We start from the raw sequence: 230,686 nt of genomic DNA on the forward strand, positions 1-230,686 counted from the left end.
CCCCCCACGACCTGGACCGGGTGCCCCTGCCCCGTCGACGTGAGACGCCGCCCCGCGTCCCCTCCTCGCGCTAGGAGGGGACGCGGGGACGGTGGCCGCTACCCGAGCGGGCCGTAGAGCGCGGGCGAGGTGCGCGCCCGGGTCACCTGCTCGAAGTCGAAGGCCAGGCCCAGCAGCGTGTCCTCGGCGTAGTCACGGCCGAGGAGCTCGAGGTTGACGCCCGCGCCGGGCACCGTGCCGTCCTCGGCGGTGGCCTGCCCCATGGGCACGCTCACCGCGGGCATGCCGGTGTTCGGGCTCAGCCGCAGGTTCGTGCCCTGCGTGCCGTACGGGGTGCCGGTGGGGTAGACCAGGGCGTCGAGCCCGTGCTCCTCGAGCAGCCCGGTGACGAGCTCCTTGCCCTGCGCCAGGGCGAGGGTGTGGCTGCCCTCGGGGCCGGCCCATGCCTCGTAGGTCTCCTCGGACACCGCCGCACGCTGCTCGTAGGTGCGCTGGCGGGAGGTGACGTAGTGCCCCGTCGCGAGGATGTCCTCGATGCTGCGCGCCGTCACCTGCGGCGCGAGGTGGTTCTCGACGTAGCTCTCGAGGTCGTGGCGGAACTCGTTGGTGCTGCCGCTGGGCTCGCCCAGGACGGCGGCGAGGCCCGCGGGCGGCTCGAGCGCGACGACCGTCGCACCCTGCTCCTCGAGCGTGGCGCGCGCCTCGGCGAAGAGGCGGACGGTCGTGGGGTTGGTGCCGACCATCGACGGGAGGTAGCCGATCCGCGCGCCGTCGAGGGCGTCGTCGTCGAGGGAGGCGGCGTAGGAGGCCGGGACCTGGCCGGCCTGGCCGGCGGTCGCCGGGTCGGCCGGGTCGACGCCGACGACGGCGTCCAGGGCCACGGCGGCGTCGGTGACGCTGCGGGTGATCGGGCCGGCGGTGTCCTGGCTGAGGGCGAGCGGGATGATCCCGTCGCGGCTCACGAGCCCGACGGTCGGGCGCACGCCGACGAGCTGGTTGTAGGACGCCGGGACGCGGATCGAGCCGCCGGTGTCCGTGCCGAAGCCGATCGCGGCGAGGTTGGCGGCCAGGGCCGCGCCCGTCCCGCCGCTGGAGCCGCCGGCGGTCTGGCTCGTGCGGTACGGGCTGGCGACGTAGAGCGTGGAGCCGGGCTCGACGCCCGCGGAGAACTCCGAGGCGAAGCCGTAGGCGAACTCGTCGAGGCTCGCCTTGGCGAGGATGACGGCGCCGTCCTCCCGCAGCCCCTCGACCATGAAGGCGTCGGTGCCGGTGAGGTTGTCCTCCCAGCAGCCGCAGCCGCCGGTCGTGGGCATGTCCCGGGTGTTGACGTTGTCCTTGACGGCCACCGGGACCCCGAGGAGCAGGCTCGTCATCCCGTCCGAGGCGCGCTGCGCGTCGGCGGACGCCGCGGCGTCCAGGGCGGCGTCGTTCGTCGTGATGACCGAGTTGAGGGGGCGTCCGCCGTCCTCGACGAGCGTGCGGTCGTAGGCCGCGATGCGCTCGAGGTACTCCTCGGTGAGGGCGACGGAGGTCGTGACGCCCGCGTTCATGGCGGCCTGCATGTCGAGGACGGAGGCCTCGACGATCTCGAAGGGACCGTCGTCGTAGACCATCCGCTGGGAGACGGCGGCGAGGTCGGTGACGGTGAGGGTGCCGTCGCCGTCAGTGTCGGCGACCTCGGCCCAGGGGGCGACGTCGGCCGGGGAGCCGAGGTGCTCGGAAACCAGCTCGAGGTCCTCCGGGGTGACCTGGCCGTCGCCGGTGAGGTCGAGCTCGGAGTGGAAGGGCGGCAGGACCAGCGTCTCGGCCTCGAGGGGCTGGGCCTGGGCGAGGGCGGCGCCGGTGAGGACGAGGGCCCCCACGGCGGGGACGGCGGCGAGGGTGCGGCGGCGGGTGCTCACAGCGCGCCTCCCGTCCGGCGACGGACCAGCAGGGCGGCCCCGCCGATCGCGGCGAGCACGGCCGCGGCCGCGCCGAGCCCGAGGGCGTCGATGCCGGTCGACGGCAGCGAGCCACCGCCCGCGGCCGGCGGCGCGGCGGTGGGCGCGGGCGCGCCGTCGTCGTCGTCCGTGGGCGACGGCGTGGGTGCGGGCTCGGTGGGCGAGGGCTCAGGCTCGGTCGGCTCCGGCTCGGTGGGCGTGGGGGCGGGCGCGGCGACGACGACCTCCGTGCTCGCGACGGCGGGGAGGCTGGTCGTCGTGCCGTCGGCGGCGACGAGCTCGACGGACACCTCGACGGTCGTCGTGCCGGGGCCGACGGCGGTGAGCTCCACGCCTGCGGCGAGGTCACCGGCGAGGGCGGGGGAGCTGCCGAGGCGGCTGTGGACGACGGTCGCGTCCGGTCCGCTGACCTCGGTGCTGTCGAAGCCGCCGCTCGGGCCGGTGGCGCTGTCGGGGACGACGGCGAGGACCTCGGGGTCCACCTCGACGGTGAGGGCGTAGGCGTAGACGTCGGCCGTCTCGCCGAGCTCGAGCCCGAGGCTGACCGTGTCCCCGACGGCCGCGGTGGCGGGCACGGAGAGGCTGAGTCCGGTGGTCTCGGGCGCGGCGAGCGCGGGGGCGGCACTGAGGACGAGCAGGCCGGCGCACAGGGGTGCGGCGATCGCTGCTCGGCGGGGTCTGGGTGGCATGGTCCTGCCTTCCGGGTCGACGTCATCGGCGCAGACGCGCTGCGCTTCAGACGCGACGGTAGGCAGCACGTGTTTCGTCCAGGGATGCGGGATGTTACCCGCGAGTTTCGCGCTCCGGAAGGGTGCGGGCAGTGCCGCCGTCAGGTCACTCGCAGCCCACGCCGTCGCCGTCGCCGTCGAGGTGGCGGCCGTAGCCGGGGTCACCCACGCGGACGGGCGCGGCCCCGGCGGCACGTGCCTCGCGGCAGGAGGCGTAGGGGACGTCGTCGCCGGGCGCGGCAGGGGTGCCGGCCGCGGGAGCCGTCACCTCGGGGGCGGCGCCGGTCGGCAGCGGCTCCTCCGGGCAGTCGGTGAGCACCCGGACCATGGCGTCCTGCTCGGCCTGGGTGACCCACAGGCCGTAGGCGTGCTTGACGCCCACCTGGCGGGCGACGTAGGCGCAGCGGAACGGGCGGTGGGGCGGCAGCCAGGTGGCGGTGTCGCCGTCGCCCTTCTGCCCGTTGAGGGGGCCGTCGACGGCGAGGAGGTTGAGGGGGTCGTTGGCGAAGCGCACGCGCGTCTCGCCGTCCCACTGCTGCGCACCCTTCTGCCAGGCGTCCGACAGGGCGACGACGTGGTCGACCTGGACGGCGGTGCTCGTCTCGTTGCCGCGGACGAAGTCGATCGTCTCCCCGCTGAACGGGTCGGCCAGGGTCCCGGACGTCACGACGCAGGCCCGGGTGCCCGGCCGGTAGGTGAGGTCGGTGAGGTCGCGGGCGAGGATGTCGTTGCGGGTGTCGCAGCCGTTGCGGTCGGTGTCGACCCACCCGCTGCCGAAGAGCTCTCGCTCGTAGCCGGTGCGCGGGGCGCGGCCCTTGACCTCGAGCTCGCGCGCGGCGGCGAGGGCGGTGGCGGCCGCCGGCTCACCCGGCGACGGCGTCGGATCCGCGCTCGCGCTACGCGTCGGGGAGGGCGACCGGCCCGGCTCGGCACCCGGGGACCCGGGCGCCGACTCGGCGGCGGACGGTGCCGGCGGCGCCGCGAGGGGTCCGGCCGAGCCGACCGCACCGCACCCGGCGAGGAGGGTGAGAGCGAGACCGGCCACCCAGGCCGTGAGGCCGCGGGTCGTGCCGGCGGGGCGGGCAGAGGGTCGTGCGTCGTCCACGGGCTCGCTCTCACGCAGGGGCGCTCGACCGACGGGGCGTCAGGTCGGCAGGTGTCGACCCCAGTATCGGCCGGTGCGCCCGCGCCCTGAGGCAACGGCGCGCCGGGGCGCCTCAGGCGGCGGGCAGGAGCGGGAGGAGCTCGTCCCAGACGGCCCGGAGGATGTCGTTGGCCGCACCCTCGTGGTGCGCGGTGACGGTGACGACGGCCCGGTGACGGGGCAGGACGACCGAGAACTGGCCGTACTTGCCGTCGGCCCGCCACACGCCGTCGGGCGTGCACGCCCACACCTGGTAGCCGTACCCGGCCCGGGACTCGGGGTCCTCGGAGAAGCTCGAGCTGTCCGCGAGGTCGGTGTGCATCCGCTCGACGTACGCGGCGGGCACGAGCTGCGTGTCCTCCCAGCGGCCCTCCTGGAGGAGCAGCCGGCCCAGGCGTGCGTACTCGCTCGTGCGCAGGTGCAGGCCGACCCCGCCCTGGCTGAAGCCCTGCGGGCAGCGCATCCACTGCGGGTTGCGGATACCGAGCGGCGCGAACAGCCGGGGCAGGAGGTAGTCGCGCAGGTCCTCGCCGCTCACGGCGTGGACGATGCGGCTGAGCACGTAGCTGCAGCCGTTGGAGTACTCGAAGCGGGTGCCCGGCTCGGCGACGAGCTCGGAGCGGAGGAACCCGCCGAGGAGGTCGTCCTCCTCCGCCTGGCCCGGCCCCCACCAGGTGAAGGTGTTGCCGCTCGTCATCCGCAGCAGGTGGCGCACCGTCATCGCCTCGACGCCGTCCGCGTGCGCCTGCCCGGGGAAGAAGCGGGTGACGGGGTCGTCGAGGTCCAGCAGGCCCTCGGCCTGCGCCATCCCGACGGCGACGGCGGTGAAGGTCTTGGACCCGGACCACAGGTGGACGGGGTCGTCGTTGCGGAACCGGTGCTCGACCGGCTCGTGGCCCTCGCGGTGCAGGTGGATCCCGTAGACCCCGAGGTTCTGCTCGGCGGTGCGCAGGCGGAACCCGGTGAGCAGGGCGGCGTCGGTCGGGGGCATCGGTGTCCTCGTCGGGGTCGGGCGGCGCGTCCCACTCTACGGATCCGCACCGTGCGGGGGCCGGTAGGCTCGGCTGCTGGCGCCGCCCCGGCGCCGTGTCGGAGGCACCCATGGACGAGCTCAAGCCGCGGCTGGCGGCCGCGCTGGCGTCCCACGACCTCACGGCCGCCGCCGCCCACCTTGCCGCCGCCCCGCCCCAGGAGGTCGCTGCCGCCCTCGCGACGCTGGAGCCGGAGAGCTCCGCCGTCGCCTTCCGGCTGCTGCCCCGGCACCGCGCGCTGGCCGTCTTCGAGGGGCTCACCCCGACGGCGCAGCACGAGCTCGTCCAGCTGCTCGGCGAGGACGAGGTCGTCGCGGTGTTCGCCGGGCTCGACCCCGACGACCGGGTCGGGCTCCTCGACGAGCTCCCCGCCGCTGTCGCCACCCGCCTGCTGCGTCAGGTGGACGACGACGCCCGTGCCGCGACCGCCGTCGTCCTCGGCTACCCCCGCGGCTCGGTGGGCCGCCGGATGAGCCCGCAGTTCGTCGACGTGCGCCCCGAGCACACCCTCCGCGAGGCCCTGGACCGCGTCCGGGAGCGGGGGCACCGCTCGGAGACGATCTACACGGTCCCGGTGGTCGACGACTCGCGGCGCCTCGTCGGCGTCGTCAGCCTGCGCGACCTCCTGCTCCACGACCCCGCTGACGCCGTCGCCGACCACCTCGCCCGCCCGATCGTCGCCCACGCCGAGGAGGACGCGGAGCAGGCAGCCCGGCGGTGCGTCGAGCGGCGGGTGCTCGCGCTGCCCGTCGTCGACGGCGAGGACCGCCTCGTCGGGCTCCTCACCGTGGACGACGCCACGCGCATCGTCGCCGCCGCGGGCGACGAGGACGCCGCCCGCGCGGGTGGCGCCGAACCGCTCCACCGCCCCTACCTGCTGTCCTCGGTACGCGCGATCACCCGGACGCGGGTCGTGTGGCTCCTCGTCCTGGGCCTGTCCGCCGTCCTCACCGTCAACGTCCTCGAGCTCTTCGAGGGGACGCTCGCCGAGCACGTCGTCCTCGCCCTGTTCATCCCGCTCCTCACCGGGATCGGTGGCAACACCGGTTCGCAGGCGGCGACGACGGTGACCCGGGCGCTGGCGACGGGGGAGGCGAGCCCGCGGGACCTCGGACGGGTGGCGTTCAAGGAGATGCGGACCGGGCTGCTGCTCGGCGCGGTCCTCGGCTCGCTCGGGTGGGCGGTCGCCTCGCTCGTCTACAGCCCGTCGATCGGCACCGTCGTCGGGCTCACGCTCGTGGCCGTGTGCACGATGGCCGCGACCGTGGGCGGCACGACCCCGCTCGTCGCGCGGGCGGCGGGGGTGGACCCCGCGGTCGTGTCCACCCCGTTCATCACGACCTTCTGCGACGCCACCGGCCTGCTCGTCTACTTCACGATCGCTCGCGCCGTCCTCGGGCTCTGAGGTGTCGGTGCCACCGGCTAGGGTCGTTCCCATGGCAGTCGTCGGAGCACATGTCGACCAGACCGACCCGATCGCCGAGGCTCAGGCCCGCGGCGCGGACGCGGTGCAGCTCTTCCTCGGGGACCCTCAGGGGTGGAAGGGACCGGAGGTCCGCTACGCCGGCGGCGCCCAGGCCCTGCGGGCGGCGGCAGCCGACGCCGGGATCGCCCTGTACGTCCACGCCCCCTACGTCCTCAACGTCGCGACGACGAACAACCGGATCCGCATCCCCAGCCGCAAGCTCCTGCAGAAGCAGGTCGACGCCGCGGCCGAGATCGGGGCTGCCGGCATCATCGTCCACGGCGGGCACGTCCTCGCGTCCGACGACCCCGCGACCGGCTTCGACAACTGGCGCAAGTGCATCGACCAGCTCGACGCCAAGGTGCCGGTCCTCATCGAGAACACTGCCGGAGGCACCCGGGCGATGGCGCGCGGCGTCGAGCGCCTGGAGCAGCTGTGGGCCGCGGTCATGGAGGCCGACGGCGGGGCGGACGTGGGCTTCTGCCTCGACACCTGCCACGCCTACGCCGGGGGCGAGGAGCTGGCCGGGCTGGTCGAGCGGGTGCGCGCCGTCACCGGCCGCATCGACCTCGTCCACGCCAACGACAGTCGTGACGCCTTCGACTCCGGCGCCGACCGGCACGCGAACCTCGGCCAGGGCAGCCTCCCGCTCGAGGACCTCGCCGCCCTGCTGCGCGAGGCGGGCGCACCGGTGGTCGTCGAGACGCCCGGTGGCGCCGAGGAGCACCGCACCGACATCGCGTGGGTGCGCGAGCAGCTCGGCTGACTCGGAGGAGTCCGGCTCTCGGCGGGAGGGATCCCGCTCGCCGGGAGCCGGACGTCTCCGGCCTCAGGCGCGGCGGGCCTGGCGGTAGCGGCGGATGAGGGCGTTGGTCGAGGAGTCGTGCGTGAGCTCGGGCTCCTCGTCGGCGCCGAGCTCGGGCCCGATGGCCTTGGCGAGCACCTTGCCCAGCTCCACGCCCCACTGGTCGAAGGAGTTGATGCCCCACACGACGCCCTGGACGAAGACCTTGTGCTCGTAGAGCGCGACGAGCTGGCCGAGCACCGCGGGCGTGAGCCGCGGCGCGAGGACGAGCGTCGTGGGGGAGTTGCCGGCGAAGGTCTTGTGCGCGACGAGCTCCTCGGCCGCGCCCTCCGCGCGCACCTCCTCAGCCGTCTTGCCGAAGGCCAGCGCCTCGGCCTGGGCGAGGAGGTTGGCGGTGAGCTGGTCGTGGTGGCCGGGGACGTCGTCGGCGGGGTGGACGAATCCGATGAGGTCGGCCGGCACGGTCTGGGTGCCCTGGTGGATGAGCTGGTAGAAGGCGTGCTGGCCGTTGGTGCCCGGCTCGCCCCACACGACCGGTCCCGTCTGCACGGCGACGGGTGCGCCGTCGAGGGTGACGGACTTGCCGTTGGACTCCATGTCGAGCTGCTGGAGGTAGGCGGGGAACCGCGAGAGGTACTCGCTGTAGGGGAGCACCGCGTGGGTCGCGCAGCCGCGGAAGTTGCGGTGCCACACGCCGATGAGGGCGAGCAGGACCGGCAGGTTGCGCTCGAGCGGGGCGGTGCGGAAGTGGGTGTCCATCGCGTGGAACCCGGCGAGCATGTCGCGGTAGTGGTCCGGGCCGATGGACACCATGAGCGAGAGCCCGACGGCGGAGGTCATCGAGTACCGTCCGCCCACCCAGTCCCAGAAGCCGAACATGTTCGCGGTGTCGATGCCGAACTCCGCGACCTTCTCGCCGTTCGTCGACACCGCGACGAAGTGCTTGGCGACGGCGGAGCGGTCGCCGAGGGCGGCGACGAGCCACTCGCGGGCGGTCGTCGCGTTGGTGATCGTCTCGATCGTCGTGAAGGTCTTCGAGGCGACGACGAAGAGCGTCTCCTCCGGGTCCGCGCCGGCGAGGACGGGGGCGATGTCGTCGCCGTCGACGTTGGAGACGAACTCGCAGGTGATGGCCGGGTCGGCGTACGGGGCCAGGGCGATCGTCGCCATCTTCGGGCCGAGGTCGGAACCCCCGATGCCGATGTTGACGACGCGGGTGATGCGCTTGCCGGTGTGGCCGCGCCACTGCCCGCTGCGCACCTGCTCGCTGAAGGCCGCCATCCGGTCCAGGACCTCGTGGACGTCGGCGACGACGTCCTGGCCGTCGACGACGAGCTCGGTGTCCCGCGGCGCGCGCAGCGCCGTGTGGAGCACGGCCCGGTCCTCGGTCGTGTTGATGTGCTCGCCGCGGAACATCGCCTCGGCGCGCTCCGGCACACCGGCCGCGCGGGCGAGGTCGACGAGCAGGCGCAGGGTCTCGTCGCTCACCCCGTTCTTGGAGTAGTCGACGTAGAGGTCGCCGGCCTCCACGGCCAGCCGCTCCCCGCGCTGCGGGTCGGCGGCGAACAGCTCGCGGAGCGTCGTGCCGGCGGTGGCGGCGGCGTGCTCCTCGAGCGCTGCCCACTGCGGTGTGGTCGAGATGTCGTGTGGCTGGGACACAGCTGCTGCTCCAGGGGACTCGGTGGATGGCTGTCCTCATCATGGCGCGTGCGAGCGCCCGGCGCGACGGCCGTTCGGCCCGCGGGTCAGTCGGTGCGCTCGACCCGGGCGAGGGAGTCGACGGCCCGCTCGAGGGAGAGCACGACGCCGTCGTAGAGCACCTGGTCGTCCGTCCGCGGCGCGGCGCTGCGCGCGTCCTGGACGGCGTCCGAGGCGTGGGCGCTCGACAGCGGCGTCTCGTCCGAGGCGACGTGCGGGTCGGCCGTCCCTGCCGGCGTCGTGTTCTCCAGCGCCGCGGAGATCGTCCGCAGCGCCGCGCACACGCGCTCGCCGCTCTCCCCGGCGAGCACCTCCGAGCGGTCCACCCGCCCCGCACCGACGTCGCTGAGCAGCAGGTCGGCGAGGTCGCTGACGACGAGCCCCAGCCGGTCGAGCACCCGCGCCTCCTCCTGCAGCGCGCCGATCGACCCGCTGTACCGGCGGGCGCGCCGGTTGCGGTGCGCCGCCTCGCCGACCTCCGCCACGGCCGTGTGCATCTGCGCGCGCTCCCGCGGCGACGACGCGTGCTCCCGCTCCCAGTCCGCCAGGCTCGGCAGCTCCGTGGACCGGATGAGGTCGGCGAGCTGGCCGAGGTCGGCGGCCAGGGTGTGCCGGAAGCGGGCGACGGCGGCCTGCGCCGGGGCGAGTGGCAGGGGCGGCAGGACCGCGTTGACCGCGATGCCGATGAGCGCGCCGAGGAGGGTGAGACCGGCGTAGGCCCCCACGTAGGTGGCCTCGCCGTGGCCCACGATGAGGGTGAAGAGCGCCGCCGTGGGCACCCAGCTGCCCATCGCGCCCAGGCGGCCCCAGCCCGCGAGCACGACGGCGGGCACGATGACGAGCGCGACGGCGAGCGGCCCCCGCACCGGGAGGAAGTCGACCACCCAGCCCACAGCGCCGCCGACGGCGATCGCGGCGACGGACTGGAGGGACTCGCGCACCGAGCCCGCGAGCGTGAAGGTCGTGGCGATGACGGCACCGAAGGGCGCGTAGTACGGGAAGTCGGCCGCCGGCCCGGGGAGCACCCCGGCGACCGCCCAGGCGAGCGAGGCGGCGACGGCGGCGCGGATGGCGACCGCCCAGCGCGGGTTGCGGCGCCACTGCTCGCGCCACCACCACACACGGGTGACGTCGCGCGGCAGCTGGACCCGCTGGCGCCACTGGAGGGACGCGCCGCGGTTCGGGACACTCATCGGGACTGCAGCCCCCGGGTGGCCGGCCCCTCGAGGAGCTCCCCGTCCGGGGCGAAGCGCGAGCCGTGGAGCGGGCAGTCCCAGCTGCGCTCCTCGTCGTTCCACCGGACGACGCCACCGAGGTGCGGGCACACCGCGGAGACCGAGCGCGTGACGCCGTCGACCGTCGAGACCGCGACCGGGTGCAGGCCCCGCCGGACCACGCAGCCCATGCCCTCGGCAGGGGTGTCGTCGGTGGTCGCCTGCGTCGGGTCCGGCTCGGTCTCCTCCGCCGGGCCGCCGCCCGGCTCGGGGTTGGTGAGGGCGCGGGCGTAACCACCCGCCAGCTGCGCGGCAGCACCGGCGTTGAGCCGCACGGCCTCCGCCAGGCCGGTCATCTCCCGGCGGCGCCAGCTGCGGTAGGCGTCGCCCCACTCGGGCAGGCCCTCGGTGAGGTACCCGGCGAGGACGTGCGCGGCGGCGACCGCGTTCGTCATGCCCCACTTGGCGAAGCCGGTGGCCACGAGGGCGCGGGAGTCGCGGGGCAGGAGCGGGCCGACGTAGGGCAGCTCGTCGACCGGGTGGTAGTCCTGGGCGGACCACCGGGCGACGACGCGCGAGTCGGGGAACCAGCGCCGTGCCCAGGTGAGGAGGTTCTCCACCCGGGCGCGCGGGGAGTCGGCCCGCCCCACGACGTGGGAGGCGCCGCCGACGACGACGATCTCGCCCTCCTCGGCGGGCACGGTGCGGACCGAGCGGGTGGGGGCACCGGCGGTGATGGACATCTGCAGGCCGGTGGGCTCGGGCACGGCCAGGGCGAGGGAGTAGGAGCGCTGCGGCTCGAGGCGGGCGAAGTAGCCGCCGCGGTCGGCGAAGGGGATGCCGGTGGCGAGGACGACGCGCTCGGCGTGGACGGTGCCGCGGGTGGTGACGACCGCGCCGTCCCGGCCGTGCGCGTCGGTGACGCGGGCCGCGGTGCGCACGACCACGCCGGCCGCCTCCGCCTCGTGGACGAGGGCCGCGAGCACGTCCACCGGGTCCACCTGGACCTGCTCGGGCAGCCACGTGCCCTCGAGCGCCGGGAAGGGCGCGTCGAAGGACTGCCGCCACTCGACGGGCAGTCCCGCGGACAGGGCGGCCTCGTGCTCGGCGTGGGCAGCCGGCAGCTGCTGGGGCCCGGCGGCGTAGGTGACAGCGGCGCGCCGCTGGACCGGGACGTCGTGGCGCGCGCACTCCGCGAGCAGCCACTCCTGGCCCAGCCGGTTCCCGGCGACGTACTTGCCGAGCAGCTCGGGACCGTGGAGGCGCTCGATCGCCGACAGCCGGGTCCCCTGGAGGAGGGAGACCTTGGCGGTGGAGTGGCCGGTCGTGCCCGCCCCGACGTAGCGGGCCTCGAGGACGACGACGGACAGGCCCGCGCGGGCGAGCAGCACCGCCGTCGCCAGTCCTGTCAGCCCGGCGCCGACGACGGCGACGTCGTACCGTCCGCCGACCGGCTCGGTCGCCAGCCGCTCACCCCCCGGAACCGTGCGCGACGCCGATGCCAGCCACAGTGAAGTCATGTCCCTCTCCGTCCAGTCCGTGCGTCGTGCGCACCGCCGCGGCGACGACGTCGCTCAGGCTCCCGGTGCGCTCCAGCTCCCGCCGCTGCCGGTCGGCCCCTGTGCCGACCTCTCGCAGACGGGCTACGCCCTCCTCGACGAGGGCGAGGTCGTCGTCCGCCTCCCGCAGTGCCGGGCGGACGTGGTCGACGAGAGCGCCGACCACCTCCGCCGCGGGCAGCGGGCGGCTCGTGCCGGGGTCGAGCAGGTCACCGGACATGCCGAAGCGGCTCGCCTGCCAGGTGGCCAGGCGCAGCATCTGGGTCGGCACCGGTGGGGCCGCCTTCCCGGCCTCCCACTCCTCGGCGGCGGTCTGGACCAGGGCGCGGCACAGGGCGGCGACGACGACGGCGTCGCGCGGGTCCTGGCACACGTCCGCCGCGCGGAACTCCAGGGTGGGGTAGGTGCGTGAGGGCCGGGCGTCGAGGTAGACCATGCCCTCGTCCAGGACGACGCCGCTCGCGAGCATCGCCTCGACGCGCTCGCGGTAGGCGCGGTGCGACCCGAAGAGGTCCGGGGGACCGGCGGCGGGCCAGCGGCCCATGACCTGCGCGCGGTAGCTGGCGTAGCCGGAGTCCTCGCCCTGCCAGTACGGGGAGTTGGCGCTCACGGCGAGGAGCGTGGGCAGCCACACACGCACCCGGTCGAGGACGGCGACGGCCTCCTCGGGGGACTCGACGGCGACGTGGACGTGGCAGCCGCAGACGAGCTGCTCGCTGCCGAGCCGGCCGAAGTGGTCGACGATCCGGCGGTAGCGCTCGGCCGGCGCGGCCAGGGTCTCCACCGGGAAGGGGGAGGTGCCGAGGGCGACGGCGCGGGCCCCCTCGCGGCGGGCGGCCGACTCGGCGTGGGCCCGCCAGGACACGAGCTCCTCCTGGAGGTCGCGGAGGTGGTGGTGGGGCGCGGTCCCCGTCTCGACCTGCTGACGCTGCAGCTCGCCGTCGAGCGAGGAGCCGGCCGCACCGGGCGCACCGGTGGGCCCGGGGCCGTCCGGGGTGGCGTCCCCGATGACGTCCGCCCGCCGCAGCACCTGCTGGGCCACGGACACCGCGTGCCCCGTGCCGCTGCCGACGAGCAGCAGCTCTTCCTCCACACCGACTGTTCTCATCCGGCCAGTGTGTCGCGGGGGCGCCCGGTCGGCACGGCGGGCGGCACACTGGTGGCGTGGCCCTCACCGATCTCTCCGCGCTCCTCGCCGCGCCGCCGCCACTGCCCGTCGCGGAGGGCCTGAAGGAGCTCGTGCGGGCAGTGAGGTCCGGTGGCACCGCCGTCCTGCAGTCCCCGCCGGGCAGCGGGAAGACCACGCTCGTGCCGCCCGCCCTCGCCGTCGCCCTGGGTGGCAGGGTCGTCGTCACCCAGCCGCGGCGCATCGCCGCGCGGGCCGCGGCACGCCGCCTCGCCGGCCTCCTCGGGCAGCCCGTCGGCCGGGTGGCCGGCTTCTCCGTCCGCGGTGAGCGGCAGGTGGGCGAGGAGACCCTCGTCGAGCTCGTCACCGCCGGCACGCTGCTGCGCCGCCTCCAGCGCGACCCGGAGCTGCCGGGCGTGAGCGCCGTCGTCCTCGACGAGGTGCACGAGCGCCAGATCGACTCCGACCTCCTCCTCGCCATGCTCGTCGAGGCCCGCGCGACGCTGCGGGAGGACCTCGCACTCGTCGCCATGTCGGCCACGGTCGAGGCGGACCGGGTCGCGGCGCTCCTCGGCGAGGGCACCGCCGTCGTCACGGTCCCCGGTGCGCTCCACCCGGTGGGGACGGAGTGGTGCCCCCCGCCGCGCACCGCGCCACGGCTCACGCCGCGGGGCACCAGCCCGGAGTTCCTCGCGCACGTCGCCGGCGTCACCCGCCGGGCCCTGGCCGAGCAGGACGGTGACGTCCTCGTCTTCCTCCCCGGCGCGCGCGAGGTCGACGACGTCGTCCGGCGCCTGCGCGGTGGCGACGTCGACGTCCTCGCCCTCCACGGGCGCCTGCCGGCCGCCGAGCAGGACCGGGCGCTGCAGCCCGGCACCCGGCGCAGGGTCGTCGTCTCGACGGCGGTGGCCGAGTCCTCGCTCACCGTGCCGGGGGTGCGGGTGGTCGTGGACGCCGGGCTGGCGCGCGCGCCGCGGACCGACCACCACCGCGGGCTCGCCGGTCTCGTCACCCGCAGCGTGAGCCAGGCGGGGGCGGAGCAGCGCGCCGGCCGTGCCGGGCGGCAGGGGCCGGGCACCGTCTACCGGTGCTGGTCCGCCGCCGAGCACGCCATGCTCGCGCGCCACCCCGAGCCGGAGATCGCCACCGCGGACCTCGCCGGACCGATGCTCGAGCTGGCCCTGTGGGGCGCCCCGGGCGGCGCGGGCCTGGCGCTCCTCGACCCGCCGCCGCCCCAGGCGGCCGCTGCGGCGACCGGGCTGCTCACCGAGCTCGGCGCGCTGGACGCCGCCGGCGCGGTCACCGCGCGCGGGCGGGCGATCGCGGACGTCGGGGCGGACCCGCGGCTGGCCCGCGCCCTGCTCGACGGCGCGGGCGTCGTCGGTGCGCGGACCGCGGCGGAGGTCGTCGCGATGCTCGCCGAGGACGCGGGCGCGGGCGACGCGGACCTCACCGCCGCGCTGCGGCGCCTCCGCGCCGGTGGCCGCAGCGCCTGGCGGCGGGAGGCCGACCGCTGGGAGCGGCTCGCCTCACGGCGCGGCGGCCAGGACGCGCGCCCCGGCGACCGTGTGAACCAGCTCGACCTCGCCGTCGGCCTCGTCACCGCCCTCGCCCACCCCGACCGCGTCGCCCGCCGCCGGGCGGACAGCGAGCACTACCTCCTGGCCGGGGGAGCCGGCGCACGCCTCACCGGCGGGCCGCTGGCCGGCAGCGAGTGGCTCGCCGTCGCGGACGCCACCCGAGCACCGGGCCAGACCGACGCCCTCATCCGCTCGGCGGCCCCGATCGACGAGGCCACCGCCCGGGAGGCCGCCGCCGGCCTGCTGCGGACGGTGGAGGACGTCGCGTGGCGTGACGGCAGGCTCGTGGCGCGCCGGGTGGAGCGGCTGGGCGCGATCGAGCTCGCGAGCGAGCCGCTCCACCGGCCCTCCCCGTCGCTCGTGGCGGCCGCCGTGCAGGACGGGCTGCGCCGCGAGGGCCTGGACCTCGTGCCGTGGCCACCCGGCGCGGTGTCCCTGCGCCGGCGCCTCGCCTTCCTCCACGGCGCCCTCGGTGCACCGTGGCCCGACGTGTCGGACGCCGCGCTGCTCGAGCGGGTGGAGCAGTGGCTCGGACCGGACCTCGCCGGCGTGCGCAGCAACCGGGACCTGGGCCGTGTCGACACGACGACGGCGCTGCGGCGGATGCTCCCGTGGCCCGAGGCGGGCCGGCTGGACGAGCTCGCCCCCGAGCGGGTCACCGTCCCGACGGGTGCGGCACTCCGGGTCGACTACTCCGACCCCTCACGGCCCACGCTCGCGGCCCGCATCCAGGAGGTCTTCGGGTGGCGGGGCGCACCGGCGCTCGCCGGCGGGCGGGTGCCGCTCGTGCTCGAGCTGCTCTCCCCGGCGCGCCGTCCTGCGGCCGTGACGGCGGACCTCGCCGGGTTCTGGCGCACCGGCTACCCGCAGGTGCGGGCCGAGCTGCGGGGGCGCTACCCCCGCCACCCGTGGCCCGAGGACCCGGCCACCGCGGCCCCCACCACCCGCACGACGAAGGGCCGGCGCGCCTAGCCGTCACCGGGCACGCCGAGCGCCGGACGGCCCAGCCCTGCCGGGCACGCCGAGCGCCGGACGGCCCAGCCCTGCCGGGCACGCCGAGCGCCGGACGGCCCAGCCCTGCCGCGCCCGCCGAGCGCCGGACGGCCCAGCCCTGCCGGGCTCCGCCGAGGACCGGACCGCCTAGCCCTCGGCGCGCTCCGCCGAGCCCCGGACGGGGGAGGGGGACATCGACACCCGGTGGAGGGGCAGCGCGTCGGGGTCGTTCTCCCGCAGCCACACGACGAGGTGCTCGCGCACGTCGCAGCGCAGGGTCCAGTCGTCGTCGGTGTTCGCGGCCGTGACGAGCGCGCGCACGGTGACGTGCCCGCCGGTGGAGTCGGTGACGACGAGCGACCTCGCCCGCCCGTCCCAGGCGGGGTGCTGGGCGACGTACCGCTCGAGCTCCGTGCGCATCGCCGCGACGTCCACGCGCCAGTCGAGCTCGAAGTACACGACGCCGGTGACCGTGTCACCGGTCCGGCTCCAGTTGATGAAGGGCTGAGAGGTGAAGTAGGTCGAGGGGAGCACCTTGTGCCGCTCGTCCCAGATGCTCACGACGACGTAGGTCAGCGTGATGTCCTCGACGGTGCTCCACGTGCCGTCGACCTCGACGATGTCCCCGATCCGCACGGCGTCGGTGAAGGCGATCTGCAGCCCGGCGAAGAGGTTGCCGAGGCTGCTCTGCGCCGCGATGCCGACGACGACGCTGAGGAGGCCGGCGGAGGCGAGGATCGTCGCTCCCACCCGCTCGACGCCGGGGAAGGTCATGAGGACCATCGCGACGCCGAGGACGACGAAGGCCGCGTTGACCAGGCGCTGGATGAGCAGCATCTGGGTGCGGGTACGGCGCCGGTCGCGGTCGTCCTCCTTGCGGGCGACGACGCGCCGCTGGGTGTGCTCGAGCCACGCGACGACGATGGTGGCGGCGAACCACACCGCCGAGGCGATGGTGAGCACGAGGAGGACGTGCAGCCCGATGTCGCGCACCGAGCCGCGCTCGGCGGTCGCCGCGAAGGAGATCCGCAGGGAGATCGCCAGGAGCAGCGCCGCGAGCGGCCGGCGCACCCGCCGCCAGCCCTGGCGCAGGCCGGGGACCCGGGCCCGGTACCGGTTGATCACCCGGTCGACGACGAGCATGACGACGATGACGACGGCGGCTGCCGCGGCGACAGCGACGACCCACCTGAGGAACGGCCAGAACTCATCCATGGTCTAGGCCTAACAGACGCGGGGCCCCTACTGCGAGGCGTGCTCGGCGAAGGGGCCCATGATCGGGTTCCACGGCCGCACGGTGCGCTGGGTGATGAGATGGGCCTTGAGGAAGGGGTCGTCGTCCAGCAGGCGCTGGGCGCCCTCGACGTCCTGCGCGACGACGAGGAGCAGCGCGCCGGGGGCGGCGTTGTCCAGCCACGGGCCGGACGCGAGGAGGGACCCCTCGTCCAGCAGTCCCTGGAGGAACTCCCGGTGGGTGGGCCGCACGGCGGCCAGGTCGTCGGTCCGGTTGGTGTCGTAGGTGTACTCGACGGCGAAGACGCTCATGCGACCCCAGGCTAGTCGGCCGGGCGCCGCTCAGCCCCCGGGCCCCTTTCGCGAGCCCCCCTCGCGGAGGCCCCCCCTGCGCCGAGCGCTGAGCTGGTCAGCCGCCGGGGATGGCGCAGGCGTCGGCGACGTCGGTGACCACCTGCGGGCGGGTGGCGGCCGGCGGCCTGGCCCCGGCCTCCCAGTCGGCGCCGGTGAGCACCGGCTGCTCCTCGAGCGCCGTCAGCTCAGCGGGGTTGAAGACCCGTGAGCGCGTGAGGAAACGGACGCCGTGGGGGCCCTCGACGCTGAAGCCGGCGCCGCGGCCGGGCACGACGTCCAGGACGAGCTGGGTGTGCTGCCACACGTCGAACTGCTGCGGGGAGATCCACACGGGCACGCCATCGGGGTCGGACGGCGCGTCGGGCAGCACCTGCCCGGTGAACAGCCGCAGGTCGAGGACACCGAGAAGCACCTCACGGTCGCCCACGAGGAACTCACCCTGCGGGTAGCACATGGGCGAGGAGCCGTCGCAGCAGCCGCCCGACTGGTGCATCATCAGCGGGCCGTGCTCGTCGCGGAGGCGGTCGAGCAGCTCGGCGGCGGCGGGCAGGGCCACCACCCGCGGCACGGTCACGTCCATCGGTGCTCCTTCCCGGTGGGTGGCCGGGGCCGCCGTGCGGCGGCCCCGGCCTGCGGTCTAGAAGAAGCCCTGCGCGCCGGGCGCGTAGGACACGAGCAGGTTCTTCGTCTGCTGGTAGTGCTCGAGCATCATGAGGTGGTTCTCGCGCCCGATGCCCGACTGCTTGTAGCCGCCGAAGGCCGCGTGCGCCGGGTACTGGTGGTAGGTGTTCGTCCACACCCGCCCCGCCTGGATCGCGCGGCCCGCCCGGTACATCGTGTCCGCGTTGCGGCTCCACACCCCGGCGCCCAGGCCGTAGAGGGTGTCGTTGGCGATCTCGATGGCGTCGTCGAAGTCCCTGAACGTCGTCACCGACAGGACGGGCCCGAAGATCTCCTCCTGGAAGACGCGCATCTTGTTGTGGCCCTTGAAGACGGTCGGCTGGATGTAGAAACCGCCGTCCAGGCCCTCGACGGTGTCGACGTCGCCACCGATGAGCACCTCGGCACCCTCCTGGCGGCCGATGTCGAGGTAGCTGCGGATCTTCTCGTACTGGTCGGAGGACGCCTGCGCGCCGACCATCGTCGTCGGGTCCAGCGGGTGGCCGCGCTTGACGGCCTGGACGCGGGGCAGCGCCCGGGCCATGAACTCGTCGTAGATCGACTCGTGGATGAGGGCGCGCGACGGGCAGGTGCACACCTCGCCCTGGTTGAGGGCGAACATCGTGAAGCCCTCGAGCGCCTTGTCGAGGTACTCGTCGTCCGCCGCCATGACGTCGGGGAAGAAGACGTTGGGGGACTTGCCGCCGAGCTCGAGGGTGACCGGGATGATGTTCTGGGTGGCGTACTGCATGATGAGGCGCCCGGTGGTCGTCTCGCCGGTGAAGGCGATCTTCGCGATGCGCGGGTTGGACGCGAGCGGCTTGCCGGCCTCGAGGCCGAAGCCGTTGACGATGTTGAGGACGCCGTCGGGCAGCAGGTCCCCGATGAGGGTCATGAGGTAGAGGATCGAGGCGGGCGTCTGCTCGGCCGGCTTGAGGACGACGGCGTTGCCGGCCGCGAGCGCGGGCGCGAGCTTCCACGTGGCCATGAGGATGGGGAAGTTCCACGGGATGATCTGCCCGACGACGCCGAGCGGCTCGTGGAAGTGGTAGGCGACCGTGTCCTCGTCGAGCTGGGAGATCCCGCCCTGCTGGGCGCGCAAGGCGCCGGCGAAGTAGCGGAAGTGGTCGATCGCGAGGGGGATGTCGGCGTTGAGGGTCTCGCGGACCGGCTTGCCGTTCTCCCACGTCTCGGCGACGGCGAGCTTCTCGAGGTTCTCCTCCATGCGGTCGGCGATGCGGTGGAGGATGAGGGCCCGCTCGGCGACCGAGGTGCGGCCCCAGCCGGGGGCGGCGGCGTGCGCGGCGTCCAGCGCGAGCTCGATGTCCTCGGCGGTGCTGCGGGCCACCTCTGTGAAGGTCCTGCCGTCCACGGGGCTGGGGTTGGCGAAGTACTGGCCCTTGACCGGTGGCACCCACTGGCCGCCGATGAAGTTGTCGTAGCGCTTCTCGTAGCTCATCACCGCGCCGTCGGTGCCGGGTGCGGCGTAGACGGTGGACTGCGGGGCCGCGGTGTCCTGGGGGGTGTCGGTCTCGATGGTCATGAACGAGTACTCCCTCGTGTCTCGATCTGCCGGAGGTAGCCGGAGGCGGCTCCACGTTGAGCCGCCCGCCTCGACGATATGTCGTGGATCACGTCCTGGGAAGAGGCGGGACCATCCGGGCGTTGAGCCTGCTGCCCACCACTCCAGGAGGACACCGCCATGCCCCAGCAGACCGTCACCCACCCCGCCGACCTGCCCACCGTCGTCGCCGGCCCGTCGGCCGCCGCCACCGCCTTCGCCCCCGCCGCGACGCCGGAGGAGGAGCTCGAGCGCCAGGTCCGTGCCTACGTCGAGCTCGGCTTCCCCGCGCTCCTCGGCACCGACGAGGCGGGCCTGCGCGCCCTCGTCGAGCCGCTGCGTGCGCAGCTGCCGCCCGCCGGCGCCCCGACGTCCGTGCCGTCCGAGGACCACGTCCCGCTCGTCCTCGTGCTCGCGCTCCCGCGACCGGGCGACGCTGTCCCTGCCATGCGGCTGGGACGGCGCAGCGGCGTCAGCGTCATCGACGACGACGAGCTCGCCACCTACCGCCCGGTGGTCGACGTGCCTGACCGGCCCGCCTACCTCCTGCACGACGTCGACACCGGTTCCCGCTTCCTCAGCGTGACGCCGGAGGACGCGGTGGCGGCGATCCGTGCGGAGGGCCGGCGCCCGCTCACCGTCGCCGAGGGGCTCGCGCTCGTCGTGCTGCGCCCGGACATGCTGCGCCCGGGCCGCTGCTTCTCCCTCGCCGGCTCCCGCACGGGCACCAACCAGCGCGTGCCGGCCGTGTGGATCTCCGAGCGCCGCCCCAAGCTCGGCTGGTGCTGGGACCGCAACCCCCACACCTGGCTGGGAACCGCCTCGACCCCAGCCTGACCACCCCAGCGCGGGCCCCCACGGGAGCCCACCCCCACCCCCGCCTCGTCGAGTACGCACATCCGGTCCTCAGCAAGCGCTTCCCCGGCGCCGCTGGTGACCGTAGGTGCGTACTCGCGGGGAGGGGGCGGGGAGGCCCGGGGGCCCGGGGGCCCGGGCTGGGGCGCTTAGTCCGGCGGGCGTCGGCGGAGGGCCTTGGTCTGGCTGCGCCGGGTCTTGGCCTCGACGCGGCGGCGCTGGGCGCCGCGGGAGGGCTTCGTGGGCCGGCGCTTCGGCGGCGGGGGAGCGAGCGCCTCGCGGAGCACCTGCGCGAGGCGCTCCGCGGCGGCCTCACGGTTGCGCAGCTGGGAGCGGTGCTCGCTCGCGGACACGGTGAGCCGTCCGTCCACCAGCCGCCCGGCGAGCGCCTCGAGCACCCGCGCGCGCTGGTGCTCGCTCAGCGCGGGCGTCGCGGCGAGGTCGACGCTCAGCTCCGCGCGGGAGTCGGTCGTGTTGACGCTCTGCCCGCCGGGTCCCGAGGAACGGGAGAAGCGCCACTGCAGCTCCTCCTCGCGCAGCGTGACGGAGGACGTCACGCGCAGGTCACCGGCCATGTCCCCAGCCTCTCACCCCCACCCCTCCACCTGCGTCGAGCGCTGACTTGTTCCGGCGGAACAAGTCAGCGCTCGGCGCGAAGGGGGGCGCGCGGCAGGGGCGCGGGGGCGCGCGTGGCGCGGGGGAGCACGGTCGCCGCGTGGCCCCGGCCCGCCCCGGCGTGCTTTGCTCCTCCCCGTGAGCAACCTGACCCGGACCGAGACCCGTCGGCGCGCCGAGCAGCTGACCCTCCACGCCCTCACCGTCGAGCTGGACCTGCGCGCCGCCCGCGACGCGGCCGTCGCGACCTTCCCGACGACGACGACCCTGCGGCTGTCGAGCACGTCGACCACGACGTGGCTGGACTTCCTGGGCCCGCGCGTGCACGCCGTCGTCGTCGACGGGCAGGAGCAGGTGGTGCGGGTGGCCGACGGGCGCGTCGCCGTCGACGGGCTGCGGACGGACGGGGAGTCGACCGTCGTCGTGCGCGGTGAGGCCGCGTACTCCCGCACGGGGGAGGGGATGCACCGCTTCGTCGACCCCGTCGACGGCGAGACCTACCTCTACACGCAGTACGAGCCGGCCGACGCGCGCCGGGTCTTCGCCTGCACCGAGCAGCCCGACCTCAAGGCACCGTCCACCTTCGTCGTCACCGCGCCGGCGGAGTGGCAGGTGCTGTCGAACTCGGTGGCGGAGTCCGTCGTCGACGGCGAGGACGGCTCACGCACGTGGACCTTCGCGCCCACCCCGCCGCTGTCGACGTACATCACCGCCGTCGTCGCAGGGCCCTACCACCACGCGGAGGGGCACTGGTCCCGCGCGCTGGCCGACGGGGGCACCCTCGAGGTCCCGCTCGGCCTGTGGTGCCGCGCGTCGCTGGCGCCCTACCTCGACGCCGAGGAGTTCCTCGAGGTCACCCGCCAGGGCCTGGACCTCTTCCACGACGCCTTCGACTACCCCTACCCGTGGGGCAAGTACGACCAGGTCCTCGTGCCCGAGTACAACCTCGGCGCGATGGAGAACCCCGGCCTGGTGACCTTCACCGAGAAGTACCTCTTCCGCTCCCAGGCCACCGAGGCCCAGCGCGAGGGCCGCGCGACGACGATCCTCCACGAGATGGCGCACATGTGGTTCGGCGACCTCGCGACGATGCGCTGGTGGGACGACCTGTGGCTCAAGGAGTCCTTCGCCGACTACATGGGCACCTACGCGACGGCCACCGCCACCCGCTTCACCGGCGCGTGGACGAGCTTCGCGCTGCGCCGCAAGGCCTGGGCCTACCGGCAGGACCAGCTGCCCACGACGCACCCGGTCGTCGCCGACATCCCCGACCTCGAGGCCGCCAAGCAGAACTTCGACGGCATCACCTACGCCAAGGGTGCCTCGGTGCTCAAGCAGCTCGTCGCCTTCGTCGGTCCCGAGGCGTTCCTCGCCGGGGCACGGACCTACTTCCGGCGGCACGAGTACGGCAGCACGACGCTGCCGGACCTGCTCGCCGCCCTGGAGGAGGCGTCCGGGCGCGACCTGTCCGCGTGGAGCGGGCAGTGGCTCGAGACGACCGGCCCGTCCACGCTCACCGCCGAGCTCGAGACGGCCGACGGCACACTCACCGCCCTGCGCGTGCGCCAGGACGACGACGGCGGGGTGCTGCGCGACCACCGGCTCGTCGTCGGCTGCTACTCGAGCGACGACGACGGCGCGCTCGTCCGCACCCACCGGTTCGTCACCGACGTGACCGGTCCCGTCACGGAGCTGCCCGAGGCGGCCGGCATCCCGGTGCCCGAGCTCGTCCTCGTCAACGACGACGACCTCACCTACGCCAAGGTCCGCCTCGACGAGCGGAGCACCGCGACCGCGCTGCGGGCCGCCGGGACGATCGAGGAGTCGCTGTCCCGGGCGGTGCTGTGGTCGGCGCTGTGGAACGCGACCCGCGACGGCCTGCTGCCGGCTGCGGCCTTCCTCGACGCCGTCGTGTCCCAGCTGCCGGCGGAGCGGGAGGTCGGCATCGCCCGCGACCTGCTCGCCCACGCGGCGGGCGCCGTCGAGCACTACCTGCCCGTCCCGCAGCGCGACGGGGCGCGGGCGCTGCTCGCGGAGGAGGCGTACACCCAGCTCGGGCGGCACGAGGCCGGCTCGGGGCTGCAGCTGGTCTGGGCCCGCGCCTTCGCCGACGCCGCGGCACGCGCGCCGGAGGCCGCCGGCCGGGTGCGCACGGTGCTCGCCGGTGACGTGCCGGGGCTGCAGCTGGACCCGGAGCTGCGGTGGTCGCTGTGGCAGGCGCTCACCGCCGTCGGCGCGGCCGGCCCGGACCAGCTGGACGGCGAGCTCGCCCGCGAGGACACCGCCACGACGCGGCTGGAGCACCGCGCCGCCCTGGTCGGTCGACCGGACGCCGCCGTCAAGGCGGAGGCCTGGGCCTCGCTCGGGCTGCCCGCGCCCGGGCAGTACGCCGTGCTGGGGGAGAGCCCGCTGTCCAACGACGAGGTCGACGCCGTCATCGCCGGCCTCACGCAGCCGCTGCACGCGGACCTGCTCGAGGGCTACGTCGAGCCGTACTTCGCGCTGCTGCCCCAGCTCTGGGCGGGACGTTCGATCGAGATCGCCGAGCGCCTGGTCGAGGGTCTCTACCCCGCCTGGGTGGACGGGCAGGAGGGACAGGTCGAGGACCACCCGGTGGTCGCGCGCACCCGCCGGTGGCTGGGCGAGCACGAGGACGCACCCGCCGGGCTGCGCCGCTGCCTCCTCGAGCAGCTCGACGACCTCGAGCGCGTGCTGCGGGCGCGGAGCACCGCGGCCCGACCGGCCGGCGCCCGGGGCGGGCACGTCTAGAAGGGCGGCCAGGGGATCGCCGGGTAGCCCGCGGGCGGGGCGGGCAGCCGGCCCGTCGTGAGGAGCCGGTCGCAGCGCGCGGCGAGGGCGGCGACCTCCACGTCGGTGAGCAGCTCGGCGAGGGCGGCACCGAGGTCGGCGTCCAGGGCCTCGCGCACCCGCGCGACGCCCGTGGACTCCTCGGCCTCGAGCTCGCCGCCGGCCCACCCCCACAGCACGGTGCGCAGCTTGTGCTCCTCGTGGAAGGTGAGGCCGTGGTCCACGCCGTACCGGTGGCCGCCGGCCATCGCGAGCACGTGCCCGGCCTTGCGGTCGGCGTTGTTGGCGAGGACGTCGAAGACCGCCATGCGCCGCAGCGCGGGGGAGTCCTCGTGGAGGAGGGCGACCTCCCGGTCCTCCTCGTCGACGCCGCTGAGCACGTGGCACCAGCCCTCGCCGGGCAGCTCGTCGGCGGAGACGAGCGTGACGGCGTCGTGCGCGGGGTCCGAGTCGCACCACAGCTGGGCCATCCCGGGGCCGAGCGGTCCGTCGTGCAGCCAGGTCCGGGGCACGACGTCCCAGCCGAGCGCCTCGGACAGCAGGTAGGAGGCGAGCTCACGCTGCGCCAGCGTGCCGTCGGGGAAGTCCCACAGGGGCCGCTCCCCGGCGACCGGCTTGTAGACGACCCCCACCTCCCCGATGTGGCCGAGGAAGGTGGCGTTGGACGCCGTCGTGATCCGCCCGTCCAGGACGATGTCCCCGCCGGCGAGCTCCGGTGTCACTGCGGGCCGTCGGGAAGCCCGCAGACGTGCCCCTCCGGATCCATCGGCTCGCCGCACCGCGGGCACAGCGGCCGGCCCGCGTCGACGATCTCGCGCGTCCGCTGGGCGAAGGCCCGGGCGGCGCCCACCGGGATCCGCACGACGAGCACCTCCTCCGGCTCCGGGCCGACCGGCTCGAGAGTCTCAGGGTCGACCGGCTGGGCCGGCACGGCCTCGATGACGAGCTGCGCCGTCGACGGGTCCCAGCCCAGCCCCATGATGCCGACGCGGAACTGCTCCTCGACCGGCTGGTCGAGGGCGTCGTCGTCGACGAGCTCCACGGGGGCCTCGTCGGGGACGCTGAAGCGATTGCCGTCGGCGGCCATGAGCTCGTCGAGGAGCTCGTCGATCTTCTCGGCGAGGGCGGCGGACTGCTCCTTCTCGAGCGCGACGCTGAGCAGCCGCGCGCCGGCCCGGGCCTGGAGGTAGAAGGTGCGCGCGCCGGGGCGCCCCACCGTGCCGATCACGAGTCGGTCGGGCCAGTCGAAGGTGTGGGCGGTCTGAGGCACGGGCCCCATGCTACGAGGCACCCGCGGGGACCGCCGGTCCGGCGCCGCCGCCGACCTGCGGCGCATCCGGCTGGGCGCCGAGCCACGAGAGGTCCCCGGCGTGGGTGTTGACCGCGAGGACGTGCGGCTGGGCCGGGGTGTAGCGCACGACGGAGACCGAGGCGGGGTCCGCGTGGAGCCGCTGGAAGAGGTCGAGGTGCAGCCCGAGGGCGTCGGCGAGGATCGCCTTGACGAGGTCACCGTGGGTGACGGCCGCCCACACCGCGGCCGGGCCGTGCTCCGCCTCGACCGCCGCGTCGATCCGCCGGACCGCGCTCACCGCGCGGGCGTGCATCGCGACGAGCGACTCCCCGCCCGGGAAGACCGCGGCCGAGGGCTGCCGCTGGACCACCGACCACAGCTGCTCCTTGGCGAGCTCGGCGAGCGAGCCACCCTGCCACGCGCCGTAGTCGCACTCGGTGAGGTCCTCCTCCACGCGGGCGGCGAGGCCGCTGCCCTGGTGGTCGAGGACGGCCTGGGCGGTCTGCCGGCACCGCTCGAGCGGGCTGGAGACGACGGCGACGAGCGGGACCGCGCCGAGACGGGCGCCGGTCCGTGCCGCCTGCTCGCGTCCGGTCCCGTCGAGCTCGACGCCGGGGGTGCGCCCGGCCAGCACGCCGGCGGTGTTCGCGGTGCTCCGGGCGTGCCTGACGAGGATGACGGTGGCCATGGCCACCCACCCTAGGCCCCCGCCCCCGTCGACAGCCGGATGCCGCCCGTCAGCGACCGGGGCAGGCGGGCGGGATCCAGCTCTCGGCGCGGGGGGGGTGGGGCTGGTGGTGAGCGTCGCGGGGGCGGGTCGAGGGGGCTAGTGGGAACGGCGGCGGCGGACGAGGAGTGCGCCGAGGGCGGTCACCGCGCAGGCCGCGGCGAGGAGCGCCCACGCGCCACCCGCACCCGTCGACGGCATCCGGGGGGTGTCCGTCCCGGGTGCGGGGGTGCCGTCGGACCCGGCCGCGGGGGTGCGTGTCGGGGCGGGGGTGGTCGGGTCGTCCGTCGGCTGCTCCGTGGGTGCCCCGGTGGGCTCCTCGGTCGGCTCCTCCGTCGGCTCCTCGGTCGGCTCCTCGGTGGGCTCCTCGGTCGGCTCCTCGGTCGGTTCCTCCTGCGCGGTGGCGACGACCGTGCACTCGACGGAGTCGGCGAGACCGACCGTCAGGGTGCCGTCGGGTGCGCAGGCCCCGGTGTAGGCGACCTCGTAGTCCTCGGGAGCGCCGGCGACCACCGCGTGGGTGCCGGCAGCGAGCTCCAGGGGCACGTCGAACTCCGCCGGCGTCCCGCCCACCGTGAGGCTGAAGCCCTCCGGCACCGCCTGCAGGGCGGCGGCCGCGAGCCGCACCGCGCTCACCACCTGGAGCCGGACGGTGACCTCGGCCGCGACGTCGTCGTGGGTGACGGTGCACCGGGCGTCGTCCCCGGCGGCGAGGGTCACGGTGCCGTCGGCGGCGCACGCGCCCCCGAAGGTCGTCGCGTACCCGGCGGGGCCGTCCTCCAGGGCGAGGGCGTAGCCGCCGGCGGCGAGGGAGTAGGCGGTGCCGCTCGTCGAGCCCGGCGCGCTGCCGACCCCCGCGACGCCGACGACGAAGTCCGCGGCGTCCGCGGTGCCCCCGTGGTCGGTGACGACCTCGGTGACAACGGTGAGGGCGGCGAGCTCGGGCGGCACGTCGTCGTGGACGACCGTGCAGGCGCCGGTCCCGCCGGCGGCGAGGGTGACCGTGCCGTCCGCGGCGCAGTCCCCGGTGACGGTCGTCGTGTACCGGGCCAGTGCGCCGCCGTCGACGACGTAGGCGCCGGCTCCGACGGTGTGGACCGTCCCGACCGCGTCACCGGGGCCGGTGGCCACGACGACGCTCCCGCGGCGCAGCGTCACCGTGAAGTCGGCCGCCGCCGCCGTGCCGCCGTCGTCGTTGACCACCTGCGTCGTCACGGTGAGCGTGGCGGGCTCCGGCGGGACGTCGTCGTGGACGACGGTGCAGGCGCGGCCCGTGCCGGCCGTCAGGGTGACGGTCCCGTCGGCGGAGCAGTCCCCGGTGACCGTGGTCGCGTAGCCGGGCAGGGAGCCGCCGTCGACGGCGTAGGCACCGGCCGGCAGGGTGTGGACCGTCCCGGCCGGGTCACCCGGGGTGCTCGCCACGAGGTCGCCGTCGCGGCGGACCGACACGGTGAAGGCACCGGCGGCCGCGGTGCCGCCGTCGTCGTTGACCACCTGCGTCGTCACGGTGAGCGTCGCGAGCTCCGGCGGGACGTCGTCGTGCGTGACGGTGCAGGCCGCCGTGCCGGCCGCGGCGAGCGTCACCGACCCGTCCGGCGCGCAGTCCCCGCTCACGGTCGTCGTGTAGCCGGCGAGCGTCCCGCCGTCGACGACGTACGCGCCGGCGGGCAGCGGGTGCGCCGTCCCTGCCGGGTCGCCCGGCTCGGTGCCGAGGACCTCACCGCCCGAGCGGAGCGTCACGCTGGCGTCGGCGGGCCCGGCGGTGCCGCCGTCGTCGTTGACGACGACGGTCCTCACCGTGAGCGTCGCGAGCTCCGGCGCGACGTCGTCGTGCGTGACCGTGCACGTGCCCGTCCCGCCCGCGGCGAGGGTGACGGTGCCGTCGGCGCAGTCCCCGCCCAGGGTGGTCGTGTAGCCGGGCAGCGAGCCGCCGTCGACGGCGTAGGTCCCGGCCGTCAGCGCGTGCACCGTGCCGTCCGCCGAGCCCGGCGCGGAGACCGGGGCGCTCGGACCGTCGGCCAGGGTGACGGTGAAGTCGCCGGGCGCCGCGCTGCCGCCCTCGTCGTTGACGACCGCGGTGACGACGGTGAGCCGGGGCCGCTCGAGGACGTCGTCGACGTCGGTCGCGACGTTGTTCGCCGGCGTGAGGTCGCTGCCGTGGGTGCCGTCGTCGAAGGCCCGCGCGGTGACGGCGAGCGTGCCCCCGGCCGTCGCGTCCTCGGCCACGCGCACGGTGAGGCTGCGCGGGACGGTCGCGCCGGCGTCGGCGTCGAAGACCGGCCAGCTGACGGTGGCGCCGTCGGCCGTGCCGCCGTCGCCGGCGGACACGAGCGTGAGGCCCTCGGGCAGCTCGACGGTGAGCGCGACGCCGGTGGCCCCGACCTGCCCGACGTTGCCGACGTCGACGGCGTAGGTGAGCTCCTCGCCGCCGCTCACCGCGGTGCGGCCGTCGTCGACCGCGACGGTGATGTCCGGGCGCTCGACGAGGGCGGTCGCGCAGGACCCGAGGAGCGCGTCGAGGACGGGCTGGGGGTCGGTGGCGAACTCGCGGATGTCGAAGACGGCGCCGCCGCTGCCCGTGGCGAGGTCCTGGTAGTCCTGCGTCGAGCTGTTCGGGGTGATGATCGAGAAGAGGACGGCCTCGTGCTCGGCGAGCGCGGCGCGCGCCTCCTCGACCGTGTACTGGGAGCGCTGGGTGTGCTCGTCGCCGACGAGCACGACGCAGCGTCCGGCGCCGGGCCGCAGGCCGACGTTCTCGCCCAGCGCGTCGACGATCGCGTCGATGCCGGGCTCGTCCCCGCCGCCCGTGGTGAGGGCCGCGGTGGCGGTGGCGACGTCGTCGAGGTTGTCGGTGGCGGGGACGACGACGCGGGGCAGGTGACCCGGCCGTCCCTCGTGGGCGAGGAAGCCGCCGCCGAAGCCCATGACGCCGATCTGGTAGTCGATCTGCTGGGCGAGCTGCTCGGCGATGTGGACGACGTTCGCCTGGACCTGCCGCTGGACCCCGCCCATGCTGCCGGACTCGTCGATCGTGAAGACGACGTCACCGGGCGGGCGCTGGGTGTCCGGCACGGTGTCCGCGTCCGCGGAGGTGAGGTAGTCCCCGGTGCCCGCGAACTCCGCGCGGAGCTCACGCTCGGTGCCGAGCGGCAGCTGGAGCTGGACGGCTCCGGCAGCGTCGGTGGTCACGGTGCGGGTCTCGTCGCCGAGCGTGACGGCGAGCTCGGCGCCCGGGACGGGCGTGAACCCGGTCCGGTTCCACAGGGTGGCGCGGACGCTCAGCTCGCCGGTGGAGGTGAGGGAGCCGGGCACCGGGTAGACGTTGAGGTAGGTGGGGGAGGGCTGGACGATGACGGTCGCGGTGTCGGTGGAGGATCCGCCGTCCGCGTCGGTCACGGTGAGCGTCGCGGTGTGGGTGCCGACGCCGTAGCGGTGGGGCACCCGCGCCGTCGTGCTCGTGCAGCCCTCGACGACGACCGCGTCGCTGCCGTCCCCGAAGTCCCACGTGCACCGCAGCTCCGCGCGGTCGGCGGCGACGTCGTTGACGGTCGCGTCCGGCGTCCACGTCGACACCGCCCGGCCCTCGACTGTCGCCACGGGCGCCGTGTGGTCGCGCCCGGCGGAGACGGTCGGGGCGACGTTCTCGACGGTCACCGTGCGCGTCGACGTCGCCTGCTGCCCGTAGGAGTCGGTGACGGTGAGGGTGACCTCGTACTCGCCGTCGTCGGGGTAGGCGTGGGTGGGGGCGAGGGTGCCGTCCGTCCGGCTGCCGTCACCCCACGTCCACGTGCGCTCGACGACGGCCCGGCCCGCGGGGACGGGGGTGGTGTCGGTGAAGCGCTCGGAGCGTCCCTCGAGCGCGGGGGAGGGCACGGCCACGTCCGTGTCGGGCAGGGGCGCGACGACCCGCTGGAGGAGCTCGGTGCGCGAGGTGCTGCCCTCGGCGTCGGTCACGGTGAGCGTCACCGTGTAGTCGCCCGGGGCCGCGTAGGTGTGGACGGGGTGCTGCTCGGTGGAGGTGGCGCCGTCACCGAAGGTCCACACCCAGGCGACGATGTCGCCGTCCGCGTCGGCGGAGCGGTCGGTGAACTCCACCCGCGCGCTGCCGACCTGGCCGGTGAGCGCCTTGAGCTCGAGGGTCTCGGTGTAGGAGGTCGAGCCCCGGTTGGTGAGCGCGTCGTAGCGCAGGTACCGGCCGGTGCGCGGGGTCTCGAGCTCCAGGCGCTGGAGGTCCGCGGTGTTGGCGAGCTGGGTGTCCACCGCCGTGGTGAAGAGGTCCGCCGAGGTCCCGCGCACCTCGCCCAGCGCCAGCCGCACGTCCTGCGGGCGGGTGCTCTGACCGGCACCGGGGCGCAGCGCGAGGGCCTCGACCTGCCAGCTGCGGCCGAGGTCGAGGACGGCCCACTGGTTGGTCGTGAGCGCGGAGGCGGTGCGCCAGCCGGTGGCCCCGGCCGGGTAGTCGACGTCGATCATCTCCCCGGGCGTGGCGCTCTGCGCCGCGGCGCTGGAGAAGGCGAGGACGCTGCCGCCGTGGTCGACGAGCGCGACGTCCGCGAGGCCCGTGCCCGGCAGCGGGCTGAACGCGGCGCGGGGCGGACCGGAGAGGAGGATCTCGGCGCTCGCGACCTCCGAGACCACCCCGAGGGAGTCGGTGACGCGCAGCGCGACCGTGCCCGAGGCGTCCATGACGTGCACGGGGTGCTGCTCGGTGGAGTCGACGGTGAAGGTGGCGCCGTCGTGGTCGAGGTCCCACTCCCAGGCGGCGATGCCGTCGGCGTCGGTGGAGGTGTCGGTGAGCCGGACCGGGTTGCCCACGAGGGGCACCTCCGGCTCCCAGGTGAAGGAGGCGACCGGCCGGTCGGTGACGACGACGACGCCGCTCGCCCCGTCGCTCTCCCCGTCCCCGTCCGTCACCGTGAGGGTGACGTCGTAGCGGCCCGGGGCGGAGTAGGTGTGGCTGGGGTGGCGCTCGGTGGAGTCCGTGGCGCCGTCGCCGTCGAGGTCCCACGCCCACGCGGAGACCGGGCCGTCGGGGTCGGTGGAGCGGTCGGTGAAGGCGACCGGCTCGTCGACGACGGCGGGGACCGGGGCGTGCTCGAAGGCGGCGGTGGGCGGGCCGGTGTCCTCGGTGGTGGGGTCGCAGTCGTCGTCGACGCCGTTGCCCGGGACCTCGGCGGCGCCGGGGTGGACGGCGGGGTTCTCGTCGTCGCAGTCGACGTTGGCGTGCCAGCCGTCGGCGTCGACGTCCGGGTGGACGGGCACGAGGGTCCACTGGGTGGTGCGGGCCGCGCCGGAGGGGTCGGTGCTGTGTGCGGCGACGCGCTGCGGTGCCTCGTCGCCGCCGGGGGAGAAGGTGTGGCTCGTGCCGGTCGCGACGGTGTCCTCACCGACGGTCCACTCGGTGAGGACCTCGTCGCCGTCCGGGTCGGCGACGGTGACGGTCAGCTCCTGGCTCCCGTCGAGCGGCACCTCGACCACGCCCGGGGCGGGCAGCGGGCCCGTGTGCGTGGGCGGCCGGTTGGACGAGGTGAGCTGGAGCTGGACGACGTCGACGGCGGTGCGTCCGTCCTGCGCGGTCGCCCGCACGCCGACGAGGACGCGACCCGGCTGCCCGGAGAGCACCTGGCCGGTGGCGGGGAAGGTGTGGGTGACGGTGGTGCCGGTCGCGTCGTCGAAGGCGCCGTCGCCGTCGAGGTCCCACTCGATCGTCTCGCAGCCGGTGCAGCGGGCCGTGAGGCTGCGCGGGGTGCCGACGGGCACCGAGGTCGCGCCGGGGGCGGTGACCGTCGGGTAGGGCGTCTCGCCGCGGGTGGCGACGAGCGCCTCGAGCTCGGAGATGATCGGGTTCATCGCGTTGGCGAGCTGGGTGTAGGCGCCCGACATCCCGTTGTTGACGCTGACCTCGGCGTTCTGGAAGGTCGTCCACGACGGGGCACCGCCGACCTCGTCGAGCACGACGTCGACGAGCCGCTCGAGGTCCTCGTCGGTGGCACCGAGGTTGCGCAGCTCGCGCTCCTCGACGGGGCTGAGCCCCTCGGCCGCGAGCCGCGAGGTCCCCGCGCGCAGGCGGTCCAGGGCGGTGCTCGGGTGGCTCCCGGCGCTGGCGAAGGCGTTGGTCTGGGCGTGGAGGGCACCGGACTCGTTGGCCAGGGCGGTGTTGAGCCGGGCCGCGTAGTCGCGGATGCCGCGCGCGTGGAGGAGCGCCGCGGGGGCGTCGTCGGCGAGGGCCGCGCCCTGGTACTTCTCGAGCGCGCCGAGGAAGGCGGCCGACAGCTCGGTCGTCTGGCTGAGGTGGTCGGCCCACGTGGCGAAGGCGGTCCAGCCCGGGTGGCCGAGCGGGGCGGCGAAGTCCGTGACCGGCGCGGGGACGGCGGGCTCCGCGAAGTCGGGGTCGGGCGGGTCGGCGGCGATGCCCCGGTAGTAGGAGGCACGGTCGACGATGGTCTTGACGACGGCGAGCTGGAGCGCGATGACGTCGGTGACGCTGGCGGTCGGGCACCATGGCGTGACCGGGCTGCCCTCGATCGTCGGCATGAGGAGGCAGATGTAGGTGAGGTAGAAGCCGGTGAGGCTGCGCGCGTCGCTGATGAGCGAGTAGGCCGTCGTCGCAGCGAAGAAGGCCGCGTAGGCCTGTGCCGCCTCCACCCAGTGCTCGGCCTGCTCGTCGGCAGCACCCTTCATCGCCTGGATCGCGGGGTCGGGCAGGAGCGGGACCCCGGTGGGCAGGACGACCTCGAAGGCGGGGGAGAGGACCGAGTCGCTGCCGTCGAGCACGCCGTCCTGGCAGGTGTCCTCGACGAGGTCGTAGGTGCCGGCGCCGACGCTGCCGCTCGGGGCGGTGATCGCGAGGATCTCCCCGAAGACGCCGCTGCCCAGGCCGGTGCCCTGGAGGGTGTTGGGGGACCCGGAGACGTCGCTCAGCGCGCCGCCCGGACTCACCGAGCCGGTGGGGACGACGTAGATGTCCGAGGTCGTCCAGAAGGTGTCACAGTCCCGGGTGAGGGTGCCGATGTCGACCATGACGGTCGCGTTGGGCCCGAAGCTGTAGCCGTTGAGGGAGAACTGGGAGACGTCCGCGGCGGCCGGTCCCGCCGTCGTCATCCCCCCGAGCACGAGTGCAGCTCCCGCGGTGGCAGCCGCCACCCGAGTCGTCCGGCCCATGTCCGCGTCGTCCCCTCATCCGCCCGGCAGTCTCCGGATGCTCCCCGGTTACGCACCTCGGGGGCGGCCTCACGAGGGATGATCGACAGGTGATCACGAGGGGTGGGACGGGGTGAGGCGGGGGGGGGGCCCCCCCCGGGCCGTCTACGCTGGGACGGTGAGCGACGAGCGCGACTGGGCGGAGCAGCGGCGGGAGGCCGCGGCCGTCCACGCCGACATGCTCGAGCAGCGTCAGCGTGCCGAGCACGAGCGCGCCGCCCGGCTGCTCCGCGACTTCGCCGCCGTCGCCCGGGACCGCCTCCCGGCCGAGCCGCTGCGGGTGCGCGGCTACGGCGGCCGCGGCGAGGCCCGCAGCGGACTCGCCGGCTGGTACTTGCGGACCGACCGCTCCGCCGGGCTGAGCAGCGACGGCGACTTCTACGTCCTCACCGCCCCGCTGGGTCTGCGTGAGCGGCTGCGCGGCGTCGACCTCCAGCCCACCCCGCCGCCCATGGTCCTCGGCGCCGGCGGCCGCGACGGGGAGTCCATCGACCTGCCCGACGCCCTCGAGCGCCTCCTGCCCGGCTGGCGCACGCTCGGCTGAGCCGGCCGCCCGTCAGGCGACGGAGGCGTGCAGCCGCCGCAGTGCCTGCGCGACGGCGGCCGGGTCCTCGACCGCGCTCATGTGCCCGGCCCGCGGGACGACGACGAGCTCGGACCCGCCGCCCAGGGCGCGCGCCATCGCCTCGGCGGCCTCCTGGGTGCTCGTGAGGTCCTCCGCACCGCGCAGCACGAGGCCGGGCACCTCGAGGTCCTCGAGCGCGCTGAGCCGGGCGGGCCGGGCGGCCATCGCGCGCTGCGCCCACGCGATCCCGGCCGGCGTCCCCTGCGCCGCCCACCCGCGCACGCGCTCGACGACCTCCGGCCGCTCGGCCCGGGTCGTCTCCCCCAGCACGACGTCGACCATCCCGGCCACCGCGTCGGCGCCGCTGCGCCCGGCCTCCTCGGCCATGCGCAGCCGGTTGGCGCGGGCGTCGTCGCCGTCGGCGTCGGCCCGCGTGTCGAGGAGCCCGACGGCGGCGAGCAGCCCGCGGTGCCGCTCCGCGAGCGCCAGGGCGACGTACCCGCCCATCGACAGGCCGGCGACGACGGCGCGGTCGACGCCCTCGCCGCGCAGGGTCGCGGCGACGGCGTCCGCGTAGGTCTCCAGCGACGGGCCGGGCTCCCGGGAGACCGCCGCGGCGACGTCGTCGGGAGCCGGGGAGCCGCCGAAGCCGGGCGCGTCGAGGGTGAGGACGGGAACGTCGGGCAGCTGCGCGACGACGTCGTCCCACATGCGCGCGTCCAGCGGGAAGCCGTGGAGCAGGACGAGGGGCAGGCCGCTCGCCGGCCCGTGGCGGTGCAGGGCAAGAGGTGCGGTGCTCATCCTCCGAGGATGGCACGCGGGTGTCCCGGGCCGCCCGCAGTGACGTGCGGCCCGGGACGACCGGTCAGTCGGTGCTCACGTTCTCGTAGGCCCGCATGACGGTCGCCTGGGCGTCGGCGAGCGCCTCCTCGGGCGTCTTGTCCTCGAGCAGCGCCGCCGTCATCGCGTTGGTCAGCTCGTTGGTGATCTCCTGGCCCACCGGAGAGGCGCCGAAGGACCGCCCGTACTCGACGACCTCGTAGTAGGTCTCGATGACCTGGTCGAAGGCCTCGTTGCCGGAGGGCTGCACGTGGGCCTCGCGAATGGCCTGGTCGGCCTCGGGCGAGCCGGTGAACAGACCGGTGTTGACGCCGCCCTCCTCCGCGATGGTGGCCGCGCGGGCCTCGCCCGCCGCCGTCCACGCGTCGAGGGAGGTCACGTCGACCATCCACGCGCACGCCCCGTCCGGGTTCTCCGCCCCGACCGGCACGACGAAGGCCGTGCCACCGGCGACGGAGAAGTTCTCCCCGTCGGCGTCACGGAAGGGCACCGCGCCGAGCTCGACCTGGTCGACGTAGGGCGACAGGACGTTGGGGTACCACTGCGCGTTGATCTGCGCGCCGACCTGGTCGGCGACGAACTGGTTCTGCTCGCCGAAGAAGTCGAAGGAGTCCGCGAAGCTCTTGTAGGGCGCGTAACCGCCCTGGGCGTCGATGATCGCCTTGACGTGCTCGATCGCGGCGACGTTGGCCGGGTCGTCGAGGGTGGGGGTGCCGTCGTCGTCGGTGAGGGAGCCGCCCATGCCGAGCACCCACAGCGGGGCCTGGCCGGTGGGCTGCGGGTCGAAGCCGAGCGTGCTCGGGTTGTTCCCGTTCGCGGCGTACATCGCCTCGACGGCGGGCAGGAGGACGTCGAGGTTCGAGGTGTCGATGGCCTCGTCCTCGACCCCGGCCGCGCTCGTGACGTCGCGGTTCAGCAGCACCGCGGGGGGCTGGTAGAACTGCGGGGTCGCCCAGACCTGGTCCTGCCACCGCACGTCGTCCACGACGAAGGGGTACCAGTGCTCGTCGGGCACGACCTCGTGGGCCTCGAAGCACTGGTCGAGGGGCTGGATGAGCCCCTGCGCGGCGTAGGTGCCGACGTAGCGGCGGTCCATCTGGACGACGTCGGGCACGTCGCCGCTGGCGATGCGGGTGGTGAACTTCTGGGCGTCGAAGCCCGTCGGGTCGAGCTGGATGTCGAGGTCGGTGAGGGTCTCCTCGGCGTGGTCGAGGCGGGCCTGGCCGACGTCGTCGGCGTTGTCGAAGGCCCACGCGTCGATGGCGCCGGTGGCCTCGGCGGAGAAGGAGGTGCTCTCACCGTCACCCGAGCCGCCGTCGTCGTCCGAGCCGCCGCAGGCCGCGAGCAGCAGGAGGGCCGGGACCATCCCTGTCGCGACGAGTGTGGAGTGACGCCTGTTCATGTCGTTCCCTTTCTCACGGTGGAGGGTGGACGGCGGGGCTCGTGACGAGACCGCCTCACCCCTTGCGGCCGGTGGTCGCGATGCCCTCGATGAAGTACCGCTGCCCGAAGGCGAACAGGACGAGCATCGGCAGGGTGACGAGGAGCGAGGCGACCATGACGTACTGGTAGTCGCCCTGGCCGCCCGCCGTCGGGCTGTAGCGGGTCATCGCGTAGGCGATGCCGAGGGGCGCGGTGAAGTCCTCGACGCCGCCGGCGTTGAGGTAGATGAGCGCCGCCTGGAGGTTGTTCCAGCTCGCCTGGAACTCGAAGAGGAAGACGATGATGAACGAGGGGATCGACAGCGGCATGACGATCCGCCAGAAGATCCGCCAGTAGCTCGCCCCGTCCATCCGCGCCGCCTCGAAGAGCTCGCGCGGCAGGCCGAGGAGGAACTGGCGCTGGAGGAAGATGTAGAACGCCGAGCCGAAGAGGTTGAAGGCCCACAGCGGGGCCCACGTGCCCAGCAGCCCGATCTCCTTCCAGATGAGATAGGTCGGCACCATCGTCACGGCGCCGGGGAGCATCATCGTGCCGAGCACCAGCCCGAAGAGGGCGTTGCGCCCCGGGAAGCGGAAGTGCGCGAAGCCGAAGGCGACCATCGTGCTCGAGAGCGCCACGGTGGTGGCGGCGAGGAGCGCGATGGCGAGGCTGTTGAACAGCCAGCTCGTCAGCGGCAGCTGCTCCCACACGTCGGCGTAGTTCGACCAGACGAAGGTCTCGGGGATGAGCCTGTTGTCGAAGACCTGCCCGCGCGGCTTGAGGCTGGCGGCCAGCAGCCACGCGAACGGGTACATGAAGACGAGGGCGAAGAGGATGACGAGCACCCACAGCACGACCTTGCCCGGCGAGAACCGGAACGGGGGCTTGCGCCGTCGTCGGGTGCCGTAGCGCTCGGTGCCGGTCACCTCGTCGGCCATGCGGTCGGTGGCGACGACCGCCTCGGGTGAGTTGAGAGCCGACATCAGCGCTGCCCCTCGTAGAAGACGAGCCGGTTGCCGACACGCACCTGGATGACGGTGACGATCATGATGATGACGAACATGAGCCAGGCCATCGCCGAGGCGAAGCCGAAGTTGAACTGCCGGAACGCCTGCTGGAACAGGTAGACGGCGTAGAAGAGCGACGCCTCGGGGGCGGCGTTGTTCTGGTCGCGCCAGAAGAGCAGGTAGGCCTGGTCGAAGGTCTGGAACGCGGCGATGCTCAGGACGATGACGTTGAAGAACAGGGCCGGGGAGATCATCGGGAGGGTGATCCAGAAGAACTGGCGCACCGGTCCGGCGCCGTCGATCGAGGAGACCTCGTAGAGCTCCTGCGGCACGTTCTTGAGGGCGGCGAGGAAGATGACCATCGTGCCGCTCACCGCCCACAGCGACATGAGGACGATCGAGGGCTTGACCCAGTCCGGGTCGACGAGCCACTGCGGGCCGTCGATGCCGATCGCGGCGAGGCCCTGGTTGATGGCGCCGGTGTTGCCGTTGAGCAGGAGGAAGAAGACGGCGGCGGTCGCGACGGCCGGGGTCATCTTCGGCAGGTAGTAGATCGTACGGAAGACGCCGCTGCCCCGCCCCAGCCTGGACAGCAGGAGGGCCAGCGTGAGGGCGAAGACGATCTCGAGCGGGACGAGCATGATCGCGTAGAAGAGCGTGTTCGCCAGCGAGGTCGCCACCCGCGGGTCCTCGATGAGGTTCGCGAAGTTCCGGGTGCCCACGGGGCGCATCTCCCCGGTCGCGAGGTTGTAGTCGCTGAAGGCGATGAACAGGCTCCACACCATGGCGCCCGCGGTGAAGATGAGGAAGCCGACGATCCACGGGGAGATGAAGAGGAAGCCGGTAAGGGCCTCCCGGCGGTTGTAACGGACGTTGCGCCGGCTCCTGCGCGCGCGACGGGCAGCAGACGGTGAGCCCCCCGCACCCAGCGTGAGGGACTCAGCCACCGAAGCGTCCGCTCGTTCTCGTACCGTCGTGCGGCGCCATCCGTCGTCCCTTCGCCCAATCGTCCCGGCACCCTTGCCAGATCGCGACAGTATCGGCGCCCTCCTGGTCCGGCAACAGGTGGAGAAGCGCTTCTTCACGGGCCGTCCGCCGGCCGTGGTCGGGGAGCCCGCCGCGCCCCGATGTCAGTGGTCCGTCATACGCTTCGGACAAGCGTTCGACCAGGGGAGGTGCCGGTCATGACCACGACGACGTCGCCCACCGGCCCTGCCCCGCTCGCCCGGCAGGTGCGCGCCGGGGTGGCGGCCCTCCTGTCCGGCGCTCCCGGGACGGGCGCCGGTGGGTGGACCGGTGAGGAGCGCGAGGCGGTCGTGGCCGAGCTCGACGCGGCGATCCAGGAGCTCACCGTCTACCGGGGCCAGGTCCTCCTCGCCCACCGGAACGACGGCCGCTGGGGCTCGGTGCAGGACCGGGACTTCGCCGACTACCGCTCCCGCTCCACCGGCATCGGCCGCGGCGCGGCGGTCGGGGACCTCAGGCTCGCCGAGGGGCTCGAGGCCATGCCCGCGGTGGCCGGGGCGGTGGAGCGGGGCGAGGTGACCCTCGAGCACGCCAGGGCGCTCACCCGCCTCCGCGAGAAGGCCGCCCGTTGCTCCACAGCACGCCGACGTGAGCGCGGGTCCACCGGCAGCTACCACCACCACCGGGTCCACGAGCTCGACGTCGTCATCACGACGCTCCCCGACTGCGCTCAGCGGCGGGCCCAGCAGGCGGTGTGCCAGTGTCGGCGCTCCTCCAGCCCTGGCCCGAGGAGCGCCTCGGTGGGCCACGCGACGACGTGGCCGACACCGGGCGGGATGAGCTGCTGGCACCCGGGGCAGCGGTAGGACTTCTCCCCGCCGCGCACGGTGCGCACCGTGTACGTCTCCCCGCCCGGGCCGGTCTCGCTCCGGACGACGCCGCCGAGACGGTCAGGGTCCAGCGGGACGTGGGCGTCCCCGTAGGGGCGCTTGCGTCCCCGGCGCGCGCGGGCCATCAGCCCTCCAGCGGCGGCAGCGCCGCAGCCTCCTCCACGCCGGGCAGCCGCCCGGTGCGGACGAGCTCGCGGTACCACAGCGCCGAGTCCTTGGGGGTGCGCTGCTGGGAGTCGAGGTCGACGTGGACGATGCCGAAACGCTTGGAGTAGCCGTAGGCCCACTCGAAGTTGTCGACGAAGGACCACGCGAGGTACCCGCGCAGGTCCACGCCGGCCTCCCGGGCCCGCAGGACCGCGGCGATGTGGGAGTGGAGGTAGGCCACGCGCGCGGTGTCGTGGACGCGGCCGTCCACCGGCACGTCGCCGTCGAAGGCGGCGCCGTTCTCGGTGACCATGAGTGGCTGGTCGGGGTAGGCGTTGTCGAGGGCGAGGAGGAGCTCCTCCAGCGCCCCGGGGCGGATGTTCCAGCCCATCGCCGTGTGCGGCGGGTCCACGGGGAGGAACTCCACGTCCTCGACCCCCACCCAGGGGGAGGCGGCGGCAGCGCCGTGCCCGTCGGCGCGCGGGGCGCCGCCCTCACCGTGGTGCCGGCGCACGAGCTGGGTGGAGTAGTAGTTGAGGCCCAGGACGTCCAGGCGCTGGCGCGTGACGGTGAGGTCGCCGGGCTGGACGAAGGACCAGTCGGTGAGGTGCGCGGTGTCGCGCAGCAGCCGCGTGGGGTAGCTGCCGTCCATGAGCGGGCCGAGGAAGACGTGGTTGCCCACGGCGTCGACCTGCGCGACGGCCTCGAGGTCCGGCCCGGACTCCGGGTCGGCGGGGTGGGTGACGTGGAGGTTGAGGGAGATCGACACGGGAGTGTCCTCCCCGAGCTCCTCCCGGATGGCCCGTGTGGCCAGACCGTGGGCGAGGTTGAGGTGGTGCGCCGCGGCGAGGGCGGCGGCCGGCTCGGTGCGCCCCGGGGCGTGGACCCCGGAGGCGTAGCCGAGGAACGCGGTGCACCACGGCTCGTTGAGGGTGGTCCACAGCGCGACCCGGTCACCCAGCTCGCGCGCCATGAGGCGGGCGTACTCGGCAAAGGCGTAGGCGGTGTCGCGGCTGGGCCAGCCGCCGGCGTCCTCGAGCTCCTGCGGCAGGTCCCAGTGGTAGAGCGTGACGACGGGCGCGATGCCGCGGGCGAGCAGCTCGTCGAGGAGCTCGCGGTAGAAGGCCACACCCTCGGGGTTGAGCGGGCCGCGGCCGCCGGGCTGGACCCGCGGCCACGAGACCGACAGGCGGTAGGCCTGCACCCCGAGCCGGGCCATGAGCGCGACGTCCTCGCGCCAGCGGTGGTAGTGGTCGACGGCGACGTCGCCCGTGTCACCACCCTGCACCCGGCCGGGCGTGTGCGAGAACGTGTCCCAGATCGACGGGCCGCGCCCGCCCTCCCGGGCCGCGCCCTCGACCTGGTAGGCGGCCGTGGCCACGCCCCAGCGGAAGTCCTCCCACATCACAGCTCCACCCCTCCCTTGACGACCCGCACCGGCCGCAGGTCCGCATCGGTGACGACGACGTCGGCCCGCCGACCCGCCTCGAGCGCCCCGACGCCGTCGTCGCCGAGGACGGCGGCAGGGGTGGTGGCGGCCGAGTACACGGCGTCGACGAGGTCGACTCCCCCGGCGACGGTCGTGCGGACGACGTCGATGAGGTGCGCGGTGCCGCCCGCGATCGACGTGCCGCCGGTGAGGCGCGCGACGCCGTCGGCCACGGTGACGGCCAGGGAGCCAAGCTGGTAGTCGCCGTCGGGCATGCCGGCGGCGGCCATGGCGTCGGTGACGAGGGCGACGTTCTCCCGGCCGGCGATCTCCATGAAGCTCCGCACGAGGGAGGGGTCCAGGTGGGTGCCGTCGGCGATGAGCTCGATGACGAGGCGGCCGTCGGCGGCGGCGGCGAGGAACTCGGGGATGGGGCCGGGCTCGCGGTGGTGCATCGGGTTCATTCCGTTGCACAGGTGGGTGACCGTGGGGCGCGCGGAGCGGGCGGCGGGCGCGTCGGCGAGCATCCGCCCGGCCTCGACGACGGCGGCACGCGACTGCGGGGCGGTGGCGACGGTGTGGCCGAAGGAGGGCAGCGCGCCGCCCGCGGCGAGGGCGCCGGCGACGCCGTCCTCCCCGGTGACGCCGGGCGCCTCCGGCGCGAGGGTCATCGTGACGACGTGGCCCCGGCCGAGGGCGAGGAGCTCGCGGGTCAGCGCGGCGTCCGGCTGCTGGATGGCGGCGGGGTTCTGGGCGCCGCACCGGTCGGCGGAGATGAACGGGCCCTCGTAGTGGATACCGGCGATCTCCCCCGCCTCGGCGAGCTCGACGAGGACGCCGGTGCGCTGGCGCAGGACCTCCGGCGGCGCGGTGACGAGGGAGGCGACGAGCGAGGTCGTGCCGTGACGCAGGTGCTCGGCGACGGCGACGCGCGCGGTGTCGAGGTCCTCGGCGTCCGGGAAGCTGGCCCCACCACCGCCGTGGCAGTGGAGGTCGACCAGGCCGGGCAGGACGTAGCCGTCGACGGGCGCCGCGGCGGCGACCGTCTCCCGCAGCCCGGCGGGCGCCTCACCGGCGTCCCCGACCCAGGTGAGGCGGTCGTCCTCCCACACGACGGCGCCGTCGTCCAGGACGGCGGTGGGGGTGACGACACGTCCGCGGATTACGCGCGGGGAGGCAGTGCTCATCCCCCCATCATGCCAACCGCCGCGACGGCTGGAGCACTCAGAAGAGGCGGGTGTCGGGGTCGTCGAGGCCCCGCATGGCGTTGTAGTCGAGGATGACGCAGCGGATGCCGCGGTCCTCGGCCAGGACGCGCGCCTGGGGCTTGATCTCCTGGGCCGCGAACACTCCCTGGACCGGCGTGAGGTGCGGGTCGCGGTTGAGGAGCTCGAGGTAGCGGGTCAGCTGCTCCACGCCGTCGATCTCGCCTCGACGCTTGATCTCCACCGCCACCGCCCGCTCCTGCGGGTCGCGGGCGAGGATGTCGACGGGGCCGATGGCCGTGGGGAACTCGCGGCGGACCAGGCGGTGGCCCGGGCCGAGCAGCTCGATCTGCTCGGCGAGGAGAACCTGGAGGTGCGCCTCGACGCCGTCCTTGACGAGGCCGGGGTCGACGCCGAGGTCGTAGGTGCCGTCGTGCAGCACCTCGTGGATCTTGACGACGAGCCGGTCGTCCGTCTTCGTGTTCTGGACCGTCCAGACCTCCTGGACCCCCGAGGCGACGTCGTCGGCCTCGGGCTGGCCGACCTCGAGCCGGCACGGCGGGCTCATCCAGTTGAGCGGCTTGTAGGAGCCGCCGTCGGAGTGGACGAGCACCGAGCCGTCGGCCTTGACCATGAGGAGGCGGGTGGCCAGGGCGAGGTGGGCGTCGAGCCGGCCGGTGTAGTCCACCGAGCAGCGGGCGATGACGGTGCGCACGTGGGGTTACCTCCGGGACGACGTCGCGAGTAACAAGTCAGCTCTCGGCGCTGGGGGCGGGGGCGCTGGGGGCGGGGGCGCTGGGGGCGGGGCTGGGGCTGGGGCTGGGGCGGTCAGGCGGCGCCGCGGTCGACGGGCGGGCTGGACTCCAGCCAGCTCGTCAGGCCCGCCAGGGCATCGCCCTCGAGCGCCAGGTAGAAGCTGTCACCACCGACGTGGCACTCCACCTCCATCGCCCCCCACGCGCTGCCGGGCAGCACCCGGCGGCCCGGCTCGATGACGAGCTCGCTGCGCCGCCACCGCGCTGCCGGTCCGGGCCGCAGGGACAGGATCCGGTACCAGTCGATCCGCTCGACCCCGTACACGGCGACCCCGCTCGACCAGTCCTGGGACTCGGCGGCGCGCCACGCGCAGGAGAACGACCCGACCACCCGCCCGAGCGCCCGCAGGCGCACGAGCATCCACAGCCCGACCAGCAGCGCGAGCACAGCAAGCAGGACGAGCAGCCACAGCAGCCACGTCCAGCCCACGGCGGCCGCTCCTAGTGCTCGACGGCGGCTTCGGCGTGGTCCGCGCGCCGCTCGTCCTGCTCGTCGACGACGATCATGACGTCGTCGTCGTCGCACGACACGAACCCACCCAGGATCTCCACCGACTCCGAGGCGCCCCCCGACTGGCTGATGGTGACCTTGCCCGGCCGCAGCACGGCAAGCACCGGCTGGCGGCCGGGCAGGATGCCCAGCACGCCGTCCGCGGCGGGGACGCTGACCGAGGCGGCGTCCCCGCTCCACAGGGTCCGGTCAGGACCGACGATCTGCACCGTGAGGGCCACGGGTCAGGACTCCTTCTGGATCTTCGACCAGTTGCGCTCGAGGTCCTCGATGCCACCGATGTTGAAGAAGGCCTGCTCCGGGACCTGGTCGTACTCGCCGTCGGCGATGCGACGGAAGGCCTCGACGGTCTCGGCGACCGGCACGGTCGAGCCCTCGACACCGGTGAACTTCACCGCGGTGTAGGTGTTCTGCGAGAGGAACTGCTCGATGCGACGGGCCCGGTTGACGGTGACCTTGTCCTCCTCGGAGAGCTCGTCGACACCGAGGATCGCGATGATGTCCTGGAGCTCCTTGTTCTTCTGGAGGATGGACTTCACGCGGATGGCGACCTCGTAGTGCTCGCGGCCCACGAACTGCGCGTCGAGGATGCGGGAGGTCGAGGTCAGCGGGTCCACGGCCGGGTAGAGACCACGCGAGGCGATGTCACGCGAGAGCTCGGTCGTGGCGTCCAGGTGGGCGAAGGTCGTCGCCGGGGCCGGGTCGGTGTAGTCGTCGGCGGGGACGTAGATCGCCTGCAGCGAGGTGATCGAGTGGCCGCGCGTGGACGTGATGCGCTCCTGGAGGATGCCCATCTCGTCGGCGAGGTTCGGCTGGTAGCCCACGGCCGAGGGCATGCGGCCCAGCAGCGTGGAGACCTCGGAGCCGGCCTGCGTGAAGCGGAAGATGTTGTCGATGAAGAGCAGCACCTCCTGCTGCTGGACGTCGCGGAAGTACTCCGCCATCGTCAGCGCGGACAGGGCCACGCGCAGACGCGTGCCCGGCGGCTCGTCCATCTGGCCGAAGACCAGCGCGGTCTTGTCGAAGACGCCGGCCTCCTCCATCTCCATGATGAGGTCGTTGCCCTCACGGGTGCGCTCACCGACGCCGGCGAACACCGACACACCACCGTGGTCCTGCGCCACGCGCTGGATCATCTCCTGGATGAGGACCGTCTTGCCGACGCCCGCACCACCGAAGAGACCGATCTTGCCACCCTGGACGTACGGGGTGAGGAGGTCGATGACCTTGATGCCCGTCTCGAACATCTGGGTCTTCGACTCGAGCTGGTCGAAGCTCGGGGGCTTGCGGTGGATGGGCCAGCGCTCGGTGACCTCGAGCGTCTCGCCCTCCTTGAGGTTGAGCGGCTGACCGGTCACGTCGAAGACGTGGCCCTTGGTGATGTCGCCGACGGGCACGGTGATCGGGCTGCCGGTGTCGCGCACCTCCATGCCACGGACCAGGCCGTCGGTCGGCTTGAGCGCGACCGCGCGGATGAGGTTGTCACCGAGGTGCTGGTTGACCTCGAAGGTCATCTCGAGCATGCCCTCGCCCTGACCGATGGTGGACTTGTCCACCGTCGCGACGAGCGCGTTGTAGATCGAGGGGATCTCGTCGGGGGCGAACTCGACGTCGATCGTCGGTCCGGTGACCCGGGCGATGCGGCCGACGCCGGGCGCGGCCTGCTCGGTGCTGGAGTCGGTCGTCGTGGCAGTCATGTCAGTTTCCTTCGATGCGGGCGGCAGTGGACTGGGTACGCACGTTCAGCTCGCTGCCAGTGCGTCGGCTCCCGAGACGATCTCGGTGAGCTCTTGAGTGATCTCGGCCTGTCGTGCGGAGTTCGCCAGCCGCGTGTACGTGGCGATGAGGTCCTCGGCGTTCTCGACGGCGGTGTGCATGGCCCGCTGCCGGCTCGCCAGCTCGGAGGCGGCCGCCTGCAGGAGGGCGTTGTAGATGCGGCTGCGCACGTACAGCGGCAGCAGCTGGTCGAGGACGGCGTCCGGGGACGGCTCGAACTCGTACAGCGGCAGCGGCTTGGCGCCGGCCTCGGCCACGCCCTCGACGACCTCGAGCGGCAGCATCCGACGCACGAAGGGCTCCTGGCTGACCATGGAGACGAACTTCGTGAAGACGATGTGCAGCTCGCTCACGCCGCCGGCGTCGGCCGGGGCGAGGAAGGCCTCGAGGAGGGTCTCGGAGATGTCGCGGGCGAGCTGGGCGTCCGGCTTGTCCGACTGCCCCTCCCAGCTCTTGACGATCCGCTGGCCCCGGAAGGTGAAGTAGCCGATCCCGCGACGCCCGACGACGTAGAGGTCGATCTCCTTGCCCGCGTCCGTGAGCCGCTCGGTGAGCTGCTCGGCGGCGCGCAGGACGCTGGCCGTGTAGGAGCCGGCCATGCCGCGGTCGGCGGCCAGGACGAGCACCGCGACCCGGTTCGTGTCGGTGCGCTCACGCAGGATCGGGTGACCGACGTGCGCGTGCGCCGCGACCGCCGACGTCGCGCGGGTGAGCGCGATGGCGTACGGGCTGGCCTTGGTCGCCTGGTCGCGGGCGCGACCGATCCGCGAGGCGGCGATGAGCTCCATCGCGCGGAACATCTTCTTCAGTGTCTGCGTGGAGCGGATCCGCTGTTTGTAGACGCGCTGCTGGGCCCCCACGCTCAGCCCCGCTTCTCGGCGACGATCTGCTCCTGCTCGGTCTCGACCAGCGGGTCGGCCTCGGGGGCGGCCGGCTCGGAGGACAGCGTGCCGTCGCCGGCGAGGAAGCCCTTGCGGAACTCCTCGATGCCGGAGCGCATCGCAGCCTCGGTCTCCTTCTCGAGCTTGCCGGTCGTCGCGAGCGTCTGGAGGACGTCGGTCGAGCGGCGGAGGTGGTCGAGCATCTCCTTCTCGAAGCGGCGGACGTGGCTGGTCTCGACGTCGTCGAGGTAGCCGTTGGTGCCGGCCCAGATGGAGGCGATCTGGTCCTCGACCGGGTAGGGCGAGTACTGGGGCTGCTTGAGCAGCTCCATGAGCTTCTCGCCGCGGGTCAGCTGCTGACGCGTGGTCGGGTCGAGGTCCGAGGCGAACATCGCGAAGGCCGCCATGGAGCGGTACTGCGCGAGGGTGATCTTCAGCGTGCCGGAGACCTTCTTCATCGCCTTGACCTGCGCGTCACCACCGACGCGGGACACCGAGATGCCGACGTCGACGGCGGGGCGCTGGTCGGAGTTGAAGAGGTCCGACTGGAGGAAGATCTGGCCGTCGGTGATCGAGATGACGTTCGTCGGGATGTAGGCCGACACGTCGTTGGCCTTGGTCTCGATGATCGGCAGACCGGTCATCGAGCCCGCGCCGAGCTCGTCGGAGAGCTTCGCGCAGCGCTCGAGCAGACGGGAGTGCAGGTAGAAGACGTCACCCGGGTAGGCCTCGCGGCCCGGCGGGCGGCGCAGCAGCAGCGACACGGCGCGGTAGGCCTCGGCCTGCTTGGACAGGTCGTCGAAGACGATGAGGACGTGCTTGCCCTGGTACATCCAGTGCTGGCCGATGGCCGAGCCGGTGTAGGGGGCGATGTACTTGAAGCCGGCCGGGTCGGAGGCGGGGGCCGCGACGATCGTCGTGTACTCCAGGGCGCCGGCAGCCTCGAGGCGGCCACGCACGGAGGCGATGGTCGAGCCCTTCTGGCCGATCGCGACGTAGATGCAGCGGACCTGCTTGTCCGGGTCGCCGCTCTCCCAGTTCGCCTTCTGGTTGAGGATCGTGTCGACGGCGATGGCGGTCTTGCCGGTGCCACGGTCGCCGATGATGAGCTGACGCTGGCCACGACCGATCGGGATCATCGAGTCGATGGCCTTCATGCCGGTCTGGAGCGGCTCGTGGACGCTCTTGCGGTGCATGACGCCGGGCGCCTGGAGCTCCAGGGCGCGCATGGCCTCGGCCTCGATCGGGCCGAGCCCGTCGATCGGCTTGCCGGTCGGGTCGACGACGCGGCCCAGGAAGTTGTCACCCACGGGGGTGGAGAGCACCTCGCCCGTGCGGTGCACGGCCTGGCCCTCCTCGATCCCGGTGAACTCACCGAGGACGATGACGCCGATCTCCCGGACGTCGAGGTTGAGGGCGAGGCCCAGGGTGCCGTCCTCGAAGCGGAGCAGCTCGTTCGCCATCGTGCCGGGCAGACCCTCGACACGCGCGATGCCGTCACCGGCGACGGTGACGCGCCCGACCTCCTCCCCCACGGCCTCGGTCGGCTGGTAGGAGTCGACGAAGCTGTCCAGCGCCGCCCTGATCTCCTCGGGCTTGATCGTCAGCTCGGCCATTGCGGTTCCTTCTCCTTGGCGACTGTGGTCGCGGTTCGTCAAGTGGTGCGGGGTGTGGGTCAGCCGGCGAAGCGGCGTCGGGCGTCCTGCAGGCGGGTGAGCGTGGTGCCGTCGATGACCTCGGAGCCCACCTGGATGCGCATCCCGCCCAGGACCTGCGGGTCGACGCCCACGTTGACCTGGACGGCGCTGCCGTAGGCGCGCTGGAGGATCTCGGCGAGCCGGGCCTCCTGCGCCTGGGTGAGCGGCGAGGCCGCCGTCACGTTCGCGACGACCCGGTCACGCCGGGCGGCGGCGAGCTCCCCGACGCGCCGCAGCGCGCTGGCGAGCGAGCCGGCGCGCGGGGTGGTGACGAGACGCCGCACGATGAGGCGGGTCTCGGCACTGGCGCGCTCGGCGATGAGGGAGTCGATCAGCGCGACTCGTCGCTCGGCAGCGATGTCGCGGTTGGCGAGAGCCGCCCGCAGCTCCCGGTCGGAGGCGAGCAGCCGCTCGGTGCGGAAGAGCTCCTCCTCGACCTCGAGCAGCACGCCGCGCGACTGCGCGGCGGCCAGCACCGAGGCGGTGCCGAGCTCCTCGACAGCTGCGCCGAGGTCCTCGTCCGCGGACCAGCGCGAGCGGACCATCCCGGCGAGCAGGTCGACCGCCTCGGGGGCGATCTTGCCGTCGAACAGGCCACCGACGAGGCGCGCCTTGGCGTCGCCGGTCCGTGCCGGGTCCGTCAGCGCCCGCCGGAGCGAGCCGGAGGACGCGAGGGTGTCGGCCACCTCGAAGAGCTGGGAGCCGAGCTCACGCCCGCGCTCGCCCGCCTCGCGGAGGGCGACCTCCCACCGCTCGCTCGCCGCACGCAGTGCGGTCTGGCTGCTCGCTCGCATCACGCCTCCGTCGCCCCGCCGACCTTCTCCCCGCCGGGGACAAGCTCGGTCTGGGAGTCGAGCTCGTCGAGGAAGCGGTCGATGACGCGCTGACGACGCTGCTCGTCGGCCAGGGACTCACCGACGATGCGCTCGGCGAGGGTGGTCGCCAGCGCGCCGATGTCGGTGCGCAGGGACGCGGCGGCCTGCTGACGCTCCGCCTCGATCTGCCGGTGGGCGCTCTCGACGATCCGCTCGGCGTCCGCACGGGCCTGGGCCCGGACGTCGGCCGCGATGACCTTCGCGTCCTCCTGCGCCTGCTCGCGGACACGGGCCGCCTCGACCCGCGCCTCGGTGAGCTCGCGCTCGATCTCCGAGCGCAGCTCCTCGGCCTCGGCCCGCGCGTTCTCGCCGGCCTTCAGGCCACCCTCGATCTTCTCCGTGCGCTCGTCGAGGATGCGCGTGAAGACCGGGAGGATGAGCTTGACGAAGGCGAAGGCGATGATCGCGACGCAGACGAGCGACCAGATGATGTCGTAGTCCGCAGGAATCAGCGGGTTCGAGTCTCCCCCCTCCGCTGCCCGGACCAGGGCCGTTGCCATCATCAGAACACGAAGCCCGCGGCGAAGCCGATCAGGCCGAGGGCCTCGACGAGGGCCGCACCGATGAACATGTTGACGCGGAGGGGGCCGGCAACCTCGGGCTGACGGGCCGTGGCCTCCTGGGTCTTGGCGACGAGAAGTCCCAGACCGATACCGGGGCCGATCGTGGCGAGGCCGTAACCGATGGTGGCGATGTCACCAGTGATTTCCACGGGGTGTTCCTTCCGTTGTTGTCCCAGGCCCATGCCCGGCACGTTGGGTGATGACCCGGCCCTCATGACCGGGTCGTCGATCAGGTCAGTGCGCTTCCTCGGACAGCTGGATGTACACAGCGGTGAGGAGCGTGAAGATGAAGGCCTGGAGTGCCGCGATGAAGATCTCGAAGATCGTGAACGCGAAGCCGGCGGCAAGGGTGACCGACCCGAGCAGCTTGAGCCCACCGGCCGCCTCGAAGAAGAGGAAGTGGGTGGCGCCGAAGCACAGCACGAGAAGGAGGTGGCCGACGAGCATGTTCGCGAGGAGTCGGATCGTCAGCGTGATCGGCCGCAGGATGAACGTCGAGAGGAACTCGATCGGCGTGAGGATGACGTAGAGGAACTTCGGCACGCCGGGCGGGAAGAGCGAGGACTTGAGGAAGCCCCCCGCACCCTGGGACCGCACACCGGCGATGATGAACCCGATGTAGGCGACGACCGCGAAGACGAGCGGCACGCCGATCACCGAGGAGCCCGCGATGTTGAGGAACGGGATGACACCGGTGATGTTCATGGCGAACACGCCGAAGAAGATCACGGTGAGCAGCGCGGTGGCGCGCCGTCCGCTCTCCTTGCCGAGGACCTCCTCGGCGATGTTGACGCGGACGAAGTCGAGCGCCATCTCGATCGCGCCCTGGAAGCGCCCCGGGACGAGCCGGGCGCGACGGGCGGCGAGCCAGAAGACGGAGACGATGAGCAGCGTGGCGACGACGCGCACGAGCATGATGCGGTTGAACTCGAAGGGAGTGCCCTCGAAGAGGAACGCGCCGGGGAAGAACTCGCCCTGCAGCGTCGGGGCGTGGAAGCCCTCGCCCTCACCGGCGGCGCTCGTGACGCCCACGGCCAGGGGGAGGAGTGTCGCGGCGGCAGACAGGGCGGACCCCCAAGAGTCGGTCGGGATGTGCGGTGAGTGACCGCGTTGTCAGGATCGGGCCAAGCCTAACGTATGCGCAGGACCGCCCAGGACCCCGCACGGGCGGCCGGGAGGCGCGAGGACCTTCGTCCCGCGCCCCCGCCGGGGAGGTCGCCGGGGTGCCGCAGCGCCGTGCGCCCGGTCACCGCGCAGGTCACGCCGGGTACGCCGCGGCACACCCGCTGTTTCCCGGTGCCCGCGCCGGTCACGCGGCCCCGCCGGGGGCCGTCCCGGCGGGCCCTGCCGACGGCTCACGCCGTGAGCAAGGCCACAGCGCGAACGTCTCAGACGCCGTCGTCCGGGCGGGCGGAGGGGTCGACGTTCGGCACGCGCGCCTTGAGCGCCGCGGACATCTCGATGCCCACGGAACCGAGGATGGCGAGCACGAGGGTGGCGAAGAAGACGACCGGGTCGTAGAAGTCGCGTCCCCGCACGACGAGGAGGACGACGAACACGACGACGACCTTCGCCAGCCAGCTCCCCACGAGCGCGGCGCTGGCCACGTACAGGGGCCGGTCCGCCGTCGCGACCATGACGACGGCCGTCGTCAGCGTGAAGAAGGCGACCAGGCCGGTGCCGAGCACCCCGCCCCACAGTCCCGGCATGCCCGCCACGAGGTAGCCGACGACGCAGCTCCCGACGCCGAGGACCACCAGGAGGATGGCCATCTGGCGCAGCGCGGTGCGGAACATCGTGCGCAGGGGGGACGGGGAGGTCATGCGGACTCCTTGGCGTGGCGGGAACGGCGCAGCCCGGGGAGCTTGCCGACGGTGACGAGCAGGGCGAGGACGACGGCGACGCCCGTGGCGACCAGCACCGTGCCGCTGTCGAGGACGACGAGCGCGGCGGCACTGAACGAGAAGACCGTGGTCCACAGGTACATGACGAGGACGGCACGGCGGTGGCTGTGGCCCCACGAGAGGAGGCGGTGGTGCAGGTGCATGCGGTCGGGCTTGAAGGGCGACTGCCCGGCGCGCAGCCGGCGCAGGACCGCGAGCGTCATGTCGAGCAGCGGCAGGAGGAGCACCGCGACCGGCAGGAGGATCGGGACGAAGGCGGGCAGCACCTGGCCCGCGGTGGCGCCGCCGGGGTCGATCTGGCCGGTGACGGTGATCGCCGCGGCCGCGACGGTGAGGCCGAGGAACATCGAGCCGGAGTCACCCATGAAGATGCGTGCGGGGTGGAAGTTGTGCGGCAGGAAGCCCAGACACGTCCCGACGACGGCGGCGATGAGCACCGTCGCGAGGTTCGAGTAGTCCCCCGGCGTCTCCGTCCGGGTGAGGAGGTAGGTGTAGCCGAAGAAGGCCAGTCCCCCGATCGCCATCATCCCCGCGGCCAGGCCGTCGAGACCGTCGACGAAGTTGACGGCGTTCATCGCGACGACGACGACGAGGATGGTCGCGACGAGCGACAGCCGTGCCGAGCCGATGGTGAGCCCGAAGACCGGGAAGGTGATGAGCTGGACGCCCTGCCACGCGATGAGTCCCGCGGCGAGCACCTGGCCCGCGAGCTTGGTCATCCAGTCGAGGTCCCAGATGTCGTCGGCGACGCCGAGGAGGCAGACGAGCGCCGCGCCGCCGAGGATCGCCCACGGCCGCCCGGAGTCGAGGACGCCGTCGAGGAAGGGGACGCGGGAGGCGAGGAGGAGCGCGACGGCGAAGCCGGCGAGCATCGCCAGCCCGCCCAGCCGGGGGGTGGGCACCGTGTGGACGTCGCGGGCGCGGACCGGGGTCAGCGCGTTCGTCAGGCGGGCCAGCCGCAGCGCCACGGGGGTGGCGATGAAGGTGACGACGGCCGCGACGAGCATCACGAGCAGGTAGACCCTCACGGCCCGACGGCACCGTCCTTCGCGCCGTCGTCGTCGGAGGCGGGCCGCTCGACGTCGGTGATCTCGGGGACGACGGCGGTGAGCTCGTCCAGGCTCAGCGCGCCGGCGCGCACGATGCGCAGCGTGGGGCCGGTCGCGTCGATGATCGTCGAGGCCACTCCCCCGCGGGAGGGCCCGCCGTCGAGGTAGACCTCGACGCGGTCACCGAGCGCGGTGGCCGCCTCGAGGACGGTCGTCGCGGCGGGGCGGCCGTGGCGGTTGGCGCTGGAGACGGCGAGCGGTCCGGTCCGGGTGAGGAGGGCCAGGGCGATCTCGTCGTCGGGCATGCGCAGGGCCACGGTGCCCCCGGTGTCGCCGAGGTCCCACGCGAGGGTGGGCTGGGCGCGGCAGATGACGGTGAGCGGCCCGGGCCAGAAGGTCTCGAGGAGGGTGTGGACGGCGTCCGGCACCTCCGTGGCCAGGCCGGCGACCGTGGCGGCCGCGGGGACGAGGACGGGCGGCGGGCTCTGGCGCCCGCGGCCCTTGGCGTCGAGGAGGGCCGTGACGGCGGCGGGGTCGAAGGCGGCCGCGCCGATCCCGTACACGGTGTCGGTCGGCAGGACCACGAGGCCACCGGCGGAGAGGGCGGTGGCCGCGGCGTCGATGCCCTCGTCGCGGGTCTCGGGCTGGGTGCAGTCGTACACGCTCACGTACCGGATCCTCCCACGGGCGCCGGTGGAGGGATGACATCCTCACCGGTCATGACCCACGTCAAGCGCGCCGTCCTCGCCCTCGCGCTGCTCGTCCACCTCGCCGCGCTGTACGTCCCGCGGGTGCCGGGCGACGGTCCGGACCTCTTCCCGGGCGCGGACAAGGTCGCGCACGTCGGTGTCTTCGCGCTCGTCGTCGTCGCGGCGCTGTGGGCCGGGCTGCCGGCGCGCTGGGTGGTGCCGCTGGCGCTCGTCCACGCGGTGCTGAGCGAGGTGCTGCAGGGCGCGCTGCTGCCGGGCCGCGAGGGGGACCCGTGGGACGCCCTCGCGGACGTCGCCGGCGTGGGGCTGGGGTGGGCTGCTGCGGTCCTCGTCACACGCGCCGGGCGACGACCATCCGGTCCCGCCCGGTGAGGTCCCGCACGGTGCGGACCTCGGCGAAGGCACCGGTCCGCGCGCAGGCCTCGCGCGCCGCGGCGGCCTGGACCTCGGCGTGCTCCATGACGACGGTCCCGCCCGGACGCAGCAGGCGAGCCGCCGAGCGCAGGACGGCGCGCGGCACCTCGAGGCCGTCCGCCCCGCCGCCGTAGAGGGCGAGGTCGGGGTCGTGGTCGCGGACCTCGGGGTCCTGCGGGACGGCGTCCGGCGGCACGTAGGGCGGGTTGGAGACGACGACGTCGACCGTGCCGTCCAGCTCGGGCAGCGCCGTCGCGGCGTCGCCGGCGACGAGGGTGACGTGCGGGGCGAGGTCGGCGACGTTCCGGGCGGCGACGGCGAGCGCCTCCGGGCTCAGCTCGACCGCCCACACCGTGGACGTCGGCACCTCGGTGGCGACGGCGAGCGCGATCGCCCCGGAGCCGGTGCACAGGTCGACGACGCGGGGGGCGCCCACCTGCCGGGCGGCGGTGATGGCCTCCTCGGCGACGAGCTCGGTCTCGGGCCGCACGACGAAGGCACCCGGCTCGCTGACGAGGCGCAGGTGGCGGAAGAACATCTCCCCGGTGAGGTGCTGGAGGGGCTCGCGGCGCCGGCGGCGGTCGACGAGGACGGCGAAGGCGGCGAGCTGGTCCCCGCTCGGACGTCCCGCGGTGACGAGCGGGCCGCCGATGACGTGCTCGGCGAGGAGCCGCGCGTCGACGCCGGGCGAGGGCACCCCGGCCTCGGCGAGCAGCGCCTGCGCACCGCGGACGGCCTCGCGCCAGGAGATGTCGACGGCAGCCTCAGGCATGGGCGGCGGCGGCGAGCCGCTCGGCGGCGTCCAGCTCGACGGCGGAGGCGATGACGGCCGCGAGGTCGCCGTCGAGCACGTGGTCGAGGTTGTAGGCCTTGAAGCCGGTGCGGTGGTCGGCGATCCGGTTCTCCGGGTAGTTGTACGTGCGGATCCGCTCGGAGCGGTCGACCGTGCGTACCTGGGAGCGACGCGTGGCGGAGGCGGCCGCGGCGGCCTCCTGCTGGCGGGCGGCGAGCAGCCGCGCGCGCAGGACGCGCATCGCCTGCTCGCGGTTCTGCAGCTGGGACTTCTCGTTCTGCATCGACACGACGATCCCGGTGGGGACGTGGGTGATGCGGACGGCGGAGTCGGTCGTGTTGACGCTCTGCCCGCCGGGCCCGGAGGAGCGGTAGACGTCGATGCGGAGGTCGTTCTGGTCGATCTCGACCTCGCCGGGGTCGTCCGCCTCGGGCAGCACGAGCACGCCGGCCGCGGAGGTGTGGATGCGGCCCTGGGACTCGGTGACGGGCACGCGCTGGACCCGGTGGACCCCGCCCTCGTACTTGAGGCTGGCCCACACGCCGTCGGACGGGTCGTCGAGGGCGCCGCGGGCCTTCACCGCGACGGCGACGTCCTTGTAGCCGCCGAGGTCGGACTCGGTGGCGCTGATGAGCTGGGTGGACCAGCCGCGGCGCTCGGCGTAGCGCAGGTACATGCGCAGGAGGTCCCCGGCGAAGAGTGCGGACTCCTCCCCGCCCTCCCCCGCCTTGATCTCGAGGATGACGTCGCGGCCGTCGTCGGGGTCCTGGGGGACGAGGACGGCGCGCAGGTGCTCGGCGGCGTCGTCGGCCGCGCGACGCAGCGAGGGCAGCTCGGCGGCGAAGGACTCGTCGACCTCGGCGAGCTCGGCGGCCGCCTCGGCGTCGTCGGTGGCGCGGCGCCAGGCGGTGTAGGCGGACACGACGCGGGTGAGCTCGGCGTAGCGCCGCCCCAACCGCTTGGCCTTGCCGGCGTCCGCGTGGACGCCGGGGTCCGCCAGGGCCCTCTCGATCTCGGCGTGCTCGGCCAGCATCGGCTCGACGGCCGCGAAGTCCTCACTCATGCCGACCCCCACCACCCCTTCGCATATGTCGGAAAAACGCGGTCCCACCCGTCCTGACACCGTACCGATCCCGCATATGTGGGAGGGGGTGACGCGGGGGTGGGCAGACGACAGCGCCGGTGGGACCTGCCCACCGGCGCTGGACGACTGCTACTTGCGCTTGCCGTACCGCTGCTCGAAGCGCGCGACGCGGCCACCGGTGTCGAGGATCTTCTGCTTGCCCGTGTAGAACGGGTGGCAGGCGCTGCAGACGTCAGCGTTGATCTTGCCCTCGGTGGCGGTGGAGCGGGTCTCGAACGTGTTCCCACAGGTGCACGTCACCGTGGTGGTGACGTACTCGGGGTGGATGCCCTGCTTCATGTGTGTCTCCTTGGTGTGCTTCGCTCCCGGGTCGGCCCGCGCGGTACGTGCCGTGAACCGGAAGTCGACGTTCCATCGTGCCAGAACGCCGCGGCGTGCAGAAATCTTCCCACGGCCCGGGGGCCGGTGGGGTCAGTCGTTGCCCATCCCGGGTGTGGTCTTCTGCACGGTGAGCAGGAACGCGGCGTTCGAGCTCGTCTCGCGCATCTTGCCGAGGAGCAGCTCCACGGCCTGCTGCTGGTCCAGGCCGCTCATGACGCGGCGCAGCTTCCACACGATCCGCAGCTCCTCGGGCGACAGGAGCAGCTCCTCGCGGCGCGTGCCGGACGCGTTGACGTCCACCGCCGGGAAGATGCGCTTGTCGGCCAGGGACCGCGACAGGCGCAGCTCCATGTTCCCGGTGCCCTTGAACTCCTCGAAGATCACCTCGTCCATCTTCGAGCCGGTCTCCACGAGCGCGGAGGCGACGATGGTGAGCGAGCCGCCGTTCTCGATGTTGCGGGCCGCGCCGAAGAAGCGCTTGGGCGGGTAGAGCGCCGAGGCGTCCACACCACCGGAGAGGATCCGGCCCGAGGCGGGCGCGGCGAGGTTGTAGGCGCGCGACAGCCGGGTGATCGAGTCGAGGAGCACGACGACGTCCTGGCCCAGCTCGACGAGCCGCTTGGCGCGCTCGATGGCGAGCTCGGCGACGATCGTGTGGTCCGTGGCGGGGCGGTCGAAGGTCGAGGCGATGACCTCACCCTTGACCGTGCGCTGCATGTCGGTGACCTCTTCGGGCCGCTCGTCGACGAGCACGACCATGAGGTGGACCTCGGGGTTGTTCGTCGTGATCGCGTTCGCCATCTGCTGCATGACGATCGTCTTGCCGGCCTTGGGCGGGGCGACGATGAGGCCGCGCTGGCCCTTGCCGATCGGGGCGACGAGGTCGACGATCCGGCCGGTCATCGCGGTGGAGACGGTCTCCAGGCGCAGCGGTTCCTCGGGGTACAGCGGCGTGAGCTTGGCGAACTCCGGACGCTGCCGCGCACGGTCGGCCGGGGTGCCGTTGACCGAGTCCAGGCGCACGAGCGCGTTGAACTTCTGGCGCTGCTGCTCGTCCTGCGGCTGGCGGACGGCGCCGGTGACGGCGTCGCCACGGCGCAGGCCGTACTTCTTCACCTGGTTGAGCGAGACGTAGACGTCGTTCGGCCCGGGCAGGTAGCCGCTCGTGCGGACGAAGGCGTAGTTGTCGAGGATGTCGAGGATGCCCGCCACGGGGAGCAGGACGTCGTCCTCGGTGACCTCGAGCTCGTCGAAGCCCGGCAGGTCGCTCGCGCCCGGCCGGCGCTTGCGGTTGCGGTCGCGGTTGCGACGGCGGTTGCGACCGGTGCGGTCGGTCTCCGGCTCGACGGCGCGGCGCTGGTCGGCGCGGCGCGCGTCCTCCCGGCGCTCGTCGACCTCGTCGCGCGGCGCGGGGAGCTCGATCGCCTCGAGGGCCTTGACGGCGCGCTCACGGTCGACCGGCTCACGCTGCTGGCGCGCCGCGGGCTGCTCCTGCTGCTCCGCCTGCGCACGCTCGCGCCGCTCGGCCTGCGCACGCTCACGCTGCTCCGTCTGGGCACGCTCACGCTGCTCGGCCTGCGGGCGGTCACGCGGCTCGGACTGCGCGCGCTCACGCTGCTCCGTGTCGCGCTGCTCGGCCTGCGCACGCTCGCGGCGGGGCGGGCGCTGCCGCTCACCGTTGGTCTCCGCGGCCTCGGCCACGGGGAGCGCGGTCTGCTCGGCGGTGTCGCCGCCCGCGCGGGGCTGGCCCGCCTCGGCGGAGACACGGCGGCTGCGCCCGCGACGCGGCGCGGCGGCGGGTGCATCGGTGGGCGCGTCGGTGGAGGTGGCTGCGGGGGACTCGGCGGCGGGTGCCGCGGAGGGGGCCGGGGCGGCGGACGCGCCGGCGCCGGCGCCGCGCGAGCTCCCGCGGGCCTCGCGGATGGCGGCGACGAGGTCGCTCTTGCGCATCCGGGTGGTGCCCTTGAGCCCCATGCCGGCGGCGAGCGACTGCAGCTCCGCCAGCTTCATGGTGCTCAGCGAGCCACCGCCGGCGGTGGCCGTGGTGGCGTCAAGCTGTTCTGTCACGAGGTTCCTTCCCTCGGAATTGGCCCCATGACCTGAGGCCGGGTGAGCCCGGACGACGTCCGGGGTGATCACTCCGCACGACCATGACCGCAGACAGCGGCAGGAGATCGGGGGGAGGGTGCCGCGGCCCTGGGGCTGGACACCCACGTGGGATCACAGCCCGACGGCGCCGAGGCGCGGCCAGTGTAGCAGCCGGGCCTCAGGAGCCGCGGGGACGGCCCGGCGCCCGGGGCCGGGGAGTTGTGCCCATTGCCCCGCTCGCACGCCACCGGCGATCATTCAGGCGACACGTCGTGGGAACCGGACCGGAGGGGGCAGCCAGTGGAGGTCGACGCCGAGGAGGTCAACCGGATCGTCGCGGCCCTGAGGGGCGTGACGCTGGCACCCCGTGCCGGGGCGGTCACCGACGCCGCCGTCGCGGGGCAGGAGCTCTCGGCGGCGCTCACGACGACGGAGGCGACCTGGGCCGCCGAGCTCGCCACGCAGGACGCCGCGCTCGCTGCGCTGGCCGACTTCCTCGTCAGCGCGCTGGAGACCTTCACCGCCGTCGACGAGTCCCTCGCCACCGCCGCGGCCGGGGAGGGCTCGTGACGGGGGCGCGCGAGGCGGTCGAGCTCGCCCGCCGGCTCAACGCCGCAGCAGTCGCACCCGGCGCCACCAGACAGGTCGCCGCCGTCGTGCGCACCGCCGGGGCCGAGTCGGTGCTGCGCCTGGGCGACGAGATGCTCACCCGTCCCGACGGGTCCCGGCTGCTCGCCGCGGGCATCCGCGCGCGCCTCGCCGCCGGTGACGACGACGCCGGGGTCCGCGCGTGGCTGCGCGCCGTCGCCGACGCCCAGGAGGTCGTCGGCACGGCCTCCGTCCCGGTGACCGACGCGGCGGAGGGCACGCGATGACCGTCGCCGAGCTCCTCGAGGGCCTCGACGACGCCGACGCCGCCCGCGGCGACGCGCTCGACGCCCTCCAGGTCGATGCCGGGACGCTGATCGACACCCTCGACCACGCCGTCGGGCTCGCGCAGACGGCTGCCGCGCGCGGCTGCGCTGCCGTGTCCACCACGCTCGACGCCGACCCCGGTGCGCTGCGCGACGTCGTCGCCGGCTTCCGCTCCGACGCGGCCAGGTGCGCGTCCGCCGCGGACTCCGTGTCCGCCGTCTCCTCGGTCGCGCTGCCCGCCGGACTCGTCGGCGCCACCGGCACGGCCGTGGGCGAGACGATCGCCGCGACGCTCACCAGCCTGCGCCAGGAGGCGGAGGGCCAGGAGCTCGTCGCCCAGCACCTGTCCACCTACGCGGACGCCCTCGACGAGCTCACCCAGGCCCAGACCGCCGCGCAGGGCCGGGCCGAGGGCGGCCGGTCGACACTCGCCGGCATCCACGTGCCCGACTTCGGCGCCGTGCACGGCATCTTCGGCTGGGACTCCCCCTTCCACGACGACTTCGACACGGCGCGGGAGATCGCCCGCTCGGCGCTGGACGCACTGCGCGAGGTCTCCTCGGCCGTCTCCGACTACCGCACCGCCCTCGTCGCCCTCCAGGACATGGTGGGGCCGACGGAGGTGGGGCTCGGCGACGCGAACGGTTACGCCCGCGTGGGCGGGGTCATCGCCGGCGGCGCCCCGCTGCCCGCGGGCTTCACCCCGCTCGACCTCATGACCTCCCACTACAGCTCCAGCCCGGACCAGCCGGACGCCTCGATCCTCTCCGACGCCGAGTGGGCCCACTTCACCGAGCGGTGGAACTCCCTGACGGACAAGGAGCGCGAGGAGCTGCTCGCGGCGATGTCGGGCACCGCGGACGGCCGCGTCCCCGCCCTCGTCATGTCCGCGCTCGCCACCGGCGCGCCGCTGGCCGCCGTGCTCGCGCTGGCGAGCCGCCTCAAGGCGCTGGCCGCCACCCCGGAGGGCCGGGAGGTCATCTCCGAGGTCGCCGGCCTCGACCTCGCCGACGCCGCGGGTGCCGCGGAGCCGGGTGTCCCCGGCAGCCACAACGTCCTCGACGTCGGCGGGGAGGAGTACGACCAGGAGGGCCCCACCTGCGCGTCGACCGACCTGCTCCTCCTCGCCAGCCAGACCGACCCCTTCCTCGCTCTCGTCATCGCGACCGGTGAACCTGTCGACGGGTACTGGCCCGAGGTGCTCGAGAACGTCGAGCCCGCGGACCTCCAGGGCCTGACCCCGGCGGAGCGGTTCCGGCTGCTCCAGGTCGAGGCCCGCAACTACATCAACCAGGACTTCCCGGACAGCCAGTGGAGCCTGGGCGACGACCCCCGGGACGAGCCCGGCAGCATGCGCTCGGGGACGGAGACCGTCACGGGCACCACGCGGACCGACCCCGGCCCGGAGTCGATGGCCGACATGACGCGCACCGTGGACGCCGGGCAGCCGGTCGCCATCTCCGTCACCGTCGGAGACCGCAGCGACCCGGACGGCGGCGGCGGTCACCAGCTCCTCGTCGTCGGGCACGAGAACGGCAGCTACCAGGTCTACGAGCCGAACACCGGGGTGTGGACCGTGAGCGCCGCGGACATGGAGGCCGGCGTGCTGCCGCCCGAGGTCGTCGAGAGCATCTTCGGCACCGACCGCTTCTTCGTCCACGAGGGGTACTACCTGCCGTGAGCGCCGTCCGCCGCGCCTCCGTGGTCCTCCTCCTCGCCGTGCTCGTCGGTGGCTGCGACAGCGCGCCGTCCCCCACCCCCTCCCCGTCCACGTCCCCGGCGGCGGCGGACGTAGACGCCGCCCGCCTCGCCGCCGTCGAGGCGGCCGTGCCCGTGGACGGGCTCGAGGTCCGCGAGGGCGGCGAGCGGTCCTGCGCGCCGGACGCGCAGTGCCTGCCCGGGACGGTCCGCACGACGCTCCACGGCAGCGAGGAGCTGCCCGAGCGCAGCTGGGAGGCGACCGCGGGCTGGCTGCGGGAGGCCGTCGAGCCGTGGGCGGCCGACGGCTGGCAGATCGTGTACTCGGTCTGCGCGCCCACCCGCGCGGGCACGGCGCTGGTCAGGGAGCTCGACGCCGACGGCGGCCCCTTCGTCGCGCTCGCCCGGCTCGACACCCGCGACGGCGCGCGGACCGTGGAGGTGACGGTGCCGCTCGCCGAGGAGAGCGCCGACCCGTGGGGGACCACGCGCACGATGCTGCCCGACGCCGCGTGCTGGCACGGTGCGGCCCCGGACGACCTCGTCGAGCAGTCGACCCCGCCGCGCACGAGCCCCTGAGCCGGGCGGCGCGCCGGGTCAGGCGGTGACGAGCCGGGCGCCGCGCGTGACGGCGGGGGTGAGGACCCGCCAGCCGTGCCGGGTGAAGGCCGCGACGTGGGCGTCGTCGGCGCGGGTGAGCGTGAGGACGCTGGGCCCGGCCCCGGACACCACCGCGGGCAGCCCGAGCTCGCGCAGCGTGTCGATGACGCGCAGCGACTCCTCCATGACGACGGCGCGCTGACGCTGGTGGAGGCGGTCCTCGGTGGCGGGCAGGAGGAGGTCGGGACGCTCGGAGAGCGCGAGGACGAGCAGCGCGGCGCGCCCGGCGTTGAAGGCGCCGTCCTCGTGGGGCACCTGCCGCGGCAGCACCGAGCGGGCGGTGCCGGTGAGCAGCTCCCCCGGCGGGACGAGGACGGTGGGGCGCACGTGCTCCCCCACCCGCAGGCGGGCGGCGCGCGGGCGACCGTCCTGCGACCACGCGACGGTGGCGCCGCCGAGGATCGCGGGCGCCGCGTTGTCCGGGTGGCCCTCGAACTCGGTGGCGAGCGCGAGGACCGTGTCGTCGTCGAGCGCCTCGGGCTCGGCGACGAGCCCGCGCGCGGCGACCAGCCCGCCGACGACCGCGGCGGCCGAGGAGCCCAGCCCGCGCCCGTGCGGGATGCGGTTGTGGCAGTGCAGCTCGAGGCCGGCCTGCGGGGCGCCGGCGTGGTCGAGCGCCGCGCGGATGGCGCGGACGACGAGGTGGTTCTCCCCCTCCGGCAGCGAGCCGGCGCCGCTGCCCGCGACGGTGACGTGGGTGAGACCGGTCGTCGCACGCACGGCGATGTCGTCGACGACGTCGATCGCCAGGCCCAGGGCGTCGAAGCCGGGTCCGAGGTTGGCGCTGGTGGCGGGGACCTGTACCCGCACCGTGTCGTGCGCGAGCCGGCCCATCGTCACGCGAGCCCGAGCGCTGCCGCGGTGGCGGCGGCCTGCGGCGCGACGACCTCGGGGTCGATGTCGGCGTTGCCGAGGGCGGTGGCGGTGTCCTTGAGACCGTTGCCGGTCACCGTGCACACGATGGTGGCGCCGGCCGGGACGAGGCCCCGCTCGGCGGCCTGGAGCAGGCCGGCGACGCTCGCCGCGGACGCCGGCTCGACGAAGACGCCGACCTCGCGGGCGAGGAGCGCCTGCGCGTCGAGGATCTGGGCGTCGCTCACGGCGTCGATCCAGCCGCCGGACTCGTCGCGGGCGGCCTCCGCCAGCGTCCAGGACGCCGGGTTGCCGATGCGGATCGCCGTCGCGACGGTCTCCGGGTGCTCCACGGGCGCGCCCTTGACGAACGGCGCGGCGCCCTCGGCCTGGACGCCCCACATCTGCGGGGTGCGGGTGGCGCGCGCCGGCAGGCCGGGGGCGTCGGTCGCGTACTCGCGGTAGCCCATCCAGTAGGCGGAGATGTTGCCCGCGTTGCCGACGGGCAGGACGTGGATGTCGGGGGCGTCACCGAGGGCGTCGACGATCTCGAAGGCCGCCGTCTTCTGCCCCTGGAGGCGGAAGGGGTTGACGGAGTTGACGAGCGCGACCGGGTAGTCCTCGGCGAGGGAGCGGACGATGGTGAGGCAGTCGTCGAAGTTGCCGTCCACGGCCACGAGCTCGGCGCCGTGGACGATCGCCTGCGCGAGCTTGCCGGCGGCGATCTTCCCGGCGGGCAGCACGACGGCGCAGCGCAGACCGGCGCGCACGGCGTAGGCGGCGGCGGAGGCGGAGGTGTTGCCGGTGGAGGCGCAGACGACCATCTCGGTGTCCGTCGCGGCCACCTTCGACATCGCCATCGTCATGCCGCGGTCCTTGAAGGAGCCGGTGGGGTTGGCGCCCTCGACCTTGACGTGGACCTGCGCCCCGACGCGCTCGCTGAGCACGGGCGCCGCGACGAGCGGCGTCCCGCCCTCGCCGAGGGTGACGACGGGGTCCCCCGGCTCGATCGGCAGCCGGTCGGCGTACTCGGTGATCACGCCTCGCCACTGGTGCGCCATCAGACGTCCTCCACCCTGGTCACGGCCAGCACGCGCTTGACCGACGGAATACGGGCGACGGCGTCCGCCGTCGCTGCCAGCGCAGCCTCGCTGGCGCGGTGCGTGACGACGACGAGCACGGCGGCGCCGTCGGCGGCGTGCACCTGCTCCTGCGTCACGGTCATGATCGACAGGCCCTTCTCACCGAAGGTGCCGGCGATCTGGGCGAGCACGCCGGGCACGTCGGCGACCTCGAGACGCAGCTGGAACTGCGTCGTCACCTCCTCGCCGCCGAGCAGCGGGAGATCGGCGTAGCGGGACTCGGCCGGCCCGCGCCCGCCGGAGACGCGGTTGCGCCCGGCCGCGACGACGTCGCCGAGCACCGCGGACGCCGTCGGCGCCCCGCCGGCACCCTGCCCGTAGAACATGAGCCGGCCGGCGGCCTCGGTGTCGACGACGACGGCGTTGTAGGCGCCGTGGACCGCGGCCAGCGGGTGCTCGAGCGGCAGCAGCGCGGGGTGGACCCGCACCGAGATGCCCTCCCCGGCCGCGGTGGTGCGCCGCTCGGCGACGGCGAGCAGCTTGATGACGTGGTGCCCGCGGGTCGCGGCCTCGACGTCGGCGGCCGTGACGTAGCGGATCCCCTCGACGGGGACGTCGTCGATGCTCACCCGGGTGTGGAAGGCGAGGGAGGCGAGGATGGCGATCTTCGCGGCGGCGTCGTGGCCGTCGATGTCCGCCGTCGGGTCGGCCTCCGCGTAGCCCAGGGCCTGCGCGTCGGCGAGCGCCTCGCCGAAGCCGACGCCGCGGGAGGTCATCTCGTCGAGGATGAAGTTCGTCGTGCCGTTGACGATGCCGACGACGCGGCGCACGTGGTCCCCGGCGAAGGACTCGCGCACCCCGCGCACGACGGGGACGGCGCCGGCGACGGCGGCCTCGAAGTAGAGGTCGACCCCGCGCTCCTCGGCGGCCTCGTAGAGCTCGGGGCCGTGGGCGGCGAGCAGGGCCTTGTTCGCGGTGACGACTCCCGCGCCGGCCTCGATCGCCTCGAGGACGAGGCTGCGGGCCGGCTCGATGCCGCCCATGAGCTCGACGACGAGGTCCGCGCCGCGGACGAGGCCGGACGCGTCGGTGGTGAGCAGCCGGGTGTCGACGACGTCGGCACGGGGAACGGTGGTGTCCCGGACGGCGATGCCCACGACCTCGAGCCGGGCCCCGGTCCGCGCGGTGAGGTCGTCGGCCTGCTCGGTCAGCAGCCGCACCACCTCGGTCCCGACGGTCCCGCACCCGAGCACGGCGACGCGTAGCGCCCGCTCACTCATCGACTACTCCTCTTCCTCGGTGCCGCGGTCAGGATACGGGCGACGCAGGGCCCGCCCGCCCACGCGTCCACGTGCTGTCGGCCCCCGCGCCACACCCCCGTCGCCGACAGCCGGATTCCTCCGACGGAGCATCCGGCTGTCGGCGCACCACGGGGTGCGGCGGGGGGATGTGTCAGCCGACGTCGAGGGCGAGGAGGTCGTCCTCGGTCTCGGGCCGCACGACGTACCGGGCCTGCCCGTCGCGCACGGCGAGCACGCCCGGGCGCGGCAGGAGGTTGTAGTTCGAGGCCATCGAGCGCCCGTAGGCGCCGGTGGCGGGCACGGCGAGGAGGTCACCGGAGGTGACGTCGCCCGGCAGGAGGACGTCACGCACGACGATGTCCCCGCTCTCGCAGTGCTTGCCCACGACCCGGGACACGACGGCGGGCGCCTCGCTGCGGCGGTTCGCGACGGCGGCGGTGTAGGCGGCGTCGTAGAGGGCGGTGCGGATGTTGTCGCTCATCCCGCCGTCGACGGAGACGTAGCGGCGCTCGGTGCCGTCCTCCGTCGTCACCGGCTTGACCGTGCCGACCCGGTAGAGGGTCAGGCCCGCCGGGCCGACGACGGCGCGCCCCGGCTCGACCGACACCCGCGGCGGCGGGGTGGCGAGCTCGGCGGACAGGCGGCGCACGACGTCGGCGAGGGCCGGGGCGATCTGCGCGGGCGTGGGCGGGAGGTCCCCGCCGGTGTAGGAGATGCCGTAGCCGCCGCCGAGGTCCACCTCGGGCATGAGCGTGCCGGTCTCGGCGGCCACCTCGGCGCGCAGGCGCAGGAGCGCACCGGCGGCGACCTCGAAGCCGGACAGGTCGAGGATCTGGGAGCCGATGTGGGAGTGCAGCCCCAGGAGCGTGAGCTCGGGGCGCGCGAGGACGGCGTCGACGGCGGCGCGGGCGGCGCCGCTCGTGAGGGACAGGCCGAACTTCTGGTCCTCGTGGGCGGTGGCGATGAAGTCGTGGCCACCGGCGTGGACGCCGGTCGTCACGCGCACCATGACGGGCGCGGGCAGGTCGAGCCGCCCGGCGAGGTCGGCGAGGTGCTCGATCTCCCCGAGGGAGTCGACGACGATGCGCCCCACCCCGGCCCGCAGCGCCCGCTCGAGCTCGGCGTCGGACTTGTTGTTGCCGTGCAGCGCGACCCTGTCCCCCGGCACGCCGGCGCGCAGCGCCACGGCGAGCTCCCCGCCCGTGGACACGTCCACGTGCATGCCCTCCTCGGCCACCCAGCGGTCGACGGCGACGGACGCGAAGGCCTTGCTCGCGTAGTAGACGTCCGCACCGGCGAGGTCGGCGAAGGCCTCGGTGAAGGCGGTGACGAAGGCGCGGGCGCGGCCGCGCAGGTCCGCCTCGTCGAGGACGTAGACGGGGGTGCGGTGCTCGGCGGCGATGTCACGCACGTCGATGCCGCCCACCTCGAGGCTGCCGTCGGCGGTGCGGCGGACCGAGCCCGCCCACGGGGTGCTGGGGTCCGCGGCGGACGGCTCGGGCGCCGTCGTCGGGGCGCTCACATGCGCTCCGGGGCGGAGACGCCGAGGAGGCGCAGACCGTTGGCGATGACCTGGCCGGTGGCGTCGTTGAGCCACAGCCGGGTGCGGTGGACGTCCTCGACGGGGTCCTCCCCGCGCGGGGAGACCCGGCTCTGGTCGTACCAGCGGTGGTAGGCCGCGGCGAGGTCCTCGAGGTAGCGCGCCACGCGGTGCGGCTCGCGCAGGCGGGCGGCACGGGCGACCAGCTCGGGGAAGCCGGCGAGGTGGCCGAGCAGCACGCTGTCCGCCTCGCTGCCGATGAGCGTGGGGTCGAAGGCGTCCTCGCGGCGCACGCCGTGCTGCTCCGCGTTGCGGCTCACGTTGCGGATGCGGGCGTGCGCGTACTGGACGTAGTAGACGGGGTTGTCCATGTTCTTCTCGCGCAGCTTCTCCCCGTCCAGGCTCAGCGGGGAGTCCGCGGGGAAGCGCGCGAGGGTGTAGCGGACGGGGTCGGTGCCGATCCACTCGATGAGGTCGCTCAGCTCGATGATGTTGCCGGCGCGCTTGCTCAGCCGGGCCCCGGCGACGGACACGAGCTGGCCGATGAGGACCTCGATGTTGACCTCGGGGTCGTCGCCCGCGCAGGCCGCGATCGCCTTGAGCCGGTTGACGTAGCCGTGGTGGTCGGCACCGAGGAGGTAGATCTTCTCGGGGAAGCCGCGGTCCTTCTTCGACAGGTAGTACGCGGCGTCCGCGGCGAAGTACGTGGGGGTGCCGTCGGCGCGGATGAGGACGCGGTCCTTGTCGTCACCGAAGTCGGTGGTGCGCAGCCAGACGGCGCCGTCGGCGTCGTAGACGTGCCCCTGCTCGCGCAGACGCGCGACGGCGGTCTCGACGGCACCGCTGCCGTGGAGCTCGCGCTCGGAGAAGTAGACGTCGAAGTGGACCTCGAACTCGGCGAGGACCTCCTGGATCTCGCCGAGCTGGAGCCGGTAGCCGGTCTCCCGGGCGACGGCGACGGCCTCGTCCTCGGGCAGCTCGAGGAGGTCGGGGCGCTGGGCGAGCACCTTGCGGGCGAGCTGGGTGACGTACTCGCCGCGGTACCCGCCCTCGGGGACCTCGGTGCCGGCGGCCCGGGCGAGGACCGAGGCGCCGAACTTGTCCATCTGGGCACCGGCGTCGTTGATGTAGTACTCCGGCGTCACGTCGGCGCCGGAGGCGCGGAGCAGCCGGACGAGGGCGTCGCCGAGCGCCGCCCACCGGGTGTGACCGATGTGGAGGGGGCCGGTGGGGTTGGCCGAGACGAACTCGAGGTTGACGGCGTGGCCGGCGAGAGCCTCGTTGCGGCCGTAGGCCTCCCCCGTCTCGACGATCGACCGGGCGAGCTCACCCGCGGCACCGGCCTCGAGGCGGATGTTGAGGAAGCCCGGGCCCGCCACGGAGGCCTCCGCGACACCGGCCGCCCCGCCGAGGCGCTCGGCGAGCATCTCGGCGAGTGCGCGCGGGTTCGTGCCGGCCTTCTTGGCCAGCTGCATCGCGACGTTCGTCGCCCAGTCCCCGTGCTCCCGCTGTCGCGGGCGCTCGACCTTGACCTCGCCGATCTCCTCGGCGGACAGGGCCAGGGTGCCGTCGGCGACGGCGTCAAGGAGGCAGGAGCGGATGAGCGCGGCGAGTTCGGTCGGAGTCACCGAACCAGGGTACAAGTGCCGCGATCCCCTCCCGTGCGTGGGCTACAGCGGCAGGCTGGCGTAGAACTGGCTCACGTAGTCGGCGCTGCCGGTGATCTGCAGGACGTGACCGCGGTCGGTGGTCCAGATGTAGCGGCCGCGCTCGTCCTCGAGGAAGAAGGCCCAGAAGGTGCCGGTCTCGTTGGTGTACGTGTCACCGGTGTCGACCTGCTCGCCGTCCACGGCCTCGACCATCTCGGCGGCGAAGGCGTCGGCGGCCTCGTTGTCGGGCCACAGGGTCGCCCGCATCTCGATGGTCTCGTCGCCGCTCTCGTAGGTGCCGCGGTAGGCCTCGACCGCCCCGTTGACACGGTCGTCGGGGGTGAAGCCCTCCTCGGACAGCTCGAAGGTGAGGTCACCGACGGAGACGGTCTCGTCGAGGTCGGCGAGCAGCTCGGAGGCGGGCTCCGCGCTCGGGTCCTCCGTCGTGGCGCTCGGCTCCGGCTCCTCGGTCGGCTCCTCGCTGGTCGAGGGCTCCGTCGGCTCCTCGGTCTCCTCCGGCGTGGTGGTCGCCTCCGCCGTCGGGGTCGGCGACGTCGCGGGCGCCGGGTCCTCGTCGTCCCCGCCCAGGAGGAGGGCCGCGGCGATGCCGCCGGCCACGAGGAGGACGACGACGGCGATGACGGCGGGCAGCACCCACCGCGGGCGCCCGCCGTCGGGCTCGGGCTCCGGCTCCGGCTCGGTGGTGCTCGCGTCGGAGTAGATCGTGCGGCCGGGGTCGGGGGCCTGGCCGTAGCTCGCGGCCGGGTAGGCCGCGGTCGTGTCGTCCGCGGGCGGGGTCTGCGGCGCGTCGTAGGGCGAACGCGCGAAACCCTCGCCCTCGTCGGGGGTGCGGGGGGCGTCGTCGTCGGACGGTTCGGGCGTCGGGCCCGTGGGCGGCTGCTGGCTCATGTCGTCTCCTTCACGTCCGGCGCGGGAACGCCTGGGAAGTGCGGCGTCCACCCTAGGACCTCATCCTCCCCCTGTCTCTCCACGACCGCCGGACGTGGCGGGCGCCACGTCCGGCGGATGTGAGGATGACGCGCCGCCCCTGATAGCATCGCCGAGCGTCGTGCCCCTGTAGCTCAGTGGATAGAGCGTCTGCCTCCGGAGCAGAAGGTCGCTGGTTCGAGTCCAGTCGGGGGCACTCATGCTGCCCGGAGGCGGGCGGCCGGCTCAGGCCGGGGCCCACCACCGCGGCAGGGCGGACATGATCTCCCGCGAGCGGGTGACGGAGTCGGTCGTGTCCTGCGCCGCCCACACCCCGACCGCCGCCGCGCAGGCAGCGCCGACCATCTGGGCCGCCGTCATCTCGTCGATGTCGATGACCCGCCCGCGCTCGGCTAACCGGTGGTGGGCCTCGAGCGCCCGCTCGGCGAGGGCGTCGGCGACGATCCGCTGGAACTGGTGGTCGCCGTCGCTGGCGAAGAGCCGGCGGTACGTGGGGCGGTTCCCGGCGATGTGGTCGAGCATCCCCGCCAGGGCGGCGCCGTAGGCCTCGGACACCCCGTCCATGTCCTCCGGGAGGCTCGCGACGTCCACGGACGCGAGGTCGTTGATGAGGGACGAGTACATGTAGCCGGCGAACTCGGCGACCGAGGAGAAGTGCTTGTAGAAGGTCGTCCGGTGGATGCCGGCAACCCGGCACAGCTCCGAGACGTTGATCTCGCTGATCGACTGGTCCTCGAGGAGGGTGGTCATGGCACGCTCCAGGAGCGCCAGCGTGCGCCGCGTGCGCGGGTCGGTGTGCGACTCGTGGAGGGTCATCGCCACATTGTGCACCACCTCACCCCCCGGGAGGGGGCTGTTCACACGTCGGCCGGAAAGGCCGCGGAACCGTCACCGTGGGCGCCGTCGTCCCACTGCCCGCGGGCGCGCAGGACGCCGCGCAGCACCGTCGGCCGGTCGGTGACCAGGCCGTCGACACCGAGGTCGAGGAGCCGGTGCATGGTGGGGGCGTCGTCGATGGTCCACACGTGGACCTCCAGGCCCAGGCGGTGGGCACGCCGGACGAAGGCGGGGGTGACGACCGGGACGCCACGGTGGCGCACGGGCACCTGCACGCACACGGCGCGGTCCGTCGTCGTGCCCGACGGCGTGGGGACGCCGCGCAGGGGGACGCCGAGCGTCGCGCCGACGACGAGCCGGGCGGTCTCCTGCCGGGCGAGGCTCGTGGCGACCCGTCCCTGGGTGGCCCGGCGCACGACCTCCACCCGGCGGTCGGAGAAGGACGCGAGGCAGACGCGGTCGCCCGCTCCCGCCTCGGCGATCGTGCGGAGCGCCGGCCCGACGACGCCGTCCTCCTTGAGGTCGATGTTGAGGCGCAGGCGCGGGAAGTCCCGCAGCGCCTCGTCGAGCCGCACGAGGGACCCGCCGGAGCGGTCCCGCAGCCGCGCGGCCTGCTCCCACGTCAGCGCGGCGAGGGGACCGTGGCCGTCGGTCGTCCGGTCGAGCGTGGGGTCGTGGTGGAGGACGACGACACCGTCCGCGGTGCAGCGGACGTCCGTCTCGAAGTAGCGGTAGCCGAGGGCCTCGACGTGCTCCAGGGCGGCGCGGGAGTTCTCCGGCACCTCCGCCCCTCCCCCGCGGTGCGCGAGCGCGGCCGGGCCGTGCCGGTCGAGGTAGGGGGTCCCTCCGGCGCGGCCGCCGCTCAGGAGGCCGTGCACTGGTTCGGGGCGACCAGGGTGAGGCCGAGCGAGGCGAGGAAGGGCAGCGGGTCGACCGTCGTGCCGTAGGCGCGGGTCGGGAAGGGGTTGCGCGGGCGGGGCTCCGGCTCCTCCGACGGCTCCTCGCTGGGCTCCTCCGACGGCTCCGGGCTGGGGGTCTCGGTGGGGTCCGGGCTGGGGGTCTCGCTGGGGTCCGGGCTAGGCGTCTTGCTGGGGTCCGGGCTGGGGGTCTCGCTCGGGTCGGGACTGGGCGTCTCGCTGGGGTCCGGGCTGGGCGTCTCGCTGGGGTCCGGGCTGGGCGTCTCGCTCGGGTCCGGACTGGGCGTCTCGCTCGGGTCCGGACTGGGCGTCTCGCTCGGGTCCGGGCTCGGCGTCTCGTCCTCGCCCGGCGTCTCGTCCTCGCCCGGCGTCTCGTCCTCGCCCGGCGTCTCGTCCTCGCCCGGCGTCTCGTCCTCGCCGGGCGTCTTGTCGTCGCTCGGCGTCTTGTCGTCGCTCGGGCTCGGGGCGGAGCTGAGGACCATGGCGGTGGACGTCCGGGTGACCGGGGTCTTCGTCAGCCCGAGGCCGGCGTCGGAGGTGTGGATCTCGAAGTGGAGGTGCGGGCCGGTGGAGTTGCCGTTGCTCCCCACCTCGGCGATGACCTCACCGGCGCGCACGTGCTGCCCGGGCTCGACGAAGACGCCCTCGGGGTACATGTGGACGTACCAGCTGTAGAAGGTCGTGTCGCGGACCGTGTGCTCGATGATGACGAGCTCGCTGGAGCGGCCCAGGCGCCCGGCGCCGGTGTAGACGACCGTGCCGTCGGTGACGGCGTGGATGGGCGTGCCGAGCGGGGCGGCGAAGTCCACGCCCATGTGGAGGGAGTAGGTGCCGAAGATCGGGTGGGTGCGGTAGCCGTAGGGCGAGGTCACCCGGTAGGTGCCCGGGGCCACCGGGTAGCTCGCGCACAGCGGGGAGTCGCTGAAGGGGTCGGTGTGCGCCTTGAGGGTGGCGACCGACTCGGCGACGAGCGTGACACCGCCGCCGAGACCGAAGGTCTCCACGGGCTCGGCCTCGAGGGTGAGGTCCGCCGTGACGAACGCACCGCCCGGCACCTTCGTGGGGCTCGGTGCCGCCGTCCCGGCGGTCGTCAGGGCCGTGGCGCCGACGAGGAGGGCGGCGCAGCCGAGCAGTCCCGCGCGCCGGAGCCGTGCCAGCCCGCCGGGACGCGCACCAATTGCAGGAGCGTCGGCGGTAGGCGCCGGCAAACCCCCTGCAGTGAGTGACATCCACGTCCCCTTGCGATCTCGGCCGCGCAGGCACGCGGCCGGCCCAGCGTAACCGAGGTCACACGCCCGGGTCCATCCGCCCATCGGGCAGACCGAAGGGCAGCGTCCTCAGCAGTCGGCGGAGACCATGACGGCGTCGTGGTCGGCGAGGAAGGCGCCGGGGTCCGTCGTCGTCCCGGACTCGTCGAGATGGATCTCGAGGTGGAGGTGGGGCCCGGTGGAGTTGCCGTTGTTCCCGACCTCGCCGATGACCTCTCCGCCGCGGACCTGCTGGCCCTCGGTGACGAAGACGCCGTCCTCGTACATGTGGACGTACCAGCTGAAGAAGGTCTGGCCGTCGATCTCGTGCTCGACGATGACGAGCATGCTCGAGCGCCCGTCCAGGCCCTCACCCGCGTGGACGACGACGCCGTCGGCGACCGCGTGGATGGGGGTGCCGAGCGGGGCGGCGAAGTCGAGGCCCTCGTGCTTGGTCCACGTGCCCTGGATCGGGTGCACGCGGTTCCCGTACAGGGAGCTCTGCGTGTAGGTGCCGACGGCCAGGGGCATCGCCATCCGCTCGGCTCCGAGCGCGGCACCGGCGCCGTTGGCGCCGCTGCCGGTGAGGGCGCTGCACACCGCGGCGTCACGGTCGACGCTGCGCGAGCTCTGGACGAGCGCGCGGGCGGAGGCGCTGGAGTCGGCGAGGAGGGCAGCGGTGCTGCCGGCGGCGTCGGAGTCGAGCTGGGAGGCGGCGGCGTCGAGGGCGTCGAGGACGGTCTCGCCGGCCGGGACGGTGGCCACGGCGGGCAGCTCCTCGGCGGCGCCGTGGTCGGTGCCGACGAAGCCGGCGAGCGGGGCCACGATCGTCGCGGCACCGAGCGCACCGAGGACGGCCGCGCGGGGCATCCAGCGGGGGGCGTGCACGCGGACCGGGCGGCGCGCGGAGGCCTGCTCCGCGGCGCGCAGCTCGGCGCGGCTGCGGTACTGCGGACGGGCAGGCGCGCTGCCCTGCGGGGCCGCGGCGGCGGGCGCGCTGCTCTCCTGCGGGGCGGCGGCGTCCTGCGAGGCGGTGGCCGCGTGCCGGGCCTGGCCGATGCGGCCGACGGTGCCGTCGAGCGGGACGGTGGCGACGAGCGAGCCGGTGAGCGCGGACGCCGCGTGGGCGGCCGCCTCCCGGACGGCGAGCTGGCCGTTGCGGCGCTCTGCCTCCCGCAGCTGCCGTCGCGTCACCGGTGCCGTGGAGGGCATCGAGGCGCGCACGGGCATAGGGAACCTTTCGGTGGATGGAGGGCCGCCGGGCGGACCCGGCGTGTCACGAAACAGTAACGACACCCGTGCTGCGGAGTCCACAAACGCGTCGGACCCTGTGCACGAGTGGTTCAGGAGGCGGCGCTGTGGCGCTGCATCGAGTCAGACACCTCGCCGACGAGCTCCTCGAGGATGTCCTCGAGGAAGACGACACCGACCGTCGGGCCACCCGCCGGGCCGACCCCGGCGAGGTGCGTCCCGGTGCGCTGCATGACCGCCAGGACGTCCTCGATCTCGTCTGTTGGCGCCACTCTGGGCAGCGCGCGCACCCGCCAGCGCGGGACCGGCTGGGCGCGCAGCGGGCCCTCGGCGTAGAGGACGTCCTTGATGTGGAGGTACCCGTGGACGACGCCGTCGAGGTTGCGCACCGGGAAGCGGGAGAAACCCGTCCGCGCGACCGCCGCCTCGAAGGCCTCGGGGGTGGTCCCGTCCTCCAGGGTGACGAGGTTCTCATCGGCGACCATGACCTCGGCGGCGTCCTTCTCTGAGAACTCCAGCGCCCCGGACAGCAGCCCGAGCTCGTCCTGGAGCACGCCCTCCCGCTGCGAGCGCTCGATGATCGCGGCGACCTCCTCGGCGGTGAAGGCCGAGGCGACCTCGTTCTTCGGCTCGACGCCGAACAGCCGCAGGACGAGGTTGGCGAGCTCGTTGAGCGCGTGGATGAGCGGGGACAGGACGCGGGAGAGGAGGACGAGCGGCGGCCCGAACCACATCGCCGCCTTCTCCGGGCTGGTGACCGCGAGGTTCTTCGGCACCATCTCCCCGACGACGACGTGGAGGTAGATGACGAGCGCGAGCGCCACGGCGAAGCCGACGACGTGCGCGGACGCCGCGGGCAGGCCGAGGTCCATGAGGGGCCCCTCGACGAGGCGCGCGATGGCCGGCTCGGCCACCGCACCGATCCCGGTGGAGCACACGGTGATGCCGAGCTGGGCGCAGGCCATCATGAGCGTCGCGTGCTCCATGGCCCACAGCACCGTGCGGGCGCGGCGGGAGGTCTCGGCGAGCGGCTCGACCCGGCTGCGCCGCGCGGACATGATCGCGAACTCGGCGCCGACGAAGAAGGCGTTGGCCACGAGGAGGACGAGGCCGACGAGCAGGGCGGTTCCCGAGCTCATGCGTCCACCTCCGTCCCGCGTGCGCGCAGTCGCTCGATGCGCCGGCCGTCCATGAGCTCCACGCGCAGGACGACGCCGGGCAGCTCGACCTCGTCACCGACCTCGGCGATCCGCCCGAGCCGGGCCATGACGAGGCCGCCGAGCGTCTCGTAGGGCCCGTCGTCGGGGACGACGAGGTGGGCGAGGTGCGCGAGCTCGTCGGGGCGCATGACACCGGGGACGGCCCAGCTGCCGTCAGCGGTCTCGTGGGCGCCGGCGCGGCGGCGGTCGTGCTCGTCGGACACCTCGCCGACGATCTCCTCGACGACGTCCTCGAGGGTGACGATGCCGGACGTGCCGCCGTACTCGTCGACGACGACCGCCATCTGCATGCCGTCGTCACGCAGGGAGACGAGCAGCGCGGCGAGCCCGAGCGTCTCGGGGACGCGCGGTGCCGGGATCATCAGGCTGCCGGCCGTCACCGGGACGTCGGCGCGGCGGTCGTGGGGCACGGCGATGGCGCGGCGCAGGTTGACCAGGCCGACGACGTCGTCGTCGTCGTCACCGAGGACGGGGAAGCGGGAGTGGCCGGTGCGGCGGGCGGTGGAGACGACGTCGGCCGCCGTCGCCGTGCGCGGCAGCGCCGTCATCCGCACGCGGTCGGTCATGACGTCGACGGCGGTGAGCGCCCCGATCCCGATGGAGCGGGTGAGGAGCGTGGCCGTGCCGATGTCGAGCGTGCCCTGCTCCGCCGAGCGGCGCACGAGCGCGGTGAGCTCGCTGGCGGAGCGGCCCCCGGCGAGCTCCTCGACCGGCTCGACGCCGAAGCGGCGCAGGATCGCGTTCGCGTTGCCGTTGAGGAGGGAGATGACCGGACGCAGCACGCGGGTGAAGCCGCGCTGCAGCGGGGCGACGACGCCTGCCGTCGCGAAGGGGTCGGCGAGGGCGAGGTTCTTGGGGACGAGCTCCCCGAAGAGCATGGAGAAGCCGTTGACGAGCACGAGCGAGACGACGACGGCGGTCGCACCGGCGGCCGCGGTGGCCAGGCCGGTGGAGCCGAGCGGACCGCTCAGCAGCGTGACGAGGGCCGACTGCGCCGTGTAGCCGAGCAGGACGGTGGTGAGCGTGATGCCCACCTGCGCGCCGGAGAGCTCGGTCGACAGGTGCTGCAGGGCCCGCTGCACGCCGAGGGCACGCTTGTCCCCGGCGGCCACGCGCCGGTCGACGGTGGCCGGGTCCATCGCGACGAGGGAGAACTCGGCCGCGACGAAGACGGCGGTGCCGGCGGTCAGCGCCACGCCCAGCAGGACGAGCAGCCACTCGGTCAGCACCGGGGCGTCCCTGGCTGGACGGGGAGGAGGCCGCCGGGACTCGGGGGCTCGGCGTCCGCGTCGCCCTCCGGATGTCGGGGCTCGGCGTCCGCCTCGGGACTCGGGGGGTCCGCGTCCGGTCCCGCGGCGGTGCCGGGGACCTCCAGCGGGCTCGTCTGTTGCTGCGCCATAGTGCGGACACGATACCGGCAGGAGGTGCGCACGGGGGTACTGCGGGGCACCGGTGTGCCAGAGTGCACTCATGGCCCACACCGGTCCCCCCACCACCGATGCCACCCGGGTGCTCGTCGTCGAGGACGAGCCGGACATCGCGGCGCAGATCGCCCACCGGCTGGCCGCCGAGGGCTGGCGCGTCGAGATCGCCGGCGACGGCCCCGGCGGGGTGGCCGCGGCGCGGACCTTCCTGCCCGACGCCGTCGTCCTCGACGTCATGCTGCCCGGGCTCGACGGCCTCGAGGTGTGCCGCCGGATCCAGGCCGAGCGCGAGGTGCCGGTCCTCATGCTCACCGCCCGCGACGACGAGACCGACATCCTCGTGGGCCTCGGCGTCGGCGCCGACGACTACATGACCAAGCCCTTCTCCATGCGCGAGCTGCTCGCCCGCCTCAAGGCGCTGCTGCGCCGCGCCGAGCGGGCCCGTCGCACGGCCGTGGAGGACAGCGGCGAGCCCGGCGAGGCCCCGCTCGTCCTCGGTGACCTCGAGATCGACCGCAACCAGCGCCGGGTGCGCCGCGGCGGCACCGAGGCCCACCTCACGCCCACCGAGTTCGACCTCCTCGTGTGCCTCGCCGCGAGCCCCCGCACGGTGTTCTCCCGGGAGAAGCTCCTCGCGGAGGTGTGGGACTGGGCCGACGCGTCCGGCACCCGCACGGTCGACTCCCACGTCAAGGCGCTGCGTCGCAAGCTCGGTGCCGACCTCGTGCGCACTGTCCACGGCGTCGGCTACGCGCTGGAACCGACCGAGGACGCCGCGGAGGCACGGTGAGCGGCCCGGGCGCGCGGCACGCCCGCGGGGGCCTGCGGATGTCGCGCCCCCTCGACCGCTTCGGCTCCCTCAAGATCAAGCTCGGCGTGCTCGTGGCCGTCACCGTCACCGCCGCCGCCTTCCTCACCTGGCTGGGGCTGCGCCACGAGCTGGGCCCCACCCGCACCTTCCCCCTCGCCATCGTCTCGGCGCTCGTCGTCACCCAGGTGCTGGCCCACGGCATGACCTCCCCGCTGCGGGAGATGACCGCCGCGGCGCGCGCGATGGCGCGTGGTGACTACTCGCGCCGGGTGACGGCGACGAGCAGCGACGAGGTCGGCGAGCTCGCCCGGGCCTTCAACCAGATGGCCGAGGACCTCGCGTCCGTCGACACCGCCCACCGGGAGATCGTCGCCAACGTCTCCCACGAGCTGCGCACCCCTGTGGCCGCGCTGCAGGCCCAGCTGGAGAACCTCGCCGACGGCGTCGTGCCCGCCTCCCCCGAGGCGCTGGAGGGGGCGCTGCGCCAGACGCAGCGGCTGGGCCGGCTCGTGGGCTACCTCCTCGACCTCTCGCGGGTGGAGGCGGGCGTCGTGGGGCTGGAGCTCGAGGACGTCGCCGTCCGGACGCTCGTGGACGAGGCCGTCGCGGAGGCGGCGGCCGCCGCCAGTGCCGGAGGCCGGGACGTGCGCTGGGAGGTGACGGTGGAGCCGCCCGAGCTGCGGCTGCGGGTGGACCCCGTGCGGATCTCCCAGGTGCTCGCCAACCTGCTCGACAACGCCGTCCGGCACACGCCGTCGGGCACGCTCGTGTCGGTGCGGGCGTCCTCGGCGGCGCTGCGCGGGGAGGTGGTCATCGACGTCGTCGACTCCGGCGCCGGCATCCCGCCCGCCGACCGGGAGCGGGTCTTCGAGCGCTTCCAGCGGGGCAACAGCCCCTCGCTCACCGGGCGGGCGAGCACGGGGGGCACGGGGCTGGGGCTGGCGATCTCCCGGTGGGCGGTGGCGATCCACGGCGGCACGATCGAGGTCGCCGACTCCCAGGCCGGTGAGGGCGCCACCGTCCGGCTCCGGCTGCCCACCCGCGGCCCCCGGCTGCCACGGTCCGCGGGGACGTTGCAGGGCCCCGCCTGACACTGCCTTGACCGCCGGTTGGGACTGAGGTCCGAGGCGCGCGGGCAGGACGACTGATATGGGTCGATCGCCGCTCTCGGCTCCGTCCGGCGCGTCCGCATCGCCTACGCTTGAAGGGCACTTTCTCCTCCATCCACACACGTCTCGGAAGAGGGCGATCCCCGAAGTGTCCACTCAGGAGCACCCTGACCCCGCTGCCGCTGCGTTCGGCACGAATGAATGGCTCATCGAGGAGCTGTTCGAGCAGTACAAGAAGGACCCCGAGCTCGTCGACCCGGCGTGGTGGGACTTCTTCAAGGACTACGAGCCCGGCAACGGCGCCGCCGAGAGCCCGGCCGCTCAGCAGCCCTCGACCCAGCCGTCCGCACCGCAGCAGCCGCCCTCCGCCGGCACGAGCGACCGTGAGGACGCGCCCGCCGCCGACCCGAGCCCGGCACCGGAGGCCCGCTCGACGAGCAGCGCCGACGAGGCCCGGCCCACGTCCGTGCCCGGCTCGGACACGACGGCCGGCAACCCGGCGCCGGCCCCGCAGGCCCGCAAGGTCGCCGAGACCGTGGCCCAGGAGCCCGCCCCCGAGGCGTCCGCCCAGCCCGCCGTCGCCGGCTACACCTCCACCCCCGCCTCCCGCCAGCGCGTCGAGGCCCCCACCGACGGCACGGTCAAGCTGCGCGGCCCCGCCGCGCGCGTCGTCAAGAACATGGAGGCGAGCCTCGAGGTGCCGACCGCGACGAGCGTGCGCGCCGTCCCGGCCAAGCTCCTCGTCGACAACCGCATCGTCATCAACAACCACCTCGCCCGCGGGCGGGGCGGCAAGATCTCCTTCACCCACCTCATCGGCTACGCCGTCGTCGAGGCCCTGGGCAAGCTGCCGGAGATGAACGCCTCCTACGCGGAGGTCGACGGCAAGCCGGCGATGAACCAGCCGGCGAGCGTCAACTTCGGCCTCGCCATCGACCTGCCCAAGCCGGACGGCACGCGCCAGCTCCTCGTCCCGTCGGTCAAGGCCGCCGACAAGATGGACTTCGGCCAGTTCCGGATCGCCTACGAGGAGCTCGTCCGCAAGGCGCGGAACAACAAGCTCACCGTCGAGGACTTCGCCGGCACGACGATCACGCTCACCAACCCCGGCACGATCGGCACCGTCCACTCGATGCCGCGGCTCATGGTCGGGCAGGGCACGATCGTCGGCGTCGGGGCGCTGGACTACCCGGCCGAGTACAAGGGCGCCTCCGAGGAGACCCTCGCCCGCGCCGGCGTCTCCAAGATCCTCACGCTCACCTCCACCTACGACCACCGCATCATCCAGGGCGCGGCGTCCGGGGAGTTCCTCCGCATCCTGGAGGAGAAGCTGCTCGGCCAGGACGGGTTCTACGACCGCGTCTTCGCCTCGCTGCGCGTGCCCTACGAGCCGGTCCGCTGGCAGCGCGACGTCCACGTCGACCCGGAGACCGAGATGGGCAAGCCCGCCCGGATCGCCGAGGTCATCCACTCCTACCGCTCGCGCGGCCACCTCATGGCCGACACCGACCCGCTGACCTACCGTCAGCGCCGTCACCCCGACCTCGACATCACCAACCACGGGCTGTCGCTGTGGGACCTGGACCGCACCTTCCCCACGGGCGGCTTCGCCGGCACCAGCCGGCTGCCCTTCCGCGACATCCTCGGCATCCTGCGCGACACGTACTGCCGCACCATCGGCATCGAGTACATGCACCTGCAGGACCCGGTCGAGCGGCGCTGGATGCAGGCCCGGCTGGAGACGCCCTACCAGAAGCCCTCCCCCGAGGAGCAGCTGCAGATCCTGCGCAAGCTCGGGCAGGCCGAGGCCTTCGAGACCTTCCTCCAGACGAAGTACGTCGGGCAGAAGCGCTTCAGCCTCGAGGGCGGTGAGTCGCTCATCCCGATGCTCGACACCATCCTCACCGGTGCGGCGCGCGACGGCCTCGACGAGGTCGCGATCGGCATGGCCCACCGCGGCCGCCTCAACGTCCTCGCCAACATCGCCGGCAAGTCCTACGCCCAGGTCTTCTCCGAGTTCGAGGGCAACCAGGACCCGCGCACCATCCAGGGCTCCGGGGACGTCAAGTACCACCTCGGCACGGTCGGCCAGTTCACCGCGCACACCGGGGAGCAGACGCGGGTGTACCTCGCAGCCAACCCCTCCCACCTCGAGGCCGTCAACGGTGTCCTCGAGGGCGTCACGCGCGCCAAGCAGGACCGCATCGACCTCGGCCAGCAGGGCTTCTCCGTGCTGCCGATCCTCATCCACGGCGACGCGGCCTTCGCCGGCCAGGGTGTGGTGACCGAGACGCTCCAGCTGTCCCAGCTGCGCGGCTACCGCACCGGCGGCACCGTGCACATCCTGGTGAACAACCAGATCGGCTTCACCACCGGGCCGGCGAGCTCCCGCTCCACCCACTACCCCACCGACGTCGCCAAGGGTCTGCAGATCCCGATCTTCCACGTCAACGGGGACGACCCCGAGGCCGTGGCCCGGGTCGCGGAGCTGGCCTACGCCTACCGGCAGGAGTTCCACAAGGACGTCATCATCGACCTCGTGTGCTACCGCCGCCGCGGGCACAACGAGGGCGACGACCCCTCGATGACCCAGCCGGTCATGTACTCCCTCATCGAGAACAAGCGCAGCACCCGCAAGCTCTTCACCGAGGCGCTCGTCGGCCGCGGGGACATCACCCCGGAGCAGGCGGAGCAGGCGCTGCACGAGTACCAGTCCGAGCTCGAGAAGGCCTTCACCGAGACCCGCGAGGTGGGCTGGCGCCCGCCCGTCCGCGAGGACGAGCAGGTCGCCGGGCTCGAGCTGCCCGAGTCGCAGCAGGTCGACGCCGGCACGATGGTCGGCTGGCAGACCGCCGTGCCCGAGCCCGTGCTCGGCCGTATCGGCACGGCGCACGTGCGCCCGCCGGAGGGCTTCTCGGTCCACCCCAAGCTCGCCAAGCTCCTCGAGCGGCGCGAGGTCATGTCCCGCGAGGGCGACATCGACTGGGGCTTCGGGGAGATCCTCGCCTTCGGCTCCCTCCTCATGGAGGGCACGCCGGTGCGCCTCGCCGGGCAGGACTCCCGCCGCGGCACCTTCGTCCAGCGTCACGCGGTCTTCCACGACTCCGCGAGCGGCGCCGAGTGGACCCCGCTCATGTACCTCACCGGGGACCAGGCGAAGTTCTGGGTGTACGACTCCTCGCTGTCGGAGTACGCCGCGATGGCCTTCGAGTACGGCTACTCGGTGGAGCGGCCCGACGCGCTCGTCCTGTGGGAGGCCCAGTTCGGTGACTTCGTCAACGGCGCGCAGATCGTCGTCGACGAGTTCATCTCCTCCTCCGAGCAGAAGTGGGGCCAGCGGTCCTCGCTCGTCCTGCTCCTGCCCCACGGCTACGAGGGCCAGGGCCCGGACCACTCCTCCGGCCGCATCGAGCGCTTCCTCCAGCTGTGCGCGGAGGAGAACATGATCGTGGCCCAGCCGAGCACGCCGGCGAACCACTTCCACATGCTCCGCCGCCAGGCCTACAACCGCCCGCGGGTGCCCCTCATCGCCTTCACCCCGAAGCAGCTGCTGCGCCTGCGCGCGGCGGCCTCCCCGCTGGAGGACTTCACCAGCGGGACCTTCCGGACCGTGATCGGCGACCAGGACGGCACCCAGGGCGACGTGAGCCGCGTGCTCCTGTGCTCCGGGCGGGTCTACTACGACCTCGCCGCGCACCGGGAGAAGACGGGCGCGACGTCCACGGCGATCATCCGGCTCGAGCAGCTGTACCCGCTCGACCAGGACGCCGTGCGCGCCGAGCTCGACCGCTACCCGGGCGCCGAGGTCGTGTGGGTGCAGGACGAGCCGGCCAACCAGGGCGCGTGGACCTTCCTGTCCGACCACCTGTCCGGTGAGGCCCTCGGCGGGCGCGAGCTGCGCCTCGTCTCCCGTCCGGCGGCCGCCTCGCCGGCCACGGGCGCGGGCCGGGTCCACAAGGAGCAGCAGGCCACCCTCCTGGAGTCGGCCTTCGGCTGACCGGAGCGGCACGACGCGGGCCGGCCCCCTCGGGGCCGGCCCGCGGTAGGTTCAGGGCACTGACGAGAAGGGAGCCAGGGTGAGCGAGAGGGACGTGCGGATCTGCGTCGTCGGCGACGAGCTGTCCGCGGGGATGGGCGACGCCCGCGGGCTCGGCTGGGTGGGGCGCGTCGTCGCCCGCACGGACAGCGAGGACCCGCTGTTCGTCACCTCGCTGGCGGTGCCGGACGAGACGTCCACCGCCCTCTCGGGGCGCTGGGAGAGCGAGTGCCAGCGGCGTTTCGCCCCCGGGAGCGACAACCGGCTCGTCGTCGCCCTCGGCTCCGCCGACCTCACCGCGGGCCTGTCCCTGGCCCGCAGCCGCCTCAACCTCGCCAACGTCCTCGACAGCGCCCGCTCGCAGCAGGTCGAGGTCTTCGTCGTCGGGCCCCCGCCCCGTCCCGGGGTGGACGGCGACGCGCTGGGCGCCCTCTCGGACGCCTACGCGGACGTCTCCACCCGCCGTCAGGTCCGCTACGTCGAGACCTTCGCGCCGCTGCGCACCCACGACCAGTGGCTGGCCGACGTCGCCGCGGGCGACGGCGTGCACCCGGGCCAGGCCGGCTACGGGCTCCTCGCGTGGCTCGTGCTCCACAACGGCTGGCACGACTGGCTGGGCCTCCCCCACCCGAGCTGACCCCGCCCTTGCGCCGAGAGCCGGATTCCTCCGCGGAGGAATCCGGCTCTCGGCGTATGTGGGTTCTAGTAGCTGCGGACCCAGCCTGGGAGGTTCATCGGGTCGATCGTCGAGCCGTTCTTCCACACCTCGAAGTGGACGTGGCAGCCGGTGACGTTGCCGGTCATGCCGGTGTAGCCGACGACGTCGCCCTTGTCGACCCACTGCCCGGCGCGCACGTTGAAGCGGCTGAGGTGGTTGGTCACCGTGACGTAGCCGCTGCCGTTCATCGTCCCGTGGTCGATGATGACCTGGTTGCCGTGCGAGGCGTTGCCCGGCGCGGGGATGGTCGCCTTGACCGTGCCGCTCGCCGCCGCGACCTGCGCGTTGCCGCACGCGGAGCGGATGTCGACGCCGGCGTGGAACCACTCGTAGCCGGCGAGCGGGTGCATGCGCATGCCGTAGGGCGAGGTGACGTACAGCGGGTTGGGCACCGGCGGGATCATCGAGCCGGAGCTGCTGCCCCCACCGTTGGTGGAGCCACCGCCGCCGGAGGACGAGCCGCCACCGCTCGAGCCGCCGCTGGACCCACCGCTGCTCTGCGCGGCGGCCGCGCGTCGCTCGCGCTCACGGCGCTCCTGCTCGCGCCGCTCGGCCTCGCGCTCGGCGACAGTGCCCGCACGGTCCGCCTCGATGCCGGCGATGATGCCCGCGAGGCGGTCGTCGTCGGCCTCCTTCTGGGCGAGGTCCTCGTTGAGCCGGCCCTGCAGCGCCTCGAGCTCGGCCGCCAGCGCCGTCTGCTGCTCCTGGATCTGGACGATCTCCTGGCGGTGCGCGTCGGCGGCGGCCCGCGCCTCGTCGGCGGCGGCCACGGCCTCCTCGGCCTGCGCGTGGAGCTGGTCGATGCGGTCGCGCACGGCCTGCTGGCGCAGCTCGCGGTTGCGGTTGACGGCGGTGATGGTCTCGAGGTCGGTGATGACCTTCGTCTGGGTGCGCACCGCGGTGTCGACGATGGCCGTCTGGCGGATGAACTCCTCGCTCGACTCCGCGTTGAGGACCACCGACAGCCCGCTGAGGGAGGCCCCGCCGCGGTAGGTGCTGCGGGCGAGCTCACCGATGGACGAGCGGGTCGACTCGATCTGCGCGTCCCCCTCGGCGAGCTGCTCGCCGAGGTCCCCGAGCTCGCTCTCCGCGAGGGTGAGGCGGTCGGCCACCGCCTGCTCCTCGCGCTCGGCGGCCGCGAGCGCGTCCTGCGCCTCGGCCAGGGCGGCCTCGGCCAGGGGGAGGCGCGCGTTGGCGTCCTCGAGGGCGAGGTAGGCCGTGGCGAGGTCGGCGTTGGTGCCCTCGAGCCTGGACTCCAGCGCCTCCCGCTCACGGGCGAGCTCCTCGCGCTCCTCCCGCTGCTGGCGCAGCTGGCGGTCGTACTCGCGGATCTCGTCGTCGTAGTCGGCGACGGCGGAGGTCCCGCCGGCGAGGAGCACGACGGCGAGCGTCGCGGACAGCAGCGCGCGGAGGCGGCGGGGACTACGGGAGCTCGTCATGTCAGACCCTCGTGTAGCGGCTCAGGGACACCAGCGAGCTGATGCCGGCGAGCAGGATGGCGGCGGCGACGAGGAGCGGCGCGATGAGCAGGACGTCGCCGGTGTCGACGAACTGCACCCACTGGAACTCCGTCGCCAGCCACCCCTCGACGAGGTAGCGCGCGGCGAGCCAGAGCCCGCCGACGGCGAGCGCCGCACCGGCGAGCGCGGCGAGCGCGCCCTCGAGCATGAAGGGCAGCTGGATGAAGAGGTTGGAGGCGCCCACGAGCCGCATGATCGACGTCTCACGCCGTCGGCTCATCGCCGACAGCCGGATCGTCGTCGTGATGAGGAGGACCGCGGTGACGATCATGACGCCGGCGAGGGCGACGGCGAGGAGCGTGGCGCGGTCGAGGATGAGGAAGAGCGGCTCGAGGAGCGCGCGCTGGTCGACGACGTCCTCGACACCGGGCCGGCCGGTGAGCTCGTCGGCGACCACCTGGTACTGCTCGGGGTCGACGAGCTTGATCCGGAAGGACACCTGCATCTGCTCGGGGGTGAGGGACTGCGTCCACACCGTGTCGGGCATCTGCTCCTGGAAGGCCGCGTAGGCCTCCTCCTTGGTCTCGAAGAAGACCTCGTCCACGTAGGGGGCGAGCGCCTCGGAGGCGAGGAGCCCCTCGATGTCCGCGAGCTGGTCGTCGCTCACCTCACCGGTGGCGCAGGTGGGCACCGCGGAGTCCTGCGGGCACATGAAGACGGAGACCTCGACGCGGTCGTACCAGTCGTCCTTCATGTTGCCGATCTGCATCTGCAGCAGCGCGGCGGCGCCGACGAAGACGAGGGAGATGAAGGTGACGAGGACGACGGAGATCGTCATCGACACGTTGCGCCGCAGCCCGGAGGCGAGCTGGGAGAGGACGAAGCGAAGTCTCATGGCCGCTACCTCGCCGCACCGTAGACGCCGCGGGACTGGTCGCGCACCGTCCGGCCGTCCTCGAGCTCGATGACGCGCTTGCGCATCTGGTCGACGATCTCGTCGTCGTGGGTGGCCATGACCACCGTCGTGCCGATCCGGTTGATCCGGTCGAGCAGCCGCATGATCCCGATCGACGTCGTCGGGTCGAGGTTGCCGGTGGGCTCGTCGGCCAGGAGGATCGCGGGCCGGTTGACGAAGGCGCGGGCGATGGCCACGCGCTGCTGCTCACCACCGGACAGCTCGTGCGGCATGCGCTTCTCCTTGCCCTCCAGGCCCACGGTCTCGAGGACCTCGGGGACCGTGGTGAGCACGTGGTGGCGCGGCTTGCCGATGACCTGCAGGGCGATGGCGACGTTGTCGAACACCGTCTTGTTCGGCAGCAGCCGGAAGTCCTGGAAGACCATGCCGATCTGGCGGCGCAGCTGGGGCACGCGCCACTGGGAGACCGTGGACAGGTCCCGGCCCAGGGCGAAGACCTGCCCCGAGGTGGCGCGCTCCTCGCGCAGGACGAGCCGCAGGAAGGTCGACTTCCCGGAGCCGGACTGGCCGACGAGGAAGACGAACTCGCCACGCTCGATCTCCAGGGTCACCTGGTCCAGCGCGGGTCGCGCGCCCCTGGCGTACACCTTGGAGACGTTCTCGAATCGAATCATGCTCTGTGGCCAGTCTCGGAAGTGGGGGAAGGCGGAACTCTGGCCTTGTCGAGAGTAGGCACGCGTCTCCCCCGCTCCGCCGCCGACACGCCGACGGCGCTGCCGCGGCCCCGCCGTGCACCGCCGGTCCACCGGCAGGCGCTACCGGCGGATGTACCCCCGGTCGGTGGCGGCCGCGACGGCGGCGGTCCGGGAGCCGACGCCCAGCTTGGTGTAGATGTGCGCCAGGTGTGACTTCACGGTCGCCGGGCTGAGGTAGAGCTCGGAGCCGACCTGCTGGTTGCTCAAGCCGCGCGCGACCAGCTGGAGGATCTCGACCTCCCGCGGACTGAGCGACTCAGCCCGGCTGCGCACCCGGTTCATCAGACGGGTGGCGATAGCCGGGGCCAGTGCGGACCTGCCGCCGGCAGCGGCCCGGACCGCGGCGGTCAGCTCCTCCGGCGGGGCGTCCTTGAGGAGGTACCCGGTCGCGCCCGCCTCCACCGCGGCGAGGATGTCGACGTCCGTCTCGTAGGTGGTGAGGACGAGAACTCGCGGACCCCCGGCACGTGCGGTGATGGCGGCAGTCGCCTCCGAGCCGTGCATGCCCCCGCCGAACTGGAGGTCCATGAGGACGACGTCGACGGACGTCGTCCCGCACAGCTTGACGGCCTCCTGCGCCGTGGCGGCCTCCGCGACGACGACAAGGTCCGGTTCGGTCTCGAGCACGGCCCGCAGACCCGCGCGCACCACAGGGTGGTCATCGGCGAGCAGCAGCCGGATGCGCGACGTGCTCACGGAGCCACCTCCTCGCGGGTGAGCGGCAGCCGGACGGCGACCACGGTTCCCCGCCCGGGCTCCGACTCGACCGTCAGTGTGCCGTGGAGCGCCTCCGCCCGGGCGCGCATCGTCATCAGGCCGAAGCCACCGTCCGCGGCTCGGTGGTCATCCTGCGCGTCGAAGCCCACGCCGTCGTCGGCGACCTCGAGGCGGACCTCGTGGCCGACGACGTCGAGCCTGAGGCGTGCGCGTGTCGCGGCGGCGTGCTGGACGACGTTCGCCAGTGCCGACTGCGCGACCCGCAGCAGCGCCACCTCGTGGCTCGTCGGCAGCTGGTCCAGTGCCGCGGCGGCGATGGCGGTGGGCACACCCGCCTCGGTCGTGGCGGCGGCCAGTCGCTCCAGCGCGGCCGGCAGCGCGCCTGCGTCGAGTCCTGGCGGCGTCTCGTCACGCACGAATCGTCGGGCCTCGGCAAGGTTGTCCATGGCTGCCTCCCGGGCGCGGACGACGTGGCCGGCCGCGACCGCCGGCCTGTCCGGCAGCGCCCGCTCCGCGGCGCGCAGCAGCAGCTGGATGCTCGACAAGCCCTGAGCGAGTGTGTCGTGGATCTCCCGGGCGAGGCGCTCGCGCTCGGTGAGCATGCCGGCGGCGCGCTCGGCAGCGGCCAGCTCGGCCCGGGTCTCGGTGAGCTCGAGGATGAGCCGCCGGCGAGCGTCGCTCTCGCGGTACAGCGCCTGGTAGCCGAGCACGGTCGCCACGGCCACCGCAGCACCTAGAACCGGGCCCACGACCATCGGCGCGGTGAGCGTGTGCTGGTGCCAGCCGAAGCCGGCAACGGCCGCGACAGTCGTCGCCGCGACGGCCAACAGCCCGGGTCGCAGGGGCAACAGATGCAGCTGGAGGAAGAAGAGCGGGAAGGCGAGCCACACCGCGTCGGCGGAGATCGTCAGGAGGACCAGCCAGCACACCGCGACGGCAGCGAGCCACAGCGCGGCCACCCGCGGCGAGCGACGCACCCGTGGCACCAGCGAGCCGACGCCGTAGACGGCGGCCATGACGCTCGCCGACGTGACCACGGCGCCGACACTCGGCACGTCCGACTGCCTGGTGACCGCACGCAGCACCGTGAGCCCGAGCATGGCGAGCACCAGCAGGTGCAGGCACCGGCGCAGCACCCGCAGCACGGGGGTCAGCGCGTCGGGGTTCACAGGACACCCAGCGTAGGCGCGGCTCCGTCCGGCGGCATCGGCCGAAAGGTGTAACGGCGCATCGGTCGGTCGGCCACCGGAACGCGGCCGAGCGCCCGATGCCCGACAGGGGACCTCGCCCGGAGGCTGGGACCAGCGCCGGGGAACCACCCGGGCACCAAGACGTGAGGAGGACCGATCGTGTTCCTGGCCTGGAGAGACCTGCGATTCGCCAAGGGGAGGTTCATGCTCATGGGGGCCGTTGTCGTGCTCATCACCGTGCTCGTCGGGCTGGTCTCCGGTCTGACGGCCGGGCTGGCACGGCAGAGCACCTCGGCGATCACCGCCCTGCCCGCCGACCACCTGGCCTTCGCCGCCCCGGCCGACGGCGAGGGCGTCGCCTTCACCGCCTCCAGTGTCGAGGAGCCCACCTGGCGGGCATGGGCCGCGCAACCCGGCGTCAGTCGGGCCGAGCCGCTCGCCATCACGACCACCCGGGCGCAGGCCGGGAAAGCCACCGCCAGCGTCTCGAGCTTCGGCGTGCTGCCGGGCTCCGGCCTTGCCCCGGCCGAGGTCACGGCCGGCACTGTCGTCCTGTCTACCGCCGCGGCCGAGGACCTGGACGCCGCAGCGGGTGACACGATCACGCTCGCGGGCACCGACCTCACCGTCGCCGCCGTGGCCGGGGACGACTCCTTCAGCCACACCCCCGTCGTGTGGGCGGCACTCGACGACGTCCAGCAGCCCGGCCACGGCGGCACGCCGGTGGCCACCGTGGTCGCGCTGACGACCACCGGCACAGCCGGCCTCGCCACGGCCGACGCCGAGCTCGGCACCGAGACCGTCAGCCGCGAGGACGCACTCAGCGCGATCGGCTCCTACACCTCGGAGAACGGCTCGCTGCAGCTCATGCGGGGCTTCCTGTTCGCCATCTCCGCGCTGGTGATCGGGGCGTTCTTCACGGTGTGGACCATCCAGCGCTCCGGGGACGTGGCGGTGCTCAAGGCGCTCGGCGCCTCGACGCGCTACCTGCTGGGCGACGCTCTCGGTCAGGCCGCGGTCCTGCTCGCCCTGGGCACCGGCCTGGGCACGGCGATCGTCGCCGGGATCGGCCTGGCGATCGGCGGCGCCGTGCCCTTCGTCCTCAGCGCGACGACGACGCTGCTGCCCGCCCTCGTCCTCATCGCCCTCGGTGTCCTGGGCGCCGGCCTCGCCGTGCGCCGGATCACCTCCGTCGACCCCCTGACCGCACTTGGGAGCGCCCGATGACCCTCGACCTGTCCCACATCACCCTCACCTACCCCGACGGCTCGTCGCGGCTGACCGCCCTCGACGACGTCACCGTGAGCGTCCCGGCCGGCACCGTGACCGCGCTCGTCGGCCCCTCGGGCTCCGGCAAGTCGAGCCTGCTGGCTGTCGCCGCCACGCTCATCATCCCCGACTCCGGGCGCGTCGTCGTCGCCGGCAACGACACCACACGCCTGAGCCGCGAGGAGCTGACCGACCTGCGCCGGACCAGCATCGGCACGATCTTCCAGCAGCCGAACCTGCTGCCGTCGCTGACGGCGGTCGAGCAGCTGCAGGTGGTCGCCCACCTCGCCGGGACGCCCGCCGCCTCGGCACGTGCCCGCGGGCTGGAGCTGCTCGACGCCGTCGGGCTGGCCGACCGCGCCGACCACCGACCGCACCAGCTGTCCGGGGGGCAGCGGCAGCGGGTGAACATCGCCCGGGCGCTGATGAACGAGCCTGCGGTGCTGCTGGTCGACGAGCCGACGAGCGCCCTGGACCACGAGCGCGGTGCGGCCGTGCTCGGCCTCCTCACCGCGCTCACGCGGGAACGGCGGACCGCGACGGTGCTCGTCACCCACGACCGGTCCCAGCTGGGCGGCGTGGACGCCGTCGTGGAGATCCACGACGGCGCGGTCACCGCACGCAGCGAGCTGGCCACGACGGGCTGAGCTCGCGAGCGCGGTGAGCTCAGGCGGCGTCGCCCTCGTGCTGCTTGCGCCAGCGGATGCCGGCCTCGATGAAGTCGTCGATCTCGCCGTCGAACACGGCCGAGGGGTTGCCCTGCTCATGCTCGGTGCGCAGGTCCTTGACCATCTGGTAGGGCTGCAGGACGTAGGAGCGCATCTGGTCGCCCCAGCTGGCCTTGACGTCGCCGGCGAGCGCCTTCTTCGCGGCGCTCTCCTCCTGCTGGCGCACGAGGAGCAGGCGGGACTGCAGGACGCGCAGCGCGGCCGCCCGGTTCTGGATCTGGGACTTCTCGTTCTGCATCGACACGACGATCCCGGTGGGGATGTGGGTCATGCGCACCGCGGAGTCGGTCGTGTTGACCGACTGGCCACCCGGGCCGGAGGAGCGGAACACGTCGACCTTGATCTCCGACTCGGGGATCTCGACGTGGTCGGTCTGCTCGATGAGCGGGATGACCTCGACGGCGGCGAAGGACGTCTGGCGCCGGCCCTGGTTGTCGAAGGGGGAGATCCGCACGAGGCGGTGGGTGCCGGCCTCGACGGAGAGGTGGCCGAAGGCGTAGGGCGCCTTGATCTCGAAGGTCACGCTCTTGAGTCCCGCCTCCTCGGCGTAGGACGTGTCGAGCACCTTGGCCGGGTAGCCGTGCCGCTCGGCCCAGCGCAGGTACATGCGCATGAGCATCTCAGCGAAGTCTGCGGCGTCGACGCCGCCGGCGCCCGCACGGATCGTCACGACGGCCTCACGCTGGTCGTACTCCCCGGACAGGAGCGTGCGGACCTCGAGGTCCTCGAGGTCCTTACGGACCGCGGCAAGCTCGGCCTCGGCGTCCTGGAGGAAGGCGTCGGCGTCCGCGCCGTCCTCCTCCTGGCCGAGCTCGACGAGCGCCTCGAGGTCCTCGATGCGCTGGCCCATCCGCTCGACCCGGTTGAGCTCGGCCTGGGCGTGGGAGAGCTGGCTCGTCACCGCCTGCGCGGCGTCCTGGTCGTCCCACAGGTCGGGGGCACCGGCCTTCTCGGAGAGCTCGGCGATCTGCGCGCGCAGGGCGACCGGGTCCGTCACCGCGCTGATCGCGCGGTAGGTGGAGCGCAGCTGCTGGATCTCGTTCGGGAAGTCGATGGCCACGGTCACCCAGGCTACGCGATGGCGCGCGCCCAGGAGGCACCGCTCCCGCTCAGCCGACGACGAGCCCCACGGCGAGGGCGATCATCACGACGCCGATGACGGCGTCGAGCACCCGCCAGGTGCCCGGGCGGCGCAGCGCGGGGGCCGCCGCGCGGGCGCCCACGCCGAGGGCGGTGAACCAGGTGACGCTGCCGACGACGGCCCCGGCCGCGAACCACCACCGCCCCACCTCGCCGTGCTGGTTCCCGATCGAGCCGAGCAGGAGGACGGTGTCGAGGTACACGTGCGGGTTGAGGTAGGTGAGCGCGAGGGCGGTGAGGGCCACCTGGCGGCGGGTGGCCGGGCCGGCCTCGCGCGCCTCGAGCGCCTGCGGGCGGCGGGCGTCGCGCAGCGAGCGCAGCCCGTAGGCGGCGAGGTAGGCCGCGCCGGCCCACCGCAGCACCGTGAGGAGCACCGGGGTGCCGGCGACGACCGAGCCCACGCCGCTGACCCCGACGGTGATGAGCAGCGCGTCGGACAGCGCGCAGATGGCGACGACGAGGCCGACGTGGCTGCGGGTCAGGCCCTGGCGCAGGACGAAGGCGTTCTGCGCGCCGATGGCGACGATGAGGGACAGACCCGTGAGGAGTCCGGCGAGGAGGGGCGTCACGAGGACGAGGCTAGGAGCGGTCGGTCCTGAAGCCAAACAACAGTTTCTGCTGCCGCATTAGCATTGCTTCATGCACCTGCGCCCGGAGCAGCTCGCGGCGCTCGTCGCCATCGTCGACGAGGGCAGCTTCGATGCCGCCGCCCACCACCTGTCCGTCACGCCGTCCGCGGTCAGCCAGCGCATCCGCGCGCTCGAGAGCCAGGTCGGGCAGGTTCTCCTCCTGCGCACGACGCCGAGCCGCGTCACGGAGGCCGGCGCCGCCGTCCTCCGCACTGCCCGGCAGCAGCAGCTCCTGGAACGCGAGCTGCGTGCCGAGCTGTCCGCCACCGGTGGAGCGGGGACGGCGCCCCTCCCCGTGGCGGTCAACGCCGACTCCCTCGCCACCTGGTTCGTGCGGGTCCTCGCCGAGTGCGCCTCGTGGCCCGACGTCAGCCTGCGGCTCCACGTCGAGGACCAGGGCCACTCCGCCACCCTGCTCCGCACCGGGGCCGTCCTCGGTGCGGTGACCTCGGAGCCCGTCGCGGTGCAGGGCTGTGCGGTCGAGCCCCTCGGCACGATGCGCTACGTTCCCGTGGCCGCGCCGGAGCTGGCCGCGCGGTGGACACGCGGTCGCGCCGTCGAGTGGGCGGGCATGCCCGTCGTGCGGTTCAACGCCAAGGACGACCTCCAGCAGCGGGTGCTCGCGGCCCGTGGCGTCGCGGCATCACCCCCGACGCACGTCGTCCCGTCCTCGGAGGGCTTCCTCGCGGCCGTCCGTGCCGGGCTCGGCTGGGGTGTCGTGCCGGAGGAGCAGCTGGGGGACGACGTCGAGCGCGGACGCCTGGTCCGCCTCCCCGGGCGCGACCGGGTCGACGTCCCGCTGTACTGGCAGCGCTGGCGCCTGCGCTCGGAGCGGATCGACAGGGTCACCGCCGCGGTCCGCTCGGCGGCCGCGACCCTCCACCCCTGAGCAGGTCCGCCGCTCAGAAGGTGTAGGCGATGACGACCATCGCGATGAGGACGACGGCGATGACGGCCGTCGTCACCCGCCACCACAGGGGCTGGACGGGCCGGTGCCGGTCGCCGTCGTCACGGAGCTCCGGGGGCAGGTCGCTCATCGCCGTTCCTTCCGTCGGTAGGCGGGGGTCCCGATGGCCAGCACGATGAAGGCCAGCACCATGACCCCGATGATCACCGTAGCCATCGCGACGGCGTCCTCGCCGAGGACGCCGACGAGCGGGCTCACGACGCCGGCGAGACCGGCCTGGGCGGCACCGATGAGCGCGGCCGCGGAGCCTGCCCGCTCGCCGTGGCGGCTGAGCGCGAGGGCGCTCGCGTTGGGCGGCACCACGGAGTTGACGGCGAGGAGCAGCCAGAGCGGGACGACGATCCCCACGAGCCCCGCGATGTCGCGGAAGGCGATGACGTAGAGGACGACGGCGAGCACGAGCGCGATCGGCACCGCCACCCGCATGATGTGGAGCGGGTCGAAGCGCTGGACGATCGCGGCGTTGACCTGCGCGCCCAGGACGAGGCCGATGCCGTTGAGGGCGAAGAGGAGCGCGAACTGGGTCTCCCCCAGTCCGTACTGCTCCTGGAAGACGAAGGGCGAGCCGGCGACGTAGCTCATGAGCGCGCCCAGACCCAGGCCCGGGAGGATCGCGAGCGCGACGAACTGCCGGTCGCGCAGCAGCACCCGGTAGCCGCGCAGCGCCCCGCCGACCCCCTCGCTGCGACGTCGCTCCGGGGGCAGCGACTCGGGCAGGAAGCGCCACATGAAGAGCATGAGAGCCACGCCCAGCGCGGCGAGCACCCCGAAGACGGCACGCCAGCCGGCGATGTCGGCGACGAGGCTGCCGGCCGTCGGGGCGAGGAGGGGCGCGATGCCGATGACGAGCATGAGCCGGGAGAGGATCGCCGAGGCGGTCGCCCCGCTGTAGCGGTCGCGGATGACCGCCATCGCCGTCGTCGTCGCGGCCGCGTTGCCGATGCCCTGGATGACGCGCAGGACGAGCAGCGGGACGATCCCGGCCGCGAAGATGCACAGCACCGAGGCGATGACGTGGAGCAGGACGCCGACCATGGCGGGGCGGCGCCGGCCGAAGCGGTCGGACAGCGGGCCGGCGATGAGCTGGCCCACCGCACCGCCGATGAGGACGCCGGTGATGGTGCCCTGGACGAGGGCGGGCGTCGTGTCGAGCTCGGTCGCCACCACGGGCAGCGACGGGAGGTACATGTCGGTGGTGACCGCGGGCAGCGCGGCCATGACGCCGACGAGGAGGATGAACTTCGCACTGGGCCGCGGGGACCGCGGGGCGAGGTTGGTCACCGGTCAATGGTGCACCACCGCCGGGGCTCGCCCCTGTCCGGGTCGGCCCCGGCGGTGTGACTCCTGACTCAGTCGTCCGAGACGGTCACGGTGACGTCGATGTTGCCCCGGGTGGCGTGGGAGTAGGGGCAGACCTCGTGGGCCTTGTCGGCGAGCTGCTGGGCCTGCTCGTGCGGCACGTCCGGGAGCACGACCTCGAGGGTGACGGCGAGGCCGAAGCCGCCGTCCTCGCGCTTGCCGATGTCGACGCGCCCGCCCACGGTCGAGCCCTGGACGTCGACCCCGGCCTGGCGGGCGACGCCCTGCAGCGCGGAGTGGAAGCAGGCGGCGAAGCCCGCGGCGAAGAGGAGCTCGGGGTTGGCGCCGTTCCCGGAGCCGCCCATCTCCGTGGGGACGGCCATGTCGAGGTCGAGCCGGCCGTCGGGGGTGCTCACGTGGCCGTCGCGGCCCGCGCCGGTGGACAGTGCTTCAGCGGTGTAGATGGCTTCCATCGCCCCACCATCGGTCAGCGGCGGCCGGCGCGCACTCCGGTGGACCGGTCGCCCGTCAGCTCGGCGAGCGCCGAGCCGAGCCGGCGCTCGATCTCCTCCTCCGTCAGCCGCCCGGCCTCCAGGGTGCGGTCGGCCCCGACGTAGTAGAACGCCGCGCCGATCTCCTCCAGCGGCCGGCCGGTCCGCCGCGACCAGGCGAGGCGGTAGAGGGCGAGCTGGAGCTCGCGGGCCGCGAGGGTGTGGGCGTCCCGGGGCGGCGCACCGGTCTTCCAGTCCACGACCTGCAGACCCTGCTCGTCGTCGAAGACGGCGTCGATCCGGCAGCGGACCACCGTGCCGGCCACCGCCGTCTCGAGGTCGACCTCCACCGCGACGGGGCGGCGGGTGGCCCACGCCGAGGTGGTGAAGGTGCGCTTGAGCGCCTCGAGGTCCGGGGCGGCGCCCGCCCGCGGCTCCCCGGGCTCCTCGGCGCCGAGGAGGGCGTCGGCCCCCTCGACGTCGAGCAGGCTGGGCGCGCCGTAGTACTCCTCGACCCAGGCGTGGAAGAGGTTGCCGACGCTGGCGTGCTCGCTCGGTGCGCTCGGCATGGGCCGGCGGCGCTCCAGGGCGAAGGCGTGCGGGTCCTGGGCGAGCCCGACGACCCCGGAGGCGGACAGGTGCGTGCCGAGGGAGACCTCCAGCCCGGCGGCGCGGGACTCCTCGCGCTCGCGGAGGAGCAGCTCGGCGTCGCGCGCCCAGCGGGCGACGTCGGCCGAGCGCTCCGCGGGGAGCCCGGTGGCGGTGCGGACGGCGACGGCGGCGGCCTCGAGGCGCTCGCGCCGCTCGCCGAGCGGGTCGAGGGGCCACGTCGCGGCCACCACGCGCTCGAGGCTCGGGTTGACGGCGTCCTCGGCCGGCTCCGCGGCCCAGCCGAGCGGTGCCTCCTCGACGAGCCCGGCGTCCCGCGGCTCGGTGAGGAAGCGGGAGGGCGGCAGCGGCGTCTTGCCGGTGCGGAACCACGAGCCGGTGAGCAGCAGGGTGTGCCGGGCCCGGGTGACGGCGACGTACGCGAGGCGCCGCTCCTCGCCCACGGCGTGCCGGCCACCGTCGCGCCGGAGCTGGACGAGGGCGTCGCGGACGTCGGCGTGGGTGGGCGCCGGGGGGATGTCGAGGGCGGGCAGGCTCTCGGCGTCGCCGCGCAGCGGGTAGGGCAGCGCGGTGCGGTCGGTGAGCCAGCCGGCGGAGCTGACCGCGCCGTCGGCCGACGGGCGCCCCTTGTAGCTGGGGAACTGGGACTCCACCATGCCCGGCACGGCGACGACGTCCCACTCCAGGCCCTTGGCGGCGTGGACGGTGAGCACCTGGACGGCTCCGGGCTCGGGGTCCGCGTCGACCGGCTCGAGGCCGCGCTCGCGCTCCTCTGCGGCGTCGAGCCAGCCGAGGAAGGTGCCCAGGCCCCCTCCCCCGGTGTCCGCGGCGAAGGAGGCGGCGACGTCGACGAAGGCGTCGAGGTTGCCCCGGGCGTGCGCGGGCACGCGGCCGGCGCGCGCGGCGACCTCGATGTCCAGGCCCATGAGCGTGATCGTGTGCGCGACGACCTCGGGCAGGGAGAGGTAGCTGAGCGAGCGGACCTGGCGCAGGAGGTCGCCCAGGCGACGAACGCGCCGCAGCCCGTCGGTGGTCATCGCGGCGCCCGACGGCGCCCGCCACCCCGGGGCGGGGGGCTCGTCGACGGCCTCGACGACGCTCGCCTCCCCCTTGGCGCCGGTGGCCGCTGCGAGGGAGCGTGCCCAGGCGCCGAGGACGTGGAGGTCGGCGGCGCCGAGCCCGGCGCCGGTGAGCAGCCGCATGGCGGAGTCGCCGCGCGAGGCGTCGTGGGCGGCCTCGAGGGCGGCGCGGACGTCGACAACCTCCGGCGCGGCGAGCAGCCCGCCGAGGCCGAGGACCTCGACCGGGACGCCGCGGGCGCGCAGCGCCTCGACGACGCCGGTGAACTGGGAGCGGGTGCGGCACAGCACGGCGGCCGTCTGCTCCGGGGCCCAGCGCTCGACGAAGAAGTCGGCGATGCCGGCGACCTCGTCCTCCACCGACTCGGCGTAGCCGGCGAGCACCCGCCCCTCCCCCGCTCCCGGGCGGGCGACGAGCTCGGGCACCTCCACGGGGGCCGGGCCGGAGTCCTCCGGCAGCCGCAGCGGCCCGGACACCCGGTTGGCGACCGCGAGGATGCGGGCGTCGTTGCGCCACGAGGTCCGCAGGTAGCGGGTGGGGGTGTGCTCCTGTCCCGCGCGGCCCAGGCTGGGGAACTGCGCCGGGAAGTCGGCGAGCGCCGCGGCGGCGGCCCCTCGCCAGCCGTAGATCGCCTGGTTCGGGTCACCGACGGCGGTGACTGCGTGACCGCCGCCGAAGACCGAGGACAGCAGCCGCAGCTGGGCCACCGAGGTGTCCTGGTACTCGTCGAGCAGGACGAGGGGGTACTGCTCGCGCAGCGCCTGCCCGACGGCGGGCACGGTCTCGGCGATCCGTGCCGCCATGGCCACCTGGTCGGCGAAGTCCATGACGCCGTGCTCCCGCTTGGCCCGGGCGTAGGCGTCGACGAGGTCGAGGACCGCCAGCCGCTCGCGCAGGGAGGCGACGGTCTTGCGGGTGTCGGCGTAGGGCTCCTTCGTCCGGCCGGACGGCGTCGCGTCGGTGAGCGAGCCGGCGAGCTGCTCGAGCTGCTCGCGGGCGTCGTCGGTGGACAGGAGGTGCTCGGCGAGCGCCCCGGACAGGGAGAGCACCGCCTCGGTGACGGAGCCGGGCGTGGCGTCGACGTCGAGGGCCTCGTGCCAGCCCTGGACGACGCCGTCGGCGAGCTGCCAGGCGCCGGCCTCGGTGACGAGCCGGGCGTCGGGGTCCATGCCGATGCGGAGCGCGTGCTCCTTGGCGATGTCCGCGGCGAAGGAGTTGTAGGTGGCGATGGTGGGGCGGTCGACGTCCATGCGGGCGTCGTCGACGGCGAGCAGACCCGCGCGCCGCAGCTGGCGCAGGCGCAGCCGGACGCGGTCGGAGAGCTCGGCGGCGGCCTTGCGGGTGAAGGTGAGGCCGAGGACCTCGTCGGCGCGCACCTGCCCGTTCGCGACGAGGTAGACGACGCGCGCGGACATCGTCTCGGTCTTGCCCGACCCGGCGCCGGCGACGACGAGCTGCGGCGCGAGCGGCGCCTCGATGACGGCCTGCTGCTCCTCGGTGGGCACGTGCTGGCCGAGCGCGCGGGCGATGTCCGCGGGGCTGTGCCGGACGGGGGTGAGGATCTCGGTCACTGGGTCACCTGTCGTCCCTCGCTCTGGACCGGGCAGCTGCGCCGCACCGGGCAGTGGCTGCAGCCGGGGTTGACGCGTGCCTCGAAGGACGCCCCGGCCATGGTGTCGGCGACCCGGGCGACGAGCGTGTGCGCCCAGGCGGGGTCCTCCGCGTCCCGTGGCGGGACCTGGCGCCGCTCGGTGGCACCGGCCTTGCCCGTGCCGAGGTAGACGAGCCGCGCCCCGGCCGACTCGCCGGCACCGGGGAGCCCCCCGGCCTCGACGGCGACCTGGTAGGTGGCCAGCTGCGCGTTGGTGCGGGCCTCCTCCTCGCTCACCGGGTTCTTGGAGGTCTTGAGGTCGACGACACGGACGACCTCGCCGTCGCCGTCGCCGTCCGGGCCGAGGCGCTCGACGCGGTCGATGCGCCCGACCAGCCGGGCCCGCCCGACGTCCGCGGTGAAGGCGGTCTCGACGTCGACCTCCCCCGGGACCCCGGCCACGTAGTGCGCCAGGCGCTCGACCATGAGCGCGGCCTCCGCCCGCGAGCGCCGCCCCACCCAGCCCTCACCCAGGCCGAGGGAGGACCAGCGGGCCTCGAGCGCCGCACGCAGCTCCTCGAGGGTCCCGTGGGGGTGCTCGGCGGCGATGTCGTGGACGAGGTTGCCCAGCGACTGGTCCAGGGAGTCCTCCCGCCGGCCGCCCGCGGCCTGCAGGGCCCAGCGCAGCGGGCAGCGGTCGGCGGTCTCGACGGTGGAGGGGGTGACGGGCACCTGCTGGTCGGGGCCGTGGAGCGGCGCGGTGCTGCTCGCCGTCGCCAGGCCGTGCCACTCCTCGGGGTCCGCGCCGGGCACCTCCTGCGCGGCGAGGTGGGCGAGGAGCGCGGCCGCCGCCTCGTACCGGTCGGGCCGGCCGGCGCCGCGCGCCCGGGCGAGGAGCTCGGAGTCGAGGGCGGCGCGCAGCTCGGCGACGAGCCCGCGCAGGTCGAGGGCGGGCGGCACGGGGCCGGCGGCCTCCTCCGCGGAGTCGGCGCCGAGGAGCTCGAGGAAGGAGGAGGGGCGGTCGTCGAGGTCGAGGACGGCGGTGGCGACGAGCCGGCGGGTGGCCCGCGAGACGGCGACGGCGAGCATGCGCAGCTCGTCGTCGAGGACGTCCCGGCGCGCCTGGCTGCGCGCCACGGGCGTGCCCGGCTCACGCCGGCCGGAGGCGATGTCGGCGAGCTCACCCGCCCCGAGCAGCGTGTCGCGCAGGCGGAGGTCGGGCCACACGTCCTCCTGGAGCCCGGCGAGGACGACGACCTCCCACTGCCCGCCCCCGGTGCCGGCCGGGGTGAAGATCGAGACCGTCTCGCGGCGCTGGCCCTGGGCGGCGAGGGTGTCGGCGGCGATGTCCTGGGCGAGCACCTCGGCGACGAAGCCGGCGGGCCCCGCCCCGGCGTGCCGCTCGTCGAACTGCTCGGCGGCGCGGAAGAGCGCCATGAGGGCGTCGAGGTCGGCGTCGGCACGCTCCCCGGTGGCGCCCCCGGCGAGGGCGCGCCGGCGCCACGGCTCGGCGAGCCCGGCGGCGTCCCACAGCGCCCACAGCACCTCGGTGGCACCGCCGCCGCGCTCGTGGGCCGCGCGCCCGGCCGCCAGCACCCGGCTCACGCGGACCGGGCCGGCGCGGTGCGGCCCGGGCAGGGTGGCGGCGCGCACCGGCTCGGCGAGCACCTCGAGGAGGAGCTCGTCGGTGGCGGCCCGCACCGCGACCGGGGCGCTGCCCTCGGGCAGCTCGGCCGCGACCGCGCCGCGCAGCGCGCGCCGCAGGCCGCGCAGCGACACCGAGTCCATCCCCCCGAGCGGGGAGCACAGGAGCGCGACCGCGGCCTCGGCGTCCAGCGTGCCGGTGACCGCGCGCAGCGCGGTGAGGAGGGGACGCACGGCGGGCTCCTCGCGCAGCGCCTGCCGCGCGCCCTCCTGCGCGACCGGGACCCCGGCCTCGCGCAGCTGGCGGCGCAGCCCGGCGACCTGGCCCGTGGAGCGCACGACGACGACCATCTGCGACCACGGCGTGCCGTGGTGCAGGTGCTCCTCACGCAGCCGCCGGGCGACGTGCGCCGCCTGCTGGCTGGGGCTGCGCAGGACGGCCGTCTCGACGCCGCGGGGCGGCTCGTCCGGGCGCGGCTCGGGCTCGCGGACCTCGGCGTGCGGGGCGCTGCGGTGGCGCGCGCCGCCGACGACGGAGATCTCGCTCGTCACCCGCCGCGTGACCTCCCGCAGCGCGGGCGTGCCGCGCCACACCGTGCCGAGGACCTCCCGCTCGGCGTCGAAGCCACCGATCGCCTCGCGCGTGACGGCCCGGCCCACGAGCGCCGGCGTCCCGCCACGGAAGCCCTGGACACCGGCGTCCGGGTCACCGAGCAGGACGAGCTCGGCGCCGTCGTCGGCCAGGGCGTGGAGCAGGCGCGCCGTGGCGAGCGTGGCGTCCTGGTAGTCGTCCACGACGACGGTGCCCCAGCGCGGCGGGGCGAGGTCGGGCAGGTCCTCGCGCCAGGTGCGCAGGGCGTGGGTGGCGACGTCGACGACGGCGGCGACGTCGTAGCGGGCGCCGCGGTCCGCGGGGGTCTCCCCGAGCACCGTGACGTCCGTGTACTCCCCGAGGACGACGGCGGCCGACTCCCACTCCGGCCGGCCGGCGCGGCGCCCGAGCTCCGCGAGCTCGTCGGGGCTCAGGCCCAGCTCGACGGCGCGGGTGAGGAGGTCGCGCAGCTGGTTGCGGAAGGCGGGCTGGGCGCGGGTCTCCGGCCCGATCCCGGCGGGCCAGCGCGGGTCGCGGCCCAGGCCGTCGGCGTGCCCGGCGAGCAGCTCGGCGAGGGCGGCGTCCTGCTGCGGGCCGGTGACGAGGGTGGGTGGCGGCTGGCGCAGCGCCGTGGCGCGCGCGTGGACGACGGCGTAGGCGAAGGAGGCGACCGAGCGGACCAGGCCGCGGGTGCTGCCGCCCTCCCCGAGGAGCCGGGTGCCGACGGCGTCGCGGACGCGGTCGGCGGCGCGCCGCGACGGGGCGAGGAAGAGGGCGGGGCTGCTCAGCGGGTGGCTGCCCAGCGCGGCGGAGGACCCGGCGCGGGCGAGGAAGGTCTCCACCGCCGTCGTCGTCTTCCCGCTGCCGGGGGCGCCGACGACGAGGAGGTGCCCGGCACCGGCCGGCCGCGTCACCACGCGGACCTGGTCGGCGTCCAGGTCCACCGTGGCGCGCGCCGCCGGGACGCTGAGCCGGACCGCCATCTGTGTCACGCGTCGATGGAACCACGGGCCACCGACATCGGGGGTCACGCCGTGGGCGAACCCGGTCGGCCGGCCAGGTCCCACCCGCCTACGATGGGTCGACACCCTGTCAGCCGCGGCCCCCGCCGCCCCAGCAAGGAGCAGACACCTTGGAGATCACCATCGGCGTGCGTGACGTCGCCCGCGAGATCACGATCGATTCCCCGCTGTCCGCGGAGGAGCTGCGAGGGGTCGTCAAGGCGGCGCTGGACGCGGGCACCACCCTCGAGCTCACCGACGAGAACGGTGCCCAGGTGCTCGTGCCCGGTGGCGCGCTCGGCTACGTCCGCTTCGGCTCGGAGAAGGCCCGCCGCGTCGGCTTCGGGGTCTGACCTACGCGGCCAGGCCCAGCCGCTCCATGCGGCGGGCGTGGCCCGCGGAGATCGTCCCCACCGCGGGGGCGGCCAGGGCGCCGAGGTCCGCCGCTCCCGCCGACTCGACGACGTCGAGCACCGGCTGGACGGCGCCCAGCGCCTCCCCCGCCACCCGGCGGCCCCACAGCGCGAGACGGGCCGCGAGCGCCGGGTCCTCGGCGGTCGCCTGCGCGACCTCGGCCGCCACGAGGCCGGTGAGGCCCTGCCCGGCGAGCGCGTCGACGACGACGCCGCGCACGGGCTCGGGCAGGTGCTCGCCCACCGTCCGGGCCAGGTCCCGCACCATGCCGCCGGCGACGACGGTGCGCACCACCCGCTCCCACCAGTCGCCTGAGCGCGTGCGGTGCCCGATCCCGTCCAGCAGACCGAGGTAGGGCGCGGCGGCGGCGGTGAGGTCCCCGCCGTGCTCCTGGGCGCTGCGGGAGAGTGCGTCGTAGGCGCCGAGCTGGCCTGACGCGAGACGCGCGACCGCCACCCGCGCCGGCGTGCGCGGCGCGTGCAGGGCGTCCGCCGCCAGCCAGTCGAAGGCGCTGAGCCGGCTCGCGGCCACGAGCCCGAGCACCGTCACCACCTGCTCAGGACGGTCGAGGGCGGGCGCGGACGGCTCTGGGCTCGGCATGGCCCCAGCCTAGTTCCGGCCCCGCCCCGGCCCCGCCGCGCCTGTGCCGCCGCCCACCATCGGGCGGACGCCGGGCGCCTGGCGCTACACTGGCACGGTTCATACGGTTGACCGGTCGTCACGTATATCAGAGCCCTGCCGCGACACCGCGGCGCGAATGCCCACGATCGGCTGCCACGACCAGGCGGTGCCGCCGGCGAACTCGCCGCCCCGCCACAACCGGATAGGTACCACTCGTGACTGACATCTCCTCGGGCGTGATCACGCCCTCGGCCGACGACGGCCGCATCGACGTCTCCACCGCTGTCGACACCGCCGCCCTCGGCGACGCCGGCATCGACACGATCGACGCCGACATCACCGACGCGAGCAACGAGGCGCTCGCCCCGGAGCGCACCTTCGCCGACTTCGGCGTCGAGCAGGCCATCGTCGACGCCCTCGCCGACGACGGCATCGTGCACCCCTTCCCCATCCAGGCGCTCACCCTGCCCGTCGCGCTGAGCCGCCACGACATCATCGGCCAGGCCAAGACCGGCACGGGCAAGACCCTCGGCTTCGGCATCCCGGCGCTGCAGAACGTCGTCGCCCCCGGTGAGGAGGGCTGGGACACGCTGCCCGACCCCGGCAAGCCGCAGGCGCTGGTCATCGTCCCCACCCGTGAGCTGGCCGTCCAGGTCGCCGGGGACCTCGTCGTCGCCTCCCGCCGCCGCCCCACGCTGCGCGTCGCCCAGGTCTACGGCGGACGGGCCTACGAGCCGCAGATCGAGGCGCTCCAGCGGGGCGTCGAGGTCGTCGTCGGCACCCCGGGCCGGATGATCGACCTGTTCAAGCAGCGTCTCCTCGACCTCTCGCGGGTGCGCACCGTCGTCCTCGACGAGGCCGACGAGATGCTCGACCTCGGCTTCCTGCCCGACGTCGAGACGCTCCTCGCCGGCACCCCGGCCACCCGCCACACCATGCTCTTCTCCGCGACCATGCCCGGCGCCGTCGTCGCCCTGGCCCGCCGGTACATGACGCGGCCCACGCACATCCGCGCGCAGGACCCCAACGACGACGGCCACACGGTCAAGTCGACGCGGCAGATCGTCTACCGCGCCCACGCCCTCAACAAGGTCGAGATGCTCTCGCGCATCCTCCAGGCCGAGGGCCGCGGCCTCACCATCGTCTTCACCCGCACCAAGCGCACCGCCGCGAAGGTCGCCGACGAGCTCGCCGAGCGCGGCTTCGCCTCCGCGGCGATCCACGGCGACCTCGGCCAGGGCGCCCGTGAGCAGGCCCTGCGCGCCTTCCGCTCCGGCAAGGTCGACGTCCTCGTCGCCACCGACGTCGCCGCCCGCGGCATCGACGTCGACGCCGTCACCCACGTGGTCAACTACCAGTGCCCCGAGGACGAGAAGACCTACCTCCACCGGATCGGCCGCACCGGCCGCGCCGGTCTCTCCGGCACCGCGGTGACCTTCGTCGACTGGGACGACATGCCGCGTTGGGGGCTCATCAACAAGACCCTCGGCCTGGGCCTGGAGGAGCCGCCGGAGACGTACCACACCTCCCCGCACCTCTACTCCGACCTCAGCATCCCCACCGGGGTCACCGGGCGGCTGCCGCGCAGCGCCCGCACCCGCGCGGGGCTCGACGCGGAGACGCTCGAGGACCTCGGGGAGACCGGCAAGTCCGCCGGCCGCGGCACCCGCGCCCCGCACAGCGGTGGTCAGGGCGGCCAGGGCCGAGGCGGGCGCAGCGGCGGCGGACGCACGGACACCGGCCGCAGCAGCGGCACCGGCAGCCAGGGCGCCGAGGCGCCGCGCGAGGGCCAGGCGCGCCGTCGTCGCCGTCGGACCCGCAAGCCCAGCGACGCCAGCGAGGGCTGACCCGCCACGCACGCCGCGCCCCCGTCCGGACACCCGGGCGGGGGCGTTGTCGTCTCCGACCCTCACTTCCGGTGGACGGTGTGTGGCTTCTGTCACGCAGGTTCGCTAACGTGCCCGGATGCGGTCAACGGGGGCAGCACACGCGGCTCGGGCACTGTCGTCCGCCGCGGTCGTCGTGCTGCTCTCCCTCGCCTTCCACCTCCTCGCCGGCGGCGCCGCGCCCGAGGCCGCGACGCTGACCCGGCTCACCGCGGTGTGCGCGGCGGCCGCGCTCCCCCTCACCCGCCGCCCGGTGCGGCCGGCCAGCCTGCTCGTCCTGCTCGCCGTCGCCCAGGTGGTCCTCCACCTCACCTTCCAGACCGGCGCGCACCACGCCGCCCACGGCCACGGCCCCCCGCTGCCGATGGTGGCGACCCACGTCCTCGCCACGGTCCTCACCGCCCTCGTCCTGCGGCGCGGGCAGGCCCTGCTTCGCGCGGGCCTCGCGCGCGTCGTCCGCAGCCGCCGGCTCACCCCGCGGCCGCTCCCCGTCCTGCCCCGCACGGCCGTCGCCGTCTCACGCCCGGTGCCGCCGGTGGCCCCCGCCACCGGCGCGGCCACCGGACGCGCCCCTCCGCTCCCGGTTCGCAGCTGAGCCCGGGTCGCCCCACCGGCGACCTCCCCGGGCGTGCGTCCGCACGTCCGGGACCGAACCGGAAAGGCACCTCATGAAGCGTTCCCGCACGGCTGCCGCGACCACCGTCGCCGCCGCCGCCCTCGTCCTCCTCGGCGCCACCGGCGCCTCCGCGCACGTCACGGTCACGGCCGACACCACCGAGGCCGGCTCCTATGCCGTCCTCACCGTCTCCGTGCCCCACGGCTGCGGCGACTCGGCGACCACCGCGGTCGCGATCGCGGTCCCGGAGTCGATCCCCGCCGTCACGCCCACCGTCAACCCCGGCTGGGAGATCGAGAAGGTCATGGAGACCCTCGACCCGCCCGTCGACGACGGTCACGGCGGACAGCTCACCGAGCGCGTCGCCCAGGTGGTCTACACCGCGCGCTCGCCCCTGCCCGCCGACCACCGCGACGCCATGGAGCTGTCGGTGCGCCTGCCCGACACCCCGGGGGAGACGCTCGCGTTCCCGGTCGTCCAGACCTGCGAGGAGGGCGAGGCCCCGTGGGTCCAGCTCGCCGCCGAGGGGCAGGACCCCGACGAGCTCGAGTACCCGGCGTCGGTCCTCACGCTCACCGCGGCGGCGCAGGACGAGCCCGCCGCGGTGGAGACCGCGGACGGCGCGGCAGCCGCCGACGCGACGGGCGACGACGGCGCCGCGGAGGCCGCGAGCCCACCGGCGGCCGTGTCGTGGGCCGCGCTCGCCCTCGGGGCTGCCGGCCTCGCCCTCGGTGGCGTGGCCCTCGCCCGTACGCGCCGCACGAGCTGACCGTCCCGTGACGGTCCCGCTCCTGCGCCGGACCGTGCTGGCGCTCGTCGCCACGGTGGCCGGGGTGCTGCTGACGCTCGCGTCAGCCGCCCCGGCCACCGGCCACGCGACGCTGCTCGGCACGGCACCCGCCGACGGCGACGTGCTCACCACGCCACCCGCCGTCGTCACCCTCACCTTCAACGAGCCCGTCCAGGCCGACGACGACGGCGTCCGCCTGCTCGACGCCGCCGGCGACCCCCTCCCCGCCCCGGTGCGTGCGGTCGACGACACCGTCGAGCTCACCGTGCCGCCGGACCTGCCCGAGGGCAGCTACATCGTCGACTGGTCGGTGGTCTCGACCGACGGCCACCCCGTCGGCGGGGCCTTCACCTTCTCCGTCGGGCAGCCCTCCACCGAGGTCCGCGACGTCGCGCCGTCCGCCGGCCCCTCCCTCGTCGACCTCCTCCACCAGGGGGCGCAGGTCTTCGTCTACCTCGGGATCCTCGGCACGAGCGGCCTGGTCCTCTTCCGCACCGTGCTCCTCGACCCCGGGGCGCGCCTCGTCGACGCGCCTGTCCAGCGGCTCACCACCCTCTTCGCGGCCGCCGCGCTCGGCGGCCTCCTCCTCTACCTCGCCGCCGACGGCGCGTGGCGGACCGGTGCGGGCGTCCCCGGGCTCGTCGACCCCGGCACCCTGTGGGACACGCTCACCGGCACACCGGTGGGCCTGGCGACGGTCGTCGCCCTCGTGGGGCTCGTCCTCGCGCTCGGCACCGGCGCCACCCCGGCGGGCCGGGCCCTCACGTGCGCCGGAGCCGCCCTCGCCCTGCTCTCGCTGCCGCTCGCGGGCCACAGCCGCTCCTTCGGTCCCGCCTGGCTCGTCCTCGGCAGCGACGCGGTCCACGTGCTCGCCGGTGCCGTGTGGTTCGGTGGCGTCCTGGGCCTGGTCATCACGCTGCGCAGCTCCGCCCCCGCCGGCGCCGCCGCCCGGACCGTGGGCCGCTTCTCCACCGCGGCCCTGTGGGTGGTGCTCGCGCTCGGTGCGACCGGCACGGTGCTCGCCTGGCGGATCCTGCCCGGTCTGGACGCCCTCACCGGCACCGGCTACGGCCTCACCCTCCTGGCGAAGGTCGCCGTCGTCGCCCTCGTCGTCGTCATCGCCGGGTGGAACCGCTACCGGCTCGTCCCGCGCGTCGGGGACGACGACGGCGCCCGCGCCCGCCTGCGCCGCACCGTGGGCACCGAGGCGTGGCTCATCCTCCTCGCGGTCGCGCTCACCGGTGTCCTCGTGTCGCAGAGCCCCACCGAGGGCCACACCGCTCCCGCGCCCGCGTCTGCGCAGCCCGTGGCGGAGCACGTGGCGCTGGGGGACGGCATGGCCGACGTCCGGGTCGCCCCCGCCCGGGTGGGCGCCAACACCGTCACCCTCGCCCTCCACGACGCGGACGGCGCCCCCCTCGAGCCGGAGGACGTCCCGCAGGTGCGTCTCTCGCTCCCGGAGCAGGAGCTCGGGCCGCTGACACCCACGGTGACGCCGGCCGGGACGGGCCGCTACGAGGTCGCCGTCGACCTGCCGCTGCCCGGGGAGTGGGAGCTCGAGCTCAGCGTGCGCACCTCGACCTTCGACAACCCCGTCGTCGTCGTGCCGGTGGAGGTGGTGCCGTGAGCGTCCTCAGGCGTGGGCGTCGATGAAGGAGAAGACGGCGTCGGCCATGAGCTGGACGGCGATCGCCGCGAGGAGCAGGCCCGCGAGGCGGGTGACGAGGGTCGTGCCGCCGTCGCCGAGGACGCGGTGGATGACGAGTGAGAAGCGCATCGCCAGCCACAGGCAGATGTGGACGCCGATGATCGCCAGCGCGATGGCGAGCCACCCGGTGGGGCCGTCGGCGTCCTGCACCGCGAGCATGGCGGCGACGATCGCCCCCGGCCCGGCGAGCAGCGGCGTGCCCAGGGGCACGAGCGCGACGTTGACCTTGCCCCCGCCCGCGGGCTGCGGCTCCTCCGCCTTGCCGGTGAGCAGCTCCATCGCGACGAGGAGGAGCAGCAGACCGCCGGAGAGCTGCAGGGCGGGCACGGAGATGCCGAGGAAGTCGAGGATGTAGGGCCCGAGCACCGTGAACACGGTGATGACCCCGAGGGCGACGACGGTCGCCTGCCGCGCCGCGCGCTTGCGCTCCTTCGCGGTGCTCGTCGAGGTGAGCGCGAGGAAGATCGGCACGGTCCCGGGCGGGTCCATGATGACGAACAGGGTGAAGAAGGTCGTGGCGAGCAGCCCGACGTCGAGCACCGCGCTCACGGCCGGACCACCGGCAGGTAGCCCTCGGCCTCGATCTGCTCCAGCACGGCGGGGTCGGTGAGGTGCTCACCGAGCCGGTTGGGCTTGCCGGTGCCGTGGTAGTCGCTGGACCCGGTGACGAACAGGCCGAGCGAGGAGGCGAGGTCGAGGAGCTGGGCCCGGGCGCCGTCGTCGTGGTCGCGGTGGTCCACCTCGAGCCCCGCGAGCCCGGCGGCGGCCATCTCCTCGATGACGACGTCCTCGACGACGCGGCCGCGGGCCCCGGCGCGCGGGTGGGCCATGACGGGCACGCCGCCGGCCCGGCGCACGAGCTCGACCGCCGCGGCGGCGTCGGGGGCGTCGTAGCGCACGTAGTACGGGCCCTCGGCGTGGAGGATCTCGGTGAAGGCGGCCGACCGGTCGGTGACGTACCCGCGGGCGACGAGCGCGTCGGCGATGTGGGGGCGCCCCACGGTGCCGCCCGGCTCGAGGAGGGCCTCGACCTCCGCCCAGGTGAGGTCGAAGTCCAGGGCCAGGCGCTCGACCATCCGGCGGGCACGGCCCAGGCGGGAGTCGCGGGCACGCGCGACGGCGGTGCCGAGGCCGCGGGCGGCGGGGTCGTGGAGGTAGGACAGGAGGTGGACGCTGATCCCGCCGGCGGAGGTGGAGATCTCCGCGCCGCGGACGAGGGCCACCCCGGTGCGCTCGACGGCGGCGGCGGCCTCCTCCCACCCGTCCCACGTGTCGTGGTCGGTGAGCGCGACGACGTCGAGGCCGGCGGCGGCCGCGGCGGCCATGAGGACGGCCGGCCGCTCGGTGCCGTCGGAGAGGCTCGAGTGGGTGTGGAGGTCGACGGCGGGGCGGGCGAGCACGAGCCCCAGGGTACGGCCTGGGCACCCGGCGGCGGGCGCCTCGTGCGTGCGACGATGGGCACATGAGCGACACGGACCGTCAGGAGAACCAGCCGTTGAGCGAGCGCGGGTCGAACCGTTCCCAGCGCCCCTCGTCGCCCGCCTTCCGAGCGTTCATCGCCTCGGGCTGGGACGAGCAGCCGCCGACCCTGCCGGAGGAGAGCCCCGCGGCGCCCTTCGCGGCCGCCCGCCGCGAGCGCCTCGGCGCCCAGTTCCCCGGGGAGCGCCTCGTCCTGCCGGCCGGCACGCTCGTCACCCGCTCCAACGACACCGACTACCGCTTCCGGCCGCACTCGGCCTTCGCCCACCTCACCGGGCTGGGCACCGACGAGGAGCCCGACGCCGTCCTCGTCCTGCACCCCACCGACGACGACGCCGCCACCCACGAGGCCGTCCTCTACTTCCGTCCCCGGGCCGGCAAGGACACCGAGGAGTTCTTCGCCGACTCCCGCTACGGGGAGCTGTGGGTCGGGCAGCGGCCCAGCCTGGAGGAGGTCGCGGCCCTCACCGGGCTGCGCACCGCCCACATCGACTCCCTCGCCGACGAGCTCGCCAAGGACGCCGGCGCGGGCGGCGTCCAGGTCCGCGTGGTGCGCGGCGTGGACGCCGCCGTCCAGGCGCAGGTCGAGACCGCCCGCACCGGCCAGCAGGAGACGGAGGCGGCCGACGCCGTCCTCGCCGAGGCGCTGTCGGAGCTGCGTCTGCGCAAGGACCCCTTCGAGGTCGAGGAGATGCGCAAGGCCGTCGCCGCCACCGCCGAGGGCTTCGCCGACGTCGTGCGCTCGCTGCCCCGCGTCCTGGCCCACCACCGGGGCGAGCGCGTCATCGAGGGCGTCTTCGGGGCGCGCGCCCGCGAGGACGGCAACGCCGTCGGCTACGACACGATCGCTGCCTCGGGCAACCACGCCAACACGCTGCACTGGATCCGCAACGACGGCGCCGTCCGTCCCGGGGACCTCGTGCTCATCGACGCCGGGGTGGAGGTCGAGTCGCTCTACACCGCCGACGTCACCCGCACGATCCCGGTGGACGGGGTCTTCACCGAGCCCCAGCGCCGCGTCTACCAGGCGGTGCTCGACGCCGCCGACGCCGCCTTCGCCCGCGCGGCCGAGCCCGGCGCGCGCTTCCGTGACCTCCACGCCGCCGCGATGGAGGTCCTCGCCCACCGCCTCGCCGACTGGGGGCTGCTGCCCGGCACCGCCGAGGAGTCCCTCGCCGAGGAGGGCCAGTTCCACCGGCGCTGGATGGTCCACGGCACGAGCCACCACCTGGGCATCGACGTCCACGACTGCGCCCAGGCGCGCCGGGAGATGTACCTGGACGCGGAGCTCGAGCCGGGTATGGTCTTCACGATCGAGCCGGGCCTGTACTTCCGCGCCGACGACCTCACCGTCCCCGAGGAGCTGCGCGGTATCGGCGTGCGCATCGAGGACGACGTCCTCGTCCGCGAGGACGGGACCGTGGAGAACCTCAGCGCCGCCCTCCCCCGGACGCCCGACGACGTCGAGTCCTGGATGGCGTCCCTCCTCGACCGGTAGCCCCCCTCCCCTCCCCCCCGAGGTCATATGTCGGAAACTCGCGGCCCGCGCGTTCTGCGGACCGCGATTTTCCGACATATGCGGGGGGTGGGGCGGGGGTCAGTCGATCTCGCCCTGGCGGAACGCCGTGCCGATGATGTGCTGGTGGAAGCGCTCGTAGGTCTCGGCCTGGTCGCGGGCCTGCTGGGCCAGCGCCTCGAACATCGGGGCGGGCAGCCCGAGGTCCGGTGAGAGCTCGACGAGCGTCTGCCACAGCCCGAGCTTGCCCATGACGGCGCTGCGCATGAGCTCGGACTCCAGCACCGGGGTCATCGGCGAGCCGCCGGGCCGCTCGTTGACCTTGAGCCGGCCGGCGCGCTCGGCCACCCACGCCGCCGCCTGGCGGTGGGGGCGGCGCCTGAGGGACAGGGAGTCCATGAGGTTGACGAGGAGCTCGCGCTCCTCGCGGATCTCCAGCGCCACCCGGGCGAGCTCCTCGCCGTGGTCGGTGTCCGCGTAGTCCGCGGCCATCCGCTCCGAGCGCTCCAGACCGGCGGTGGCGCCGGTGAGGTGGTCGGACAGGTAGAGCCCGAGGATGTCGCGCTGCAGGTGAGCGGGCACCCGGTGGGCGGCGGAGTCCTCCTCCGCCTCGGCCACCAGCCCGTCGGCGGGGACGGAGCCGGGCGGCAGCTGGTCCTGGGGCCAGCTCTCGCGCGGCCGCATCTGGGGGCTCGGGGTGCCCTGGCCCTCGACCATGCCGACGAGGAGCTCGCGCAGCGTCTCCTTCGCCTCGCCCCTCGGCTCCCAGCCCAGCTCGGTGCGGGCCCGGGTCGTGTCCATGAGGGGCACGTTCATCGCCATGTCGAGCCAGCCGGCGTCGGCGGCCAGCGCACGCGCCTGCCAGGCGAGGGAGACGACGGGCCGCAGCGCGGCCGGCGGCACCTCGACGACCCTGCCGTGGTCGAGGACCTCCGCGAGGTCCTTGCCGGTGAGGACCGGCTCGGTGGCGATGTTGAAGGCGCCGGTCGCGCCCTGGACGATGATCCGGCGGTAGGCGTCGGCGAGGTCGTCCCCGTGGACCACCTGGAGCCGCAGCCCGGCCGGCAGCGGGAGGAACGGCAGACCGCCGGGGCGCAGCAGCGCCGGCGGCACCAGCGCCCCGAGGAAGAGGCGCATGATCTCCGCGCCGGCGTCCGCGTCGAAGACGAGCGCGGGCCGCACCCGCGCCACGGACAGCCCGGCGGCCTCGGCCTCGTCGAGGATGCGCTCCTGGGCGGCCTTGTCGACGGCGTAGTGGGAGGTCGTCGCGCTGCCGTGGGCGGGCCACGACTCGTCACGCCGCTCGTCGTCGTCCACCGGGGAGTAGGAGCCCACGGACGACGCGACGACGAGGTGGCCCACCCCCGCCCGCAGGCACGCCTCGACGACGCGGCGGGTGCCGTCGACGTTGGCGCGCCGGAGCAGGTCACGCTCGTGGTTGGGCTGGATGAGCCAGGCGAGGTGGACGACGGTGTCGACGCCGTCCAGCGCCCGGGCCAGCTCGTCGACGACGAAGTCCTCGCCGTCGGCGAGCGCCACCGGCGCGGCGATGTCGACCTGCTCCCACCGGGCCACGTCGTAGGGCGCGGCGGTGCCGTCGGGGCGCCGTCGGGCGATGCCGACGACCTCCGTCACCTGCTCCTCCTCGCGCAGGGCGTGGAGGAGCGCGGTGCCGCTGTTGCCGCTCGCGCCGACGACGGCGACCCTCATCGCGCACCCGCCTGCGTGGACGGCATCGCGGGGTCGAGGACCACCTTGATCGCGCCGTCGTCCTTGCGCTGGAAGATGTCGTAGCCGTGCGCGGCGTCCTCGAGAGAGATCCGGTGGGTGCGCAGGTCGAGCACGCCCAGCGGGTCGGCCGAGTCGCTGACGAGCGGCAGGACGTCCTCGATCCAGCGGTGGACGTTGGCCTGGCCCATCCGCAGGTTCACCTGCTTGTCGAACAGGTCGAGCATCGGCATCGGGTCCTGGGCGCCGCCGTAGACGCCGGACAGGGAGATCGTGCCGCCGCGGCGGACGATCTCGACCGCCGCGTGCAGTGCCGCCATCCGGTCGATGCCGGCCTTGGTGAACAGCGGCTTGGCCAGTGCGTCGGGCAGCATCCCGGCGCCGGCCTGCACGCCCTTGGCCACGGGCGAGCCGTGCGCCTCCATGCCGACGGCGTCGATGACGGAGTCCGCGCCGCGCCCGTGGGTGAGCTCGCGGACGGCGGCGGCGACGTCGTCGACCCCGCGCAGGTCCATCGTGGCGATGCCGTGGCGGCGGGCCATCTCCAGCCGCTCGGGGACGAGGTCGACACCGATGACCTGCTCGGCGCCGCGGTGGCGGGCGATGCGGGCGCTCAGCTGCCCGATCGGGCCCAGCCCGAGGACGACGACGGTCCCGCCGGGCGGCACCTGCGCGTACTCGACGGCCTGCCACGCGGTGGGCACGACGTCGGAGAGGTAGAGGTAGCGCTCGTCCGGCTCGCCGTCGTCGGGCACGACGACGGGGCCCACGTCCGCGAAGGGCACGCGCAGGTACTCCGCCTGCCCGCCCGGCACCTGCCCGTAGAGCTTGGTGTAGCCGAACAGGGAGGCGCCCTTGCCGTGCTCGCGCACCTGCGTGGTCTCGCACTGGGAGTGCAGGCCCTGGGAGCACATCCAGCACGAGCCGCAGGCGATGACGAAGGGGACGACGACGCGGTCACCGGGCTTGAGGTTGGTGACCTCGCTGCCGACCTCCTGGACGACGCCCATCGGCTCGTGGCCGAGGACGTCACCGGCGTCGAGGAAGGGCCCGAGCACGCTGTACAGGTGGAGGTCCGACCCGCAGATCGCGCTCGAGGTGATCTTGATGATGGCGTCGGCGGGGTGCTGCAGCCGGGGGTCGGGGACGTCCTCGACGCTGACCTTCTCCCGGCCCTGCCAGGTGAGTGCGCGCACAGGTGCCTCCGGTCAGCTCGAGGACGTGGGGCCGGCGGTCTCGTCACCCTCCGCCTGCGAGGGCTGGTCGAAGGGCTCCTCACGCTCCAGCTGCTCGGGGTCGGCGTCGGGGTCCTTGCTGGGGTCGTAGGGCTGCTCGGACGGGTTCGGTGTGTTCTCGCTCATGCTTCTCACCATTCCACCGGCCCGGAGGGCCCGCACGCCGAGGACGCCCCGCTTGCCGAGTCCCCGCACCGGCTCGATCCTGTGGCGATGACCGTCGACTCCCCGCCCGCGGAGACCTCCCGTCTCGCGCGGCGCATCACGCCCTGGCTCCTGTTCCTCTTCATCCTCGGTGACGTCCTCGGCGCGGGGATCTACGCGCTCGTCGGAGAGCTCGCCGCGGAGTCCGGCGGCATGATGTGGGCCCCCCTCATGGTGGCCCTCCTCATGGCCCTGCTCACCGCCGCGAGCTACGCCGAGCTCGTGACGAAGTACCCCAAGGCCGGTGGTGCGGCGATCTTCGCCCAGCGCGCCTTCAAGCGGCCGATCGTCTCCTTCGTCGTCGGCTTCTCCATGCTCGCCGCGGGCGTGACGAGCGCCGCGGGCCTGTCCATCGCCTTCGCCGGCGACTACCTCGCCACCTTCATCGACGTGCCCACCCGCATCGCCGCACCGGTGTTCCTCGTCCTCCTCGCCCTGCTCAACGCGCGGGGCATCAAGGAGTCGGTGCGCTCGAACGTCGTCATGACGGTCATCGAGGTGTCCGGCCTCGTCCTCGTCATCGTCGCGGTCGCGATCGCGGTGGGCGGCGGGCAGGGCGACCCGGCCCGCCTCGTCGAGCTGCCTCCGGGGACCGGTGCCGGGACGGCGATCCTCGCAGGCGCGCTCCTCGCCTTCTACTCCTTCGTCGGCTTCGAGGTCTCGGCCAACGTCGCCGAGGAGGTCCAGGACGTCAGCCGCGTGTACCCGCGCGCGCTGTTCGGGGCCCTCGGCGTCGCCGGTGTCGTCTACGCCCTCATCGGCATCGGCTCGGCGCTCATCATGCCGCCGGAGGACCTGTCCGGGTCCTCCAGCCCGCTGCTCGACGTCGTCGAGGCCACCGGCGTGGGGGTCCCCGACTGGCTGTTCTCGGTCATCGCGCTCGTCGCCGTCGCCAACGGCGCACTGCTCACGATGATCATGTCGAGCCGGCTCGTCTACGGCATGGCCGACGAGGGCCTGCTGCCCTCGGTGCTCACCAAGGTGCTGCCCAACCGCCGCACCCCGTGGCTCGCCATCGTCGTGACGACGGCGGTCGCCGCCGGCCTCACGCTCATCGGGGATCTCGCGATGCTCGCCGAGACGGTCGTCCTGCTCCTGCTCGTCGTGTTCGTCAGCACCAACCTCGCGGTGCTCGTGCTGCGCAAGGACACCGTCGACCACGACCACTTCCGCACGCCCAGGGCGCTGCCGGTGCTCGCCCTCATCACCTGCGGGGTGCTGCTCAGCCAGCAGTCCCTGCAGGTGTGGCTGCTCGGCCTGGGGATGGTCGCGATCGGCGTCGTCCTCTACTTCGTCACCCGCGGGGTGCGCGACACCGACCGCGCCGACGCCGGCCCGGCCGACCGCACCCGCTGACGCACGAGGGCAGTGGCCCGGCCCGGAGGTCCGGGCCGGGCCACTGCCCTGTCTCGTCGGCCGCCGGGCCGGCCGGTCGACGCGCGGTCAGGTGAGGCTGGGCAGGTGCTCCCGCGCGAAGGCGAGCGACTCCGCGAGCGCCGCCTCCCGCTCGGCCGGCTTCATCTTGCGGGTCGTCACCTCGACGGCGATCGAGCCGGTGAAGCCGAGCCCGGGCAGGGCGCGCAGCACCTCCTCGCAGGGCTGGCTGCCCCGGCCGGGCGCCAGGTGCTCGTCCCGGTTGGAGCCCGTGGAGTCGGTGAGGTGGAGGTGGGCCAGGCGCCCGCCGAGCTGTCGCGCGACCTCGAGGGAGTCCTGCCCGGCCACGCCCGCGTGGGAGAGGTCGAGGGTGACGTGCTCGTAGCCCAGGCCGACGGGGTCCCAGTGCGGCAGGTAGGCGTGCCGCTCCTTGGTCCGCGAGCCGTCCTTGGCCCGCGCCTTCCACGGGAACATGTTCTCGACGGCGAGCTTGACCTCCGTCGCCGCCTGGCGGCGGGCGATGCCCTCGACGAAGCCGGCGGCGTAGTCGCGCTGCCAGCGGAAGGGCGGGTGGACGACGACGGCCTCCGCGCCCACCGCCTCGGCCAGCTCGACGGACCGGTCGATCTTGCCCCACGGGTCGGAGCCCCACACGCGCTGGGTGAGCAGCAACGTCGGCGAGTGGATCGACATCACCGGCACGCCGTAGGTCTCGGCCAGCTCGTTCAGCCGCGCGGCGTCACGCGTCTCGGGCCACTTCCACACCATGACCTCGATGCCGTCGTAGCCCAGCCGCGCGGCGTCGGCGAAGCATGACTCCGTGCTGCTCGGGTAGCACGAGGAGGTGGACAGGAGGATCGGGGGGACCCTCACGAAGTGCGCTCCTCGCCGTCCTGCGGCGCCGCGGGCCGTCGCTGCCCGTACCGGGGGTTGCCGTGCTCGTCCTCCAGCGGCGTGAAGCTGCGCGCGGGCGGCTGGGGCGGCGCCTCGGCGGGCGGGGCACCGACCGGACCGGGCTGCGGGGCCCGCTGAGCGCCGTAGTGGCCGGCGGCGGGCGGGACGGCGGGTGCCGGCGACGCGGGGTCGGTCCCCACGCGGGTGCGGATGCCGGCCTCACCGAGGAGACGCATCGCCTCGCCCACGCGGCTCTGCTCGCACAGCAGCCCGTAGCGGCCGGCGACGACCTGGCTGGAGGAGGTGAAGTCGCGCTTGCCGCCGGTGAAGGCGTAGGAGACGAGGGCGAAGAGGATGCCGAAGGCCGCACCGATGACGAGGGCCGGCAGGAGCATGACGAGGGTGCTGCCCTCGGACAGCAGCCCGAAGAGGAGGCCGACGAAGAGGCCGAACCAGGCGCCGGACATCGCCCCCGCGAGCGCCACCCGCGGGTAGGACAGGCGTCCGGTGATCCGCTCGACCATGCGTAGGTCGGTGCCGACGATCGTCGTGTGCTGGACCTCGAACTCCTTGTCGGAGAGGAGGTCGACGGCACGCTGGGCCTCGAGGTAGGTGTCGAAGGAGGCGATCTGGACGCCGGTGGGGAGGGTCGGCGTCGGGGGCACGCCACCCCTGCTGCTGGAGAAGGCCATGGGCCGATTGTCTCCCCTCCGCCCCCGGTCCGCTACGCGCCGCCCCCGGCCGCGGCCCCGGGGACGGTGAGGGGCGCGGCGGGCGGGGGCCGTTGCTCTTAGGCTGACGGCGTGAGTACACCCGTGAGCAGGAGCGCGCCCACCCGGGTCTTCGTCGGCAGGCTGGCGGGGACCAACGTCTTCGACCCGCTCGGCGACCCGGTCGGCAAGGTGCACGACGTCGTCGTGCTCGTCCGCACGAGCTCGCTGCCACGGGCGGTGGGTCTGGTCGTCGAGGTGCCCGGCAAGCGCCGGGTGTTCCTCCCGCTGAGCCGGGTCGTGAGCATCAGCACCGGGGCCGTCATCACGACCGGCCTGCTCAACATCCGCCGCTTCTCCCAGCGGGCCAGCGAGACGCTAGTCGTCGGCCAGCTCGTCGACCGGCGGGTGACGCTCGCCGACGGCAGCGGCCCCGCCGTCATCACCGACGTCGCGATCGAGCAGCAGCGCAACCGCGACTGGCTCGTCACCCAGCTCTTCGTCGAGCGGAGCGGGGCGAGCCGGGGGCTGCGGCGCCGCCGCGGGGAGCAGCTCATCGTCGACGTCGGTGACGTCGTCGACCTCTCCGGCGACGCCGGGCCCCAGCCCGCCACGACCCTCCTGTCCACGATGGAGGACCTCAAGCCCGCCGACGTCGCCGACGTCCTCCACGACCTCCCGCCGGACCGGCAGATCGAGGTCGCCGCCGAGCTGTCCGACGACCGCCTCGCCGACGTGCTCGAGGAGCTGAGCGAGGACGACCGCGTGGCGATCGTCTCGGGGCTGGACGCCAACCGCGCCGCCGACGTCCTCGACGTCATGCAGCCCGACGACGCCGCCGACCTCGTCAACGAGCTCCCACCGGACGTCGCCCGCTCGCTGCTCGACCTCATGGAGCCGGAGGAGGCCGAGGACGTGCGCCGCCTCATCGCCTACGAGGAGCGCGCCGCCGGCGGTCTCATGACGACCGAGCCGATCATCCTGCCCCCGGAGGCGACCGTCGCCGCCGCCCTCGCCAGCGCCCGGCGCCTGGACGTCACCCCGGCCCTGGCGACGATGGTCTTCGTCGTGCGCCCCCCGCTGGAGACGCCGTCGGGGCGGCTGCTGGGCGTCGTCCACATCCAGCGCGCGCTGCGCGAGCCCCCCAGCGCCCAGCTCGGCTCGATGCTCGACAGCGACATCGAGACCGTCGGGCCGCACGCCGGCATCGGCAAGATCACCCGGCTGCTGGCGACGTACAACCTCACCGCGCTCCCCGTCGTCGACGAGGAGCGCCGCCTGCTGGGCGCCGTGAGCGTCGACGACGTCCTGGACCACCTGCTGCCCGACGACTGGCGCGACGCCGACACCGAGGCGACCGACACCGCGATGACGAGGAGTGCCCATGGCTGAGCGGCTCGACACGCCACTGCCCACCCGCCGACGCTGGCTGCGCCGGCCCCGGGTCGACTCCGACGCCGTCGGCAGCACCGCCGAGGCCATCGCCCGCTTCACGGGAACGCCGCGCTTCCTCGTCTACCTCTCGGGCTTCGTCATCGTGTGGCTCGCGTGGAACACATGGGGGCCCGAGCCGCTGCGCTTCGACTCCGCGGCGCTCGGCTTCACCGCGCTCACCCTCATGCTCTCCCTCCAGGCGTCCTACGCGGCCCCGCTCATCCTCCTGGCGCAGAACCGGCAGGACGACCGCGACCGGGTGACCGCCGAGCAGGACCGGCAGCGCGCCGAGCGCAACCTCGCCGACACCGAGTACCTGGCCCGGGAGCTCGCCGCCCTGCGCCTGGCGCTCGGCGACGTCGCCACCCGCGACTTCGTGCGCTCCGAGCTGCGCAGCGTGCTCGAGGAGCTGCGGGAGGAGGACGAGGAGCGCGACCGCGCGCGCTGACGCGTCACGTGGCAGAAACGCGGGAAACGTTTCCGTAACAGGCAGGTCAATAGCGTCCCAAGGGTTGTCCCCCGAACCAGGAGGTACCCCTGATGCACGGACCTGTCCGAGCGGGGCGCGGCTGCGCCGCAGCCCTGCTCGCCACCGCCCTCGTCCTCACCACGGCCTCGGCCGGGCAGGCGGCCCCCGACGCCCCGGTCGTCGTCGACGGCGACGGCTGGAGCGTCGAGCAGGCGCCGGGCGGCTACGTCGTCACCCTCGAGCTCGACGAGCCGCTGCCCGTCCGCGCGGCCGTCCCCCAGCTCGAGGCCGACGGCGAGCCGCTCGGCCTGGCGCGCGAGTCCCTCGACGGCCTCTCGCTCAGCGCCGTGACCACCGACGACGCCGTGCTCGACGCCGAGGAGATCACCCTCTCGTGGGGTGACGAGGACGCCTCCGCCACTGGGCGCCGGTCCGCCGGTCCGCAGGCCGCGGCACCGGACGACGCGGCCGACCGGGTCGTCCTCGACGTCGACCCCGCCGCGGACGGCAGCTACACCGTGGGCCGCGCCGACTACGACCTCGGCACCCAGGCCGTCGACCTCGTCGAGATCGGCGGGATCAAGGGCGAGATGCGCGCGGCCGTGTACTACCCGGTCGAGGCGCAGGGCGAGCGCCCCGTCGTCGTCTTCCAGCACGGGCGCCACGGTTCCTGCTCGCAGGGCACCCCGAACCCGAACCGCTACCCGTGCGGTCCGGACCAGGTCGAGATCCCCAGCTACCGCGGCTACGACGCCCCCGCCGAGACCCTCGCCTCCCGCGGCTACGTCGTCGTCTCGGTCTCGGCCAACGCGATCAACTCCAACGACAACCAGCTCGCCATCGACTACGGCGCGACCGCGCGCGGCGGCCTGGTCCTGTCCCACCTCGACCTCCTCGCCGAGGCGAACGCCGGGACGGCGCCCGGGCTCGACCCGGTGCTCCGCGGCCGGCTCGACCTCGACCGCGTCGGCCTCATGGGCCACTCGCGCGGCGGCGACGGCGTCGTCCGGGCCGCGCTCATGAACGCCGAGCGGGAGGAGCCATACGGCATCGAGTCGGTGCTGCCGCTCGCGCCCGTCGACTTCGGCCGCCTCAGCCTGCCCGGCGTGCCGACCTACACCGTGCTCCCCTACTGCGACGGCGACGTCGTCAACCTCCAGGGCCAGCACTTCTTCGAGGACTCGCGGTACGCCGTCGACGACGACGTCCTGCGCGCCACCGCCCTCGTCATGGGCGCCAACCACAACTTCTTCAACACCGTCTGGACGCCGGGCCTCTACCCCTACTCCGTCTCCGACGACTGGGCGGCTCAGGACCGCCAGCAGACCAACCCCGTCTGCGGGGCCTCCGCCGAGTCCCGCCTGTCCGCCGCTGAGCAGTACGCGCTCGGTGACGCCTACATCTCCGGCTGGTTCCGCCTCACCATGGGCGGGGAGGAGGAGCTGCTGCCCCTCTTCGACGGCTCCGGTGCCCTGCCGGCGTCGATCGGCCGCGCCGAGGTCTTCACCGTCGCCCAGCAGCCCGGCTCCTCCCGGGCGGACGTCGCCCCCCTCGCGGCCGACAGCCCCCGCGTCCGTGCCGCCGGCGGCGCCCGCCTCACCTACTGCGCCTCGCTCAGCGAGCGCCCCTACCCGCAGCAGGTCCGGCCGTGCGCCGACATCACCGAGGTGACCAGCTCCCAGGCGCCGCACTGGACGCCCATGCGCTTCGCCCCGTCCGCGCCGTCGGGCCAGATGGCGATCCTCGAGTGGACGACGGCGGGTGCCGGCCTGCGGGCCGACGTCCCGACCTCCGCCCGCGACGTCAGCGACCACGAGAAGCTCACCTTCCGCGCGGCCCCCACGCTCGCCGGTGCCGAGGACCTCACGGTCAGCCTCGTCGACGGCGCCGGCCGCTCGGCGAGCGCGCTGGCCTCCGAGGTCAGCCAGGCGCTCTCCCCGCTGCCCGGTGACGCGAGCCCGCTGCGCAAGGTGTACCTCCGCGCGGTCGAGATCCCGCTCACCGCCTTCGCGGGCGTGGACCTCACCGACGTGCGCCAGGTGCGTGTGGCCGGTGTCGGTGACGCCGGCGCCGCCTACCTCTCCGACCTCGCGTTCTCCTCCCCCGCCGTCGGCACCCCCGGCACCGGGGACCTGCCGAGCCTCACCGTCGCCGACGCGACCGTCAACGAGGGCGCCGGGCCGGGCACCGCGGCCGTCGCGCTGCGGCTCAGCGAGCCGGCGGCGAAGGCGGTGCGGACCTACGTCGAGGCGAACGGCGGGGAGACCGGCGCGCAGCGCCTGGCCGCACCCGTCGTCATCCCGCCGGGCGAGACCTGCGTGGTCTTCGACGTGCCCCTCGAGGGCGACCGCCGCACCGCCACCGTCCCCACGACGAGCGTCACCGTGACCGCGGCGTCCGTCGTCGGGGCGTCCAGCGCCGACACCTTCGGCCGGCTCACCGTCCGGGAGGACGACGCCGTCGTCGACCGGGACGGCATCGTCCACGACATGGCGCCGGACCCCGGCCCGCAGGGCGACGTGTGCGCCCCCGCGCCGGAGGAGCCGACGGAGCCCACCGAGCCGACGGAGCCCGGCGAGCCGGGCACCCCGACGCAGCCGGGCACCCCGACGCAGCCGGGCACCCCGGCCCTCACGTCCGGCTTCTTCCTCAACGACGGCTGGGGCCCCTGGGCCACCTACGCCTTCCGCTACGGCCGGGCCACCGACGAGGTCCTCGTCGGTGACTGGGACGGGGACGGCAACGACACCGTCACGCTGCGCCGGGGCCGGGAGTTCCACGTCTCCGACGCCCAGCGGGGCGGCGACGCGGCGCGGACCTTCAGCTACGGCCGCGCCGGGGACGTCGTCCTCGTCGGGGACTGGGACGGCGACGGCGTCGACACCCTCGCGGTGCGCCGCGGCAACGAGTACCACCTGAAGAACTCGGTGACCGGCGGGGCGGCCGACGTCGTCGTCCGCTACGGCCGGGCCGCAGACGAGGTCGTCGTCGGCGACTGGGACGGGGACGGCCGGGACACCCTGGCCGTGCGCCGGGGCCGGGAGTACCACGTCCGCAACAGCCTCACGGCCGGACCCGCGCAGCAGGTCCTCACCTACGGGCGGGCCGGCGACGTCGTGCTCGCCGGTGACTGGGACGCCGACGGCGTGGACACCTTCGCGGTCCGCCGCGGCAACGTCTACCACGTGCGGAACTCGATCTCCGGCGGCCCGGCGGACCGGGTCCAGTCCTACGGACGCGCCGGCGACGAGGTGTTCGTCGGTGACTGGAACGGCGACGGCCGCGACACCCTGGGGGTGCGCCGCTCCTGACCGTCCGCGGGGCCCCGCACCGCTCCCGGTGCGGGGCCTCGCCGTGCCGGCGGTCACAGGGACCTCGGGCCGCTGGACCCCGCCCTGCGGCGACCTACCATGGGGGTATGTCTGCCCCCACCGTCGAAGCGATCCGCACCGAGCTGGAGAAGGTCCTCGACCCCGAGATCCGCCGCCCCATCACCGAGCTCGGCATGGTGCGGTCCGTGGAGGTCGACGGCGGCGACGTCGTCGTCGGCATCGACCTCACCACCGCGGGCTGCCCGCTCCGCTCGACGATCACCAAGGACGTCACCGCCGCCGCCCAGCGGGTGGAGGGCGTCGCCGACGTCCGCGTCGACATGGGCGTCATGAGCGAGGAGCAGCGCAAGTCGCTGCGCTCCCAGCTGCGTGGCGGCGTCGCCGAGCCGACCATCCCCTTCTCCGAGCCGGGCAACCTCACCCGCGTCTACGCCGTCACCTCCGGCAAGGGCGGGGTGGGCAAGTCCTCCGTCACGGCCAACCTCGCCGCCGCGATGGCCGCCGAGGGCCTCAAGGTGGGCGTCGTGGACGCCGACATCTACGGCTTCTCCATCCCCCGCATGCTCGGCGTCGAGCACGCCCCCACCAAGGTCGACGACATGATCCTGCCGCCGGTCGCCGGTGACGTGAAGGTCATCTCGATCGGCATGTTCGCCCCTCCCGGGCGTCCGATCGTGTGGCGCGGGCCGATGCTCCACCGCGCGCTGCAGCAGTTCCTCGCCGACGTCTTCTGGGGGGACCTCGACGTCCTCCTCCTCGACCTGCCGCCCGGCACCGGTGACATCGCGATCTCCGTGGGCCAGCTGCTGCCGAACGCCGAGCTCCTCGTCGTCACCACGCCGCAGTCCGCAGCCGCGGAGGTCGCCGAGCGCGCCGGGTCCCTGGCCGGGCAGACGAACCAGCACGTCGTCGGCGTCATCGAGAACATGTCGTGGCTCGAGCAGCCCGACGGCCAGCGGGTGGAGCTCTTCGGCTCCGGCGGCGGCCAGCAGGTGGCCGACAACCTCTCGGCCGGCCTCGGCTACGACGTCCCGCTGCTCGCCCAGGTGCCGCTGGAGATCAAGCTCCGCGAGGGCGGGGACTCCGGGCGGCCCTTCGTCCAGGACGACGACTCCCCCGCCGCCGACGCGCTGCGCGGCGTCGCGAAGCGGCTGAGCCAGCGGGCCCGCGGCCTGGCCGGGCGCTCCCTGGGCATCAGCCCGCTCTGACGCTGCCGGCCGGTCGCCCCTTGCCGCTCCCCCAGGGGTGCGGCACGGGGCGACCGCTGACCGGTCGGTCGACGCACGCGGCCCCGCCGAGGGACGCGTGCCTCGCCTACGTCGCCTCGTCGTCGAAGGGGGCCCGGCCTCCGGGCGCCCTCGGGGGCCGCGCCGGGCGGTCGTCGTCCTCACGCAGGGCGTCGCGGACGATGCGCCGCGGGTCGTACTGGCGCGGGTCGAGCGAGCGCAGGTCGAGGTCGCCGAGCTCGGGGCCCAGCTCGGCGCGCACGCGGTCGGTCGTGTCCGTGGTGAGTCGGCGCAGGTTCCGCACGAGCCGCCCGAGCTGCTGCGCATACTCCGGCAGCCGCTCGGGGCCGATGAGGATGACCGCGAGGAGCGCGATGACCGCTAGCTCGGACCCGTTGATCGGCACGCTCCCAGGATAGGCCGCTCCCTAGTCGCTCCCGGCCTCGTCGAGCACGACCTCGACCTCGCGCTCCTGCCCGCCGTCGCTCTGCACGGTGAGGACCACCGTGTCACCCGGCGCACGGGAGCGGACCGCGACGATGAGCTCGGAGGGCGTCGTCACCGGCTGCCCGTCGAAGTGCGTGATGACGTCGCCCGGCTCGATGCCGGCCTCGTCCCCCGGCCCGCCGGGCGTGACGGCGGGCGTCGAGGCGCCCGCGTCGTCCTGGAGCACCTGCACGCCCTCGCCCTGGTAGCGGGTGTCGAGCGCGACCCCGATGACGGGGTAGGTGGCCCGGCCGGTCTCGATGATCTGCTCGGCGGTCCGGCGCACCTGGTTGGAGGGGATGGAGAAGCCCAGGCCGATGCTCCCGGTCTGCTGGCCGCCCGCCTGGGCGATGGCCGTGTTGATGCCGATGACCTCACCGGCCGTGTTGATGAGCGGCCCGCCGGAGTTGCCCGGGTTGATGGCGGCGTCGGTCTGGATCGCGTTGATGAACGAGGCACCCTCCCCCGAGCTGCCGGCCTGGACGGGGCGGTTGAGGGCGGAGATGATCCCGCTCGTCACGGTGCCCTCGAGGCCGAGCGGGGCGCCGACCGCGACGACCGGGTCGCCGACGACGACGGCGTCGGAGTCCGCGAGCGGCAGGGGCGTGAGCCCGTCCTGGTCGACCTTGAGGACCGCGAGGTCGTAGTCGGCGGTGCGGCCGACGATCTCGGCGGGCAGCTGGGTGCCGTCGGCGAGCGTGACGGCGACGGTCCCGCCGCCGTCCGCCGCGGCGTCGATGACGTGGTTGTTCGTCACGAGGTAGCCGTCCTCGCGCAGCACCATCCCGCTGCCGCTGGAGGCGGTGTCCCCGCCGAAGACCTCGATGAACACCGTGCTCTCCAGCGCGGCGGCCGCGATGCCCGCGACCGACTCCGGCGCCCGGCTGGTCGACACGGTGCTGCTCGAGGCGGGCAGCGCCGAGCCGGAGGACGTCGAGGGCCACAGCCACCGCGCCCCGAGCGCCCCGAGGACGAGCCCCGCGAGCAGGGCGACGAGGACGAGGAGGACGACGACGCCGGCCCCCACGCCCCGTCGGCGCCGCCCGCGCGGCTGGCGGCCGGCGGCGGCCTCGGGGGGCGCGCCGCCCGACCACGAGCCGGGCGCGGGCCACGCGTAGGGCTGGGCCGGTGAGGCGCCGCCCGTGGTGGGCGCGGACGCCGGTGCGTAGCCCGCCGTCGCGGCGGCGGTGTGCGAGCTCGGCGAGGTCGCCGGTGCGTAGCTCTGGCCGCGGGTGAGGGGCCACGCGCCGTCGGGCGAGGACCAGGGCAGCCGCTGGCCGTCGTGGCCGGTGTCGTCGGGGGACGGCGGCTGCGGCGCGGGGGCGCTGGGCCGCCACCAGGCGTCGTCGCGGGACGGCTCCTCGCGGCGCTCAGCGCCGGGCTGCCCGCCCGGCTCGGAGGCGCCGGCCGGCGGACCGGGGAGGGGCTGCGTGGCGGGGGCGCCGCCGTCGTCGGCCACCTCGTCCACGCTGTACGGCTCGGGCCGGGGCGCGGGCGAGGGCGGGTAGCCGTGCTCGTGCTCGTCGGGTCGCTCGCTCATGGGCACAGTCTCCTCCCAGATCGGGGCGCGGGCCGCCTCAGCCCAGCGCCCACTCCGTCACGGTGTCCCAGCCGCGCGTGAACCGGGCACCGACCGAGGTGTCGTAGTCGCCGTCGGGCAGCGCGGCGAGGATGGCGTCGCTGGCGGAGGCGTCGTCGGGGGCGGCGAGGACGACGACGACGCAGCCCTCGCTCTGCAGGGCGAGGTCGTGGACCCCGCTGGGCAGGAGGAGCGCGTCACGCTGGCCGACGAGCTCGGTCTGCAGCTGCTCGGCGGTCTCGCCCGGCAGCACCCCGCGCTGCTGGAGGATCCGCACGTGCGCCATGGCCCCGGCGATCTCGACCTCGAGGACCTCACCGTCCGCGGTCTCGTGGACGGCGACGTCCACCACCCGCATGCCGCTGGGCAGCGACTCGGGCGCGCTCCACCCGTGCTCGGCCATCCACGCGACGACGTCGCCGCTCACCTCGCCGCCCGCGTCGGCCAGTCCCTCGGGACGCTCACCGACGTTGCCGGAGACGACGTCGAGGATGGCGTGCGGGTCCGCCTGCGGCTCGGACATGCTCCCGACGACGACGAGCCCGACGGCGCACGCCGCGGCGAGCCCGCCGGCACCCGCCACCGCGAGCAGGACGCGCCGCCCGCGGGGCGCACGCTCCTCCGGGCCGGGCGACAGCGCGAGCAGGCGGGCGGTGAGCTCGGGGCCGGGCTCGACGTCCCACGCCCGGCTGAGCATCGTCCGCGACGCGCGCTCCTGGCCGAGCAGCCAGTGGCAGCGCGCGCAGACCGCGGCGTGGGCGAGGAGCTCCTCGGCCTCGGCGGCGGGCAGCTGGCCGTCGACGAGCGGGGCGACCCTGGACCCGAGGTGGCTCACGAGACCACCTCGCTGTCCACGGTGCCGGGGCGCAGGTGGCCCAGGCGGTCGCGGAGCATGGCGCGGCCACGGTGGATCCGCGAGCGCACCGTGCCCATCTTGATCCCGAGGGTCGCGGCGATCTCCTCGTAGGACAGGCCCTCGACGTCGCACAGGACGACGGCCACGCGGTACTTGGGCGGCAGCGCGTCCAGGGCCTCCTGGATGTCCGGGTCGACGTGCCCGTGCTCGTAGCGGCGGTGCAGGTCGTGCTGCTCGTGCGAGGCGGGCACCTCCTCGGCGTGCTCCCCGAGGTGGGTGAGCCGGACGCGGGAGCGCTTGCGGGCGCCGTCGAGGAAGAGGTTGGTCGTGATGCGGTGGATCCAGCCCTCGAAGGAGCCGGGCTGGTAGGAGTGCAGCGAGCGGAACACCCGGATGAAGGTCTCCTGGGTGAGGTCCTCGGCGTCGGCCTTGTTGCCGGTCAGCCGGTAGGCGAGGCGGTAGACCCGTGCGGAGTGGTCACGCACGATCTCCTCCCACGACGGCACGGTCCACGTGGTCTCGTCCTGAGCGGTCATGCGGTGGCCTCTTCCGTGCGGTCTGGCGACCAGGATACGGAGCGAACCTGGGGAGCACCTGGGAGCGGGACCGCGGGCGCTACGATCAGGGCGACCCTCGTCCGTGCGCACCCAGGAGGCACCACCATCGCTGCCGAGAAGGCCCTCAGCTGGGCCTACACCGAGGAGTTCGTCCCGGAGGACGACGCCACCGCCGCCGCCCGCCGCCGTGCCGAGGAGCTCGGCGCCACGGCCGTGAGCGCGGGGACCGGTGCGGCGCTGCGACTGCTGGCCGCCGCCGTCGGGGCGCGTGCCGTCGTCGAGATCGGCACGGGCACGGGCGTGAGCGGCCTGTGGCTGCTCGGCGGGATGAGCCCGGACGGCGTCCTCACGACCATCGACGTCGACACCGACCACCAGCGCGCCGCCCGGGAGGCCTTCACCGCGGCCGGCGTGAAGTCGGCTCGTACCCGCCTCATCTCGGGGCGCGCCATGGACGTGCTGCCCCGGATGGCGGACAACGCCTACGACCTCGTACTCGTCGACGCCGACCCCTCCGAGGCCGCCGACTACGTCGAGCAGGCCACGCGGATGCTCCGGGTGGGCGGCGTGCTCGCCGTGACGAACACCCTGTGGCACGACCGCGTGGCCGACCCCGCCCGTCGGGACGAGTCGACGGTCGCGATGCGCGAGCTGGGCAAGGCCGTGCGCGCGGACGAGCGTCTCACCGCGGCCCTGCTGCCCTCGGGCACCGGCCTCCTCGCCGCCGTCCGCCGCCGCTGACCCCTCCGACCACCCCCCCCATATGCGGGATTCCTGCGGCCGGACGTGCGCTCGGACCGCAGAGATCCCGCATATGCGGGCGGTTGCGGGTCAGGCTTGCTGGAAGCCGTCGAGGACGGAGGCCGAGCCGGACAGGCCCAGGCGGGTCGCGCCGGCCTCGATCATCGCCTGCGCGGCGGCGGCGTCGCGGATGCCGCCGGAGGCCTTGACCCCGAGGCGGCCGTCCACGGTGCGGGCCATGAGCTCGACCGCGTGGACGCTGGCCCCACCGGTGGGGTGGAAGCCCGTGGACGTCTTGACGAAGTCCGCGCCGGCCGACTCCGAGGCCCGGCAGGCGGCGATGATCTGCTCGTCGTCCAGGGCGGCGGACTCGATGATGACCTTGAGGACGGCGGGGGCCGGCACGGCCGCGCGGACCGCCGCGATGTCCGCCTCGACGGCGGCCCAGTTCCCGGCGAGCGCCTCCCCGAGGTTGATGACCATGTCGACCTCGTCGGCGCCGTCGGCGACCGCGCGGGCGGCCTCGGCCGCCTTGACCTCGCTGTGGTGGGCACCGGAGGGGAAGCCGCAGACGGTGGCGACGACGAGGCCCTCGGCGTTCTCCAGCGGCAGCTGGGACGGCGAGACGCACACGGCGAGGACGCCGAGCTCCCGGGCGCCGGCGACGAGCGCCGCCACCTGCTCGCGGGTGGCCTCGGGCTTGAGCAGCGTGTGGTCGATCATCTGGGCGACGGCGTGACGGGTGGTCATGTGCTTCCTCCTGGACTCGGTGGACCGAGCCTATCGGCTACGCCTCCTCGCCCACGGCGGGGTCGTCGTCGTCGACGGGGACCTCGATGACCTGCTCGAGCTGGTCGGCCTCGGCGGCCTCGCGGTCGGGGTCGACGACCTCGGGCGGGCCGTAGTCCTCACCGGTCTCGGGGTCCAGGGCGGCCACGGCCTCCTCGGGGTCGGGCAGGTCCTCGGCAGGGGGCGGGCTCACGGGGTTGCTCATCGTCTCCCTCTCTCGGGTCGCTGACGGGGCCCGTCCAGTGTGACCCGTCGGCGGGCGACGTGCAGGGCGGGCGGCTCAGGCCGGGACGGGCAGCAGCGCGGCGACGACGTGCGTCCAGCCGCCGAGCGCGGGCAGCGCCTGGGTGCGGCCGAGCAGGTCCGCGGACCGCACGGTGAAGACCGAGCCGCGCGAGGGCTCGTAGACGCGCAGCGTGCCGGGGACCGCGGCCCCGGGCGGCGGGGGGACGGCGAGGACGACGTGGCGGGGGACGGCGTGGGCGAGCCCGCCGCGCACGTCCCCGCCCGTGTACAGCGGCACGGGGTGCCCGCGCCGGTTGGCGGCCTCGACGAGCCCGAGCACCGTGGCGCCGTCCTCGGTGGTGTCGTCGACCGGACGCACCCGGTAGCGCACCCCCGGGAAGCGGGCCTCGCGCGCCGCGGTCCACGGCGGGGTGCCGAGGCCGGTGGGCCAGGGCAGGGGGCCGAGGGCGCGCCGGCCCGTCGCGGCCTTCACCCGCTGCTGGGCGGCGGCGAAGCGGTCCTCGGCGCCGCCGGCGACGTCCTCCTCGGGCACCTCCGGCGGGCGCGGGCCGGCGGGCAGCCGCCCCGTCTCCAGCCACTGCGCGAGGGCGGGGTCACCGGTGGCGGCGAGCATGACGAGCACGGCCGAGCCGCACGTCGTCGCGTCGACCTGCCGGGCCCGGGCGCCGCCGAGGAGGACGGGCAGCCCGTCCGCGGGCTCGGTGACCCCGGTCCCCGCGGCGGCCGCCGGTCCCGTCGTCACGTGCGGCAGCCGGGCGGGCGTGCGCACGGGCCGGCTCAGCGCCGCGAGCGGTGCCGTCAGCTGCCACCGGTGCCACGACGACGGCGCCACGTCAGCCCGCGATCTTCTCGAGGACGACGTCCCCCGTGGCCGCGCCGTCGCCGGCGCCGATCTCGATCCCGCCGTCGAGGGCCTGGCGGGCGCGGTCGAAGCGCTCGGGCGTGTCGGTGTGCATGGTGAGCAGGGGCTGGCCCGCGCGGACGGTGTCGCCGGGCTTGACGTGCAGCTCGACGCCGGCGCCCGCCTGGACGGCGTCGCCCTGGCGGGCGCGGCCCGCGCCCAGGCGCCACGCGCACACGCCGACGGCGTAGGCGTCCAGGCGGCCCACGACGCCGTCGTTCTGCGCGGTGAGGGTCTCGGTCTCCCGGGCCGTGGGCAGGGCAGCGTCCGGGTCGCCGCCCTGGGCGCTGATCATGCGGCGCCACACGTCCATGGCGCGGCCGTCGGCCAGCGCGGCGCGGGGGTCGGCGTCGGTGCGGCCGGCGGCGTCGAGCATCTCGCGGGCCAGCGCGACGGTGAGCTCGACGACGTCGGAGGGGCCGCCGCCGGCGAGCACCTCGACGGACTCGCGGACCTCGAGGGCGTTGCCCGCCGTGAGGCCGAGCGGGGTGGACATGTCGGTGAGGAGCGCCGTCGTGCGCACGCCGGCGTCGCTGCCCAGGGCCACCATGGTGCGGGCGAGCTCGCGGGCGGCGTCGAGGTCCTTCATGAAGGCGCCGGAGCCGACCTTGACGTCGAGGACGAGGGAGTCGGTGCCCTCGGCGATCTTCTTGCTCATGATCGAGGAGGCGATGAGCGGGATGGCCTCGACGGTGCCGGTCGTGTCGCGCAGCGCGTAGAGCTTCTTGTCGGCCGGGGCCAGCCCGGTGCCGGCCGCGCAGATGACCGCGCCGACGTCCTCGAGCTGGCGCAGGATCGCGTCGTTGTCGAGGTCCGCACGCCAGCCGGGGATGGCCTCGAGCTTGTCGAGGGTGCCGCCGGTGTGGCCCAGGCCGCGGCCCGAGAGCTGGGGCACGGCGACGTCGAAGACGGCGACGAGCGGGGCGAGCGGAAGGGTGATCTTGTCGCCCACGCCACCGGTCGAGTGCTTGTCGGAGGTGGGGCGGGACAGGCCGGAGAAGTCCATCCGGCTGCCGGAGGCGATCATCGCGGCGGTCCAGCGGGAGATCTCGTCGCGACCCATGCCGCGCAGGAAGATCGCCATCGCCAGCGCCGACATCTGCTCGTCGGCGACGATGCCGCGGGTGTAGGCGTCGATCACCCAGTCGATCTCGGCGGGGGCCAGGGCCCCGCCGTCGCGCTTGGTCCGGATGAGGTCGACGACATCGAAGGCTTCGGTCATGGTGACACCCTAGGACGAGGCGCCAGGGAGCGCCGACAGCGGGGCGGGACGCGCCCGCGGGACCGGCGGCGCTCCGCCGTCGTGAGGGACCGCCCTACCGGGCCGACCACTCGTCGAGGTGGCCGGGGCCGAAGGCCTCGGGGAGGAGCTCGGTCATCGGGTGGACGCCCGTGGGCGTCTCGACGAGGAGCTCGGGCCCGCCGTGCTCCCACAGCAGCTGGCGGCAGCGGCCGCAGGGGACGATGACCCGCCCCTCACCGTCGACGCAGGTGAAGGCGACGAGCCGGCCGCCGCCGGAGGCGTGGAGCGCCGAGACGAGCCCGCACTCGGCGCACAGCCCGATGCCGTAGGAGGCGTTCTCGACGTTGCAGCCGGTGACGGTGCGACCGTCGTCGACGAGCGCGGCCGCGCCCACGGGGTAGGTGGAGTAGGGGACGTAGGCGCGGGCGACCATGCCCCGTGCCAGCTCGCGCAGGCGCTCCCAGGTGGCGTCGTCGGTCATCTCTGGCTTCCTCCTGGTGGGCGCACTGCGCGAGCGGGCGGGCTACTTGACGTAGGGGGTGTTCTCCGCGGCGGGTGCGCGCACCCGGCCGACGAAGCCGGCGACGGCGAAGATCGTCACGACGTAGGGCAGCATGAGGAGGAACTCCCCGGGGATGCCGCTGCCGCCCATCGCGCTGAGCATGTTCGCGAGGTTGCGCGAGAAGCCGAAGAGCAGGGCCGCGGCGAGCGCGCCGAGCGGGTTCCACCGGCCGAGGATCATCGCGGCCAGCGCGATGAAGCCGTTGCCGGCGGACATGTCCCGCCCGAACGCGAGACCCGAGCCCACCGTGAAGAAGGCGCCGCCGAGCCCGGCGAGCGCGCCGCCGAGGATCGGGGTGACCCAGCGGGTGCGGATGACGTCGATGCCGACGGTGTCCGCGGCCTTGGGGTGCTCGCCGACCGCTCGCACCCGCAGGCCCCACCGGCTGCGGAAGAGGAAGAACTGCAGCGCGATGACGGCGGCGTACATGAGGTAGACGAGGATGTTCTGGTTGAAGAGCACCGGGCCGATGACGGGGATGTCCGACAGCAGCGGCACCGGCAGGGAGGGCAGCCGCTGACGCTGGTTGAGGTCGGGGTTCTCGCTGAGCACGGTGGAGAAGAAGAAGCTCGTGACACCGAGGACGAGCACGTTGAGCACGACGCCGACGATGATCTGGTCCACCCAGTACTTCACGCTGAAGAACACGAGGAGGACACCGACGAGGGCACCGGCGACGGGCGCGGCGACGACGCCGAGGTAGGGGCTGGTCGTCATCGAGGCGACGACCGCCGCGAGGAAGGCGCCGCCGAGCAGCTGGCCCTCGATCGCGATGTTGATGACGCCCGAGCGCTCGCACATGACGCCGGACAGCGCGCCGAAGACGAGCGGCACGGACAGGGCGAGCGCGCCGGTGAGCAGGGAGGTCACCGGGATGGTGCCCCCGCTGCCCTGCCAGGTGAGGAAGGCGAGGACGAAGGCGGCACCGAAGAGGGCCGGCGGCCACCAGCCCAGCGGCTGGCGGCGCGTGGCGCGGTAGCCCGCGTAGGCGGTGACGGCGGCCATGACGAGGGTGAGCACCCACAGCGCCGGGACCGTCGGCACCTCGGTGTTGGGGATCTCGGCGAGCTCCCCGCCCGTGGCGGTGCGGAACGTCGTCGTGCCCGGCTCGGTGAACAGCGTGAAGCCGAGCAGCGAGACGAGGGTGAAGACGGCCATGAAGCCGGGGCCGCGCCACTTGACGGGCGGCAGCACGACGGAGTCGCGGGCGTCGGGGCGGGTGAGCGTGGACTGGCTCATGCCGAGGCCTCCTTGGCGGCGAGCACGGTGGACTTCCCGCGCGATCGGTCCGGTGCCGGCAGACGGAAGATCGCCCGGACGAGGGGCGGGGCCGCGATGAGGAGCACGATGACCGACTGGACGACGAGGATGATGTCGATCGGAGTCTGGGTGGTGGACTGCATGAGGAAGCCACCGGCTTTGAGCGCCCCGAACAGCAGGCCCGCGGCGAAGGTGCCCCACGGGGTGGCCCGCCCGAGCAGTGCCACGGTGATCGCGTCGAAGCCGTAGCTCGCGGCGACGCCGGCGGTGAGGATCTGCTCGGTGCCGAGCACCTGCGCCGACCCGCCGAGGCCGCTGAGGCCACCGGCGATGACGAGGGCCACGATCGTCACCTTCGCGACGGAGACACCCGCGGTGCGGGCGGCCTCCGCGTTGGCGCCGACGGCCCGCAGCTCGAAGCCGAAGGTCGAGCGCTCCACGAGCCACCACACGGCGGCGGTGACGAGGATGACGAGGATGAAGCCGAAGTGGAGGCGGAAGCCCTCCCCCAGGAGCAGCGGGTACAGCGCGGTGTCGCGCACGTTGGGCGAGCGCGGCAGCGCGGAGCCGGACTGCTGGAACGCGGGCTGGGTGAGGACCCAGCCGATGAGGTACACCGCGATGTTGTTGAGCATGATCGTGACGATCACCTCGTTGGCCCCGGTCCGGGCCTTGAGGGCACCGGCGATGCCCGCCCAGATCGCGCCACCGATCACCGCGCCGAGGACGGCGAGGACGACGTGGAGGACGACGGGCAGCTGGAAGGTGAAGCCGATGTAGCCGCCGACGATGGCGCCGACGATGATCTGGCCCTGGCCACCGATGTTGAACATCCCGGCGCGGAAGGCGATGGCGATGCCCAGACCGGTGAAGATCAGCGGCACGGAGAAGACGAGCGTCTCCGTCAGCGGCCGGATCGCGCGGGTGAAGGTCTCGGCCTGGTAGTCGAAGATCGAGCCGCGGAACAGCGCGGCGTAGGCCTGGGAGACGGCGTCCCACACGGCCCCGACGAAGTCCATGGGGCGCGCGAAGAGGTAGCCGGCGGTCTCCTGGACCTGGGTGTCGGCGGCGGCGATGAGGACCGCGCTGAGCGCGAGCGCGACGACGATCGCCAGGACGGTGACGAGCCAGCCGCCCGAGAGGACGTCCCGGACGAACTGCGCGGTGCGGGTGCGGGGCTCCTCGTCGGGCACCTGCTTGGCCGACGCCGGGGACTCCTCCGCCTGCGCGACGACGTCACCGGGGTGCTCGGCGGGGCGCCGGGTCTCGTCCTCGCTCACGGCGCGGTCTCCTCACTCATGTCGTCCGCCGCGGACATCGCGGTGCGGTGCTGGGCGGCCTGGGACAGCGCCTCCTCGTAGGGGACGCCGGCCATCATGAGGCCGAGGACGTCGCGGTCGGTGTCACCGGGGACGACGCCGACGACGCGCCCGCGGTACATGACGGCGATGCGGTCGGCCAGGGCCATGACCTCGTCGAGCTCGGTCGAGACGATGAGCACCGGGGTGCCCTTGTCCCGCTCGGCGACGATCTCCTTGTGGATGAACTCGATCGACCCGACGTCCACGCCGCGGGTCGGCTGGGAGGCGACGAGCAGGCGCAGCGGGCGGGACATCTCCCGCGCGATGACGACCTTCTGCTGGTTGCCGCCGGACAGCGTGGAGATGGGGTCGTGGACCGAGGTGAGGCGCACGTCGAACTGCTCGGCCCGCTTGTGGGCGTTGTCCTCGACGACACCGGGCCGGATGCTGCCGAACGCGGCGAAGGGCTCGGTGTCGTACAGGTCGAGGATGAAGTTCTCGGCCACGGTGAAGCCGGCGATGACCCCGCCCGTGGAGCGGTCCTCGGGGACGAAGCCGATGCCGGCGCGCAGCCGCTGCTTGACGGAGGAGCCGACGAGCTCCTTGCCGTCCAGGACGATCGAGCCGGAGACCGGCTCGACGAGCCCGAGGATCGTCTCGGTCAGCTCGGTCTGGCCGTTGCCCTGGACACCGGCGACGACGACGATCTCCCCGTGCCGCACCGTGAGGTCGAGGCGGTCGACGGCGACCTGCCCCTTCGTGTCGAGCACCGACAGGTCGGTGACGACGAAGGACTCCTCCCCCGGCGCGGCGTGGTCCTTGTCGACGGCCATGCTCACCGAGCGCCCGACCATGAGGGAGGCGAGCTCGGTCTCCGAGCTCGCGGGGCTCGCCTCGCCGACGACCGTGCCGCGGCGGATGACCGTGATGGAGTCGGCGATCGCCCGGACCTCGCGCAGCTTGTGCGTGATGAAGACGATCGAGGTGCCCTCGGCCTTGAGCTGACGCATGATCGCGATGAGCTCGTCGGTCTCCTGGGGCGTGAGCACCGCCGTCGGCTCGTCGAGGATGAGCACCTTGGCGTCGCGCGACAGGGCCTTGATGATCTCCACGCGCTGCTGCACGCCGACGGGCAGGTCCTCGATGACGGCGTCGGGGTCGACGTCGAAGCCGAAGCGGTCGGAGATCTCCTTGACCCGCTTGCGCGCCTCGCGGCGGCTGATGACGCCGAGCGGCCCGGTCGGCTCGTAGCCGAGGGCCACCGACTCGGCGACGGTGAAGACCGGGACGAGCATGAAGTGCTGGTGGACCATGCCGATGCCGGCGGCCACGGCGTCGCCGGGCCCGGAGAAGGTCACGGGCTCGTCGTCGAGGAGGATCTGCCCCTCCTCCGGGTCGTACAGGCCGTAGAGCACGTTCATCAGCGTGCTCTTGCCGGCCCCGTTCTCACCGAGCAGCGCGTGGATCTCCCCGGGCTCCACGACGAGGTCGATGTGGTCGTTGGCGACCAGGGGGCCGAAGCGCTTGGTGATGCCGCGAAGCTCGAGCTTCACATCCGCTCCATCGGTAGCGGGCCGCGGCGACGCGGCCGGAGGGGTGGACGCCGCGGCGTCCGTGGCGGGCAGACGGTGACGGCCCGGCCGCGGGTGGGCCGGGCCGTCACTGTGCGTGGTGGATCAGGGAGCGTTGACGGTCTCGACGGCGAGCTCGCCCGAGATGATCTGCTCCTGGAGGGCCTCGACCTGGTCGAGGAGCTCCTGCGGGATGTCCGCGCTGCCGGTGGCGAGGCTGACACCGCCGTTGGCGAGGTCACCGATGTAGGGCTCGCCGGTGAAGCTGCCCTCGAGGCCGGCCTTGATGGTCTCGAAGACGCCCGCCCCGATCTCCTTGACGACGGAGGCGAGGACGATGTCGGCGTAGTCGGTGGAGGCGGTCCAGTCGGAGTCGACACCGACGACCCACACGTTGCCGGCGCTCTCGGCGGCGGCGGCCGCACCCAGGCCGACGGGGCCGGCGACCGGCATGATGACGTCGGCGCCCTGGGCGATGAACTGCTCGGTCAGCGCCTGGCCCTGGCCCTGGTCCTCGAAGCCGCCGGAGAAGGTGCCGTCCTGCGCCTCCTTGTCCCAGCCGAGGACCTGGACGTCGCCGTCGTTGTCCTCGTTGAACTTCGCGACGCCGTCGACGAAGCCGTCCATGAAGATGTTGACGGAGGGGATCGGCAGGCCACCGAAGGTCGCGACCGTGCCGGTCTCGCTCATGCCCGCGGCGACGTAGCCCGCGAGGTAGGCGGCCTCGGCCGTGTTGAAGATGATGGGCGCGGCGTTGGGCAGCTCGACCGGCACCGGGGCGGCGTCTGCGCCCTCACCCGGGTTGGAGAACGTCGCGTCGACGAGGCCGAAGTTGACGTCCGTGTTGCCCTCGGCGGCCGCCTGGATCGGGTCCTCGAGGAGGAAGCCGACACCGATGGTCATGTCGCAGCCCTGCTGCACCATGGAGTCGACGTTCGGGCCGAAGTCGGCGTCCGACTGCGACTCGGCGTCGTTGAGCTGGATCCCAAGCTCCTCCTGGGCGCGCATGCCGCCCTCCATGGCCGACTGGTTGAAGGACTGGTCCTCCCAGCCGCCCTGGTCGGAGATGAGGCAGGCGAGGTAGTCGACCTCCTCGGCGGACCCGGTGGTCGCCTCGGTGGTGGCCTCGCCGGCGGGCTCGGTGCTGTCGTCCTCCGGCGCGTCACCGCACGCCGCGAGTGCCAGCGTGGCGACGGCCGCGAGAGCGGTCGCGTAGATCGTCTTCTTCACGCTTGTCTCCTGGGGATGGTTGAGGCCGGTGGTCGGCGGGACGATGGAGGCGTCCCACCGTGACCTATCGGCTGCGTACGGCCGACTGTAAGCCTCCGCGGCCGCGAGATTGGCCGCATGGTGAGATTTGTCTATGTTCTGTTACACAAACGTTGCTATCGCGCGCGCACGGCCGCCGGCCCGCGGCCGGACAGGACGGGCGCCCCGCCCCGGGAGCCGGGCCGGGGCTGCGCCGCGACGCGCGGCTCGTAGCCGGCGCGCTGCGCGGTGCGGGCCAGCACCCGTGCCCCGATGCTGATCGCGCGCTCGTCCACGACGAGGTCGCCCTGGTGGAGGTCGTGCGCCGCCCCGCCGGGCGCGCGGGTGCCCAGCCGCACCATCGCCCCGGGCACGCGCGAGAGGTACCAGGCGAAGTCCTCCCCGCCGAGGGACTGCTCGGTGAGCACGACGGCGTCGTCGGCGACGACCTCCCGGGTGGCGCCGTCGAGCAGCCGCACGCACTGCTCGTCGTTGACGACGGGAGGCATGCCGCGCTGGTGCTTGAGCTCCACCTCGACGCCGAGCGGGGACAGCAGGTCCGCGACGACGTCGTCGACGAGCGTGCCGGCACGCTCCCAGGTCTCGACGTCCAGCGAGCGCAGCGTCCCGGTGACGCTGCCGACCGAGGGGATGGTGTTCGGGGCCCGGCCCGCGTTGACGGCACCCCACGTGAGGTTGGCCCCCGAGCGGGGGTCCAGGCGCCGGTCGAGCACGGCGGGCAGCTGGGTGATGATGTGGCCCAGGGCATAGACGACGTCGCCGGTGAGGTGCGGGCGCGAGGTGTGCCCGCCGGCGGACCGGACGGTGACGGTGACGTTGTCCGAGGCCGCGGTGATCGGGCCGATGCGGGAGCCGATCTTGCCGCAGGCGATCTTCGGCGCGCAGTGCAGGGCGTAGATCTGCTCGACGCCGTCGAGGACGCCCTGGTCGAGGAGCTCCCTGGCGCCGCTCGGCTGGACCTCCTCGGCGGGCTGGAGGATGAGCCGCACCCCGACGGGCAGCTGCCCCTCCTCCTGGAGGCGCGCGAGGATGAGGCCGGCCCCGAGGACGGCACTGGCGTGGACGTCGTGGCCGCAGGCGTGCGAGACGCCCTGGCGCTGGGAGCGGAAGGGCAGCCCGGTGGTCTCGGGCACGGGCAGCGCGTCGATGTCGCCGCGCAGGGCGATCCGCCGTCGGCCCCGCTCGCGCGGGTCGGGGCCGATGTCGCAGACCAGCCCGCTGCCCGTGGTGCGGCGCGGGGACAGGCCCGCGGCGGTGAGCCGGTCGAACAGGAGGGTGGTCGTCTCCTGCTCCATCCAGCCCAGCTCGGGGTTGGCGTGGATCTGGCGCCGGATCGCGACCAGCTCCTCCTCCAGCTCGGCGGCGAGCTCGGCAATTCGGTCAGCCTGCGGGACGTCCTTCACCCCAGCGACCCTAGCGCGCCTCAGCGGAGAGCGTCGGGCAGGCGGTCCACGACCTCCTTGAGCCGCTGGGCGTGGTCGGTCGTCGTCACGAGGAGCGCGTCGGGCGTGTCGACGACGACGGCGCCCGGCAGCCCGAGCACCGCGACCAGCCGGCCGGTGGCCGGGACGAGGACGGCGCCGGCGCTGTCGGCGGCCAGCGCGGGGCCCTCGCCCAGCGTCCGCACGCCGTCGGCTGCGGCCGGGAGCAGCGTCGCGAGGGAGCGCCAGTCCCCGACGTCGTCCCAGCCGAGCTCCGCGGGGACGACCGCCACGCCGCCGTCGGCGGCGACGGGCTCGGCGACGGCGTGGTCGATGGCGATCCGGGTGAGGCGCGGCCACTCTCGGGCGAGGACCTCCGCCCGGTCCGGCCCGTCCCAGGCGCGGGCGATCGCGAGGAGGCCGTCGTGCAGCGGGGGCTGGAGCCGGCGCAGGTGCTCGAGCAGCACCTCGGCGCGGACGACGAACATGCCCGCGTTCCACCGGTACCGGCCGGTGCCCAGGTACGCGGCGGCCGTCCCGGCGTCGGGCTTCTCGGCGAAGGAGGCGACGTGGAGCGCGGTGGGGGCGCCCTCGACCCCGAGGGGCGCGCCGGACTCGACGTAGCCGAAGGCGGTCGAGGGGTGGTCGGCCTCCACCCCGATCGTCACGACGTACCCGGCGCGGGCCGCCGCGACCGCCTCGCGGACGGCGGCGGCGAAGGCCTCGGGCCGGCGCACGACGTGGTCGGCGGCGAAGGAGCCGACGACGACGTCGCCGTGCCGCTCGCGCAGGAGGGCGGCCGCGAGCCCGATGGCGGCCATCGAGTCCCGGCCCGAGGGCTCGGTGAGGAGCGCGTGCCCGGCGAGCTCCGGGAGCTGCTCGCGCACCGCGGCCGCGTGCGCCTCGCCCGTGACGACCGTGACGCCGTCGGCCAGGGGCGCGAGCCGGTCCCAGGTGCCCTGGAGGAGCGTGCGCCCGCTGCCGGTGAGGTCGAGGAGGAACTTGGGGTGCGCGCGGCGTGAGAGCGGCCACAGGCGGGTGCCGGCACCGCCGGCGGGCACGACGGCGTGGAAGCCGGGGATCGGGCGGGGACTCATGCCGTCAGCGTAGACAGCGGGGACGTCCTCCCTGCCGGACGCCGGTGCCCGGGTCCCGGGCCCATGGTCCCGAGAATGTCCACGACGTGGATACCATGCTCGTGTGTCCACCACTCATACTGCAGCGCGGCAGGTCAAGGGCCGCCGTACGTCGGTCGCTCTCAAGCTCGTCATGGCCGTCACCGGCGTCATCTTCCTGCTCTTCGTGCTGGCCCACATGTACGGCAACCTCAAGGCCCTGTCCGGCCAGCAGGCCTTCGACGACTACGCCCACCACCTGCGGGTGCTCGGCGAGCCGATGCTGCCGGAGTCCGGCTTCCTGTGGGTCATGCGTCTGGGCCTCATCGTCAGCCTCGTGCTGCACGTGTGGTCCGCGACCGTGCTCACGCGGCGCAAGCGCGCGGCCCGCACGCAGAAGTACGTGATGAAGAAGTCGGTGTCCTCGAGCCTGTCCTCGCGGACGATGATGTGGGGCGGGCTGGCCCTGCTCCTGTTCATCGTCTTCCACATCCTGCAGTTCACGACCCTGACGATCGAGGTCGGCGGCTCCTTCGACAGCCCCTACGACCGTCTCGTCGCCGCCTTCGAGACGTGGTGGCTCGTGGCCATCTACGTCGTCGCGATGATCGCGCTCGGCATGCACCTGCGCCACGGCATCTTCAGCGCCGTGCAGACCCTCGGCTGGTCGAACCGCACCCGCCAGCCGAAGATCAAGGCAGCGGCCCTGGCCGTCGCGATCCTCGTCGTCGTCGGCTTCCTCGTCCCGCCGCTCGCCATCGCCTTCGGGCTCGTCTAGACCCGCGGAGTAGTGCATCCCATGACCGACCAGCTCATCGACGGCCTCTACCGCGAGGGCGCCCCGATCGCCGACACCAAGGCACCGACCACCGTCCCGGTCGAGCGCCGCTGGCGTGAGCGCCAGTTCGGTGCCCGCCTCGTCAACCCCGCCAACCGGCGCAAGATCAGCGCGATCATCGTCGGCACCGGCCTCGCCGGTGCCTCCGCCGGCGCCACGCTCGGCGAGGCCGGCTACCAGGTGAAGTCCTTCTGCTACCAGGACTCCCCGCGCCGGGCGCACTCGATCGCCGCGCAGGGCGGCATCAACGCGGCGAAGAACTACCGCAACGACAACGACTCCACGTTCCGGCTCTTCTACGACACGGTCAAGGGCGGCGACTTCCGCGCCCGCGAGTCCAACGTCTACCGGCTCGCCGAGGTCAGCGCGAACATCATCGACCAGTGCGTGGCACAGGGCGTGCCCTTCGCCCGCGAGTACGGCGGCCTGCTCGACAACCGCTCCTTCGGCGGCGTCCAGGTCTCCCGCACCTTCTACGCCCGCGGCCAGACCGGCCAGCAGCTCCTCATCGGCGCCTACCAGGCCCTCGAGCGTCAGGTCGCCGCCGGCACGGTGCAGATGTACACGCGCCACGAGATGCTCGAGCTCGTCGTCGTCGACGGCCGCGCCCGCGGTGTCATCGTCCGCGACATGGTGACCGGTGAGATCGAGACGCACCTGGCCGACGTCGTCGTCCTCGCCACCGGCGGCTACGGCAACGTCTTCTACCTGTCGACGAACGCCATGGGCTCCAACACGACGGCGATCTGGCGTGCGCACCGCAAGGGCGCCCTGTTCGGCAACCCCTGCTACACGCAGATCCACCCGACGTGCATCCCGGTCTCCGGGGACTACCAGTCCAAGCTCACGCTCATGAGCGAGTCGCTGCGCAACGACGGCCGCATCTGGGTGCCCAAGCGCGCCGAGGACTGCGACAAGGACCCGCGGGACATCCCCGAGGAGGACCGCGACTACTACCTCGAGCGCATCTACCCGGCCTTCGGCAACCTCGTCCCCCGCGACATCGCCTCCCGCCAGGCGAAGAACGTGTGCGACGACGGCCGTGGCGTGGGCCCGGCGGTCGACGGCGTGCGCCGCGGCGTCTACCTCGACTTCGCCGAGGCGATCGGGCGGATGGGCCGCAAGGCGGTCGAGTCGAAGTACGGCAACCTCTTCGACATGTACCAGCGCATCACCGGGGAGAACCCCTACGAGGTGCCGATGCGCATCTACCCGGCCGTCCACTACACGATGGGCGGGCTGTGGGTCGACTACGACCTCCAGTCCAACATCCCCGGCCTCTTCGTCACGGGTGAGGCCAACTTCTCCGACCACGGCGCGAACCGCCTGGGTGCCTCGGCGCTCATGCAGGGCCTGGCCGACGGGTACTTCGTCCTGCCCAACACGATCAACGACTACCTCGCCGACGGGCCCTTCGAGAAGGTCGCCGAGGACCACCCCGCGGTGGTCGAGGCCCGTGCGTCGGTCGAGGACCGCATCTCCCGCCTCCTCAACGCCGGCGGCACCCGCTCGGTCGACTCCTTCCACAAGGAGCTCGGGCACATCATGTGGGAGTACTGCGGGATGGAGCGCACGGCCGAGGGCCTGCAGACCGCCATCGAGAAGATCCGGGCGCTGCGCGAGGAGTACTGGCGCGACGTGCGGGTCCTGGGGGCGGCCGACGACTTCAACCAGTCCCTGGAGAAGGCCAGCCGCGTCGCCGACTTCATCGAGCTCGGTGAGCTCATGTGCATCGACGCACTGCACCGCCGCGAGTCCTGCGGTGGGCACTTCCGCGCGGAGAGCCAGACCGAGGACGGCGAGGCGCTGCGCCACGACGACGAGTTCGCCTACGTCGCGGCATGGGAGTGGACGGGTACCGGTGAGGCGCCCGTGCTCCACAAGGAGGACCTCGTGTACGAGTACGTCGAGATGAAGCAGCGGAGCTACAAGTGAGAATCACCCTCAAGGTCTGGCGTCAGGCCAACGCCGCCACCCGCGGTCGGATGGTCGACTACACGCTCGACGACGTCTCCGAGGACATGTCCTTCCTCGAGATGCTCGACGTCCTCAACGAGCAGCTCATCGGCCAGGGCGAGGAGCCGGTGGCCTTCGACCACGACTGCCGCGAGGGCATCTGCGGCATGTGCGGCCTCATGATCGACGGCGTCGCGCACGGGCCCGAGGTCACCACGGTCTGCCAGCTCCACATGCGCTCCTTCAAGGACGGCGACACGATCACCGTCGAGCCGTGGCGCGCGGACCCCTTCCCCGTCATCAAGGACCTCGTCGTCGACCGCTCGGCCTTCGACCGGATCATCCAGGCCGGCGGCTTCATCTCCGCCAACACCGGCGCGGCCCCGGACGCCCACGCGACCCCGGTGCCCAAGGCCGACGCCGACGCCGCCTTCGAGGCGGCCGCCTGCATCAGCTGCGGCGCCTGCGTCGCGGCCTGCCCCAACGGCTCCTCGATGCTCTTCACCGCCGCCAAGGTCACGCACCTCGGCAAGCTGCCCCAGGGCCAGCCGGAGCGGCTCGGGCGCGTGGTGTCGATGGTCGCCCAGCAGGACGCCGAGGGCTTCGGCGGCTGCACGAACATCGGCGAGTGCGCGTCCGTGTGCCCCAAGGGCATCCCGCTGGACACGATCAACCAGCTGAACTTCGACCTGCGGACCGCCCTGCGCCACGGCGCCTGACCCCGGCCCCACCTCTCCCAGCCGAGTACGCACGGACGGTCACCAGCGGCGCCTTGCGGCGCCGGCTGCGTGACCGTTCGTGCGTACTCGGCGCTCAGGGCTCCCGGTGGCGGGTCTCGCCGCGCGCCTTGCGGCGTCGCGCGGAGCGGTCGGCGTAGGCGTCCTTCGTCTCGTGGCGCCGCCCCAGGCGCCGGCGGTTCCACTCGCGCACCCGCCCCACGAGGCCGCCCCAGTACGCCTCCCGGGCGCGGGCCTCCACGGCCATCCGCTCGTTCCACCCGTCCTGCTCGTCCTCCGCGTGGCGCTGCGCGAGCACCTCCTCGCCCTCCTCCCCGAGGTGCTCGAGGTCGGCGACGAGGGCCTCCTCCCGGAGCTTCTCGGGCGCCTGCACCGTCCCCGTCGTCGCCTCGTAGTCCCAGGTGAGGGTGCGTGGCACCGAGAGGGTGACGTAGTTGGGGTGCTCGTCGAAGTTCGTCGCGCCCGGCTCGTCCGGCTTGGGCGGGGCCGGCGGGTTGGCGGTCCACGCGGCGATCATCAGGGTGACGCGGGCAAGGAGGTTGACCCACAGCAGCAGGGTGATGAGGGCGGCGGCCGTGGCGAGCAGCGGGTTGTCGGGACCGCCGACGAGCGTGGTCCCGAAGAGCCGGAGCACCGTGGAGGCCACCGCCCCGAGCAGGGCGCCGACGAGGAGGTCGCGGCGGGGCACGTGCACCCCCGCGAGCACCCGGAAGAGCAGGACGTACACTGCGCCGTCCACGAGGAGGGCGACGACGTAGCCGAGGACGCGCAGCGCGACGGCGGCGAAGGTGCCCTCGATCCCCACGGTGTCGAGCAGCCACTGCCCGGCCACACCGGCGGCGATGCCGAGCGCCGCCGTCGTCACGACCGCCAGGGCGAGGATGAGGAAGCCGCCGAGGTCGCGCACCCGGGTGAGGACGGGGCTCTCCTTGGGCGCGACGATGCCGAACATCATCCGGATCGAACGCTTGAGGGCGCCCATGACGGAGATCGCCGTCCACAGCAGCACGCCGACGGCGGCGATGCTCGCGGGGTTGAGCGCCGTCTCGAGCACGAGGGAGTCCGGGTTGATCATCCCGCCGTTGCTGCCCGTGTCGATGATGCCGGGCAGGGCGTCGTCCACGCTCTGGAGGACCGTCTCGCGCAGCTCGGCGTTGTTGCCGAGCACCGTCATGAAGACCGTGTAGCCGATGGTGAGCGCCGCGAAGATCGAGAAGAGCGCGGAGTAGGTGATGCCACCGGCGAGCAGGCCGCCGTTCGCCTTGGCGTACCGGGCCAGCCCGCGGCCGGGCCGCGAGTGCTCCCAGCGCGCCATGAGCGCGGTGAGGCGCTCCCCCAACGACGGCCGGCCCTCGGCAGCGGTGCTCATGGCCGGCAAGCCTAGGGACGAAGCCCCCACCCGGCATCAGCAGGCCCCCGGAGGGCGCCCTGCGCGGGCGTGACACCTCACCGTGCGCCCGCTGGGCCACCGTGCTGCCCGCCGACCGGCAGCACGGTGCCCCCACCGGGCGCACACCGAGAACTGGCGCAGGTCGCCGCCCCCTCAGCTGATCGGTCATGTTCGGTTATGGGGCATTTTCTGGCACACTGGACGCATGGACACCGAGCGTCCCGAGGCGCCACCCCTGCTCGCCCGGCAACGTCAGCAGCAGATCCTGGCCGCGGTCAACCAGCACGGGGGCGTGCGCGTCGCCGAGATGGTCGACCAGCTCGGCGTCTCGGAGATGACGATCCGCCGCGACATCACCAGCCTCGTCCGGCGCGGGCTCGTCGCCCGGGTCCACGGCGGCGCCGTCGCCCCCAGCCGCTCCGCCCAGGAGCCGGCCTTCGCCCTCAAGGTGGGCCAGCACCAGACCGAGAAGGCCCGCATCGGCGCGCTCGCCGCCTCGCGGGTCGAGGCGGGGGACGCCGTCGCGCTCTCCGCGGGGACGACGACCCTCGCCGTCGCCCGTGCCCTCACGGCCCTGCCCCACTTCGCCACGCTCACCGTCATCACCAACTCCCTGCCCGCCGCCGACGTCCTCCACCAGGCGGCCATGCAGGCACGGGAGGCGGGCCGCCCCGCCCCGACCGTCGTCCTCACCGGCGGCGAGCGCACGCCCTCGGACGCCCTCGTCGGGCCGGCCACCGCCGACTACCTGCGCGACGTGCGCGTCGACTGGGTGTTCCTCGGTGCGCACGGCTTCGACCCCACCCTCGGCCTCATGACGCCCAACCTCCAGGAGGCGTCGACGAACTCGGCGCTCCTCGCGACCGGCCGCAGCGCCGTCGCCGTCCTGGACTCGAGCAAGTGGGGCGTGCGCGGACTCCGCACCTTCTGCCGGGCGGAGGACCTCGCCGCCCTGGTCACCGACGCCCAGCCGGACGAGGAGACCCTCGCCGCGGCCGCCACGCACGACTTCTCCCTGGAGATCGCCTCCCATGACTGACACCGTCCGCAAGACCCGCGGCACGCTGGCCGACGGCCGCGAGATCCTCTACTTCGACGACTCCGAGCCCTACGTCTCCGGCGGTGCCACCCGGCGCCTGGACGACCCCCGCCCCCTGCCGGACCGCTTCGCCCCCGTCCCGGGCCCCGACGGCGAGCCGCAGCCCTTCACCGGCCCGCAGATGCGCTACGACGTCCTCACCGGGGAGTGGGTGCCGATGGCCACCCACCGGATGAACCGCACGCACCTGCCCCCGGCGGACGCCAACCCGCTGGCCCCGGCCCGTCCCGGCGCGGCGTACACCGACGGCGACATCCCCGCGGACGACTACGACGTCGTCGTCTTCGAGAACCGCTTCCCCTCCCTCGTCCAGGTCCCGGGCGAGGAGGACGTCGTCACCCACCTCGACGGCGAGCCGCTGTGGCCCGTCCGCCCGGCCGCCGGCCGCTGCGAGGTCATCTGCTTCTCCCCCGACCCCGAGGCCTCCCTCGCCACGCTCGACGAGCGCCGCATGCGCACGGTCGTCGAGGCCTGGGCGGACCGCACCGTCGAGCTCGGCGCGCTCCCCGGCGTCGAGCAGGTCTTCTGCTTCGAGAACCGCGGCCGCGAGATCGGCGTGACCCTCCACCACCCGCACGGGCAGATCTACGCCTACCCCTACCTCACGCCGCGCACCGCGACGATGCTGCGCCAGGCGCGCGAGCACCGCGCCGCCACCGGGCGCAACCTCCTGCGCGACGTCCTCGAGGCCGAGCTGCGCTCCGGCCGCCGCGTCGTCGCCGAGTCCGAGCACTGGGTCGCCTACGTGCCGGCCGCCGCACGCTGGCCCGTCGAGGTCCACCTCGCCCCGCGCCGCGACGTCCCCGACCTGCCCGCCCTCACGGACGAGGAGCGCACCGACCTCGCCGGCATCTACCTGCGCCTCCTGCGCGCCGGGGACCAGTTCTTCGTGGCCGAGGGCGACGACGGCGAGCCGCGCGCCATCCCGCTGCCCTACATCGCCGCGTGGCACCAGGCCCCGGTCCACGAGGGCCGCGAGGACCTGCGCCTGCACCTGCAGCTCTTCTCCGTCCTCCGCGCCCCCGGCAAGCTCAAGTACCTCGCCGGCTCCGAGTCCGGCATGGGCGCGTGGGTCTCCGACACCACCCCCGAGCGCGTCGCCGACCGGCTGCGGGAGGTCATGGAGTGAGCGTCCTCGCCCCCGCCTGGACCGCCGACGACGGCGCCCGCCGGGCCCGCGACCTCCTCGCCTCCACCCTCGGGCCCGAGCCCGCCGACGGCGTCTGGGCGGCCCCCGGCCGCGTCAACCTCATCGGGGAGCACACCGACTACAACGGCGGCCTCTGCCTGCCGGTGGCCCTGCCCCACCGCACCTACGTCGCGGTCCGCCGTCGGGACGACCGGACCGTGCGCCTCAGTTCGGCGCAGGAGGAGGGCGTGCGCACCGTCGACCTCGACGGCGTCGGCCCGGCGGGCTCGCCGGGTGCGGTCGAGGGCTGGCCGGCGTACGTCGTCGGCGTCGCCTGGGCGCTCGTCGCCGAGGGGCTCGTCCCCGCCGAACGGGTGACCGGCTTCGACGTCGCCGTGGACAGCTGTGTGCCCTACGGCGCCGGCCTGTCCTCCTCGGCGGCGCTCGAGTGCGCGGTCGCGATCGCGCTCGACGAGCTGTGGGGGCTGGGCCTGGCGGCGGACGACGCCGGACGGGCCCGCCTCGCGGCCGCGTGCGTGCGCGCGGAGAACGAGGTCGCCGGGGCACCGACGGGCGGGATGGACCAGTCCGCCTCGCTCCGTGCTCAGGAGGCCCGGGCCCTGCTCCTCGACTGCCGCGACGGCTCCACCCGGCAGGTCCCCTTCGCGCTCGAGGCGGCGGGGCTGGAGCTGCTCGTCATCGACACCCGCGCCCCGCACGCGCTCGTCGACGGCCAGTACGCCGAGCGCCGCGACAGCTGCGAGCGCGCCGCCCGGCAGCTCGGCGTGACGACGCTGCGCGAGGTCGAGGACCTCGACGCCGCCCTGGCCGCGCTGGACGACCCGGTCGTCCAGCGGCGGGTGCGCCACGTCGTCACCGAGATCGGGCGCGTCGCCCGCTTCGCCGAGGAGCTGGACGCCGGGCCGCTCGACACCGGCCGGGCGGCGGCGCTCGGCGCGCTCATGGCCGGCTCGCACGCCTCCATGCGCGACGACTACGAGATCTCCTGCGCCGAGCTCGACCTCGCCGTGGAGACCGCGACGGCTGCCGGCGCCCACGGCGCCCGGATGACCGGCGGCGGCTTCGGCGGCTCGGCGATCGCGCTGCTGCCGGCCGGGCAGGCCGAGCGCGTGGCCGGGGCGGTCAGCGCGGCCTTCGCCGCCGCCGGCTTCGCCGCACCGGCCTTCCTCCTCGCCCCCGCGAGCGCCCCCGCCGCCCGCACCGCCTGACGACCGCCCCCTCTTCGCGCCGACAGCCGGATCCCGCCCGGGTCTCCTCGTCCTTCGCGCCGACAGCGCTCCTCGCCCTTCGCAGCAACAGCTGGATCCCGCCCGGGGCGTGCGGGGCGAGATCCAGCTGTCGGCGAGAAGGGGGGCCTCAGTCGACGTCGACGACGAGGGGGGCGTGGTCGGAGAAGCGCTGGTCGTAGGCGGCGGCGCGGTCGACCGTGGCCGTGCGGGCCCGCTCGGCGAAGCCGGGCGAGGACAGCAGGTAGTCGATCCGCCAGCCGGCATCGTTGTCGAAGGCCTTCCCGCGCATCGACCACCACGTGAAGGGACCGGGGCCCTCTCCGCCGAGGCGGCGGCCGAGGTCGACGTAGGCGAGGTCGTCGAACCAGCGGTCGAGGTAGGCGATCTCCTGGTCGAGCACGCCGGAGGTGCGGTTGTGGTTGCTCTTCCAGTTCCTGATGTCGACGGGCCGGTGGACGATGTTGACGTCCCCGCCCACGACGATGTCCCGCTCCCCCGCGGCCGCCTGCTCCGAGAGCGTCGTGAGCCGCGCGGTCACCTTGTCCAGGTGCGCGTACTTCGCGGCCATCCGCTCCGGCTCGCTCGCCGTCCCGGAGTGGACGTAAACGGACACCAGGGTGAGCGGCCGGTCGCTGCCCGGCAGCTCGACGTCCATCTCCACCCAGCGGCCGGTGTCGACGGGCGGCTCGTCACCGCCCAGGCCCACCCGCACCGCCGTGGCGGGCAGCCGGGACGCGACGGCCACGCCGGCCCGGCCCTTGATGTCCGAGGCCTGGTGGGCCACGTGCCAGCCCTCCCCGAGGACGTCGTGGACGACGTCGTCGGGGGCGCGGACCTCCTGGAGGAGGAGCAGGTCCGGGGAGCGGTCGGCGAGCCACGTGTCCATGCCCTTGCGGACGGCGGCGCGGATCCCGTTGACGTTGACGGTGGCAATTCTCAGCATCCGGCCATTCTCACCTCGGGCGGTGACATGGCCGAAACCGGCGGGACCCGCAGTCGCGGGTCCCGCCGGCCCGTCCTACGGGCGGCGCACGCCCAGGGTGTCGGTCCCGTTGCCGTCCCAGTCACCCACGTACACCTCGTCGCCCTCGCGGCCGAAGGTGAGGACCCGGTCGGCGTCCCCGCCGCGGAGGGAGTTGTTGACGTGGAAGACGCGCCCGCGCTGGATGGTCAGCGTGTCGGTGCCGTTGCCGTCCCAGTCGCCCGCGAGGGTGGTGTCACCGGCGCGGCCGTAGGTGAGGACCGTGTCGGCGTCCCCGCCGCGCAGGGAGTTCCTCACGTGGTAGGTCGCGGCCCGGCGCACCGTGAAGGTGTCCGTCCCGTCCCCGTTCCAGTCACCGACGAGGACCGTGTCGTCCTCCCGGCCGTAACGGACGACGCGGTCGGCGTCGCCGCCGGTCAGCCGGTTCTTCACGTGGTAGTCCGCGCCGCGGCGCACGGCGAGCGTGTCTCGGCCGTCGCCGTCCCAGTCGCCGACGAGCAGCGTGTCACCCGGACGTCCGTAGGTGAAGGTTTGCGCGGCGTCACCACCGCGGTGTCCGCCGGACACGTGGATCACGTTCCCGCGGCGCACCGCGATCGTGTCGACGCCGTCGCCGTCCCAGTCGCCGATGAGCACCTCGTCCCCGGTGCGGCCGTAGCGGAAGACCTCGTCCGTGGTGCCGCGCCAGTCGTTGCTCAGGTGGAACTGCGGGGACGCCGTGGGCGGGGGGACGTCTCCGGGCCGCACCACCATGGCGCTGCCCCCACCCGAGCGCTCCGGCTCGGCGGCCGCCTGCAGCCGGCCGTCGGGGAGGAAGGCGATACCCGTGACGTTGCCGAGCGTGCCCACCTCGGTGACCGTGTGGCCCCGGGCGCGGAGAGCCTCACCGAGCGCGGTGCCGGCGATCGCCGCCTCCGCCTCGCTGGCCGCACCGTTGCGGCTGGACAGCCGGGGAGCGGCGATGGCCTCGGGCAGCGACATGCCCAGGTCGAGGTGGTTGATCGCCACCTGGAGCACCGTCGTGATGATGGTGGAGCCACCGGGTGAGCCGAAGGCGGCGACCGGGGCGCCGTCGTCGAGCACGATCGTCGGGGCCATGCTGCTGCGCGGTCGCTTGCCGCCCTCCGGCGCGTTGGCGGGGTGCTCGGGGTCGGGCTCGAAGTCGGTGAGCTGGTTGTTGAGGAGGAAGCCGTACCCGGGCACGGCGATCCCGCTGCCGCCGATCTGCTCGATGGTGAAGGTGTAGCTCACGACGTTGCCCCACCGGTCGGCGACCGTGAGGTGCGTCGTCGAGCCGTGCCCCTCCGCGGACCCGGCGGACGCGGCCGCGCCCTCGCCGTCGTCGTAGGGCCACGGGTCCCCGGCCGGGACGGGCCGCGCCTGCGCCTCGGGGCCGACGAGCTCGCGCCGCTCGTCGGCGAAGCCCTGCGACAGCAGCCCGGTGAGCGGGACGTCGAGGAAGGCCTCGTCACCGACGTAGGCGTTGCGGTCGGCGAAGGCGAGGGCCGAGCTCTCGGCCATGTGGTGGAGGACCTCCTCCTCGGCCATGCCGGCGAGGTCGAAGCCCTCGAGGATGTTGAGGGCCTCCCCCACCGTCGAGCCGCCGCTCGAGGGCGGCGCCATCCCGTAGACCTCCAGGCCGCGGTAGTCCACGACCGTGGGCTCCTGCTCGAGCGCCTCGTAGCCGGCGAGGTCCGCCAGGGTCATCTCCCCGGGCCGGACCGGGCGCTCGGCGCCGTCGGCCAGTGGCGGGTTGGTGTTGGTCGCGACGATCGCCTCGGCGATCTCGCCCTCGTAGAAGACGTCGGCGCCCTCCTCGCCGAGGAGGCGGTAGGTGTCGGCGAGCTCCTCGTTGGTGATGACGGTGCCCTCCGCGGGCGCCTCGCCGTCGACGAGGAACGTCTCGGTGCTCGAGGTGAAGTCCTGGAAGATCTCGAGGTTGTCCGCGGTCCGCGACTCGTACTGGGCGTCGACGACGAACCCGTCCTCGGCGACCCGCACGGCCGGCTCCAGCACCTCGGCGAGCGACTTCGTCCCGTACTCCGACAGCGCGAGCTCCCACCCGCGGACGAGTCCCGGCACGCCCTGGGAGAGTCCCGAGACGCGCCGCTCGCCGAAGGGGATGGGCTCGCCGTCCTCGAGGAAGACGTCCGGCTCCATCGCCGCCCACGCCTCCTCGCGGGAGTCGATCGTCGTCACCTCGCCGGTGTCGGCGGAGTAGAGGACGAAGAAGCCGCCGCCGCCGATGCTCCCGTCGTAGGGGCGGGTGACGCCGAGCGCGGCGGAGGCGGCGACGGCGGCGTCGACGGCGTTCCCGCCCTCGCGCAGCACCTCCAGGCCGGCGAGCGAGGCGTAGGGGTCGAGGGAGGCGACGGCGCCGTCGTAGCCGGTGGCGGTCGCCTCCTTGTCGTACTCCTGCGGCAGGCCGTGGGCCGCCGGGACGGTGCCGACGACGAGCGCCGCCGTCAGCGGAAGGATGAGGGTGGCCGGCCGGAGCGGCCGTCTCGCGTGGTGCGACATCGTTGTCCTCCGTGCTGTAGGGACCGTCCGTGGATGCTACGGGGGCCCCCGCGCCGGGGACATCGTCGAGAAGGATGAGTGACGGGTGGTTCGGCCGGCCCTCAGCGGCTGAGGATCAGCCCTGGCCGGGCCGCCCCGAGCACGACGACGAGCTGCGCCACCCCGAAGCCGGCGACGACGACGAGCACGAGGCTCCAGGAGAAGGTGCCCCCCACCCAGCCGGCGAGCAGCGGCCCGCACGCGGCGATCGCGTACCCGATGGTCTGCGCCATCGAGGAGAGCTGGGCGGTGTGCCTGGAGTGGGCCGTGCGCAGTCCGAGGAGGCTCAGCGCGAGCACGAGGGAGCTGCCCGTGCCCACGGCCGCCAGTCCGACCCAGGCGACGGCGGCCTGCGGCGCCAGCAGCAGCCCGCCCATCGCCACGACGATGCACAGACTGATGACGACGCCGAGCGCCCGCAGGTCGGTGCGGCCACGCATGAGCGTGGCGACGAGCAGCCCGGCGAGCATCCCGACGAGCTGGAGGACGAACAGGTGCCACCCGGCGGCGCGCGGGTCCACGCCGAGGGAGGTCTCCACCGTGGGCAGCCAGGTGGACAGGGTGAAGAACGACGCGGACTGCAGCCCCATGAACGCGCTGACCACCCAGGCGCTCGGGCTGCGCCACATCGTCACCGAGCGTGGCCCGGCGGCGGGCAGCCCGGCCGGTGGGTGCTCCTGCGCCGGCCGCGGCGTGCGCACCGCCCGGACGACCCAGAGGAGCGCGACGGGCAGGACGGCGACGGCGAGCGCTCCCAGCGGCAGCCGCCACCCGCCGCCCCACGCGTCCGAGACGGGCACGGCGAGGCCGGACGCCGTCGCCGCCGTCGTCGTCATGACCGCGGTGAAGCAGGCCGTGACGAACGCGATCCGCCCGGGGTGGTCGCGCTTGATCACCGCCGGGGCGAGCACGTTCCCGGCGGCCGAGGCGATGCCGATGACGGCGGTGCCCACCCACAGCGCGCCCACGACGGGCACGGAGCGCAGCACGACGGCACCCGCCAGGGCCACGAGCGCGAACGCGAGGACCCGCTCGAGGCCGAAGCGCATCGCCGGCCGGTGGACGAGCGCCGAGCCGACGCCGAAGCCGATGACCGGCAGCGACCCGAGGAGCCCGAGCGCCGTGGCACCGAGCCCGGTGTCCTCGCCGACCCGCTCGAGGAGCGGGCCGACCGAGGTCACCGGTGCGCGCAGGCACGCCGCCAGCAGCATGACGGCGACGAACGCCCAGGCAAGACGCCCTGGGCGCCGGGGCGCCAACTCAGCCCTGCTCTGCCGCGTCCACGACGTTGGCGAGGAGCATCGCGCGGGTCATCGGGCCGACCCCGCCCGGGTTGGGCGAGAGCCACCCGGCGACGTCGGCGACGCCGTCGGCGACGTCCCCGCGCAGGCGCGCCTTCCCGGTCTCCGGGTCCACGACGCGGCTCACGCCGACGTCGAGCACCGCCGCGCCCGGACGGACCATGTCCGCCGTGACGATCCCCGGCACCCCGGCGGCCGCGACGACGACGTCGGCCTGGCGCACGTGCGCGGCGAGGTCACGGGTGCCGGTGTGGGTGAGCGTGACGGTCGCGTTGACGTCGCGGCGGGTGAGGAGGAGGCCGATGCTGCGCCCCACCGTGGTGCCGCGGCCGACGACGACGACGTGCGCGCCCTCGAGGTCGACGTCGTAGCGGTCGAGCAGCTCGATGACGCCGCGCGGGGTGCACGGCAGCGGGCTGGTGACCGGCTCCTTGACCCGCAGGACGAGCCGGCCGAGGTTCGTCGGGTGGAGGCCGTCGGCGTCCTTGTCCGGGTCGATGCGCTCGAGGACGGCGTTGGTGTCCACGCCCGCGGGCAGCGGGAGCTGGACGATGTACCCGGTGCAGGCGGGGTCGGCGTTGAGCCGGTCCACCGCCGCGAGGATCTCGTCCTGGGTCGCGGTGGCGGGCAGGTCGACGCGGATCGACTCGATGCCGATCTCCGCGCAGTCGCGGTGCTTGCCGGCGACGTAGCTGCGCGAGCCGGGGTCGTCGCCCACGAGCACCGTGCCCAGCCCGGGGACGATCCCGCGCTCGCGCAGCGCGGCGACGCGGGTGGCGAGCTCGGACTTGATCTGCGCCGCGGTGGCCTTGCCGTCGAGGACGCGCGCGCTCACTGCTGCAGGCCCTCGTAGAGCGGGAACGCGTCGGTCAGCTTCGCGACGCGGGCGTGCAGGGCGGTGACGTCCGCCGCCGTGCCCTCGGTGAGGGTGGTGGCGATGATGTCGGCGACCTCGGTGAACTCCGCGGCCCCGAAGCCGCGGGTGGCCAGGGCGGGCGTGCCGATGCGCAGGCCGGAGGTGACGCGCGGCGGGCGCGGGTCGAAGGGCACCGCGTTGCGGTTGACCGTGATGCCGGCGGCGTGGAGGAGGTCCTCGGCCTGCTGGCCGTCGAGGCTGGAGTTGCGCAGGTCGACGAGGACGAGGTGGACGTCGGTGCCGCCGGTGACGACGGAGACGCCGGCCTCGCGGACGGCGGGCTCCATGAGCCGCTCGGCGATGATCCGGGCGCCCTCGAGGGTGCGGCGCTGCCGGTCGGCGAACTCCTCGCCGGCGGCGACCTTGAGCGCGACGGCCTTGGCGGCGATGACGTGCATGAGCGGGCCACCCTGCTGGCCGGGGAAGACCGCGGAGTTGAGCTTCTTGCCCAGGTCCTCGGCGTCGCGGGACAGGATCATGCCCGAGCGGGGGCCGCCGAGGGTCTTGTGGATGGTCGTGGAGACGACGTCGGAGTGCGGCACCGGGTTGGGGTGCAGGCCGGCGGCGACGAGCCCGGCGAAGTGGGCCATGTCGGTCCACAGGTAGGCGCCGACCTCGTCGGCGATCGCGCGGAAGGCGGCGAAGTCGAGGTGGCGGGGGTAGGCCGACCAGCCGGCGATGATGACCTTGGGCCGCTCGGCGAGCGCCTGCGCGCGCACCTGGTCCATGTCGATGCGGTGGGTCTGCTCGTCGACGCCGTAGGCGGCGATGTCGTAGAGGCGGCCGGAGAAGTTGATCTTCATGCCGTGGGTGAGGTGGCCACCGTGCGGCAGGGACAGGCCCAGGACCTTGTCACCGGGACGCGCGATGGCGTGGAGGACCGCGGCGTTGGCGGTGGCACCGGAGTGGGGCTGGACGTTGGCGTACGCGGCGCCGAACAGCGACTTGGCGCGCTCGATCGCGAGGTTCTCGGCGATGTCGACCTGCTCGCAGCCGCCGTAGTACCGCTTGCCGGGGTAGCCCTCGGCGTACTTGTTCGTCAGCACCGAGCCCTGCGCCTGCAGGACGGCGCGCGGGACGAAGTTCTCGCTGGCAATCATCTCCAGCGTCTCGCGCTGGCGGGTGAGCTCGCCGTCGAGGACGGCGGCGATCTCGGGGTCGAGCTCGGCGAGGGCCTGGTCGGCGACCGGGCGCGTGTCGGTGGGCTGGCTCATCGTTCCTCCGCATGTCTCACTGGGTGCGCGCCGGAGCGCGCGTTGCCGGTGACCCTCGGCCCAGGCGGGCGACCTGAGGTCTGCGTGGTTCGTCGCTCCCCGGTGGTGATCCACCTCTGGCGCCAGTCGCGACAGGGCAGACTCTACCTGCTCCGGCTCAGCCCTGGGGCTCGGCCGGCTCCTCCTCGCCGAGGATCCGCCGCAGGTAGGCGTAGGTGAGGTCTCCGGTGTGCTGGTCGTACTGGTGCTCGTACCCGTGCTTGGCGTACATCGACAGGTTCTGCTTGGAGTCCTGGCCCGTGAAGACCCAGACCTCCTTGGTCTGCTCCGGCAGGTACTCGAGGACCGACATGAGCAGCTGCGTGCCCAGGCCCTGGCCCTGGAGGTCGGGGACGACGGCGAGGCGGCCGAGGTTGGCCCGCTCGCCCTCGAGCTCGACGCGGATCGAGCCGACGAGCCGGGTGCCGATCCACGCCCCGAGCGTGACGACCTCCGGGCGCTGCAGGTCCGCCCGCAGCTCCTCGAGCGTCTGGGTGAGGGCGGGGATGCTGGGGTCGCCGTAGAGCTGGGCCTCGGTGACGAAGGCCGCGCGCCGAACCGTCAGCAGCTCGCCGGCGGCGTCGTCGTCGACCACATCGATGCGAACGTCGTCCATGCCGCCATCCTTGCACCGTCCCCCGGCGGGCGCGTACACGTCCACCCCGCGATCCCCCTACCAGCCCCCCTCCCGCCGACAGCCGGATTGCGCCCAGCGGTCGGGGACAGGCGCCGGGCGCAATCCAGCTGTCGGCGGTGAAGGGGCGCGTAGGCGGTGGGGACTACCGGAAGATGACGGTGCGGGCGCCGTCGCGCAGGACGCGGTGCTCGGCGTGCCAGCGGACCGCACGCGCGAGGACCCGGCGCTCGACGTCCTCGCCCAGGGCGACCATCTCGCGCTCGTCGTCGCCGTGGTCCACCCGCTCGACGTCCTGCTCGATGATCGGGCCCTCGTCGAGGTCCGCGGTGACGTAGTGGGCGGTGGCGCCGATGAGCTTGACGCCGCGGGCGTGGGCCTGGGCGTAGGGGCGGGCGCCCTTGAAGCTCGGCAGGAAGGAGTGGTGGATGTTGATGACGCGCCCCTCGAGGCGGCGGCACAGGTCGTCGGAGAGCACCTGCATGTAGCGGGCGAGGACGACGAGCTCGACGTCCTGCTCCTCGACGAGCTCGAGCAGCCGCGCCTCGGCCTGCGCCTTGGTGTCCGCGGTGACCGGCACGTGGTGGAAGTCGTAGTCGTAGAACCGGGCGAGGTCCTCGAGGACGGTGTGGTTGGACACGACCCCGACGACGTCGATGGGCAGCCGGTCGTTGCGCTGGCGGTAGCCGAGGTCGGCGAGGCAGTGCGCCGCCTTGGACACGAGGACGAGCGTGCGCAGCGGACGGCCGACGACGTCCAGGTGCCACGTCATCTCGAAGCGCCCGGCGAGCTCGGCGAGCGCCGCCTCGAGCTCCTCACGGGGCGCGCCGGTCTGGACCTGGACGCGCATGAAGAAGAGCCCGGTCGAGGGGTCGCCGAACTGCTGGGACTCGGTGATGTTCCCGCCGTGCTCGGCCAGCAGCCCGGCCACGGCGCTGACGATGCCGGGCCGGTCCGGGCACGAGAGGGACAGGACGAGGTGGAGGTCGCCGTCGGTGTTCACCCGCCAGAGGCTAGCCGACCACGCCGGCCGGCCCGCTCAGCGGTCCGTTCCCCGGCCCCTGGGCACGACTCCGTGTGGGTTCCGGGCCCGCAGAGGACCCGGAACCCACACGGTGTGCGCGGCGGTGTGCTCAGCGGAGCCGGTGGCGCCGGTTGACGAGCGTCGCGCCCGCGAGGAGCAGGAGCAGCGCGACCACGACCGGCACGGCGAGGCTTGCGCCGGTCTGCGGCAGCTTCCCGCCCGGCCCCGCCCCGGGCCTGCCGTCGTCGTCACCCGGACCGCCGGTCCCCCCACCGGGGCCACCGCCGTCACCCGGCGTGGGCGACGGGTCGGTGGGCGAGGGCGTGGGCGTGGGGTCGGTCGGCGTGGGCGTGGGCTCCAACTCGTCCTGCGCCTCGACGAGCACCGCGACGGTGCGGGCCGGCACGGTCACCGTGCCGGTCTGCGCGTCCCACGACGTCTCCCGCACGACGTCGTCGGCGCCGTCCACCTGCACGGGCGAGAGCGCGAGCTCGCGCCCGGCGAAGCCGTCCACCTCCTCGGTGATCGCCTCCGGGGAGGCGTTGAAGACCGCGAGCACGCCGTCGAGGGCGGGGTCGACGTCCTCGGTCCCGGCGGTGTCGTCGACCGCCATGACGAGCAGGCCGGGCGTCGCGTCCGGCCCGGAGCCGGGGAACGTCACCTTCTCCTCGATGAGCCCGGCGGTCCCGAGCCGGAAGAGCCCGGTGGAGAAGCGCAGCTCGAGGAGGTCCTGGGCCATCGCTGTGGACTGCTCGATGTCCGCGCGCTCGGGCCGCAGGTCCGGGTTGGCCAGGAGCGGGCCCATGACCTCCCACGCGTCGGCGTTGTCCTCCGCCGGAGGCAGGCCGACGCCGAAGGTGTTCGTCCCCATCGACCAGTCGAGCCGGTTGAAGTGGTCACCGGAGTTGTAGCTGTTGCGGTCCAGGGACTTCGAGCGGAGCAGGTCGGTCCCCGCGTGCCAGAACGACGGCGTCTGGGACAGCGCCGTCGTCGCCAGCGACAGCGTGTTCATCCGCACCCGGTCCTCCATCGAGGTGTCGACCGGGAGCTTGAACGCGAGGTTGTCGAACAGCGTCTCGTTGTCGTGGGCGTCGACGTAGGTGACGACCTCGTCGGGCTGGGTGGCGTACCCGGCGGGCTGGCCGTTGTAGTCGATCTCCGCGCCGGTCTGCACCTCACCGGCGGCGGTGAGGAAGGAGTAGCCGGCCAGGTTGCCGGCCAGCCCGAGCCGCACGAGGTCGGTCTGGTGGGCCAGGCGCGCCGCCTGCTCCTCCGGCGTCCCCTCGGCCACGGCGTTCGGGTCGGTGAAGGAGCCCGAGCCGAAGCCCTGGATCGTGCGCTGGTCCTCGTCGAAGGGCCCGCCGCCGCGGACGGCGTCGCGCAGCCGGTCGGAGAAGGTCCCGATACCGGTCCCGTCGAGCTGGCCCTGCGTCGCCTGGTAGAACCGGGCGTTGTCCGCGACCTCCCCGAAGTTCCAGCCCTCGCCGTAGACGTAGACGGACTCGCCGTCCACGCCGTCGTCCTCGAGGGTGAGGGAGTCCAGCGCCTCGCGGACGGCCAGCATGTTGTCGCGCGAGTGGTGGCCCATGAGGTCGAAGCGGAAGCCGTCGACCCCGTAGTCGGTGGCCCAGGTGAGGACCGAGTCGACCATGAGCTTCTCGGCCATCTCGTGCTCGGTGGCGACGTTCTGGCAGCACGTGGACGTCTCGACGCTGCCGGTGGCGCTGAGCCGGTAGTAGTAGCCGGGGACCACCCGGTCGAGGACGGACCGCTCGTCCTGCCCGGAGGCGCTCGTGTGGTTGTAGACCTTGTCGAGCACGACCTGCAGCCCGGCGTCGTGCAGGCCGCCGACCATGGTGCGGAACTCCGCCGTGCGGCTGCCGCCGTCCCGCTCGACGGCGTAGGAGCCCTCCGGCGTCGAGAAGTGCCACGGGTCGTAGCCCCAGTTGAAGCCGTCGAGGTCGCGGGTGGCGCTGACGGCGGCCTGCTGCTCCTCGGAGTCCGGCGCGGCGTCCGGCACGTCCGGCTCGGTGCGCGCCGCCGGGTCCTCCTCGATCGTGGCGATGTCGAAGGTCGGCAGGAGGTGGACGGTGTTCATCCCGGCCTCGGCGAGCGTGCGCAGGTGGCGCATCCCGTCGCTGTCGTCCTGCGCGAAGGCGAGGTAGGTGCCGCGCAGCTCCTCGGGCACGGTCTCGTCGCTGATCGAGAGGTCCCGCACGTGCAGCTCGTAGATCGTGCGGTCCACCGGCCGCTCGACGACCGGCCGCGGGGTGTCGGCCCACAGCTCCGGCGCCCAGCGCGGGTCGTCGAGGTCGACGAGCACCGAGTGGGTGGAGTTCTCGGTGAGCCCGACGGCGTAGGGGTCGGTGACCTCGTTGGTGACGACCTCGTCCACGCTGGGGGCGTAGACGGTGACGGCGAAGCGGTAGGCCGCGTCCTCCCAGCCGGGCTCACCCTCGACGGACCACGTGCCGTCGTCCTCGCGGGTCATGTCGAGGACCTCGGGCTCGCCGGTGACGGCGGCCGCGGCGACGGCGCCTGCCTGCGGCTCGTCCCACAGGTGCAGCTCGACGTCGGTGGCGGTGGGCGCCCACAGCGCGAGCGTCGGGGTGCCGTCCGCGGCCCAGTCCACGCCCAGCGTGCGGTCCGCCGCTGCCTCCGCGTAGAGGTCGTCGAGGACGCCGGGGACCTGCAGCCCGGTGAAGGCGGAGGCGACCTCGCCCTGCCGCTGCAGCACCTGCACCTGACCGGTGAGGACCTCCTGCACCTCGGCGGTGCTCAGGCCCTCCACGCGCAGGGCGAGGTGGTCGGCGAGGTGCGGGAAGCGCTCGGCGAGCGCCTCCGGCAGTCCCTCCCCCACGAGGGTGAGCGCCGCGGAACCGTCCGCGCCGTCGACCTCCCCGTCGAGGACCTCCATGCCGCCCGCGGCGGCGTGGTGCAGGGACCACTCGAGCTCGGCGGGGTCGGTGCCCTCGGGCACGAGGGAGGCCGGCCACGCGACGGTCGTCTCGTCGAGCCAGTGCGCGGCGAGCTGACCGGTGCCCGCCAGGGGCGGGTCGGTCACCTCGACGGTGAGCACGTGGGTCTCGAGGTCGTAGCTGAAGGACACGAGCTCGCCGCCCGTGGCGCTGAACGTGATGTTGGTGCCGTCGAGGATGCCGCCGGCGCCGTAGTTCTCGTCCCAGCTGCGGCCGTGGGCCACCTTGACCTCGTAGCTGCCGGTCGCGAGCGCCGTCGTCGACCACTCGTAGGTGCCGTCGCCGTCGAGGTCGGTCATCCACGTGGCCATGCAGTCCGGCTGCCAGTCGCCGGGGCAGCCGACCTGGCTCTGGAAGCTGCCGGGCAGGGTGATGACCGGGCCCTCCGCGGTGCTGGCGAAGCGGTGGGTCACCGGGTCGTAGAAGAAGGTGATCGGCCCACCCTCGTGGGTGTAGGTGACGTCGGCGCCGCCGGGCACGCCGCCGGCGCCGTAGTTGACGTCCCAGCTGCCGCCGACGGCGACCTTGTACGCGTAGCTGCCGGCGGGCAGGTCGAAGGTCGCGGAGTACACGCCGTCCGCGCCGAGGACGAGGGCCGCGGCCTCGCAGTCCGGCTGCCAGTCACCGGGGCAGCCCATGGCGGCGTTGTGGCTGCCGGGCACGGTGACGAGGTCACCGGTCGGCTGCTCCGGGCCGGCGGTGCCGTCGACCGCCTGGCCCACCGAGCCGACCGTCGAGGCGGCGCTGCGGTTCCCCGCGGCGTCCACGGACACGGCGCGGTACTCGACGAGCGTGCCGGTGGGCAGCCCGGAGACGTCGTGGAAGACCCGCGGCGCATCGCCCTCGGCGGTGCCGAGCGGCGTCCACTCCTCGGCCCCGACGAGCCGGTAGGCGAAGGAGGTCTCCGCCCACACGTCGTCGGCGACGTCGGCGCTGACCGGTGCGACGCCGTCGAGGCGGCCGCCCTGGGCGGGTGAGAGCGTGATGTCGCCGGGCTCGGCGGGCGCGCCCACGGTGCCGTCGGCGACGAGGACGACGGCGGACAGCCCGGGCACGCTCAGCGTCACCGACCCCGTCGCGTCCGCCGTCACCGTGGCGTGGTCCCCGTACAGGGGCGCGTAGGTGGCGCCGGGCGTGAGCGTGGTGAAGGTGGCCGTGGCGGCAGCGGTGCGGTTGTTGACGGCGACGACGTGCTCGCGCCGCTCCTCCCGGTCGACGCGGGCGAAGGCGTAGACCCCGGCGCCGTCGTCGGCGTGGAGCTCGACCTGGGCGCCCGTCGCGAGCGCCGGGGTGCTCGAGCGCAGCTCGGCGAGCTCGGCGATGTGCGTGTAGAGGGGCGCGCCGGTGTCGTAGCGGTCCACCGCGCCGATGGGCTCGCCGTCGAGCGTCTCCTCGTCCTGGTACTGCTGTACCTGGCTGGCGAAGAGCGACTGGCGGGCGTCCTTGTCCCCGCCCTGGCCGACGAAGCCCTGCTCGTCGCCGTAGTAGACGACCGGCTGGCCACGGGTGAGGTACATGAGGGAGTGGGCGAGCATCGAGCGCTCGCGCTCGTCGCCGGAGCCCTGGAGGAAGAAGCCGACGCGGCCCATGTCGTGGTTGCCGAGGAAGGTCGGCAGGTCGTGGGCGCTCGTCGTCGGGGTCGTGTAGTACGCGTCCGTGGCGAACAGCCCGGACAGGCCTGCGGCCGTGAAACCCTTGGCGTAGTTGACCGCGGCGGACTGGTAGGCGAAGTCGAGGACGCCGTTCATGTCGGTGTCGCGCACGTACGGGGACAGGAGGCGGGCGTCGGCGTCGTAGACCTCGCCGAACATGAAGAACTCCTCGTTACCCTGGGCGCGGGCGTGGTCGAGGATCTCGGCGGTCCACTCCTCCCAGAACTCGACGTTCACGTGCTTGGCGGTGTCGATGCGGAAGCCGTCGACGCCGAGGTCGATCCAGTCCTCGTAGACCTCGATGAAGCCGTCGACGACGGTCGGGTGCTCGGTCATGAGGTCGTCGAGCCCGTCGAAGTCGCCGTAGGTGACCGACTCGCCCTCCCACGTCGAGTTCCCGCGGTTGTGGTAGAGCGTGACGTCGTTGAGCCACCCCGGGACCTTGACGTCCTCCATGCCCTCGTCGACGACCGGGGTGTAGGGGAAGGAGGTCTCGGCGTCGAGCGCGGGGAACTCGTCCGTGCCGGCGTAGGCGCCCGGGTCGAAGACCTCGCCGTCCGCGTCGCGGTAGGGGGAGGTGGCCGTGTCGACGTAGCCGTACTCCCCCTCCGCGTAGTCGACGACGTCGGCGGTGTGGTTGGTGATGATGTCGAAGTAGACCTTGATCCCGCGGTCGTGGGCGTCCTCGATGAGCGCCTCGAGCTCCTCGTTGGTGCCGAGGTGCGGGTCGATCTGGGTGAAGTCGGTGATCCAGTACCCGTGGTAGCCGGCCGAGGCGTTCTCACCCTCGCCCTGGACGGGACGGTTCTTGAACGACGGCGTGAGCCAGATCGCCGTCGTGCCCAGGCCCTCGATGTAGTCGAGGTTCTCGTGCAGGCCGGCGACGTCGCCGCCGTGGTAGAAGCCCTTGTCCGTGGGGTCGAAGCCGTGGTCGAGGCGTCCGCCGTCGATGCCACCGGTGTTGTTGGCCGTGTCGCCGTCGGCGAAGCGGTCGGTCATGACGAAGTAGAACTGCTCGTCGGCGCCGGGCTGGCGGACCGGCTCGGCGACGAGCGCGGCGTCCGCGTCGGTGTAGTCCTGCGCGAGGCCGAGGACCTCGAGCGCGAGGAGGCCGTCGGCGTGGTCGAAGGTGAAGCGGACGTCGGCCGGTCCGGCGAGGTCGAGGGCGTAGTTGGTGTCCCCTCCCCCGACGCCGTAGGCCTCGTCCCAGGAGCCGCCGACGGCGACCTTGTACTCCCAGCGCCCGGCGGGGACGGTGAGCTCGGCGGAGTAGACGCCCTCGGCGCCGGTGGGCGCGAGGGCGGTACCGGCGCACCCGGGGTCCCAGTCGGCCGGGCAGCCCAGCTCGGACTGGAGGTCCCCGGCGAGGACGACGAGCGCGTCGTCGGCCGCGGCGGGCAGCGTGGTGGCGAGCGCGGCCGCCCCGGAGGCCAGCAGGCTCACGGTGGCAAGAGTGGCGACGGCGGCGCGCGGGCGGGCGGATCTCGCGGACATGGGACTCCCTCGTCTCCGGATGATGTCCGCAGCGTAGACCCGCCTGAAAGCCCCTGCAAGGCTTGCAAATTGTTTCACGGCGCGCTCTGGGCGCCGCCCGGCTCAGCCGCCGAACAGGCCCCCGAGCCCGCCGCCGCTGCTCTTCGTGCGGTTCTCCTGGTGCCCGCCGCTGACGACCGTCTCGCTCGGCTGGACGATGACGTAGCCCTGCCCGCCGAAGGCCATCTGGAAGGTCTCCCCCGTCCCGCCCCGGACGAGGGAGGACAGCCCTCCGGTGTCGACCCGGATGTCGGCGCTGACGCCGCCGGTCCACAGGACCACGGCCTGGGCGTCGGCGAAGGTGGGGGCGCTGGCGACGTCGAGGGCCACCGGCTCACCCTGGGTGGTGACGGCGACGTACCCGGTCCCCCGCAGGGAGACGTTGTACAGCCCGCCGGTCATCGCGGCCCCGCGGGCCTGGAGACGGTGGATGTCCCACTCGATGGAGGAGGAGAAGGCGAGCACGCTGCCCCCGTTGACCGACACCATGTCGTTCTCGAGGTAGAAGACCTGGACGTCGGCCGCGCCGTCGGCGACGAAGAGCTCCCCCTGGCCGGTGCACTCCATCATGCTCACGCCCTCGCCGGTCATCGCCGACTTCACGATCCGGCCGAGGCCGCCGGAGCCCTTGTTCTGGAAGTGGACGTCGCCCTGGTAGGCGACCATCGAGCCGGACTTGGCCCAGACCGGGCCGTAGCCCATCTGGATCTTGAGGAGCTTCTTGTTCTGCAGGATGAACGGCTCCCGCGCGGCCGTCTCCTGGAAGTCGCTGAACAGGGTCCCGTGGATCGGCATGGCTCTCCTCCGCGCGTGTGGCTGGCAGCCGCAGCCTAGTGGTCCCGGGCACGGCCGCGGGATGCTTTTCGGCGCGGGGACCGCGGTCGGCGAGACACCGAGGGCCGGGAGGGTGTCCCCTCCCGGCCCTCGGTCGGTCTGCTCAGATGAGGCCGAGCTCCTGCACGGCGTCCCGCTCGCCGACGAGCTCGGCGACGGAGGCATCGATGCGCTGGCGCGAGAAGTCGTTGACCTCCAGGCCCTGGACGATCTCCCAGCGGCCGCCGGACGAGCGCACCGGGAAGGAGGAGATGATCCCCTCGGGCACGCCGTAGGAGCCGTCGGACGGGATGGCCGCCGAGGTCCAGGACGAGCCGGTGCCGTTGACCCAGTCGTGGACGTGGTCGATGGCCGCGTTGGCGGCCGACGCCGCCGACGACGCGCCACGGGCGTCGATGATGGCCGCGCCGCGCTTGGCGACGGTCGGGATGAACTCCCCGTCCAGCCAGGCCTCGTCCACGAGCTCGGTGGCCGGCCGGCCGCCGATGGTCGCGTGGAAGACGTCGGGGTACTGGGTGGCGGAGTGGTTGCCCCAGATCGTGAGGTTCTCGATCTGGCTCACCGGGGTGCCCGTCTTCTGCGCGAGCTGGCTCAGCGCCCGGTTGTGGTCCAGGCGGGTCATCGCGGTGAAGCGCTCGGCCGGGACGTCCGGCGCGTGGCGCTGGGCGATGAGCGCGTTGGTGTTGGCGGGGTTCCCGACGACGAGCACCCGGATGTCGGAGGCCGCGTTGTCGTTGATCGCCTTGCCCTGCGGGCCGAAGATCCCGCCGTTGGCCTCGAGGAGGTCCCCGCGCTCCATGCCGGCCGTGCGGGGACGCGCCCCGACGAGCAGCCCGACGTTCGCGCCGTCGAAGGCGGCGTTGGCGTCGTCGAAGATGTCGATGCCGGCCAGCAGCGGGAAGGCGCAGTCGTCCAGCTCCATGGCGGTGCCCTCGGCGGCCTTGACGCCCTGGGGGATCTCCAGGAGGCGCAGCCGGACGGGGGTGTCGGGGCCGAGGAGCTGGCCCGAGGCGATGCGGAAGAGCAGGGCGTAGCCGATCTGGCCGGCGGCGCCGGTGACGGTGACGTTGACGGGCTGGTTCATGAGCGTTGTCTCCTTGGGGCCGTCAGCCGAGACGGGCGGCGAGGTTCTCGTCGATCGAGGCGAGGAAGCCCTCGGTCGTCTGCCACTCCTGGTCCTTGCCCACGAGCAGAGCGAGGTCCTTGGTCATCTTGCCGGACTCGACGGTCTTGATGATGACGTCCTCGAGGGTCTCGGCGAAGGCGGTGACCTCGGGGGTGTTGTCGAGCTTGCCACGGTGGGACAGGCCCCGCGTCCACGCGAAGATCGAGGCGATCGGGTTCGTCGAGGTCGGCTGGCCGGCCTGGTGCTGGCGGTAGTGGCGGGTGACCGTGCCGTGCGCGGCCTCGGCCTCCACGGTGCGCCCGTCCGGGGACATGAGCACGGAGGTCATGAGCCCGAGCGAGCCGAAGCCCTGGGCGACGGTGTCGGACTGGACGTCGCCGTCGTAGTTCTTGCAGGCCCAGACGTAGCCGCCCTCCCACTTCATGGCCGCGGCGACCATGTCGTCGATGAGGCGGTGCTCGTAGGTGAGGCCCGCGGCGTCGAACTGGTCCTTGAACTCGGCCTCGAAGATCTCCTGGAAGATGTCCTTGAAGGCGCCGTCGTAGGCCTTGAGGATCGTGTTCTTCGTCGACATGTAGACCGGGTAGTTGCGCTGCAGGCCGTAGGAGAAGGACGCGCGCGCGAAGTCGGCGATCGACTTGTTGTAGTTGTACATGCCCATCGCGACGCCGCCGTCCTCACCGAACTTGGCGACCTCGAGCTCCATGGGCTCGCTGCCGTCGTCGGGGGTGTAGGTGATCGTCACGGTGCCCGGGCCGGGGACCTTGAAGTTCTGCGACTTGTACTGGTCGGCGTGGGCGTGGCGGCCGATGATGATCGGCTTGGTCCAGCCGGGCACGAGGCGCGGGACGTTGGAGATGATGATCGGCTCGCGGAAGATCACGCCGCCGAGGATGTTGCGGATGGTGCCGTTGGGCGAGCGCCACATGTTCTTGAGGCCGAACTCGGCCACGCGGGCCTCGTCGGGGGTGATGGTCGCGCACTTGACGCCGACGCCGTACTCCTGGATGGCGTGGGCGGCGTCGATCGTCACCTGGTCGTCGGTGGCGTCGCGGTGCTGGATCCCGAGGTCGTAGTACTTGAGGTCGATGTCCAGGTAGGGGTGGATGAGGCGGTCCTTGATGAACTGCCAGATGATCCGCGTCATCTCGTCGCCGTCGAGCTCGACGACCGGGTTCTCGACCTTGATCTTCGCCATGTTCCTGCGCTCTCCTGACCACCACGAGGGTGTGTGCTCGGCGTCCTCGGCGCCGGGGCGCCGGCACCGCCACCAAGATTACTCGACATCGAGATAAATGGGCCACACCTCCTCAGGGGTGCTGGCCGGCCACCCCCGGGTCCGCCCCGGCGACGGCGGTGGCGCCGTCGCCGTCGGCCTCCGCGGTGGCCCGGACGTGGAGGCGGTCCACGCGCCGCCCGTCGAGGGCCGCGACCGTGAGCGTGAGACCGTCCCACTCGACGGCGTCGCCCACCTCCGGCATGCGGCCCAGGCGGGTGACGACGAAACCCGCGAGGGTGTCGAAGGGGCCCTCGGGCAGCTCCCTGTCCAGGACCTTGGCGACGTCCGCCCGCCCGAGCAGCCCGGCGACGTCACCGACCTCGCCGCGGGCCCGCACGCCGGGCTCGGGGCGGTCGTACTCGTCGTTGATCTCCCCGACGAACTCCTCGACGACGTCCTCCAGGGTGACGATCCCGTCGGTCCCGCCGTACTCGTCGACGACGACGGCGAGGTGCGCGTTCTGCGTGCGCATGTCGGTGAGCGCGGAGAGCACGCGCTTGCCCGTGGGGAAGAAGGGGACCTGGCGCACGAGGTCACCGACGACTCGGGCGCCGGGGCTGATGCTGATGAGGTCGCGCACGTGGATGAAGCCGAGGACGTCGTCGTCGTTGCGGCCGCGCACGGGGTAGCGCGAGTGCTCGAGGGTGGAGACCAGCGCCTGCGCCTCGCCCACCGGCAGGTCCGCGTCGAGGAACTCGACCTCGGTCCGCGGCGTCATGATCTCCTCCACGCCACGGTCCCCGACCGCGAGGATGTCGACGACCATGTCGCGCTCCACGGCCCCGATCGACTCGTGCTGGGCCACCATCGAGCGCAGCTCCTCCGCACCGATCTCCTCGCGCTGCTCGTGGGGGTCCCGCCCGAGCAGGCGCATGACGAGGTTGGTCGAGGCGCCGAGCAGCCAGATGACGGGCCGCATCGCGGTCGCGATCCAGTCCAGCGGGGTCGCGACGACGACGGCGAAGCGCTCGGCGCTCTGCATCGCCAGCCGCTTGGGCACGAGCTCACCGAAGACGAGGGAGAGGTAGGAGATGAGGACGGTCGTGCCGACGAAGGCGACGGTGCTCGCGACCCCGCTGCCCAGCCCGAGGCTCTCCAGGGCGGGCGAGACCTGCGGCGCGATCTGCGCGGCGCCGAAGGACGCGGAGAAGAAGCCGGCGAGGGTGACGCCGATCTGCACCGAGGACAGGAAGCGGTTGGAGTCCTCGGTGAGGCGGGCCACCCGGGCGCCGGGTCCGCCCTTCTCGGCCAGCGCGCGGACCTGGCTGTCGCGCAGCGACACGAGGGCGATCTCGGACGCGGCGAAGACGCCGCCGAGGAGGACGAAGGCGAAGACGAGGGAGATGTCGACGACGAGGTCGGTCATCGGGCCATTGTCCCAGGAGGGTCGCCGTCCGCACGGGACGGCCCGCGGCGGTCAGGTGAGGTTGCCGGCCGGGGAGAGGACGGCGAGCGCGGCGGCGGCGACGAGGAGCAGCGTGACGTCGAAGGCGGTGGATCGGGCCCGGAAGGCGGGCGGCACGCCGCGGTCGGTGCCGCGGACGACGGCGAGCACCACGCACAGCGACGCGAGGACGAGGGCGGCCGAGGGCACGTCGACGAGCACCGCCGTCACGCCCGCGGCGAGCGTGCCGAGCACGACGAGCCACAGCACCGCCGTGCCCGCGCTGCGCGTGGAGTCCATGGCGACGAGGCTACCGTGGGCCCGTGACCCTCCCTCCCCTCCCCACCCGGGTGGCCGTCGTCGGGACCGGGCTGGCCGGCCTGCGGACGGCCGCCGAGCTGCGCGGCCAGGGCTTCAGCGGGCACCTCACCGTCGTCGGGGAGGAGCAGGTGGCTCCCTACGACCGCCCGCCGCTGAGCAAGGAGCTCCTCACCCGCACCGCGCCGGTCGACCTCGCCGGTGAGGGCTACGGGGACCTCACCGCGCTCGCCGACGAGCTCCTCACCGGCCACCGCGCCGTCGCCCTCGACGCGGACGACGACGGCGCGCGGCTCACCGTCGCGGGACCCGAGGGGACGCGGGAGGTGGCGTCCGACGTCGTCGTCGTCGCGACCGGGGCCGGTCCCGTCGTCGTGCCGGGGTGGAGCGACGTCCTCACCCTTCACGACCTCGACGACGCCGCGCGGCTGCGTGGGCTGCTGCGGCCGGGGGCTCGGCTCGCCGTCATCGGCGCGGGCTGGGTCGGTGCCGAGCTCGCGACGGTTGCCGCGGCGGCCGGCGTGGACGTCACGGTCCTCGAGGGCGGCCCGGTGCCGCTCGGGCACGTGCTCGGCCCGCGGGTCGGGGAGCTGCTCGTGCCCTGGTACGCCGAGCGCGGGATCACGCTGCGCTGCGGCGCGACGGTCGCCACCGCGGACGCGAGTGGCGTGGGGCTGGCCGACGGCTCCAGGGTGACGGCCGACGTCGTCGTCGCCGCGGTCGGGGTGCGGCCGAGCACGGCGTGGCTGTCCGGCTCGGTGCCGCTCACCGCGCGCGGCGCGGTGCCCGTCGACCTCACCGGGCGGGTGCGCGGCGGGCCGGCGTCCGTCCGCGCGGTCGGGGACTGCGCGGACCGCCACTCCCCGCGCGACGGCGTCGTGCCCGGCGCGCACTGGGACGGGGCGCTGTCCCACCCCGCCGCGCTCGTCGCCGAGCTGCTCGGCGCGGCCGACGGCCCGGCGCCGGACCCGGCCCCCTACGTGTTCTCCACCCAGCTCGGCCACGAGCTGACGGTCGTCGGCCACGTGCCGGCGGGCGCGGAGGTCGTGCTGCGCGGCGAGCCCGGTGCCGGGCCGTGGACCGCGCTCTACGTGGTCCCGGACGCGGCGGGTGCGCCGCGGCTGCACGCGGGTCTCACCGTGGACCGCCCCCGCGACGTCGGCCCGCTCCGCAAGGCGCTGTCGGCCCCGGAGCACCCGGCCGTCGACGTCGCCGCCGCCGCGGACCCGGCCACCCACCTCCGCAAGACCTTCACCTGACGGACGGGGCTCGTCCGCAGTCCACCTCCCGCGAAGCCCCCCCCCGCGCCGAGAGCTGACTTATTACCGACAACCCCCCTCGCCGAGAGCTGAGTTATTACCGACAGCCCACCCATCGCAGAGCACTGACCGATAGCCCACCTATCGCGAGAGCTGAGTTGTGACGGACGAGGGCCTGGCGGAACAAGTCAGCTGTCGGCGGGGGGGGGAGGGCCCGGCGGAACAAGTCAGCTGTCGGCGGGGACGGGGCTTCTCAGTGGGCGAAGTGGCGGGTGCCGGTGAGGTACATCGTCACGCCGGCCGCCTGGGCCGCCGCGACGACCTCGTCGTCGCGGATCGAGCCGCCGGGCTGGACGACGGCGCGCACACCGGCGTCGAGGAGCACCTGGAGGCCGTCGGCGAAGGGGAAGAAGGCGTCGGAGGCGGCGACGGCGCCGCGGGCGCGCTCACGCCCCTCCCCCAGGGCGTTGGCCCGCTCCACCGCGAGGCGGCAGGAGTCGACCCGGTTGACCTGCCCCATGCCCACGCCCACGCTCGCGCCACCGGCGGCGAGGAGGATCGCGTTGGACCGCACGGCCCGCACCGAGCGCCACGCGAAGGCGAGGTCGGAGAGCGTGGCCGGGTCGGCGGGCTCGCCGGCGGCCAGGGTCCAGCCGCTCGGGTCGTCGCCGGGCGCGTCGACGAGGTCGCTGGCCTGGACGAGCAGCCCGCCGCTGACGGCGCGCATCTCCAGCCCGGAGCCGGAGCCCTCCGGAACGACGAGCAGGCGGATGTTCTTCTTCGCGGCGAGGATCTCCACCGCCTCCGGCTCGAAGGCCGGCGCGACGACGACCTCGGTGAAGACCGGGGCGATCTGCGCGGCCGCCTCGGCCGTGACCGGCCGGTTGGCGGCGATGACGCCACCGAAGGCGGAGACCGGGTCGCAGGCGTGCGCGGCGGCGTGGGCGGCGGCGATCGTCGCGCCCACGGCGATGCCGCAGGGGTTGGCGTGCTTGATGATCGCGACGGCGGGGTCGGCGTGGTCGTGCGCGGCCCGCCACGCGGCGTCGGCGTCGACGTAGTTGTTGTAGCTCATCGCCTTGCCGTGCAGCTGCTCGGCCTGGGCGATCCCCGGCTCGCCGGAGCGGTACAGCGCGGCGGCCTGGTGCGGGTTCTCGCCGTAGCGCAGGACGTCGGCCCGCTGCCACGTGGCGCCGGTCCACGCCGGGAAGCGGCTCTCGTCGTCGGGCGCGACGACGTTGCCCATCCACGACGCGACGGCGACGTCGTAGTCGGCCGTGTGCCGGAAGGCGGCGGCCGCGAGGCGGCGGCGCTGCTCGAGGGTGAAGCCGCCGGCGGCGACGGCCGCGGCGACGTCGTCGTACCCGGAGGGGTCGACGACGACGGCGACGCTCGCGTGGTTCTTCGCGGCGGCGCGCACCATGGTCGGCCCGCCGATGTCGATCTGCTCGACGCACTCCTCGGGCGCGGCGCCGGAGGCCACCGTGTCGGTGAAGGGGTAGAGGTTGACGACGACGAGCTCGAAGGGCGCGACGCCCAGCTCCTCGAGCTCGCGGACGTGCGCGTCCTTGCGGAGGTCGGCGAGGATCCCCGCGTGGACGCGCGGGTGGAGGGTCTTGACCCGGCCGTCGAGGCACTCGGGGAAGCCGGTGACCTCCTCCACGGGGGTCACCGGGACGCCGGCCTCGGCGATGGTGCGGGCGGTGGAGCCGGTGGAGACGATCTCCACGCCGGCGGCGTGCAGCGCCTGGGCGAGCGGCGCGAGGCCGGTCTTGTCGTAGACGGAGACGAGGGCGCGGCGGACGGGACGCGAGTCGGTCACGGGGTCACTCCTGGGTTCGCTGGTATCGGACCCGGGCACCCAGGCGGGCGGCACCCTGCAGGGGACTTCCGGCCGCTTCCCGGTGGTGACTCCACCTCTGCGCCAGTCACGGCCAGGGCCGAGTCTAGCGCGTCGGCCCCCAGCCCTCGGGGCGGCGCTGCTCAAGGGGCAGGGACCGATGGGCCCACCACGCCTCCTGGCACTCCTCGCGCGTGCCGCCGGGGTGCGCGGCGAACCATGCGCGGGTGAAGCGGTTGTACTCGAACTGCTCACCGATGTGCCCGGGCGGCAGCCCGCGCGTGCGGTGCCAGTGCTCCACGGCCTCGGCGAGCGTGCGGCCCTCGCCGTGCGCGACGAAGTCCCGCATGTGCTCGTCGAAGCGGAAGCCCGGGCCGACCTGCTCCGTGAAGAAGTGGCGCAGCACCTGGCTGCACCGCTGACCGGCCGGGATCACGGTCTGTGGAGAGACCGGGGTGGTGAGCTGACGTGCCGCCGCCCGCCGCGGGGCGGGGGCGGGCGCCGGCTCGCCGTCGAGCGCGGCGGCCACCCGGGAGAGGAGCTCCTCCTTGCCGCCGCTGCGGGACACCCCCAGTGCCGCGGCGAGGTCCTGGAGCTCGGTGCGCAGCCAGTACCAGCGGCGCAGCTCTGCGCCGCTGCGCACGGACGTGAGCGCCGGTCGGGACCCGTCCACCGGCTCAGCCGTCGACGACGACGCGCCGGCCCTCGACCCGCCACGGCAGGCGGGCGAGGCGGCCCACCTGCTCGACGAGCTGGGCGCGCTCGGCCACCTTGATCCGCTCGGTGAGGGTGTCGACCGTGTCGTCGTCGTGGACGGGCACGGCGACCTGGGCGACGATCGCGCCGGTGTCCACGCCCTCGTCGACGACGAAGAGCGTGGCCCCGGCGATCTTCACCCCGTACTCGAGGGCGTCGCGCGGGCCGTTGATGCCGGCGAAGGCGGGCAGCAGGGAGTTGTGCGTGTTGAGGTAGCGCCCGCCGAAGCGCTCGAGGAAGTGGGGCCCGCACAGCTTGAGGAAGCCGGCGGAGACGACGAGGTCGGGCTCCGCGGCCGCGACGGCTGCGGTGAGGGCACGGTCCCAGGACTCACGGTCCGGGTGGTCGCCCACGCGCTCGACGAAGGTGGGGATGCCGGCCTGCTCGGCGAGCGCGAGCCCGCCGGCGGAGGGCCGGTCGGCCCCCACGGCCACGACCTCGACGCCGTAGCGCGGGTCCCGGGCCGCGTCGAGGAGGGCGGCGAGGTTGGATCCCCCGCCGGAGATGAGGACGACGACTCGTGTGGGCACGGTGCCGAGGGTAGTCGGCCGGAATGGAACACTGGGCGCATGTCCCGCGACCAGCCCGCTGCGCCCCCGAGCGACGAGGCGGTGCGTGCCGCGACGCGTCCGGTGCTGTGGTTCTCCGTCGTCCTGCTCGTCGGCCTGTGGCTGTCGGTGACCCGCCCGCCGTGGCCGCTGCCGCTGGTCCCGGGGCTGCTCGGGCTCCTCGCCGTCGTGCTCGGTGTCGTCGGCCTCGTGCGGATGCGGCGCGCCCGGGTGGGCGGGGCGATGGTCGTGCTCGTCGTCGTCGGGCTCGGCATCGCGGCCGCGATGGTGCTCCTCACCGGTCTGCAGGCCCTGCTGTGGCCGGTGTACGCGGACTTCTACGCCTGCCTGGACCGCGCCCTCACCCACCAGGCGGAGGCCGCCTGCCTCACCGGTCTCGAGGACCGCGCCCAGCGGATGCTCCTGCGGCCCTGAGACCGCTCGGGAAGCGGGATGGCCCGAACGCTCCTAGCGTGGACGGCGAACCCCAGACCCAAGGAGGCACACCCATGGCCCAGCTGACGAACAAGACCGTCGCGTTCCTCTCGACCAACGGCTTCGAGGACTCCGAGCTCACCGTGCCCTGGGAGGCCGTGACGTCCCAGGGTGCCGAGGCCGTCCTCATCTCCCCGGAGTCGGGCACGATCACCGGCAAGAACGGCCACGAGCAGCAGGTCGACCTCACGACCGCCGACGCCACCCCCGACCGGTACCACGCCCTCGTCCTGCCGGGCGGCGTCGTCAACGGGGACAAGCTCCGCATGGACGACGCGGCCGTCGCGTTCGTCCGGGAGATCTTCAACCAGCACAAGCCCGTGGGCGTCATCTGCCACGGCGGCTGGATCCTCACCGACGCCGAGGTCCTCGAGGGCCGCACGCTGACCTCCTACCCGAGTCTCCGGACGGACCTCAAGAACGCGGGGGCCACGTGGGTGGACGAGGAGGTCGTCGTCGACGCCGGGCTGGTCTCGAGCCGCACGCCGGACGACCTCCCGGCCTTCTGCGACAAGCTCGTCGAGGAGATCGCCGAGGGCGAGCACGAGGGCCAGACGGCCTGACCTACTCGGGCGAGGCGGACGGCGGCGTGGGCGCGGAGCCTGCGCCGCCGTCGTCGTCCGTGCGGCGCACCCGGGCACGGACGGCACGGCTGCCGCGCCGGACGGCGTCGTGGACCTGCGGGTGCAGGGCGAGGAGGACGACGACGGCGCCCGCGGCGGTCTGCCAGGCCAGCGCACCGGCGAGCGCGGGCGCGGAGACGCCGACGGTCGCGAGCCGGCCGGGCCCGATGCTGCCGGACGCGGCCACGGCGAGGAGCGCACCGAGGACGGCGAGGGTCGCGGCCGCGACGACGCCGCTGAGGGCCGCCTGCCACCAGCGCTCCTGGAAGCGGCTGCGGTGCAGCCAGGCGCCGACGGCGGCTCCGACGAGGACGGGGACGAGGACGACGAGCCCGAGCCCGGGCGCGCCCGGCTCGGGCAGGACACCGAGCACGGGGAAGGCCGGCAGCGGGGCGGTGACGACCTCGCTCGGGGAGAAGAGCGTCCCCTGCCCGACGGCGAAGCCGGGTCCGCACAGCCAGGCGAGGGCCCACACGACCATGGTCGGCAGGTAGGCGAGCTGGCCCAGGAGCAGGACGACGGTCCCGAGGCGGCCCGGGGCGAGCGCCTCGTGGAGCTCGAGGACGGTGACGATGCCGCTGACGAGCCCGACGGCGAGGACGAGGACGGCGAGGGCGAGGAGGCCGGCGAGGGCCAGCCACGCGCCCCGGACGCCGGCGCGCACCCAGTCCGGTGCGGCCTCGCGCAGGCGCAGCCACCACGCGGGGCGCGGCGTGCGCGCGCGCCACAGCGCGAGGAGGAGCGCGGTCCCGCCGATGACGACGGCGACGAGCGCGACGGCCGGTCGTGCCGCGGGTCCGGGAACGACGGCGGACAGGCCGAGCACGCTGAGGACGAACCCGCCGAGGGCGAAGGCCGCGGTGGCCGGCCGGCGCAGGCGCGCCCGCCGGGCGCCGCCGTAGACGAGGGCGGCGCTGACGAGGCTCGTGCCGAGCGGGGCGAGGGAGACGACGCCCGCCTCGCCGACGTCGACCGCGGCGCCGTGGCCGAGCAGCCACACGCCGGTGCCGATGGCGGCCGCGTCGGTCCAGCTGGCCTCACCGAGCAGGGGCGCGGCGGCGGTGGCGACGTAGGTCGCGACGGTCGGCACGACGACGAGCAGCCAGCTGATGATCGCGGCCTCGATCCCCGCCAGGGTGGCACGCAGCCAGGCCTCGGGGAGCCGGGGCGCGCGGCGGGCGGGGCCGCTCACCTGGGGGTGGACCGTCGTCGTCATCTGCCCCATCGTCGGTGACCGGGCGGCGCGGGCGCGCGAAGGCGGCGGCGTGTCGTGGCGATGTGTCCGATCCGTTGCTCACGCCGTCGTCCCGGTGCCGGGATGCACGACGGCCCGCCGCGCTGGTGCGCGACGGGCCGTCGGTGCGGTGGGGCTCAGCCCTGGAGCAGCTCCCGCGCGAGGCGCGCGGTCTCGCTCGGGGTCTTGCCGACCTTGACGCCGGCGGCCTCGAGGGCCTCCTTCTTCGCCTCGGCCGTGCCGGAGGAGCCGGAGACGATGGCGCCGGCGTGGCCCATCGTCTTGCCCTCGGGCGCGGTGAAGCCCGCGACGTAGCCGACGACGGGCTTGGTGACGTTCTCCTTGATGAACGCCGCGGCCCGCTCCTCGGCGTCGCCGCCGATCTCGCCGATCATGACGATGAGCTCGGTGTCGGGGTCCGCCTCGAAGGCCGCGAGGGCGTCGATGTGCGTGGTCCCGATGACCGGGTCCCCGCCGATGCCGATGGCGGTGGTGAAGCCGATGTCCCGCAGCTCGAACATCATCTGGTAGGTCAGCGTGCCGGACTTCGACACGAGGCCGATGCGGCCCGGGCCGGTGATGTCGGCCGGCGTGATGCCGACGTTGGACTTCCCGGGGCTGATGATGCCGGGGCAGTTGGGGCCGATGAGCCGCACGCCCTTGCTCTCGGCGTAGGTGAAGAACTCGGCGGTGTCTGCCACCGGGACGCCCTCGGTGATGATGACGACGAGCGGCATGCCGGCGTCGACGGCCTCGATGACGGCGGCCTTGGTGAAGGCCGGCGGGACGAAGACGACCGACACGTTCGCGCCGGTGGCCTCCATCGCCTCGGTGACGGTGCCGTAGACCGGCACGGAGACCGTGCCGGCGGTCCGCTCCTCGGCGCCGGGGCCGATGGGGGTGACGTCGAAGTCGACGCTCGTGCCGGCCTTGCGCGGGTTGACGCCGCCGACGATCTGGGTGCCGGCGCCGAGCATCCGGCGGGTGTGCTTCTGGCCCTCGGCACCGGTCATGCCCTGGACGATGACGCGCGAGTTCGCGTCGAGGAAGATCGACATGCTGTTGTCCCGTCCTTACTTCGCGAGCTCGGCGGCCTTGGCCGCGGCGTCGTCCATCGTGTCCACCATGGTGACCAGCGGGTGGTTGGCCTCGTCGAGGATGCGGCGTCCCTCGACCACGTTGTTGCCGTCCAGGCGGACGACGAGCGGCTTGGTGGCGGAATCGCCGAGGATCCCCAGCGCCTGGACGATGCCGCTGGCGACCTCGTCGCACGCGGTGATGCCGCCGAAGACGTTGACGAAGACGCTCTTGACCTGCTCGTCACCGAGGATGACGTCCAGCCCGTTGGCCATGACCTCGGCGTTCGCGCCGCCACCGATGTCGAGGAAGTTCGCCGGGCCGACGCCGTACTGCTCGCCCGCGTAGGCGACGACGTCGAGGGTGCTCATGACGAGGCCCGCGCCGTTGCCGATGATGCCGACCTCGCCGTCGAGCTTGACGTAGTTGAGGCCCAGCTCCTTGGCCTTGGCCTCGAGCGGGTCGGCGGCGTCCTTGTCCTCGAGCTCGGCGTGCTCGGCGTGGCGGAAGGCGGCGTTCTCGTCGATCGTCACCTTGCCGTCCAGCGCGATGATCGCGCCGTCCTCCGTGCGCACGAGCGGGTTGACCTCGACCAGGGTCGCGTCCTCGTTCGCGTAGACGGTCCAGAGCTTCTGGATGACGTCGGCGACGGCGTCGGCCACGTCCGCGGCGAAGCCTGCGGTCTGGACGATCTCCTTGGCCTTGGCCTCGTCGATGCCGACGACCGGGTCGACGGCCACGCGGGCCAGCGCCTCGGGGCGCTCGACGGCCAGCTGCTCGATCTCCATGCCGCCCTCGACGCTGGCCATGGCCAGGTAGCGGCGCTCGGCGCGGTCCAGGAGCACCGAGAAGTAGAACTCCTCGGCGATCTTCGCGCCCTCGGCGATCATCACGCGGTGGACCGTGTGGCCCTTGATGTCCATGCCGAGGATCTCGGCTGCGCGCGCCTCGGCCTCCTCGGGGCTGTGGGCGAGCTTGACGCCGCCCGCCTTGCCTCGGCCGCCGGTCTTGACCTGTGCCTTGACGACGACGGTCCCCCCACCCAGCTGCTCGGCCGCGGCACGTGCCTCTGCCGGCGTTGTCGCCACGATCCCGCCCAGGACGGGTACCCCGTGCTTCTCGAACACGTCCCGTGCCTGGTACTCGAAAAGGTCCACCAGGTCAGTCCTCTCATCGACGTTCTCGGAATGCCTCGACATCGAGACATCTCCGTCCACTGTACCCGGCGTCGCGGCGGGAGGCCCACCGGGCCGGTCCTGTGCCGGACCGGCCCGGCGCGTCTCACACGAAGGTCGCGGAGGCCTCGTCCAGGCGCTGCACCTGCTGGGCCGTGAGCCCCAGGGCCACCGCGGCGAAGAGCTGGTCGAGCTGGGCAGGGCTCGTCGCGGCGGCGAGCGGGGCGGTGACCTTGCCGTTCGCCGTCGCCCACGCCAGCGCGACGGAGGCCGGGTCGGTGCCGTGCTCGCGGGCGACGGCGTCGAGCGCGTCGAGGACCCGCAGCCCCTCCGGGGTGAGGTAGCGCTTGACGGCGGCGCCGCGGGCCCGGCCCTCGGTGTCGGCCTCGGTGCGGTACTTGCCGGTGAGGAAGCCGCCGGCGAGGACCTGGTAGGGGAAGACGGACATGCCCAGGCGCTGCGCGACCCCGGCCAGGCCGGTCTCGTACTCGCGGGAGACCAGGGAGTAGCGCGGCTGGAGGGCGACCGGCTTGGCGAAGCCGTTCTCCTCGCACGCCCGGAACCACTCCTCGATCGCGGCGACGGAGAAGTTGGACAGCGCGACGGCGCGGACCTTGCCCTCGGTGACGAGGCGGTCGAAGGCCGCGGCGCTCTCGACGACGGGCGTCTCGTCGTCCTGGTAGTGGGCGTAGAAGAGGTCGATGTGGTCGGTGCGCAGGCGGCGCAGGGAGTCCTCGGCACCGCGGACGACCGTCTCGGGCCTGAGGCCGAGGAGGTCGGGCTTCCCGGAGACCTTGGTCGCGATGACGACGTCGTCGCGGTTGCGGCGGTCGGCGACCCACTGGCCGATGATCGTCTCGGACTCCCCGCCGGAGTTGCCCGGCACCCAGTAGGAGTACATGTCGGCGGTGTCGATGAAGGTGCCGCCACGCTCGACGAAGCCGTCGAGCACCGCGTGGAACTGCTTCGGGTCACCGGGGTCGTTGAAGGTGTTGGTGCCCAGGCCGAGCGGGGAGACGCGCAGCTCGGAGCTGCCGACGGGCAGGGCGGTGGTGGTCTCGGTCATGGAGTCCTCTCGGGTGGTGGGTGCGGGGCGGGTCAGGCGCGGCGGACCACGGCGACGAGGAAGTCGGAGTCCTCGGTGGCCGGGCGCAGGTCCCAGGTGGACAGCAGGTGGTCGGCCACCAGGCCGGCGGCGACGGCGTCGCCGAGGAAGTCGTCGAACTCGTAGCCGCGGTCGGCGCCGAAGCCGATGACGGCCCGGCCGTCGTGGGTGAGGTGGCGGGCCATCCGGCGCAGCACCTCGCGCCGGGTGCTCGTCGCGAGGAAGGTCATGACGTTGCCGGCACACAGGATCGCGTCGAAGGGCTCGGCGATGCCCCGCGCGGGCAGGTCGAGCTCGGCGAGGTCCTCGACCACCCAGGTGGCGCCGGGGAAGTCCTCCTGGGCCGCGGCGACGAGGACCGGGTCGACGTCGACGCCGACGACGGTGTGCCCCCGCTCGGCGAGGTAGCCCCCGTGGCGGCCGGGGCCGCAGCCGGCGTCGAGGATCCGCGCCCCGCGGGGCACCATCGCGTCGACGAGCCGCGCCTCACCGACGAGGTCGGCGCCGGACTCCGCCATCTTCCGGAAGCGCTCGACGTACCAGTGCGAGTGCTGCGGGTTGGCCTGCGTCATCTGGACCCACTTGCTCTGCTCGCTCATGCCCCCATCCTCCCCCGGGCCGCGACCTCCCCGCGCAGTCGGCCGTCCCCGCCGTCGCCGTCCTGCGCACAGGTTCGCGACCCGCGGCCGACACGCCGGGACAGCCGACGATCACGGCCCCTCCCCGGGACCTGTGCGCAGAGCTGCGACGCCCGCCCGGGCCAGCCGGTCAGTCCAGGCGGTGCTCGACGAGCTCCTCGACGTCCTCCCCGGCCCGCTCGAGGCTCGAGGTCTCGTCCTCGCGCTCGGCGGCGTCCGGCTCCGGCACGTCGCCCGTCGTCTCCGGCTTCTCTCGTCCCACGGTGCTCTCCTCGGTCCGGCTGCCCGACCCGACGCTAGGACCGCGGCCCCGGCCCTGCATCCGGGAGGCCGCACCGGACCCCTCAGGCGGGCCAGACCCCGGAGGAGCCGCGCCGGTGGCTGCCCACGAGGTGGGTGTCGACGATGCCCACGGCCTCCATGAGCGCGAACATCGTCGTCGGGCCCACGTGGCGGAAGCCGCGCGCCTTGAGCGCCTTGGCCAGCGCGACGGACTCGGGCGAGGTCGTCGGGACCTCGGCGTAGGTCCGTGGGCGGGGCGTGTCGGCCGGCTGGTAGGACCAGACGAACGCGGGCAGGCCGCCGTCGGCGCGCAGCGCGACGGTCGCCCGGGCGTTGGCGATCGTCGCGTCGACCTTGCGCTGGTTGCGGACGATCCCGGCGTCGGCCATGAGCCGGGTGACGTCGTCGTCGTCGAAGGCGGCGACGGCGTCGGGGTCGAAGCCCGCGAAGGCGGCACGGAAGGCGGGTCGCTTGCGCAGGATCGTCGCCCACGAGAGCCCGGACTGGAAGGCCTCGAGGCTGAGGCGCTCGAAGAGCCCGCGCTCGTCGCGCACCGGCATGCCCCACTCGGTGTCGTAGTACTCGCGCAGGCGGGGGTCGTGGGACGCCCAGACCGGTCGGGCGAGGCCGTCCTCGCCGACGACGAGGTCACTCACCGGCGGTCTCCGCCAGCAGGCGCTCGGAGAGCTCGGCGAAGGCCTCGGCGACGACGTCGGTGTACAGGTGCCCGCCCTCGATGTCGGGGTGGATGCCGTCGGACTGGAGCTTCTCCGGCTCGGCGTCGATGGCCGCGTACCAGTCCGCGATGATCGCGTTGGGGTAGTCGGCGACGACGTCCGCGAGCGCCGCGTTGGCCTCGGGGATCCAGTACGAGCCGCCGTAGAGGTTGACGACGACGACCATCCGGCCCGGGCCGAGCGCGTCCAGCGCCGCCCGCACGACGTCGGGCTCCCCGACACCCGCGTTCGTCCCGAAGTCGAGGACGACGGCGCGGCGCACCGTGCCCTGGTCGACCGCCTGCTCGACCGCGGCCAGCCCGTCGGGCCACTGCCGGTTGGACTTCGCGTCGAGCGCGATCTCGGGCCAACGGGCGGTGAGCCCGTGAGCGCTCGTCACCATGATCGAGTCACCGAAGCCGCTGATCTCCTCGCCGGCGGGCACGGTCCAGTCGGCGTCGGCAGGAAGCGGCTCGGGCGCCTCGCTCTCGGCGGCGGAGGCGGCGACGAGCTCCTCGTTGGCCTCGATCTGCTGCTGGGTGAGGGACGTCGTCGGCGCCGTGGCCACCGCGACGGCGGTCGTGACGAGGAGGACGACGGCGGCCCCACCGACCACCTGCGCGGCGCGCCGGCCACCGCGCAGGGCGCTGCTCCAGCGGCGCCACACCCCGAGGAAGCCCTCCTGGCGCACCGGCATCTCCAGCCAGCGGTAGGAGGCTCCGGCGACCACCAGCGTGAGGACGAGCGCCAGCGCCCGGGTGGTCCAGCTGAGCGCGGAGTCGTAGGTGGTGGCCGGCATCAGCTCGGTGAGGACGAGGATGAGCGGCCAGTGCCACAGGTAGATGCCGTAGGAGCGCTCCCCCAGCCACGCGACCGGCGGCATCCGCAGCAGCCGCTGGTAGATGCCCACCGGCCCGAGGAGCGCCGCGACGAGGACGGCGGTGAGGAGGGAGGCGGCGAGGATGCCGCCGCGGAAGGTGAGGGCGGTGTCCTCGTGGAGGACCGTCATGAGGACGAGCAGGCCGGCGAGGGCGACGAGCGCCGCGGGCTGGCGCCAGCGTTGCCACGCCGCGGAGTGCAGCCAGCTGTGCGGGGAGGCCCAGGCGAAGGCGAGCGCCACCCCGATCATCAGCCCGAACAGGTGGGTGTCGGTGCCGTAGTAGACGCGGGTCGCGTCCTGCCCCGGGGTGTGGAGGAGAGCCATGAGGAGCGCGGAGACGGCGGCGACGGCGAGCGCGACGCGCACCCGCTGCCGGCCGGTGCTCGTCAGCGCGAGGAGCAGCCCGAGCAGCGGCGGCCACAGGAGGTAGAACTGCTCCTCCACCGCGAGGGACCAGAAGTTGACGAAGAGGAGTGGGGAGGTCTGGGCGAAGTAGCTCGAGCCCGCGCCGATCTCCAGCCAGTTGTTGGAGAAGGTGAGCGCCCCGAGCACCTGCCGGCCGATGTTGACGAGCAGGTCACCGCCCGCGACGGCTGCCAGGCTCACGCTCACGACGACGACGCTGACGAGTGCCGGCAGCAGTCGCCGGGCGCGCCGCAGCCAGAAGCGCGGGAGGTCCACCCGGCCCTTCTTGCCGAGCTCGCGCAGGAGCAGCGTGGTGATGAGGAAGCCGGAGATGACGAAGAAGACGTCGACGCCGAGGAAGCCCCCGGGCAGCGAGGTGGGTCGCAGGTGGTAGACGAGCACGGCGCCGACGGCCAGCGCCCGCAGGCCGTCCAGGCCGTGGATGTGCCCGGCCCGCGCGGTCGTGGCCGCGGGAGCACGACGGGAGGTCGTGCCGGTGCGCGCGGGACGAGCCGGCGCGGCGGTCTGAGCCATCCGCCCTCCTCGACAGTTGTGTCACTGGCAGGCTAGGGCGCCGCAGACGCGGGCCGCGGGAGACGCGCCGCACCACCCCTCCCTTGTCGACAGCTGAGTTGTTCCGAGGAACAACTCAGCTGTCGGCGGGAAGGGGGTGGTGGCGGCTAGAGCTTGGTCACCGGGGCGTACCGCAGGAGCAAGCGCTTGACCTGGCCGCCGCCGAAGTCGATCTGGGCGACGGCGCTGGAGCCGGAGCCCTCGAGGCCGACGACGGTGCCCAGGCCGTAGGAGTCGTGGGTGACCTTGTCACCGATGTCGAAGCCGGGGATGTCGCCCGCCGGTCGCGGGGCCGCCGAGCCGAAGCTCGGGGTCTCCGGCTCGCTGCGGCGGGTGCGCACCGGGCCGCTGCGTGCGCCGCTGCCCCCGGCGGGACGCCCGCCGCCGTAGCCGAAGCCGCCGGAGCCCCAGCCACCGCCGCGCAGGGCGTCGGTGGAGGACTCGGCACGACGCCAGTCGAGGAGCTCCTCGGGGATGTCGGAGATGAAACGGCTCGGCGGCAGCTGCTGCGGCATGCCCCAGGCCGTGCGCACCGCGGCGCGCGACAGGTAGAGGCGCTTGCGGGCGCGGGTAAGGGCGACGTAGGCCAGGCGCCGCTCCTCGGCGAGCTCGTCCTCGTCGGTGAGCGAGCGCTGGTGGGGGAAGGTGCCGTCCTCCAGGCCGGTGACGAAGACGACCGGGAACTCCAGGCCCTTGGCGGTGTGGACGGTCATGAGGGTGACCTGCCCCTGGTTGGCGGCGTCGTCGTCGGGGATCTGGTCGGAGTCGGCGACGAGCGCGACCCGCTCGAGGAAGTCCCCGAGGTCGCCCTCGGGGTCGCTCTGGGAGAACTCGGCGGCCACCGCGTGGAGCTCGGCGAGGTTCTCCACCCGGGTGGCGTCCTGCGGGTCCTCGCTCGCGCGGAGCTCGGCGAGGTAGCCCGAGCGGTCCAGGGCGGCGTCGAGGATCTCGGCGGGGCCGGCACCGGCGGCGAGCATGTCGCGCAGCCCGGTCATGAGCTCGTGGAAGCCGCGCACCTGGGTGCGCCCGCGGGTGGCGAGGCCCAGGACCTCGGGGGCGGCGCCGTCGGGAGCCGCGGCGTGCTCGATCGCGGCGCCGAAGGAGATGCGCTCGCGCTCGGCGTGCGCGGCGAGCATCGCCTCGGCCCGCTCGCCGAGCCCGCGCTTGGGGACGTTGAGGATGCGACGGAGGTTGACGGCGTCGTCGGGGTTGGCGACGGCCCGCAGGTAGGCGAGGGCGTCCTTGATCTCCTTGCGCTCGTAGAAGCGCGTGCCGCCGACCACCTTGTAGGGGATGCCGACGCGGACGAGCACCTCCTCCAGCGCCCGCGACTGGGCGTTGGTGCGGTAGAAGACGGCGACGTCACCGGGGCGCACGCCCTCGGAGTCGCCGAGCCGGTCGATCTCCTCGGCGATGAACCGGGCCTCCTGGTGCTCGGAGTCCGCGACGTAGCCGACCACCTCCGGGCCGGCGCCGCTGTCGGTCCACAGGTTCTTCGCGCGGCGGTTCGGGTTGCGCGAGATGACCGCGTTGGCGGCGCTGAGGATGTTCTGGGTGGAGCGGTAGTTCTGCTCGAGGAGGATCGTCGTGGCGTCGGGGTAGTCGGCCTCGAACTCGAGGATGTTGCGGATCGTCGCGCCGCGGAAGGCGTAGATCGACTGGTCGGCGTCACCGACGACGGTGAGCTCGGCCGGCGGGAGCCCGGCGTCGTCGCCCTCGACGCCCGCGAGCTGCCGGATGAGGACGTACTGCGCGTGGTTGGTGTCCTGGTACTCGTCGACGAGCACGTGGCGGAACCGGCGGCGGTAGTGCTCGGCCACGTGCGGGAAGGCCTGGAGCAGGTTGACGGTCTGCATGATGAGGTCGTCGAAGTCGAGGGCGTGCGCCTGGCGCAGCCGCGCGTCGTACTGCCGGTAGGCCTGGGCGAGCGCGGTGTCGAAGGCGTTGCCCTCGCTCACCTCGGCGGCGAAGGAGTCCGGGTCGACGAGCTCGTTCTTGAGGTCGGAGACCTTGCGGGAGAAGGTCTTCGGCGGGAACTTCTTGGGGTCGAGGTCGAGCTGGCGCATGACCAGGGCCATGAGGCGCTGGGAGTCGGCGGCGTCGTAGATGGAGAAGCTCGAGCGCAGGCCGAGGGTGGCGTGCTCCCGGCGCAGGATGCGCACGCACGCGGAGTGGAAGGTGGAGACCCACATGTGCCGCGCGACCGGGCCGACGAGCTCGGTGACGCGCTCGCGCATCTCCGCGGCGGCCTTGTTGGTGAAGGTGATGGCCAGCACCTCCCCCGCCCGGGCGCGCCCGGTGGCGAGCAGTCCGGCGATGCGGTGGGTGAGGACGCGGGTCTTGCCCGAGCCGGCGCCCGCGACGATGAGCAGCGGCCCGCCCTGGTGCACGACGGCGGCGCGCTGCTGCGGGTTGAGACCCTCGAGCAGGTCCGCCTGGCGGGGCGTGACGGGGGCGGCGGAGGGCGCGTCGTCCTCGCGCGGGGGGACGGCGGCGGCGAGGGGCGGCAGGTTCCCGCCCATGAGCCCGGGCAGGTTGTCGAAGAGGGAGGTCATGGCCCTTCCAGGGTAGGTCCTGCCACCGACACCGCCGCCGTCAGGTCTGCCACATGCCGATGAGGAGGGCGCCGGTCGCGATGAGCGCCCCGCTCAGCTCGACGAGGATCGCCAGGCCGACGGCGCGCATCGCCCGGACGGTGGAGCGCCAGGCCTCGCCCTGGTCGCGCAGGCGGGTGCTCTCGGCGGCGTAGACGCCGGCGACGAAGCCGATCGGCAGCCCGATGACCGGGATGACGAAGAAGCCGACGACGCCGAGCACTGCCCCGATGACGAGGGTGCGGGCCGGCACGCCGCCCTTGCCGAGGTAGCGCCCGGCGAGGACGTACTTGCCGATCTCCGCACCGACGACGGCGACGACCGCGATCGTCCCCACCGTCCACCCGACCGTGCCGCCCGTGACGACGGCCCACACGACGGCGGCCGCCCCGACGAGGAAGCCACCGCCCGGCACCACCTGCACGACGGCCCCGACGAGCCCGATGATGACGACGATGAGGACGATCGCCTCGCCGAGGACGCCCATCAGCGGGTCAGCGCCACAGCGCCGCGATGGCGATGTTGAGGGTGGTGAGCGCGGCGATGGCGCCGATGAGCGCGCGGCTCGGCTCCTTCTTGCGGCTCGCGACGACGACGAGGGCGGTGACGACGACGGCGACGACGAGCTTGATGCCGATCTTCATGTAGTTGAGGTCCGGCAGCCCGTCGCCCATCTCGGCGACGCCGGTCATGAGGACGCCGGTGACGAGCGCGGTGAGCGCGCCGTGGAGGACGCCCGGCGCGAGGCGCGGCGTCCGCAGGTTGGTCACCGTCCCGCCGAGCACGATGGCCCAGCCGACGAGGTGGAGGAAGAAGAGGAGGTAGTACACGACTGTCATGCCGCCAGCCTAGGCGAGCGCCGTCGTCCCCCTGACGAGCCGGGCGCTCGTGTACCGGTTCTCACCGGACCTGAACCGGGCGTGGGTGCTGCTCCCCTTGACCGCGGCGAAGCGTTCGAAGGGCCGGTGGACGGCGCGCGGGATCCACGCCTCGAGGAGGGCACGACGCCGGTCGTCGTCGAGCTCGAGCGCGGCGCAGACGTTCGCGGTGATGTCGTGCAGCTCCACCACCTCGAGGGGGCCGTGGCGCAGGGTGGCCAGCAGCTCGACCATGTCGTCCCGCCCGCGGAGGTCGGCGAGCAGGAGACTCCCGCCGGGGCGGAGCACCCGGTGGACCTCCGCGAGGAAGGCCTCGACCGAGGGGTAGCAGTGCGAGGACTCGACGTTGACGACCACGTCGAAGGACTCGTCGGGGAACGGCAGGTCCAGCGCGTCGCCCTGGACGAAGGTGAGGCCCGGGGCGTGGCGGTGGCGCCGGCACAGCGCGACGGCGGCGCGGGAGAGGTCGACGCCGGTCGTCGTCCGTGGCGCGCGGTAGCGAGCGAGGAACGAGGAGCCGCCGCCCCGCCCGCAGCCGACCTCGAGCACGTCCGCGCCGCGCAGGTCCACGTCCCGGGTGACGTGGTCGTAGAGCTGGATGCACATGCGGTCCGGCTCGTCGGCCGGCTCGAGGGCCAGGGGCTGCTCGTCGGCGTCGAGAGGGGCGTAGCCGTAGTTCATGAAGGCCCACTCCGGGCGGCGCACGCGCGCCCCGAGCACCTCGTACAGGGCCCGCCACCCGAGCTGCCGCATCGACATGCCTGCAGGCTAGGGCCACGCACGCAGCGCTGCGCGCCCCCGCGCCCGCCCTGCCGCTCCCGGTCCCCCCTCCGCCCTGCCGCTCCCGGTCCCCCCTCCGCCCTGCCGCTCCCGGTCCCCCCTGCGCCCTGCCTCTCCCGATCCCCCGCTGCGGATACGGCTTTCGGCTGCTGATATATCCGCAGCGAGGAGCAGTGTCCGCAGCGAGGAGCAGTGTCCGCAGCGCGGTGCGGCGAGCCGCCGAGCGCCGCAGCGCGGTGCGGCGAGCCGCCGAGCGGCGCACCGCCGGGCCGCCCGCTCAGATGAGCCGGCGCACCGCCGCCCACCGGGTGAGCTCGTGGCGCGAGGAGAGCTGGAGCTTGCGCAGCACCGCGGACACGTGGGTCTCCACGGTCTTCACCGAGATGAACAGCTCGCTCGCCACCTCCTTGTAGGAGTACCCACGGGCGATGAGCCGCATGACCTCCTGCTCGCGAGCGGAGAGCCGGTCGAGCTCGTCGTCGGTCGTGGCGATGTCCTTCGCGGCGGTGCCGAAGGCGTCCAGGACGAAGCCCGCGAGCCGCGGGGAGAAGACGGCGTCCCCGCCGGCCACCCGGCGCACGGCGTCGGCGAGCTCGGTCGGGGTGATCGCCTTGGTCACGTAGCCGCGAGCGCCGGCGCGGATGACCCCGACGACGTCCTCGCTGGCGTCCGACACGGACAGCGCGAGGAAGCGGGTCGGGACGTCGCGGCAGCCGGTGATGACGTCGATGCCGCCCCCGCCGCGGCCGCCGGGCAGGTGGACGTCGAGGAGGACGACGTCGGGCCGCGTCTCGCGGACGACGGCGACGGCAGACTCGACGTCCGCGGCCTCCCCGACGATCCGCAGGTCCGGGGCGTGCGCCTCGAGCTCGCTGCGCACCCCGCTGCGCACGAGGGCGTGGTCGTCGACGACGACGACCCGCAGCCGACCGTCCTCTGGTGTCGTGCTCATGTCACTCCCCTGTCGCCGGCTCGGGCATCCGCAGCACGACCTCCGTGCCCACCAGGCCGCTGCCCGGTCCCGTACGGATCGTCGCACTGCCGCCGTGCCGTTCCAAGCGGCCGACGATCGAGTCGCGCACCCCGTGCCGGTCGTCCGGCACGGCGGCGGGGTCGAAGCCCGGCCCGCGGTCGCGGACGAAGACCTCCGTCGCGCTCTCGCCGACCTCGACGTAGAGGGACACGGGCGGTGCGCCGTGGACGACGGCGTTGCGCAGCGCCTCCCGGGTGGCGGCGAGCAGCGGCTCGGTCGTGGCGTGCGGGGCCCGGTCACCGGCGGTGACGACGTCGACGGCCACCCCGTGCTGGTCCTCGACGTCCGCGGCGACCTCCCGCAGCGCGGCCGCCACCGAGGTGCCCGCGGCGGGGCGGTCGGCGTAGAGCCACTGCCGCAGCTCGCGCTCCTGCGCGCGGGCGAGCCGGGCCACCTGGTCGGGGTCGTCGGCGCGGGCGCGGATGAGGGAGAGCGTCTGGAGGACGGAGTCGTGCAGGTGGGCGGCGATGTCGGCCCGCTCGGACTCCCGTGCACGGGCGGTGCGCTCAGCGCTGAGGTCGCGCACGAGCCGCAGCCACACCGGCGCGAGGACGACGGCCACGCCCACGAGGATGGCGGTGCTCGCGAGGATGCCGGAGAGGAGCTCGTCGGCACCCAGCCCGCGACCGAGCAGGAGCACGATGCCGACGACGGCGAGGAGCAGCCCGCCGCCCACGCGCGCCACCCGGTGCCACCGGGGCGCAGGCGCGGCGTCCTGCCCGGACAGCGACGCGTCGAGCTGCGTCCACACCAGGGCGGCGCCGCCGACGACGACGAGGAGCGGCACCAGCCACTCGTTGGGCAGCGGCACGTCCGCGCGCCACAGGAGCACCGCACCGGCGGCGAGGAGCAGGAGCAGGCCGACGACGACGTCGGTCGCCGGGACGACGCGCCCCATCCTCCGCAGCCTCGGCGCCAGCCGGGCGGACGCCGCCGGGCGCGCGGCCTCGGCCGCGTCCTCGGGGTCGCCGCTGGGCACGAGCACCCACAGCCAGCCGTAGAGGACGATCCCGGCCCCGAAGGCGAGCACCGACAGCAGCATGGCCAGGCGCACCCGCGCCACGGGCAGGCCGAGGTGGGCCGCCAGGCCGGCGCACACGCCGCCGATCCGCTGACCGGCCGTCGGCCGGCGCAGGGGCAGCCGCTCGGGGAGGAAGGTCGTCACGGCTCGATCGTCACACGCCGCGGGCCCCCACCGGGAGTCCCCCGACCCAGGACCAGGGGCGGCCCCGGGGTCCGAGGGGCGCCGGCCGGGGGCGGGTCAGGGGTCTCCCCGATACCCGGCGCGGGCCGCGCACGCTTTGCTGGTCCTATGAACGGCCACAGTGCACCGCACACCCCACCCGCACCACCCTCTCCGCCGTCGGTCGGCTTCTTCGACTCCGTCCGCCGCCTCGGCATCTGGCGCTCGACCGACCGCTGGGCCGGGGGCGTGGCCGCCGGCATCGGCCGGCGCTACGGCCTGGACCCGCTGCTCGTGCGCGGGCTCTTCGTCGTCGTCACGCTCTTCGGCGGCCTCGGGCTCGTCCTCTACGGCCTCGCCTGGGCGCTGCTCCCCGAGGAGACCGACGGCCGCATCCACCTCGAGGAGGCGGTGCGAGGACGGTTCGACATCGCCCTCGCCGGCGCCGCCGCCGTCCTCGTCATCGGCCTCAGCCGACCGGTCTTCTGGTGGGGTGCGGCCTGGTGGTCCGCCCCCTGGGTCCTCGCCGTCGTGGCGGTCGTCGTCCTCGTCATCGCGACCAAGGACCGCGACACGACGACGGCGCCGCCCGCCCCGGGCACCCCGCCCCCCTTCGCGGCCGGCCCGACCACCGCCCCGCCCCCGCCCGCCCCGCCGCGGCCCGCCTACGACGTCCCGGAGGACGCCATGCCCCAGACCACCGCCCCGGCCACGGGAGAGACCTCGTCGACGGAGGTGACCGTGTCCCCCACGCTGCCGATGATCGAGTCCGCCACGCGCCCGCTGTCCGCGGACACGACGACCGAGGACGTGCCCGGTCCCACCGAGCCCACGGAGCCGGCAGCGCCCGGCACCACCGCCCCGGGTGAGGGCAGCTGGCACGGCGGCGGCGCGGGCTGGCACAGCGGTGCCGCCTGGCACGGCGGCTCGGCCGCTGGCGGCGACGGCGGTGCCGGGTGGAGCGGCGGGCAGGCACCCCCGCCGCAGCCCCCCCAGCCCCCGCGTCCGCCCGTCCCCGGGCCCGGGTCCCGCACCACCAGCCTCGTCCTGGCGATCTCGCTCCTCGGCGCCGCCGGCGTCGCCCTCGCCCACCAGCAGGGCGTGCTCGACGCCAACCCGTGGCTCATCGGCGGCGGCGGTGTCCTCGCCGTCCTCGGCGCCGGCGTCCTCGTCAGCGGCATCCGCGGGCGCAGCCAGGGCGGGATCGGCGTCGTCGCCCTGCTCGTCGCCCTCGTCATGGTCCCGGCCGCGGCCGCGGCGGCCACGCTGCCCGGCTTCGCCCGCTTCGGCGCCGACGCGACCACCTGGGCCGGGGACCCCACGTGGGTCCCGCGCACGGCGGAGGAGGCGGAGGGCGGCTACTCGCTCGTCGCCGGCCAGCTCGTCGTCGACCTCACCGAGCTCGACGAGGACGCGACCCTCCCCGTCAGCGTGACCTTCGGCAACCTCACCCTCGTCGTCCCCGAGGACGCCGACGTCACGGTCAACGCCGAGGTCACGGCCGGGGAGATCGTCGGCCCGCTCGACGACGACTGGTCCGGCCCCGGAGCGCCGTGGTGGGGCTCGACCCGCAGCGACGACTCCATCACCAACGGCGCGGGCATCAGCACGACCCTCGTCCAGGAGGGCGACGGCCGCGGCCCGGAGATCGTCGTCGACGCGGCGGTCACCTTCGGCCAGCTCTACATCGAGGAGACGTCATGACCGACACCGACAGCTACACCGACCCCTCACCCGTGCGCCGCGGGCCCCGCGTGGGGACCGTCGTCTGGGGGATCATCCTGCTCCTGCTCGGGCTGGGGGTGCTGGGCGTCGGCGCCGGCCTCACCGTGGACCTGCAGGCCGCGCTCATCGCGCTCCTCGCCCTCGCCGGGGTGGGCCTGCTCGTGAAGGCCCTCCTCACCCGCTCCGACTGACCTGCCAAAACACACGCCGAGAGCCGGATTCCTCGTCGAGGAATCCGGCTCTCGGCGCGTGCGGGAGTGCTAGGCGACGGGCTCGCGGACCGGCTCACGGGCCGGCTCGATGGCCGCGGGGACCTTGGCGAGCTGGTTCATGCCCAGGCCGATGACGACGAGGAGGGCACCGAGGCCGATGACGAGGGCGGCGACGCCGTAGGAGACGACCGAGGTGAAGAGCGAGGCGCGGAGGAAGGAGGCGTTCATGATCGTCTCGCGCTGCGCCTGGAACTCGGCGGCGGCCTCGGTGTCACCGGCGGCCTCGGCCTCACCGGCGAGGGCGCCGAGCTCGGCGTAGGTGGCGCCGTTCGTGGCGTGCAGCGCGTGGGTGTTGATGATGTCGGCCTGGGCGTAGGCGCTGAACGGGCCCTGGACCTCGGCGCCGGCGAGGAATGCGGCGTCCTCGGGGACGGTGATGTTCTCCGCCTTGAGCTGGCTGGTAACCATGCCCCAGGTGACGCCGCCGGCGATGACGAAGATGGCTCCGGCAACGATGGCGAGGAGGCCTGCGATGCGGGCGATACCGGTGCGGCGGGTCGTGCTCATGGTGTGGTCCTTTCACAGTGGCTCAGTTGCCGTGAGGCCCGTGCTGGGCTTCTGAGGACAATTCTGGCGTTCCGGATTGTCCGATTCCGGGCCCATGGTCCCAGGCCGGCCCCGCGGAGCCGGGAGCGCGCCGTGACCCGCGTCACTCTTCCGCGTCGGGCCGGACCGGCACGTCGCTGCGCCCCGGCCCCGCGGTGAGGGTCAGCGTCACCGTCACCGCGAACGCCAGCCACGTCGTCACGCTCCCCAGCCCGACGCTGAACGTCGCCGGGACGGAGAACATCAGCCCGGCCCCACCGGCAGGGAGCTGACCCTCGACCAGGCCGAGGAGGAGGCAGACGCCGAGCGCCGCACCGACACCCAGGCCCCACCGACGCCCCCATGCCCGGAACCCGAGGACGCACAGCGAGGTGACGACCACCGCGGCGACCGTCGCGAGCCACGACGACCGCCCGTGCACCACCGCTTCGTGTTGCTGGTGGACGACTGCCGCGGAGAGCGTGAGGAACCACACCAGCCCTGCGGCGACCCCGACGGCGGTGACGAGTGCCGGCCTGGTCCTCATGAGCACACCTACATCTTCGGAGGTTCTCCCGGACGGGCCCAGGATGGCAACGATCGGCACCGCGATCAAGACGTCCCGGGAGCTCCTGCCTCGTGGCGCCGCCCCGTCCCGTGAGCCGTGGGCGGTCAGGCCCGCGCGGCCAGGGCGCGTGCGTAGAGCGCGTCGCAGGCCCCGCGGACCTCGGACCAGTCGAAGGGCGGCGGCGTGGCGTGCGCGTGCTCGCGCAGGCGCCGCAGCAGCGCCGGGTCCTCGGCGAGCCGGACGACGGCGTCGGTGAGCGCCGCGTCGGCGGCGGCGTCGTCCAGCCCGTCGGCGCGGTCGGCGGTGAGCAGCCCGTCGACGCCGTCGGTGACGTACTCGCTGGGCCCGGTGCCGCGGCCGGTGACGACGGGCAACCCGGCCGCACGCGCCTCGAGCCCGGCGATGCCGAAGGCCTCGAGCCGGGCAGGGGCGACGAAGACGTCCTCCCCGGCGTAGCGCGCCACGAGCTCCTCCCGGGGCAGGCCGCCGGTGAGGGTGACGACGTCCTCGAGCCCGAGCCGCTCGACGAGGGCGCGCACGCGGCGCTCCTCGGGGCCGGCACCGATGAGGGTGAGGTGGACGCGCGGCGCCCCGTCCGGGCCCCGCCCGAGGCGGCCGTCGGCGGCGGCGACGACCTCGACGAGCGGCGCCGGACGCTTGCGCGGCGCCAGCCGCTGGGTGGCGACGAGGCGCAGGGTGCCGTCGGGGGTGCGCGGCGGCGCGGCCGGGCGCCAGTCGGCCACCGTGATGCCGTTCGGCAGGACCGAGACGTCCTCGCGCCCGAGCATCCGCGCGACCCGCTCCCCCGCGACGCCGGACACCGCCGAGACCGCGGCCTGCGAGCGCAGCGTCCCGCTGCGCCGGGCGAGCACCCCGAAGCCGGTGACGACACCGTCGAGCATGCAGTGCCACGTGACGGCGAGCGGCACCCCGGTGAGGCGCGCGGCTGTCACGCCGTCCAGGGCGAAGGGCGACACGACGCCGGCGTGGACGTGGACGACGTCGGGACGCAGCCGCTCGACGGCCTCCCGCAGCAGCCACGGGCCGCGCGGGTTGACCGGCAGGCCGAGGGTGAGGGCCGAGGCCATCCGGTGCACGCGCACGCCCGAGCCCAGGACCCGGGTGGCGCGACGGGTGCCGTCGGCGCCCGCCGTCGCCGTCGCGACGTGGACGTCGTGGCCGGCGAGTGCCTGGGAGACCGCGAGGTCGTGGACCTGCGTCTCGATGCCCCCCGTACGAGGCGGGAAGCAGTCCGAGACGTGGAGGACCCTCACTCCCACTCGATGGTGCCCGGCGGCTTGCTCGTCACGTCGAGGACCACGCGGTTGACCTCGGGGACCTCGTTGGTGATGCGGCTGGAGATGCGCGCCAGGACGTCGTAAGGCAGCCGCGACCAGTCGGCGGTCATCGCGTCCTCCGAGCTGACCGGGCGCAGGACGATGGGGTGGCCGTAGGTGCGGCCGTCGCCCTGGACGCCCACGGAGCGGACGTCGGCGAGGAGGACCACCGGGCACTGCCAGATGTCGCGGTCCAGGCCGGCGGCGGTGAGCTCCTCGCGGGCGATCGCGTCCGCGGCACGCAGCACGGCGAGCCGCTCGGCGTCGACGGCACCGACGATGCGGATGCCCAGGCCGGGCCCGGGGAAGGGCTGGCGCCAGACGATGCCCTCCGGGACGCCGAGCTCGAGCCCGACGGCGCGGACCTCGTCCTTGAACAGGGTGCGCAGCGGCTCGACGAGCTCGAACTGGAGGTCGTCCGGCAGGCCGCCGACGTTGTGGTGGGACTTGATGTTCGCCGCGCCCTCACCGCCGCCGGACTCGACGACGTCGGGGTAGAGCGTGCCCTGGACGAGGAAGCGCACCTCCTCGTCCTGCCCGGCCTCCTCGACGATCTCGCGGGCGGCGGCCTCGAAGGTGCGGATGAACTCGCGGCCGATGATCTTGCGCTTCGTCTCGGGGTCGGTGACCCCGGCGAGCGCGGAGAGGAACTGCTCGGTGGCGTCGACGACCTTGAGGTTGACGCCCGTGGCGGCGACGAAGTCCTGCTCCACCTGCTCGGCCTCGCCGGCACGCAGCAGGCCGTGGTCGACGAACACGCAGGTGAGCTGGTCACCGACGGCCTTCTGGACGAGCGCGGCGGCGACGGAGGAGTCCACGCCACCGGACAGGCCGCAGATGACGCGCGCGTCACCGACCTGCTCGCGGATCGCGGCGACCTGCTCGGCGATGACGTTGCCGGCGGTCCACGTCGGCTGGAGGCCGGCGCCGTCGTAGAGGAAGCGCTCGAGGGCGGCCTGGCCGAAGTCGGAGTGCTTGACCTCCGGGTGCCACTGCACCCCGAAGAGCCGCCGGCCGCGGTCCTCGAAGGCCGCAACCGGTGCGCCCGGGGAGGTGGCGAGGACCTCGAAGCCCTCCGGCGCCTCGTGGACGGCGTCGCCGTGGCTCATCCACACCTGCTGGCGCTCGGGCGTCCCCTCGAGGAGGGACCCGCTGCCGCGCAGCTCGACGACGGTCGCGCCGTACTCGCGGTCACCGGTGCGGGCGACGGTGCCGCCGAGTGCGGAGGCCATTGCCTGGAAGCCGTAGCAGATGCCGAGGACCGGGACGCCGGCGGTGAAGAGCTCGGGGTCCACGCCCGGGGCGTCCTCGGCATACACCGAGGCGGGACCACCGGACAGGATGATGGCGGCGGGGTCCTTCTCCAGGACCTTCTCGACCGCCATGGTGTGGGGGACGATCTCGGAGTACACCCCGGCCTCGCGCACGCGGCGCGCGATCAGCTGGGCGTACTGGGCGCCGAAGTCGACGACGAGGACGGGCTGCGGCGTGGCCGCGCGCTCAGCGGTGGTGGGGGCGTCGGTCGGGGCGTCGCTCATGCTCACCTCGCCAGAGTAGCCGCGCGTCGGGACACCACGCCCGGGAGGTCCGTCTCGAACCAGCCCTTGGCGCGGTGCTCCATGACGAAGGACAGCACCGGAACGACACCGGCGACGACGAGCGCCGCCATCCGGCCCAGGCCCCAGCGCATCGCGGACCACAGGTTGAGGACGCTGACGAGGTAGACGACGTAGATCCAGCCGTGCGCGAAGGGGATCCACCCGATCCACGCCTCGACCTCCGGCCCCACCCCGACGAGGTAGACCAGGACCATCTCCACGCACAGGAGCAGCAGCATGACGCCTGTGACAAATGCCATGGCCCGGTAGAACGTCCAGGCCCCGCGCGCCTTGCGCTCGCGCTCCGCCCGCAGGGCCGCACCCGGTGCGGTGCCCGGTGCGGCGGTGGTGTCCTCGCTCATGCGTCCTCCTTGCGCCCGCCCCTGCGAGCTCCTCCCCAGTGTCTCAGGCGCCGCCGACGGCGGAAAACAGGCTGCCCGGTGTCGTCGGCGACACCTAGGCTCAGGCTCGTGCTCGACGTCCCGACCGGCCACCCCGGTCATCCGCCTCTCGGCGCGCCCACGGCCTTCCTCGCCTGGGCCGCCCGCGGGGCCTGGCCCACCCTCCTCCTCGGCTGCCTCCTCGCCTCCGTCGTCTCCCTCGCGGGAGCCGCGGTGCCGCTCGTCCTGGGCACCGCCCTGGACAGCGGGCTCGCCGACGGCGTCTCCACCCGCCTCCTGTGGCTGGCCCTCGCGCTCGTGGGGATCGGGCTCCTCAGCGCGGTCGCGACGAGCGTCGGCCACGCCGCCGAGGTCGGCGGCTGGCTGCACGGCGCCTTCAGCGCCTCGCGCCTCGTGGGGCACCACGTGACGCGGACCGGCCCCGCGATCGGCGAGGAGCTGCCCACCGGGGAGGTCGTCAGCGCCGTCGCCAACGACTCCTTCCAGGTCGGCAACGTCCTGGAGCTGCTGCCCGCCTTCGTCGGCGGGCTCGTCGGCTACCTCGCCGTCGCCGTCTACATGCTCCAGCAGTCCCCCACGCTCGGGGTCGTCGTCGCGCTGGGGCTGCCCGTCGTCACCGTCGTCGTCTCCTTCCTCATCAAGCCGCTCCAGGCCCGCCAGAAGGAGCAGCGCGACGCCGCCGGACGGCTCGCGACGCTCGCGACCGACACCGTCTCCGGCCTGCGGATCCTGCGCGGCATCGGCGGCGAGGACGTCTTCGCCGAGCGCTACCGTGCGCAGTCGCAGCGGGTGCGGCGGGCCGGGGTGCGGGTCGCCGGGCTGTCCTCGGTGCTCGAGGCGCTCCAGATCCTCCTGCCCGGCCTCTTCGTCGCCTGCGTCGTGTGGCTCGGGGCCCGGCTCGCGATCACCGGTGAGATCTCCCCCGGGCAGCTCGTCACCTTCTACGGCTTCACCGCCTACCTGTCCGAGCCGCTGCGCTGGGTCACCCAGTTCATCAACTTCCTCACCCGGGGACGCGTCGCCGCCCGCAAGATCACCGGCGTGCTGTCGGTGACCCCGGAGGCCGGGACGCTGGCGGAGTCCGAGGCGGCCGACTCGCTGCCCCGCCCCGCCGTCCCGTCCACGCCCGGCGCGCTCGTCGACACGCTCACCGGGCTCTCGCCGCGCCCGGGTGCGCTCACCGCCGTCGTCACCCCGCGGCCCGGGGAGGCCGAGGCGGTGGCCGGCCGGCTCGGGCGCCTGGACGACCGCAGCAGCACGGAGGTCCTGCTCGACGGCGTGCCGCTGCGCGAGCTGCCCCTCGCCGAGGTCCGTCACCGCGTCGTCGTCGCCTCCTCCACCCCGCAGCTGTTCACCGGCCCGCTGCGCGCGGCGCTCGACGCCCGCGAGGACGGCCTGGACGACGCGACCCTCCTGCGCGCCCTCCACACGGCCGACGCGCACGACGTCCTCGAGTCGCTGCCCGAGGGCCTGGACGGGGAGATCACCGAGAAGGGCCGCTCCCTGTCCGGTGGCCAGCGCCAGCGGGTCGCGCTCGCCCGCGCGCTCCTCACCGAGCCGCAGGTGCTCGTCCTCGTCGAGCCGACCAGCGCCGTCGACGCCCACACCGAGGCGCGGATCGCCGCGCGTCTCGCCGAGTACCGCCGCGGGCGGACCACCGTCGTCCTCACCGCCTCCCCGCTCGTCCTCGAGCACGCCGACGACGTCGTCCTCCTCGACGACGGCGTCGTCCACGCCCACGGCCGCCACCGCGAGCTCCTCGCGCGCGCCGCGGCCGGTGAGCCGGACGCGCAGGCCTACCACGCCGTCGTCGGCCGGTCCCTCACCACGGAGGTGGTCTGATGCAGCTCCCCGTCGCCGACTCCCGGCGCGTGCGCGCCTTCGCCGGGCGGCTGCTGCGCTCCTACCGTCGCCCGCTCGCCACCGTCGTCGTCCTCCAGGGCCTGGCGGCGGTCGCCGCGCTCGCCCTGCCGTGGCTGCTCGGCGGGCTCGTCGACGCCGTCGTCGACGGGACCACGCGCCGCTACGTCGACACCGTCGCGCTGTGGCTCGTGGGGGTCGTCGTCCTCCAGGCGCTCGTCACCCGCTACGCCCAGCGCAGCGCGATGGTCCTCGGTGAGGAGGTCTTCGCCGAGCTGCGTGAGCGATTCCTCTCCGGCGTCACGCACCTGCCGCTGTCGACCGTCGAGCGCGCCGGCACCGGTGACCTCCTCGGGCGGACCACCAACGACATCGACCGCGTGCAGTGGGCGGTGCGCTTCGGCGTCCCGCGGGTCCTCGTCACGACGACGACGATCGTCCTCACCTTCGGGGCGGCACTGCTCGCCTCCCCGCTCGTGGCGCTGGCGATGCTCGTCGGCCTGCCGGTGCTCGCGCTCGCCACCCGCCGCTACCTGCGCCGCTCGGCTCCCGCCTACCGGGAGAACGCCGCCGCCTACGCCGACCTCAACGGGGTGCTCACCGAGTCGGTCGAGCACGCCGCGACGGTCGACGCGCTCGCCCTGGGCCACCAGCGCCGCCGCCGGTCCGACGCCGTCGTCGCCGCGGCGTGGAACACCGAGAAGGTGACGCTGCGGCTGCGGATGTCGGTGTTCTTCTGGCTCGTCACGTCCTTCGCGCTGCCGGTGGCTGCCGTCGTGCTGTGGGGCGCGCACCTCGTGGGTGCGGGCCTCGTCACCCTCGGCGCCGTCACCACGGTCGCGCTGTACGTCATCCAGATCCGCGGCCCGCTCTTCGAGCTGCTCATGTGGGTGGACGAGATCCAGGTGGCGACGGCGAGCCTCGCGCGCATCGTCGGCATCGAGCTCGTGCCGCCGGACCGCGAGGCCGGACCCGCGCGGCCCGAGCGCGAGGACGTGCGCGCCCGCGAGGTGCGCTACGCCTACCGCGACGGCGAGGACGTCCTCCACGGCATCGACCTCACCCTCGCCCCGGGGGAGCGGCTGGCGATCGTCGGTCCGTCCGGGGCCGGGAAGTCGACCTTCGGGCGCATGCTCGCCGGCATCCACCCGCCCACCGGTGGGCGGGTGACGATCGACGGCGTCCCGCTCGTCGACCTGCCCGAGGAGGAGCTGCGCCGGCACGTCGCGCTCGTCACGCAGGAGCACCACGTCTTCGTCGGCTCCGTCGCGGACAACCTGCGGCTGGCCAAGCACGACGCCGACGACGCCGAGCTCGCCCGCGCCCTCGAGGCCGTCGACGCCCACGACTGGGTGGCGGCGCTGCCCGAGGGCATGGCGACGGCGGTCGGCTCGGGAGGTGCGACGCTCACGCCGGCGCAGGCCCAGCAGCTCGCGCTCGCCCGGCTCGTCCTGCTCGACCCGCACACCCTCGTCCTCGACGAGGCGACCTCGCTGCTCGACCCGCGCGCGGCCCGGCACCTGGAGCGCTCGCTGTCCGCGCTGCTCACCGGCCGGACGGTGGTGGCGATCGCCCACCGCCTGCACACCGCGCACGACGCCGACCGGGTCGCCGTCATGGAGGCCGGCCGCATCGCCGAGATCGGCCCCCACGAGGAGCTTGTCGCCGCCGGCGGCGAGTACGCCTCCCTGTGGCAGTCCTGGCAGCAGGACTGAGGAACAACTCAGCTGTCGCCGCGGGGGTATCCCCGCCCCCCTTCGCCGCGGGGGTATCCCCGCCCCCCTTCGCCGCGGGGGTATCTCCGCCCCCCTTCGCCGCGGGGGTATCCCCGCCCCCCTTCGCCGCGGGGGTATCTCCGCCCCCCTTCGCCGCGCGGGGGTATCCCCGAACCCCTCGCCGCGCGGGGGTATCCCCAACCCCCTTCGCCGACAGCTGAGTTGTTCATTTCTCAGCCGGCCAGCTCCTCCGCCAGCTCCCGCTCGTCCGCCTCGGAGAGCGAGGTCTTGAGGACCGTCCCACCGAAGTCGCCCATCGCTGCGGCGAACTTGTCCTCCGTCACCTTCCGCGCCATGACGACGACGGCTGCCTTGCCGGGCTCGAGCAGGCCCTGCACGCGGTCCTGGAAGCTCCGGTTGATCCCGGACCTGCCGAGCCTGCCCGTCAGCGCACCGAGCGCGCCGCCGACGAGCAGCCCGAAGGCCGGGACGAGGAACAGGAGGCCGAAGATCGCCCCCCACAGGGCCCCCGAGGCGGTGGACGCCCCGACGACGTTCGACGGCGTGTCGACGTGCTTCTCGCCGTCGTCGTCGACGCGCACGAGCGCGAGCCCGGCGAGCTCGACGATGAAGTCCCGCTGCAGGTCCAGGACCTTGTCGTAGGCATGTCGGGCCGTGACGTGGTCGTCGTACCCGAGGATGATCAGCTCTGACATCTCAACGCTCCTTCTCCGGAACCCGGTCAGTCCCCACCCTTCCACCAGGCACGGCGGGGACGGTACCCCCGGGAAGGGGGAGCACCGGGTGACCGCAGCCCCGAAGGGTTCGCCAGAGCCCGGCAGGACGGAGGCACGATGACTGCGCAGCGTGTGGTCGCACCGGTGCCCGGCGCGTCCGGCGCCGGGCCATGACCGGTGACGTGCCGGTCCCCGGCGGTCGTGGGCTCGCTGTCGGCACCGCTCTGCGTGTCCTCTCTGCGCACTGGCGGACCTGGCTGCGGGTCTCCGTACCCCTCCAGCTCCTCACCGCCCTCGTCGCTGGGCCGGTGGTCGGCCTGCTCCTCGCGGCCGCGCTGCGAGCCGCCGGTGTGCCCACGCTGACCGAGGCCAGCCTGGGCCAGGTGCTGCGTCACCCCGCAGCGGTCCTGCTCCTCACCGTGCTCACCGTCGTCGCCACGTCGGCGGCGCTGCTCCAGCACGCGGCCTTCGTCCTGTTCGCCCGCGGGCTGACCCACGGACGGGTGCCGCGCCTGCCGGAGCTCGCCCGCCAGGGCGCTGCCGTCCTCGTCCGCTCCGCCGGACCACAGCTCGGGCTGCTCGCGCTCTACCTGCTCGTCCTCGCTCCCCTCGGTGGCTTCGCGGTGGGCGCCTCGTTCGTCCGACCGCTCGAGGTCCCTGCCTTCATCGGCGGCGAGCTCCGGAAGACGCCCCTCGGGACGGCGGCCTGGCTCGGCGCCATCGCCCTCCTCGGGTACACCAACCTCCGCCTGCTGCTCGTCCCGACCTTCGTGCTCACCGCCGGCCTCACCCCCGCCGGCGCCTACGCCGCGAGCTGGCGGGCCACCCGTGGACGGGTCACCCGCCTCGCACTCGTCGTGGCAGGACTCTGGCTCGTCGCCGCCGTCGGCCTCGCGGCACTCGTCACCGCGGCCGTCGCCGTCACACGCCTGTCGGACGCCCTCTGGCCTGCCGTGTCACCGGTCGTCGCCGGAGCAGCCCTCGTCGTCGCCCAGGTGGTCCTCCTCGGCGGCGGCGGCCTGCTCGCGGCCTTCGTCGCGCTCCTGCTGCTCGGCATGGTCCCCGGCCGCCCGCCGGCGCCTGCGGGCCCGGTGCGTCCCGGTCGCGCGAGGCCCCACCGGGCGCTCGCGGCTTTCGCACTGGTGGTGCTCGCCACCGGGACGGGGGTCGCCGGCGCGGCGAGCCTCCGCTCCCCTGACCCCGGGCAGGCCACCCTCGTCATCGCGCACCGCGGTGCGACCTACGGCGCCGTGGAAAACACCCTCGAGTCGCTGCAGGCGGCAGCCCGGCTCGGCGCGGACGTCGTCGAGCTCGACGTCCTCCAGGCGGCGGACGGGGGCCTGGTGGTGGTCCACGACACCAACCTGCGCCGGGTCGCGGGAGTCAACCGGGACGTCGCCGACCTCACCACCGAGGAGCTCACCGCCACGACCGTCCGGCAGGCCGGTCACGAGTCGACCATCCCGACCTTCGCCGCCTTCGCCGAGCGGGCCGCCGAGCTGGGCGTCCCCCTGCTCGTGGAGATCAAGGAGCACGGGCGGGAGCGCGGCGACATGGTCGGTGACGTCGTCGCCGTCCTCGAGGCCCACGACCTCGTCGGCACGTCCCTGGTCCAGGCCTTCGACCCGGCGGTCGTGGCCGAGATCGAGAGCCGCTTCCCGCACGTCACCACCGGGGGCGTCGTCGCCTTCTCCCGTGGCCGCCTCGACCCCGGGGCCGCCGACTTCCTCACCCTGGAGCAGAGCTCCTACACCCCTGACCTCCTGCGCCAGGCCCACACCGCCGGTGTGCAGCTGTTCCTGTGGACCGTGACGGAGCCGCGGCGGATGCGGGCCTTCGTCCGGGAGGGCGTCGACGGCGTCATCACCCCCTCCCCGAGCGTCGCCCTGGAGCAGCGCGGGGCCGTCGCCGCGGAGACCGGCGTGTCGGACCGCCTCGCCGACCTCATCCGCTCGCTCGTCAGCTAAGGCCGCCCGCCCCTACCGGCCGGCGGCGGCCAGGCGCGACTCCCGGACGTCGTCGCGCAGCACCTTGAGCCAGAAGACCACCGCGAAGAGGGCGAAGGCCCACCACTCGACCGCGTAGGCGAGGCTCTGGACGTTGGGGTCGGCGTCGAGCTCCTCGACGGGTGAGGGCGCCGGGGACAGCCCGCCGGGCTGCGCGGGCTCCTCGAGGACGAGGTAGGCGCTGTACATCGGGGTGCCCCACACCTGGGCGAGCTCGCCGGCACTGATGCCGCCGGCGACGCCCTCGGGCAGGCCGGACTCCCCCGCGGCCTCCGAGTCGCTGAGCACCCCGACGATCTCCAGCCGCGCCGTCGGAGGCGGCGGCGCGGTCACTTCCGCCCCCGCGCCGCCGGCCTCGAGGCGGTCGGCGATCCCGTCGGGGAGCCAGCCGCGCAGGACCGGCATGATCGCGCCGCCGTGCGGGCCGCCGTCGACGTGGAACGCGGTGACGACCATGAGGGCGTCCTGCCCGCCGACGTTGCGGCCGGGCACGAGCACCTGCTGCCCGGGGTCGAAGGACCCCTCGAGGCTGACCCGCCGTCCGAAGTGCTCGACGGTGAAGGCGCTCTGCGGTGCGAGCACCTCGGTGACCGGGACGGCCGGCGCCGCCATGAGCTCCTCGCGCTCGATGCGCGCGGCCTCCTGCCCGCGGATGCCGGCCCGGTCCAGCTGCCAGAAGCCCAGGCGCGTGCACACCGACGCCACGACGACGACGAGCAGCAGGAGGACGAGCATCCGCCGTGTCGTCGCTGCCCGCAGCCAGTCTCGGGCGTCGGCCCGGGGACGCTGGGCGGTGGTGGACACGCCTCCAGGGTAGTTCGCCGTGCCGGGGGTCCCGGCCTAGGACCTTCTCCGGTGGCTGCGGCCCCCGGGAACCGCGAGGCTGGGACGTGACCACCGACACAGGGAGTATCCGCATGAGCACTGCCTCCGTCCCCGCCACCACCAGCGCCTGGCGCCGCCGGGCCCGTCCGGCCCCGGACGACGCGACCCTCGGCCGGATCGACGCCTGGTGGCGAGCGGCGAACTACCTGTCCGTCGGCCAGATCTACCTGCTCGACAACCCGCTGCTGCGCGAGCCGCTGCGCACCGAGCACGTCAAGCCGCGCCTCCTCGGCCACTGGGGCACCACCCCGGGCCTCAACTTCCTCTACGCGCACGCCAACCGCGCGATCCAGGAGCGCGAGCAGCCGACGATGTACCTCACCGGCCCCGGCCACGGCGGGCCGGGCCTCGTCGCCAACACCTACCTCGAGGGCACCTACTCCGAGGTGTACTCCGACATCACCCAGGACGCCGAGGGCCTGCGGCGGCTCTTCCGCCAGTTCTCCTTCCCCGGCGGCATCCCCTCGCACGTCGCCCCCGAGACGCCCGGCTCCATCCACGAGGGCGGGGAGCTCGGCTACGCCCTGTCCCACGCCTACGGCGCCGCCTTCGACAACCCCGACCTCCTCGTCCTCGCCGTCGTCGGCGACGGCGAGGCGGAGACCGGCCCGCTCGCCACGAGCTGGCACTCCAACAAGTTCGTCAACCCGCGCACCGACGGCGTCGTCCTGCCGGTCCTCCACCTCAACGGGTACAAGATCGCCAACCCGACGGTGCTGGCCCGCATCGGGGAGGACGAGCTCACCAACCTCATGCGCGGCTACGGCCACCGGCCCTACGTCTTCACCGCCGGCTTCGACGACGAGGAGCCGGCCTCCGTCCACGGCCGCTTCGCCGCGCTGCTCGACGAGGTCCTCGACGAGATCGCCGAGATCAAGCAGCGGGCCGCGCAGACCGACCCGGAGGAGGTCGAGCGACCGCAGTGGCCGATGATCGTCATGCGCACCCCCAAGGGCTGGACCTGCCCGGAGGTCATCGACGGTCAGCAGGTCGAGGGCTCGTGGCGCTCCCACCAGGTGCCGCTGTCCAGCGCCCGCGACACCCCCGAGCACATGGAGGTCCTCGAGGGCTGGATGCGCAGCTACCGCCCGGAGGAGCTCTTCGACGACGACGGCCGCCTCGTCGACGACGTCGCCGCCCTCGCCCCCGCCGGCCAGCTGCGGATGAGCGACAACCCGAGCACGAACGGCGGCCTGCTTCTCAAGGACCTGCGCCTTCCGGACCTCCGGGACTTCGCCGTCGACGTCCCCGCGCCCGGCGGCGCCGTCACCGAGGCCACCCGCGTCCTCGGCCAGTGGCTCACCGAGGTCATCCGCCGCAACCCGGACAACTTCCGCCTCTTCGGGCCGGACGAGGTGGCCTCCAACCGGCTCCAGGCGGTCTACGACGTCACTGCCAAGCAGTGGAACGCCGAGATGGTGCCCGCGGACCACGAGGAGCACCTCGCGCGCGCCGGCCGGGTCATGGAGGTGCTCTCCGAGCACCAGTGCCAGGGCTGGCTCGAGGGCTACCTCCTCACCGGCCGCCACGGCCTGTTCACCTCCTACGAGGCCTTCATCCACATCGTCGACTCGATGGTCAACCAGCACGCGAAGTGGCTCAAGGTCACCGACGAGCTCGAGTGGCGCCGGCCCATCGCCTCGCTCAACTACCTCCTGTCCTCCCACGTGTGGCGCCAGGACCACAACGGCTTCTCCCACCAGGACCCGGGCTTCATCGACCACGTCGTCAACAAGGGCGCCGACATCGTCCGTGTCTACCTGCCGCCGGACACGAACACGCTGCTCGCGACCTACGACCACGTCCTGCGCACGCGCCAGTACGTCAACGTCGTCGTCGCCGGCAAGCAGCCTGGCCCGGACTTCCTCACCATCGAGGAGGCGCAGGACCACTGCCACCGCGGCGTGGGCATCTGGGAGTGGGCCGGCACGGAGGAGGAGGGCCAGGAGCCCGACGTCGTCCTCGTCTGCGCCGGTGACATCCCCACCATCGAGGTGCTCGCCGCCGCCGACCTCCTGCGCCGGCACCTGCCGGAGCTGCGGGTGCGGGTGGTCAACGTCGTCGACCTCATGCGCCTGCAGGACGAGAAGGAGCACCCGCACGGGATGAGCGACCGCGACTACGACACCGTCTTCACCACCGACCGGCCGGTGATCTTCGCCTACCACGGCTACCCGTGGCTCATCCACCGCCTCACCTACCGGCGCTCCGGCCACGCCAACCTCCACGTCCGCGGCTACAAGGAGGAGGGCACGACGACGACGCCCTTCGACATGGTCATGCTCAACGACCTCGACCGCTACCACCTCGTCATGGACGTCATCGACCGAGTGCCGGGCCTGGGCTCGCGGTACGCGGGCCTGCGCCAGCGGATGGCCGACGCCCGCCTGGCCGCGCGCCGCTACACCCGGGAGCACGGCACCGACATCCCCGAGGTCGCCGAGTGGCAGTGGCCCGACGTCGGGGAGACGGCCACCGCCTCCGGCGGCCCGCAGTACGACACCGGCGGTGACAACGCGTGAGCCCGGGACGTGGCCGGGCACACACGACCAACCGGGACAAAGTCCCGGGTGCTCCCGCGGCCACCGGGGGAGACTGACGTGTGGCCGCGAGCCTGGTGGCCGCCCGAAGCAGCACTGAGAGGAGACGTCGTGGCGCGCAGCATCTACATCGCCTCACCGGAGGGTGACACCGGGAAGTCGACCATCGCGCTGGGTCTGGTCGACCTGTTCGTGAGGCGGGTGGAGCGCGTGGGCATCTTCCGGCCGGTGGTCCACGCCGGTGAGGAGCCCGACAACGTCCTGGAGCTGCTCCTGTCCCACGACGGCGTCGACCTCGCCTACGAGGACTGCGTCGGCGTCACCTACGACGACGTCCACGCCGACGAGACGGCCGCCCTCACCCGGATCGTCGAGCGCTTCCACGCCGTCGAGCAGCGCAGCGACATCGTCGTCATCGTCGGCTCGGACTACACCGACGTCGCCGGCCCGGCCGAGCTCTCCTTCAACGGGCGCGCGGCCGCGAACCTCGGCGCCCCGGTCCTCCTCACCGTGAGCGCCCTGGGCCGCACGACCGAGGAGATCCAGCAGGTCGTCGACATCGCCGCCGCCGAGCTGCGCTCGGACCACGCGACCGTCGCCGCCGTCGCCGTCAACCGCTGCGAGACCGAGCGCATCGAGGAGGTGCGCGCCGCCGTCGCCGTCGCCGACGTGCCCGTGTGGACCTTCCCCGAGATCCCGCTCCTGTCGGCCGCGACCATCGCTGACCTCGTCGAGGCGCTGGGCGGCACCGTCATCGCCGGCGACGAGGACCTCCTCACCCGCGAGGCGGAGTCGATCCTCGTGTGCGGGATGAACGTCGAGCACATCCTCGAGCGGCTCAAGGACGGCCAGCTCGCGATCGCGGCCAGCGACCGGTCGGAGGTGCTCATCACCCTCGCCGCCGCGCACGCCTCGCAGAACTTCCCCTCCCTCGCCGGGATCGTCCTCAACGGCGGCTACGAGCCCAACGCCGAGGTCCGCACGCTCGTCGAGGGCCTGGGCCGCTCGCTGCCGATCGTCACCACCGAGCACAACACCTACGAGACGGCGCGGATCGCCTCGACCACCCGGGGCCTCATCTCCCGCGGCAGCCAGCGCAAGCGGGACCTCGCGCTCAGCGCCTTCGAGCGCAACGTCGACGGCGACGCCGTCCTCGCCGCCCTCGACGTGCCGCGCAGCTCGGTCGTCACCCCGCTGATGTTCGAGTCCGAGCTCCTCGAGCGGGCGCGCGGGGACCGCAAGCACATCGTCCTGCCCGAGGGCACCGACGACCGCATCCTGCGGGCCGCGAGCACGCTCCTCTCCCGCGGCGTCGCCGACCTCACGCTCCTCGGCAACGAGAGCGCCGTGCGTGACCGGGCCAGCGACCTCGGCCTGGACATCGAGGCCGCCCAGATCATCGAGCCGCGCACGAGCGAGTGGCTGCAGCCCTTCGCCGAGGAGTACACGCGCCTGCGCGCCCACCGCGGCATGACGATGGAGCGGGCGCTGGAGGTGCTGCCGAGCGTCTCGTACTTCGGCACGATGATGGTCCACCTCGGCTACGCGGACGGCATGGTCTCCGGCGCCCAGCACACGACCGCGCACACCATCAAGCCCTCCTTCGAGATCATCAAGACGCGGCCGGGCACGTCGATCGTGTCCTCGGTCTTCCTCATGTGCCTGGCCGACCGGGTCCTCGTCTACGGCGACTGCGCCGTCAACCCCGACCCCGACGCCGAGCAGCTCGCCGACATCGCGATCTCCTCCGCCGAGACCTCCGCCCAGTTCGGCATCGACCCGCGCATCGCGATGCTGTCCTACTCCACGGGCACCTCGGGCAGCGGCGCGGACGTCGACAAGGTGCGCGCGGCCACCGAGCTCGTCCGCGAGCGCCGGCCGGACCTCTTCGTCGAGGGCCCCATCCAGTACGACGCCGCCGTGGACGCCTCAGTCGCGCAGACCAAGCTGCCGGAGTCCGACGTCGCCGGCAAGGCCACCGTCTTCGTCTTCCCCGACCTCAACACGGGCAACAACACCTACAAGGCCGTGCAGCGCTCGGCGGGTGCCGTGGCGATCGGGCCGGTCCTCCAGGGCCTCAACAAGCCGGTCAACGACCTCTCCCGGGGCGCCCTGGTCCAGGACATCGTCAACACCGTGGCCATCACCGCCATCCAGGCGCAGGCCAGCGAGGAGCAGCAGTGAGCACCACCGTCCTTGTCATCAACTCCGGCTCGTCCTCGATCAAGTACCAGCTGATCGAGCCGGAGGAGGGCGTCGTCGTCGCCTCCGGGCTCGTCGAGCGCATCGGGGAGGATGAGGGGCTGCTGCGGCACACCTTCGAGGGCGTCGACACGCGCCTCACCGAGCCGGTCCCCGACCACGGGGCGGGCCTGCGCCGCGTCCTGGAGCTCTTCGCCGAGGTGGGCCCGGACCTCGGCGCCGCCGGGATCGTCGCCGTCGGGCACCGCGTCGTCCAGGGCGGGGCCCGCTACTCCGGCCCGGCCCTCGTCGACGACCACGTCCTCGCCGACATCGAGGAGCTCATCCCGCTCGCCCCGCTCCACAACCCCCCGAACCTGCGCGGGATCCAGGTGGCGCGTGACCTCCTCCCCGACGTCCCGCACGTCGCGGTCTTCGACACCGCGTTCTTCTCCGACCTGCCCGACGCCGCCGCGACCTACGCCCTGGACCGCGAGGTGGCCACCCGCTACCGGGTGCGCCGCTACGGCGCCCACGGCACCTCCCACCAGTACGTCTCCCGCACGGCCGCGACGGTCGTCGGCCGGCCGCTGGAGGAGCTGCGCCAGGTGGTCCTCCACCTCGGCAACGGCGCCTCGGCCTCCGCCGTCGCGGGCGGGCGCGCCGTGGACACCTCGATGGGGATGACGCCGCTGGAGGGCCTGGTCATGGGCACCCGCACCGGTGACATCGACCCGGCGGTCATCTTCCACCTCAGCCGCAACGCGGGCTTCACGATCGACGAGATCGACGACCTGTTCAACCGGCGCTCGGGCCTCAAGGGCCTGTCGGGCAAGAACGACATGCGCGAGGTCCACGGGCTCGTCGCGGCCGGCGACGCCGGGGCCCGGCTCGCGCTCGACGTCTACGCCCACCGGCTGCGCAAGTACGTCGGGGGCTACGCCGCCGTCATGGGCGGCCTGGACGTCCTGTCCTTCACCGCCGGGATCGGGGAGAACGACGAGATCGTGCGCGCCGAGGCGCTGAGCGGGCTGGAGTTCCTCGGCATCGAGCTCGACCCCGCGCGCAACGCCGGCCGGATGAGCGAGCCGAAGGTCATCTCCACCGACCGCTCCCGCGTGACGGTCCTCGTCGTCCCCACGAAGGAGGAGCAGGAGATCGCCCGCCAGGTCATCGACCTCGTCTGACCCCGCTCGCGTCTCCCGCCCTCCTCGCCGAGTACGCACATCCGGTCCACCTGGACGGCCCGTAAGGGGCTCGCAGGTGACCGGATGTGCGTACTCGGCGGGGGTGAACGCGACCGCCTCAGCGGTCGGCGGTGGGCTCCTCCTCGAGCTCCCCGCCCTCCGTCGACTCCTCGTCGCTGCCGACCTCGTCGGCCGTCGGGGCGATGACCGCGGGGTCCTCGCCGTAGAAGGTGCCGCGGTAGCGCGGGCGCATGAGGTTCTCCACGGAGAGCAGGTCGTCGACCTCCGCCTCGGTGAGCAACCCCCACTCCAGGACGATGTCGCGCACGCTGCGCCCGCTGCGGGCGGCCTCGCGGCCCACCCGGTCCCCGTTGTGGTGCCCGATGATCGGGTTGAGGAAGGTGACCAGCCCGATCGAGCTCATGACGTTGCGGCGGCACACCTCCTCGTTGGCGGTGATGCCGGCGACGCAGCGCCGGTCAAGGGTGTCGCAGGCGCGGGTGAGCAGCGAGATCGACTCGAAGAGCGCCGTCGCGATGACCGGCTCCATGACGTTGAGCTGGAGCTGGCCGGCGGCCGCCGCCATCGTCACAGTCGTGTCGTTGCCCATGACGCTGAAGCAGACCTGGTTGACGACCTCGGGGATGACCGGGTTGACCTTCGCCGGCATGATCGAGGACCCGGCCTGCATCTCGGGCAGGTTGATCTCCCCCAGGCCGGCGCGCGGGCCGGAGGACAGCAGCCGCAGGTCGTTGCAGATCTTGTCGAGCTTGACCGCCACCCGCTTGAGCGCGGCGTGCATCGACACGTAGGCGCCGGCGTCGGACGTCGCCTCGATGAGGTTCTCCGAGCGCACGACCGGCAGGCCGGTGACCTCGGCGAGGTGGGCGACGGCGCGCACCGTGTACCCGGGCGGGGTGTTGAGCCCGGTCCCGATCGCCGTCGCCCCGAGGTTGACCTCGAGGAGCAGCGCCTGCTGCCGGGAGAGGTTGAGCAGCTCCTCGGTGACGAGCGCCCCGAAGGCGCTGAACTCCTGGCCCAGCGTCATGGGCACGGCGTCCTGCAGCTGGGTGCGGCCCATCTTGAGCACGCGGGAGAACTCGTGCCCCTTGCGGCCGAGGGTGCCGGCGAGCGCCTCGAGCCGCGCCTTGAGCCGCTCGACGGCCTGGTGGGTCGCGATGCGCAGGCCCGTGGGGTAGGCGTCGTTGGTCGACTGGCTCTTGTTGACGTGGTCGTTGGGGTGGACGACGTCGTAGCGCCCCTTGGGCAGGCCGAGGCGCTCGAGGGCGAGGTTGGCGATGACCTCGTTGACGTTCATGTTGACCGAGGTCCCGGCCCCGCCCTGGTACACGTCCACGGGGAACTGGTCCAGGCAGCGCCCGGTCTCGAGCATCTCGTCGCAGGCCCCGATGATGGCGTCGGCGATGTCCACGGGCAGGGTGCGCAGGTCCCGGTTGGCGAGCGCGGACGCCTTCTTGACCACGACCATCCCGCGCACGAGGTCGGGCAGGTCGCGCACCCGGGTGCCGGACAGGGCGAAGTTCTCCACCGCGCGCAGCGTGTGGACGCCCCAGTAGACGTCGTCGGGGATCTCGCGCTGACCGAGGAGGTCCTCCTCGGTGCGGGTGCCAGCCATCAGTTCGGGCGGGTCATCGAGACGACGTCGAGGGCCGCGTCGAGCTGCTCGGGCGTGATCTCCCCACGCTCGACGTAGCCCAGCTCCTCGACGGCCTCGCGGATCGTCGTCCCGTTCTTCACGGCGTGCTTGGCGATCGCCGCGGCGGCCTCGTAGCCGATGACCCGGTTGAGGGGCGTGACGATGGACGGGGAGGACTCCGCCAGGGCGCGGGCCCGGTCGACGTTCGCGGTGATGCCGTCGACCGTGCGGGTGGCGAGGGCGACGCTCGCGTTGCCCAGCAGGGTGATCGACTCGAGGAGGTTGCGCGCGATGACCGGCAGCATGACGTTGAGCTCGAAGGTGCCCGAGGCGCCGGCGAAGGCGATCGTCGCGTCGTTGCCGATCACCTGGGCGCACACCATGAGCGTGGCCTCGGGGATGACCGGGTTGACCTTGCCGGGCATGATCGAGGAGCCCGGCTGGAGGTCGGGGATGGCGATCTCGCCCAGCCCGGTGTTGGGGCCCGAGCCCATCCACCGCAGGTCGTTGCAGATCTTGACGAGCGAGACGGCGACGGTCCGCAGCGCGCCGGACATCTCGACCGCGCTGTCCTGGGCGCTCTGCGCCTCGAAGTGGTTGGTCGCCTCGGTGAGGGGCAGGCCGGTGTTCTCGGCGATCTTCGCGATGGCCGACGGCGCGAAGCCGGCCGGCGTGTTGATCCCGGTCCCGACGGCGGTGCCGCCGAGCGCGAGCTCGGCCAGGCGCGGCAGGGCGGACTCGACGCGGGCGATGCCGTAGCGCAGCTGGGTGGCGTAGCCGGCGAACTCCTGGCCCAGGGTCACCGGCGTGGCGTCCATGAGGTGGGTGCGGCCGGACTTGACGACCTCGGCGAGCTCCTCGGCCTTGCGCTCCAGGGACGTCGCGAGGGTGTCGAGCGCGGGGAGCAGGTCGTGGACGACGGCGGCCGTGGCGGCGATGTGGATCGAGGACGGGAACACGTCGTTGGAGGACTGCGAGGCGTTGACGTGGTCGTTGGGGTGGACGCTGCGCCCGAGCAGCGTGCTCGCGATGTTCGCGACGACCTCGTTGGTGTTCATGTTCGACGACGTGCCCGAGCCGGTCTGGAAGACGTCGACCGGGAAGTGCTCGTCGTGCTCGCCGGCGATGACCTGCTCGGCGGCCTCGGCGATGGCCCGCGCGAGGTCCTCCTCGAGGACCCCGAGCTCGGCGTTGGCGAGCGCGGCGGCGCGCTTGACCTGCGCGAGGGCAGCGATGTGGTGCCGCGACAGGCGCGTGCCGGAGATGGCGAAGTTCTCTACCGCGCGCTGCGTCTGGGCGCTGTAGAGGGCGCCGCGCGGGACCCGCACCTCCCCCATGGTGTCGTGCTCGATGCGGAAGGCTTCGTCCTGCGTCACTGCTGCTCCAAAGCTTGGTTGGCGGGTACGGGTTGCGGTGGGTGCTACTTCTCGTCCAGGTCCTTGCTCAGCAGCTCGGCGAGGGAGTCGAGGACCTCCTCGGCGCGCTCGCCCTCGGCGGTGAGGACGACGTTCTCCTGGTACTTCGCGCCCAGGGTCATGACCCCGAGGATGCTGGCGGCGTCGACGGGCGCGCCGCCCTCCTTGGCGATCTTCACCGGGATGCCGGACTCCCCGGCCGCCTTGACGAAGAGGGAGGCCGGGCGGGCGTGCAGGCCCACCTTCGAGCCGATGGTCACGGTGCGCTCTGCCATGGGAACTCCTACCGGTTGTTGTTGGGCGTGTAGGGGGAGACGACGACCTCGACCCGCTGGAACTCCTTGAGGTCGGAGTAGCCGGTCGTGGCCATCGCCCGACGCAGGGCGCCGATGAGGTTGACGGTGCCGTCGGGCGTGTCGCTGGGGCCGTGGAGGATCTGCTCGAGGGAGCCGACCGTGCCCACGCGCACGCGCTCACCGCGCGGCAGCTGCGGGTGGTGGGCCTCCGAGCCCCAGTGCCAGCCGCGCCCGGGCGCCTCCTGGGCGCGGGCGAGGGAGGAGCCGAGCATGACGGCGTCGGCCCCGCACGCGACGGCCTTGACGAGGTCGCCGGAGCGGCCCACCCCGCCGTCGGCGATGACGTGGACGTAGCGGCCGCCCGACTCGTCGAGGTAGTCGCGGCGCGCGGCGGCGACGTCGGCGACGGCGGTGGCCATCGGGGTGTGGATCCCCAGCGAGGTGCGGGTCGTGTGGGCGGCGCCGCCGCCGAAGCCGACGAGGACCCCGGCCGCGCCCGTGCGCATGAGGTGGAGCGCCGCGGTGTAGGTGCCGGCGCCGCCGACGACGACGGGCACGTCGAGCTCGTAGATGAAGCGCTTGAGGTTGAGCGGCTCGGCCGTGGAGGAGACGTGCTCGGCGGAGACGGTGGTCCCGCGGATGACGAAGAGGTCCACGCCCGCCTCGACGACGGTGCGCCAGTGCTGCTGGGTGCTCTGCGGGGAGAGCTTGCCGGCCACGGTGACGCCGGCGGCGCGGATCTCGTGGAGGCGCTGGGTGATGAGCTCGGGGACGATCGGCTGGGAGTAGATCTCCTGCATGCGCCGGGTGACCTCGGCGCCCTCGAGGGTCGCGATCTCCTCGAAGAGGGGCTCGGGGTCCTCGTAGCGGGTCCACAGGCCCTCGAGGTCGAGGACCCCGATGCCGCCGAGCTTGCCGAGGAGGATCGCCGTGGCCGGGCTCATCACGGAGTCCATCGGCGCGGCGAGGACGGGGATGTCGACGTAGTAGGCGTCGATCTGCCAGCCGACCGACACGTCCTGGGGGTCGCGGGTGCGACGCGAGGGCACCACCGCGACGTCGTCGAAGGAGTAGGCCCGTCGTCCCCGCTTGCCGCGGCCGATCTCGATCTCGTTGCTCACGCACGCCAGGTTACCCGGCGGTCGGTAGATTGCGGCTCATGGTCTGCGCGCACCCTCACGGTCCCTCCCGCCGGCAGGTCCTCACCTGGGCCGGCGCCGGCGCGGCGGCGCTGACGCTCGCCGCGTGCTCGGGCGAGGAGGACGCGCCGCCGCCGCCCGAGGCCGGGGAGCGTCTGGTGGGGCTCGAGGAGATCCCGGTCGGCGAGTCGGTCGGCGTCCGCACGAGCGAGGGCGCCGAGGTGGTCGTCACGCGCGTGGCCGAGGACGAGGTCGTCGCGCTCAGCGCCGTGTGCACCCACCAGGGCTGCACGGTCGTGCGGGAGGCCGAGGACCTCAGCTGCCCGTGCCACGGCTCGCGCTTCGCGGTCGCCGACGGCGCGGTGATCCAGGGCCCTGCCGACGAGCCCCTCCCCCGGATCGAGGTCCGCATCGAGTCCGGCGCCGTCGTCACCGCCTGACCGCACCCTTGCCGCCGGCAGCTGACGGGCGACGGAGGAACGGCTCAGCGCTCGGCGCGGAGGGGGACGCTAGACGGGCAGGGTCCGGACCGCCGCCGGCTCCGCGGACGGCAGCCACTCGAGGTCGACGCCGGGTAGCCCCTCCTCGGCGCGCCGGGCGTTGAACGCCGTGGCCCAGTCGCGGTGGCAGCCCCGCTGCCACTCGTGGAGCTCTGCGAGGGAGCGGGCGGGCAGCTCGGGGAAGGCGCCCAGCAGGCACTCGAGCAGCTGGAGCGTGGCGAGGACGTCCACCTCGGCCGTGTGGAGGCTCTCGAGGACCTCCACCCGGTAGTGGCCGCACAGGTCGCCGAGCTTGCGCGTGCCGACCCGGTCGTGGTCGAGGGCACGGTCGATGACGAGCGGGTCGAGCACCGGGGACGGCGCACGGCCGAGCCGGTCCGCGAGGGTGGGCAGCGCCCAGCGCGCGAGCTCGTGCTCGAGCAGCGTGAGGTCGAAGCACGCGTTGTAGGCGACGACGGGCACGCCGTCCTCGACGGCCCGCACGAGCGCGGCCGCGATCTCCTCGAGGGCCTCACGCGGGGCGGCCCCCTCGGCGCGGGCGCGGTCGGTCGTCACGCCGTGGATGGCGCTGGCCGGCTCGGGGATCTCGACGCCGGGATCGATGAGCCAGGTGCGCTGCCGGGTGCCGCGGGCGTCGCGCGTGACGAGGGCGGCCGTGACGATCCGGTCGGTGTGCGGGTCGACGCCGGTGGTCTCGGTGTCGAAGCCGAGGAAGGGCCCCGCCGTCCACGTGTGCATGTCCGCTCCTCCCGGGGTGCCGTGCTCCCGCGCGGCGTCGTCGATGTCCTCCACGGTGCCAGAGACCACCGACATCCCGGGACGAGCCACGCGGCCGCTCACACCGGCAGGGCGACGTAGACGGTCTCGAGGTACTCCTCGATGCCCTCGACACCGCCCTCGCGGCCGAGGCCCGAGTGCTTGACCCCGCCGAAGGGTGCGGCCGCGTTGGAGATGAGGCCGGTGTTGACGCCCACCATGCCGACCTCGAGGCGCTCGCTGAGCCGCAGCACCCGAGAGAGGTCCGCGGTGTACACGTAGGCGGCCAGCCCGACGTCGGAGTCGTTGGCGAGGCGGACGGCCTCGTCCTCGTCGCGGAAGGTCGTCACCGGGGCGACCGGGCCGAAGATCTCGTTGACCATGACCGGACTGTCGGGGGCGACGCCGGTGAGCACGGTGGGCCGGTAGAAGTACCCCGGCCCGTCGACCGGCTCCCCGCCGGTGAGCACGCGGGCGCCGCCGTCGCGGGCGGCGGTGACGAGGCGGTGCACGCCGTCGCGCTGGTCCTCCGACACGAGCGGGCCGAGGTCGGTGCCCTCCTCGAGGCCCGGTCCGACCGTGAGGCCGGCGAAGTCCTCGGCGAGCCGGCGCGAGAACTCCTCCGCGACGTCCTCGTGCACGAGGAATCGGTTGGCCGCCGTGCAGGCCTCGCCCATGTTGCGCAGCTTCGCCTGGCGGGCACCGGCGAGGGCGGCGTCGAGGTCGGCGTCCGCGAAGACGACGAACGGCGCGCTGCCGCCGAGCTCCATCGAGGTGCGCAGCACGTTGCCCGCGGCCTCCTTGAGCAGTGCCCGGCCCACCTCGGTGGAGCCGGTGAAGGAGAGCTTGCGCAGCCGCCGGTCCTGGAGCAGCGGGCCGGTGACGGTACGCGCGCTGGACGTCGGGACGATGTTGACGACGCCGTCGGGAACGCCGGCGTCCAGGAGGATCTGGCCGAGGGCCAGGGCGGTCAGGGGCGTGAGGGCGGCCGGCTTGAGGACGACCGTGCAGCCGGCGGCGAGCGCCGGGGCGATCTTGCGCGTCGCCATCGCGAGCGGGAAGTTCCACGGGGTGATGAACAGGCAGGGTCCCACCGGGCGCGTGGTGGTGAGGATGCGCAGGGTGCCCTCGGGCGCCGTCTGGTAGCGCCCGTTGACGTGCGCGGCCTCCTCGGAGAACCACCGGAGGAACTCCCCGCCGTAGGTGACCTCGCCGCGCGACTCAGCGAGCGGCTTGCCCATCTCCAGCGTCATGAGGGTGGCGAGCTCCTCGGCGCGCTCGGTCACGAGGTCGAAGGCCCGGCGCAGGACCTCCGCGCGCTCACGCGTCGGCGTCGCCGCCCAGGCGTCCTGGGCGGCCGCGGCGGCGTCCATCGCGGCGGCCCCGTCCGCGGCCGACGCGTCCGCGACCGCGGCGATCACCTCGCCGGTGGCCGGGTCGTGCACGTCGAAGGTCGCGCCGCCCTCGGCGTCCCGCCAGGCGCCCCCGACGAGCAGCGTCGTCGGGGTCGCCTGCAGGAGCTCGGCAACCGCGCTGGGGAGCGTCATCGGGGCACCTCGTCGTCGATGGGGACCGGGTCGGGCCCTCATCGTAGGTCGGCGGCCCCCGACGAGGCCCCGCGGGGAGCGCGGCGCCTCAGCGGGTGTAGTTCGGCGCCTCGACGGTGAGCTGGACGTCGTGCGGGTGGGACTCCTTGAGCCCGGCGGAGGTGATCCGCACGAACTCGCCCTTCTCCGCCAGCTGCGTGAGGTCGTGCGCGCCGACGTAGAACATCGACTGGTGCAGGCCGCCGATGAGCTGGTAGGCCACCGCGGACAGCGGGCCGCGGTAGGGGACCTGGCCCTCGATGCCCTCGGGCACGATCTTGTCGTCGGTGTCGACGTCGGCCTGGAAGTAGCGGTCCTTGGAGTAGGACACCCGGCCGCGGGAGGCCATCGCCCCGAGGGAGCCCATGCCGCGGTAGTGCTTGTACTGCTTGCCGTTGACGAAGACGAGGTCTCCCGGGCTCTCGTCGCAGCCGGCGAGGAGCGAGCCGAGCATGACGGTGTCCGCACCGGCGACGAGCGCCTTGGCGATGTCGCCCGAGTACTGCAGGCCGCCGTCGCCGATGACCGGGACGCCGGCCGGCTTGCACGCCTGGGCGGCGAGGTGGATGGCACTGACCTGCGGCACGCCGACGCCGGCGACCACGCGCGTGGTGCAGATCGAGCCGGGCCCCACGCCGACCTTGACGGCGTCCGCGCCGGCGTCGACGAGGGCCTGCGCGCCCTCGCGGGTGGCGACGTTGCCGCCGATGACCTGGACGTGACTGGTCGCGGGGTCCTTCTTCAGCCGCGTCACCATCTCGAGCAGCAGGCGCGCGTGGCCGTTGGCGGTGTCGGCGACGAGGACGTCGACGCCGGCCTCGACGAGGGCGGTCGCGCGCTCCCACGCGTCCCCGAAGAAGCCGATCGCCGCGCCGACGCGCAGGCGGCCCTCGTCGTCCTTCGTGGCGAGGGGGTACTGCTCGGACTTGACGAAGTCCTTGACGGTGATGAGGCCCTGGAGCACGCCGTCGGGGTCGACGAGGGGGAGCTTCTCGATCTTGTGGCGGGCGAGCAGCGAGGCGGCGTCGTCGCGGCTGATCCCCACGGGGCCGGTGACGAGCGGCATCGGGGTCATGACGTCCCGCACGAGGCGGCCCTCGAACTCGGCCCGGTCGATGAAGGCGGTGTCGCGGTTGGTGATGATGCCGAGCAGCACGCCCCGCTCGTCGACGACCGGCAGGCCGGAGACGCGGTAGCGCGCGCACAGCGCGTCGAGCTCGGCGAGCGTGGCGCCCGGGCCGACCGTGACGGGGTCTGTGATCATCCCCGACTCCGAGCGCTTGACGGTCTGCACCTGCTGCGCCTGCGCCTCGATGGAGAGGTTGCGGTGCAGGATCCCGATGCCGCCCTGGCGCGCCATGGCGATCGCCATGCGCGCCTCGGTCACCGTGTCCATCGCCGCCGAGAGCAGCGGCACGCGCAGGGAGATCTCCTTGGTCAGCCGCGCCGTCGTGTCCACCTCGGAGGGGATGACGTCGGTGGGGCCGGGGAGCAGGAGGACATCGTCGTAGGTCAGGCCGGTGAAGCCGAAGGGGTCCGTCACGTGGGAGTCGCTCACACCCCCGATCCTACGTGCGCGGGCGGCAGGTCGTGGAGGTGGGTCTAGTCACGGACGGCGGCGGCGATCTCCGCCACTGCCGCCGCGGCGGTCCGCACCCGGTGGACGTGGGGCAGCCAGAGCGATGGGCTGTCGTCGCCGAGGAGGAAGACGTCGACGTCGCCGCGCTCGGAGGCCAGGGTGGCGACCTCCTCCGCGCCCGGCGGGTTGCCGATCACCGCGAGCGCGGTCGCCTCACCCTCGGGCAGCCAGCTGAGCTGGCCGGCGCCGTCGGGCAGGTGCTCCGCCGGGACGACGAGCGCCCCCACGCCGGCCTCGGCCAGCCCGCCGGCGATGACGTGCGCCGGCACGCGGTCCGGGACGGCGGTGAGGATCCGCACCGGCGCGGGACCGGACGCGGTGAGGTCACGGATGGCCTGCATGAGACCGAGGCGCATGACGCCGTGGGGGTCGCTGCCGGGCCGCTCGCCGAGGCGGTGGCGACCCTGGTCGACCATCTCGGCCGCGGGCCGCACGAGGTCGGTCCAGACGGCGACGACGCCGGCCTCCCGGGTGGCGCGGCTGAGCATCCGGTGGACGCGCCGCAGGTCCGGCTCGACGGCGGCCGCGGCGAGGGTGAGGGGGTCCAGCGCGAGGGAGCCGTCGTCGGCCTCCTCCGCGGGTCCGGCGTCCTCCCCGTCGCGGGGGTCGCCCGTGCCGGACTCGGTGGCGATGCGGGCGGCGTCGACCGGCGCGACCCCCCGCAGGGTGAGGCGCCGCATCGTCTGGAGGCGGGCGACGTCGTCGGGTGTGTACCGGCGGTGGCTGCCGGCCTGGTGGGCGGAGGGGCCCAGGCCGTAGCGGCGGTCCCACGTGCGCAGGGTCGACGCGGCCACGCCCAGGGTTCGGGCAACGGCCGCCACGGTGAGGGGCGCAGCGTCCATCCGGGAGTCCCCGCCCGATCCGGGGGTCGCTCGAGCCACCAGTCCTCCTTCGTCGGCCTCGATTCTGCACCCCGGCGGCGGCGCGGGCACGTCCGGCGCGCCAGGAACGCGCCGACCGGCACCGCTGCCCCGCTCACGGCGCGGTCGATGCCCGTTCGCGGATCGTTTCCTGAACTACTTTCGCGAGGGGCTTGAACAATGCCTGCATCGGTTGCTAGGTTCTTCCTCATTGGCCCCGCGGCACCGAGGTCGCGCACCACGGATGTGAAGGAGTACGACGATGGCAGAGCTCAGCAGGCTTCCCGGACCGGTCATGGACCTCTGGGAGTGGCAGTACCAGGGCAAGTGCCGCGAGGCCGACCCCAACCTCTTCTTCCACCCCGAGGGCGAGCGGGGCGGCACCCGGCGCCGCCGCGACGAGGCGGCCAAGGCCGTGTGCGCCGAGTGCCCCGTCATCCAGCAGTGCCGCGAGCACGCGCTCAAGGTGCGCGAGCCCTACGGCGTCTGGGGCGGCCTGTCCGAGGACGACCGCCAGCAGATCCTCACCACCCCCCTGCGCCGCGCCAGCTGACGACGCACATCCACCGTCGTACGACGAAGGGCCCCGGTCTTGCGACCGGGGCCCTTCGCTGTCGTCCTAGAAGGACGTCACTTCTCGACGACGGCGAGGACGTCGCGCGCGGAGAGGATGAGGTACTCCTCGCCGGCGTACTTCACCTCGGTGCCGCCGTACTTGCTGTAGATGACGACGTCACCCACGGCCACGTCCACGGGGACGCGGTTGCCCTTGTCGTCCACGCGGCCGGGGCCGACGGCGACGACGGAGCCCTCCTGGGGCTTCTCCTGGGCGGTGTCCGGGATGACGAGGCCAGACGCGGTGGTCTGCTCGGCCTCGAGGGTCTGCACGACGATGCGGTCCTCGAGGGGCTTGATGGAGACCGACACTGCGGACCTCCCCTTCGCTTAGGTGAGTAACGGAACAAGGTCAGGTCGCACCGTCGCCGGCGGGCCGCCGTCGCGGGGGTCGGCCCGTGGTTCTGGTGCAGTCGCGGGGCCCGAGGGCCGTCGCACGCCCAAATCTATGCCCGCGTTAGCACTCGGTCAAGGTGAGTGCCAACGAGTCGGGCGCCTACGATCGTCGGGTGGACGCCAGTGCGCTGAGCAAGCTGCTCTCCCCCGAGGGCTGGGCCCTGCTCGGCCAGCTGCCGCCCTACGACGAGGCGACCGCGCTCACGCTCTCGACGGCGCTGCGCGACCGGGGCCTGGACCCCGAGCTCGTCGCCGCCGCGATGACCCAGTCGCGGCTGCGCGCCAAGGGGCGGGCCAAGTTCGGGGAGTTCGCCGAGGGGATGATCTTCACCCAGGCGGGCCTCGAGCAGTCCACCCGGCTGACCGTCGCCGCGCACCACGCCGCACGCTTCGCTGCGGCGGGCTCGACGAGGGTCGCCGACCTCGGCTGCGGCATCGGCGGCGACGCGATGGCACTGGGCGCCCTGGGGCTGCCCGTGCTCGCCGTCGAGCTCGACGAGCTCACCGCGGCCGTCGCGACCGTCAACCTGCGCCACTTCCCCGAGGTCACGGTCGTCCACGGCGACGCGCTTGCCACCGACCTCGACGGCGTCGACGCCGTCTTCGCCGACCCCGCCCGGCGCACCCGCGGCGGCCGGCGCATCTTCGACCCGAGCGCCTACTCCCCGTCGCTCGACGCCGTCCTGGCGCTGCGCGACCGGGTGCCGGCGCTCGGCCTCAAGGTCGCCCCCGGCATCCCGCACACCGGCCTGCCCGCCGACGCGCACGCCCAGTGGGTGAGCGTGGCGGGGGACGTCGTCGAGGCGGGCCTGTGGTTCGGACCGCTCGCTCCCGAGGGGCCGGGGCGCAGCGCCCTCGTCCTCGACCGCGAGGGCCGCGCGCACCGCCTCACCTCGGAGGTCGCGGCCGCCGACGCCCCGCTGCGGGCCGGACAGGTGCGGGACCTGGACCACTACCTCTACGAGCCCGACGGCGCGGTCATCCGGGCCGGGCTCGTCGCCCTCGCCGGGGACGAGGTGGGCGCGGGCCTGGTGGCCGAGTCCATCGCCTACCTCACCGGGCCGCGGCTCGTGCGCTCCCCCTTCCTCACCGCCTACCGGGTGCTCGACTCCTTCCCCTTCGCCCTCAAGACGCTGCGGGCCTACCTGCGCGACCGGCAGGTGGGGACGGTGACGATCAAGAAGCGCGGCACCGCCGTCGAGCCCGGGCAGCTGCGCCGCCAGCTCTCCCCCAGCGGCCCCAACGCGGCGACGGTCGTCCTCACCCGGCTCGCGGGCCGGCAGAGCGTCATCGTCGTCGAGCCGGTCACCGCCCCCGAGTAGCCGGCGGCGGTGGCCCGCCGTGGCGGCGCATCGGGCCCGCGGACGGCATCATGTCCCCATGGAGATCGACTTCGCCCCGTCGGCGCGATCGACGGTGGGGATCGAGTGGGAGCTCGCCCTCGTCGACGTCGACTCCGGCGACCTGCGACAGGTGGCCCCCACCGTGCTCGAGGCGGTGCGCCCGCAGGGCGCGGACGCGCACCCCCACATCCACCCCGAGCTCCTCCTCAACACCATCGAGGTCGTCTCCGGCGTCGCGACGACGGTGCGCGGGGCGGGCGCGGACCTCGCGCGCACCGTCGACGAGCTGCGCGCCGTGCTCGACCCGCTCCGCGTTGACCTCATGTGCGCCGGCACGCACCCCTTCGCCCGCTACGACTTCCAGCGGGTGACGAACAAGGAGCGCTACGCGACCCTCATCGAGCGGACGCAGTGGTGGGGCCGCCAGATGGTCATCTACGGCGTCCACGTGCATGTCGGCATCGAGGACCGGCGCAAGGTCCTGCCGATCCTGCGGGCGGTGCTGTGCTACCTGCCCCACCTCCAGTCCCTCGCCTCCTCCTCCCCGTTCTGGGCCGGACGTGACACGGGCTACGCCTCCAACCGCGCCCTCCTCTTCCAGCAGCTGCCCACGGCCGGGCTGCCGCAGGTCTTCGACGAGTGGCACGAGCTCGAGGCCTACGCCGGGGACATGCTCCACACCGGCGTCATCGACTCCCTGGGCGAGATCCGCTGGGACATCCGGCCGGCCCCGCACCTGGGCACCCTGGAGATGCGCGTGTTCGACGGCGCCTCCAACCTCACCGAGGTCCTCGCCCTCGCCGCACTCGTCCACTGCCTCGTCGAGCACTTCTCCACCATGCTCGACAACGGGGAGGAGCTGCCCCGGATGCCGCAGTGGTTCCTCCAGGAGAACAAGTGGCGCTCGGCGCGCTACGGCATGGACGCGATCGTCATCCTCGACGCCGCCGGCAACGAGCAGCTCGTCAGCGAGGCCGTCACCGAGCTGCTCCCCCGGCTGGAGCCGGTCGCGGAGCGCCTGGGCTGCCTCGAGGAGCTCGACGGCATCCGCACGATCCTCGCCAAGGGCGCGTCCTACCAGCGCCAGCGCCGGGTGGCGCGCCGCCACGACGGTGACCTCGACGCCGTCGTCGCCTCGCTCGTCGCGGAGATGAGGGCGGGCCGCCCCCTCTGAGGAGCACGCGGCCCGCCCGCCGCCCCTTGCGTCGCCCTTCCCGCTCATGCGTCGCACTTTCTCTCACCCTCCGAGGAGCCGAAAGTACGACGCAACGGGTCAAGTGCGCCGGCGTGGAGTCAGGGTGCGGGGCTCAGCGCGGGCTTCGTGCCGCTGAGGGCCGGGCGCCGCCTGCGCACGGGGGGCAGCGTGTAGAGCCCGGGCACCTGACGTGTCACCCTGTGCACGCCGAGACTGACGAGGATCGCCCCGACCGTCAGCACGGGTGGGAGCAACGGAGCCGCCCAGCCGAGCCGGTCGGCGACGGGCTCGAGCAGCGCGGCCAGGACGACGATCGGGTAGAAGTGCAGGACGTAGATCGGGAGCGTCCGCGTCCCGAGGAACTCCAGCCACCGCATCGTGGGTCGCCCGCTGAGCACCACGGCGAGCGTGACACCGAAGACGACCGCCAGGCAGCTGACGCCGAGGCGGATGCCGGGAATGCTCATCGCATCCGCCGCGGACACCGCTACCGAGACCGCGAGGTAGCCGGCTGCGGCCATGACCGCGTGGCGCGGGCGCACCCGCGACGCGAGGTCCCGGAACCTCGGCCCGAGGAGCGCGGCGGCCAGGAAGAAGACGAAGTACTCCGTCATCTTGTTCAGCGTCATGCTCCCCGTGTCGAGGACGCCGGCCCCGAAGGCGAGGGAGACCAGCGTCGCCAGCGCGAGCTGCGCCCACACCGGTAGCCGGCGGATGGACCACGCCGCGAGGAAGTACAGCGCCAGGGAGTAGATGAACCAGGTACTGGTGCTCGCGTGCGGCCACACGAGGACGAGAGCGAGCTCCGACCAGGTCGGCTCGTGGTTGAGGTTGGGCAGCACCTGGAACGCGAGGGTCCAGATGAAGGACCACAGGACGTAGAGCCACAGCAGCAGGAGGACCCGCCGGGCGAACATGTGGCGCAGGTCCAACGACAGTGCCTTCGCGGCGAAGATCCCGGCGGTGAAGAAGAACAGGGGCATCCGGAAGGTGGTCAGCGCCCCGCCGGCGTCCGACCAGAACCAGGCAAGGCCGACGTCGTCGAGGAAGAACGCCGCGTGGTAGAGCACGACGAGGACGATCGCGCCGCCCTTGGCGACGTCCACCCAGCTCTCACGGGGCTTGGAGCCTGTAGTCATGGCGGTGACGTTAAGCGACCGTCTCCTCGGCCGGTGGGGTGACCGGCGGACCGAGGAGAATCGGGAGTGGGGTGAGCCCCGGGGTGACCCGTCAGGCGCGGACGGTGGTGAGCGGCATGCCGGAGTCGGCGGGGATGTCCCACGCGGAGGGACCGACGCCCGAACGGAGCATCGCGGAGCCGAGGGCCGCGATCATCGCGCCGTTGTCCGTGCAGTAGCGGATCGGCGGGATGCGCACCTCGATGCCGTGCTCCGCGCCGCGCTCGGCGGCCAGCTCGCGCAGCCGCGAGTTCGCGGAGAACCCGCCGCCGATGACGACCGTCTGCGTGCCCGTCCGCTGGCACGCGGCAAGGGTCTTGCTCACGAGCACGTCGGCGACCGCCTCGGAGAAGGAGGCGGCGACGTCGGACGCGGGGAGCTCCTCGCCGGCGTCCTCGACGCCCTCGACGTACCGGGCGACGGCCGTCTTGAGACCGGAGAAGGAGAAGTCGTAGGGGTGGCGGGCCACGTCCTTGCCCTTGGACAGGCCGCGGGGGAAGCGGATCGCGGCGCGGTTGCCCTGCTGGGAGAGGCGGTCGACGTGCGGGCCGCCGGGGTAGGGCAGGCCGAGCAGGCGGCCGACCTTGTCGAAGGCCTCACCGGCGGCGTCGTCGAGGGTCTGCCCCAGCTCGACGACGTCGGTCGCGATGTCGCGCACCTCGAGGAGGCTGGTGTGGCCGCCGGAGACGACGAGCCCGACGAAGTGCTCGGGGAAGGCGCCGTGGACGAGCTCGTCGACGGCGATGTGCCCGATGACGTGGTTGACGCCGTACAGCGGCCGCTCGAGCGCCAGCGCCAGCGACTTCGCCGCCGCGAGCCCCACGGTGAGGGAGCCGACGAGCCCCGGGCCCGCGGTGACGGCGACGGCGTCGACGTCCTCCAGGCGGCAGCCCGCGGCGTCGAGCGCGGCGTCGAGCGTGGGGACGAAGGCCTCGAGGTGGGCGCGGCTGGCGACCTCGGGGACGATGCCGCCGAAGCGGGCGTGCTCGTCCATGGAGGAGGCCGTCACGTCGGCGAGCAGCTCGCGGCCCCTCACCAGCGCGAAGCCGGTCTCGTCGCAGCTCGTCTCGATGCCGAGGACCAGGGGTTCGCTCACCCCCACAGGGTAGTGCGCCCACCACCGGCACCACCTGTGGCTGACCTCACAGCGCCCGGGCGGATGGTTCCCCGCGCCCGGGAGGTTGCCGTCGACATGACCACCGACGTGATTCCCGCGACCGACCTGCAGCGCGCGATCTTCCACGACGCGCGCACGACCAACTCCTTCACCCCGGAGCCGGTCGACGTGCAGGTCGTGCGCGAGGTCTACGAGGCGGTGCGCTGGGCGCCGACGGCGATGAACGGGCAGCCGCTGCGCCTCGCGGTGGTGGAGTCCCCCGCCGCCCGCGAGCGCCTCGTGGCGCATCTCAGCGAGGGCAACAAGGCCAAGACGCTGGCGGCGCCGCTCACCATCGTCGCCGCCTACGACCCCGCCTTCCACGAGCACCTCGAGCTCCTCGCCCCGCACCGCACCGGGGCCCGCGAGAAGATGGCCGGCGATCTGGAGTTCCGCGAGTCCTTCGCCCGCACCAACGGGCTCATCCAGCTCGGCTACCTCATCCTCGGCCTGCGCGCGGCCGGCCTGGCCGTGGGCCCGATGACCGGCCTCAGCGCCGCCGGTGTGGACGCCGAGCTCTTCGCCGAGTCGGGCTGGCGCACCCTCGCGGTCCTCAACGTCGGCCACGGCGCGAGCGAGGAGCCCGGTGCCGTGCGCCCGCGCGCCGGCCGCCTCGAGTTCGAGACCGCCGCCGTCGTCCTCTGAGGGCTACGGGGCGGCCGTGAGGTCGCCCCGGCCCGAGCGCAGCGTGAGCCGCATGACGACGGCGTCCTCGTCGCCGTAGTAGCGCGGCCGCGTCCCGATCGACTCGAAGCCGGCGCGCTCGTAGAGCCGCTGCGCGCCCAGGTTCCCCGCCCGCACCTCGAGGAAGACGTGACGGGCCCGGGCGGCGCGCGCCCGCTCGACGAGGTCGGCGAGCAGGGCGGCGCCGGTGCCGCGGCCGCGGTGGGCGGTGGCCACCCCCACCGTCATGACCTCGCTGTCCTCCCCGAGCGCGATACCCGCGTAGCCGACGACGACGCCGTCACTCTCCGCCGCGACGTAGTACCGGCCCGCCTGGGCCAGCTCCTCCCGGTAGGCCGCCCGCGACCACGCTCCCGGCCCGAAGAGCTCCCGCTCGAGCTCCATGACCCGGTCGAGGTCGTGCTCGCGCAGCGGCCGCAGGATCACGAGGCGCGCTTGCGCGCGGCCGCCGGGGTGACGTCGGGGCGCCGCAGGTACAGCGGCTCGGTGCCGAGCGCGACCTCCTCCCCCGCCTCCGCGCGCGCCAGCCGGGCGCGCACGACGCGGGCCAGCACGGCGGCGTCGACCTCGTCCGGCGCGCCGGGGGTGGGCGGCAGGACGTCGGCGTACAGGAGGGCACCGGGGCCGGCGACGACGACGGGCCCCTCGTCCACCGCCGCGTCCAGCGGGTCCTCGGCGAGCTCGGCGGCGGGCCCCACGCGCGGCCCGGACAGGACCTCGACGTCGTCGTCCCCGAGCGCGCGGTAGCGGGCGGAGTACACCTCCTTGCGCCGTGCGTCCCCGAGGACGAGGACGGTGGAGCCGGGTCGGACGTCGAGGACCTGACGCGCGAGGACGTCGAGGCTGCTGACGCCGTGGACCGGGATCCCGCGCGCACGGGCGAAGGTGAGGGCGGTGACGAGACCGACCCGCAGGCCGGTGTAGGGCGCCGGGCCGGTGCCGACGGCCACGCGGTCGACGGCGGAGGCGCTCAGCCCCGCGGTCTGGAGGACCTCGGCGACGAGCGCGGAGAGGCGCTCGGCATGGCCGCGGTGGTCGGCGCTGCGGGCGCGGGCCAGCACGCCGGCGTCGTCGTCGTGGAGGGCGACCGCACTGCCGGCGGAGGTGTCGATGCACAGGGTTCGCACGACACCCAGGGTAGTCCGCCGTCGGCGGCGGTCACCCGCCGGGCTGCTCCGGGCGCGGGCCGTCGGCGTCGGCGTCCTCGGGCGGCGGCGCCATCCCGGCGTGGACGTCGGCCACGATCCGAGAGTCCGCCTGGCGGTACTGGCGTACCAGAAGGATCGCGACGCCCGCGCCGGCGAGCACGATGACACCGATCGGGATGAGCGGGGACAGGGTGCCGCCCTCCCCCTCCGACGTGCTCGGCACGGCCGCGGGCGGCGACTCCCCGCGCCACGCGGCGAGGAAGTCCTGGAAGACCTCGGCGGGCAGGGCGCCCTGGAGGACGGTGCGCGCCCCCTCGGTGAGCGGCCACACCTCCCCCTCGAGCAGGCCGAACCAGCCCTCGACGGTGTCGTCGCGGATGAGGACCGTGCCGGAGGGGATCTCCTGGAGGGCCGCGGCGAGCTCGGTGTCCTCAGTGACGTCGAGCAGCTCGAGCGAGTCGCCCTCCGCGCCCGCGCGGACGACCCCCACGGGCTCGGGCGTCTCGGGGGTGCGTCGGACGACGGTGGCGACCCACTCGTCGACGGGGGCGGCGGGGACGTCGGGCTCCTCACCGGAGACGTACGCGTCGTTCCACGTCGCGACCCGGCGCGGGGCACCGAGGGTGAGGTCCTCACCGAGGTCGGCGACGGCGTCGTCGCCCTCCTCGGCGAACCAGGCCGAGACCTCGGCGGGCACGTCGGTGGCCGGGGCGCTGGGCGTCGGCTCGCTCGGCGCGTCGGTCGCGGCGGTGGCCGCGGCCGGGTGGAGCAGGACCGTGGCCGCGAGGAGCAGCCCGGCCAGCCGACGCCTGGTCACCGGACGGTCCCGGCCGGGTCCGCCCCGAGGGCGGCGGCGAGGTCGACACCCTCCCACCGCGGCCCGTGGGCGTGGATCGTCACGGTGCGGGCACCGGCGTCGGCGACCTCGTCGGCGTCCCGCAGGCCTCCGCGCGGCCGGCCGACCATGACCTCGAGGCGGTCCTCGGCCAGCCCCTCGACCATGCCCTCGCCCCACTCGACGACGGTGACGGAGTCCTCCAGGGAGCTGTCGAGGTCGAGCGCGTCGACCTCGGCGAGGGACTGGAGACGGTAGGCGTCGACGTGGACGAGGTCGGGCCCCTCCCCCAGGCTCGGGTGGGCGCGGGCGATGATGAAGGTGGGCGAGGCGACCTGGCCGCGCACGCCGAGCCCGGCGCCGATGCCCTGGGTGAGGGTGGTCTTCCCGGCGCCGAGGTCCCCGGTGAGGACGACGAGGTCGCCGGCGCGCAGGATGCCGGCGAGGCGGCGCCCGAGCTCGCGGGTGGCCTCGGGGTCGGCGGGCTGCCAGGTGGTCATGAGGGGTCCTCCTGCGAGACGTGGGTGCGGGGGATGCGGCTGCCGAGCCGGGTGACGATCTCGTAGCTGATGGTGCCGGCGGCGTCGGCCCAGTCCTGCGCCGTCGGGTCGCCGTCGCGGGCGTCACCGAGGAGCACCGCGAGGTCACCGACCGACACGTCCGCGCCGTCGGGGCCGAGGTCGACGACCACCTGGTCCATGCTCACCCGTCCGGTGACCCGGCCGCGGTGCCGGCCGACGCGCACCGGCCCGGCGTTGCCGGCGTGGCGGGGGATGCCGTCGCCGTAGCCGAGGGGGACGAGCGCGAGCCGCCCGGCCGACGGCGTCGTGTAGGTGTGGCCGTAGCCGACGGGGGTGCCGGCGGGGACGTCCTTGACGTGGATGACCTCCGCCTCCAGCCGCATGGCGGCACGCAGGCCGAGGGCGACGGCGTCGGCGACGTCCGGGGCGGGTGAGAGCCCGTAGAGCGCCAGGCCCGGCCGGACGAGGTCGAGGCGGGTGTCGGGGTGGAAGAGGGTGCCGGAGGAGGCGGCGAGGTGGCGGACGGTGGGCCGCAGCCCCGCCCGCTCGGCCGTCGCGACGGCGTCACGGAAGGCCGCGAGCTGCGCGGAGGTCGTCGGCTCGGCCGGCTCGTCACCGCGGGCGAGGTGGGACCACACGCCGACGACGTCGACCGTGCCCTCCGCCGCGAGCCGGGCCGCGTGGTCGACGAGCTCGGCCCACTGCGCGGGCCGGGCGCCGCCGCGGGCCATGCCGGTGTCGGACTTGAGGTGGACGCGGGCGGCGCGGCCGGTGAGGCGCGCGGCGGCGGCGAGCTCGTCCAGGGCCCAGGGCGCCGACGCCGAGAGGTCGAGGTCCGCGGCCAGCGCCTCGGCGAACGGCGCCCCGGGGCCGTAGATCCAGGTGAGGAGGGGCGCGTGGACGCCCGCGGCGCGCAGCTCGAGGGCCTCGCCGAGCTGGGCCACCCCCAGCCAGGTCGCACCGGCGGCCAGCGCCGTGCGCGAGACGGGGACGATCCCGTGCCCGTAGGCGTCCGCCTTGACCACGGCCATGACCTCCGCGGCGCCCGCGACGGCCCGCAGCCGCTCGACGTTCGCGCGGATGGCGGCATGGTCGACGACCGCCCGTGCCGGGTAGTAGCTCACGGTGCCGAGTCTGCCACGGTGCCGCGCGACCTCAGCGGTCCGCGAGCAGCGCGGCGACGACGCCGGGGACCGCGTCGGCGACCTGCAGGGCGGTGACGGGCCCGCCGTCCGAGGCGCGCGCGCCGGCGCGGCCGTGGACGAGGGCCGCGGCGGCGGCGAGCTCGGCCGTGAGGAGGCCCTCGGGGTCCTGGCCGCCGGCGAGGTCCTCCCCGCGGACGGCGAGGAGGGCGCCGAGGACCCCGGCGAGGACGTCACCCGTGCCGGCGGTGGCGAGCCAGGGCGTGCCGTCCGCCTGGCTGAGCGTGGCTCCGCCCGGGGCGGCGACGACGGTGGTCGGTCCCTTGAGGAGGACGACGGCGCCGGTGAGGGCGGCGGCGCGGCGGGCCAGCTCGAGGGGCGCGGCCTCGACGGCGGCGCGGCCTGTCTCCTCCCCGCGGGCGATGAGCAGCCTGGCCAGCTCCCCGGCGTGCGGGGTGAGGACGGTGGTGGGGGCGAGCCGCTCGGGCGCGAGGGCCAGGGCGCCGGCGTCGAGCACGGCGGGGACGCCGTCGTCGAGGGCGCGGCGGAGGGCGTCGCGCACGTCGTCGGCGCGGGCGTCGTCGTCGGGGTCGATGCCGCTGCCCAGGGCCCAGGCCTGGACCCGTCCGCTGCCGACGACGACCTCGGGGAAGCGCGCGTGGATCATCCGGGCGACGGCGTCGGGGCCGAGGTAGCGGACCATGCCGAGCCCGGTGCGCAGCGCGCCGGCGGCGGCGAGGACGGCGGCGCCCGGGTAGGTGGTCGAGCCGGCGACGAGCCCGAGCACCCCGCGGGTGTACTTGTGGTCGGTGGCGACGGGCGCGGGGAGGAGGTCGGCGACGTCGGCCGGGGTGAGGCGGCGCAGCGCCGGCTCACCGAGGTGGGGGGCCAGGCCGATGTCGACGACGACGACGCGTCCCGCCAGCGCCTCCGCGGGCTGGACGAGCAGGCCGGGCTTGGCGGCGCCCATCGTCACGGTGACGTCGGCGCGCAGGACCGGGCCGGGGACGGTGCCGTCGTCGACGCCGATGCCCGAGGGGACGTCGACGGCGACGACGGTGGGCTCGTCCGGCATGAGCGCACGCTGGTCCGCGAGCGCGGTGACGATGCCGGCGAGGGGCTCCCGCAGGCCCCCGCGCGCGCCGATGCCGGTGAGCCCGTCGACCCACACGCCGGCGCGGTCGGCGAGGACGGCGAGCTCCTCGCCGCGGGGGCGGCCGTCGTCGTCGAGGACGGGGCGGACGCGCACGCCGGCGCTGCGGGCCGCGGCGAGACCACGCTCGTGCGGCCGGTCCGTGCACAGCGCGGCGACGACCTGCAGCCCGCGCCGGGCGAGATAGCCGCCGGCGTACAGGGCGTCCCCGCCGTTGTTGCCGCCGCCCACGAGGAGGAGGACCGTGCTCCCGCTGCGGCGCGCCCCGAGACGGCGCAGCTCGCGCAGCACCTCGGTGGCGACCGCGAAGGCGGCCTGCGTCATCAGCTCGTCGGTCGCGGTGGAGGCGAGCAGCGGCGCCTCGGCCGCCCGCACCGCCTCGGCCTCGTGCGCACGGATCATGCCCTCATTGTGTCCCGTGCCCCCGGACCCCGCCGCCGAGCCAGGCCCCCCTCCCACCGCCGACAGCTGAGTTGTTACCCGCGGCAACCAGCGCGGACGGAGTGAGCTCCCACTACCAGGAACAACTCAGCTGTCGGCGGAGAGACGGGGCGGCGACTCAGCTGTCGGCGGAGGGACGGGGCGGCGGCTCAGCTCTCGGCGAGGACCATGGCGGAGGCGATCCCGGCGTCGTGGGAGATCGACAGGTGCCAGGTCCGGACCCCCAGCTCCTCGGCCCGCACGAGGACCGAGCCGCGCACGTGGACCACGGGCGCCCCGCCGACCACCCGCTCCACCGTGCAGTCCTGCCACGACATCCCGCCCGGCGCGCCGAGCGCCTTGGCGATGGCCTCCTTGGCCGCGAACCGCGCGGCGAGCGAGGCGGGCGGCAGCTCACGCTCCTCGGGGGTGAAGAGCTTCTCCCGCAGCCGCGGGGTGCGCTCCAGCGCCCCCATGAAGCGCTCGACGTCGACGACGTCGATGCCCACCCCGACGATGCTCACTCGACGGTGACGGACTTCGCGAGGTTGCGCGGCTGGTCGACGTCGTAGCCCTTGGCTCGGGCCAGCTCGCCGGCGAAGATCTGCAGCGGGACGACGGAGACGAGCGGGGTCATGAGCGTGGGCGTCGGCGGGTAGCGGAAGACGACGTCGGCGAAGGGCGTGACGTCGTCGTCGCCGTCCTCGGCGATGACGAGGGTGCGCGCGCCGCGGGCCCGGATCTCCTGGATGTTGGAGATGACCTTGGCGTGCAGGGTGGGGCGGCGCGGGGTCGGCACGACGACGAAGACCGGCTGGCCCTCCTCGATGAGCGCGATCGGGCCGTGCTTGAGCTCGCCCGCCGCGAAGCCCTCCGCGTGGATGTAGGCGAGCTCCTTGAGCTTGAGCGCACCCTCGAGGGCCACCGGGAAGCCGACGTGGCGCCCGAGGAAGAGCACCGAGGTCGTGTCCTTCATCGCGCGGGCGACCTCGCGGACCTGCTCCTGGCGGGCGAGGACCTCCTCGATCTTCCCGGGGATGCGACCGAGCTCGGTGAGGTAGTCGGCGACCTCGTCGATGTACTTGTTGCCGCGCAGCTGGGCGAGGTACAGGCCCAGGAGGTAGGTCGCGGTGATCTGGGCGATGAAGGCCTTCGTCGAGGCGACGGCGACCTCCGGCCCGGCGTGCGTGTAGAGGACGGCGTCGGACTCCCGGGCGATGGTCGAGCCGTAGGTGTTGACGACGGCGAGCACCTTGGAGCCCTGCTCGCGGGCGTGGCGCACCGCCATGATCGTGTCCATCGTCTCCCCCGACTGGGAGATGGCCACGACGAGGGTCTTCTCGTTGACGACGGGGTCGCGGTAGCGGAACTCGTGGGCGAGCTCGACCTCGACGGGGATGCGGCACCAGTGCTCGACGGCGTACTTCGCCACGTGCCCCGCGTAGGCGGCGGTGCCGCACGCGACGACGATGATCTTGTCGATGCTGCGCAGGATCGTCTCGTCGATGCGCAGCTCGTCGAGCTTGAGACGCCCCAGCTCGTCGGTGCGCCCGAGCAGCGTGTCGGCCACGGCCTGCGGCTGGTCGTGGATCTCCTTGTCCATGAAGGAGTCGAAGCCGCCCTTGACGGCCGCCGCGGCGTCCCACTCGACGGTGAAGGCGCGCGGCTCGACCGGCTGCCCGGCGGCGTCGACGACGCTGACGGAGTCCCCGGTGATGGTGACGACCTGGTCCTGGTCGACCTCGAGCGCGGACTTCGTCTGCGAGACGAAGGCAGCGACGTCGGAGCCGAGGTAGTTCGCGCCGTCGCCCAGCCCGATGACGAGCGGGGAGTTGCGGCGGGCGGCGACGATCGTGCCCGGGTGGTCGGCGTGCACCGCGAGCAGGGTGAAGGCGCCCTCGAGGCGCTTGGTCACCTCGAGCATCGCGGCGGTGAGGTCACCCGCGTAGGTGCGGCCCAGGAGGTGGGCCACGACCTCGGTGTCGGTCTGCGAGGCGAAGGTCGCGCCGTCGGCGAGGAGCTCGTTCCTCAGCTTGGCGAAGTTCTCGATGATGCCGTTGTGGATGAGCGCCAGGCGCCCGTCGCCGGACAGGTGGGGGTGGGCGTTCTCGTCGGTCGGCGCGCCGTGGGTGGCCCAGCGCGTGTGCCCGATCGCGGCCTGCGTCCCAGGCAGCGGCTCGCGCTCGAGCTCGTCGAGCAGCCCCTGGAGCTTGCCGGCCTTCTTCCGCGCCGCGAGGGCGCCGTCGGCGACGACGGCGATGCCCGCGGAGTCGTAGCCCCGGTACTCGAGACGGGCGAGCCCGTCGAGGACGACGTCGACAGGCGGGGTGCCCTCGGCCGAGACGGACACTGCTCCCACGATTCCGCACATGGGTTCCAGCGTACTTGCCGGTGGCCGGCCTCACGCACGCGCCGGGCCGACGGCGGTGCGCACCACCCGCCGCCGTGCGCCAGACTGGTGCCGTGACGTCCCCGCAGGCAGCGACGTCGGCGACGCAGCCGGCCACCTCACCCTTCCTCGAGTTCGACCGCGCGGCGTGGAGCCGGCTGTCGGCCGCGACCCCCCAGCCGCTCACCTCCGCGGACATCGACCGCCTCCGCGGTCTGGGCGACCCCGTGGACCTCACCGAGGTCGACACCGTCTACCGGCCGCTGTCACGCCTGCTGTCCCTGTACGTCGCCTCCTCCCGCCGCCTCGGCTCGGTGACCTCGACCTTCCTCGGGGAACGGATGGGCCGCACGCCCTTCGTCATCGGGGTGGCCGGCTCGGTCGCCGTCGGGAAGTCGACGACGTCGCGGCTGCTGCGGGAGATGCTGCGCCGTTGGTCGGGGATGCCGCGGGTGGACCTCGTGACGACGGACGGCTTCCTCCACCCCAACGCCGAGCTCGAGCGCCGGGGCCTCATGTCCCGCAAGGGCTTCCCCGAGTCCTACGACCAGCGCGCGCTGCTCCGCTTCCTCAGCGCGGTGAAGTCCGGCGTCCCCGAGGTCACCGCCCCGGTCTACGACCACCTCACCTACGACATCGTCCCGGGCCGGGAGATCACCGTGCACCGCCCCGACGTCCTCATCGTCGAGGGCCTCAACGTCCTGCAGCCCGCCCGCACGACGTCCGACGGCGCGCCCAGCCTCGCGGTGAGCGACTTCTTCGACTTCTCGATCTACGTCGACGCCCGGACGAGCGACGTCCGCCGCTGGTACGTCAACCGCTTCCTGTCGCTGCGCGAGACGGCCTTCGCCGACCCCCGCTCCTACTTCCACCGGTACGCGGCGCTGAGCGACGAGGAGGCCGTCGACACGGCCACGCGCATCTGGGGCTCGATCAACGAGCCGAACCTCGAGGAGAACATCCTGCCCACGCGTGGGCGCGCCTCCCTCGTCCTCACCAAGTCCGGCGACCACCGGATGCACCGGATGCGCCTGCGCAAGCTCTAGGGCGTGCTCGTGAACTCGTCCCGGCTGGGCTCGGTCGCCTCGTCCGGGGCCACGTAGTCCGGGGCGAGCACCTCGAGGCTCTCCGGCAGCTTGCTGCCGAAGCGGCGGTGCACCCACTGCAGGCCCGCGTCGACGACGAACCCGATGACGACCCCGCCGGCGACGCCGACGGCGATCGCCACGAGCGGGTGGTCGTGGAGGAACACACCGGCGCCGATCCCCAGGAGCGTGGAGTACCCGCCCCACACGACGGCGGCGATCGCGGCGATGAGGATGAACCGCGCGCGGGGGAAGTGGACCGCACCGGCCGTCATGTTGACCGCCACCCGCCCGATCGGGATGAACCGCGCGGAGAGGATGAGCACGGTGCCCCGCTGCGCCAGGGCGCGCCTGGCCCAGCCGAGGCTGGCCCTGCCGCGTCTGCCCTGGAAGATCCGCAGCCGGTCGATGGGCACCCGGGTGCCGATCGTGTAGGCGATGAGGTCCCCCGCGAAGGCGCCCACCGCCGCGACGAGGACGAGCAGCCAGAGGCTGGGGCCGTCGCCCGTCATCGCGAGCACCGCGACGCCAATGACGATCGACTCGCTCGGCACCGGCGGGAAGAACCCGTCGACGGTCGCGAGGACGAGGACCGCGACGAGCAGCCACGGGGAGTCGGCCATGCCGAGCACCCAGGCCTCGATCGCCGCCATGGCCGCCGTCATCGGGCACCGGTTCGTGTCACCGGACCATTACACCGTGCCGGGCACCCCGGTGTCACCGGGGATCCCCCTGACGGACCCCTGAGGTCAGCGGAGCGCGAGCCGCGCGCGGACGACGTCGGCGAGCTCCCCCGCGACGGCGTCGGCCTCCTCCTGGGTGGCTGCCTCGACCATGACGCGCACGAGCGCCTCGGTGCCCGACGGGCGGAGCAGGACGCGGCCGGTGTCGCCCAGGCGCTGCTCGGCGGCGGCGACGGCGTCGCGCAGCCCCTCGTCGGTGCCGGCGCGGGCCTTGTCGACGTCGGGGACGTTGACGAGTGTCTGCGGGAGGCGGGTGACGATCGAGCCGAGGTCCGCGAGCGAGCGCCCGGTCTCGACGACGCGCGCGGCGAGGAGCAGCGCGGTGAGGAGGCCGTCGCCGGTGGTCGCGTGGTCGCTGGCGATGATGTGGCCGGACTGCTCACCGCCGAGGCTGAAGCCGCCGGCGCGCATCGCCTCGAGGACGTAGCGGTCACCGACCGCCGTCTGGACGGTGCGGATCCCGGCCTCGCGCATGGCGAGGATGAGCCCGAGGTTGCTCATGACCGTGACGACGAGGGTGTCCTCCGCGAGCCGCCCCTGCTCCTTGAACGCGGTGGCGAGGATGCCCATGATCTGGTCGCCGTCGACGATCGTGCCCTCGTGGTCGACGGCGATGCAGCGGTCGGC

Annotated in this window: 200 protein-coding genes, 1 tRNA gene and 2 riboswitches (1 of these 203 cut by a window edge); of the genes, 54 read left to right on the top strand and 147 right to left on the bottom strand. The window is 74.0% G+C overall.

What is annotated here, in order from left to right; genetic code table 11:
- Positions 1–98 precede the first annotated feature (98 nt).
- From H9624_RS03495 to H9624_RS03510, 4 genes are all read right to left on the bottom strand, one after another.
- The gene (locus tag H9624_RS03495; protein ID WP_251838501.1) at positions 99–1,901 is read right to left on the bottom strand and encodes an amidase family protein; all 1,803 of its coding nucleotides are present in this window, start codon (positions 1,899–1,901) and stop codon (positions 99–101) included.
- A complete protein-coding gene (locus H9624_RS16390) occupies positions 1,898–2,629 on the bottom strand; it encodes a cohesin domain-containing protein (protein WP_286010667.1) in 732 nt (243 codons plus the stop codon). The genes H9624_RS03495 and H9624_RS16390 overlap by 4 nt, the downstream gene beginning before the upstream one ends.
- Positions 2,630–2,774: 145 nt before the next feature.
- Positions 2,775–3,773, bottom strand: a complete 999-nt coding sequence (locus H9624_RS03505) for a GmrSD restriction endonuclease domain-containing protein (RefSeq protein ID WP_251838502.1) — start codon at positions 3,771–3,773, stop codon at positions 2,775–2,777.
- A gap of 112 nt (positions 3,774–3,885) precedes the next feature.
- Entirely contained in the window at positions 3,886–4,803 is a 918-nt protein-coding gene (locus H9624_RS03510; RefSeq protein WP_251838503.1) for a serine hydrolase domain-containing protein, read from the bottom strand.
- Positions 4,804–4,913: 110 nt separating this feature from the next.
- Between H9624_RS03510 and mgtE the strand changes: the two genes are divergently transcribed.
- Together mgtE and H9624_RS03520 are read left to right on the top strand one after the other, a co-directional pair.
- Entirely contained in the window at positions 4,914–6,248 is a 1,335-nt protein-coding gene (gene mgtE / locus H9624_RS03515) for a magnesium transporter (protein ID WP_251838504.1), read from the top strand.
- A 31-nt stretch (positions 6,249–6,279) separates the two neighbouring features.
- Positions 6,280–7,074 carry a deoxyribonuclease IV gene (locus H9624_RS03520; RefSeq protein ID WP_251838505.1) on the top strand — a complete coding sequence of 265 codons (795 nt, stop codon included), beginning with the start codon at positions 6,280–6,282 and terminating at the stop codon, positions 7,072–7,074.
- Positions 7,075–7,137: 63 nt separating this feature from the next.
- On the opposite strand, the gene pgi is transcribed toward H9624_RS03520, so the two are convergent.
- From pgi to H9624_RS03540, 4 genes are all read right to left on the bottom strand, one after another.
- Positions 7,138–8,772: a glucose-6-phosphate isomerase gene (gene pgi, locus H9624_RS03525; RefSeq protein WP_251838506.1), complete on the bottom strand. Its 1,635-nt coding sequence runs from the start codon at positions 8,770–8,772 to the stop codon at positions 7,138–7,140.
- An 86-nt stretch (positions 8,773–8,858) separates the two neighbouring features.
- The gene (locus tag H9624_RS03530) at positions 8,859–10,004 is read right to left on the bottom strand and encodes an FUSC family protein (protein WP_251838507.1); all 1,146 of its coding nucleotides are present in this window, start codon (positions 10,002–10,004) and stop codon (positions 8,859–8,861) included.
- Positions 10,001–11,545: an FAD-dependent oxidoreductase gene (locus H9624_RS03535; RefSeq protein WP_251838508.1), complete on the bottom strand. Its 1,545-nt coding sequence runs from the start codon at positions 11,543–11,545 to the stop codon at positions 10,001–10,003. The genes H9624_RS03530 and H9624_RS03535 overlap by 4 nt, the downstream gene beginning before the upstream one ends.
- Positions 11,496–12,692 (bottom strand): carboxylate-amine ligase, encoded by a 1,197-nt coding sequence (locus H9624_RS03540; protein WP_251838509.1) that lies wholly within the window; start codon positions 12,690–12,692, stop codon positions 11,496–11,498. Before H9624_RS03540 ends, H9624_RS03535 begins: the two co-directional genes overlap by 50 nt.
- Before the next feature lie 56 nt (positions 12,693–12,748).
- Between H9624_RS03540 and hrpB the strand changes: the two genes are divergently transcribed.
- On the top strand, positions 12,749–15,262 hold the full coding sequence (gene hrpB, locus H9624_RS03545; protein WP_251838510.1) for an ATP-dependent helicase HrpB: 2,514 nt from the start codon (positions 12,749–12,751) through the stop codon (positions 15,260–15,262).
- A gap of 168 nt (positions 15,263–15,430) precedes the next feature.
- Here the strand turns inward: hrpB and H9624_RS03550 are convergent, their stop codons facing one another.
- From H9624_RS03550 to exaC, 4 genes are all read right to left on the bottom strand, one after another.
- A complete protein-coding gene (locus tag H9624_RS03550; RefSeq protein ID WP_251838511.1) occupies positions 15,431–16,498 on the bottom strand; it encodes a mechanosensitive ion channel family protein in 1,068 nt (355 codons plus the stop codon).
- A 27-nt stretch (positions 16,499–16,525) separates the two neighbouring features.
- Positions 16,526–16,828 carry a YciI family protein gene (locus tag H9624_RS03555; protein WP_251838512.1) on the bottom strand — a complete coding sequence of 101 codons (303 nt, stop codon included), beginning with the start codon at positions 16,826–16,828 and terminating at the stop codon, positions 16,526–16,528.
- Positions 16,829–16,925: 97 nt separating this feature from the next.
- Positions 16,926–17,450: a DUF779 domain-containing protein gene (locus H9624_RS03560; RefSeq protein WP_251838513.1), complete on the bottom strand. Its 525-nt coding sequence runs from the start codon at positions 17,448–17,450 to the stop codon at positions 16,926–16,928.
- A 57-nt stretch (positions 17,451–17,507) separates the two neighbouring features.
- Positions 17,508–19,073, bottom strand: coding sequence for an acetaldehyde dehydrogenase ExaC (gene exaC / locus H9624_RS03565; RefSeq protein ID WP_286010668.1), 1,566 nt, complete (start codon positions 19,071–19,073; stop codon positions 17,508–17,510).
- 159 nt (positions 19,074–19,232) lie between these two features.
- Between exaC and H9624_RS03570 the strand changes: the two genes are divergently transcribed.
- Positions 19,233–19,928, top strand: a complete 696-nt coding sequence (locus H9624_RS03570; protein ID WP_251838514.1) for a DUF5701 family protein — start codon at positions 19,233–19,235, stop codon at positions 19,926–19,928.
- 167 nt (positions 19,929–20,095) lie between these two features.
- On the opposite strand, the gene arfB is transcribed toward H9624_RS03570, so the two are convergent.
- Entirely contained in the window at positions 20,096–20,521 is a 426-nt protein-coding gene (gene arfB, locus H9624_RS03575; RefSeq protein WP_251838515.1) for an alternative ribosome rescue aminoacyl-tRNA hydrolase ArfB, read from the bottom strand.
- A 178-nt stretch (positions 20,522–20,699) separates the two neighbouring features.
- On the opposite strand from arfB, the gene pepN reads away from it, so the two are divergent.
- Positions 20,700–23,330, top strand: coding sequence for an aminopeptidase N (gene pepN / locus H9624_RS03580; RefSeq protein ID WP_251838516.1), 2,631 nt, complete (start codon positions 20,700–20,702; stop codon positions 23,328–23,330).
- Here the strand turns inward: pepN and H9624_RS03585 are convergent.
- The 4 genes from H9624_RS03585 to H9624_RS03605 all read right to left on the bottom strand — a co-directional run bounded on the left by H9624_RS03585 (position 23,327) and on the right by H9624_RS03605 (position 32,548).
- Positions 23,327–24,091 (bottom strand): SCO1664 family protein, encoded by a 765-nt coding sequence (locus H9624_RS03585; protein WP_251838517.1) that lies wholly within the window; start codon positions 24,089–24,091, stop codon positions 23,327–23,329. The two genes, pepN and H9624_RS03585, sit on opposite strands and share 4 nt — an antisense overlap.
- Positions 24,088–24,648, bottom strand: a complete 561-nt coding sequence (locus tag H9624_RS03590) for a DUF3090 domain-containing protein (protein ID WP_372435089.1) — start codon at positions 24,646–24,648, stop codon at positions 24,088–24,090. The genes H9624_RS03585 and H9624_RS03590 overlap by 4 nt, the downstream gene beginning before the upstream one ends.
- 1 nt (position 24,649) lies before the next feature.
- A complete protein-coding gene (locus H9624_RS03595; RefSeq protein WP_251838519.1) occupies positions 24,650–25,348 on the bottom strand; it encodes a histidine phosphatase family protein in 699 nt (232 codons plus the stop codon).
- A gap of 138 nt (positions 25,349–25,486) precedes the next feature.
- On the bottom strand, positions 25,487–32,548 hold the full coding sequence (locus H9624_RS03605) for a PKD domain-containing protein (protein WP_372435090.1): 7,062 nt from the start codon (positions 32,546–32,548) through the stop codon (positions 25,487–25,489).
- 157 nt (positions 32,549–32,705) lie between these two features.
- Between H9624_RS03605 and H9624_RS03610 the strand changes: the two genes are divergently transcribed.
- Complete coding sequence (locus tag H9624_RS03610) at positions 32,706–33,131, top strand: hypothetical protein (RefSeq protein WP_251838520.1); 426 nt, start codon at positions 32,706–32,708, stop codon at positions 33,129–33,131.
- A gap of 12 nt (positions 33,132–33,143) precedes the next feature.
- Here H9624_RS03610 and H9624_RS03615 read toward each other — a convergent pair whose 3' ends face one another.
- The 20 genes from H9624_RS03615 to H9624_RS03710 form a co-directional block, all read right to left on the bottom strand.
- Positions 33,144–33,953, bottom strand: a complete 810-nt coding sequence (locus tag H9624_RS03615; protein WP_251838521.1) for an alpha/beta fold hydrolase — start codon at positions 33,951–33,953, stop codon at positions 33,144–33,146.
- A 64-nt stretch (positions 33,954–34,017) separates the two neighbouring features.
- Positions 34,018–35,394, bottom strand: a complete 1,377-nt coding sequence (locus H9624_RS03620; RefSeq protein WP_251838522.1) for an ABC transporter substrate-binding protein — start codon at positions 35,392–35,394, stop codon at positions 34,018–34,020.
- Positions 35,395–35,449: 55 nt separating this feature from the next.
- Positions 35,450–36,397: a carbohydrate ABC transporter permease gene (locus H9624_RS03625; RefSeq protein ID WP_251838523.1), complete on the bottom strand. Its 948-nt coding sequence runs from the start codon at positions 36,395–36,397 to the stop codon at positions 35,450–35,452.
- The gene (locus tag H9624_RS03630; protein WP_372435091.1) at positions 36,397–37,368 is read right to left on the bottom strand and encodes a carbohydrate ABC transporter permease; all 972 of its coding nucleotides are present in this window, start codon (positions 37,366–37,368) and stop codon (positions 36,397–36,399) included. The genes H9624_RS03625 and H9624_RS03630 overlap by 1 nt, the downstream gene beginning before the upstream one ends.
- Before the next feature lie 749 nt (positions 37,369–38,117).
- A complete protein-coding gene (locus H9624_RS17050) occupies positions 38,118–38,402 on the bottom strand; it encodes an Rv1322 family protein (RefSeq protein WP_251838524.1) in 285 nt (94 codons plus the stop codon).
- Positions 38,402–39,829: a GH1 family beta-glucosidase gene (locus H9624_RS03640; RefSeq protein ID WP_251838525.1), complete on the bottom strand. Its 1,428-nt coding sequence runs from the start codon at positions 39,827–39,829 to the stop codon at positions 38,402–38,404. Before H9624_RS03640 ends, H9624_RS17050 begins: the two co-directional genes overlap by 1 nt.
- The gene (locus H9624_RS03645; protein ID WP_251838526.1) at positions 39,829–41,040 is read right to left on the bottom strand and encodes an N-acetylglucosamine-6-phosphate deacetylase; all 1,212 of its coding nucleotides are present in this window, start codon (positions 41,038–41,040) and stop codon (positions 39,829–39,831) included. The genes H9624_RS03640 and H9624_RS03645 overlap by 1 nt, the downstream gene beginning before the upstream one ends.
- Before the next feature lie 37 nt (positions 41,041–41,077).
- Positions 41,078–41,773, bottom strand: coding sequence for an endonuclease NucS (gene nucS, locus H9624_RS03650; protein WP_251838527.1), 696 nt, complete (start codon positions 41,771–41,773; stop codon positions 41,078–41,080).
- A gap of 113 nt (positions 41,774–41,886) precedes the next feature.
- A complete protein-coding gene (locus tag H9624_RS03655) occupies positions 41,887–42,303 on the bottom strand; it encodes a DUF2550 domain-containing protein (RefSeq protein ID WP_251838528.1) in 417 nt (138 codons plus the stop codon).
- 11 nt (positions 42,304–42,314) lie between these two features.
- Positions 42,315–42,605, bottom strand: coding sequence for a F0F1 ATP synthase subunit epsilon (locus tag H9624_RS03660; protein WP_251838529.1), 291 nt, complete (start codon positions 42,603–42,605; stop codon positions 42,315–42,317).
- Positions 42,606–42,608: 3 nt separating this feature from the next.
- On the bottom strand, positions 42,609–44,081 hold the full coding sequence (atpD, locus tag H9624_RS03665) for a F0F1 ATP synthase subunit beta (protein WP_251838530.1): 1,473 nt from the start codon (positions 44,079–44,081) through the stop codon (positions 42,609–42,611).
- 45 nt (positions 44,082–44,126) lie between these two features.
- Positions 44,127–45,020 (bottom strand): F0F1 ATP synthase subunit gamma, encoded by an 894-nt coding sequence (locus H9624_RS03670; protein WP_251838531.1) that lies wholly within the window; start codon positions 45,018–45,020, stop codon positions 44,127–44,129.
- A 2-nt stretch (positions 45,021–45,022) separates the two neighbouring features.
- The gene (gene atpA, locus H9624_RS03675; protein ID WP_251838532.1) at positions 45,023–46,657 is read right to left on the bottom strand and encodes a F0F1 ATP synthase subunit alpha; all 1,635 of its coding nucleotides are present in this window, start codon (positions 46,655–46,657) and stop codon (positions 45,023–45,025) included.
- 59 nt (positions 46,658–46,716) lie between these two features.
- The gene (locus H9624_RS03680) at positions 46,717–47,532 is read right to left on the bottom strand and encodes a F0F1 ATP synthase subunit delta (RefSeq protein ID WP_251838533.1); all 816 of its coding nucleotides are present in this window, start codon (positions 47,530–47,532) and stop codon (positions 46,717–46,719) included.
- Positions 47,532–48,116: a F0F1 ATP synthase subunit B gene (locus H9624_RS03685; protein WP_307784919.1), complete on the bottom strand. Its 585-nt coding sequence runs from the start codon at positions 48,114–48,116 to the stop codon at positions 47,532–47,534. The genes H9624_RS03680 and H9624_RS03685 overlap by 1 nt, the downstream gene beginning before the upstream one ends.
- The gene (gene atpE / locus H9624_RS03690; RefSeq protein WP_110851925.1) at positions 48,116–48,319 is read right to left on the bottom strand and encodes an ATP synthase F0 subunit C; all 204 of its coding nucleotides are present in this window, start codon (positions 48,317–48,319) and stop codon (positions 48,116–48,118) included. Before atpE ends, H9624_RS03685 begins: the two co-directional genes overlap by 1 nt.
- Before the next feature lie 91 nt (positions 48,320–48,410).
- Positions 48,411–49,214 carry a F0F1 ATP synthase subunit A gene (gene atpB, locus H9624_RS03695; RefSeq protein WP_286010817.1) on the bottom strand — a complete coding sequence of 268 codons (804 nt, stop codon included), beginning with the start codon at positions 49,212–49,214 and terminating at the stop codon, positions 48,411–48,413.
- Positions 49,215–49,564: 350 nt separating this feature from the next.
- Entirely contained in the window at positions 49,565–49,999 is a 435-nt protein-coding gene (locus H9624_RS03700) for a Cg1360 family ATP-synthase-associated protein (RefSeq protein ID WP_251838535.1), read from the bottom strand.
- Positions 49,996–51,108 (bottom strand): MraY family glycosyltransferase, encoded by a 1,113-nt coding sequence (locus tag H9624_RS03705; RefSeq protein ID WP_251838536.1) that lies wholly within the window; start codon positions 51,106–51,108, stop codon positions 49,996–49,998. Before H9624_RS03705 ends, H9624_RS03700 begins: the two co-directional genes overlap by 4 nt.
- The gene (locus H9624_RS03710) at positions 51,105–51,797 is read right to left on the bottom strand and encodes an L-threonylcarbamoyladenylate synthase (RefSeq protein ID WP_251838537.1); all 693 of its coding nucleotides are present in this window, start codon (positions 51,795–51,797) and stop codon (positions 51,105–51,107) included. The genes H9624_RS03705 and H9624_RS03710 overlap by 4 nt, the downstream gene beginning before the upstream one ends.
- Positions 51,798–51,830: 33 nt before the next feature.
- Between H9624_RS03710 and H9624_RS03715 the strand changes: the two genes are divergently transcribed.
- The gene (locus H9624_RS03715) at positions 51,831–52,211 is read left to right on the top strand and encodes a VanZ family protein (protein WP_251838538.1); all 381 of its coding nucleotides are present in this window, start codon (positions 51,831–51,833) and stop codon (positions 52,209–52,211) included.
- Here the strand turns inward: H9624_RS03715 and prmC are convergent.
- From prmC to rho, 4 genes are all read right to left on the bottom strand, one after another.
- Complete coding sequence (prmC, locus tag H9624_RS03720) at positions 52,171–53,025, bottom strand: peptide chain release factor N(5)-glutamine methyltransferase (protein ID WP_251838539.1); 855 nt, start codon at positions 53,023–53,025, stop codon at positions 52,171–52,173. The two genes, H9624_RS03715 and prmC, sit on opposite strands and share 41 nt — an antisense overlap.
- Positions 53,018–54,109 carry a peptide chain release factor 1 gene (gene prfA, locus H9624_RS03725; RefSeq protein ID WP_251838540.1) on the bottom strand — a complete coding sequence of 364 codons (1,092 nt, stop codon included), beginning with the start codon at positions 54,107–54,109 and terminating at the stop codon, positions 53,018–53,020. Before prfA ends, prmC begins: the two co-directional genes overlap by 8 nt.
- Before the next feature lie 150 nt (positions 54,110–54,259).
- On the bottom strand, positions 54,260–54,469 hold the full coding sequence (gene rpmE / locus H9624_RS03730) for a 50S ribosomal protein L31 (RefSeq protein ID WP_139072963.1): 210 nt from the start codon (positions 54,467–54,469) through the stop codon (positions 54,260–54,262).
- 132 nt (positions 54,470–54,601) lie between these two features.
- A complete protein-coding gene (rho, locus tag H9624_RS03735) occupies positions 54,602–56,578 on the bottom strand; it encodes a transcription termination factor Rho (protein ID WP_372435092.1) in 1,977 nt (658 codons plus the stop codon).
- A 321-nt stretch (positions 56,579–56,899) separates the two neighbouring features.
- Between rho and H9624_RS03740 the strand changes: the two genes are divergently transcribed.
- From H9624_RS03740 to H9624_RS03755, 4 genes are read left to right on the top strand one after another with little or no spacing between them, the layout of a single operon-like run.
- The gene (locus H9624_RS03740; protein WP_251838541.1) at positions 56,900–57,169 is read left to right on the top strand and encodes a hypothetical protein; all 270 of its coding nucleotides are present in this window, start codon (positions 56,900–56,902) and stop codon (positions 57,167–57,169) included.
- Positions 57,166–57,474, top strand: a complete 309-nt coding sequence (locus tag H9624_RS03745; protein WP_251838542.1) for a hypothetical protein — start codon at positions 57,166–57,168, stop codon at positions 57,472–57,474. Before H9624_RS03740 ends, H9624_RS03745 begins: the two co-directional genes overlap by 4 nt.
- Positions 57,471–59,195, top strand: coding sequence for a hypothetical protein (locus H9624_RS03750; RefSeq protein ID WP_251838543.1), 1,725 nt, complete (start codon positions 57,471–57,473; stop codon positions 59,193–59,195). The genes H9624_RS03745 and H9624_RS03750 overlap by 4 nt, the downstream gene beginning before the upstream one ends.
- Entirely contained in the window at positions 59,192–59,791 is a 600-nt protein-coding gene (locus H9624_RS03755; protein WP_251838544.1) for a hypothetical protein, read from the top strand. Before H9624_RS03750 ends, H9624_RS03755 begins: the two co-directional genes overlap by 4 nt.
- Positions 59,792–59,809: 18 nt before the next feature.
- On the opposite strand, the gene thrB is transcribed toward H9624_RS03755, so the two are convergent.
- The 6 genes from thrB to H9624_RS03785 all read right to left on the bottom strand — a co-directional run bounded on the left by thrB (position 59,810) and on the right by H9624_RS03785 (position 67,205).
- Positions 59,810–60,706 (bottom strand): homoserine kinase, encoded by an 897-nt coding sequence (gene thrB / locus H9624_RS03760; protein WP_251838994.1) that lies wholly within the window; start codon positions 60,704–60,706, stop codon positions 59,810–59,812.
- Between the two features lie 2 nt (positions 60,707–60,708).
- Positions 60,709–61,785 carry a threonine synthase gene (thrC, locus tag H9624_RS03765; RefSeq protein WP_251838545.1) on the bottom strand — a complete coding sequence of 359 codons (1,077 nt, stop codon included), beginning with the start codon at positions 61,783–61,785 and terminating at the stop codon, positions 60,709–60,711.
- Complete coding sequence (locus tag H9624_RS03770; protein WP_251838546.1) at positions 61,785–63,086, bottom strand: homoserine dehydrogenase; 1,302 nt, start codon at positions 63,084–63,086, stop codon at positions 61,785–61,787. The genes thrC and H9624_RS03770 overlap by 1 nt, the downstream gene beginning before the upstream one ends.
- 172 nt (positions 63,087–63,258) lie before the next feature.
- Positions 63,259–64,629 carry a diaminopimelate decarboxylase gene (lysA, locus tag H9624_RS03775; protein WP_251838547.1) on the bottom strand — a complete coding sequence of 457 codons (1,371 nt, stop codon included), beginning with the start codon at positions 64,627–64,629 and terminating at the stop codon, positions 63,259–63,261.
- Positions 64,626–66,275: an arginine--tRNA ligase gene (argS, locus tag H9624_RS03780; protein WP_251838548.1), complete on the bottom strand. Its 1,650-nt coding sequence runs from the start codon at positions 66,273–66,275 to the stop codon at positions 64,626–64,628. Before argS ends, lysA begins: the two co-directional genes overlap by 4 nt.
- Before the next feature lie 42 nt (positions 66,276–66,317).
- The gene (locus H9624_RS03785; RefSeq protein ID WP_251838549.1) at positions 66,318–67,205 is read right to left on the bottom strand and encodes a hypothetical protein; all 888 of its coding nucleotides are present in this window, start codon (positions 67,203–67,205) and stop codon (positions 66,318–66,320) included.
- A 162-nt stretch (positions 67,206–67,367) separates the two neighbouring features.
- On the opposite strand from H9624_RS03785, the gene H9624_RS03790 reads away from it, so the two are divergent.
- A tRNA-Arg gene (locus H9624_RS03790) sits at positions 67,368–67,440 on the top strand.
- A gap of 29 nt (positions 67,441–67,469) precedes the next feature.
- Here the strand turns inward: H9624_RS03790 and H9624_RS03795 are convergent.
- From H9624_RS03795 to H9624_RS03820, 6 genes are all read right to left on the bottom strand, one after another.
- Positions 67,470–68,060 (bottom strand): TetR/AcrR family transcriptional regulator, encoded by a 591-nt coding sequence (locus tag H9624_RS03795; protein WP_251838550.1) that lies wholly within the window; start codon positions 68,058–68,060, stop codon positions 67,470–67,472.
- A gap of 41 nt (positions 68,061–68,101) precedes the next feature.
- Entirely contained in the window at positions 68,102–68,959 is an 858-nt protein-coding gene (locus tag H9624_RS03800) for a glycerophosphodiester phosphodiesterase family protein (RefSeq protein ID WP_251838551.1), read from the bottom strand.
- Positions 68,944–70,227 (bottom strand): M23 family metallopeptidase, encoded by a 1,284-nt coding sequence (locus tag H9624_RS03805; protein WP_251838552.1) that lies wholly within the window; start codon positions 70,225–70,227, stop codon positions 68,944–68,946. Before H9624_RS03805 ends, H9624_RS03800 begins: the two co-directional genes overlap by 16 nt.
- A gap of 108 nt (positions 70,228–70,335) precedes the next feature.
- Positions 70,336–71,475, bottom strand: a complete 1,140-nt coding sequence (locus H9624_RS03810) for a M23 family metallopeptidase (RefSeq protein WP_251838553.1) — start codon at positions 71,473–71,475, stop codon at positions 70,336–70,338.
- Positions 71,476–71,588: 113 nt separating this feature from the next.
- Positions 71,589–72,635: a hemolysin family protein gene (locus H9624_RS03815; protein WP_251838554.1), complete on the bottom strand. Its 1,047-nt coding sequence runs from the start codon at positions 72,633–72,635 to the stop codon at positions 71,589–71,591.
- On the bottom strand, positions 72,632–73,942 hold the full coding sequence (locus H9624_RS03820; RefSeq protein ID WP_286010820.1) for a hemolysin family protein: 1,311 nt from the start codon (positions 73,940–73,942) through the stop codon (positions 72,632–72,634). Before H9624_RS03820 ends, H9624_RS03815 begins: the two co-directional genes overlap by 4 nt.
- Positions 73,943–74,186: 244 nt before the next feature.
- Between H9624_RS03820 and H9624_RS03825 the strand changes: the two genes are divergently transcribed.
- The 4 genes from H9624_RS03825 (at position 74,187) to H9624_RS03840 (ending at position 80,733) form a co-directional block, all read left to right on the top strand.
- Entirely contained in the window at positions 74,187–74,930 is a 744-nt protein-coding gene (locus H9624_RS03825; protein WP_251838556.1) for a response regulator, read from the top strand.
- Positions 74,927–76,042 carry a sensor histidine kinase gene (locus H9624_RS03830; protein WP_251838557.1) on the top strand — a complete coding sequence of 372 codons (1,116 nt, stop codon included), beginning with the start codon at positions 74,927–74,929 and terminating at the stop codon, positions 76,040–76,042. The genes H9624_RS03825 and H9624_RS03830 overlap by 4 nt, the downstream gene beginning before the upstream one ends.
- Before the next feature lie 166 nt (positions 76,043–76,208).
- Positions 76,209–80,057 (top strand): multifunctional oxoglutarate decarboxylase/oxoglutarate dehydrogenase thiamine pyrophosphate-binding subunit/dihydrolipoyllysine-residue succinyltransferase subunit, encoded by a 3,849-nt coding sequence (locus tag H9624_RS03835; protein WP_251838558.1) that lies wholly within the window; start codon positions 76,209–76,211, stop codon positions 80,055–80,057.
- A 79-nt stretch (positions 80,058–80,136) separates the two neighbouring features.
- A complete protein-coding gene (locus H9624_RS03840; RefSeq protein ID WP_251838559.1) occupies positions 80,137–80,733 on the top strand; it encodes a GDSL-type esterase/lipase family protein in 597 nt (198 codons plus the stop codon).
- Positions 80,734–80,798: 65 nt separating this feature from the next.
- Here the strand turns inward: H9624_RS03840 and H9624_RS03845 are convergent, their stop codons facing one another.
- The 5 genes from H9624_RS03845 to H9624_RS03865 all read right to left on the bottom strand — a co-directional run bounded on the left by H9624_RS03845 (position 80,799) and on the right by H9624_RS03865 (position 85,831).
- Positions 80,799–82,253 (bottom strand): M23 family metallopeptidase, encoded by a 1,455-nt coding sequence (locus tag H9624_RS03845; RefSeq protein WP_251838560.1) that lies wholly within the window; start codon positions 82,251–82,253, stop codon positions 80,799–80,801.
- A 1-nt stretch (position 82,254) separates the two neighbouring features.
- A complete protein-coding gene (ftsX, locus tag H9624_RS03850; RefSeq protein WP_251838561.1) occupies positions 82,255–83,169 on the bottom strand; it encodes a permease-like cell division protein FtsX in 915 nt (304 codons plus the stop codon).
- Between the two features lie 5 nt (positions 83,170–83,174).
- On the bottom strand, positions 83,175–83,864 hold the full coding sequence (gene ftsE, locus H9624_RS03855) for a cell division ATP-binding protein FtsE (RefSeq protein WP_251838562.1): 690 nt from the start codon (positions 83,862–83,864) through the stop codon (positions 83,175–83,177).
- A gap of 141 nt (positions 83,865–84,005) precedes the next feature.
- Positions 84,006–84,641, bottom strand: a complete 636-nt coding sequence (locus tag H9624_RS03860; RefSeq protein ID WP_251838563.1) for a response regulator — start codon at positions 84,639–84,641, stop codon at positions 84,006–84,008.
- Positions 84,638–85,831 carry a sensor histidine kinase gene (locus tag H9624_RS03865; protein ID WP_251838564.1) on the bottom strand — a complete coding sequence of 398 codons (1,194 nt, stop codon included), beginning with the start codon at positions 85,829–85,831 and terminating at the stop codon, positions 84,638–84,640. Before H9624_RS03865 ends, H9624_RS03860 begins: the two co-directional genes overlap by 4 nt.
- Before the next feature lie 180 nt (positions 85,832–86,011).
- Between H9624_RS03865 and H9624_RS03870 the strand changes: the two genes are divergently transcribed.
- A complete protein-coding gene (locus tag H9624_RS03870; protein WP_251838565.1) occupies positions 86,012–87,079 on the top strand; it encodes an ABC transporter permease in 1,068 nt (355 codons plus the stop codon).
- A complete protein-coding gene (locus H9624_RS03875; RefSeq protein WP_251838566.1) occupies positions 87,076–87,768 on the top strand; it encodes an ABC transporter ATP-binding protein in 693 nt (230 codons plus the stop codon). Before H9624_RS03870 ends, H9624_RS03875 begins: the two co-directional genes overlap by 4 nt.
- A 19-nt stretch (positions 87,769–87,787) precedes the next feature.
- Here H9624_RS03875 and prfB read toward each other — a convergent pair whose 3' ends face one another.
- Both prfB and H9624_RS03885 read right to left on the bottom strand, forming a co-directional pair.
- Positions 87,788–88,909: a peptide chain release factor 2 gene (prfB, locus tag H9624_RS03880; protein ID WP_251838567.1), complete on the bottom strand. Its 1,122-nt coding sequence runs from the start codon at positions 88,907–88,909 to the stop codon at positions 87,788–87,790.
- A gap of 49 nt (positions 88,910–88,958) precedes the next feature.
- Positions 88,959–89,558 (bottom strand): LysE/ArgO family amino acid transporter, encoded by a 600-nt coding sequence (locus tag H9624_RS03885; protein WP_251838568.1) that lies wholly within the window; start codon positions 89,556–89,558, stop codon positions 88,959–88,961.
- A 70-nt stretch (positions 89,559–89,628) separates the two neighbouring features.
- Between H9624_RS03885 and H9624_RS03890 the strand changes: the two genes are divergently transcribed.
- Positions 89,629–90,507 (top strand): LysR family transcriptional regulator ArgP, encoded by an 879-nt coding sequence (locus H9624_RS03890; RefSeq protein ID WP_307784920.1) that lies wholly within the window; start codon positions 89,629–89,631, stop codon positions 90,505–90,507.
- A gap of 13 nt (positions 90,508–90,520) precedes the next feature.
- Here the strand turns inward: H9624_RS03890 and H9624_RS16395 are convergent, their stop codons facing one another.
- The 5 genes from H9624_RS16395 to H9624_RS03910 form a co-directional block, all read right to left on the bottom strand.
- Positions 90,521–90,655, bottom strand: coding sequence for a hypothetical protein (locus H9624_RS16395; RefSeq protein WP_286010672.1), 135 nt, complete (start codon positions 90,653–90,655; stop codon positions 90,521–90,523).
- Positions 90,652–91,866 (bottom strand): multidrug effflux MFS transporter, encoded by a 1,215-nt coding sequence (locus H9624_RS03895; RefSeq protein WP_251838569.1) that lies wholly within the window; start codon positions 91,864–91,866, stop codon positions 90,652–90,654. The genes H9624_RS16395 and H9624_RS03895 overlap by 4 nt, the downstream gene beginning before the upstream one ends.
- 68 nt (positions 91,867–91,934) lie before the next feature.
- The gene (locus H9624_RS03900; protein ID WP_251838570.1) at positions 91,935–92,357 is read right to left on the bottom strand and encodes an organic hydroperoxide resistance protein; all 423 of its coding nucleotides are present in this window, start codon (positions 92,355–92,357) and stop codon (positions 91,935–91,937) included.
- A 14-nt stretch (positions 92,358–92,371) separates the two neighbouring features.
- Positions 92,372–95,635 carry an ATP-dependent helicase gene (locus tag H9624_RS03905; RefSeq protein ID WP_251838571.1) on the bottom strand — a complete coding sequence of 1,088 codons (3,264 nt, stop codon included), beginning with the start codon at positions 95,633–95,635 and terminating at the stop codon, positions 92,372–92,374.
- Complete coding sequence (locus tag H9624_RS03910) at positions 95,632–98,874, bottom strand: ATP-dependent DNA helicase (protein ID WP_251838996.1); 3,243 nt, start codon at positions 98,872–98,874, stop codon at positions 95,632–95,634. The genes H9624_RS03905 and H9624_RS03910 overlap by 4 nt, the downstream gene beginning before the upstream one ends.
- A 149-nt stretch (positions 98,875–99,023) precedes the next feature.
- Here H9624_RS03910 and H9624_RS03915 point away from each other — a divergent pair, with 149 nt between their 5' ends.
- On the top strand, positions 99,024–99,245 hold the full coding sequence (locus H9624_RS03915; RefSeq protein ID WP_251838572.1) for a DUF3107 domain-containing protein: 222 nt from the start codon (positions 99,024–99,026) through the stop codon (positions 99,243–99,245).
- A gap of 1 nt (position 99,246) precedes the next feature.
- On the opposite strand, the gene H9624_RS03920 is transcribed toward H9624_RS03915, so the two are convergent.
- Positions 99,247–99,906, bottom strand: coding sequence for a ferritin-like fold-containing protein (locus H9624_RS03920; protein ID WP_251838573.1), 660 nt, complete (start codon positions 99,904–99,906; stop codon positions 99,247–99,249).
- A 236-nt stretch (positions 99,907–100,142) separates the two neighbouring features.
- Between H9624_RS03920 and H9624_RS03925 the strand changes: the two genes are divergently transcribed.
- From H9624_RS03925 to H9624_RS03940, 4 genes are all read left to right on the top strand, one after another.
- On the top strand, positions 100,143–101,774 hold the full coding sequence (locus H9624_RS03925) for a DEAD/DEAH box helicase (RefSeq protein WP_372435093.1): 1,632 nt from the start codon (positions 100,143–100,145) through the stop codon (positions 101,772–101,774).
- A gap of 118 nt (positions 101,775–101,892) precedes the next feature.
- Positions 101,893–102,408, top strand: a complete 516-nt coding sequence (locus H9624_RS03930) for a hypothetical protein (protein ID WP_251838574.1) — start codon at positions 101,893–101,895, stop codon at positions 102,406–102,408.
- A gap of 73 nt (positions 102,409–102,481) precedes the next feature.
- Positions 102,482–103,198, top strand: coding sequence for a YcnI family copper-binding membrane protein (locus H9624_RS03935; RefSeq protein ID WP_251838575.1), 717 nt, complete (start codon positions 102,482–102,484; stop codon positions 103,196–103,198).
- Between the two features lie 7 nt (positions 103,199–103,205).
- Positions 103,206–104,846 carry a copper resistance CopC/CopD family protein gene (locus tag H9624_RS03940; protein WP_251838576.1) on the top strand — a complete coding sequence of 547 codons (1,641 nt, stop codon included), beginning with the start codon at positions 103,206–103,208 and terminating at the stop codon, positions 104,844–104,846.
- A gap of 6 nt (positions 104,847–104,852) precedes the next feature.
- Here H9624_RS03940 and H9624_RS03945 read toward each other — a convergent pair whose 3' ends face one another.
- Both H9624_RS03945 and H9624_RS03950 read right to left on the bottom strand, forming a co-directional pair.
- A complete protein-coding gene (locus H9624_RS03945) occupies positions 104,853–105,476 on the bottom strand; it encodes a MarC family protein (RefSeq protein WP_251838577.1) in 624 nt (207 codons plus the stop codon).
- A complete protein-coding gene (locus H9624_RS03950) occupies positions 105,473–106,336 on the bottom strand; it encodes a PHP domain-containing protein (protein ID WP_504740238.1) in 864 nt (287 codons plus the stop codon). Before H9624_RS03950 ends, H9624_RS03945 begins: the two co-directional genes overlap by 4 nt.
- 53 nt (positions 106,337–106,389) lie before the next feature.
- Between H9624_RS03950 and H9624_RS03955 the strand changes: the two genes are divergently transcribed.
- Positions 106,390–107,904, top strand: a complete 1,515-nt coding sequence (locus H9624_RS03955) for an aminopeptidase P family protein (protein ID WP_251838578.1) — start codon at positions 106,390–106,392, stop codon at positions 107,902–107,904.
- A gap of 99 nt (positions 107,905–108,003) precedes the next feature.
- Here the strand turns inward: H9624_RS03955 and H9624_RS03960 are convergent, their stop codons facing one another.
- The 3 genes from H9624_RS03960 to H9624_RS03970 are packed head-to-tail and all read right to left on the bottom strand — an operon-like array spanning position 108,004 to position 111,011.
- Positions 108,004–109,632, bottom strand: a complete 1,629-nt coding sequence (locus H9624_RS03960) for an NAD-dependent epimerase/dehydratase family protein (protein WP_251838579.1) — start codon at positions 109,630–109,632, stop codon at positions 108,004–108,006.
- Positions 109,629–110,846 carry a zinc-dependent alcohol dehydrogenase gene (locus tag H9624_RS03965; RefSeq protein WP_251838580.1) on the bottom strand — a complete coding sequence of 406 codons (1,218 nt, stop codon included), beginning with the start codon at positions 110,844–110,846 and terminating at the stop codon, positions 109,629–109,631. Before H9624_RS03965 ends, H9624_RS03960 begins: the two co-directional genes overlap by 4 nt.
- A 12-nt stretch (positions 110,847–110,858) precedes the next feature.
- The gene (locus H9624_RS03970; protein WP_251838581.1) at positions 110,859–111,011 is read right to left on the bottom strand and encodes a hypothetical protein; all 153 of its coding nucleotides are present in this window, start codon (positions 111,009–111,011) and stop codon (positions 110,859–110,861) included.
- Between the two features lie 87 nt (positions 111,012–111,098).
- Between H9624_RS03970 and H9624_RS03975 the strand changes: the two genes are divergently transcribed.
- Positions 111,099–112,445 carry an APC family permease gene (locus H9624_RS03975; RefSeq protein ID WP_251838582.1) on the top strand — a complete coding sequence of 449 codons (1,347 nt, stop codon included), beginning with the start codon at positions 111,099–111,101 and terminating at the stop codon, positions 112,443–112,445.
- A gap of 87 nt (positions 112,446–112,532) precedes the next feature.
- Here H9624_RS03975 and H9624_RS03980 read toward each other — a convergent pair whose 3' ends face one another.
- Both H9624_RS03980 and H9624_RS03985 read right to left on the bottom strand, forming a co-directional pair.
- On the bottom strand, positions 112,533–113,336 hold the full coding sequence (locus H9624_RS03980) for a sugar phosphate isomerase/epimerase family protein (RefSeq protein WP_251838583.1): 804 nt from the start codon (positions 113,334–113,336) through the stop codon (positions 112,533–112,535).
- Positions 113,333–114,049 (bottom strand): YflT domain-containing protein, encoded by a 717-nt coding sequence (locus H9624_RS03985; protein WP_251838584.1) that lies wholly within the window; start codon positions 114,047–114,049, stop codon positions 113,333–113,335. Before H9624_RS03985 ends, H9624_RS03980 begins: the two co-directional genes overlap by 4 nt.
- Positions 114,050–114,160: 111 nt before the next feature.
- Here H9624_RS03985 and H9624_RS03990 point away from each other — a divergent pair, with 111 nt between their 5' ends.
- From H9624_RS03990 to H9624_RS04005, 4 genes are all read left to right on the top strand, one after another.
- Positions 114,161–115,459: a magnesium transporter MgtE N-terminal domain-containing protein gene (locus H9624_RS03990; protein WP_251838585.1), complete on the top strand. Its 1,299-nt coding sequence runs from the start codon at positions 114,161–114,163 to the stop codon at positions 115,457–115,459.
- On the top strand, positions 115,452–115,949 hold the full coding sequence (locus H9624_RS03995; RefSeq protein WP_251838586.1) for a DUF1003 domain-containing protein: 498 nt from the start codon (positions 115,452–115,454) through the stop codon (positions 115,947–115,949). Before H9624_RS03990 ends, H9624_RS03995 begins: the two co-directional genes overlap by 8 nt.
- A gap of 92 nt (positions 115,950–116,041) precedes the next feature.
- On the top strand, positions 116,042–119,281 hold the full coding sequence (locus H9624_RS04000) for an alpha/beta hydrolase (RefSeq protein ID WP_251838587.1): 3,240 nt from the start codon (positions 116,042–116,044) through the stop codon (positions 119,279–119,281).
- Between the two features lie 107 nt (positions 119,282–119,388).
- Positions 119,389–120,510: an Mrp/NBP35 family ATP-binding protein gene (locus tag H9624_RS04005; RefSeq protein ID WP_251838588.1), complete on the top strand. Its 1,122-nt coding sequence runs from the start codon at positions 119,389–119,391 to the stop codon at positions 120,508–120,510.
- 106 nt (positions 120,511–120,616) lie between these two features.
- On the opposite strand, the gene H9624_RS04010 is transcribed toward H9624_RS04005, so the two are convergent.
- From H9624_RS04010 to sigE, 4 genes are read right to left on the bottom strand one after another with little or no spacing between them, the layout of a single operon-like run.
- Positions 120,617–120,934: a twin-arginine translocase TatA/TatE family subunit gene (locus tag H9624_RS04010; protein WP_251838589.1), complete on the bottom strand. Its 318-nt coding sequence runs from the start codon at positions 120,932–120,934 to the stop codon at positions 120,617–120,619.
- A gap of 21 nt (positions 120,935–120,955) precedes the next feature.
- A complete protein-coding gene (locus H9624_RS04015) occupies positions 120,956–122,554 on the bottom strand; it encodes a S1C family serine protease (protein WP_251838590.1) in 1,599 nt (532 codons plus the stop codon).
- A gap of 37 nt (positions 122,555–122,591) precedes the next feature.
- Complete coding sequence (locus H9624_RS04020; RefSeq protein WP_251838591.1) at positions 122,592–123,428, bottom strand: anti-sigma factor; 837 nt, start codon at positions 123,426–123,428, stop codon at positions 122,592–122,594.
- Complete coding sequence (sigE, locus tag H9624_RS04025) at positions 123,425–123,985, bottom strand: RNA polymerase sigma factor SigE (protein WP_251838592.1); 561 nt, start codon at positions 123,983–123,985, stop codon at positions 123,425–123,427. The genes H9624_RS04020 and sigE overlap by 4 nt, the downstream gene beginning before the upstream one ends.
- 126 nt (positions 123,986–124,111) lie before the next feature.
- Here sigE and H9624_RS04030 point away from each other — a divergent pair, with 126 nt between their 5' ends.
- Entirely contained in the window at positions 124,112–124,747 is a 636-nt protein-coding gene (locus H9624_RS04030; RefSeq protein WP_251838999.1) for an O-methyltransferase, read from the top strand.
- Between the two features lie 90 nt (positions 124,748–124,837).
- On the opposite strand, the gene deoC is transcribed toward H9624_RS04030, so the two are convergent.
- The 11 genes from deoC to H9624_RS04085 form a co-directional block, all read right to left on the bottom strand.
- Positions 124,838–125,497 carry a deoxyribose-phosphate aldolase gene (deoC, locus tag H9624_RS04035; protein WP_251838593.1) on the bottom strand — a complete coding sequence of 220 codons (660 nt, stop codon included), beginning with the start codon at positions 125,495–125,497 and terminating at the stop codon, positions 124,838–124,840.
- 37 nt (positions 125,498–125,534) lie between these two features.
- Positions 125,535–125,741, bottom strand: coding sequence for a hypothetical protein (locus H9624_RS04040; protein ID WP_251838594.1), 207 nt, complete (start codon positions 125,739–125,741; stop codon positions 125,535–125,537).
- Positions 125,742–125,816: 75 nt separating this feature from the next.
- Positions 125,817–126,614 (bottom strand): hypothetical protein, encoded by a 798-nt coding sequence (locus H9624_RS04045; protein ID WP_251838595.1) that lies wholly within the window; start codon positions 126,612–126,614, stop codon positions 125,817–125,819.
- Position 126,615: 1 nt separating this feature from the next.
- Positions 126,616–127,905 carry a thymidine phosphorylase gene (locus H9624_RS04050; RefSeq protein ID WP_251838596.1) on the bottom strand — a complete coding sequence of 430 codons (1,290 nt, stop codon included), beginning with the start codon at positions 127,903–127,905 and terminating at the stop codon, positions 126,616–126,618.
- A gap of 94 nt (positions 127,906–127,999) precedes the next feature.
- Complete coding sequence (locus H9624_RS04055; protein ID WP_251838597.1) at positions 128,000–128,407, bottom strand: cytidine deaminase; 408 nt, start codon at positions 128,405–128,407, stop codon at positions 128,000–128,002.
- Positions 128,408–128,449: 42 nt separating this feature from the next.
- The gene (locus tag H9624_RS04060; RefSeq protein ID WP_251838598.1) at positions 128,450–129,727 is read right to left on the bottom strand and encodes an ABC transporter permease; all 1,278 of its coding nucleotides are present in this window, start codon (positions 129,725–129,727) and stop codon (positions 128,450–128,452) included.
- On the bottom strand, positions 129,724–131,028 hold the full coding sequence (locus tag H9624_RS04065; RefSeq protein ID WP_372435094.1) for an ABC transporter permease: 1,305 nt from the start codon (positions 131,026–131,028) through the stop codon (positions 129,724–129,726). Before H9624_RS04065 ends, H9624_RS04060 begins: the two co-directional genes overlap by 4 nt.
- On the bottom strand, positions 131,025–132,602 hold the full coding sequence (locus H9624_RS04070; protein WP_251838599.1) for an ABC transporter ATP-binding protein: 1,578 nt from the start codon (positions 132,600–132,602) through the stop codon (positions 131,025–131,027). Before H9624_RS04070 ends, H9624_RS04065 begins: the two co-directional genes overlap by 4 nt.
- A 123-nt stretch (positions 132,603–132,725) precedes the next feature.
- Entirely contained in the window at positions 132,726–133,850 is a 1,125-nt protein-coding gene (locus H9624_RS04075; RefSeq protein WP_251838600.1) for a BMP family lipoprotein, read from the bottom strand.
- Between the two features lie 155 nt (positions 133,851–134,005).
- On the bottom strand, positions 134,006–135,292 hold the full coding sequence (locus H9624_RS04080) for an amidohydrolase (protein WP_251838601.1): 1,287 nt from the start codon (positions 135,290–135,292) through the stop codon (positions 134,006–134,008).
- A 20-nt stretch (positions 135,293–135,312) separates the two neighbouring features.
- Entirely contained in the window at positions 135,313–136,407 is a 1,095-nt protein-coding gene (locus H9624_RS04085; RefSeq protein ID WP_251838602.1) for a mannose-1-phosphate guanylyltransferase, read from the bottom strand.
- Positions 136,408–136,510: 103 nt separating this feature from the next.
- On the opposite strand from H9624_RS04085, the gene H9624_RS04090 reads away from it, so the two are divergent.
- The 3 genes from H9624_RS04090 to H9624_RS04100 are packed head-to-tail and all read left to right on the top strand — an operon-like array spanning position 136,511 to position 139,938.
- Positions 136,511–137,203: a succinate dehydrogenase cytochrome b subunit gene (locus H9624_RS04090; protein WP_251838603.1), complete on the top strand. Its 693-nt coding sequence runs from the start codon at positions 136,511–136,513 to the stop codon at positions 137,201–137,203.
- Positions 137,204–137,224: 21 nt separating this feature from the next.
- Positions 137,225–139,198: a fumarate reductase/succinate dehydrogenase flavoprotein subunit gene (locus H9624_RS04095; protein ID WP_251838604.1), complete on the top strand. Its 1,974-nt coding sequence runs from the start codon at positions 137,225–137,227 to the stop codon at positions 139,196–139,198.
- Complete coding sequence (locus tag H9624_RS04100) at positions 139,195–139,938, top strand: succinate dehydrogenase/fumarate reductase iron-sulfur subunit (protein ID WP_251838605.1); 744 nt, start codon at positions 139,195–139,197, stop codon at positions 139,936–139,938. Before H9624_RS04095 ends, H9624_RS04100 begins: the two co-directional genes overlap by 4 nt.
- Positions 139,939–140,032: 94 nt before the next feature.
- Here the strand turns inward: H9624_RS04100 and H9624_RS04105 are convergent, their stop codons facing one another.
- On the bottom strand, positions 140,033–141,325 hold the full coding sequence (locus H9624_RS04105) for a YihY/virulence factor BrkB family protein (RefSeq protein WP_251838606.1): 1,293 nt from the start codon (positions 141,323–141,325) through the stop codon (positions 140,033–140,035).
- A 256-nt stretch (positions 141,326–141,581) separates the two neighbouring features.
- On the opposite strand from H9624_RS04105, the gene H9624_RS04110 reads away from it, so the two are divergent.
- Genes H9624_RS04110 through galK form a run of 3 tightly spaced genes read left to right on the top strand, consistent with a single transcriptional unit; the run spans position 141,582 to position 144,803 of the window.
- Positions 141,582–142,385 (top strand): DeoR/GlpR family DNA-binding transcription regulator, encoded by an 804-nt coding sequence (locus H9624_RS04110; RefSeq protein WP_504740239.1) that lies wholly within the window; start codon positions 141,582–141,584, stop codon positions 142,383–142,385.
- Positions 142,378–143,574, top strand: coding sequence for a galactose-1-phosphate uridylyltransferase (galT, locus tag H9624_RS04115; RefSeq protein WP_251838608.1), 1,197 nt, complete (start codon positions 142,378–142,380; stop codon positions 143,572–143,574). Before H9624_RS04110 ends, galT begins: the two co-directional genes overlap by 8 nt.
- Entirely contained in the window at positions 143,571–144,803 is a 1,233-nt protein-coding gene (gene galK / locus H9624_RS04120; protein ID WP_251838609.1) for a galactokinase, read from the top strand. The genes galT and galK overlap by 4 nt, the downstream gene beginning before the upstream one ends.
- A 148-nt stretch (positions 144,804–144,951) precedes the next feature.
- On the opposite strand, the gene H9624_RS04125 is transcribed toward galK, so the two are convergent.
- From H9624_RS04125 to H9624_RS04185, 13 genes are all read right to left on the bottom strand, one after another.
- On the bottom strand, positions 144,952–145,767 hold the full coding sequence (locus tag H9624_RS04125) for an exodeoxyribonuclease III (RefSeq protein ID WP_251838610.1): 816 nt from the start codon (positions 145,765–145,767) through the stop codon (positions 144,952–144,954).
- Between the two features lie 75 nt (positions 145,768–145,842).
- Positions 145,843–148,326: a gamma-glutamyltransferase gene (gene ggt, locus H9624_RS04130; protein ID WP_251838611.1), complete on the bottom strand. Its 2,484-nt coding sequence runs from the start codon at positions 148,324–148,326 to the stop codon at positions 145,843–145,845.
- A gap of 101 nt (positions 148,327–148,427) precedes the next feature.
- Entirely contained in the window at positions 148,428–149,576 is a 1,149-nt protein-coding gene (locus H9624_RS04135; protein WP_251838612.1) for an MFS transporter, read from the bottom strand.
- A 49-nt stretch (positions 149,577–149,625) separates the two neighbouring features.
- Entirely contained in the window at positions 149,626–150,501 is an 876-nt protein-coding gene (locus H9624_RS04140) for a bifunctional methylenetetrahydrofolate dehydrogenase/methenyltetrahydrofolate cyclohydrolase (protein WP_251838613.1), read from the bottom strand.
- Complete coding sequence (gene glyA / locus H9624_RS04145; RefSeq protein ID WP_251838614.1) at positions 150,498–151,796, bottom strand: serine hydroxymethyltransferase; 1,299 nt, start codon at positions 151,794–151,796, stop codon at positions 150,498–150,500. Before glyA ends, H9624_RS04140 begins: the two co-directional genes overlap by 4 nt.
- Positions 151,797–151,847: 51 nt before the next feature.
- Positions 151,848–151,936: riboswitch (ZMP/ZTP riboswitch) on the bottom strand.
- 17 nt (positions 151,937–151,953) lie between these two features.
- A complete protein-coding gene (locus tag H9624_RS04150) occupies positions 151,954–152,451 on the bottom strand; it encodes a GNAT family N-acetyltransferase (protein ID WP_251838615.1) in 498 nt (165 codons plus the stop codon).
- Positions 152,452–152,614: 163 nt separating this feature from the next.
- Entirely contained in the window at positions 152,615–153,472 is an 858-nt protein-coding gene (purU, locus tag H9624_RS04155) for a formyltetrahydrofolate deformylase (protein ID WP_251838616.1), read from the bottom strand.
- 130 nt (positions 153,473–153,602) lie between these two features.
- Positions 153,603–159,617 (bottom strand): pullulanase-type alpha-1,6-glucosidase, encoded by a 6,015-nt coding sequence (gene pulA / locus H9624_RS04160; RefSeq protein WP_251838617.1) that lies wholly within the window; start codon positions 159,615–159,617, stop codon positions 153,603–153,605.
- Between the two features lie 102 nt (positions 159,618–159,719).
- The gene (locus H9624_RS04165; protein WP_251838618.1) at positions 159,720–160,451 is read right to left on the bottom strand and encodes an AIM24 family protein; all 732 of its coding nucleotides are present in this window, start codon (positions 160,449–160,451) and stop codon (positions 159,720–159,722) included.
- Between the two features lie 142 nt (positions 160,452–160,593).
- A complete protein-coding gene (locus H9624_RS04170; protein ID WP_251838619.1) occupies positions 160,594–161,574 on the bottom strand; it encodes a malate dehydrogenase in 981 nt (326 codons plus the stop codon).
- Positions 161,575–161,596: 22 nt separating this feature from the next.
- Positions 161,597–162,814, bottom strand: a complete 1,218-nt coding sequence (locus tag H9624_RS04175; protein ID WP_251838620.1) for an NADP-dependent isocitrate dehydrogenase — start codon at positions 162,812–162,814, stop codon at positions 161,597–161,599.
- 112 nt (positions 162,815–162,926) lie between these two features.
- Positions 162,927–164,261, bottom strand: a complete 1,335-nt coding sequence (locus H9624_RS04180) for a hemolysin family protein (protein WP_251838621.1) — start codon at positions 164,259–164,261, stop codon at positions 162,927–162,929.
- A 51-nt stretch (positions 164,262–164,312) separates the two neighbouring features.
- Entirely contained in the window at positions 164,313–164,579 is a 267-nt protein-coding gene (locus H9624_RS04185) for a hypothetical protein (protein ID WP_251838622.1), read from the bottom strand.
- Positions 164,580–164,602: 23 nt separating this feature from the next.
- Here H9624_RS04185 and H9624_RS16830 point away from each other — a divergent pair, with 23 nt between their 5' ends.
- Positions 164,603–165,856 (top strand): NAD(P)/FAD-dependent oxidoreductase, encoded by a 1,254-nt coding sequence (locus H9624_RS16830; protein WP_251838623.1) that lies wholly within the window; start codon positions 164,603–164,605, stop codon positions 165,854–165,856.
- 253 nt (positions 165,857–166,109) lie between these two features.
- Here the strand turns inward: H9624_RS16830 and purH are convergent, their stop codons facing one another.
- From purH to purN, 3 genes are all read right to left on the bottom strand, one after another.
- Positions 166,110–167,678: a bifunctional phosphoribosylaminoimidazolecarboxamide formyltransferase/IMP cyclohydrolase gene (purH, locus tag H9624_RS04195; RefSeq protein ID WP_251838624.1), complete on the bottom strand. Its 1,569-nt coding sequence runs from the start codon at positions 167,676–167,678 to the stop codon at positions 166,110–166,112.
- A 30-nt stretch (positions 167,679–167,708) separates the two neighbouring features.
- Positions 167,709–167,798, bottom strand: a riboswitch (ZMP/ZTP riboswitch).
- A 4-nt stretch (positions 167,799–167,802) separates the two neighbouring features.
- Positions 167,803–168,369, bottom strand: a complete 567-nt coding sequence (locus H9624_RS04200) for a DUF6434 domain-containing protein (RefSeq protein ID WP_251838625.1) — start codon at positions 168,367–168,369, stop codon at positions 167,803–167,805.
- A gap of 4 nt (positions 168,370–168,373) precedes the next feature.
- The gene (purN, locus tag H9624_RS04205) at positions 168,374–168,982 is read right to left on the bottom strand and encodes a phosphoribosylglycinamide formyltransferase (protein ID WP_251838626.1); all 609 of its coding nucleotides are present in this window, start codon (positions 168,980–168,982) and stop codon (positions 168,374–168,376) included.
- Positions 168,983–169,021: 39 nt separating this feature from the next.
- Between purN and H9624_RS04210 the strand changes: the two genes are divergently transcribed.
- Together H9624_RS04210 and H9624_RS04215 are read left to right on the top strand one after the other, a co-directional pair.
- Positions 169,022–169,435, top strand: a complete 414-nt coding sequence (locus tag H9624_RS04210) for a hypothetical protein (protein WP_251838627.1) — start codon at positions 169,022–169,024, stop codon at positions 169,433–169,435.
- A 74-nt stretch (positions 169,436–169,509) separates the two neighbouring features.
- Positions 169,510–170,058, top strand: coding sequence for a type 1 glutamine amidotransferase domain-containing protein (locus H9624_RS04215; RefSeq protein WP_251838628.1), 549 nt, complete (start codon positions 169,510–169,512; stop codon positions 170,056–170,058).
- A gap of 1 nt (position 170,059) precedes the next feature.
- On the opposite strand, the gene H9624_RS04220 is transcribed toward H9624_RS04215, so the two are convergent.
- The 14 genes from H9624_RS04220 to H9624_RS04280 form a co-directional block, all read right to left on the bottom strand.
- Positions 170,060–171,334: a cell division protein PerM gene (locus H9624_RS04220; protein WP_251838629.1), complete on the bottom strand. Its 1,275-nt coding sequence runs from the start codon at positions 171,332–171,334 to the stop codon at positions 170,060–170,062.
- Between the two features lie 155 nt (positions 171,335–171,489).
- Positions 171,490–172,410, bottom strand: coding sequence for a succinate--CoA ligase subunit alpha (sucD, locus tag H9624_RS04225; protein WP_251838630.1), 921 nt, complete (start codon positions 172,408–172,410; stop codon positions 171,490–171,492).
- A 15-nt stretch (positions 172,411–172,425) separates the two neighbouring features.
- Positions 172,426–173,586 carry an ADP-forming succinate--CoA ligase subunit beta gene (sucC, locus tag H9624_RS04230; protein WP_251838631.1) on the bottom strand — a complete coding sequence of 387 codons (1,161 nt, stop codon included), beginning with the start codon at positions 173,584–173,586 and terminating at the stop codon, positions 172,426–172,428.
- Between the two features lie 124 nt (positions 173,587–173,710).
- Entirely contained in the window at positions 173,711–174,670 is a 960-nt protein-coding gene (locus tag H9624_RS04235) for an aldo/keto reductase (RefSeq protein WP_251838632.1), read from the bottom strand.
- 32 nt (positions 174,671–174,702) lie between these two features.
- Positions 174,703–175,308, bottom strand: a complete 606-nt coding sequence (locus H9624_RS04240) for a class I SAM-dependent methyltransferase (protein ID WP_251838633.1) — start codon at positions 175,306–175,308, stop codon at positions 174,703–174,705.
- Positions 175,309–175,477: 169 nt separating this feature from the next.
- Positions 175,478–175,609 (bottom strand): hypothetical protein, encoded by a 132-nt coding sequence (locus H9624_RS16410; protein WP_286010674.1) that lies wholly within the window; start codon positions 175,607–175,609, stop codon positions 175,478–175,480.
- A gap of 82 nt (positions 175,610–175,691) precedes the next feature.
- Positions 175,692–176,285, bottom strand: a complete 594-nt coding sequence (locus tag H9624_RS04245) for a DNA-3-methyladenine glycosylase I (protein WP_307784922.1) — start codon at positions 176,283–176,285, stop codon at positions 175,692–175,694.
- Positions 176,278–178,164, bottom strand: coding sequence for an acyltransferase family protein (locus H9624_RS04250; protein WP_251838634.1), 1,887 nt, complete (start codon positions 178,162–178,164; stop codon positions 176,278–176,280). Before H9624_RS04250 ends, H9624_RS04245 begins: the two co-directional genes overlap by 8 nt.
- Before the next feature lie 146 nt (positions 178,165–178,310).
- Entirely contained in the window at positions 178,311–180,758 is a 2,448-nt protein-coding gene (pcrA, locus tag H9624_RS04255) for a DNA helicase PcrA (protein ID WP_251838635.1), read from the bottom strand.
- 40 nt (positions 180,759–180,798) lie between these two features.
- Positions 180,799–181,284 (bottom strand): DUF456 domain-containing protein, encoded by a 486-nt coding sequence (locus tag H9624_RS04260; RefSeq protein ID WP_251838636.1) that lies wholly within the window; start codon positions 181,282–181,284, stop codon positions 180,799–180,801.
- 7 nt (positions 181,285–181,291) lie between these two features.
- The gene (locus tag H9624_RS04265; protein WP_251838637.1) at positions 181,292–181,636 is read right to left on the bottom strand and encodes a hypothetical protein; all 345 of its coding nucleotides are present in this window, start codon (positions 181,634–181,636) and stop codon (positions 181,292–181,294) included.
- A 9-nt stretch (positions 181,637–181,645) separates the two neighbouring features.
- Positions 181,646–182,434 (bottom strand): class I SAM-dependent methyltransferase, encoded by a 789-nt coding sequence (locus H9624_RS04270; protein ID WP_251838638.1) that lies wholly within the window; start codon positions 182,432–182,434, stop codon positions 181,646–181,648.
- Positions 182,435–182,732: 298 nt separating this feature from the next.
- Complete coding sequence (locus H9624_RS04275; protein WP_251838639.1) at positions 182,733–183,407, bottom strand: LuxR C-terminal-related transcriptional regulator; 675 nt, start codon at positions 183,405–183,407, stop codon at positions 182,733–182,735.
- Between the two features lies 1 nt (position 183,408).
- Positions 183,409–184,653 (bottom strand): ATP-binding protein, encoded by a 1,245-nt coding sequence (locus H9624_RS04280; protein WP_251838640.1) that lies wholly within the window; start codon positions 184,651–184,653, stop codon positions 183,409–183,411.
- Between the two features lie 147 nt (positions 184,654–184,800).
- Between H9624_RS04280 and H9624_RS04285 the strand changes: the two genes are divergently transcribed.
- Together H9624_RS04285 and H9624_RS04290 are read left to right on the top strand one after the other, a co-directional pair.
- The gene (locus tag H9624_RS04285; RefSeq protein ID WP_251838641.1) at positions 184,801–186,375 is read left to right on the top strand and encodes a PspC domain-containing protein; all 1,575 of its coding nucleotides are present in this window, start codon (positions 184,801–184,803) and stop codon (positions 186,373–186,375) included.
- Positions 186,372–186,587: a hypothetical protein gene (locus H9624_RS04290; RefSeq protein WP_251838642.1), complete on the top strand. Its 216-nt coding sequence runs from the start codon at positions 186,372–186,374 to the stop codon at positions 186,585–186,587. The genes H9624_RS04285 and H9624_RS04290 overlap by 4 nt, the downstream gene beginning before the upstream one ends.
- A 69-nt stretch (positions 186,588–186,656) precedes the next feature.
- Here H9624_RS04290 and H9624_RS04295 read toward each other — a convergent pair whose 3' ends face one another.
- From H9624_RS04295 to H9624_RS04315, 5 genes are all read right to left on the bottom strand, one after another.
- Entirely contained in the window at positions 186,657–187,175 is a 519-nt protein-coding gene (locus H9624_RS04295; RefSeq protein WP_251838643.1) for an aromatic ring-opening dioxygenase LigA, read from the bottom strand.
- 142 nt (positions 187,176–187,317) lie between these two features.
- Positions 187,318–187,740 carry a hypothetical protein gene (locus H9624_RS04300; RefSeq protein ID WP_251838644.1) on the bottom strand — a complete coding sequence of 141 codons (423 nt, stop codon included), beginning with the start codon at positions 187,738–187,740 and terminating at the stop codon, positions 187,318–187,320.
- Positions 187,741–187,865: 125 nt separating this feature from the next.
- Positions 187,866–189,035: a glycosyltransferase family 4 protein gene (locus tag H9624_RS16835; RefSeq protein WP_251838645.1), complete on the bottom strand. Its 1,170-nt coding sequence runs from the start codon at positions 189,033–189,035 to the stop codon at positions 187,866–187,868.
- Positions 189,032–190,636, bottom strand: a complete 1,605-nt coding sequence (guaA, locus tag H9624_RS04310; protein ID WP_251838646.1) for a glutamine-hydrolyzing GMP synthase — start codon at positions 190,634–190,636, stop codon at positions 189,032–189,034. Before guaA ends, H9624_RS16835 begins: the two co-directional genes overlap by 4 nt.
- 2 nt (positions 190,637–190,638) lie before the next feature.
- On the bottom strand, positions 190,639–191,058 hold the full coding sequence (locus H9624_RS04315; RefSeq protein WP_251838647.1) for a DUF3817 domain-containing protein: 420 nt from the start codon (positions 191,056–191,058) through the stop codon (positions 190,639–190,641).
- A 108-nt stretch (positions 191,059–191,166) separates the two neighbouring features.
- Between H9624_RS04315 and H9624_RS04320 the strand changes: the two genes are divergently transcribed.
- Together H9624_RS04320 and H9624_RS04325 are read left to right on the top strand one after the other, a co-directional pair.
- Complete coding sequence (locus tag H9624_RS04320; RefSeq protein ID WP_251838648.1) at positions 191,167–192,939, top strand: ABC transporter ATP-binding protein; 1,773 nt, start codon at positions 191,167–191,169, stop codon at positions 192,937–192,939.
- The gene (locus H9624_RS04325; protein WP_251838649.1) at positions 192,939–194,672 is read left to right on the top strand and encodes an ABC transporter ATP-binding protein; all 1,734 of its coding nucleotides are present in this window, start codon (positions 192,939–192,941) and stop codon (positions 194,670–194,672) included. The genes H9624_RS04320 and H9624_RS04325 overlap by 1 nt, the downstream gene beginning before the upstream one ends.
- A gap of 233 nt (positions 194,673–194,905) precedes the next feature.
- Here the strand turns inward: H9624_RS04325 and H9624_RS04330 are convergent, their stop codons facing one another.
- Positions 194,906–195,388 carry a DUF1269 domain-containing protein gene (locus tag H9624_RS04330; RefSeq protein ID WP_251838650.1) on the bottom strand — a complete coding sequence of 161 codons (483 nt, stop codon included), beginning with the start codon at positions 195,386–195,388 and terminating at the stop codon, positions 194,906–194,908.
- A gap of 191 nt (positions 195,389–195,579) precedes the next feature.
- Between H9624_RS04330 and H9624_RS04335 the strand changes: the two genes are divergently transcribed.
- On the top strand, positions 195,580–197,376 hold the full coding sequence (locus H9624_RS04335; protein WP_251838651.1) for a glycerophosphodiester phosphodiesterase family protein: 1,797 nt from the start codon (positions 195,580–195,582) through the stop codon (positions 197,374–197,376).
- Positions 197,377–197,388: 12 nt separating this feature from the next.
- Here H9624_RS04335 and H9624_RS04340 read toward each other — a convergent pair whose 3' ends face one another.
- Entirely contained in the window at positions 197,389–198,219 is an 831-nt protein-coding gene (locus H9624_RS04340; RefSeq protein ID WP_251838652.1) for an SURF1 family protein, read from the bottom strand.
- 113 nt (positions 198,220–198,332) lie between these two features.
- Here H9624_RS04340 and H9624_RS04345 point away from each other — a divergent pair, with 113 nt between their 5' ends.
- The 3 genes from H9624_RS04345 to H9624_RS04355 all read left to right on the top strand — a co-directional run bounded on the left by H9624_RS04345 (position 198,333) and on the right by H9624_RS04355 (position 204,208).
- Positions 198,333–200,822, top strand: a complete 2,490-nt coding sequence (locus H9624_RS04345; RefSeq protein WP_251838653.1) for a phosphoketolase family protein — start codon at positions 198,333–198,335, stop codon at positions 200,820–200,822.
- Between the two features lie 129 nt (positions 200,823–200,951).
- Positions 200,952–203,024 carry a phosphate acetyltransferase gene (pta, locus tag H9624_RS04350; RefSeq protein ID WP_251838654.1) on the top strand — a complete coding sequence of 691 codons (2,073 nt, stop codon included), beginning with the start codon at positions 200,952–200,954 and terminating at the stop codon, positions 203,022–203,024.
- Entirely contained in the window at positions 203,021–204,208 is a 1,188-nt protein-coding gene (locus tag H9624_RS04355) for an acetate/propionate family kinase (RefSeq protein WP_251838655.1), read from the top strand. The genes pta and H9624_RS04355 overlap by 4 nt, the downstream gene beginning before the upstream one ends.
- 118 nt (positions 204,209–204,326) lie before the next feature.
- On the opposite strand, the gene aspA is transcribed toward H9624_RS04355, so the two are convergent.
- From aspA to H9624_RS04375, 4 genes are read right to left on the bottom strand one after another with little or no spacing between them, the layout of a single operon-like run.
- Entirely contained in the window at positions 204,327–205,844 is a 1,518-nt protein-coding gene (gene aspA, locus H9624_RS04360; protein WP_251838656.1) for an aspartate ammonia-lyase, read from the bottom strand.
- A complete protein-coding gene (locus tag H9624_RS04365) occupies positions 205,844–207,241 on the bottom strand; it encodes an aspartate ammonia-lyase (protein WP_307784923.1) in 1,398 nt (465 codons plus the stop codon). Before H9624_RS04365 ends, aspA begins: the two co-directional genes overlap by 1 nt.
- Positions 207,242–207,285: 44 nt before the next feature.
- The gene (locus H9624_RS04370; protein ID WP_251838657.1) at positions 207,286–207,555 is read right to left on the bottom strand and encodes an HPr family phosphocarrier protein; all 270 of its coding nucleotides are present in this window, start codon (positions 207,553–207,555) and stop codon (positions 207,286–207,288) included.
- An 8-nt stretch (positions 207,556–207,563) separates the two neighbouring features.
- A complete protein-coding gene (locus H9624_RS04375; RefSeq protein WP_152187754.1) occupies positions 207,564–208,697 on the bottom strand; it encodes a GuaB3 family IMP dehydrogenase-related protein in 1,134 nt (377 codons plus the stop codon).
- Positions 208,698–208,735: 38 nt separating this feature from the next.
- Between H9624_RS04375 and H9624_RS04380 the strand changes: the two genes are divergently transcribed.
- Positions 208,736–209,155: a QcrA and Rieske domain-containing protein gene (locus tag H9624_RS04380; protein ID WP_251838658.1), complete on the top strand. Its 420-nt coding sequence runs from the start codon at positions 208,736–208,738 to the stop codon at positions 209,153–209,155.
- Positions 209,156–209,224: 69 nt separating this feature from the next.
- On the opposite strand, the gene H9624_RS04385 is transcribed toward H9624_RS04380, so the two are convergent.
- The 4 genes from H9624_RS04385 to H9624_RS04400 form a co-directional block, all read right to left on the bottom strand.
- Positions 209,225–210,022, bottom strand: a complete 798-nt coding sequence (locus tag H9624_RS04385; protein WP_307784924.1) for an exonuclease domain-containing protein — start codon at positions 210,020–210,022, stop codon at positions 209,225–209,227.
- Positions 210,023–210,051: 29 nt separating this feature from the next.
- The gene (locus H9624_RS04390) at positions 210,052–211,518 is read right to left on the bottom strand and encodes an NAD-dependent succinate-semialdehyde dehydrogenase (RefSeq protein ID WP_251838659.1); all 1,467 of its coding nucleotides are present in this window, start codon (positions 211,516–211,518) and stop codon (positions 210,052–210,054) included.
- Positions 211,519–211,606: 88 nt separating this feature from the next.
- Entirely contained in the window at positions 211,607–213,124 is a 1,518-nt protein-coding gene (gene guaB, locus H9624_RS04395) for an IMP dehydrogenase (protein WP_504740240.1), read from the bottom strand.
- A 35-nt stretch (positions 213,125–213,159) separates the two neighbouring features.
- On the bottom strand, positions 213,160–214,077 hold the full coding sequence (locus tag H9624_RS04400) for a MerR family transcriptional regulator (protein ID WP_251838661.1): 918 nt from the start codon (positions 214,075–214,077) through the stop codon (positions 213,160–213,162).
- Between the two features lie 241 nt (positions 214,078–214,318).
- Here H9624_RS04400 and H9624_RS04405 point away from each other — a divergent pair, with 241 nt between their 5' ends.
- Positions 214,319–214,609, top strand: a complete 291-nt coding sequence (locus tag H9624_RS04405) for a WhiB family transcriptional regulator (RefSeq protein WP_110851879.1) — start codon at positions 214,319–214,321, stop codon at positions 214,607–214,609.
- A gap of 77 nt (positions 214,610–214,686) precedes the next feature.
- Here H9624_RS04405 and groES read toward each other — a convergent pair whose 3' ends face one another.
- Entirely contained in the window at positions 214,687–214,983 is a 297-nt protein-coding gene (groES, locus tag H9624_RS04410) for a co-chaperone GroES (protein ID WP_152187742.1), read from the bottom strand.
- A 197-nt stretch (positions 214,984–215,180) separates the two neighbouring features.
- Here groES and H9624_RS04415 point away from each other — a divergent pair, with 197 nt between their 5' ends.
- On the top strand, positions 215,181–216,389 hold the full coding sequence (locus H9624_RS04415; protein ID WP_251838662.1) for a THUMP-like domain-containing protein: 1,209 nt from the start codon (positions 215,181–215,183) through the stop codon (positions 216,387–216,389).
- A 58-nt stretch (positions 216,390–216,447) separates the two neighbouring features.
- Positions 216,448–217,584, top strand: coding sequence for a glutamate--cysteine ligase (locus H9624_RS04420; protein ID WP_251838663.1), 1,137 nt, complete (start codon positions 216,448–216,450; stop codon positions 217,582–217,584).
- Positions 217,585–217,703: 119 nt separating this feature from the next.
- On the opposite strand, the gene H9624_RS04425 is transcribed toward H9624_RS04420, so the two are convergent.
- Together H9624_RS04425 and tsaD are read right to left on the bottom strand one after the other, a co-directional pair.
- Positions 217,704–218,744 carry an acyltransferase family protein gene (locus tag H9624_RS04425; RefSeq protein ID WP_251838664.1) on the bottom strand — a complete coding sequence of 347 codons (1,041 nt, stop codon included), beginning with the start codon at positions 218,742–218,744 and terminating at the stop codon, positions 217,704–217,706.
- 91 nt (positions 218,745–218,835) lie between these two features.
- On the bottom strand, positions 218,836–219,879 hold the full coding sequence (tsaD, locus tag H9624_RS04430; protein WP_251838665.1) for a tRNA (adenosine(37)-N6)-threonylcarbamoyltransferase complex transferase subunit TsaD: 1,044 nt from the start codon (positions 219,877–219,879) through the stop codon (positions 218,836–218,838).
- A 96-nt stretch (positions 219,880–219,975) separates the two neighbouring features.
- Between tsaD and H9624_RS04435 the strand changes: the two genes are divergently transcribed.
- On the top strand, positions 219,976–220,584 hold the full coding sequence (locus H9624_RS04435; protein ID WP_251838666.1) for a malonic semialdehyde reductase: 609 nt from the start codon (positions 219,976–219,978) through the stop codon (positions 220,582–220,584).
- Positions 220,585–220,587: 3 nt separating this feature from the next.
- Here the strand turns inward: H9624_RS04435 and rimI are convergent, their stop codons facing one another.
- The 8 genes from rimI to glmS form a co-directional block, all read right to left on the bottom strand.
- Positions 220,588–221,049, bottom strand: a complete 462-nt coding sequence (gene rimI / locus H9624_RS04440; RefSeq protein ID WP_251838667.1) for a ribosomal protein S18-alanine N-acetyltransferase — start codon at positions 221,047–221,049, stop codon at positions 220,588–220,590.
- Positions 221,046–221,750, bottom strand: a complete 705-nt coding sequence (gene tsaB / locus H9624_RS04445; protein WP_251838668.1) for a tRNA (adenosine(37)-N6)-threonylcarbamoyltransferase complex dimerization subunit type 1 TsaB — start codon at positions 221,748–221,750, stop codon at positions 221,046–221,048. The genes rimI and tsaB overlap by 4 nt, the downstream gene beginning before the upstream one ends.
- A 31-nt stretch (positions 221,751–221,781) precedes the next feature.
- Positions 221,782–222,588, bottom strand: coding sequence for a hypothetical protein (locus H9624_RS04450; RefSeq protein WP_251838669.1), 807 nt, complete (start codon positions 222,586–222,588; stop codon positions 221,782–221,784).
- Entirely contained in the window at positions 222,585–223,106 is a 522-nt protein-coding gene (tsaE, locus tag H9624_RS04455; protein WP_251838670.1) for a tRNA (adenosine(37)-N6)-threonylcarbamoyltransferase complex ATPase subunit type 1 TsaE, read from the bottom strand. Before tsaE ends, H9624_RS04450 begins: the two co-directional genes overlap by 4 nt.
- Positions 223,103–224,251: an alanine racemase gene (gene alr / locus H9624_RS04460; RefSeq protein ID WP_251838671.1), complete on the bottom strand. Its 1,149-nt coding sequence runs from the start codon at positions 224,249–224,251 to the stop codon at positions 223,103–223,105. Before alr ends, tsaE begins: the two co-directional genes overlap by 4 nt.
- 31 nt (positions 224,252–224,282) lie before the next feature.
- The gene (locus H9624_RS04465) at positions 224,283–225,824 is read right to left on the bottom strand and encodes an NAD(P)H-hydrate epimerase (protein ID WP_251838672.1); all 1,542 of its coding nucleotides are present in this window, start codon (positions 225,822–225,824) and stop codon (positions 224,283–224,285) included.
- A gap of 188 nt (positions 225,825–226,012) precedes the next feature.
- Complete coding sequence (locus tag H9624_RS04470; protein ID WP_307784925.1) at positions 226,013–226,366, bottom strand: holo-ACP synthase; 354 nt, start codon at positions 226,364–226,366, stop codon at positions 226,013–226,015.
- Complete coding sequence (glmS, locus tag H9624_RS04475) at positions 226,363–228,213, bottom strand: glutamine--fructose-6-phosphate transaminase (isomerizing) (protein ID WP_251838673.1); 1,851 nt, start codon at positions 228,211–228,213, stop codon at positions 226,363–226,365. Before glmS ends, H9624_RS04470 begins: the two co-directional genes overlap by 4 nt.
- A gap of 92 nt (positions 228,214–228,305) precedes the next feature.
- Between glmS and coaA the strand changes: the two genes are divergently transcribed.
- Positions 228,306–229,277: a type I pantothenate kinase gene (gene coaA / locus H9624_RS04480; RefSeq protein WP_251838674.1), complete on the top strand. Its 972-nt coding sequence runs from the start codon at positions 228,306–228,308 to the stop codon at positions 229,275–229,277.
- On the opposite strand, the gene H9624_RS04485 is transcribed toward coaA, so the two are convergent.
- Together H9624_RS04485 and glmM are read right to left on the bottom strand one after the other, a co-directional pair.
- On the bottom strand, positions 229,274–229,969 hold the full coding sequence (locus tag H9624_RS04485; RefSeq protein WP_251838675.1) for a DedA family protein: 696 nt from the start codon (positions 229,967–229,969) through the stop codon (positions 229,274–229,276). The genes coaA and H9624_RS04485 overlap by 4 nt on opposite strands.
- A gap of 96 nt (positions 229,970–230,065) precedes the next feature.
- Positions 230,066–230,686, bottom strand: partial view of a phosphoglucosamine mutase gene (glmM, locus tag H9624_RS04490; protein ID WP_251838676.1) — the 3' portion only. 732 nt of this gene lie beyond the right edge of the window; 621 of the gene's 1,353 nt are visible here — the last part of the coding sequence; its start codon lies beyond the right edge, outside the window — the gene reads right to left on this strand; the stop codon is at positions 230,066–230,068.

Source organism: Oceanitalea stevensii (assembly GCF_014837105.1).
Taxonomy (GTDB): Bacteria; Actinomycetota; Actinomycetes; order Actinomycetales; family Actinomycetaceae; genus Oceanitalea; species Oceanitalea stevensii.

Excerpts from the sequence above, each read along its gene's own strand:
- H9624_RS04235 (WP_251838632.1), bottom strand. The coding sequence starts at position 174,670 with ATGACCGAGACCACCACCGCCCTGCCCGTCGGCAGCTCCGAGCTGCGC.
- H9624_RS04175 (WP_251838620.1), bottom strand. The coding sequence starts at position 162,814 with ATGGCGAAGATCAAGGTCGAGAACCCGGTCGTCGAGCTCGACGGCGAC.
- H9624_RS04300 (WP_251838644.1), bottom strand. The coding sequence starts at position 187,740 with ATGAGGACCAGGCCGGCACTCGTCACCGCCGTCGGGGTCGCCGCAGGG.
- prmC (WP_251838539.1), bottom strand. The coding sequence starts at position 53,025 with ATGCCTGAGGCTGCCGTCGACATCTCCTGGCGCGAGGCCGTCCGCGGT.
- H9624_RS04335 (WP_251838651.1), top strand. The coding sequence starts at position 195,580 with ATGACCGGTGACGTGCCGGTCCCCGGCGGTCGTGGGCTCGCTGTCGGC.
- H9624_RS03645 (WP_251838526.1), bottom strand. The coding sequence starts at position 41,040 with ATGAGCACTGCCTCCCCGCGCGTAATCCGCGGACGTGTCGTCACCCCC.
- H9624_RS04275 (WP_251838639.1), bottom strand. The coding sequence starts at position 183,407 with ATGAGCACGACACCAGAGGACGGTCGGCTGCGGGTCGTCGTCGTCGAC.
- H9624_RS03770 (WP_251838546.1), bottom strand. The coding sequence starts at position 63,086 with ATGAGTGAGCGGGCGCTACGCGTCGCCGTGCTCGGGTGCGGGACCGTC.
- H9624_RS03920 (WP_251838573.1), bottom strand. The coding sequence starts at position 99,906 with ATGCCGAGCCCAGAGCCGTCCGCGCCCGCCCTCGACCGTCCTGAGCAG.
- H9624_RS03715 (WP_251838538.1), top strand. The coding sequence starts at position 51,831 with ATGACATCCTCACCGGTCATGACCCACGTCAAGCGCGCCGTCCTCGCC.
- H9624_RS04095 (WP_251838604.1), top strand. The coding sequence starts at position 137,225 with ATGACCGACCAGCTCATCGACGGCCTCTACCGCGAGGGCGCCCCGATC.
- H9624_RS04465 (WP_251838672.1), bottom strand. The coding sequence starts at position 225,824 with ATGATCCGTGCGCACGAGGCCGAGGCGGTGCGGGCGGCCGAGGCGCCG.
- H9624_RS03890 (WP_307784920.1), top strand. The coding sequence starts at position 89,629 with ATGCACCTGCGCCCGGAGCAGCTCGCGGCGCTCGTCGCCATCGTCGAC.
- H9624_RS16390 (WP_286010667.1), bottom strand. The coding sequence starts at position 2,629 with ATGCCACCCAGACCCCGCCGAGCAGCGATCGCCGCACCCCTGTGCGCC.
- H9624_RS04405 (WP_110851879.1), top strand. The coding sequence starts at position 214,319 with ATGGCAGAGCTCAGCAGGCTTCCCGGACCGGTCATGGACCTCTGGGAG.
- H9624_RS04330 (WP_251838650.1), bottom strand. The coding sequence starts at position 195,388 with ATGTCAGAGCTGATCATCCTCGGGTACGACGACCACGTCACGGCCCGA.
- H9624_RS04215 (WP_251838628.1), top strand. The coding sequence starts at position 169,510 with ATGGCCCAGCTGACGAACAAGACCGTCGCGTTCCTCTCGACCAACGGC.
- H9624_RS04315 (WP_251838647.1), bottom strand. The coding sequence starts at position 191,058 with ATGAGCGAGGACACCACCGCCGCACCGGGCACCGCACCGGGTGCGGCC.
- H9624_RS03750 (WP_251838543.1), top strand. The coding sequence starts at position 57,471 with ATGACCGTCGCCGAGCTCCTCGAGGGCCTCGACGACGCCGACGCCGCC.
- deoC (WP_251838593.1), bottom strand. The coding sequence starts at position 125,497 with ATGACCACCCGTCACGCCGTCGCCCAGATGATCGACCACACGCTGCTC.
- guaA (WP_251838646.1), bottom strand. The coding sequence starts at position 190,636 with ATGAGCGACGCCCCGACCGACGCCCCCACCACCGCTGAGCGCGCGGCC.
- H9624_RS17050 (WP_251838524.1), bottom strand. The coding sequence starts at position 38,402 with ATGGCCCGCGCGCGCCGGGGACGCAAGCGCCCCTACGGGGACGCCCAC.
- H9624_RS03910 (WP_251838996.1), bottom strand. The coding sequence starts at position 98,874 with ATGGCGGTCCGGCTCAGCGTCCCGGCGGCGCGCGCCACGGTGGACCTG.
- H9624_RS03620 (WP_251838522.1), bottom strand. The coding sequence starts at position 35,394 with ATGAACAGGCGTCACTCCACACTCGTCGCGACAGGGATGGTCCCGGCC.
- H9624_RS04210 (WP_251838627.1), top strand. The coding sequence starts at position 169,022 with ATGTCCCGCGACCAGCCCGCTGCGCCCCCGAGCGACGAGGCGGTGCGT.
- H9624_RS04370 (WP_251838657.1), bottom strand. The coding sequence starts at position 207,555 with ATGGCAGAGCGCACCGTGACCATCGGCTCGAAGGTGGGCCTGCACGCC.
- H9624_RS04285 (WP_251838641.1), top strand. The coding sequence starts at position 184,801 with ATGAACGGCCACAGTGCACCGCACACCCCACCCGCACCACCCTCTCCG.
- H9624_RS04015 (WP_251838590.1), bottom strand. The coding sequence starts at position 122,554 with ATGAGCGAGCGACCCGACGAGCACGAGCACGGCTACCCGCCCTCGCCC.
- H9624_RS03520 (WP_251838505.1), top strand. The coding sequence starts at position 6,280 with ATGGCAGTCGTCGGAGCACATGTCGACCAGACCGACCCGATCGCCGAG.
- H9624_RS04125 (WP_251838610.1), bottom strand. The coding sequence starts at position 145,767 with ATGCTGAGAATTGCCACCGTCAACGTCAACGGGATCCGCGCCGCCGTC.
- rpmE (WP_139072963.1), bottom strand. The coding sequence starts at position 54,469 with ATGAAGCAGGGCATCCACCCCGAGTACGTCACCACCACGGTGACGTGC.
- H9624_RS03555 (WP_251838512.1), bottom strand. The coding sequence starts at position 16,828 with ATGAGCGTCTTCGCCGTCGAGTACACCTACGACACCAACCGGACCGAC.
- H9624_RS04435 (WP_251838666.1), top strand. The coding sequence starts at position 219,976 with ATGACCACCGACGTGATTCCCGCGACCGACCTGCAGCGCGCGATCTTC.
- H9624_RS03685 (WP_307784919.1), bottom strand. The coding sequence starts at position 48,116 with ATGATGGCAACGGCCCTGGTCCGGGCAGCGGAGGGGGGAGACTCGAAC.
- H9624_RS04135 (WP_251838612.1), bottom strand. The coding sequence starts at position 149,576 with ATGCTGCTGGCGGCGTGCCTGCGCGCACCGGTGACCTCGGTCGGCCCG.
- H9624_RS04420 (WP_251838663.1), top strand. The coding sequence starts at position 216,448 with ATGGAGATCGACTTCGCCCCGTCGGCGCGATCGACGGTGGGGATCGAG.
- H9624_RS03955 (WP_251838578.1), top strand. The coding sequence starts at position 106,390 with ATGAGCGACACGGACCGTCAGGAGAACCAGCCGTTGAGCGAGCGCGGG.
- H9624_RS04180 (WP_251838621.1), bottom strand. The coding sequence starts at position 164,261 with ATGACCGACCTCGTCGTCGACATCTCCCTCGTCTTCGCCTTCGTCCTC.
- H9624_RS03995 (WP_251838586.1), top strand. The coding sequence starts at position 115,452 with ATGGCTGAGCGGCTCGACACGCCACTGCCCACCCGCCGACGCTGGCTG.
- H9624_RS03825 (WP_251838556.1), top strand. The coding sequence starts at position 74,187 with ATGGCCCACACCGGTCCCCCCACCACCGATGCCACCCGGGTGCTCGTC.
- H9624_RS03795 (WP_251838550.1), bottom strand. The coding sequence starts at position 68,060 with ATGACCCTCCACGAGTCGCACACCGACCCGCGCACGCGGCGCACGCTG.
- H9624_RS04040 (WP_251838594.1), bottom strand. The coding sequence starts at position 125,741 with ATGAGCAACCCCGTGAGCCCGCCCCCTGCCGAGGACCTGCCCGACCCC.
- H9624_RS03960 (WP_251838579.1), bottom strand. The coding sequence starts at position 109,632 with ATGAGGGTCGCCGTCGTCGGCGCGAGCGGCAACAGCGGCACCGCGCTC.
- glmS (WP_251838673.1), bottom strand. The coding sequence starts at position 228,213 with ATGTGCGGAATCGTGGGAGCAGTGTCCGTCTCGGCCGAGGGCACCCCG.
- H9624_RS04085 (WP_251838602.1), bottom strand. The coding sequence starts at position 136,407 with ATGAGTCCCCGCCCGATCCCCGGCTTCCACGCCGTCGTGCCCGCCGGC.
- H9624_RS04380 (WP_251838658.1), top strand. The coding sequence starts at position 208,736 with ATGGTCTGCGCGCACCCTCACGGTCCCTCCCGCCGGCAGGTCCTCACC.
- H9624_RS04105 (WP_251838606.1), bottom strand. The coding sequence starts at position 141,325 with ATGAGCACCGCTGCCGAGGGCCGGCCGTCGTTGGGGGAGCGCCTCACC.
- H9624_RS03815 (WP_251838554.1), bottom strand. The coding sequence starts at position 72,635 with ATGAGCTCGGGAACCGCCCTGCTCGTCGGCCTCGTCCTCCTCGTGGCC.
- H9624_RS03900 (WP_251838570.1), bottom strand. The coding sequence starts at position 92,357 with ATGGAAGCCATCTACACCGCTGAAGCACTGTCCACCGGCGCGGGCCGC.
- H9624_RS03845 (WP_251838560.1), bottom strand. The coding sequence starts at position 82,253 with ATGACGAGCTCCCGTAGTCCCCGCCGCCTCCGCGCGCTGCTGTCCGCG.
- H9624_RS04265 (WP_251838637.1), bottom strand. The coding sequence starts at position 181,636 with ATGACAGTCGTGTACTACCTCCTCTTCTTCCTCCACCTCGTCGGCTGG.
- H9624_RS04390 (WP_251838659.1), bottom strand. The coding sequence starts at position 211,518 with ATGACGCTCCCCAGCGCGGTTGCCGAGCTCCTGCAGGCGACCCCGACG.
- H9624_RS04290 (WP_251838642.1), top strand. The coding sequence starts at position 186,372 with ATGACCGACACCGACAGCTACACCGACCCCTCACCCGTGCGCCGCGGG.
- H9624_RS03550 (WP_251838511.1), bottom strand. The coding sequence starts at position 16,498 with ATGGATGAGTTCTGGCCGTTCCTCAGGTGGGTCGTCGCTGTCGCCGCG.
- H9624_RS03805 (WP_251838552.1), bottom strand. The coding sequence starts at position 70,227 with ATGTCACTCACTGCAGGGGGTTTGCCGGCGCCTACCGCCGACGCTCCT.
- H9624_RS03560 (WP_251838513.1), bottom strand. The coding sequence starts at position 17,450 with ATGGACGTGACCGTGCCGCGGGTGGTGGCCCTGCCCGCCGCCGCCGAG.
- H9624_RS03535 (WP_251838508.1), bottom strand. The coding sequence starts at position 11,545 with ATGACTTCACTGTGGCTGGCATCGGCGTCGCGCACGGTTCCGGGGGGT.
- H9624_RS04150 (WP_251838615.1), bottom strand. The coding sequence starts at position 152,451 with ATGGACGACGTTCGCATCGATGTGGTCGACGACGACGCCGCCGGCGAG.
- sigE (WP_251838592.1), bottom strand. The coding sequence starts at position 123,985 with ATGACCGCTCAGGACGAGACCACGTGGACCGTGCCGTCGTGGGAGGAG.
- H9624_RS04485 (WP_251838675.1), bottom strand. The coding sequence starts at position 229,969 with ATGGCGGCGATCGAGGCCTGGGTGCTCGGCATGGCCGACTCCCCGTGG.
- thrC (WP_251838545.1), bottom strand. The coding sequence starts at position 61,785 with ATGGCGCACCAGTGGCGAGGCGTGATCACCGAGTACGCCGACCGGCTG.
- H9624_RS04060 (WP_251838598.1), bottom strand. The coding sequence starts at position 129,727 with ATGAGCCAGTCCACGCTCACCCGCCCCGACGCCCGCGACTCCGTCGTG.
- H9624_RS04240 (WP_251838633.1), bottom strand. The coding sequence starts at position 175,308 with ATGAGCGAGCAGAGCAAGTGGGTCCAGATGACGCAGGCCAACCCGCAG.
- thrB (WP_251838994.1), bottom strand. The coding sequence starts at position 60,706 with ATGGGCCGGCTCGCGCACGACACGGTGCGGGTACAGGTCCCCGCCACC.
- H9624_RS04170 (WP_251838619.1), bottom strand. The coding sequence starts at position 161,574 with ATGAACCAGCCCGTCAACGTCACCGTCACCGGCGCCGCCGGCCAGATC.
- H9624_RS04250 (WP_251838634.1), bottom strand. The coding sequence starts at position 178,164 with ATGGCTCAGACCGCCGCGCCGGCTCGTCCCGCGCGCACCGGCACGACC.
- H9624_RS03595 (WP_251838519.1), bottom strand. The coding sequence starts at position 25,348 with ATGGCCACCGTCATCCTCGTCAGGCACGCCCGGAGCACCGCGAACACC.
- H9624_RS03985 (WP_251838584.1), bottom strand. The coding sequence starts at position 114,049 with ATGGCCTTCTCCAGCAGCAGGGGTGGCGTGCCCCCGACGCCGACCCTC.
- pulA (WP_251838617.1), bottom strand. The coding sequence starts at position 159,617 with ATGTCCGCGAGATCCGCCCGCCCGCGCGCCGCCGTCGCCACTCTTGCC.
- H9624_RS03785 (WP_251838549.1), bottom strand. The coding sequence starts at position 67,205 with ATGAGCCAGCAGCCGCCCACGGGCCCGACGCCCGAACCGTCCGACGAC.
- H9624_RS03975 (WP_251838582.1), top strand. The coding sequence starts at position 111,099 with ATGACCGTCGACTCCCCGCCCGCGGAGACCTCCCGTCTCGCGCGGCGC.
- H9624_RS03680 (WP_251838533.1), bottom strand. The coding sequence starts at position 47,532 with ATGCGAGCGAGCAGCCAGACCGCACTGCGTGCGGCGAGCGAGCGGTGG.
- H9624_RS03875 (WP_251838566.1), top strand. The coding sequence starts at position 87,076 with ATGACCCTCGACCTGTCCCACATCACCCTCACCTACCCCGACGGCTCG.
- atpD (WP_251838530.1), bottom strand. The coding sequence starts at position 44,081 with ATGACTGCCACGACGACCGACTCCAGCACCGAGCAGGCCGCGCCCGGC.
- H9624_RS04270 (WP_251838638.1), bottom strand. The coding sequence starts at position 182,434 with ATGTCGATGCGGCAGCTCGGGTGGCGGGCCCTGTACGAGGTGCTCGGG.
- H9624_RS03970 (WP_251838581.1), bottom strand. The coding sequence starts at position 111,011 with ATGAGCGAGAACACACCGAACCCGTCCGAGCAGCCCTACGACCCCAGC.
- H9624_RS04005 (WP_251838588.1), top strand. The coding sequence starts at position 119,389 with ATGTCTGCCCCCACCGTCGAAGCGATCCGCACCGAGCTGGAGAAGGTC.
- H9624_RS03540 (WP_251838509.1), bottom strand. The coding sequence starts at position 12,692 with ATGAGAACAGTCGGTGTGGAGGAAGAGCTGCTGCTCGTCGGCAGCGGC.
- aspA (WP_251838656.1), bottom strand. The coding sequence starts at position 205,844 with ATGGCTGGCACCCGCACCGAGGAGGACCTCCTCGGTCAGCGCGAGATC.
- galT (WP_251838608.1), top strand. The coding sequence starts at position 142,378 with ATGACTGACACCGTCCGCAAGACCCGCGGCACGCTGGCCGACGGCCGC.
- H9624_RS04220 (WP_251838629.1), bottom strand. The coding sequence starts at position 171,334 with ATGACGACGACGGTCCACCCCCAGGTGAGCGGCCCCGCCCGCCGCGCG.
- H9624_RS04260 (WP_251838636.1), bottom strand. The coding sequence starts at position 181,284 with ATGGGCGTCCTCGGCGAGGCGATCGTCCTCATCGTCGTCATCATCGGG.
- sucD (WP_251838630.1), bottom strand. The coding sequence starts at position 172,410 with ATGTCGATCTTCCTCGACGCGAACTCGCGCGTCATCGTCCAGGGCATG.
- H9624_RS16395 (WP_286010672.1), bottom strand. The coding sequence starts at position 90,655 with ATGAGCGACCTGCCCCCGGAGCTCCGTGACGACGGCGACCGGCACCGG.
- H9624_RS03935 (WP_251838575.1), top strand. The coding sequence starts at position 102,482 with ATGAAGCGTTCCCGCACGGCTGCCGCGACCACCGTCGCCGCCGCCGCC.
- H9624_RS03625 (WP_251838523.1), bottom strand. The coding sequence starts at position 36,397 with ATGTCGGCTCTCAACTCACCCGAGGCGGTCGTCGCCACCGACCGCATG.
- H9624_RS04050 (WP_251838596.1), bottom strand. The coding sequence starts at position 127,905 with ATGACCGAAGCCTTCGATGTCGTCGACCTCATCCGGACCAAGCGCGAC.
- prfA (WP_251838540.1), bottom strand. The coding sequence starts at position 54,109 with ATGAGTGAGGACTTCGCGGCCGTCGAGCCGATGCTGGCCGAGCACGCC.
- H9624_RS04000 (WP_251838587.1), top strand. The coding sequence starts at position 116,042 with ATGCACGGACCTGTCCGAGCGGGGCGCGGCTGCGCCGCAGCCCTGCTC.
- H9624_RS04295 (WP_251838643.1), bottom strand. The coding sequence starts at position 187,175 with ATGAGCACGACCCGCCGCACCGGTATCGCCCGCATCGCAGGCCTCCTC.
- H9624_RS04425 (WP_251838664.1), bottom strand. The coding sequence starts at position 218,744 with ATGACTACAGGCTCCAAGCCCCGTGAGAGCTGGGTGGACGTCGCCAAG.
- mgtE (WP_251838504.1), top strand. The coding sequence starts at position 4,914 with ATGGACGAGCTCAAGCCGCGGCTGGCGGCCGCGCTGGCGTCCCACGAC.
- glyA (WP_251838614.1), bottom strand. The coding sequence starts at position 151,796 with ATGAGCCAGCCCACCGACACGCGCCCGGTCGCCGACCAGGCCCTCGCC.
- H9624_RS03590 (WP_372435089.1), bottom strand. The coding sequence starts at position 24,648 with ATGGGGCCCGTGCCTCAGACCGCCCACACCTTCGACTGGCCCGACCGA.
- H9624_RS03615 (WP_251838521.1), bottom strand. The coding sequence starts at position 33,953 with ATGAGCACCGCACCTCTTGCCCTGCACCGCCACGGGCCGGCGAGCGGC.
- H9624_RS04165 (WP_251838618.1), bottom strand. The coding sequence starts at position 160,451 with ATGCCGATCCACGGGACCCTGTTCAGCGACTTCCAGGAGACGGCCGCG.
- H9624_RS03530 (WP_251838507.1), bottom strand. The coding sequence starts at position 10,004 with ATGAGTGTCCCGAACCGCGGCGCGTCCCTCCAGTGGCGCCAGCGGGTC.
- ftsE (WP_251838562.1), bottom strand. The coding sequence starts at position 83,864 with ATGATTCGATTCGAGAACGTCTCCAAGGTGTACGCCAGGGGCGCGCGA.
- H9624_RS04325 (WP_251838649.1), top strand. The coding sequence starts at position 192,939 with ATGCAGCTCCCCGTCGCCGACTCCCGGCGCGTGCGCGCCTTCGCCGGG.
- H9624_RS03700 (WP_251838535.1), bottom strand. The coding sequence starts at position 49,999 with ATGACCTCCCCGTCCCCCCTGCGCACGATGTTCCGCACCGCGCTGCGC.
- H9624_RS03810 (WP_251838553.1), bottom strand. The coding sequence starts at position 71,475 with ATGCCCGTGCGCGCCTCGATGCCCTCCACGGCACCGGTGACGCGACGG.
- H9624_RS03640 (WP_251838525.1), bottom strand. The coding sequence starts at position 39,829 with ATGTGGGAGGACTTCCGCTGGGGCGTGGCCACGGCCGCCTACCAGGTC.
- tsaE (WP_251838670.1), bottom strand. The coding sequence starts at position 223,106 with ATGACCACCTGGCAGCCCGCCGACCCCGAGGCCACCCGCGAGCTCGGG.
- arfB (WP_251838515.1), bottom strand. The coding sequence starts at position 20,521 with ATGGCCGGTGACCTGCGCGTGACGTCCTCCGTCACGCTGCGCGAGGAG.
- H9624_RS03605 (WP_372435090.1), bottom strand. The coding sequence starts at position 32,548 with ATGGGCCGGACGACTCGGGTGGCGGCTGCCACCGCGGGAGCTGCACTC.
- H9624_RS04345 (WP_251838653.1), top strand. The coding sequence starts at position 198,333 with ATGAGCACTGCCTCCGTCCCCGCCACCACCAGCGCCTGGCGCCGCCGG.
- pcrA (WP_251838635.1), bottom strand. The coding sequence starts at position 180,758 with ATGACCTCCCTCTTCGACAACCTGCCCGGGCTCATGGGCGGGAACCTG.
- atpA (WP_251838532.1), bottom strand. The coding sequence starts at position 46,657 with ATGGCCGAGCTGACGATCAAGCCCGAGGAGATCAGGGCGGCGCTGGAC.
- ggt (WP_251838611.1), bottom strand. The coding sequence starts at position 148,326 with ATGTCGCACCACGCGAGACGGCCGCTCCGGCCGGCCACCCTCATCCTT.
- H9624_RS03510 (WP_251838503.1), bottom strand. The coding sequence starts at position 4,803 with ATGCCCCCGACCGACGCCGCCCTGCTCACCGGGTTCCGCCTGCGCACC.
- H9624_RS03930 (WP_251838574.1), top strand. The coding sequence starts at position 101,893 with ATGCGGTCAACGGGGGCAGCACACGCGGCTCGGGCACTGTCGTCCGCC.
- exaC (WP_286010668.1), bottom strand. The coding sequence starts at position 19,073 with ATGACCATCGAGACCGACACCCCCCAGGACACCGCGGCCCCGCAGTCC.
- H9624_RS04185 (WP_251838622.1), bottom strand. The coding sequence starts at position 164,579 with ATGGACTCCACGCGCAGCGCGGGCACGGCGGTGCTGTGGCTCGTCGTG.
- ftsX (WP_251838561.1), bottom strand. The coding sequence starts at position 83,169 with ATGAGACTTCGCTTCGTCCTCTCCCAGCTCGCCTCCGGGCTGCGGCGC.
- H9624_RS03570 (WP_251838514.1), top strand. The coding sequence starts at position 19,233 with ATGCCCCAGCAGACCGTCACCCACCCCGCCGACCTGCCCACCGTCGTC.
- H9624_RS04055 (WP_251838597.1), bottom strand. The coding sequence starts at position 128,407 with ATGACCGACGACGCCACCTGGGAGCGCCTGCGCGAGCTGGCACGGGGC.